The sequence below is a fragment of the Myxococcus sp. AS-1-15 genome (genome assembly GCF_020037055.1).
Lineage (GTDB): Bacteria > Myxococcota > Myxococcia > Myxococcales > Myxococcaceae > Myxococcus > Myxococcus fulvus.
Genome location: NZ_JAIQDF010000019.1, coordinates 1 through 230,686 on the forward strand (window position 1 = coordinate 1; position 230,686 = coordinate 230,686).

Here is a 230,686-nt window from a genome sequence, read left to right on the forward strand (position 1 = left end):
TGTCGGTGGGCAGCTCCAACACCGGCGGCGCTCCCGCCAGCTGCTCCTTCCACCACCCCAGCTGCTTCTCCAGCACCTCCCCCTTCAGCCACTCCCGCTGCCATCTCGCGTAGTCCGCGTACTGCACCTCCAGTCTCGCGGCCTCCACCGCCTCCCCTCTCACCCTCGCCCCGTACCCCTCTCCCAGCTCCTTCTCCAGCAACCCCACCGACCACCCGTCGAACACGATGTGATGCACCACCCACACCAGCACGTGCTCTTCATCCCCCACCCTCAGCACCTTCGCCCTCAGCAGCGGCCCTCGCTCCAGGTCGAACGGACGCCGAGCCTCCTCCTCCACCTTCGGCAGCACCTCCGCCGCGGACACCGACTCCACCGTCAGCGACAAATCCACGTCCTCGTGGATCCGCTGCACCGGCTTCCCGTCCACCTCACCGAAGGTCGTCCTCAGGGACTCGTGCCTTCGCACCACGTCACGGAACGCCCCCTCCAACGCCCTCACATCCAGCCGGCCTGTGAGTCGTCGGGCGAACGGGACGTTGTAGGAGATGCCTCCCGTGTCGAGCTGTGACGTGAGCCACAGTCGCTGCTGCGCGAAGGACTGCGGCACCACGCCACCGTGCGGCTGGTGCGTGAGGGGACTGCGCTGGGCTTCGTGGTCCTCCTCCAACCGCTCCGCGAGCCGGGACACCGTCGAAGACTCGAACAGGACGCGCACGGGCAGCTCACGTCCCACCACTTCGCGCAGCCGCGACATGGCCCTCGTGGCCAGCAACGAGTGTCCGCCCAGCTCGAAGAAGTCGTCCTCCACGCCCATCCGCGCCAGGCCCAGCAGCGGGGCCAGGACCTCCGCCACCACCTGCTCCATCGCCGTGCGAGGCGCCACGTACTCACGCCGCGAGCCCTCGACCCCGGGGGAAGGCAGCGCCCTCCGGTCGAGCTTCCCGTTCGGCGTGAGAGGCAGGCCCGGCAACATGACGATGGCCGAGGGCACCATGTACTCGGGCAGCCGCGCACGCACCCACGCGCGCAGCTCCTGGGACTTCGGGAGCGCCCCCTCCGAGGGAACACAGTACGCGACGAGCCACCGTCCTCCGGGGCCATCCTCGCGCGCCACCACCGCCACCTCGCGCACGTCCGGGTGGCTCGCGAGCACGGACTCCACCTCGCCCGACTCGATGCGGAAGCCGCGCAGCTTCACCTGTCCGTCCAACCGCCCCGCGAACTCGAGCGTCCCATCCCGCCGCCACCGCGCCCGGTCTCCCGTGCGGTACAGCCGCGCCCCGGGCTCCGCGCTGAACGGATTCGGGACGAACCGCTCGGCGGTCAGCTCCGGACGACGGAGGTATCCCCACGCCAGCCCATCGCCGCCCGTATACAGCTCGCCCCAGACACCCACGGGGACGAGCGACATCGCCGCGTCCACCACATGGACCTGGGTGTTCGAGATGGGTCGACCAATCGGCACGGCGCCGTCCACCCGCGAGCCCGCCGTCAACGGATGGCACGTGGTGAACGTGGTGTTCTCCGTGGGCCCATACCCGTTGATGACGACTCCCCCTCGCGCCAGACGCGCGCGAACGGCGGAGGGCGACACCACGTCGCCGCCCGTGAGGAGCTGACGCACCCCGGACAGCGCCTCGGGACGCGTGGCCATCACCTGCTCGAACAGCGCGGAGGTCAGCCACAGCGTGGTGACGCCACTTCGCGCCAGCCCCGCCTCCAGCTCCTCCACCGAGGGTGTCCTCGGCGCGAAGACCACCAGCCTCGCGCCATTGAGCAGCGGCCCCCACAGCTCCAGCGTCGCGGCATCGAACGAGATGGGCGCGAGCTGGAGGAAGACCTCCTCCGGTCCCAGCTCCGCGAAGCGGCTCCCCTTCACCAACCTCACCACCGCGCGGTGCGGAACGCAGACGCCCTTCGGCCGCCCCGTCGAGCCGGAGGTGTACATGACGTAGGCGAGCGACTCCGGCGGCAAGGGCAACGCCAGGTCGACCTCGGGCTCGTGAGCGAACGCCGCCCCCGTGGGCTCCAAGGGAACGAGCTTCACCGAACCCGAGACGAGCCACGGACAGGCCGCGTCCGGTGCCAGCAAGGCCGCGAGCTCCGAGTCCTCACACATGAAGGACAGCCGCTCGTCCGGATACGACGGGTCCAATGGAACGTACGCGGCCCCGGCCTTGAGGATGCCGAGCGTCGCCACCACCATCTCCAACGAGCGTCGCGCGAAGAGCCCCACCCGACTCCCGGGCTCGATCCCCAGTCGACACAGGTGGTGCGCGAGCTGATTGGCGCGCCGGTTCAGCTCCGCGTACGTCAGGCGCTCGCCCTCGAACGCTACCGCGACGGCGTCCGGAGTGCGGGACACCTGTGCCTCGAACAGCGCGGGGATGCTCGCGTCGCGCGGATACTCCGTCCGCGTCGCGTTCCACTCCGTCAGGAGCAGCCCACGCTCGGCCGCGCTCACGAGCGGGAGCTCGAAGACGCTCGACGAGGGGCGCTCCACCACCGCCTCCAGCAACGCGACGTAGCGCTCCGCCAGTCGCGTCACCGTCTCCTCGTCGAAGAGGTCCGTGTTGTATTCCCAGTACGTCACCAGCCCGCGGCTCGTCTCGCGCGCGAACAGCGTGAGGTCGAACTTGGAGACGCCCGGCTCCAGCGGGATGTCCGTCGCGACGAGCCCCGGCAGGCTGAGCGCCGCGGACGGCTCTCCCTGGAGCACGAAGGCCACCTGGAAGAGCGGCGAGCGGCTCGGGTCCCGCTCCAGCTGCAGTGCCTCGACCAGCTGTTCGAGGGGCACGTCCTGCCTTGCGAAGGCCTCCAGGCACGTCTTGCGGACCTGACGCAGCAGCATCTGGAACGGGACGTCCTCGACCTGGGCCCTCAGGGCCAGCATGTTGGCGAAGAACCCGACCACGCCCTCCAGCTCACGCTGCCCGCGCCCCGCGAAGGGCGAGCCCACGACGATGTCCCGCTGCCCGCTGTGACGCGCCAGCAGCACCTGGAACGCCGCCAGCAGCGTCATGTACAGCGTCACCCCTTCCTTCCGGCCCAGCTCCCGCAGCCTCTCTTCCAGGGCCGGCAGGGGCGGCATCCACTTCAGGGCGCCCGGATAGGTCTGCACGGCGGGACGCGGTCTGTCGGTGGGCAGCTCCAACACCGGCGGCGCTCCCGCCAGCTGCTCCTTCCACCACCCCAGCTGCTTCTCCAGCACCTCCCCCTTCAGCCACTCCCGCTGCCATCTCGCGTAGTCCGCGTACTGCACCTCCAGCCGCGCCGGCTCCACCGCCTCCCCTCTCACCCTCGCCCCGTACCCCTCTCCCACCTCCTTCTCCAGCAAGCGCACCGACCACCCATCGAACACGATGTGATGCACCACCCACACCAGCACGTGCTCCTCTTCCCCCACCCTCAACACCTTCGCCCTCAGCAGCGGCCCTCGCTCCAGGTCGAACGGACGCCGGGCCTCCTCCTCCACCCTTGGAAGCACGTCCGCGGCCGCCACCTCCTCCACCTCCAGCCACAGCTCCACCTCGTCGTGGATCCGCTGCACCGGCTTCCCATCCACCTCGCCGAAGGTCGTCCTCAGTGACTCGTGCCTTCGCACCACGTCACGCAGCGCGCCCTCCAGCGCTCCCACGTCCAGCCGGCCCGTGAGCCGCACCGCGAAGGGCGCGTTGTAGGACGTTCCGCCCGCGTCGAGCTGCGAGAGGAACCACAGCCGCTGCTGCGCGAAGGACTGCTCCGCCACGCCGCCATGCGGCTGGTGCGTCAGCGGAGGCCGACGGCTCGTCCGCTCCGGCTTCGTGGCGATGGACGGCGCGCTCCGCATCATCACGCCACTCGAATCGTGGGCCGAGGCCCCTCTGGCGCCCCCTGCCCGGGCTGCCCCTGAGGCTCCGGCAGGAGCAGGTCGTACGGATTCATCGCGTCACCGGCCAGGCACTCCAGCTCCACGTCCAGCCCCAAGCCGTGGCGTCGCGCCAGCTCGATGAGCACGCCCGTCACCGCCTCGTCCTCCAACGAGAACCCCGTGGAGTCGAACACCGTGGACCGCTCCCGCCACTCCCCGAAGCGCTCGGGATGCTGGACGACCTCGATGATGCCCGGGCCAATCTGCTCGGGCCGCAGCTGCTGACACTCTCCTTCCACCAGCGCCTGCGGCAGGAAGTCCGGACACACCAGGCTGCGCTCCAGCAGCGAGCGCGGCAGCTCCAGCTTCCCCGGCAGGTCCGAGCCCACCGCGTTGACGTGCACCCACGGCTTGAGCCGCCCGTCCTCCAACACCGGCCCCTCTCCCACGCCCACCGACGTCACCGTGCACACGATGTCCGCCTCCGCCTCCACCGTCTCCAACGGCGCCGCGCGGACATCCAATCCCAGGAACGCCGCCCGCCCCGCGAACGAGCGCTGCGCCACCGGGTCCACGTCAAAGACAAGCACCCTCTCAATGGAAAACAACCGCGACAGTGCATGCAGCTGGGTCACCGCCTGGGCGCCGGCGCCGACCAGCCCCACCACCCGGCTCTCCGGATGTGCCAGGTGCCGGCTGGCGATGGCGGACGCCGCCCCCGTGCGCAGCGCCGTCGCCAGCACCCCGTCCACCAGCGCCGTCAGGTGGCCCGTTGCACAGTCATAGACACTGTTCGTCGCGATGATGGTGGGAACCCCATAGTGTCTGGGATTCATCGGATTGTAGCCGACAACTTTGATGGTGATGGATTCACCCTGCCGCATCACCGGCATCCACTCGAGCACGCCTGTCCGGGCGTTGCGCAGCGTGAAGCCCTCGCGCTGCCGCAGCTCCGTGCGCGCGAGGTCGAACGTTCGGAAAGCCGTCTTCAACGACTCGATGACCCGGTCCATCAGGACATCGATTCCCACTTCGTGCACGAGCCTGCGCAGGTCCGCCTGGGTGACGAGGAGTGTCTTCACGGGCGCTCCCTCAGCCTGGAGATGCGCGCACTCTGCATCAATCCGTGTCACCTGAGAAGACAATCAAAACATTCCGACATCTCTTTACGCACCCAGAAGAATAATCATCCCTGATTGCCCATGACCACACTTGCCGACATTGCACGTTTTACATGAACTACGAACAAGCCCTATCATCGCGAGCCGTGAGCACACGAACGGACGCCGCGACGCTGTCCTGGGGTTGGGTTCGCAATCCCAGGTTCGACCTCTTCTTCATCCTCGGAACGGCGGGCCTGGGGCTCGCGTTCTCATTGGCGGCGCTGGCGCGGCCGTCGCTGTTCCCCGTGCTGTTGATGGTGGACGTGTGGCTGCTCGGCTACCACCACGTGGTGTCGACCTTCACGCGGCTGGGGTTCGACGCGGAGAGCCGGCGTCAGCACCGCTTCCATCTGTGGGTGCTGCCGGGGCTCGTCTTCGCGGCGACGTTCGCCGTGTACCAGGCGGGCGGCGTCTGGCCGCTGATGTCCATCTACTTCTACTGGCAGGGGTGGCACTACCTCAGGCAGAGCTACGGCGTCAGTCGCATCCTGGACCGCGCCTCGAAGCGGCCGGCGGCGGAGAACCCCGCCACCGCGTGGATGCTCTACCTGCTGCCGCTCGCGGGGCTGCTCTACCGCTCCGCGCAGGGCTCCACCACCTTCCTCAAGCTGGAGGTGCGGATGCTGCCGGTGCCCTGGGAGGCGGCGTGGGCGGCGGCGGCGTGCGCGCTGGTGGCCTTCGCGGCGTGGGCGGTGCTCCAGGCGCGGGCGCTGCGCTCGGGCGCGGGCAGCCCCGCCCAGACGCTCTACCTGGCCACACACGCGGGCATGTTCGCCGTGGGCTACTTCGTCATCCCGAGCCTGGAGACGGGCTGGCTGGGCCTCAACGTGTGGCACAACGCCCAGTACATCCTCATCGTCTGGCTGTTCCACAACCGGCGCTTCAAGGAGCAGGTCAGCCCCGAGCACCGCTTCCTGTCCACGCTGAGCCAGAGCCGGCGGATGCTCCAGTACCTGGTGGTGTGCGTGGCGCTGTCCGCGCTGCTCTACACGTTCATCCTGCGCGGACTGTCGTGGATTCCAGCGGCCAGCCTGCTCATCGTGCAGACGCTCAACTTCCACCACTACATCGTCGACAGCCTCATCTGGAAGGTGAGGCAGCCGGCGGTGCGGCGAAACCTGGGGCTCGCCGCGTGAGGCCCGGGCCAGGAGGGCCGCGAGGGCTTTCGCCCCGCGGCCCCTGGCGTCGGGCTCAGCCGCGAACGCGCAGCACGGAGCGGCCGCCGTAGCGGGCCTGCTTGCCCAGCTCCTGCTCGATGCGGATGAGCTGGTTGTACTTGGCGGTGCGGTCCGCGCGCGACAGCGAGCCGGTCTTGATCTGCCCGCAGTTGGTGGCGACAGCCAGGTCCGCGATGGTCGCGTCCTCCGTCTCACCGGAGCGGTGCGACATGACGGCCGTGTAGCCCGCCTTGTGCGCCATCTCCACCGCGGCCATGACCTCCGACAGCGTGCCAATCTGGTTGACCTTCACCAGGATGGAGTTGGCGATGCCGTTCTTGATGCCGTCCGACAGGCGCTTGACGTTGGTGACGAACAGGTCGTCGCCGACAATCTGAACCTTCGAGCCGATGCGGTCCGTGAGCAGCTTCCAGCCGGCCATGTCGTCCTCGGCCAGGCCGTCCTCGATGGAGACGATGGGGTACTTCGCCACCAGGCTCTCCAGGTACTTCACGTGCTCTTCCACGGAGCGCTTCTTGCCCTCACCCTCGTAGTCGTAGACGCCGTCCTTGTAGAACTCGCTGGCGGCGCAGTCGAGCGCCAGGGCGATGTCCTCGTTCGGCTTGTAGCCGGCCTTCTCGATGGACTTCATGATGAAGTCCAGCGCGGCCTCGGCGGACGTCAGGTTGGGGGCGAAGCCGCCCTCGTCACCGACGTTGGTGCCGAAGCCCGCTTCCGACAGGCCCTTCTTCAGCGTGTGGAAGACCTCGGCGCCCATGCGCACCGCCTCGGCGAGCGACTTCGCGCCGACGGGCATGATCATGAACTCCTGGAAGTCGATGGCGTTGTCCGCGTGCGCGCCGCCGTTGATGATGTTCATCATCGGCACGGGCAGGAGGCTGGCGGAGACGCCGCCCACGTAGCGGTAGAGCGGCAGCCCGCGCGCGGCGGCGGCGGCCTTGGCCACGGCCAGCGACACGCCGAGGATGGCGTTCGCCCCCAGCTTGCCCTTGTTGGGCGTGCCGTCGAGCGCAATCATCGTCTCGTCGATTTCGAGCTGCGACTCCGCGTTGAGGCCGCGGACCGCCTTGAACAGCTCGTTGTTCACCGCCGCGACGGCCTTCTGCACGCCCTTGCCGAGGTAGCGGCGCTTGTCGCCATCCCGCAGCTCCACGGCCTCGTGCGTACCAACGGACGCGCCGGAGGGAACGGCGGCGCGACCGCGGATGCCGTTCTCCAGGATGACGTCGACTTCGACAGTGGGATTGCCGCGACTGTCGATTATCTCACGGCCTACGACACCGACGATTGTAGTCATCGCGCCTTCGTAGCGAAGGGTCCCCAGTGCGTCAAGGAGACAGGGCCCCGAGCGTCCGCCTCAGGCGCTCCGGGCCTCGCGCTCCGCGTGGTACTGCTCGATGGAGAGGTTGCGCACGCGGGAGCGACGTCCCTCCTCGTTGTGCACGTAGCCCACGCTGGCCACGTACGGCTCGATGACGCGAAGCTTCTGCAGCGGCGTCACGATGAGCAGCTGCAGGTCCAGCCGGCGGAACAGCTCCAGGCCGTACGCCGCGGACTCGTCCGAGCCCCGGCCGAACGCCTCGTCGATGACGACGAAGCGGAACGAGCGCGAGCGCGTCTCGCCCCACTGCAGACCGAACTGGTAGGCGAGGCTCGCGGCCAGCACCGTGTACGCGAGCTTCTCCTTCTGTCCGCCCGACTTGCCGCCCGAGTCCGCGTAGTGCTCGTGCTCCTGGTCGTCCGCGCGCCAGCGCTCGGAGGCGGAGAAGCTGAACCAGTTGCGCACGTCCGTGACGCGCCCGGTCCACTTCGCGTCCGCGTCCGCGGAGCCTTCACGGCCCCGGAAGCGCTCGATGATGCGTTTGACGTCCAGGAACTTCTGCTCGGAGTAGGCGTCCTCCTCCGCGCCGCCGAGCGTGCCCTCGATGCAGGCGCGCAGGTCCTGCTGGAACTCGCGGATGTCCGCGTCCTGGGTGGGCGACAGCTCCAGGACGATGTAGCGGTCCGGGTTGTAGTCGATGGCCCTCAGCGAGCGGTTGATGGTGTCCACCCGCTCGCGGATGCCGTGCCGCTCCCGGTGCAGCTGCGCCTGGAAGTTGGCCACCTCACGGATGGTGTTCTCGTTGAGCAGGCGCTTGAAGCGCTCCTCGAAGCGCGGCAGGTCGTCCGCGCGCAGCGAGTGGAGCAGCGCCACGTACTCCCCGGCCGCCTCCAGGCTCGCGCCCAGCTCCTGCGTCTCCACCGGGAACTCCGCGCGGTAGGCCTGCATCGCGGACAACAGCGCGTCGCGCACCCGCTCCAGCTTGCGCGCCTCGCCGTCGATGCGCGACTGGAGCCGCTCGCGCACCTGACGCTCGCGCTCGTCGCACGCCTCCGCTTCCAGCAGGAGCTCGCCCTGCCCCTCCGCGCACAGCTCGGCCACGCGCGGGAAGCAGGCCCGGATGGACTCGGGGGTCTCGCTCGCCGTGCGCTGACACGTCGCCAGCGTCCGCCGAGCCGCCTCCTCCTTCTCATCCTGCCGTCCCTGACGCTTCTCCACCGCCTTCAGCGCGGTGTCCGTCGCCGCCAGCTCCTTCTCGATGGCGGCGAGCTGACGCTCGAAGCCCCGCAGCACGTCGGACTCGCCCTCCAGCTCGCCCAGCCGCGCCTCCCGGCGCTGGATGTCGCTGGCCACCGAGCGCCAGTCCAGCTCCCGGAAGCTGTCGAACACCGCGAGCTGCCCCAGCTGCTCGGCCCGCTGACGCAGCCGCGCGTGGCGCTGCTCCTGGGCCTCCCACTTCGCCGAGGCCGCCTGGAGGCGCGTCTCCAGGGCCTTGCCCTCCGACTCCAGCGACTGGCGCTTGGAGTCGTTCGTCCAGCCGAGCACCCACTGCGAGCGGTCATCGATGCGCCGCCGGTCATCCTTCAGGTGTCGCTCGCCGCCCGTCTTCACCTGCCCCGAGCGGGACAGGGCCTGGCGCGCGCGCTGGAACTGCTCCGGCGTGTCGCAGCACGTGTAGTCGAACTGCCGCGCGAGCTGCGCCGAGAGCCATCCGCCCATGTGCGAGCCGGGCTTGATGAGCAGCTTGCCGGGGAGCGAATCGGGGCGAGGCTCCTGGGGCCTCGCGAGCCCGTCCTCACGGACGCGGTAGTAGACCAGCCGCTCGTTCAAGTGGGTGCGCTCCACCCACTGGCTCACGCGGGGATGGTCCGCGTCCGCCACCAGCAGCGAGGTGCCCAGCGAGTACAGCACGCGCTCGATGGCGCCCGTCCAGTCGCGCGCCTCGTCACGCACGCGCAGCAGCTCACCGGCGAACGGGAGCGCCTCCTCGGACAGCCCCAGGTCCGCGCACAGCCGGGCGCGCAGGTGGAGGAAGCGCGCGGGGATGTTCGAGCGCTGACGGCGCAGCGACTCCAGCTCCACGGCCACGGCCTCGTGCGACTTCTTCAAATCGCGCAGCGCCATGCCCAGCTCGGTGCGCGACTCCTGCACCTCGGCCAGCTCGCGCGCCGCCGCCTCGCGCTGGAGCTGGATGGCGCGCGTGTTGGAAAGGAAGAGGTCCAGGTCCGTGACCGCGGGCAACCCCACCGACTGGGCCATCCGCGCGTAGCGGTCCGACTTCAGCGCGCGCTCGTCCCGCTCGCGGCGCCGCTGCGTCAACTCCGCCTTCTCCGTCTCCAGCCGGTCTCCCCCGTTGGCGGAGATGGCCTGCCGCAGCCCGTCGCGCTCCGTGCCCTGCCGCTCGCGCTGCTCGCGAAGCGCTTCCGCCTCCGCGCGCAGCTTCTCGCGCTCGTCGCGCACGCTGGCCAGCCGCTCCTCGAACAGCCGCGCCTTCTGCTCGGAGAACCAGGGTCGGAGCGCCTCCCGACACAGCCGGAGCGCTTCGAGCTCCCGCGCCAGGACCGCGTGGCGCTCGTGGTCCGCCACCAGCGGCTCCAGCCGGCTCACCCTCCGCTTCGCCTGGAGCACGGCCTCGTGCGCGCGGTGCAAATCGTCGAAGTGGCCGATGAGCGCCGACAGCCGCGTCTCCACGTCGAAGGGCGGCAGCATGTGGTGGCGCACGAAGTCCGTCAGGTTGCCCACCGACTTCATCGACACCGTCTGGAGGAACAGGTCCAGCGCCTGCTCGTTCTCCAGGCCGAAGCGCCGGCGGAACGCGGCCTGATACGGCGGGAAGGTCTCGTGCACCTCGCGCGCGAGCGACTTGAGGCGCTTCTTCAGCGCGTTCAGGTCCGAGCCGATGCGCGAGAAGTGCTCGGCGATGGAGAGCTTCCCGTCCGCCACGACATAGAGCCGCACCGGCTGGCCCTCCGGCTCCCGCATCCACATCACCTGCACGAGCGTGACGTCCTGCCCGTAGCCCTCGTTGTGGAAGTGCGCCAGCAACACCGAGTACGTCGGCGCGTCACGCAGGTAGACGGGCCGCGCGACCTGCCCCGCGTCGCCGCGCTCGGACTTGTACTGGCCGCGCACGTACGAGCGCAGGTTGCGCTCCTTCGCCTCCGCGCCCGCCGCCTTGTTGTAGGCCAGCTTCTGCGGCGGGACGAAGAGCGTCACCAGCCCGTCCACCAGCGTCGACTTGCCCGAGCCGATGTCTCCCGTGAGCAGCCCGCTCTCCCCATGCAGATCCAGATGCCAGACGTGCTGGTGGAAGGTGCCCCAGTTGTAGACCTCGAAGCGGTGGAGCCGGAACCCCGCGCGCTCGTTGGGCGCGCCGATGTCCAGCAGGTCCGCCTGGGTGAGGGTTCGCACCGTGCTCATTCCGTGCCTCCTTGTTCCTCGACGAGCCGGACGCGGTACGCCTCCAGCCGCCGTTCGAAGTCCTCCAACCACTGCGCGTCGATGAACGCCTTGAGGATGCGACGCACCTCGAAGGTGTCCTCCTCCTCGCCCAGCCGGCGCACGAAGCCCATGCCCACCGCGCGCTCCAGGTCCTGGTTCACGCGCTCCGCCCAGCGCACCTCGTTGGTGCCCTCCGGGAGGAACAGCCGCACCAGCTCGTGCACCTCGTGGCGCCGCAGCACCAGCCGCGTGCCCCCGGCCGCCGCGTCCACGTCCGCCAGCTTCTTGCGCAGCAGCGCGAGCAACAGGCTCAGCCCGTAGCCCAGCTGCCTTCTCGCCACGAGCCGGGGCAGCTCCACGCCGCCCTCCGACTCCGAGCGCTGGCGCAGGAACGCGTAGCCCTCCGGCTCGTCGAGCACGAGCTTCAAGCCCAGCACGGCCAGTTGCTCGCGCACCTTCGGCTGGAGCTGGAGCAGGGCCTGCCACACGCCCGCGTGCTCGTCGCGGTACACCGCGCCCTTCAGGAGCGAGACGAGCACGACGGACAGGGTGTCGGCGGCATCGGCGGTACGAATCGCGGGGGTCATCATCGGACGAAGAGCACCAGGGGAAGGGAGGCGCGGCGGGTGGCGCCGCTCGCATCGGTCCAGAAGAGGTCCTGCGTGCGCGCGTCGTCGACCGAGGCCTTGCGGTCCTCCGACGCGAGGCTCAGGTACGTGACGAGCTCGGCCAGCCCGTGCTGGAGCGGATGCTCGCGCACCAGCTCCGCGAGCGAGACCTGCTCGCGCGCCTGCAGCGCCTCACGCACGTTGAGCCGCAGCCGCGCCTTGTCGATGAACGCGAGGTTGAACAGCGCCTCCGACGGGACGTCGTCGGTCGCCTCCTTCACCTCCTCGTCCGCCATCCGCGCGCGGGCGGGCGGCCCATACAAGGGCCGCTCCAGGGGGAGCTCGAGCGTAGGCGCCAGCTCCTCCAACGACATGAAGCCCTCGCCCGGAGGACGCGAGCGCACCGCCAGCGCGTTGCGTTCGATTCCGCGCAGCACCTGGAGGATGCGGCGGTTCTCCAACCACACACGGTCATCCAGGAAGCGGCGCAGCTGTCCGGACAGTCGCGCCACGGTGCGCTGGGTGTGCTCGCCGGCCTCCAGCCAGTCGAAGTGGATGCGCGGCAGGCGCGCGTCCGGCTGGAGGGATTGAATCGCCGGATGCGACAGCACCCGCTCCAGGTTGCGGGTGAGGGCCTCCTTGCGCTCGGGCGACATGAGGAAGTCCCAGAACGCGCGGAAGCTGCGCCCCTGGTCCGAGCCGTTGATGGCGTCGCGCTCCCCCAGCACCGTCTCCAACAGCTCGCCACGCGTCCCCTCCCACGTGGCGATGCGCTCGCGCACCCGACGGTCCAGCGCGTGGAAGCCGTCCTCCAGCGCGCGGAAGTCGGACATCAGGCCGCGCGCCGTGTCGGACATCTGCTGGAAGCGGTCCTTGAGCGCGGACTCGTCCATCAACTCCAGATGGCCCTCGCGCACGCGGGCTATCTCCTCCTCGAGCTCCGCCTTGCGCTTCTCCAGCTCCGCGAGCCGCGCCTTCGGGTCCACCTCGGTGCCCTCGGTCATCTCCTGGAGCAGGTGGAAGACGGTGAGCAGCCGCGACTCGGTCCCCACGAAGGGCTGCTCGGTGAGCTGGACGAGCCACCGGATGGCGCGCTCCGCCGCGGGCGTCAAATCAAAGTGCGGCTCGTCCATCTCCGGTGGATAGAACTTGCGAAGCCAGCCGGTGCCGTCGGCCGCCCACTCATCGAGATAGGCGCTCGCCGAGCGCGGGAACGCGGCCGCGCCCCGCTGCTCGCGCAGGGCGTGCAGATGGTCCTCCAGCCGCAGCACCAGCTCCCGCTGGGCGATGGCGCGTGCGTTGGATGCGACGAACACCCGGTGCAGGAAGCCGACGATGAGCGGCGCGTGGTCCGCGACGAGCAACCGCCAGCCGGGGTGTTTCAGACGCAAGGTCTCGAGCGTCGTGAAGTCCATGACGCATCATCCATACACCCCACCTCTGACATGCCCGGGTGACGTCAGGGGATGGCTGGATTGAGGGCTCGCGCGTGCCCTGCCTGGTTGGCTGCTCGCGTGCAGTCGGCGCGATGACAGACGCCACAGATTCGTCGCGCGCCAGGCGCTCAAGCTGTCAGGATGGCGACCATGAACAAGCTCGCGACGACAGGCTGGCTGCTGGGCGCGCTGCTGTGGGGCGCGTGTGGTTCGGACGACGTGAAGCGGGAGCCGTGCGTCGAGCGCACCGTCTTCGCGCGCTCGCCGACGGGCGACTGCACGGCCTACGCGTCCAGCTGCGACATCCCCGCGGGCTACCGCGAGTGCTGCGGCGGCTTCCTGGGTGGCTGCGTCGCCTCTGGAGAGGATGCGCGCTGCGTCGACGACCCCACCGACTCCTGCACTCCCGGCGCGGGCGGCGCGGACTGTCCGGGCGTCTGCGAATAACCCTGGCCTCGACCGGGACAGACTCCAGATTTCCACGCGTTTCCAGCATTGGTTGTCTCCGCGCGATTGGGCATAGTGGCCGACGCATGTCGGCCCTCGCTCCCTCCGCGCGCCCTCGCCGTCCGTGGCTTCGCTTCCTGCTGCGTCAGACCATCATCGGGCTGACCCGATTGTCCGGAGTGCTCGCCGGCGCCGCCGAGCGGCTGCGCTGGGTGCGCCTGCGCCACACGTGGCTCAAGCCCAGGCCGGGCGACATCTACATCGCCACCAGCCCCAAGGCGGGGACGACGTGGATGCAGATGATCGTCTACCAGCTCGTCACGCAGGGGCGCGGTGAGTTCGAGCACATCAACCAGATCTCACCCTTCCTGGAGCAGCTGGTCCGCGACGCGAAGGCGGAGGCGCTGCTGGACGGGCTGCCGTCGCCGCGCATCATCAAGACGCACCTGCCCTACTCGCAGCTCAAGCCGCCCCGGGACAGCCGCATCCTGTACGTGACGCGCAACGCGGCCGACTCGCTCAAGTCGCTCTACCACCACCACTACCTGGTGGAGGACACGCCGCTCGACTTCAACCGCTTCTTCCGCGTGGTGATGGACCTGGATGACCCGTGGCTCACGCATCTGGAGTCCTGGTGGCCGCACCGCGCGGACCCCAACGTGCTCCACGTGCGCTACGAGGACCTGGTCCAGGACCTGGAGGGGGGCGTGCGGCGCGTGGCCGCCTTCTGCGGGCTGCCCATCGATGAGTCCCGGATGGGCGACATCCTGGAGCACTGCGGCATCGCCTACATGAAGCAGCACACCCAGCGCTTCGACAACCTGGGCCCCCGGGCCGCGGCGCTGGCGCGGGGCACGTTCATCCACCAGGGGGGCGTGGGCCAGGGACGCGCGATGCTCGACGAGGCGCAGCGCGCCGAGCTGGACGCGCGGGTGGATTCGGCCCGTCAGCGCCTGGGCATGCGGGGCACCGGGCCCTGACGCGGGTGGTCGCCTACACGTCCGGCTTGGACGGCTCCTTGCCCTTCTGCTTGTTGTTCTTCCAGCCCCACGTGGAGCTCCACATCCCCGGCCCCGTGAAGAGCACCGTGACGAGCGTCATCACCGCCGCGCCGATGAGGATTTCCCAGATCATGTCCTCGCCTCCTTCCACTTCCACAACCTGACGCCTCGCGCCCGGGTCGGCACGGCGGAGGTCCGGTTCCACCCCTCGCCGCTTCGTGAGCCGAGTCGCCCCGTGAGCCCGCTGCCCCGGAGACCGGGCAGGCACGCGGTTTCCTGGAACACCTCGCGTGACGCGGCAAACTAGCAGCTCGCGTCACGAGTGCAATCGTGCACGGACAGCGTCCGCGCGGGCGCGGAGTGGTAGTGTGCACGGCCGCATGCCTCACCTGTCCACTCGCGGTGCACGGCCCCTGGCGTACGTCGGGGCGTTGGGTCCTTCCTTCCTCCGCGCACGGCTGGTGTGGGGACTGTTCGTCGGACTGCTCGGTTGTGACGGGCGCCCGCCTCCGGACCTCCCGGGCGCCGAGTGCCCCTCGGGGCCGTGCGGCAACGGCGATGGGGAGGCCATCCGCCCCGAGGGCAGCGTGCGCATCGCGGCGTACAACGTCCATCGCCTGTTCGACACCGTCTGCGACTCGGGTCGGTGTGGGGGCACGGAGTACGAGGAGCTGCCCACGCGCGACGAGTTCGACGCGCAGGTGGCCCGGCTCTCCGGCGCCATCGGGCTGCTGGACGCGGACGTGGTGCTGCTGGCGGAGGTGGAGACGCAGGCGGGGCTGGACGCGCTCCAGGCGCGGCTGCCGGAGTTCCCGCACGCGGTGCTGGGTGAGATTCACGAGCCGGCCAGCGTGGACGTGGGGGTGCTCTCCGCGTTCCCCATCACCTCGGTCGTCACGCACCGGCACCGCGCGCTGACGCGGCCGGACGGCTCGTCCACGCGCTTCGCTCGTGAGTTCCTGGAGGTGCACCTGGACGTGAACGGCAAGGAGGTCATCGTCTTCGCGGCGCACTTCAAGGCGAAGTCGAACGATGACCCGGGCCGCCGTTACGCGGAGGCCAGCGCCGCCCGGGACATCGTCACGCAGGCGGCGGCGCGCGCGCCCCGCTCGCTGGTGGTGATGGGCGGGGACCTCAACGACACGCCGGGCTCGGCGCCCATCGACGCGCTGGAGCAGGACGGGATGCTCAAGCGCGTGGCGAAGGACCGGCCGGACGACCAGACGTGGACGTACAACTACTCCGGTCGCAAGCAGGCCATCGACCACCTGTTCGTGGCCAACAACGCGGCCGGCACGTACGTGCCGGGCTCGTTCCGCGCGGTCCGGGACGGCAGCGGCTACGGCGGCTCGGACCACGCCGCCGTGAAGGCCGACTTCATGCCGGGGCCCTGACGCTCAGCTCGCGGCGGGGATGGCCTGGATGTCGAGCTCGATGTCGACCTTCTCGCCGACGAGCCACCCTCCGTTGTCGAGCGTCTTGTTCCAGCGGATGCCGTAGTCGGAGCGGTTGATGGTGGCGCGCGCCGTGTAGATGAGGCGCGTGCTGCCCCACGGGTCCTTCGACGTGGCGGTGTGGCGCGCCTCGAAGACGACGGGCTGGGTGACGTTGCGGATGGACAGCTCGCCGGACAGGCGGAAGCTGGCGCCGCCGGTGGGCTCCACGTGGGTGCTGCGGAAGGTGAGCTTCGGCGCGGCCTCCGCGTCGAGGAAGTCCGGCGAGCGCAGGTGCGCGTCGCGCTCCGGCGCGCCCGTGTAGATGCTGGCCGTGTCTGCGGAGACCTCGACCTCGCCCCGCGTGGGCTGCTCGGGGTCCACGCGCAGCGAGCCGGAGATGCGCTCGAAGCGGCCGTGCACGCGCGCCACCACCATGTGGCGGGCGATGAAGAGCACGGTGGAATGTGCGGGGTCGATGTTCCAGGAGGTCACGGGCATGAGGGGGAGCTCGTCGGTGCGAATCGAGGGGGAGTGTCGGGTGAGCGGGTCACGGCCGACACAGCCATCCTACGCCAATCACAGCCGCTGTCAGGCCCCGCGCCGAGGAGTCGTCCACCGCGCGTCACCACGAGCACAGGCGGTGAGAATCTTCGTCGCCGGGGTGTCTGGCCGTACGGGTCCGACACGCAACCAAGCCCTACTAACGGTCCTAAGGTAGCAACCTCCGGGAAACCGGTGACGCGAAGCAGCCCGTGTCTCCCCGAGAGACGTGCCGCGTGCCCACTGCCGCGAGTCCCGCGGTAAGAGCGACCGTAAAGCCAAGCAAGGCCCGTCCACTCGGACACCCCGGCGGCGTCATGAAACACCCGGAGAACGGCGCTGGCATTTTGCCAAGCCGCCTTCCCGGAGGGATTCTGGAGACACGGTCTCGTGAGGGGGAGACCCGACCGCCGGCTGGCGGCTCCTCACGCGCGTCCGCTTCTTCCAGGAGCCACAGTCCCGCATGCGGATCGCCGTCATCTCCACGTACACGCACCCCACCCGTCTGCGCATCAAGGAACCCTCCATCATGCAGTCGGCCGTGCCGGAGCTCATCGCCGGCCTGTGCCCGGAGCATGCCGAGGTGGAGATCTTCAACGAGAAGGAGGTCGACCTCCCCATGGACCGTCACTGGGACCTGGTCTTCTTCTCGTACCTGCACTCCTACTACGAGCACACCAAGGTGCTCTCCACGCTCTTCCGCCAGCGCGGGATGACCACCGTCGCGGGAGGCCGGCACGCCAACCACTTCCCCGACGACGCACAGGCGCACTTCGACGCCGTCATCACCGGCGAGCCGGAGTCCAACGTCCCCGCGCTCATCGCGGACTTCGAGCAGGGCCGGCTCCAGAAGCGCTACGCCCTGCCCTCCTCGGGCCCCACCGCCATCCGCCCGTATCGCTACGAGCTCATCGACTTCGAGCACAACAAGGTCCGCCTGCCCGGCATCGAGGCGTCCCGCGGCTGCCCGTTCCGCTGCAACTTCTGCGTCCTCACCGGCCACGAGCGCTACCGCTACCGCCCCGTCGCCCAGGTCCTCGACGAAATCCAGACACGCATGCGCTGGAACCCCAACTACCTGGGATTGATGAAGGACGCCTTCATCTTCCTCGACAACAACCTGGGCGGCTCCCCCAAGTACCTGCGCGAGCTGTGCGAGGCGCTCATCCCCCTGAAGAAGACCTGGGGCTGCGCCCTCACCTTCAACGTCCTCAAGGACGAGTCGCTGGTCAAGCTGATGGCCAAGGCCGGCTGCCGCTACGTCTACACCGGCCTGGAGTCCCTCAACCCCGAGTCCATCAAGGCGATGAACAAGGGCCAGAACACGCTCTCCGAAGTGGACGCCGTCATCCGCCGCGTCTTCTCCTCCGGAATCCTCCTGTCCTTCGGCCTCATCGTCGGCTCCGACGGCGACACCAACGAGTACCTGGAGAAGCTGCCCATGTACCTCTCGGACCTGGGCTACTTCTCCGTCACCTTCCTCGGCATCGTCTGCCCCTATCCGGAGACGCCCTTCTTCCGCGAGCTCCAGGCCGAGAACCGCCTGCTGCCGGGCACCGTCAGCCGCGACTACGACGGCTACACCCTCTGCCACCGGCCGAAGAACCTGCACCCCTCCGAGGTCATCGAGCACTTCCACCGGCTCTGCGGCCAGCTGGGCAGCCTGCCCAACATCGCGAGGCACTACTGGTCCAAGCTGACCTTGAGCAACCTGCCCCGCTACAAGCAGGTCATCACCTTCTCCGGCCCCGAAATCCTCAGCATCCGCAACCCGCTGAAGAACCCCGCCCGGCGCTACATCGCGGGGCTCGACGCACTCGAGGACTGGGACACGCGGCAGATGGCGGCGCTGGGCCTGAAGCCTCAGCAGCTCACCTGACGCCCGCCCGCCGGGGGTGACGCCTCCACCACGGGCGCCATCCCCAGTTCGGCCTCCAGCCGGTCCAGCCGGCGCAGCTCCGCCTTCGCGCCAATGGACTCGAAGATGGCGCGCGCCCGGGCCAGGAACTCGGCGCGCCGGTGCGGCAGCGCCACCGCCGCGTCGTGGTACGCCACGCCCGTCTCCCACCGGTTCGGCGTGTCCTCCAGCGTCTTGATGGCGCGCAGGAACAGCGACTCGGCCGCCTTGCCGCCCTTCTTCAGCGCCAGCGCGCGGGCCGACACGCGCAAGGCCGGGCCCTTCATGTACGGATAGCGCCACGCGAGCAGCCGCGCCTTGAACAGACACCGGCGGACGATGGCCCACAGCGTCTGGCGCGGCACCGCCTGCGCCCCCTGCTCCAGCGCGAACAGCGCACCCTCCGCCGCGTCCACGAGGCCAATCTGGAGGAACGGCACGAGCACGTGGTAGCGCCACAGCGCCTCGTCCGCGCGCACCGCCATCAGCCCCGCCTCCTCCACCTGGTGCTCTCGCACCGTCACGTTGACCAGGTGGTTGAGGCTGGCGCACTGGTTGGCCAGGTCCTGCACCTCGATGCTGATGCGTAGCCCCTGCTCCAGCTCCGCGCACAGCTCGCCCACCTCGCCCTCGCCGCGCAGGTAGCGGCACATGGGCACCCACGAGTGCGCCCAGCCCTGGTGCATGAGCGCGTGCAGCTCCTCGCCCATCTTCCCCATCTCGACGTACGCGGCCTCCGCGCCCTCGAACCGCGAGGCGAGGAACTGGCTGGAGCCCAGCATCATCAGCCCCGTCTGCACCTCCCACATGTCGCGCACCTGGCGCAAGAGCGCCATGGACTGCTCGGCGTACTGCGTGGCCTCCGCCTGCTTGTTGCTGAAGATGGACAGCGTGGCCAGGCGCGACAGCGCGATGCCCTCCGCCGAAGGGTCCCTCGCCTGCCGCGCGTAGCTCAGCGCCCGCTGGCACCAGCGCTTCGACAACCCGAGGAAGCCCGAGCCGAACAGCAGCGAGCCGTAGTAGCTGCTCGCCAGGCTCAGCCCCCGCTCCCCCTTCGAGCGCTCCGCCATGATGGTGGCCACCATGGTCGCCCACGTGAGCTTCGCCAGGTCCTTGAAGTAGTAGATCTTGATGAGCGAGACGAGCGTGGACAGCTGCTTGAGGTACAGCGGCAGCCGAGGCCCCAGCGGCCGGGCGAGGAAGGGGAACAGGCCGTAGAGCAGGTGCAGCCCGAAGGCCAGGAGCGTGCGCAGCGCCAGTGAGAACAGGTTGCGCGGCATGGGACGCCCCATCAAGTCCATGGCGCGCTCCAGCTCCTGGATGGCGCGCTTGGACTCGCCCTTCTCCTGGTGGGCGCGGCCCAGGCCCAGGTGCAGCTCCGCGCGGCGCGGGTCCTGGTCCTCGTCCGCCAGGCACTGCTCGAACATGTGGATGGCGCCCGCGTAGTTGCCCGCCTGCAAGAGCGTCTCCGCCAGCTCCTGCATCACCCGGCGCGTCTTGAGCAGCACCTCGTCCGGGTCCAACGCCTGGGTGATGGCGAGGATCTCGATGGCCTTGTTGTAGTGGTGGACGGCGTCGTCGTTCGCGTACTGCGAGCGAGCGCCGCGCGCCGCCATCAGCGTGTACTCCAGGCCCTTCACCTCGTCGTTCCCGGCGAGGAAGTGGAACGCCAGGATGCCCGCGGACGGCGCGGTGTTCTCCCCCGCGCGCGCCTCCAGGAAGAGCGCCAGGCGCCGGTGCAGGTCCTCGCGCGAGGACACCATCAGCGTGTTGTACGCGGCGTCGCGGATGACGATGTGCTTGAAGATGCACGTGAAGGGCTCCTCCACCTCCAGGAGGATGAGCCCCAGGTGCGTCAGCGTGTCGATGGCCTCGCGGATGCGCTGGCGAGGCACCGAGCCGGGGGCCAGCGCCGCCACGGCGTCCAGCGTGAAGATGCGGCCGATGACGGACGCGACCTTCACCACCAGCTTCTCCGTCTCGCTGAGCAGGTCGATGCGCCCGAGCACCACGTCCTGGATGGAGTCCGGCAGCACCAGCGTCTGCAGGCCGCGCTTGAGCTCGCGCCGCGCCGCGCCCGGCGACACCGGCCCCAGGTAGCCGCCCTCCACCATGCCCTGGACGATGGACTCCGCGAAGAACGGGTTGCCCTGCACCTTGGAGAGCAGCAGGTCCTCCAGCGCGGTGTCCGGCGGCTCCATGCGCAGGTGCACGCGCAAGAGCGCCCGCGTGTCCTCGTCATCCAGGCTGGAGACGTCGAGCTTGCGCAGGTACGGCAGGTGCTCCAGGCCGCGCAGCTGCTCTCCGGGCCGCATCGTCACCAGCAGCGTCAGGCGCAGGGGCGCGAGCCGGGCGGCGACGTACTCGATGAGGTCGACGGAGATGTTGTCCGCCCAGTGCAGGTCCTCGAAGAAGAGCAGGAGCGGCGTCTTGCGCGCGTGCTTCTCCAGGAGCTGGAAGATGATGTGGAAGACCTTCTGGTTCTTGTGGCGCGCGTCCAGCCCCGAGGTGGCCGCGTCCTCCGCCACGCTCAGGCCCAGGATGTGCGCCATCACCGGCGTCCACTCCGGCCCCACGTCCTCCAGGCTGTCGAGCCCCTGCCGCACCCGGAGCAGCTGCGCGTCCACGTCATCGCCCTCGTGCAGGCCGAACAGCTGCACGAGCACCTCCTTCCAGGGGAAGAAGGGCGTGAACATCTCGTACGAGTAGCAGATGCCGTACAGGCTGCGCGCGCCGCGCGACTCGGCCTCCTCCACCACCCGGGCGCCCAGGCGCGACTTGCCGATGCCCGCCTCGCCGGACACCACGCACAGGCGCCCCGCGCCCTGGAGCGACTCCTCCACCGCGGCCTGCAGCTGCCCCAGCTCGCGCCGCCGGCCGACGATGCCGCCCCGCCCCTTCACGAAGAGGCTGCGGCGCACCTCGCCCTTGAGCCGGAAGATGGGCACCGCGCGGGTGACGCCCTTGAGCGTGGCGTCCTCGACGAACTCCGTGGCGAAGCCGCCCTGCTGCAGCTTGCGCTCCGTCTGCGCGTCGATGTGGATGCCCACCCCGTCCGCGTACGTCATCAGCCGCGCGGCCAGGTTCACCACCTCGCCCAGCGCCGAGTAGCCCTTGCGCCAGGGCGAGCCCATGTCGCCGAAGTACGCGTGCCCCGTGGCGATGCCAATCTGCAGCTCGCGCACGTAGGGGTAGGCCTCGCGCTCGCGCACCAGCTTGCACGCGAGCCGGCTGGCCAGCACCTCCTTGTTCTGCTGGGCGGTGGGCGCGCCGAACAGGACGTAGAGCACGTTGCCCTTGTCCGTGAAGTCCGTCATCAGGAGCACGCCGCCGTGGTGCGCGCTCTCGCGCTGGACGTACTCGTAGAAGGCGTTCAGCTCGCGGGTGAAGGCCTCCACCTCGGACGGCCCGTGGTCCGTCTTGAAGCGCAGGAAGAAGCAGGTGAGGTCGCGGAAGTCACCGCCCAGCTCCTGGTGCGCGGTGGTGATGCGCGTGAAGAGCACCGGGTGGAGCAGGAGCGCGCAGCGGCCCACCAGCTCCTCGCCGCCCGGCGCGTCGAACACCGGCGGAGGCCGTGCCTCCAGCGGCACCGAGGGCTCCAGGCGGTAGGCGCCGTCGCACTCCTCGCCCACGCGCGCCAGGTCCGGCAGGAGCGCCCAGGCCTCCGGACTCAGCAGCACCTCGCCCACCCGGGCCCGCTTCTCGGCGGCCACCGCCTGCTCCAGCGGCCGGCCGACGAGCGCCGGGTGCATCCACATGCCCGTCGTCCCCAGGACGATGCGGTGCGACTCGCCCACGCCGATGCCGATGCGCGAGGACACACCGAAGCGCTGCCCCAGCAGCTCCAGTCGGGAGAAAGGAGCGAGCCTTCGCTGCACGTCCAGCGCGCACCGGGCCGCGCGCGCCACCGCCTCCGCGTCGCCCTCGTCGGAGGCGGGCTCGAAGCAGGCGAGGATGGAGTCACCGGCGAACTGGTAGATGTCGCCGCCGTGCGCCTTCACGACGTCGATCATCTCCGTGTAGTAGCCGCGCAAGAGGCGCTGGAGCGCGTCGATGCCGCGAGGCCCTTCACCGCTCAGGCGCACGACGATGGGCGTGAAGCCCGCGATGTCCAGCACCAGGATGGCGCCGCGCACCGACTCCACCGGCGGCAGCGCGTGCGCCTCCGTGTCCTCCAGCCTGCGAATCAGGGCGCCAGGGATGTAGGGCCGGAGCGAGGACAGCACCAGGTCGATGTCGGCCGACGACATGCTGGCGCCCTCAGCCCAACGTCCTGAAGCGAATCCACATCGCCGCCACGCCCACCCCGGCGTAGAGGAACGTCTCCAGCGTCTCCGACAACGGCTGCGCCTTCCTCAACGCCCCCCACGCGTGCACCACCACCATGGCCGCGCACACCCAGCCGATGAGCTCGAAGAGCGCCGGCTGGCTTCGCGGGTCCGGGATGTAGCGCATCACCGTGAGGATGATGGCCAGCGCCACCCCGCCCAGGCACCGGCCGAAGTACACCGTCAGGTCCGTGTTGCCCTGCATGGGCGCCCAGCCCAACCAGCGAGACCAACGCAGCGGCATCAGGAGGAGCGGCAGGGCGAACACCAACAGGAAGAACGTCGTCGAGACGGCCAGGAACCAACTTGCCAGCGGGTATTCGGCACTGATCATGTCGACGCACGAGGAACGACGCGGAAACCGGTCTTCAGCGTGGAGCGGCAGTGCCCCCGGCTCCCCATCCTAGTCGGTTTTCACCCGGCTTCGAGCACCCTCGAAACAGACGAGGATTCCTGGGTTTCCAAGCTCAGGGAGCAGGAGGGCGGGCGGGCTCGAGGACGGCGGCGCGGAGGAACTCGGCGACGCGCTCCAGGGAGTCGGTGCGCTCCAGGCCGGAGGGGAAGCGGCGGAACTCATCGGGCGAGCCGAAGAGGATGATGGGCTTGTCGTAGCGGACGCACAGCACGGCCTCGGCCGCGGTGCCGGCGCCTCCGGGCAGGGCCACCAGGGCGTGAGGGGTGAGGACGTTGATGTGGTTGCGGCTGAGTGGATCCGTCCCCTGCTCACCGCTCAAGGGCAGGTGGGTGTAGATGGCCAGCTCCACGCCCGGGTTGGGGTAGCCCTGGCGCGGGACGTATTCGCCGTCCTTCACCGTGCCGGGGACGATGCCGATGGAGATGCCCCGCCGGCCCACCACCTGGACGAACGCGTCCGCCGCCGCGCGCATGACGCCGCTGCCCGCGCCGGTGAGCAGGTCGAACCCCGCCTCGGCGATCCACCGCGCCAACGGAATGACGCGCTCCAGGTGCTCCTGCCGCCCCGAGCCGAACACGCCGATGATCCGCCGTTCCTTTCTCATGACTGGTTTGCTCCTTCCCGCGGATGTGACCGGCCCGACCCCCAGCTTCTTCCATGTGCGTCCCACGCATCCGGCGCAACCGTTCAGTGCGGCACAGAGTCCGCGTCCGCCGTTCACCGATGGAAGGATCCACCCTCCGACAGAGCCCGAAATGACGCTTGCAGGACGCGGCGCGCCCAGGGGTGCTCCGCGCCCCAGCGCCCTGGCCTGTCAGACCCCCTCCGTAACCTGCTTCACGTCAAGCCTGGAGGTGGCCGTGTTCGACACCTGTGGTGGATGTGAGCGACGTGGTGGCCCCGGTGAAATCTTCGACTGGTGCGCCAACTGTGAGCTGTCCCTGTGCCCGCGCTGCATGGAGCGAGGGTGCTGTGACGAGTACCCCGCGGAGTCGGGGCGTGGCGCGCCGAGGTTGTTGCCGGACCCGCCGGAGGACGACGCCCTTCCCCTGCCCGAGCACTTCGGTGGGCGGTGCTGCTCCAGTGCCCGCGCGGTGGCGTGCTCGTGCGCGTTCCATTGGGTCTGCGAGCGGCACGGCGACCAGCACATCGGCACGCACGACTGAGGGTGTCAGGGGTTGCTGGCGCGGAGGTCCACGGGGCCCTCGCTCGGCAGCTCGACGGTGAAGCGGGCGCCCTCGCCCTGGATGCTCTGTGCGTGGACCTGTCCGCCGAGCGCCGCGACGATTTCGCGGACGATGAAGAGGCCCAGGCCCAGGCCCCCGTATTCGCGTGACGACACGGCGCGCTCGAAGCGGCCGAAGATGTGAGGCAGTCGCTCGGCGGGGATGCCGATGCCCTGGTCGATGACGTCCAGGTGGACGCGGCCCTCGGCATGCGCCAGTCGCACCTCGATGGGGCTGCCGGCGCCGAACTTGAGGGCGTTGGACAACAGGTTCGTCACCACCTGCTCCAGGCGGACGCGGTCCCATCGGCCGATGCAGTCCGGGGACAGGCTCAAGGAGATGGGCGACCGGGAGCGCTGGATGGCGTCCCGCATGCCTTCGGTCACGTCGCGCACCACGGAGGCCAGGTCCACCGGCTCCAGCGTCAGGTGGAGGCGGCCCGTCTGGATTCGGGAGACATCGAGCAGCTCGTCGACCAGGTGCGCCAGTCGCCGGGTCTGCGCCTGGGTCGTCCTGGAGGCGCGCTGGACGGCGTCGCGCGTGGGCACCTCGCTCCGGGCGAGTCCCTGCACGGAGAGCTGGAGCGCGGTGATGGGGGTGTAGAGCTCGTGCGCGGCGATGGAGAGGAACTCGTCGCGCAGGCGGATGGCGTCCTGGGACTCGTGGTACAGCCGCGCGTTGTCCAGGGCGATGGCCGCGCGGCGCGCCAGGTCCTGCGCGAGCTCCACGTCCGGGGGCCCGTAGCGTTTGCCCGGCACCGAGGACACGAGCGAGATGACGCCCAGCATCCGCCCCCGGGCGATGAGCGGCACCGCGAGGAAGGAGCGGGCCTTCAGCGCGCGGATGAGCGCGACGTGCGCCTCGTCGCGGCACAACCGCTCCAGGACTTCGTCGGTGATGACGGGGATGAGCAGCGGCTCGCGACTCTTCAGCACGGCGATGGCGGGCTGGGACGAGTCCCAGTCGGGTGTGTAGAACGACTGCAGGTCGCGAGCGATGCGCTCGTGTCCCGGGTCGGCGTGCGCGGTGGAGAGCCGGCGGATGGCGCCCGAGGGCTCCACCACGTCGATGGCGCAGAGCGTGGAGAGCGAGGACACGCACAGGCGCGCCAGCCGGGACAGCGTCGCTTCGAAGTCCAGCGCCTCGGCCAGCACCACGCTGCTCTCGGCGAGGAAGCGCACGGCCTCCTCCGCGCGCCGGCGCTCCTCGAACAGGAGGCTGTTCTCCAGCGAGATGGCCATCTGCGAGGACAACAACTGGAGCACGCGCACCCGGTCCGGGGTGAAGGCGTGGGTGGCCAGGTTGTTCTCCAAATAGAGGACGCCCATGGTGCGCGCGTGGCGGCGGATGGGCACCACCAGGGCGGACTTCACGCGCTGCCGCGCCACGTAGGCATCCGACACGAAGCGCCCCTGGTGCACGGCGTCCCCGAGCACCACCGCGTCCCCGGTGCGGAAGGCGTGCGCCAGGAGCGACTCGGGCACCAGCGTCGAACCCACGAGGGGAAGCTGGGGCCGCGAGAGGGGCTCCCCCACTCCGCCCACCGCCGTGAGCACCAGCGCGCCCTGCTCGTCCAACACCAGCGCGCCGCGCTGCGCGCCCGCCACCTCCAGGCATACCGCCATCAACTTCTCGAGCAGCCGCTCCAGGGCGACCTCGCCCGACAGGGATTGCGCCGCCTTGAGGATGCTGAGCAGGTCGAGTGACGCGCCCCGGAAGTCGTCGCCCGTGGGCGTGACGGTCTGGTCCCACAGGCCGGACTCCTGCACCTGGAGGTCGGGGAACTCCTCCTGCAACGCGGACACCACGGCCTTGGCGCCCCAGCGGGCGAAGCCCTCCCGCGCGGCGCGCAGGTAGAGCGAGGCCACGCGCTTGCGGCCCAGCGCGCCGTACAGCCGCCCCGCGAGCACGTTCGCGAGCGCCTCGTCGTGGGGATGGCCGTCCTCGCGTGCTCGGTCGATGGCCTCGTCGAAGAGCTCGGCGGCCTCGGTGAAGTGGCCTTCGAGGCGGGCACGCTCGGCGCAGAGCAGCAGGTAGCGGTGGAGGAAGTTCTCCGGACAGTTCGTCGACCAGTGGCGGAACTGGCTCCAGGCGCGCTCGACGAGGGACCGACGCTCGTCGAGTGAGGCCAGGGCGCCGTTGCCCGCCGCGTGCACCAGCCCGCTGAAGAAGGCGTGCTCGGTGACGGTGAAGAGCGACGGCATGAAGCGCAGGTGGGGCTCGGCGGCGCGGAGCATCTCCCGCGCGCCCGACAGGTCTCCGAGCAGATAGGACGTCTGGAGCCGGAGGATGAAGAACTGCCCGAGGATGGTGGGGTCCCCCTGGGCCTTCTCGAGGAACGCACGCGTGTCGAACGTCGAATCGTCGTAGCCCGCGCGCTCGCGGGTCCGCCCCTGGAGGCAGCGCACGGCCTGACGCAGCGCGAGCTGGAGGTCCGCCATGGCGCGCTGTCCGCTCTTCTGGTCGAACGCGAGCGCCGACTCGCTCTCCGCGTGGACGCGGTCCAGTTCGGCGCCCATCCGCAAGCGCGTGAAGCTGAGGCTCGCCAGCAAGTATGCGACGTACTGCGGCTCACCGCTCTCGAGCCCCGCGGAGATGCCCCGGCGCAGCAGCGGGATGGACGAGCGCAGGGGCTCGCGCCAGTGGCGCATGTAGAAGAGGAACGCTGCGAGCACGCGGCACTCCTCGCGCGGCTCGTCGAAGCGGCGGCTCAGCTCCATGCCCAGGTGGCTGAAGGGGTGGCCCGCGGCGTAGTCGCCTCGGGACTCGCCGAAGACGAGGCCGAAGCACACGTACGCGAAGGCGGAGTACACGCTGTTGCCGTGGCGCAGCGTGAGGCCCACCATGCGCGTGTAGATGAACGAGAACATCGGCGGGTCCGAGAACCAGGCCGCGATGCCCGCGTTCATCAACAGCCGCATGCAGCCGCGCTCCAACTCCGCGTCCATGCGCGGCGCGGACAGGAGCGCCTCCTCGGAGCGGTCCTTCCACAGGGCCTCCACCTGGGGGAGCTCCGCGCGGAAGGCCTCGGTCGCATCACCCTCCGGCAGCTCCACGCCGAACAAGCGGAGCCCCTCGCGCGCGTGCCGGAGCGCGGCTTCGTGGTCCCTGGCGAAGATGCTCGCGTTCATCCGCAGGACGTAGAGGTCCACCTTCTCCAGCGGCGTGCGCGCGTGCGCCATCGCCGCGTCGATGAGGCGCTCGGACAACAGGCGGTCTGCGGTGAGCTGCGCGCACTCGGCCGCGTCCCGGTGGAGCTGGAGCATCTGCTCGGTCCGGGTCGACCAGGCGTCCTCGGGCAGCAGGGCGCGAGCACGCATGAAGTACGCCAGCGCCGCCTCGAAGGCGGAGGCATCACGCACCTTGCGTCCCGCGCGCAGGTTGAGCTCGGCGAGCCACGTGCGCTCGTTCGTGTCGCGCACCACGTCGCCGCCCAGGTGGTAGTGGTCCACCACCTCGCACACGCGCGACTCGTTCTCCGTGCCCCGCGCATCGGCCCAGAGATGGCGGGCGATGGCGCGATGCACGGCGGCCCGCTCGGCCTCGGACAGGAGTGAGTACGCGGCATGCCTGACGCGGTCATGCGCGAAGCGATACGTGGCTTGATTCACCGACATGAGGCTGGCCGACTGTTGGGACGGGAAGCGAGGGCCACGCCCCTCCGGGACGAGGAGCCCCGCGCGCAGGGCGCTCCAGAGCGCTCCCGCCGTGTCCTCCAGGGGCGCCTCCACCACGCGCGCCAGCAACCACAGGTCCACCTGCCCTCGCATGCACGCGGCCACCGTCAACAGTCGCTGCGTCGACGCCGGCAGTCGACGGATGGAGTCGAGCATCAGCTCCACGACATTGTCGGTGACCTCGGCTTGCGCGATCCGCTCCAGCTCCCAGTGCCACGTCCCCGACTCCAGGTCGTACGTGAGCAGCCCCGTGCGATGCAGGTGCCGCAGGAAGTGGCCCACGGAGAAGGGATTGCCAGCGGTCTTCTCGAGCACGAGCCTCGCGAGTGGCTCGACGTGCGCCGCGTCGCACTTCAGCGCGTCCGCGCACAGCGCCGTCAACGCGGGCAGGTCCAAGGGCCCCAGCTCCAGCAGGAGCGGCGAGCACCCCACGGCGCAGAGCGCCGTCCGCCAGCGCTCCAGGGGATGCGTGGGCCCCCACTCGCCCGGACGCCAGGCGCCGAGGACCAGCAGGTGGTGCAGCTCCGAGTCCGTCGACAATCGTGAGAGCAGCTCCAGCGTGGCCGCGTCCGCCCACTGGAGGTCGTCGAGGAAGAGCACCAGGGGCTGCTCGGCGGTGGCCAGGTCGCGGAGGAAGGACTGGAGCATCCGCAGGAAGCGGCTCCCGGCCTCACGCGGCCCCAGAGCGACGACGGGGGGCTGTTCGCCGATGAGTCGCTCCAGCTCGGGCACGAGCTCGGTGAGCATGCGCCCGTGGCTTCCGAGGGACTTCTGCAGGCGCAGTCGCCACGCCTCCACGCCTTCGGGCGGCAGCTCGAGGACGCTCACCACGAGCCCGCGCACGGCCTCCATCAGCGACGCATAGGGCATCTGCCCTCGCAGCTCGGGAGACCTGCCCGCGAGGAAGTGGCCCGCGCCCACGCGCTCGCGCAGGACGTTGGCCAGGGACGACTTGCCGCTCCCGGAGGCTCCGGCGAGCAACACCCACTCGCGAGAGCCCGCGCGGGCGCGCTCCAGGGCGGCATCCAGGAGGGCCAGTTCACGCTCGCGACCGTAGAGCTTGTCGGGCAGGCCCAGCTCGCGCGCGAGGTCGTGGCGGCCCAGCTCGAAGGTGATGGGCGTCCCGGGACCGCGCCAGCGTCGCTGGATTTCCCGCAGGTCTGCGACGAGGGCCTCGGCGCTCTGGTAGCGCTCCTCGGGGGACTTCGCGAGCAGGCGGAGCACGACGTCGGAGAGGAGGCTCGGGAGCGAGGGGTTCCGGTCGGCGGGAGGAATGGGAGGCTGTGCCAGGAGCGCATGCACGAGCTGCGCGGCATCGGCCGAGAGGAAGGGCGCCTCGCCCGTGAGCATCTCGTAGAAGGTCGCGCCCAGCGCATAGAGGTCCGCGCGGTGGTCCACGCGCCGGCCCATCCTCCCGGTCTGCTCGGGGGCGATGTAGCGCAGCGTGCCCTCGAAGCCGCCCGGAACACCGGCGCTGCGCACGAGGCCCTGCACGCTGGTGGCCAGGTCGAAGTCGATCATCACCAGTCGGCGACCGCTGGCCGCCACGACGAGGTTGGCGGGGTTGAGGTCACGGTGGATGACGTGCCGCCGATGCAGGGCGCCCAGGGTGGTCGCCACGTCCAGGGCCAGTTCGAGGAAGAGGTCCACCTCGAGCGGTCCTCGTCGCAGCAGGTCCCGGAGGTCAGTGGGGCCGGCATCCTCGAGGACGAGGGCCAGGTGGCCCGACAGCTCTTCGAGGCCGATGACGTCGACCACCCCGTCGAGGTCGGACAGCTCGCGGAGCATCACATGTTCGTGGCGCAGCATTCCGGCGCTGCTCTCCGCCAGCGGGCCTTCGCGGACGACCTTGAGCACCCGAGCGCCGCCGTCGGGAGTCCAGGCACGGAGCACGTCATACCGGTGGCCCCGGTAGATTCTCCGAGCGTCTTGCAAGCCGGGCAGCTCGAGCATCATGCCCCCCTCGGCGACGACCCTACTCGTAAGCTGTAACGGACGATGCGGGCGAGGACCTGTCCAGGGGGGCGGGCCTCCTCCCGCTCGGACGTCAACAGCACACACGCACGCCCTACCGGATTCGCACGGACCTGGAGGTGGACACGTCGAGTAGTGAGCGGCGTCAGCGACCGCGGGTAAGGTGATGGGCGGTGCGGCGCCGCGTCACGCGGCAGGGGGCTCGATGCGGAACATCTTCGCGTGCCTGGTCCACGAGCGGCCCGACTGCGTCATGGACCTGGTGCGCAACCTCCACCACCTGGACCCGGACTCGCTCATCCTGCTCTACAACGGCGGGAAGCATCCGGGACTGCTCGACGGGCTCTGTTTCGAGCACTTCAACGCGGTGGTCCATCCGGCTCCGCGGCCGATGAAGTGGGGCTGGCTGCATGACTTCGCGCTCGACTGCTTCCGCTTCGCGCTGGAGAGCCATCCGTTCGAGGCGATGACCATCGTTGACTCGGACCAGCTCGGGTTGAGGCCTGGGTACTCGGAGCACCTGCGGGGTTTCCTGGCGGCGAATCCTGGGGCGGGACTCCTGGGGAATGTGCAGGCGCCACATGGACCTGGGCCGCGGGCGGCTCCGGCGGTCGAGGCTCGGCGCGAGGTGGATTTGTGGAGGCCGTTCCTCCGGAGGTTCGTGAATGGGGAGTCGCAGTTCGTCCATTGGACGTTCTGGCCGTCGACGGTGTTCACGGTGGACGCGGCTCGGGACCTGGTCGCGCTGTGGGAGCGGGATGAGCAGCTCGGGGACATCCTGCGGCGCTCGCGCATCTGGGCCTCGGAGGAGGTGCTGTTCCCCACGCTCACCGCGCTCCTGGGCCACCGCGTCCTCACGAGCCCGTGTGACTACGAGTGGGTGAAGTACCGGGTCGAGTACTCGACCGCGCAGCTCGACGCCGCGATGGACGCGCCTCGCGCGTATTGGGCGCACCCGATTCCACGTCGGCTGGAGGACCCGCTGCGCGCGCATGTGCGGGCGCGGTTCGGTGGCTACGAGCGTCCACCCGAGAAGGAGGCACCGGCGCCGGTTGTCGAGGAGCCCCAGCGGGCACCGGTCATCACGTCGCGTCCGACGGTGTCCTGCATCATGCCGACGTTCAACCGGCGGAGGTTCGTGCCGTTGGCGGTGCGCTGGTTCCTTTCCCAGGACTGGGCGGAGAAGGAGCTCATCGTGGTCGATGACGGCAGCGAGCCTGTCGCGGACCTGCTTCCGGAATCACCGAACATCCGGTACGTGAGGCTGGAGGGGCGACACTCCGTGGGGGCGAAGCGGAACCTCGCCTGCGAGGCGGCGCGAGCGGAGGTCATCGTCCACTGGGATGACGATGATTGGTTCGCGCCTCGGCGGCTTCGATATCAGGTCACGTCCCTGCTCGACTCAGGCGCGGATGTGAATGGACTGACGCGTGTCCATTATCATCAGCCGTCGACGGGTCGGTCCTGGCGGTATGTCTATCCCCGGGGTCATCGCCCCTGGGTTGCCGGCGGGACGATGTGTTACGTGAAGGCGTTCTGGCAGCGCAATCCGTTCGCGGACATCCAGGTCGGAGAAGACGCGCGCTTCCTCTGGGGCGCGGTGACGCCTCGGGTCCAGGTGCTCCAGGACCCGAGCTTCTATGTCGCGCGCATCCACGAGGCGAATGTGGCCCCGAAGCAGGTCCACCAGCCCTACTGGCTCCCCCACCCCACCGACACCGTGCGGATGTTGATGGGCGAGGCGTTCGACCTCTTTCGGGCGGGAGCCATCGAGGAAGCGTGACCGCCCGGTTCAGTGGAACAAGGCGGGCCACCACCGGGCGCGGCAGATGGAATACGGCCTGTGGCTCTCACTGACGTAGATGGACGGCAGGCTCTCGACGACCGTCCCGTCCCGGCCCACGCTGACCATGAAACAGGAATCCCCCATCCCCGTGCTCGGCAGGCGCACCGTGCCGCAGGACTCGCCGGAGGGCGCTGTGAGCCGGGCCTCGAACTGGCAACCCGAGGGGTCCTCATTCACCGTCCCCCACCGGAGGTAACCCCTCCCCCCCGGAAGCAGCGCGAACGGGCTCGTATCCCCATTCGAAAGCCAGCCCGGGACGGGACCCGCCGACGTCTGCAGGGAACCGAAGGAGGCCACCCACGTCTTGCCGAGATAGTTCTGGGCGCTCAGCAGCAGACCGCCCTGCAGCAGGGGCACGAGCGTGAAATGCGCGTACTGTGGTGGATTCGGCAGCGTGAGCGCGGAGAACGAAGCGCCAGGCTGCCCCGCGCTGTCCACCCAGACACCCTCCACCTCCGCCGCCCCCGAGGACGTCTGCGTGATGGACAGCACCAGCGTGTGGCCCTCCGTGTTCACGCCCACCACGTGCGGCGCGCCACTCAGGACCGTGGCCAATGACGTGCTCCAGCGAAGCTGCCCGGTGCCGCTGTAGGCCCGGACGGTCTTGTCCTCCCCCATTTCATGCAGGCCTCCCACGGGGTTCTCCGCGCCCCACAGAAGCCCCGTCGACGGCTCCGAACGGACCGCGACCTGCCGGTTGACATTGTCGAGGAACATCAGCCACGAGAGGTCCTCGAACGGGTGGTAGCTCCGCCCCAGGAACCCCTGCGACTGACCGAGCAACTGCATGGTGTTCGCATTCGAGACGCCGCCGCTCCACAAATCGCTGCCGTCGGGACGCAACACCTTGAACCCCATCGACATGAGATTCTCGGGCATCTGGGTCAGGATGATGTTGCCCACACCATCCACCGCCGAGGAATCACACGAACCGTAGGTCGCTGTCGCCTGCGTCGCGTACTTCCAGGCCGCGAGCGCTTCCGGTTGGATGACCGGGACCACCTCGCACCCCTCCGCCGCCAATGCTGGGGAAGCAAATCCCATCCAGCCCACGAGAAGCCCCACGCCGAAGAACCCCTGCCCTCTGTTACCCACCTTCACGTTCGCCCCACCCTTCATCCAACTTGACTGTGAGTGCAGGTAAGAATGGGCCTCGGGAAAAACCAGTGGGGGTGGCGAGGGGCCCTCTGACTGTTGATTGCGTGAACGTGCTCCTCTGGACGAGCGACCAGCAAGGGTCCAGGCAGGACAGCTCACCCAGACGTTCCAACCCGTGGCACCCAATCAAACCCTCACATCCGAGACACGTCCAGCGACGTGGCTTCTGTACTGGCTTCGGCGCCCCCTGTTCTGTACCGCTCGCGCGGGCATACGGTGGCGAGTGGATGAAACAGCACGCCGTCACACCGTCCGCTGAAGCCAGTCAACTGCTGACCGGCGGAACCGCGCCCGCCTTCACGGGCTCCACGCTGTCCGCGGGCTTCGTCACGGTGCTCGTGGCCTTCTCGAGCACGGGCGCCCTCATCTTCCAGGCCGCGGAGGCCGCGGGTGCGACGCCCGCGCAGATGAGTTCCTGGATGGGCGCCCTCGGTCTCGGCATCGCCGCGACCACCATCGGCCTGTCCCTGCGCTACCGCGCGCCCGTCCTCACCGGGTGGTCCACCCCCGGCGCGGCGCTGCTCGCCACCAGCCTCGTCGGCCTGCCGATGTCCGACGCCATCGGCGTGTTCCTCTTCTGCGGCGCGCTCATCACCCTCTTCGGCGTCACCGGCTGGTTCGAGCGGGCCCTCGGCCACATCTCGCTCCCCCTCACCGCCGCGATGCTCGCCGGAATCCTCGCCCGCTTCGGCCTGGACGTCTTCGTGTCCATGAAGACGCGGCTCCTGCTCGTCGCCGTCATGCTGGGCGCGTACGTGCTCGGCAAGCGCCTGTGGCCCCGCTACGCCATCCTCGTCGTCCTCGGGCTCGGCTCGTGCGTGGCCTGGGCCTCGGGATTGATGCGCTTCTCCGAGCTCCGCTTCGCCTGGGCCACGCCCGTCTTCACCGCTCCGACGTTCTCCTGGCACGCGCTGCTCGGCGTCGGCGTGCCGCTCTTCATCGTGACCATGGCGTCCCAGAACGTCCCCGGCGTCGCGGTGCTGCGCGCGTCCGGCTACGCCACGCCCATCTCGCCCATCATCACCACCACGGGCCTCGCGACGATGGTGCTCGCCCCCTTCGGCGGCTTCGCGCTCAACCTCGCAGCCATCACCGCCGCCATCTGCACCGGCAAGGAAGCCCACGAGGACCCTTCCAAGCGTTATGCCGGCGGCGTCGTCTCCGGCGTCCTCTACCTCCTTGCGGGCCTGGCCGGAGCGACCTTCGTCACCCTCTTCACCGCCTTCCCCCGCGAGCTCGTCCTCGCCATCGCCGGCATGGCCCTGTTCGGCACCATCGCCAACAGCCTGTCCACGGCCATGAGCAGCGAGCGCCATCGCGAGGGCGCTGTCGTCACCTTCCTCGTCGCCCTGTCCAATGTCTCCCTGTTCGGCGTCGGCGCCGCCTTCTGGGCCCTGGTCCTGGGTCTCGCCACCTCCACCGTCGTCAACTGGCGACGCTAGGAATCCCCCGCGCGCCCGCATTCCCCGACACATGGCGCGCCGCGTGATACATCGCTGAAGACGCCTGGTCGTTCCGCCCCAGGTGAATTACGGGGACCCCGGATTGCTCGGTTGCTTGGAGAATGTGAAAGTACGCCTCGAGTCGTCCGCAGTCGTCCCCCTCTCGAGGCCCCCCCAGCGTGAGCGCCCGACCTGGTCTTGCCTTCGCAGTGTCCGTGGAACAGGGAGTCCCCTCCGCCCTCCCCTCCCGCGCCATCGAAGTCGACGTCGGCGTGGCGCTGCCCACCGCCTTCGGCGGCCTGCGCAAGGTCCTCAAGGCCTGTGAGGACGCGGCCCCTGATGTCCACCGCGCCATCGCCGCCGCCCACCCCTCCGAGTGGAACCGGCTGTTCCCGGGCACGACGCAGGGCGTCCCCGCGCTCGAGGACCTGGCGCTGTCCCCGTCCGAGCGACGGCTCCACCGTGAATCCGAACAGACGTTCTGGATTCTCACCGTGGCCGCGCGGACCCTCGTGGAGACGCTGCGCGCCAGCGGCCGCCCGCTCGTACTCCATGGCGCGGGCGAGTGTGACCTGGTCAGCCTGCGCGCCGTCATGCGCGCCGCCGAGTGGGCCCGGCTGGACGGCCTGGACGGCACCCTCCTGCTCACCGGCTGGCGGATGCGACGTCCTCATGGCGCCGCCGCCTTCGAGTCCCGCCGGCAGGCCTATCTCGACTCGCTGTGCGACCGCATGCGCGTCCCTCACGCCTCTGGCCCGGGCCCCGTGTCCTCGCGCGAGCTGGAGCCCGCGGTGGACCTGGAGGGCCGCTACCTGCGGCTCGTGGTGGACGAGTCGGAGTCGCGCGAGGCGCGCGTCGCCGCGGCCATCCTCGCCATCCGCAGTTGCTTCTTCACCACGAACTACGAGGGCGCGCTGCTCGCCGCCGAGCACGGCCTGTCGCTGCTCGAGTCCACGTCCGAGCCGAACTTCCCCGGGCGCGTGGTCCAGGCCTGGGAGGCGCTCGATACGGGCTTCACCACGCCGGCCATCGAAATCGACCGCGCGAGCCTGGGCGACGAGGACGAGCTGAAGGCCCTGCTCCACCGGTGCATGGGCGTGGTGCATGTCTTCACCGGCTCGCACGACGAGGCCATGGCCGCGTTCGGCCGCGGGCTCGAGTGCCGACTGCCTCCCGAGCTGCGCGCGCGGCTGCACATGTTCCGCGCGTTGACGCTCACCAAGCGCTTCGGACAGCTCCCCAATGCCCGCGCGGAGGTGGAGGCGGGGCTCGCGGAGCTCGGCCGCTCAACCGCGCCGGACCGCGCGCTCCAGGAGGGCTGGCTGCGCAACGTGTGCGCACTGACCTGGTTCCAGGAGCGCAAGCTCGACAAGGCGCTGGTGGAGGAGAAGCTCGCCATGCGCTGCGTGGGTGATTTGCACGACGCGAGCGCCACGCACCTGAAGATCAACCTCATCTCCAATGCCAGCTACCTGCAGGAATCCGCGCGGCAGTTCGCGGACGCCATCGGCACGTGGCGGCGCTTCGAGGGCATCAGCGAGCGCTGGGGCGTCAACTTCTCCAAGCACCACCGCTACCGACTCGCGGGCCTGGAGTTCGCGGCGGGCCAGCGTGACGAGGCCGTGGACCACTTCCAGCAGGCCTATGCCAGCGCGGAGGCCCTGCGCGACTCGTTCCACCGTCAGGTCATCGCGGCGGAGCTCGGCCGCCTGTTCCTGGACGACGGACGCATGGAGCAGGCGGTGGAGTGGTTCGCCCGCGCCGAGCAGCACGCCCGCGAGATTGGCGAGCCCCTGAAGGCGGCGGAGAGCCTGGCGGGGCTGTCGCTCGCGGCGGGACGCGAGGATTGGTCCGAGGCCCTGCGCTGCGCCCGGGCTAGCACCACCTGGCCCAAGGAGACCCAGGCCCTGGTGGACGCCCTCACGAGGTCGGACGCGAAGGCGGTGCACGCGCTGCTGCCCCGCCCTCGCACGAAGCTGAACCGGCCTTTCGACTCGGTCAGCCTCTACTGAGACACCGACGCGTCACTGGCGCGTCGCCGTGAAGCGGCGCACCACGCGGCACTCCGGGTCGCCATCCATCGTCTTCACGTGGCTGGCATTGAACGTCCCGGAGAAGGAGGCCGGTGCATCGAGGCGCTCGGGGGGTTCGGCGAACACGCCTTCGATGAGATAGAGCAGCTCGGTGGGAGGGCCCTCGCGGCGACGCAGCTCCACCACTGCCCTCAGCACGAGGTGTTTGCCTTCGCTCGTCTCGTAGTGCGAGCCCGTGAGCGAGACCTCTCCCAGCGTGCCCTTGATGTCCACCTCGCGTCCGTTCTGGACGACGACGACCCGCTCACCCTCCGGCAACGACACGCCCACCTGACCGCAGTCAGCGCTGAACGGCGTGGTGTCCTGGAAGCGGAACACGTAGGCGCCGCTGATGGCGCAGCCGGACTCACACTCCTCGGGCGCGATGACGTCGACGTCGTCATCCCCGCTGTCGCAGCCCGGGTTGCCCATGCCGCTGCCCATGGAGAGCACGGCCGTCACCAACAGCAACGGGACGCGCAGGTACGTCTTTCCTCGAGACACTTCGTCACGCATGTCGGATTCCCCACCCACTGCATTCCGGCCCAGAGACGGTGTTTCCCAGCAAAGATGTCAGCCGCGTCCCTCGCCCGGCCCCAGGGCCCGGGCAGGCGGGAACGGCGCCTCGCGCCCCGACGCCACCTGCTCCACCACCAGCGCCGCCGCGTGGGCGCCGGTGAGAATCCCCTGCCCGCCCAACCCCGTGGCCACGAACGTGCGCCGCGTGCCCGGGTAGCGCCCCAGGTACGGACGACCATCCGGCGTCACCGCGCGCAGCCCGGCCCAGGCCCGCACGAAGCGAGCCTCGCGCAGACGCGGCGCCAGCTTCGCCACCGTGGCGCTCAGGTGAAGGAGGCCCGTGGGCGTCACGTTCTCCACGAAGCCGACGTCCTCCTCCGTGGCCCCCACCACCAGCTCGCCCGCGCGCCACGGCGCCAGGTACGTCGGCCCGGACACGACTCGCGACAGGGAGAGCCCTGGCTGGTGCACCACCATCATCTGCCCTCGCACCGGCTTGAGCGGCAGCGGAGGCAGGCCCGCGAGTGTCGAGGACCACGGCCCCGCGCTCACGAGGAGCTGGTCCGCGCGCAGCGTCTCGCGGTCCGTGCGCAGCACCACGGCGTCGGAGGTCTCCTCCACCGCGCGCGCCGACTCACCGAGCCGCAGTCGAACACCCGCGCGAGCCGCAGCGTTCAGCAGCGCGTTGACGTAGCCCTCCGTGTCCACCATGTGGCCACGCGACGACTCGAAGGCCCCCAACAGCGGCGTTCCCTCCAGCGCGGGCTCCAGCTCCACCAGGCGCGCGGCGTCCACCCACGTGCCCAGCTCCTCGGGATGTTTCCCGGCGCGCGCCGCGAGCGCGTCGCGACCCTTGGTATCGGCGGCGATGCGGAGGATGCCCTGTCCGCGGCGAAGCAGCGCGCCCTCGGGGAGCGAGTCCAGCTCGGCCACCAGCGCATCCCTGCCGCCGCGCGCGAAGGCCAGCATGTCCGCGTCGTCGTGGAGGCGCACGGAGGGAATCGCCACACCCGCCGCCGCGCGAGAGCCCCGGCCTCCCGGGTCCACCGCGTCCAACACCGTCACGCGCGCGCCGAGCGCGGCCAGCCGCCGCGCGGCCGACAGCCCCACCACGCCCGCGCCGAGAATCAGGACCTCCGAGCTGAAACCCATCCGTCAGACCCACCGGTGTGCAGCGAGATGTCGCTCCCTGAATACACGAAGGGCGCCGCCCCTGTATCGAGGGGACGGCGCCCGGGGGGGAGGGCTACTGAATGGAAGCCCGAATCAGGACGGCGTCGCCTCGGCCATGCGCTTGGCGAACAGCTCTGCCGCGTTGCGCAGGCTCTGCTCCGACAGGCCGCCCTTCTCGTTCGCCTTCATCACGTCCGAGAGCAGGTCGGTGATCTGGTTCTTGCCGCCCATCTTGTCGAGCAGACCGCTCACGAGGCTGTTGCCTCCCATGCCCTCGAGGAAGTTGCTGCCCGGGAACTTGTTGAGCAGGTTCTTCGCCACGCTCGCGCCGGGGAAGAGGTCCATGGCCGCGCCCAGGCCCGCCTGGAGCGGGTTCTCGCCCTTCATCAGCCCGCTGACGAAGCCCGCCGCGATGCCCAGGGCCGGGTTGATGGCCGTGAGCGCCGGCTTGAGGATGTCCAGCGCCTTGCCGAGAACGTTCTTGAAGAGCCCCATGATTGCCTCTCGCGTGCCGGCGTCGCGCAGCGTCCGCCGAAAGTAAGCCTGACAGTGGAGTTATCGGACGGGCGCCCACAAAGTTCCGTGGATCCGGAACAAATCCGGGAGAGCCCCGTCAGGCCCAGTGATTCCGAGTGGTTGCGGGGCTCAGCCCTTCTTCGGGTCGCGAGGTGGGGTCGGGGCGCCCCGGGACTCGGGGGCGCCGGTGAGGACCGCGTCCGAGGCCAGCGCGGCCTTGTAGCGCTCATCGCCCTTGTCGGAGCTGAAGCCGTCGCGCTGCTGGGCGCGGCTGATGATGACCTCGCCGCTGATGAGCTTGTCGAGGTGGCCCTGGATCTCCTCGACGGTGGCGGCCTTGGGGTCCTTGGCCTTGAGCTCGTGGTCGAGGGTGATCTCCAGCGGCATCGGCTTTTCGGGGTGCAGCTTGTAGCCGATGATCTTCTCGACGTAGGCCTCCACCGGAATCTGGAGCATCCGCGCCTGCTCCTTCACGTCAGCGTCCGCGAGCAGCTCCGCGCGAATCTCCTCCACGGGGCGCTTGAGCTTCCGGGGCTCCGGAACGACGGTGTTCTCTCCAGCCATGACCTCTCCAGGGTGGTGCGCTGAACCTCGGGCGCATTCTGTTCGCGGACGCGGCTCGGATGTCAAAGCGGCGAGGCGCCTTCGCTCCAGCGGGTGAACTGCATGCGCAGCTCACAGGTGTAGCGGCCCCGCTCGTCCCGGAGCCAGAGCTGCTCGGGGGCCGGGTACATCTCCTCCACGGAGAGCCGCTCGGCCTCGCGGGCCAGGTGCGAGAGCAGGTCCAACGCGAACGGGCTCGCGGTGTCGATGAGGTAGGGCTTGCGCTCCTTCGTGCTGCGCATGAACACGAAGCGAGGCCAGCCGCGCGCCTGGCGCTCACGCTGCACGGCGAGGAACAGCTCGAAGCCCGAGGGACGCGCGAGGTGCTCGGAGGACAACTCCCAGCGCTCGCGCTGGTACACCGCGCCGCCGATGCTCAGCCGAGGCAGGTGTTGTCCCCGCGTGCGCAGCGGCGCATGGAGCACCTGGGGATGCGCCAGCGCGGCGAAGGGCGGGTAGGAAGAGAAGTCATCCAGCGGCAGGTACAGGTGCAGCCGCTCACCCTTCCCGTCCACGAGCACGGGGCCCTTGGACGTGGGCAGGACCTTCACGTCGCCCGGCGTGAGCGCGCCGTCCTCGACGTCCAGCACGTCCGACACCGAGTAGACGAGCCGCCGGCCCGGGAAGACATAGAAGCCCTTGTTGCGACGGCGGATGGACAGGCCCACGAGTCCGCGCGCGGACGGGTCCGACTCCAACCAGCGCGAAGCCACCGCCGAGTAGCGCTCCTTGGACGGGAAGAACGCGCTCAGCCAGCTTCGCAGGAGCAGGTGGTGATGCACTCGCGCGAGCATCACCTCGAAGCCCGCGCCGTCACCCTTCGCGGCGAGGCAGACATCCGGCAGCGCGTAGCGGCCTCCCGGCGTGGACGTCCCGAGGAAGTCCACGGGCAACGTGCGCGCGCGCTCGGGTGACTCGTCCAGCAACACCGGGGGCACCGGCGAGAAGCGGCTGCCCGTCACCTGGTCCGGACGCAGTCGCACCGCGTAGTCGAGCAGGTCCACCGGGCGCTCGTCCGAGCCGAGCGCCTCGCGCACCTGCTCGCGGAAGCCCTGCTGGACGCGCTCGCCATAGGCGGCCGAGAGCTCGAGCGGGCCGCTCAGCGCGGATTCGAGTTCCTCGGTGAAGCGGCGGCCGAAGCGCAGACGGAACGGAGAGCTGGCCTCCTCGTAGAGGATGAGCCGGTCCGCGTACACCTGACCGTCACCGCGTCGGGCTGGCTTGCCGGTGGCCTCCGTGAAGCACGCCTCCAGTTCGAGGAGCAGCACCTTGCGGCGGGTCAGGTCCGCGCCCTGGAACTCGGCCTTCAGTCGCGACAGCGTGTCCAGGCGCTCCAACCAACGCGAGCGCGCCTCCAGCTCGGGTAGCGCGGCGACGGCGTCCCGCACGCTCTCGAAGGTCGCGAAGTCGTTGGGGCGGAATGGCAGTCCCCAGAGCAGCAGCGCACCCTTCACCAGGGGTAGCGCGGCGCGCTCGGCGTCCTCCACCGCGATGCCCAGCACCTTCGCGGCGGCGGCGGGGGTCGGATGCTCGCGGAGCACGGACAGCAGGCGTTCGGCGCTCTCGGAGAGCGGCACCTCCAGCTTCAACACCTCGCAGGCGGCGCGGCCGGGGGACACCGTGAAGAGCGGGTTGAGGCGCAGCGGGAGATGGGGCCGCAGCGTGCGCTCACGGCCCACCGCGCGCGCCAGCTCCGTCACCGCCCAGAAGGAGAAGAACGTGCGTCGGCTCGTGTCACCGCTCGCGACGGTGCGCACGTCGAACCCGTCTTCGTCCGTGCGCTCGCCGTAGGAGATGGGACCGAAGAAGCTCGTGGTCTCGTTCTTGGCGCAGAAGCGCTGGAGGTACGTGTAGACCTGTCGCTCCACCCGGCGCCCGTCGGACGTGTCCCTGCGCTCACCGCCGCGCAGGTAGCGCGCCCAGACGTTGTCGAACATCGCGGGGCTGGAGAGGAACACCGCCTCCTGGATGGAGGGCTCCGCCGCACGCTCGCGCAGCCTCGAGCGCAGCTCCGAGCGCTCCTGGGCATGGCGCTCCTGGAGGGACTTGTACCCGGCGCGCAGGCGCGACAGCGCGGCGAGGCGCTCCGAGCCCGCGGGCGCCCAACGCGGCGCCGTGTCGTTCTCGAGCAACGCCCGGAGGACGGGGGCTTTGACGGGGCTGCCTTCCGCGCTCAGCGCATCCAGGAGCGCCTGCTCGTCCGCGAGCCATCGGTTCGCGTCGTCCACCAGCGCGGTGGAGAACCCGAGCGACTCCAGCCAGTCGAAGGGGAAGCCGGCATGACGGAGCACGAACACCTCGCCCAAGGTCCAGCGTCCGCTCATCCGTGCGTCCTCTCCAGGATGGACTTCGTCACCAACATCTCCACCAGCTTCGCGCGCTGCGCTTCCGGCACCTGGGGCAACGCGCTCGCCACGTCGGTGGCCTCGGTCAATCGGGCCAGCACCGGCGCGAGGCGCGCATCCATCGCGACCACCCCACCCGTGCGCAGGTTCGCCGCGTACCAGGAAGGCTTCGGCGCCCCTTCGAGCGTGGCGGGCAGGTGCACCACCGCGCAGTCCACGTCCAGACGGACGTGCGTGGCGCCCTTGATGCCTGGCGGTGCGAGCAGGAAGGCCGCCGCGACACGGCCTGGACTGAGCGGAGCCAGAGTCATCAGCCGGCTCGCCAGCGACGTGAGGACCCCGGGCAGACGCGCACTGGGAATCGTGCCTGGCCTCTCGACGGGGCGACTGCGCGACAAATCGCGGTCCGCCGGAGCGTCTCCGGGCTGTCCCCACCAGCGCGCCGGGTTGCGGACCCGCGCGATGCGCTCCACCGACGCATGGAACGGGCGCACGCCGGCGAGGTGGTCGAAGAAGCGTGAGCCCTCCAGCGCGGCCAGCGTGGCGTCCAGCGCCGCCTCGTCCACACCCGGCGCGCCGACCCACCACTCCGCGACGACGCGCACGCCCGCGGCCTTCAGTCGTTGGTAGCCCTGGACCAGGAGCTCCACAGGGATGAAGCCGTGGTCGGGGTCGACCACGCGACCGCTCGCGAGGCCGCAGAACCCCACCACCACCGTGTGACAGCCGCTCTCCACGAGCGCGTCCGCGGCCAGGAGCGAGCCGAGCGAGACATTCCCCGCCCACCGCGCGCCCCCTGTGTACGCGCGCACGTCGTCCAACGAGCACCGACCGAGCCAACCCTGCTCGGGTCCGGACTCCGGCCTCGCGCTGTCGGGCTCCATCACCGCCCAGTCCTGGTCATCACCCCACGGAGACGGAGCCAGGACCTCCAGCCCGAGCCCATCGGAGATCCACACGAGGTCCTCGACGCTCGTATCGCCGGACAGCGGGCGCACACGCCAACGCAGCGCGGGGACCTGCTCCGGGAACGTGGCGCGCCGGAAGGCGGGCATCCGCGCCAGCACCTTGCGATGCGTCGAGGCAAAGGGCCCCGCGACCTCCAGGGCCACGTGCGCGGGGCACGCCTGCGCCAGAGACACGGCGGCCGGGAGCTGGAGGTCTCGCTCCAGCCACAGACGAACGCACCGCGCATCCTCGAACCGAGCGAGCACCGCCGCCACGTCATCCGAGAACGGCGAGGGCATCCCCGACACGCGCTGCACGTCCGCGCTCCGCTCCGTCGTCCCGGACTCCAGCTCCACGTCATCGAGCCGCAGGTGCACACCGTGCGGCGAGCCGGAGATGGCCGTCAGCACCGCGCCCAGCGCGCGCAGCTCCGACAGAGCGCCTCGTTCACGCAGGCCCTGCGCGGCTCGCAGCAGGAGCAGCTCGCGCATCGTCTGGGCCGACGGAGGCGACGACTCGCGCGTCAGACACTCCGCTTCCACGGACCCGGCGGAGAAGACCCGACGGGTGAAGTCCCTCGCCAGGTCCAACAGGTGCCACCCCTCGGGGACCTCGGGCACGAGCGTCACGTCCCGGTGTGGAGGCAGCACCAGCCACTTCATCGCTCCTCCTCCCGCGAGACGGAGGGAGACCCCGACATCAGCGTGCAGCGCAGCTCCACCGTGTGGCGGCCCGAGGGCCCTCGCAGCCAGAGCTGGTCCGGCCCGGGCAGCATCTCCGAGAGGAGGACCTCCTCCTTCTGCTCCAGCAGGTTGAGGAAGACGCGCAGCAGCGGCGGACTGCGCACATCCACCAGCACCGGTTTGCGCTCGCCCTTGAACTTCGCGAAGACACACGGAGGAAGCCCCCGCGCGTCCCACAGGCCCGCGGCGACACGCAGCCTCGCGCGGTCGTCCTTGCACGCCAGCAGCGCCTCACACGCCGCCGCGTCCAGCTTCCACTGCTCGCGCTGCACCACCACGCCACCGAGCGTCACTCGGGGCGTGTGCTCTCCCAGGGACACCTTCAAGGGGCGGATGCGAGGCAGCGAAAACGCCGTGTGCACCGCGCTCTCCAGCTCGCCGTTGTAGAGGCAGAGCTCGGAGCCCAGCCGCTTCGACACCAGCCGCGCGCTCTTGCCATCGCTCTCGACGAACAGGTCATCCAGCGGGATTCGCCACGCGGAGGCATGGGAGCTCACGCCGCCCAGCTCCACCACCGGCCCCGGGAACTCGGAGGGCAACAACCCCGTGCGCCGCGACGGCAACACGGTCACCAACGGCACGGAGCGAGACAGCGCCCCGAGCGCGCGCACCATCTCGCTCTCCACCTTCGCGCGCGACGGATGGAACTGGAGCGCCCAGCCCCACACGAGCGCGGTGTCGTGGATGTCTCCCATCACCAGCGTGTACTCGCCCCGGCCCCACGCCTCCACGTCCGTGGCGCCCACCAGCAGGTCCACGGAGGTGACGAGTGGCAGGGTCCTCCCAGCGTCCCACGAGGGGCGCTCCACCGCGCCCAGCTCGATGGACCGGGCGGCCGCGTCGGGAATGGACTTCGCGAGCAGCTCCGCCACCGTCGTGTCCAGCGGCACGGGCAGGTCCGCGGCGGCGGCCGCCACCTTCCAGAAGGGCACCGTGCGCGAGCCCACCTTGCGGGCCACCGCCTCACGGGCCGCGTCACGCGTGCGCCACGCCGCCTCCGCCATCCACGCCAGCGCCGGCTCCAGGCGCGCGCCCAGCTCCCGCGCGCGCTCACCGCCGACCTCCAGCCGCAGGTCTCCGCCGCACTCCTCCCGCAGCGGGAGACGGTCCTGGTAGAAGTTGTGGGACTCGGACGCGGGGCCGCGCTCCGTCGGTGGCGCCACGCCCCACAGCTCCTTCGCCTTGCGCGCGAAGGCGTCCTGGAGCGCCATCTTCCCGCTCGCGTCGGCCGCCCCGTAGCGCCCCATCAGCTCCAGCAGCGTGCTCAGCCCCTCGACGTGACGACGCGCGCCCGCGCCCGGCAGCGCGGCGACCCGCTGGGCCAGGTCGTCCACCGGGTGATGCACGGCGGACGGGACCTCGAGCTGATGCGTGAGCAGCGCCTTGTCACAGCCGAGCCGCAGCGCCTCGCGCGCCATGCCGGGCGCCACGCCGAGCGAGGACGCGAGCGCCGCCAGCGTGCGCGTCCCATCCGCCAGCTCCACGATTCGCGGCAGCAGCTCCTCCGCGCTCTCCGGCGTCGGCCCCGCCTTGCGCGCGGGCATCTCCGCGAAGGCCTTGCGTCGCGGCACCAGCCACGAGGCGATGTCCGGGTCGAAGGCGATCGCGCGCACCAGCCCCTGCACCAGCCACGACGCCGCGAAGGTGTTGCGCCCCACCAGCGTCTCGGGCCCGGACCAGCGCAGCGTCACGCCCGTGGGCGCCTGAGCATCCACCCGGCCGTAGTTGATGGGGCCGAAGAAGCCCATCGTCTCGTTCTTCGCGCACAGCCGCTGGAGGTAGCTCGCCACCTGCCTGCGCAGCCGCGAGCCCTCGCGCTTGGCGAGCAGGTCCCTGGCCACGGGGGGACTGGAGCTGGCCACCGCCTCCAGGAAGCGCGGCTCCTGGCACAGCGCCTCCATCTGCGTCTCCACCGCCGGCAGCTCACGCTCCAGCGCCGACGCGAGGGCGGCCTCCGCCTCCTGCGCCGCGCGGGCGCGGGTGTTCCACTCCGCGAAGCGCTCGGGGGCCTCCAGCCCCTCTGTATCGACGGGGCGGCCCGCCTTGAGCGCGGAGAGCAGCTCCCGAGGGGGACGGTGCACGCGCGGGCCCTGGGCACGCAGCGCGTCCAAGGCGCGCCGCTCCGCCTCGAGCGCGCGCGCCCACCGCGCCGACTCCGGACACCCCAGCCGCTCCAGCCAGTCGAACGGGAAGCCTGTCGCGCGAACGACGAGGTGGGGGAAGAGGGTCCAGCCCTTCATGGATCACATGCCCTTCAACCTCGAGGGACGCCCCACAAGAGGCGCCCCGTCCCGAGGCCAGCCACTGCGACTTTAGCGAGCCGTCACGACAATCTCCTGCCCAGGCACCGCGAGCACCCACCGCGTGCTCTCGCTCCCCGCGCAGTTCACCACCACCTCCAGCTCCCTGCCCGCCTCGATGGAGGACTTCGTCACCGGCGTGCGGTGGGGCAGCACCGCGCCATCCACCTTCACCTCACACCCCGGCGAGCTGGTCGCCACGCTCAGCGCCCCACGCGTCCCGGACTGCGGCGTGGCGTCCGCCAGCGTGCGCACGTCGATGTCCTCGCGCTGCATCGTCGTGCCGAAACGGCGCAGCTTTCCGCCCACCGCCGTGGAGATGAGCAGCGAGCCGGTGGACGGCACCGCGAGCGTCTTCGTGCCGGGCTCCACCCGCACACCGCCGACGAACACGTGCTCGCCCTCCGACAGGTTCACGAACACGGAGCCGGAGCCGCGCAGCATCACCAGCGCCACCACCGCGATGACCAGGAGCGCTCCACCACCGATGGCCGCCCACTTCCACGTGGAGGCATTCGAGGGCTCCTCCCCATCGGCCTCGACCTCGGGCTCGACGCGGGGAGGCGCGACCGGGACCGGATGCGCCGTCGTGGAGGGACGGGGCGAAGGAGCCGGCCTGGGCGCCACGTTCGCCGCGGGAATCCCCACGGACGACGGACGCTGCGGCGTGGGCACCGCGGTGTGTCCCGGCTGCGAGGGCCTGGGCGCGGGCGCCACGGGACGCGGAGGCGCCGCAGGAGGAGTTACCCCCGGCTGGAGCACCACCACCTCCGTCCTGTCCCCCGCGTCCAGGTCCGGGAGCATCGGCAGCTCGGGCGCGACGGGAGGCGGAGGAGGACGCACGGGCGCCACGGGAGGCGGCGTCGCGGGACGCGCGGCGACCGGCGCGGGACGCGGAGGCGGCGCGGCCATGGGAGACGGACGCGGCGGAGTCCCGGGCACGGGGGGCGCGGACACGTTGCCGCTGCCCGTCCCCGGCACGCGGGGGATGCTCCCACTGGTGGAGGCCGTCGGCTTCGGGCCACTGCCCGTCCCCGGCCTCGGCGTCTTGCCGTCCACCGGCGCGGCCATGTCGCCGCTGCCCGTGCCGCTCCCGGAGGGAACCGGGCGCGGATGGCTGCCCGTCCCCGTCGCGGACGAAGGCGCGTACTCCACCAGCCGGTCCCCGAGCGTGTCCTTGAAGAACTGCGCCACCGCCGCCGGGGACGAGTTCAGGCGGTGGTGCGCCATCACCGCTTCAATCTCCTCGCGCATCGCCGCGGCGGACGCCGTGCGGCGCGCCGGGTCCTTCACCAGCGCGCGGAGGATGAGGTCGGAGACGTCCTGCGGGATGTTGGGCCGCAGCTGCGAGGGCACCGGCGCCGGCTCGCGCACGATGGCGTTGAGCGTGGCCGCGTCGTGGTCCCTGCGGAACGGCAGCTGTCCGGTGAGCAGTTCGAAGAGCACCACGCCCAGCGCGAACACGTCGTTGCGCGCGTCCAGCGTGCGCCCGGACGCGGCCTCCGGGGAGATGTACGAAATCTTCCCCTTCAGCACGCCCGCCTGCGTGTGCTCCTCGCCCGCCACCTTGGCGATGCCGAAGTCGCTGAGCTTGATGGCGCCGTCCAGCGAGATGAGCACGTTGTGTGGGCTGACGTCGCGGTGCACCACCGGGTGCGGAATGCCCGCCGGGTCCACGTACGCGTGCGCGTAGTGCAGGCCCGCGGCCACCTCCGCCACGATTCGCAGCGCGTGCTCCAGGGGCAGCGCCAGCCCCTTGCGGCGCAGCTCGTTCACCAGCCGCTTCAGGTCCGGCCCGCGCACGTACTCCATCAGGATGTACGCCACCCCGTCGGACACGCCCACGTCGAAGGTCTGCACGACGTTGGGATGCGTCAGCCGCGCGTTGGCGCGCGCCTCCGCGAAGAGCATGTCCACGAACTCGGGGTTCTGCGCGAACTGCGGGAGGATCTTCTTCATCACCACGAACTTCTCGAAGCCCTTCACGCCGACCTGCTTGGCGAGGAAGACCTCCGCCATGCCGCCCTGCCCCAGCCGGCGGATGACGTTCAGCTTGGTGCTGCCCAGCGAGTTGGAGATGTCGGTGGGCGAGCCCTTGTTCGCCTGCGGGTCGATGTTGGTGGACCCGAACAGGTACTGGCTGAGCGCGCGCGGCTCCAGCACCTCGATGTCCTCGAGCGGCCGGTCCGTCAGCTGCATCCGCGCCAGGAACCCCTGCAGCTGGGGCATGTGCGGCACCTGCGCGGCGCCGCCGCAGATGGGGCACTCGTTGGACAGGCCTGTCTGCTGCGTGCGCAGCTGCGCCAGGTACGCGCTGGCCTGGATGCGCTGGTGGCTCACCTGTCCGCAGCTGCGGCACTCACACGGCAGCCACAGCGTGGCGAGCTTCGCGGGCAGCAGCTTGGCCGAGCGCGCCAGCACGGCCAGCGCCGGCGGAGGCAGCCGGCAGAGCACCACCTGCGCGCCCTGCGCGGCGGTGTCCAGCACCTGCTCCAGCTTGGGCAAGGCCTCCGGCTCCACCTTGCTCACATGGCTGAAGTCGAACGCGACGCGCCCCTCCAGGCCCGAGGCGAGCCGGCGCACGTTGAGGTCGCCCTTGAGCGTGCTCGCCAGCGAGATGAAGGTGATGTCGTCCTGGACGATCTTCAGGTGCTGCGGAAGGTCCGGCTGCTCCTTCGGCATGCTGGCGCGCAGGTAGCGCATCACCACCGGGTCCACGGTGCCGAACTGCTGGCGGCGCGCGTAGTCGAAGAACTCGCCCGGCAGGTCCGCGAACTCCAGCGGGTTGGAGCAGACGGGGCAGGCGTGCTCGGGCGCGCGCTCCTCGGCGATGACCTGCGCCTCGTCGACCAGGTTCACCACCCGCATCCGGTCTTCGTTGCAGGTGCGGCACGTGTACGGCGCCAGCATGGAGAGCACGCGGGCGACCCCCGCGAAGCCCTCCACCATGTTGAGCTGGTCCACCACGACGGGCGGAGCGTGGACGACGTAGAGCCCCAGCGCGCCCGGGGGCAGCTTGGCGGCGAACTCGATCCACCGACGCACGCCGAAGGAGCTGATGCGCTCCACCCTCCCCAGGTCGACGACGAGAAGCCCGCTGAGCTCCGGGCTGGTCGACGTCAGGGGGAAGGTCTCGTCGATGACGCCGGCGATCCGGACGTGGGTGATGGTACCCACACGGAGCCGGCTGATGATGGCGTTGGAACCCTGGCTATCCACCGGCCCTGACCTCATGCGAACAGAAAAGCAGTGACTTGGGCTGGGTCGCGCGGCGGCGCGCGTCTCCCAGGTCCACCACGCACACGACGCGAGACTCGCGGCCGACGCACACCCGCGCGGCCACCGTGTCGCAATGCTCGAGGATGCGGCGCAACCCGAGGCCCGCTCCGCCCCCGGACGCATCCACCTTCACCTTCTGGCCCCACCCGTCCAGCGCCCGGGCGAACGGCCCCGGCCGCAGCCCGCCGAAGCGGTCCGCCACCTCCAGCCACATCCGGCCGTCCTCCACCGCGAACACCAGCTCGCAGGCGTCCTCCGGCGCCACCTCGCGCACCTCGGTGCGGCGGTGCGCGTAGCGGGGCTCGCCCTTGGCGTCCACCGGCGCATCCAGCAGCGCGTTGGCGGAGATCTCATGCACCACGTCCGCCACCAGCCCCGCGGCCACCCGGCTGCCCTCGGCCGCGCCCACCGCCGCCGCGGCCGCCGTGGCCGCCTCGTGGATGTCCGCCACGCGGCGCAGCGGATGGCGCGTCACCTCCGCGCGCTCGGGCAGCAATGTCCCGGACGGCTTGAGGACCGCGCCCACCAGGAGCGCCTCCCACATGGACGGGCCGCCGTCGCGCTCGCGCGTGGCCAGCAGCAACGCCGGAGGCTCGCGCCGCAGCCACTGCGCGTGCTCCGGCTTGAGCACCCCGTCGAACAGCAGGAGGCCGCGCGAGCCCGTCGACGGGGACGTCTCCGCGGAGGCCCCCACCCCACCCTGCGTCAGCAGAGGCACCACCTGCTCGAGCGCGGCCGCGGGCAGGGAAGCATCTGCAATCAGCAAGAGGCCACTGGCCTCCAGGTGGGGTGCGGTACTCAAACGAGGTGCCTAGTAGCGTACCTTGACTTCACTGAAGAAGGACTGGGGCGCGACGGGGAAGCCGTGAGACTCCTCGTAGGCGGCGTTGAAGAGGTTGGAGCCCAGGAACGACACGGAGATGCCGTCGTAGACGTTGAAGCCCACCCGCGCGCTGGCGGTGAGGTAGCTGGGCAGCTCCACGCGGGAGCTGGGCAGGCCCGTGGCCTCGTCCACCTGGAAGCCCGGGTCGAAGCGCGAGCCCACGAAGAGGGCGTAGAGCTCCACGAAGGCCACCTTGCCGATGTTGGTGCGGCCGCGCGCGTAGATGCGGTGGGTGGGCGCGTAGTCCAGCGGCGTGCGGGCCCCGCCGTCGAAGGGCACGTTCTTGGCGTCGAGGAACTGGTAGGCCACGTCGAAGGACGAGTTGATGGACGGAATCTGCGCGGCCGCCTCCAGCTCCGCGCCGGCGATGCGCGCGTCACCCATGTTCCGGAACTGCGACACCGAGCCGAACACGAGCTGCTGATTGATGAAGTTCTTGGCCACGTTGTAGAAGCCCGTCCCCGTCAGGCGCACCCGCCGCTCGAAGGGCCAGAAGTCCACCGAGGCCTCGAAGGTGTCGAGCGTCTCCGCCCGCAGGCCCGCGTTGCCCACCAGCGTGGAGGCGTACATCTGCTGGTTGATGGCGAGCTCCGCCAGCGTGGGCGCGCGGAAGGCGCGGCCGTAGTTGGTGCGCAGCGTGAGCAGCTCCGGCACCGCGTGGAAGACGACGCTGGCGCGCGGCGAGATCTGGTCCGTGCGCTCGCGCCAGACGCGCTCGGGAATCTGGTAGCGGTCATAGCGGGCGCCCGCGCTGAGCACCACGCGCTCCAGCGGGCGGTACTCCGCGTCCACGAAGCCGCCGATGATGGTCTGCTTCGTGTCGTCCATCGTGAGCTCGGGCAGCACGTTGGGCACGTTGACCTGGTCGAACTTCACGTCGCCGCCGAACGTCACGGACACCGGGCCCGCCGAGTACAAGGCGCGCGCCTCGCCGCCCAGCCGCCGGCGCTTGCCCAGCGCGCGCGTGGGGTCGCCACCGAAGGCGTTCTCCATCACCACGTCGCGGCGCTTGAAGAAGCCGTACACCTGACCGAACAGGCGCAGGCTGTCCGTCACCTGCTGGTCCACCTGCGCGGAGGCGTTGAGGTTCTGGACGGACTCCTCGTCGTTCGGCGTGTAGTGGCAGCGGCCGCAGTTGCCCACCGTCGAAATCCCGGTGTGCGAGCCGCCCGGACGGCCGATGGTCGCGTCGGTGAAGTCCGCGTCCAGCGCCAGCGGGCCCACGCGCACCTTGCCGTTGACCTGGTGCACCATCGAGTCCTGGTTGCGGTCCACCAGGCCCGTGGCCGGATCATTGAAGAGCTGCGGGCCGTCCGAGCCGAAGCCGTAGTAGCCGAGCAGCGCCTCCACCGGGCCACCGCGCCCGGCCACGTTGCCGTGCAGCCGCCACGTCTGGTCCTGGCCGGCGAGCACGCGCGCCTCCGCGCCCACGCTGCGTCCCGGGGCGATGAGGTCCGCGGGCTGCCGCTCGATGATGTTGATGACGCCGCTGAAGGCGTTGGAGCCGTACAGCGAGGAGCCCGGGCCCCGGATGACCTCCACCTGCTTCAGGTTGACCAGGGGCGTCGTCTCGTCCGCGTAGAACTGGCCCGTCCACGGGTCCGTCAGCGGGCGGCCGTCCTTCAGGAGCAGCAGGCGGTTGGACAGGTAGTTGGAGCCCAGGCCGCGCGCGCTCACCGCCGCCTTGCGCATGGAGCCCCGGCGGCACTCCATGCCGGGGAAGTACTGGATGGCCTCGCACAGCGTGAACTGGCCGGTGCCCTCGAGTTCCTCGGCGGGAATCCACGACACCGTCAGCGGCACGTCCGCGATGCGCTGGTTGCGCTTGCCGGCCGTGGTCACCACCGCCTCGCTGAGCACGCGGTTGACGGACTCCTCCAGCGGGTCGGCGCCGCCCAGGGGATCCAACCCGGCCAGGCCCGACGGGGGCGGCATGGCCCGGTCCATGGTGGGCTCGGCGAAGGGCGCGCTGATGGGGACGTTGTCGGTGGCGACGGGCGCGGAAGGCGGGGTCTTCGTCGCGGGCAGCACGGCGCCGTGGCCCGGCGTGGAGGCGGGCGACGAGGTGAGCGGATCCGAGATGCTGGGACCGGGCTGGGCGCCCGGGCTCGCCACGGGAGCCGTGGGCAGCGGCGCGGGGGGATGCGACTCCACCGTGGGCGCCGGGGCGACGGGCACGGGGGGCTCGGCCGTCACGGACTCCGTCGTCGGGGTGGGCTCGTCCTCCAGGCCACCGCCCAGCACGGGGATCTCCGCGTCGGCGGGCGCGGCCTCGGTGCCACGAGGAGGCTTGCGCGTCTTGGGCGGCTTCTTCGCCGTCGCGCGCGGAGGCTTGGTGGCGGGCGTCTTCGTCGTCGTGGCGGCGGGCTTCGTCCCGTTCGCCACGCGCTTCTTGCGCTTCACCTTGGGCTGCGACTCGGAGGCCGCGTCGCTCTGCTGCGCCTGGGCCACCGTCGGGTGGGCCACGGCCAGCGCGCAGAGGACGGCCGACACCGTGAAGAAGGCGCGAAGGCCCCGGCGCTTCACGTGAGCACGCACCGCGCCTGGCAGCGGATCACCACACACAATCGAGTGCATCGTTCTCTCATCCGCGGATGGGAGGAGCCCCCGCGGTCCTGTACGCCCCGGTTGGCGGGCGCGGCGCCAGGGCAATCGGTCTGTTGGACGAATTCGCTCACCTGCACGCTCGCGCCGTCGAAAAACAAGCTACCCCAGAGACCCCGCCGGGCCAAGCCGGTGATTCTCATTCCCTGGAAACTCAAGAGTGTTTCGGGCTGTAGCGTCCAAGGTTGCGTGAAATCAGTCGTCGGGCTGCTCGGCGGAGACGGCGAGGTCGCTGGTGAAGGACGGCAGCGAGGGCCCCAGCGCCTCGGCGCGGACGAAGACCTCGGCGTCCACGCGCGTGTCCGCCACGTCGGCGAAGACGGGCTGGCGGCGCGGGGGGCCCTGGGTGACGAGACGTCGGAAGTCCTCGAAGTCCTTGCCCTGGATGCGCGCGAAGGGCTCGAACGGCGCCACGGCGCCCACGGTGGGCAGGGCCTGCTCCAGGGCCTCCTTGTGGTTGCGCAGGTCCACCAGCACGGCGCCGGGGAGCCGGGCGCTGCGGAAGAGCACCCGCAGCTCCTTGTCCTTGGGGACGTGGGACACGGGGACGAGCGCGGCCTCCGCGCCCTTGGCCTCGAGCATCTTCAGCGCGGACTCCACGTTGGGCACGGGGGACAGCTTGAAATGGCGCTGTGCGTCCAAGTCGCCGCCGAGCACCGCGTGGGTGACGAACTTGGGGTCGGCGGGGCCGGCGCCCTTCACCAGGGCCAGGCGCTTGCCGGCGAGGTCCTTCACCGCGCCCTTGTGGGTGGAGACGATGGCCCAGCGCTGCTGGGACTCCCCCGGGCGCGAGGCCCAGGCCAGGGGCGTGGCGCGCGAGCCCAGCTGCACGGCGGCCCAGCCCTCCACCACGGCGAAGTCGACCAGGCCGTCCGCCATGGCGCGCGCGAAGTCCTCGTAGCGGCCGAAGCTCTTGGCGGCGACGGGGCGGTCCAGGACCTCGGTGAGCTTGGCGGCCAGGGCCTCCGCGTACTGGAAGCGCTCCTGACCATCACTCAAGGTGGTGGCGAGGAAGACGCCCACGGTGGCCTTCTTGGGGGCCGCGGCGACGGCGGGGGATGCGACGAGGAAGGCCAGCGCGAGGATGGCCCACGGGAAACGAGGCGTCTTCATGGGGTCTCCTCCACCACGGCGGGGCCGTTGGACGGGACGCTGCCCGCGGGCTCGGCGAGGCCGTGCAGGCTCTGCAGTCGGTCCTTCCACTCGCGCACCTGGGCCATGCGAGGCCCGGTGCCGGAGGCGAGGTAGCGGCGCCAGGCGTCCACGGCCTCGGCCGGCTCACGGCGACGCTCCTGGGCGTCGATGCCCAGGTTGAGCGAGGCCACGGACACGGTCGACTCCAGCCGCCGCCAGGTGCTCAGCGCGTCGGACGTCTTGCCCTTGCGCCAGTCGACGCAGGCCAGGTTGTGCTGGACGAGCGCGTCCTCGGGCTCGGTGGCGAGCGCGGCCTTGAGGGCCTTCTCGGCGAGCTTCATGTTGCCGGAGGCGTAGGCCAGCGAGGCCTCGCGCCGGTGGAGCGCGCCCGTCATGGACGCAATCCACTTGGGCTGCCCCGGCATGGGCTTCTTGGCCGCGGCGGTGAGCTGCTTGCGGGCGGCGGCCACCTGCCCCTTCTTGTAGAGCACGAAGGCGTCCGCCAGCGCGCGCGTGTTGGGCCAGGCCCAGGGCTGCGCGGGGGTGAGCGCCTTCTTCAGCGCGGCGGCGGCCTCGGCGTGACGACCGGCCTCCGCGCGCGTCAGGCCCCGGGCGAAGAGGGCCAGCTTCGCGAGGTCTCCCCGCTTGCCGGTGCCCAGCTTGTCCACCGCGTCGAGGTCGCGGTCCGCGCCCTCCGCATCTCCCGCCTCCAGCCGGGCGAGCGCGCGACGCACCAGCACGCGCGGCAGGTTGGCCTGGGCCACGCTCGCGGCATCTCGCGACGGGCCCACCTCGGTGAGCCGCTGCACGGCGGCGTCCACCTGCCCCAGCTCGACCTCCGCCAGCGCGGCGCCCACGGACGCCTCGGCCTGCTGGTCGGGCTCCTCCGTCTGCTTGCCGGCGAGGTTGAACGCCTCCAGCGCCGCCTGCGCGTCACCCGCGCCCAGCCGCGCATAGCCCAACAGGAGCTGGTCCCTCCACGTCGCGCCGGGCAGCGTGGCGCCCTGCTCCATCACCTTGCGCGCATCCGCGTACGTGCGCGTCTCCAACAGCGCCGCCGTCAGCCGGCGGGCCATGACCGCGCTGCGGTCCAGGTCGAACGCGCGGCGCAAATCCCGCACCGCGTCGTCGGCCCGGCCTCCACCGCTGCGATCTCTCGCGCGATGGGCCAGCGCGCGCGCCAGCCACTGCTTGGCGCCCGCGTGCTGGGGCTCCACCTGGAGCGCGTTGCCGTAGTCCTCGATGGCCTGGTCCCACTGGCCGGTGGCGAAGTGGTCCGCGCCCAGCAGCATCCATCCCAGGGCCTGCCGGGGCGCCATCTCCACCACGCGGCGGTGCACCTCCACCGCGCGCTGGAAGCGGCCGGCGCGGCGGTTGACGGAGCCGAGCGAGGCCCACAGGTCCACGCTGCTCGCGCCCGAGCGCACCGCGGCCTCCAGGAACTGGATGGCCTCCTCGTGACGACCCTGCGCCTGCAGCGCCTTGCCCACCGCCATCTGTCCCAGCACCAGGCCCGGCTGCAGCTCCAGCACCTTGCGGTAGGCCTCCTCGGCGGCCGGGGCCTGCTTGCGCGCGAGCCGCACGTCACCGAGCAGCAGGTAGGCCGCGGGCGTCGCGCCCAGCTTCACCACCGCCACCGCCTCCGACTCCGCGCGCGTCAAATCACCGGCGGACAGGTACAGCCGCGCGAGCTTCTCCCTCGGCTCGGCGGCCTGCGGGAAGCGCGTGGCCACGCCCTCCAGCAGCGTGCGCGCCTCCACCCCCTTGCCCTCCAGCTCCAGCACGCTCGCGAGCCCCAACTGCACCGTGGGCGACTCGGGCCGCCCGGCCTGGGCCTGGGTGAAGGACGCACGAGCGGCCACGGTGTCCCTGCGCAGCACGTGCGCGCGGCCGAGCAGCTCGTGGATCTGGAAGTCGTTGCCGGACAGCTTCGCGGGGCGCAGCGACAGGTAGCGCTGCAGCCGCGTCACCGCCGCGTCGCCCTGCTGGGCGTAGAGGTAGTAGCTGGCCAGGTAGTAGTGGACGATGAGGTGCTCGGCCTGGTCGGCCTGGGCCACCTTCTCCAGCATCGGCACCGCCTCCGGGAAGCGGCGCAGCTTGAAGAGGGCCACGCCCAGCGGATACGCGAGCGTCAGCTCGGACGGGTTCGCCGTGTGCACGGCGGACACGCGCTCCACGGTGCGCGCCCAATCCTGCAGCGCGTTGGCGGCGGAGCCCACGCCCGCGGCGGCGGTGATGGAGGTGGGCTCGGCGGCCAGGGCCTTCTCGAAGAGGCCCAGGGCCTTCCTGTACTTCTCCTCGGCCTCCTTCTTGTCACCGGAGGCGCTCGCGGCGCTGGCGGAGACCTGGGCCTGCTCGCCCTCCTTCACCAGCCGCTGCGACTCGGACATGGGGGGCGCGCGGTACTGCGCCAGGACGGGAGGGCTGGCCAGCGAGGCCAGGAGCGCGAGCGCGGGGACGAGACGTCGCTTGGGGGTGTGGGGTGTGCGGCGCATGCGGGAGTCGTCCAGGGGTCAGGCGGGGCTGAACTCGGCGACGACGACGGTGATGTCGTCGCGCTGCGGCTGTCCCGCGCTGTGGGCACGGGCGTCCGCGAGCAGCGCTTCACGCAGCGCCTCCGCGGACAGGTGGGCATTGGCCTGCACCGCGGCGGCCAGGCGCTGGGTGCCGTACATGCGCCCTCCGCCGTCGCGCGCCTCGGTGAGGCCGTCGGTGTACCAGACGACGATGTCGCCGGGGCGAAGCTGGCCGTCGCGCGAGGTGAACTGCGACGTCACGGACGCGCCCAGCAGCGGACCGCGCGCGGGCAGCGAGGCCACCTGACCGCTGTGGCGGTTGAAGACGAGGGGGCTGGGGTGCGCGCCGGCCGCGTAGTCGATGACGCCGGTGGACACGTCGATGACGGCCAGGGCGCTGGACATCTGGTGCTCGCCGCGGCCCACGTTGGCCAGCGTCACGTTGAGCGCGGTGATGAGCATCCGCGCGTTGACCTCCGAGGGCTCGCGCAGCGTCATCGCGGAGGCGAAGCCGCTGGTGGCGCTGGTGGCGACCAGCGAGGTGGACAGGCCGTGGCCCGTCACGTCGCCGATGCCGATGACCACGCGCTGCTCGTCCAGCGCCGCGCGGAACCACCAGTCGCCGCCGCACGCGTCCGCGGTGACGACGAGGCCCGCGATGCGCAGCGCGCCCACCTGCACCGCGTCGCGGCCGGGCAGGAGCGTCTCCTGGACGGTGCGCGCCAGCGACACCTCGCGCTCCAGCTGCGCCTTGGCGCGCACGTCGTCGAGCAGCACCTTGATGCGCTCGGCCATGTGGTTGAACACCACGCCCAGCGTGCGCACCTCGCGCCCCGCGCCCCGCGCCGCCTGCGTGCGCGCGCCCAAATCACCCGCGGCCAGCTGCATCACCTTGTTCGTGAGCATGCCCAGCGGGCGGGTGATGCGACGGCTCTGGAACGCGGCCACCACGCCCGCGAGCACCACGAACCCCAGCCCCAGGCCCAGCATGCGCACCGTGTTCGCGCGCACCGTCTCGCGCTTGTCCCGCTCCAACTCCTCCAACTGCACCTGGAGCGCGCGCAGCGAGTAGCTGATGACCACCAGCCCCTTGCCGCTGCTGGAGCCGTAGTCGATGGGCTCTTGAATCTCGTACACCGGCTGGTCGCGGTAGAAGGCCTGCACCAGGCGCTGCTCGGCGACGCGGCCGGTGGGCGCATCGGACTCGGCCGCGCCCGCGGCCTTCGGCTCGCTGTCCGCCATCACCACGCCCTCCGGGTCGAGAATCTGGACGCGGAGGATGTTGGGGTTGGTGGTGACGATGGAGCCGGCCACGCCCTCCAGGAAGGCGTAGTTGTTGTCGCGCAGGTTGGTGACGGAGGTGAGCGCCAGCGTCTGCCCCACCGTGCGCCCCAGCTCGCGGGCCTGCTCCTGGATGCGCTCGGTGGAGCGGCGCGCGGTCTCCTCGAACTGGGACTGGGTGGAGGCCACCGACAGCGCCGCCAGCAGGCCCACGATGACCACGACGAGCGCCGTGGTGGTGAGCAGGAGGATCTGGTCCAGCCGGGGCCCGCGGATGGCGGCGACGTTGGGCAGCTCCCCCGCCTCCAGCGGCGCGATGAGCGTGCCCGTCTGCTCGGCGTGGGGCAGGCCCACGTTGGAGGTCAGGCGGGTGGCGGTGGACTCGCGAGAGCCCGTCAGCTCCCGGGTGCCTGTCCTCTCGGCCGGTGGTGGGGCGGCTCCCGCAGACGTGCCAGGGGACGTACCGGACTCCGGCGCGGGGTTCAGACGCGTGTTCGTGCTGGACAAGGACACACCCGGAAGGGCCACGCCCGAGGCGCGGCGGGAGCGAAAAAGAGTCGCGACTCTAGCGCACTTCTCCTGCTTCGCGAGGTCCTGCCCCCCACGACACGTCTCCGCCACCGCGCGGCGCGACGTGCCTTGACGGGTGTGGCCCGCATCCTGTTCAGCGAGGACACTTCACGTCCGGTGAGTGTCGGGCGAGGCCCTTCACCCGGCGTCCGCGCGCGGGCCCGGTTAGGCTCGCGGGAGCATGAAGCCGCTCTTCCACGTGGCGCGAACGCCCGTTCATCTCCAGCCGCTCTTCTTCCTCACCGCGCTGGCGACGGGCTGGGACTTCGCCGCGGAGCCAGGCCGTCTGGCGATGTGGCTGCCGGTGGTCTTCGTGTCCGTGCTCCTCCACGAGCTGGCCCACGCCTGGGCCCTGCGCCGCTTCGGCTCCCCGGCGAGCATCACCCTCCATGAGCTGGGCGGCACCACCCGGGGCTCGGACCGGCTCACGCACCGCCAGTCCGCGTGGGTGAGCCTCGCCGGGCCCGCCGCGAGCCTCCTGGTGGGCGGGCTGGCGTGGTGGGCCTCGGACCTCGCCTCGCCGGGAGGGCAGCCGGGCCTGGGCGGGGCGCTGCTCCAACAGCTCCTGTGGGCGAACGCGGGCTGGGGGCTCTTCAACCTGCTGCCGGTGCGCCCCCTGGATGGCGGGGACTTCGTCGCCTCGCTCGTGCGCCACCGCGCCGGCTATCGACACGAGCGGGGGCTCCAGGTCCTCGGCGTCCTCACCGCGGTGGCGCTGGTGGTGGGCGCCATCGTCACGCGCACCGTCTGGATGGGCGTGCTCGCCCTGATGCTGGGGTTCAGCAACGGGCGCAGGCTGCTCCAGCGCCAGCGCGAGGCACGCCTGAAGCCCATCACCCCACCCCGCCGCCCCCTGGCGCGCGAAGGCTCGACCGAGGGCGCCATCCCGCTCGACGCGCTATTGGGACGCAAGCCCGCCGCGGCCAAGACACCCGAGCCGGGCCCCGAGCACGCGCGCGCCTCCCCGCGCACGGTGGCCAGCGACGAGGACGTCCCCCACGACGCGGGCAGCGTGGGCCAGCTCCTGCTCGACAGCGGCCTGGCGGACCTCGCGGTGCGGCCCCTCCAGGAGTCCTTCACCCGCGAGCCCTCGCCGCAGGCGGCCCACGCGCTGGCCCTCGCCCTGCTGGAGGCCGGACGCACCGCGGAGCTGGAGTCGCTGCTCTCTGGCCCCCAGGCGCCGCTGGTCTCCGACGAGACGCTGGCCGCCGTCGACGCGCGGGCCCACGTCCTGGGCCACGCCGCGCTAACGGACCGCGTCACGGCCCTGCGACGTGGCCGGGCTCCTAAGTCGGATGAGCGAGGCTGATTGCCGCGCCGCGCCACCGGGCCCGGCCGGGAGGTGGGAAGCCGACGCGGCATCTCTCGCTTGAGAAATGGGGGCGCATCCGGGTTATAGGGGCGTCCCCTCCAGATAGAGGAAGCCCGCGCGTGTCTCGACCCCGACTCATCAAAGAATCGTCCGCGCCGCTCCAGCTGGACAAGGAGCTGCTGGTCCGCATCCACGACCTCATGGTCAAAACGCGCGTCCTCGAGGAGCGCCTCATCCAGATGTACAAGCAGGGCCATGGGTACTTCTGGATTGGCGGTCCCGGCGAGGAGGCGTTCAACGTCCCGCTCGGCCTGCTGATGAAGAAGGGCCAGGGCCCCGAGTACGACTACCTCCACGCCCACTACCGTCAGTCCGGCACCCTGCTGGCGCTGGGCGAGGAGCCCATCGGCGCCCTCCGGCAGATGAAGAACACGGCGTCGGACCCGTACTCCGGCGGCCGCAACTTCGCGGGCCACTTCTCGCTGCGCAAGTACAACGTGGCCCCCGTCAGCTCGCCCATCGAGGTGCAGTACGCCATCGCGCCGGGCACGGCCATGGTGCAGAAGCGCGTGGGCGGCGACGGCATCACCATCGTCACCGGTGGCGACGCCGGCACGGCCGAGGGTGACTTCGCCTCCTGCCTGGTGTGGAGCAGCCGTCCCGCCAACCCGCTGCCCATCCTCATCATCGTCACCAACAACAAGTGGGGCATCTCCACGTCGGCGGAAGGCCAGCACGGCGAGCCCCGCGTGAGCGAGCGCGGCAAGGCGTTCGGCATCCGCTCGAAGACCATCAACGGCAACGACCCCGTGGAGGCCTACCAGGAGCTGAAGGAGGCCATGGAGTACGTGCGCAAGGAGCGCAAGCCGTTCCTCCTGGAGGCGAACGTGTCGCGCCTGTACGGACACTCGTCCGCGTCCGGCGCCAACTACGTCTCCGAAGAGGTGGACTGCCTGAAGAACTTCGAGGCGCGCCTGGAGCAGGACGGCGTGCTGACGCGCCAGCAGATGGACGAGCTGCGCAACCGCTACACCGAGGACATGGCCGCCGCCGCCCGCATCGCCCGGGACGAGCCGCTGCCGGGCCCCGAGACCATCTGGAAGCACATCTTCGCGGAGGACAAGTAACCCATGGCCAACATGGCACAGGCCATTCGCATGGCCCTCCACTACGCCGAGGAGAACCTGGGCGTGACGGACATCTTCGGGGAGGACGTCGGCGCCCCGCTGGGCGGCGTCTTCACCTGCACGCAGGGCCTGAAGACGACGTGGAACTCGCCTTTGGACGAGCGCGGCATCATCGGCGCGGCCATGGGCATCGCGATGGGCGGCGGCCGCCCCGTCGCCGAAATCCAGTTCTGCGACTACGTCTACAACACCATCGACCTCTTGAAGCTGGCGGGCAACACCTGCTGGTCCAGCAACGGTGACTGGAACCTGCCCATGGTGGTGCGCACGCCGGTGGGCAGCGGCATCCGCGGGTCCATCTACCACTCGCATTCCTTCGACGCGACGATGACCCACATCGCCGGGTGGAAGGTGGTGATGCCCTCCACGCCGCTGGACGCGTACGGCCTGCTCATCTCCGCGTGCAAGGAGCAGAACCCGGTCATGTTCCTGGAGCCCAAGGCGCTCTTGCGCGTCAAGGGCGAGGAGCGCATCCCCGGCGAGCCGGACGATGACCGCGCGCTGTCCAAGGCCATCGACGCGCCCCTGGGTGACCGCAGCCAGTGGAAGCCCGCGTGGCCCGAGGGGCTGGAGGCGTTCGCCATCCCCATCGGCAAGGGGAAGCTGGTGCGCGAGGGCTCGCAGGTGACGGTGGTCAGCTACGGCCGCACCCTGCCCCTGTGCGCGCGCGCCGCCGCGCTGCTCGCCGACGAGGGCATCAGCGTGGAGGTCATCGACCTGCGCTCGCTGTGGCCCTACGACTGGGAGATGATCAAGGCCTCCGTCCAGAAGACGGGCCGCGTGCTCTTCGTCAACGAGGACACCGAGGTGACGAACTTCGGCGAGCACCTGGTGCGACGCACGGTGGAGGAGCTCTTCTACTCCCTGCTCGCGCCGCCCCGGCTGCTGGCGGGCAAGTTCATCCCCGGCATCGGCCTGGCCGACACGCTGGAGATGGCCTCCGTGCCCCAGCAGAACGACATCACCGACGCCTTGCGCTCGCTCGCCGGCGAGCAGCCCTAGGCATCTTACCCAGTGCCCCCGTGTGGGCTGTCCGCCCACGGGAAAAGTCCCGGGCCGCCGTTCCTCTTTGGAGGAGCGGCGGCCCTTTCGTTAGACTGCCAACTGCCTTGTCACAGCCAATCGTCCGGACCGTCAGCCCCGCGGGCGCAGAAGCTCCCGCCTTCCGCATCCGCCGAGCCCGTCGCGGCGACGCCGAGGCCATGGCCTTGTTGCTTCGCGAGCTGGGCTACCCCCAGGGAACGGACCAGCAGACGGTCCACTGGGTGGTGAGCCATCCGGAGATTGAAATCTTCGTGGCCGGAGACCCGCAGGACAAACCCGTGGGCATGCTCTCCTTCTCCCACCGGCCGCAGCTGCGGCTGCGCGGGCGCGTGGGCACCATCGACGAGCTGGTGGTGACCGAGTCGTGGCGCCGCCGGGGCGTGGGCCGCGCGCTCATCAAGCAGATTTTGGAGCGCTGCAAGGTGCTCAGCGCGCGCCAGCTCCAGCTGGTCTCGCCGATAACGACCACGCCGGAGGTGCGCAGCTTCTATACGGCGTGCGGCTTCTCCGAGGTCGACGCGGGCGTGTTCCGCCACCTGGAGACGGAGAAGGGCCGCTGACGTGCCGCCCGTCCCTCGCGCCCCGGGTTTCTTCCGGGGCCGAGGCGCGCGGTGACGTCAGCGCTTGATGCGCTCCACCACGTTGTGCAGCCGGACGCGGTCGTCGTCGCTCACGTCCGTGAAGCGCACGCCGATGGCCTCCTGCTCGTCACGCACCCACGCGATGACGCCGGTGAGGTCGAACTGCTCGCCCGCGATGTCCATGGACAGCCGCACCTGGGCGCCCACGTCGTAGGCCTTGCGCGTGCGCAGGCACAGGCCACCCGCGGACACATTGATGGAGAACACGCGCAGCGCCCTGGCCGCGTCCTCGGCCTGGGTGAAGCGAACCGCGAACTTGGCGGCGACGCGCTCGTCCGTGCGCCGGTTCGCGTACGCGGCTGGGTCTCCCGATGACATCTCTGCTTCCGCCGCCTTGCTAGTCATGTGCACCCGCTACCCCCAGCCGTCCGCCGCTGGCGACCTAATGCCTTCCCGAGGACCGACGGGATACTGACGCGCCGAGCCACCCCTTGGGCATCGGTCATCCAGCAAGTGTCCGCTGCTTTCCAGGCTCGATTCAAGAGGGCCCCCACGAATGGGCGCCATCAGGTAAGTCCTCACACAGTTCGATTCGGGAGTTCGGGATGCGTGCGTGGCTCGCGGTGTTGACGGGGACCCTCTTCCTGGCGCTCGTCACGCCTGGGTGTGATGACGACGACAAACAGCCGGGCCCCGGCCAGGGTGACTCCGGGGTGCCCGGAGACCCGGACGGAGGCGGCGCGGGCGATGGCGGCGTGAGTCCCGACTTCGCGTGCAACGTCGCAAGACAGGAAGGCTGCGGAACCGGCCAGAGCTGTCACTTCGCGGACCTGTCGGGCGGCAAGACGGGCAGCCGGTGCTTCGCGGCGGCGTGTGACGTGGTGCTGCAGAACTGCGCGCAGGGGCAGCGCTGCACGTACGTGAGCACGGGCGCGGTGACGGAGCGCCGGTGCGTGGAGGCGGGCACCGTCGCCGAGGGCGCGCGGTGCACGCTGTCCCCCACGGACGGTGGGCCGGAGTTCGACACGTGCGCGGCGGGCCTGTTCTGCAAGGACGAGCGGCAGGACGACGGCGGCGTGGGCTTCTTCTGCCGGAAGCTGTGCCACACGAGCAGCCAGTGCACGGACTCGCGCGAGTGCAACACGGTGCTGCGGCTGGCGGGCACGTCGGAGCTGCCGCTGTTGTGCGGACCGCGCTCGCAGCCGTGCGACCCGTTCGCGCAGGGCTGCGCGGCGCCGCTCAGCTGCTACCCGTCCTCGTCGGGTCCGGTGTGCGCGGGCAGCGGGACTCGCGCGACGGGTGAGCCGTGCGACTTCAGCAACCAGTGCGCGCCGGGGAGCGCCTGTGTGAACACGGGGCAAGGGCTCAACTGCCGGCCGCTGTGCAGGCCCTCCAGCTCGCCCGCATGCACCGCCGGGACATGCCGTCCACTGAATGACAATCCTGGGGTGGGAGCCTGCATCCCATGAAGCGGGTTACCCACGTGGGGCAACTTCCGCCGCCATGTGGGTGAACGATGGACCCGAGCAAGGCCGGCGGGTTCGCGTGACAGGGAAAGCGTTGTCTCCATCTCGCCCGGAGACCAAGGGGGCGTGCGCCGCGAGCCTCGGGACTTGCGCGCATGTTCGGTGGTCGTCGCGGGAATGAGCGGTGTACATCGTGCGTCGTCGGGAGGGAGCGACGATGCGAATGTGGCGGACGTGGCTCGGTGTCCTCGCATGCGTGGGTGGCGCGCAGTTGGCGTGCACTCCCAGCAGCCCCGAGGACCCGTTGTCGGAAGAGCCTTCTCAAGAGCAGGGTGAGTCCACGAACGCGCCGGATGCCTCCGTGGACGTGGCGCCGCCATTGGTGCTCAACGACGACGGGCACGTGAGCTCACCGCCGCCGCCCGCGCCGCAGCCGCCGTTGCCGAGCATCGGCTTCCAGCCGGGCTTCCATCAGGCGCTGCGCTGGTCTCACTACGTGGGCGGTGTCACCACGTTCCGCCTGCGCGTGCCGGTGGCGCGCGCCGGAGAGCGGCTCCAGGTGACGTTCCGCGCGGGCGACGGGAACCTCATGCTCCAGCGCGCCACGGTGGCGAAGGCGGGCGTGGACGGCTCGCTGGTGTCGGCGCCGGTGGCGCTGAGCTTCGAGGGCAAGCCGGGCTTCAACGTCGGCGCGCGCGCGCTGGTGACGTCGGACCCGGTGGTGTTCCCCGTGGGCTTCCGCGAGGACGTGGCCATCACCTTCGAGGTGCGTGGGGCGCTGGCCGCCAGCGCCATCAACGCCTTCCCGGGCAGCTTCGCGCGAGCGGGCACGCATGCGCTGGTGACGGGCGCCATCGGCGGCGAGCCCTTCGAGCGCTCCGTGGGCGTGGCCTCGGTGCACGTGGAGGGCCCCACGGGCCGCGCCTTCATCGCGCTGGGTGACAGCATCACCGAGGGCTACGTCGACCTGCGCAACGACACGCGCAACGCCTGGCCGGCGCTGGTGGAGGCGCAGCTGGGCGTGCCCGTGGTCAACGCGGGCGTCAGCGGCCAGGGCTTCTACGACGCGCTGAGGCTCTTGTCCGACGAGGTGCTCGCGGTGAAGGGCGTCACCGACTGCCTGGTGCTGCTGGGCACCAATGATTTGGGCGACGCGGGCGCGGAGGAGCAGATGGAGACGCGGATGCTCCTGCTGGTACAGCGGCTGGAGCCCTTCTGCCGCGTGTGGGTGAGCACGCTGTTGCCGAAGGAGAAGACGAACTACGGCGCCTATGACTACGTGAAGTCGCAGCGGCTGGGCTTCAACGCGTGGCTGCGCGGCGGCGGCACGAGCACGGACGTCATCGACCTGGAGTCGGTGATGCGGCAGACGAGCAACGTGCACCTCTACCTCGACGGCCTGGGCATCGACGGCATCCACCCGAGCACCGAGGGCCACCGGGTGATGGCGGCCGAGGTGGTGCGCACGCTGCGCGAGCGGGGCGAGCTGTAGCCCCGCTGTGGCTCAGCGGGGTCCGAGCACGTTGTTGAGGACGAGCAGCTCCGCCAGTGCTGGCGGAGCCAGCACCCAGTCGTTGCCCGTGGGCACCCAGCGCACGGGCGCGCCCGCCTGCTCCAGCACGGCGTTCACCCGCTGGAGCAGCGGCTCGAAGGTGGTGGCGGGCGCGTCCCAGTCCCCCTCGCCCGCTTCGACCTCGTGTCCTCCGGGGTCCACGACGAAGGCCTCGCGCCCCTGGAGGGGCCGCACCGCGAAGCCCGGCAGATAGGGCTGCAGCGCCGCCTCCAGTCGCTCCAGCAGCGCGCCGTCCTTGTACGGGTGGGACAGCTCCCAGTCGAAGAAGGTGGGCAACTGCGACGTCAGCTCGCTGCGCAGCGGGTCCTCACGGCTCTGGCGCCAGTGGTGCTCGGCGAGCTCCAGCGCGGTGGCGGGGACCTTCAGCTCCCACTGCTCCAGCTTCGCGAGCAGCTCCGCCATGCGCTCCACCAGCTCGTACGGCGGCTCCACGCGCGTCACCCACGCGACCTCCGTCACGGACTGCCCGCGACGCTGTCCCGTCACCCGGTCTCCCTTGCGCAGCTGGAAGGGAGGCGCGTCGGACTCCGGCTCCGGATAGAGCGGGGCATGGAATGGCCCCTCTCCCGAGTCCGGCCGCAAGAGCGCGAAGCCGTGCTGGGCGTTGACGTCCTCCACCGTGAATGCGTCCCTGGCCATCCCGACCTCGTCTCGAAAGCCGTTGAAGACGTCTGTATTGGAGCGCTGAAGGTTAAGTCGTCAGCGCCGGAAGCGCACCACGCGCACGTCGAGGTCCCCCGCCTCCGCGTCCAGGACCTGCCTCATCAGCTCGAGCGCGCGCGTCTCGTCGAAGCTGCCGGAGCCCGCGCCGATGATGGGGAAGGCCACGGAGTGGAGGCCCTGCTCACGGGCCCTCTCCAGGGCGTTGCGGACCGAGTCCTGGATGGAGCGCTGGGAGGCGCGCCACAGCATGTCGATGCCCGCCACGTGGATGATGGCCTTGAAGGGCAGCCGCCCCGCGGAGGTCACCACCGCCGAGCCCAGCGGCATGGGGCCCGCTCTCGCCACCTCGCGGAAGGGGCCGACGCCACCCCGTCGCTTGATGGCGCCGGACACCCCCTGCGGCAACAGCAGCCACCAGGGGATGATGTTCCGGTTCCAGGCATTGACGATGGCCTCCACCGGCTGGTCCAGCAGGTCGCCTTCGCAGACAGAGACGGGCATGGCGCGGACTCTAACCGGTGTTGCGCATGCCGGCCGCGATGCCGTTGAGCGAGAGCAACAGCGGCCTGTCGCAGTCACAGTCGCTCTCGCGCTTGCGGCGCAACAGCTCCACCTGGAGGAAGGACATCGGATCCACGTACGGGTTGCGCAGGGCGATGGCGCGCTGGAGCTGGGGGTTGTTGTCGAGCAGCTTCCCCTCCCCCGTCAGCCGCTTCACCTGCCGACGCGTGCGCCGGTGCTCCTGCTGGATGCGACGCCACAGGGCCTTCGTGGACGCGGGGGCGAGCGCCGCGTAGCGCCCGGCGATGGCCATGTCCGACTTGGCCAGCACCATGGTGACGTTGTCGATGACGGCCTTGAAGAAGGGCCACTGGCGGTACATGCGTTTGAGCAGCGCGGGCCCGCCCGGCTCCTTCGAGAAGGCCTCCAGCGCGGAGCCCACGCCGTACCAGCCCGGGACGATGGCCCGGTTCTGCGTCCAGGCGAACACCCAGGGAATCGCGCGCAGCGACTCGAGCCCTCCGGCCTTGCGCTTGCTGGGGCGCGAGCCGATGGGCAGCGCGGAGATCTCCTCCACGGGCGTCGCCGTGGTGAAGAACTCCAGGAAGCGAGGGTCCTCCCACACGAGCGCGCGGTAGGCCTTGCGCCCCGTCTCCGCCAGCGTGTCGAACGTGGCGCGGAAGGTCTTCTCGTCCTCCGGCGTCGGGCGAGGCTGCGCGTCGAGCAGGTGGGGCAGCACGCCGCCCAGGATGAGCTCCAGCGTGCGGCGAGCCAGCTCCGGGCGCGCGTACTTGTGGTCCAGGGCCTCGCCCTGCTCCGTCGCCTTGTAGCCACCGGCCACGGCACCGGGAGGCAGCGCGAGGATGGCCTCCTGGGCGGGGCCACCACCGCGGGCCACGGACTCGCCGCGACCGTGGAACAGGCGAAGGGGGACACCGGACTGGGCGGCCGCCTCGGTGAGCGCGACCTGGGCGCGATAGAGCGCGGCGCTGGCGGCCAGCAGCCCCACCTCCTTGCCCGAGTCGCTGTAGCCGACCATGACCTCCTGGAAGCCGCGCGCGTCGACGTGCTTGCGGTACTCGGCGTTGGCGAAGAGCGTGCGCAGCACATCGGGTCCACCGTCGAGCGCGCCGAGCTGCTCGAAGAGCGGGACGACGTCCACGGTGGCGCAGCCGCGCTGCTCATCCCACAGGCCCGTGAGCTTGAGGCACTTGAAGGCCGCGAGGACATCCTCGGCCGTGCTGGCCATGCTGAGGATGAGCGTGCGACAGGCGGGCTCACCGGCCTCGGCCTGCGCCTCGCGCAGCTTCTCCAGCACCGCGAGCAGCCGCTTGCCACCCTCGGAGGGAGCGGGACCTCCCGCGTCCAGCGAGGCCGCCGCGCTCACCGCGTCCTCGGCGGGCACGCGCGCTTCCAGCTCGGCCAGGGAGAGCCCCAGCGCGAGGACGCGCTCGCGCATGCGTCGCACCTGACGCAGGCCGGACTTCGCGGCCTTCGCCTCCTCGAGCGAGCGCGACAACAGGTCCAGGTCCGCGAGCAGGGCCTCGGGCGTGCGATAGGCGCTGGCCGGCATGGGGCCCGCGTCACCGGTGCGCTGGGCCAGCACATGGCGCAGGGCCTGATTCAGCCGCTCCTCCATGAAGCGCAGCTTGCGACGCCAGGGCTCGCCGATGGTGCGCGGCCCCAGGCGCTGCTCGGCCTCGGGGAGTTCCTTCGCGTCGCGCTCCAGGGAGGCGACGAGCTCCGCCGAGGGCTTCGCGTGGCGCTCCGACTGGGAGAGCATTCCGCCCAGGCGCTCCAGCCCTTGCGTCAGCAGGCGGAGTCCTCGTGCACGGTGGGCGCGCAGCGTGTCCGCGAAGACCTCGGGCGTCACCAGCGGGTTGCCATCCATGTCCCCGCCGACCCACGAGTGGACTCGCACGGGCGTGTCCACCTGGCCGAGGGGTTCTCCGTAGGCGCGCTCGAAGGCCCAGTCGAGCAGCTCGGGCAGCTCGGAGAGCTGCTCGGCGATGACCTCCTCGACGTACCAGAGGGCGTTCTTCACCTCGTCGCCCACGGTGGGCCGCTCGCGGCGCAGCTCGTCCGTCTGCCACAGCGTGGTGATCTCCTCGCGGAGGGACTCCACGTTGGCGGCGCTCTCGCGGGGCGTCAGCTCGCACCGGTCGCGCTCCTCGAGCAGGCTGGCCATGCGGTAGAGCTTCTCGAGCAGCGTGCGGCGCACGGCCTGCGTGGGATGCGCGGTGAGCGTGAGCGTCACGTGCATCTGGCGCAGCGCCTCGCGGACGCGGGTCGCGGGGATGCCCGCGTCCTTGAGCGACAGCATCGTCGCCTCCAGCGAGCCACGCTGGGGCGTCGTGGACTCGGCGCTGGAGTGCGCGCGGGCGCGGCGGATGCGGTGGTGTTGCTCGGCGAGGTTGACGAGCTGGAAGTACACCGAGAAGGCGCGGAGCACGGGCTCGGTGCGCTCCAGAGGCAGGCGCTTGAGGATCTCCGCGAGCTCGGCCGCGGAGGCGCGCCTTCCCGCCACGGGGCCGCGTCGTCGCTGGATGGCGAGCCGACGGACCTCCTCTTCCAGGTCGAACAGGTCCTGGCCTTCCTGTTCGACGAGCACCTCTCCCAACAGTCGCCCGAGCAGGCGGACATCACGACGCAGGGGCTGATCCACGGCACGGACACGGGCCATATGCCGTGGAAGGTAACGCCTTCCGCCACGAACTGCCTACTCTTGTCAGCTCCACGTCCTGCATATTCTATTTCACATCGCGCCCTAAGTTACGTCGACTCTGGCTCGCCACCAACAGTCTTGACAAATCCCACCAACGCTCAATCCCACCCCCCTCAAGCACCACATGAACACTCCTCACCTCCGATTAAACAAAACACCTCCTCCCTCAAACGGCATCAAGCAGCACCAAATCCGACAGCGCTGGTTTGAAATCGCAGCACTATCACTACCAGCCGCAGGCATCACCCACCTCATCCTCCAACACACCCCACTCTGCAAAACATTCACCGAGCACACGCACTGGATATGGATTCCCTCATTTGCCGTCCTCTACGGGGCAAGCCATATATGGGGGCGGAATCGACTTTCCGCCTGGAGCGGTCTTCGCCATTTTTGGAGATACCCGCCTCCATGGGCAGCCGCAATACTAGGCTTTCTCTGGCTAACCCTGTATCTCGCCAACCTACCCCGGACAGCCGACACTCTCGCGTGCCCGGGGCTCAAATCCGACGAACTCAGCGCTACCCTTTCGTCCACGTGGCCCCTGATATTTATCGGAGCCTGCTGCTTCGGAATCATTCTCATAACAGCAACCTGCATTGCCGATTGCGTTCACTGTCCGCAAGAGCCCGAAACCCACAAAAAAACAAGCCAAGAAAAAACACTAACTCCACTCTCTCTAACAGAAAACTTCGACGAACTGCGTGCCTGGATCCAACACGACACCCCCATTCAGCATCCCCACCTAGATGCATTCAATCGCCGACCGACAGCCCTTAGGATAGTCGAGAGGATCAGAGGCACCACCACGCCGCCGCCTACAATTGCGCTCATCGGAGAACTTGGCTCCGGGAAAACATCGATCCTGCATCTCATCACTCACGAGCTAAAAAACTCTGGACCGATTAACCAGAATATCATCGTAACGCAAATCAGTCTTTGGCCCTTCGAAACCATCGACGCCGCCATTCGCGCAACACTCTCTGCAATAACCCGCGAAATCAGCCATCACATCAACACCATTCCCATGTCCGGGCTATCAGACGAGTACATCAACACGATAGAGCAGGCGAATGCCGGCTGGATAAGTTTCTTTCGCAATCACCGTTCTCCTCTAGCAATCATCTCAGATTTCGACAAGGCAGCCACAGCCCTTGAGCTTCGCATCGTTCTCTGGATCGAAGACCTTGAGCGATTTGCAGGGACCCCCACAGCCTCGACGATTGAGAGCGAGCGCCTTGGCCCCATTCGCTCCCTACTCCACATGTTCTCGGACACGAAGTGTATTCAGTTAATTCTCGCATCTACACATCTCGGGACAAAATTCGACATCGAGAAAATCGCACGATTCATTGAGCCACTACCGACAATCGACCATCGAACCACTTGGCCAATTATCAAGGCATTCATAGATGCATGCTGGCTGCCCCGGGACTTCATAGACCCTGCAATCACTTCTGTTCGCCAGGAATTACATGGAAAGAAAGCCACCCACACACCCAGCCAATCAGCACTCTTACTCCCTTACGAAATGAATCTACCAATAGCTCTCGCCACCATCTGCAGCAACCCACGAAAACTCAAATTTGGTCTTCGCCACTGCCTAGACGCATGGGAGACACTACGTGGAGAAATCGACTTCGATGACCTTCTTGTAGTCTCACTCCTCAGGGCCGCAGAACCAGAGCTATTCGCAATCATCACGGACTCAATTGACGAACTCAGAAGCGAAATCCGTCGCACACACAGCACCTCCACGGCCCCAGAATCAAACTTCGCCAAAGCATTCTCTACCCTCACCGCCACCACATCATCTCCACGAAAACTAGCACTAGAGCGTGCTCTCGACTTCGTTTTCCCAAACTGGCAAGAGCCCGGAAAAACCACACTCCGAAAAACGAAACCACAGGGGATATCAACAAAACACCATCGAAACTATTGGGAGCGATACCTTACTCTAACCATCCCTCCAAAAGACCAGCGCGACCAGCCAGTTCTTGGCGCAGTCGTTGACTGGAAGGAAGGAAGAAACAAGCAACTCATTGAACTACTCACAAAAGGAACCCAAGTAGACCCAATCGAATCTTTCATCGAAACAATGCTCGCCCCCAACGATCTACTCAGGCTCCTTAAGGAATTGGTACTAGCGGAAGTTGAGCGAACGCCTGCCGACTGGATGGCCAACGAACCCGCAGGGCTCGTAGCTATCTGGCGCACACTCCTCGACCACCCCAACGAACAACTCTCTCAAGTCATCGAAGAGATTCTCACAGTAATAACCCCTCGAAACGTCCAACTCGCATACAACATTGTCTACCTATTCCTGACTCGCGACTCCAGCAACGTTCCTGAGTTACTTCCCCGGGAGGCGGCTGACGAACTCAAGTCAAAATTCCAATCTCTACTTAAGGAGTCTTTCACCGACTCACCGACAAAACTCGCTGCCGCGCTCCGCGACGCAAACCCATATGTTCTATTATGGAGTGCATGGGGCCTTCGAAATGTCAGAGAGCGAGCGTTCGTGGGGCTCCCATTCCCAGACTGGAGCCTTTTCTCGAAGACACTTCTCGACGCGGCAGAAGCATCTCCGACTGTAGTTTTTCCACAAATCGTTCCATTCCTCGTGGACAGCGAGAATCAAATAAAACAAATCCAAGGCCAGTACCACGAGACGATCAAATTCACAACCAACAAAGAGCGCGCCAGTCGATTATTCGACATCAAGCGGCTATTCGAGATTGTTCGGACCACCGGCCCCCTAAACCTTCCTGAGGAATCGCAACTGGCATACAACTCCGTCCTCGGCGAAGCCCACCACGGCTAACCAAACCTCGCCAGGAATAAGGAGTTCTCACCGCCATTGTCCCTCCAAAAACAGACAATCCAGCGCCCTGACCCGGTTCGTTCACCGCATACAATTTCTATACACTCGCATCGAAGGCAGTGGAGCGCGAGAGAAGCTCCATCCGGTCGACATCGGTGGCGACGAGGGACAACTTGGCGCGAATCTGTTCCACGGCGTCACCGCCCAAGGGCAGCCGCAACGGAAGCTCCGCGCTCGGTCGCGCGATGACGTCCGCCATGACCCGGGCTGCCTTCACCGGGTCTCCGCCCTGCTTGCCGTCCGTCTGGCGCACCCAGGTGCGCAACTGCCCCACCGTTCCCTCGTAGGCGCTCATCGCGGGCATGTGCCGAAACGAAGCGCCGAACAGCGAGGTACGGAAGGTACCCGGCTCCACCACGAGCACGCGAATCCCCAGCGGCTTCACCTCCTGCGCGAGGCTCTCGGACATGCCTTCCAGGGCGTGCTTCGCGGCGCAATAGGCACCGAAGCCCGGCGCGGAGGAGAGCCCCGCGACGCTTGAGACCTGCACGATGGTGCCCGAGCCCCGTGCCCGCATGTGCGGCAGCACCTCGCGCGTGGTGGTGACGGCGGCGAAGAACATCAACTCCATCGTCGCGCGCAGGTCCTGGTCGCTCGTCTCCTCGATGGCGCCGAGGATGCTGAAGCCCGCGTTGTTGACCAGCACGTCGATGTACCCGAAGCGGGCGATGGCCGTCGCCACGGCGTCGCGCACCTTCTCGGGCTGCGTCACGTCCAGTTCGACGAGGCGCAGCCGCCCCGGGGCCGACGAGGCCAGCTCCGCGAGGACCTGCGGTTGCCTCGCGGCGGCGACCACGCTGTCGCCACGCCGGAGCACCTCCTCGACGAGCGCTCGCCCCAGTCCCGAGGACGCCCCCGTGATGAACCAGACCTTGTTGGAGGTGGACACTGAAGAACCTTGGCTGCTCATGGTGGACTCCTTCGACTGCGAGTTCGTTGACGCAGTTCAAAATAGGAGTCCGGGGGCCTCGTGATGAGCGGTGGAATTGCGATGGGTTTTTAAGTTTCGCTAAAAGATGCACATGCGAGACGACTACTCGGGGCTGAACGCGCTGGCGGCGGTGGCGGACAAGCGCAGCTTCACGGCCGCGGCGGCCCAGTTGAGCGTGACGCCGTCGGCACTCAGCCAGAGCATCCGGGCGCTCGAGGAGCGGGTGGGCGTGCGGCTGCTCCAGCGCACGACGAGGAGCGTGGGTCTGACGGAGGCAGGCGAGCGTTTCCTCGCGCAGCTCCGGCCCGCGATGGCGAGCATCCGCGCCGCCTTCGAGTCACTCGACGCGGTGCGCGGGCGTCCCTCCGGCACGCTGCGACTCAATGTGCCCCGGCTGGCCATCGCGGTGGTTCTCGACTCCATCCTGGGGGGCTTCCTCGCGGCGAACCCGGAGCTCAAGCTCGACATCGTCGTCGACGACGGCATCACCAACATCGTGGAGCACGGCTTCGACGCGGGTATCCGACTCGGCGAGATGCTCGACAAGGACGTCGTGGCGCTTCGACTCACCGACGACCTGCGCATGACGGTGGTCGGCTCACCCGCGTATCTGAGCGAGCGCGGACGGCCCAAGCATCCACGGGATTTGCACGCGCACGACTGCATCAACTACCGCCACCTCAGGAGTGGCACCGTGTACCGCTGGGAGTTCAGCGACAAGGGCCGGGACCTCACCGTCGCAGTGGAGGGGCGGCTCATCGTCAACGACAACGTTCTGATGGTTCGTGGAGCACTCGATGGCGTGGGGCTCGCGTACGTCATGGAGCACTCCGTCGAGCAGGAGTTGGCCGACAAGCGCCTCGTCCGGGTGCTCTCCAACTATTGTCCGCCCTTCCCCGGCCTCTTCCTCTACTACCCGAGTCGGACCCAGCTTCCGCTCAAGCTTCGAGCGCTCGTCGACTACCTGCGGGCCCGACGCTCGGGAGCAAGGACCTCCTGACGTGAGCCCGTTGCCGAGGGGAGCCTGTTCAAGGTCGCCTGCTCGGGTCGATACCTCCCGCCCCTGCACGCGTCCGAGCGAGCCCTGACGCTCCGGGCGGGCACATCCGGTAAGGTGCCCTCCGTGAGCATGAGTCGGCCCTTCCCCCGTGGGTTTGTCCCCATCGTCCTGCTGGTGTTGTGCGTCGCGCACGTCGCGCTCGGGCTCGTCCTCCTGCCCGGGGCCATGTTCGCCAAGTACCCCGACAGCGCGCGGCTGCTGTCGTCGGGCCGGATGCTGCCCGAGCAGGGCGCGGACTTCAGCCCCCTGTACCTCATCCTCAACGTGGCCCTCTCCCCCACTCCGCTGCGCTGGGTCCAGAGCATCGCGGGAGCGCTCGGGCTCATCGCCGTCTATGTGCTCGGCGCGCGGCTGCTGTCGCGCCCCGTGGGGCTGCTCGCCGCGGCGCTCGTCGCGGTGACGACGCCCGTCCTCCTCTACGAGGCCACGCTGGAGCCGGACCTGCTCGTCATGGTCCTCAACCTGGGCGCGCTCGCGATGCTGGCCCACGCGCGCCCCAGCTTCCCAAAGCACTGGCTGGTGGGCGCCGGAGTACTGCTCGGACTCTCGGGAGCGACACGTCCCACGGGCCTCGCCATCCTCGTCCTCGCGACGGGCTGGATGCTCTGGGAGCGCCGCCACGAGGCACGACGCGCGAGCCTGCTCGCCGGAGCACTGTTGCTGGGCACGGGGATGTTCTCATCCTGGCTGCCCGCTCAAATCATCCGCGCGACCGTGGGTTCACACCTCGGCGCGACCATGAGCGCGGGCGCCGTGCTGCACATGGGAAACCGACCCGAGGGCACGGGACTGGGCGCGCAACCGCCCACGCTCATCAAGCAGTACGAGGCGCAGCTGCGCTCCCCCGAGCGCCCCGACCACGCGCACAGCCTCTACCGACAGTTCGCCCGAGCCGAGGCGGGCGAAGACCTGTCCCCCTCCCGCACCGAGCTGTACTGGATGCGCAAGACGCTGAACTTCGCGCTGGAGGAGCCAGGAACCGTCCTCGGCTTGTTCGGCCGGAAGCTGGCGTTCTTCCTCTTCGGCCCGGAAGGCCACGACCTGGTCGAGGTGCGCCGCGCCGAAGCGCACCTCGCGGGGCTCCCGCTCCTCGACGCCCAGGTCCTGGGCTTGCTCGGCGTGGCCGGACTCGGCGCCCTGCTCGCGCGACGACGAAGCGTCGGGCTCATCGTGCTGTACCTCGCCGCGAGCACCGCGCTCGCCGTGGGCTTCTACGTGGTGAGCCGCTACCGACTGGCCGCGCTGCCCGCCTGGGCGCTGTTCGCGAGCGCGCTCGCGGTGATGGCCTTCGAGTCACGGCGTGAGCCCCGGGTCCTCGGACTGCTGACCGTCGGCCTCGCGCTCTGCCTCGCCCTGCCCACGTTCTTCCCCTTCGTGCGCGACGTGGAGCGGATGCTCGCGCGGACAGAAGCCGTGGGCAGTCCGGGCACGGCGCTCAACACCGCGCTCCAGCAGGGCCGGTATGACGAGGCGACGCAGGCCTTCGAGCAGCTCCAGGCCGCGCACCCGTTCACCGCGCTCGCGAGGCCCCTGCGCGGCGTGCCGTTCGAATCGCCGGTGGTCGCCGAGCGCTCGGGAGCGCTGTCCGTGGAGAAGCTGGGCCTGGAGACGCCCATGGACCTCTACTTCGCCTCGGAGCTCGCACGGCGCGCCGGCCACTGCGACCAGGCCCTCCCCGCCGCACACGCGGCCCAGGACGCGGGCTATCGCGGAGCGCTCTATGACACCTCGCTGGACCCCGCCCTGGTGGTGGCGGACTGCCTGCTGTCACGTGGCGACCGCGCCGGCGCGTTGAAGGCCGCGGAGGCGTCGCTGGATGAACGAGGCGGCACGCTGGACGCCCTCGCCTTCGCGGTGGCGGGCGCGGAGTCGCTCACCACCGATGCGGAGGGACGGCGCGCCATCTGGGACGCGAAGCTCTTCGCCATCCACGACCTGTTGAGCGCCAGACATGCGCGAGGGCTCGCGCGCCTGCGTTGGGAGAACTTCACCGGTGCGCTGGAGGACGCGGACGCGGTCCTCGCTGCCATCCCCGACGTGGCCGTCACCCACCACCTGCGCGCCGCCGCGCTCACGGGACTCGGTCGTCATGCCGAGGCGCTCCGCGCCTATGCGCGCGCCCTCCAACTGTTGCCGGGGCACAACTTCGCGACCCGTCCGCTCGAGGACACGGTGGCAATGGCGCTCGCGGAAGCCGCCGAGGCCCCCGGGGTGCTGAGCGTGGCCACGGAGCATCACCTCCGCGCGGGCCGACTGGAGTTGGCTCGCGACCTCGCCGCTCGCGCCAGCAAGCTCGCCCCCGAGGACAAGAACCTCGCGCGCAGCACCCAGGAGCTGGCCCAGGCCCGACCTTCCGGCATCCCCATTCCGCCACCACCCTCTCCGCGAGCAATTCGCTCCGCCACGCCCCCTGAACCGTGAGCGACGCGCCTTGGCTTCGTGACTCGGCGCCGCCCCCGCCCTCTGTGCGAGCAACTCGCTCCGCCACGCCCCCTGAGCCGTGAGCGACGCGCCTTGGCTTCGTGACTCGGCGCCGCCCCCGCCCTCTCCGCGAGCAACTCGCTCCGCCAGGCCTCCTGAACCGTCAGCGACGCGCCTTGGCTTCGCGGCGCGGCCGCCGCACCCGGTACGTTCTGGGCGCTAGCCGCCACTGTCCTCATGACGCTCTCATGTACCGGGCTCGCCGTGCACGAGCGGCGCATCAACCCCGGCACAGACGAATGGCGCGGCATCCCACCCATGACCGGCATTGGCCTCACGCCACGCAAGAGCACCCGGCACGCCCCTGTGGCCCATCGACCGCACTCGAGCCCGGTCCGCGCCTTGCACAACCCCTGTGCACACGACGCGGCCCACGGCGCCGCACAGGAGTGCAAGGTCATGTGGACGACAGGGTGGTGGAAGGTGGCGGTGATGTGCGGCTCGCTGGCCGCGTCCGGGGCGCTCGCGCGGTCGACGACGCTCGCTGAGCCCACCGAGCAGCCAGACATGAGCGCGCTGGAGCCGGGCCCCGCCATCCCCTTCGTGGAGGAGAAGGACTTCTTCCTCGCAGACCCCGACGAGATGGCCCCGCCGCGCCTGCGCCACGTCGAGCCCGTCGCCTGCACCTCCGCGCCCGAGGGCCGCCTCTGGGTCGCCTCCACCGAGGAGTGCGGCGATACCGAGTGCGTCGACAAGACGACGGTCTGGGTCGGCTCCTGGACCGTCGAGGACACCACGGTCGAGGTCCAGTGCGACGCCGACCGCATCATCCTCTCCACCTTCGACTGGAAGATGGTCCTCGTCCCCGACGGCAAGGGCGACTTCGACGTCGAGGAGTCCGTCCTCGGTGACGGCGAGGTCCCCCCCGTCCCCACCGAGCACGCCCAGGCCGAGCCCGTGAAGCCCGGCCCCCAGGGCTGAAGCCTACGGCCCGATGCGCCGCAGGATGAGGATGGCCCCCTCGTCCAGCCGCCGATCTCGCAAGTCAATCTCGCAGTCGATCATCCAGTCCCCATGTCCCTCGGGGTCCATGATGCGCTGCTGCACCTCCCAGAGCCGGGGGCCCGTCTCCTTCAGGAACGTGTTCGCCGGCTTGCGCGCCTGCGGCGTGAGCACCACTACCTTGTGCTCCTCGTGGTACGGCACCATCGCCTGCTCGAGCTTCGGCGCCGTCCACTCGCCCAGCGGGTTGTCCAAGAGCGTCAGCGCGTCCGTGTAGCGCTTCTGCCCCAGCGCGCGCAGCAGCCGGTGCAGCTCCTCGCGCACGCGGGCCGCGAAGGCGCGCGGGTCCTCGGTGAGCTCCTTCGGCTTGAGCTCCACCGCCGGCTTCGCCTCGACCACGGCGTCCGGGTTGCGCATGCGCTCCCACTCGTCCACCAGGCTCGAGTCCACCTGACGAATCGTCGCGCGCAGGTGGTCGATGATGTCCTCCACCTCCTCCGTGCGGAAGCGCTCCGGCACCGTCTGCGCCAGCGTCTTGTACACGTCGCTGACGTAGCGCAGCAGCACACCCTCGCTGCGCTGCAGCCCGTACTCGCGTACGTAGTCGTGGAAGGACATGAAGCGCTCGAACATGTCCCGCACCACCGCCTTGGGGCGGATGTTCTCCTCGCCCACCCACGGGTGCTTGCGCGCGAAGGCGTTGAACGTGCCGTAGATGAAGTCCCGGTTCGGCTTGGGCCACTCCAGCTTCTCCAGCTGCTCCATCCGGTCGTCGTACTCGACGCCCTGCGCCTTCATCTCTTGAATCTTCTCGCCCTTGAGCTGGTGCAATTGCGCGTAGAGCACCACCTCCGGGTTCTCCAGGATGGACTCCACCAGCGTCACCACGTCCAGCGCGTACGTCTCCGTGGTCGGGTCCAGCAGTTCCAGCGTCTCCAGCAGATACAACGACAGCGTGTGGTTGAGGCTGAAGTCGTGCTGGAGCTCCTGCGCCACCTTCACCGAGGCCCCCGAGCCGCCCTCCCCTCGCAGCACCTCCACGATTCCCGCGCCGCGCAGCGTGCGGAAGTCCCGCGCCGCCTCCTTCAGGTGCCGGCGCTTCAGGAAGTCCGAGTCGTGGCAGCGCTGGATGAGCTGCACCAGCCGGTGGTAGCCCCCCGTGCCCCGGACGTGGTCGCTCTGGAGCAGGTTCAAGATCATGCCGTGCGACACCGCGAAGCGTGACTCCAGCGGCTCGGGCATGCCCGTCTGGAGTCGATCGAAGGTGTTCTTGTCGTACTGCACGAAGTTCTTCTGCGGAGGCTTCTGCTTGGGCGCCTTCTTCTTGCCCGCCGCCTCCTTCGCCGCCTGCTTGATGTTCTCCACCACGTACTCGGGCGCCTGCGCGACGACGCTGCCCTCGTTGTCGAAGCCCTTGCGGCCCGCGCGCCCGGCGATCTGCTGGAAGTCGCGCACGCTCAGGGTCGCCAGCTTCTCGCCGTTGAACTTGAACAGCTGCGTGAAGAGCACCGTGCGGATGGGGATGTTCACGCCCACGCCCAGCGTGTCCGTGCCGCTGATGACCTTCAGGTGCCCGCCCTGCGCCAGCTTCTCCACCAGGAGCCGGTACTTCGGCAACAGCCCCGCGTGGTGCATGCCGATGCCGTGGCGCAGGAAGCGCTGGAAGTCCTTGCCGTAGGGCGTGTCGAAGGGCGCGTCCATCAGCGCCAGCCGGATGGCCTCCTTCTCCTCCTTGGTGGAGAAGTCCACGCTCATGAGGTTCTGCGCCTGCTCGGCGGCGGCGCGCTGCGTGAAGTTCACCAGGTAGATGGGGTACTTCTTGCGCGCGATGAGGTCCTCAATCGTCTCGTGCAGCGCGGACTCGCGGTAGTCGAAGTCCAGCGGCACCGGGCGCTGCGCGCTTCGCACCGTGGCCACCTCGCGGCCGGTGAGCCGCTGCAGGCTCTCCTCGATGATGTGCGTGGGGCCCAGCGTCGCCGACATCAACAGGAACGTCACCTGCGGCAGCGCGATGAGCGGAATCTGCCACGCCACGCCGCGGTCGCGGTCCGAGTAGTAGTGGAACTCGTCCATGACGACGTAGTCCACCTTCGCCCCCGCGTCTCGCAGCGCGAGGTTGGAGAGGATTTCGGCGGTGCAGCAGATGATGGGCGCGTCGCGGTTGATGCTCGCGTCGCCGGTGAGCATGCCCACGTTCTCCGCGCCGAAGGCGTCGCACAGCGCGAAGAACTTCTCGTTCACCAGCGCCTTGATGGGGCACGTGTAGAAGGAGACCTTGCCCTCGGCCATGGCCTTGAAGTGCAGGGCGGTGGCGACCAGCGACTTGCCGGAGCCCGTGGGCGTCTTGAGGAACAGGTGCTTGCCCGCGAGCAGCTCCAGGATGGCTTCCTCCTGGGCGGGGTAGAGGCTGAGCCCGTTCGATGCGACATAGCCGACGAAACGGTCCAGGATGCTGTCCGGGTCGAGCGCGGGCTCTCCCTTCTTGGGGAGCAGGGCTGCGAGCGGCGCTTGGGATTCAGGGGTGGCCATCACCACCGGACTCTAGAGCAGCCCCCGCCTCCCGTCCGCTGTGAAATCCCGGAGCGCCCCCCCGTACGAGCCACGACGAGGGGCCCATGGCACGGTCCACCGCGCGTCATTGGCCACGCACGCCGGAACGATGTGGGGGCCCGAGCGCATGCCTACCGTTGCGCGACCTCCGGCCAACAAAGGGGCAGCATGATGTTCCATCGATGGCGTCTCGCCTTGCTTTCCGTCTGGGTTTCGGTCGCGATCGCCCAGGCGCAGTCCACGGACCCGGCCGTCGTCGGCCAATGGACGCCCGTCAAGAAGTGGCCCTACTCCGCCGTCCACACCCACGTGCTTCCCACCGGGAAGGTGATGTTCTTCTCCGAGTTCGCGGATGGAGACAATCCCTACCTCTGGGACCCCACCACCGACGCGCTCACCCCCCTGCCCAAGGCGGGCTTCAACATCTTCTGCTCGGGCCACGCCTTCATGGCGGACGGGCGGCTGTTCATCGCCGGAGGCCACATCGCGGATGACTCGGGCCTGCCGTACGCCGCCATCTTCGACCCCTTCAAGCTCACCTGGACGCGGCTGCCCAACATGAACGCGGGCCGCTGGTACCCCACCGTCACCACCCTGCCCAACGGCGACATGCTGGTGATTGGCGGCGCCAAGGAGGACCGCACCAAGAACCTCATTCCCCAGGTGTGGCAGACGTCGAAGGGTTCCTGGCGGACGCTCACCGGCGCGAGCCTGGAGCTCATGTACTACCCGTGGATGTTCGTCATGCCCTCGGGCAAGACGCTCATGTCCGGCTACTGGAGGCCCTCGCGCTATCTGGACACGGACGGCGTGGGCGCGTGGACCAGCGGCCCGCGCACGACCTACACCGCCAGCCGCAACTATGGCAGCGCGGTGATGTACGACGAGGGCAAGGTGCTCATCACCGGCGGCGACAACCCGCCCACCAACAACGTGGAGGTGCTGGACCTCAACGTCACCAAGCCCGCGTGGCGCCCCGTCGCCCCCATGCGCTACGTGCGCCGCCAGCACAACAGCACCGTGCTCCCGGACGGGACGGTGCTCGTCACCGGCGGCCACGGCGGCCCCGGCACGGACAACCCCAACTACCCCCGCCTGGAGACGGAGCTGTGGGACCCGGTCAAGGAGACCTGGTCGCTGCTCGCCCCGCTGGGGACCTATCGCGGCTATCACTCCACCACCGTGCTCCTGCCCGACGGGCGCCTGTTGTCCGCCGGCAGCCGCAACGTGAAGACGATGCAGGTCTACTCGCCGCCGTACCTCTTCAAGGGCCCGCGTCCCACCATCTCCTCCGCGCCCGCGACCATCCGCTATGGGGAGACCTTCCGCGTCAACACGCCGGACGCGGCCAACATCACCATGGCCTCCTGGGTGCGGCTGGGCTCCGTCACACACGCGTTCGACGAGAACCAGCGCTTCATGAAGCTGCGCTTCACCGCGAGCGGCGGCGGGCTCAACGTCGTCGCGCCCCCCAACCCCAACGTGGCGCCGCCCGGGCACTACATGCTGTTCCTCCTCAACGGGCGCAAGGTGCCGTCCGTCGCGAAGATCATCCGCATCGGCGGGGATGGCACCACGCCGCCGCCCACGGAGCCGCCGCCGAACACGGGCTTCACCGCCGTGGCCTTCGGCGCCGAGTGGAAGTACGACGACCGCAACGTCGACCCGGGCCCGACGTGGAAGGCCGCGACGTTCAACGACAGCGCGTGGAAGAAGGGCCTGGCGCAGCTCGGCTATGGCGAGGCGGACGAGCGGACCGTGCTGACGAAGACGACGCCTGTGCATCCGACGGTGTACTTCCGCAAGAAGTTCACCCTGCACGGCATGGTGGAGCAGGCCACGCTCAAGGTGATTCACGATGACGGCGTGGCGGTGTTCCTCAACGGGACGCAGGTGTTCAACAGCCTGATTCCCAACCCCGCCCACGCGGCCTACGCCCAGGGAGCCAGCTCCGACAACCACCTGAGCCAGACGACCATCCCAGGCATGCGCTTCGCGATGGGCGAGAACACGCTGGCCGTCATGGTGAAGCAGGCGAACGCGACCTCCAGCGACTTGTCCTTTGATCTGGAGCTGAAGGTGACGACGGACGGCATGCAGCACGACGCCCTCTTCCTGGAGAGCCCCAACGGGGGCGAGACGCTGCGGCCGGGCCAGTTGCAGACGGTGCAGTGGATGACCCACGGCGCGGGCGTCGACACGGTCGACGTGCAGTTCTCCCAGGACAACGGCGCCAGCTGGAGCACCGTGGAGACGGGCGTGTCGAACATCGGCTTCTACGAGTGGAAGGTGCCGCGCACGGAGACGTCCCAGGGCGTGCTGCGCATCCAGGATGGCGCCCGGCCGGACATCGAGGACAAGACGGACCTGCCGTTCACCATCACCGCCACGCCCCGGTTCAAGGCCATCGCCTTCGGCGAGTACTGGAAGCTCGATGACCGCAACGTGAGCCCCGGCGCGCAGTGGACCTCCCTGGGCTTCAACGACAGCGCGTGGCGGCAGGGGCCCGGCCGGCTCGGCTATGGCGACGGTGACGAGCACACGGTGCTCACCAAGACGAACCCCGTGCAGCCCAGCGTGTACTTCCGCAAGAAGCTCACCCTGGACGAGGCCATCCACACCGCGCACCTCCAGGTGCTCCATGATGACGGCGTGGCCGTCTGGGTGAACGGGCGACTCGTGTACTCGCGCTACATGGACAACGGCATGGAGCACGGCGCCTTCGCCAGCGGCGTGGTGAAGGACGCGGTCCTCAGCACCTTCAGCTTCGACGGCTCCGTCTTCGTCGAGGGGGAGAACATCATCGCGGTGATGGTGAAGCAGGCCAACGCGGAGTCGAGCGACGTGGCGTTCGACCTCGAGCTGGACCTCGAGGCCCGCTGAACCCGGGGCGTCACCGGCCCCGGATGTGAGTCACAGCACCTTCACCGCTTTGACCATGTCCGGGGCCAGCTCCTCGTGCGGCAGGATGGAGAACCCGAGCTGCTTGCTGACGTTCTGCATGGCCCGGTTGCCCGCGAGGATGTCCGCGACGATGCGCCGCACGCCCCACGCGCGGCCCACCTCCACCAGCCGGCGCAGCATCTCCGTCCCCAAGCCCTGGTGCTGCACCTCGTCGCTGATGAGGATGGCGTACTCCGCGTCCTCCGTGCCTCGCAGGCGTGTCAGCCGCCCCACCCCCAGCAGCTCTCCGCCCTTGCGCTCGGCCACCAGCGCCAGCTCCCGCGCGTAGTCGTTGAAGCAGATGCGCGCCAGGCGCTCGTGCGCCACGCGCGTGCTCAGCTGCATCAGCCCCGCGTAGCGCAGGAACACCGTCTGCTCGGAGAGCGTCTTGTGGAAGCGCGCCATCGCCGGCTCGTCCTCAGGACGGATGGGGCGCAGCATCAGCTCCTCGCCGCTCTTCATGCGGAAGGGCGCCACGTACTGCTGCGGATACGGCTCGATGACCAGCCGGGGCAGCTCGGCCTCCGTCACGGACGGGGGATGCAGCACCACGCGCGCGTCCAGCGCGAGCAGTCGCTCCGGTGAGGCAAGCAGTGGGTTGATGTCCACCTCCTTCGCCCAGCGCTGCTCCACCACCAGCTGGCCGAAGCGCACGAGCAGTCGCTCCAGCTCCGCCAGGTCCACGGGCTTCGCCCCGCGCACACCCTTGAGCGCCTGGAGGATGCGCGTCTGCTCCATCATCCTGCGCGCCAGCGTGGTGTTGAGCGGCGGGAAGCCCAGCCCCCGGTCCTTGAACACCTCCACCAGCGTCCCGCCCGCGCCGAACAACAGCACCGGGCCGAACTGCGGGTCCAGGCTGCTGCCCACGATGAGCTCGTAGCCGCCGAGTCGCACCATGGGCTGCACGGTCACTCCCGCGAAGGCGTCCCCTTGTCCCAGCTCCACCAGTCGCTCGCGGATGCCCCTGAACGCCGCGCGCACGGCGTCCACGTCCCGCAGGTCCAGCCGCACGCCCCCGACGTCCGTCTTGTGCGTCACCGAGAAGGAGTGGAGCTTGAGCACCACGGGGAAGCCCAGGGACTGGGCCTCGGCCACCGCGCCGTCCTCGGTCGTGGCGAGCCGCGTCTCCACCGTGGGGATGCCGTAGGCGGCGAGCAGCTGCTTGGACTCGTACTCCGTCAGCAGCGTTCGGCCCTGGGCTCGCGCGGCGTCCACGAGCCCACGGGCCACGTCGCGACGCCCGGCGGGCTCCTCGGTGAGCGTGGGCGTCTCGTACAGGCCCGAGAGGTTGTACGCGTAGCGCCACATGTAATTGAAGATGCGCGCGGCCGTGTCGGGATAGCCGAAGGTGGGGATGCCCGCGTCGTTGAGGATGCGCTCACCGGCGGCGACCTCGGAGCCTCCCATCCAGCTCGCCAGCACGGGCTTGTGCCCGAGCTTCGCGTAGGGCTTGAGCCGGTCCGCCGTCTGTGTCGGCTCCGTCATGTCCTGCGGCGTGAGGATGACCAGCAGGCCGTCGCTGTTCGGGTCCTTGCCCGCCACCTCGAGCGCCCGTGCGTAGCGGTCCGGGTCCGCGTCTCCCAGCACGTCCACCGGGTTCGCATGACTCCACTGGGGCGGCAGGAAGGTGTTCAGCGCGGCGAGCGTGTCGTCTCCGAGCACCGCCAGCTCGCCTCCGCCGGCCACGAGCGCATCGGTGGCGAGGACTCCAGGGCCTCCCGCGTTGGTGAGCACCGTGAGGCGGCGGCCCGAGGGCCTGGGCTGCCGGGCGAGCGTCTCCGCCATGTAGAAGAGGTCGGAGATGGACTCCACGCGCAGCACGCCGGAGCGGCGGAAGGCGGCGGTGAGAACCTCGTCGCTGCCCGTGAGCGTGCCGGTGTGGGACGCGGCGGCCTGCGCGGCCTGCGCCGTGCGTCCGGCCTTGATGACGATGATGGGCTTGGTGAGCGCGACCTCGCGCGCGGCGGAGAGGAAGGCTCGCGCGTCACCGATGGACTCCATGTAGATGAGGATGGAGCGCGTCATCGGGTCATCGGCCAGGTAGTCGATGAGGTCGCCCCAGCCCACGTCCAGCATGGAGCCGACGGAGACGAAGGCGCTGAAGCCCACCGACTCGCGCAGGCTCCAGTCGAGGATGGCCGTCAGGAGCGCGCCGCTCTGGCTGATGAAGGCCACGTTGCCCGGCCGGGCCATGGAGCCTGCGAAGGTGGCGTTGAAGCCCGTGGGGGGACGCATCACGCCCAGGCAGTTGGGGCCGATGATGCGGATGCCGGCGGCCCGTGCAATCTGGAGCACCTCCTGCTCCAGGGCCGCGCCCTCGGGGCCCGTCTCCTTGAAGCCCGCGGAGATGATGATGGCGCCCTGGACGCCCACCTCCGCGCATTCACGGATGACGTCGGGCACGGCGGCCGCGGGCGTGACGACGACGGCCAGGTCCACCGGCTCCGGCAGCGCGCGCAGGGATGGCCAGGCGCGGATGCCCAGCACATTGGGGCGCTTGGGATTGATGGGATAGACGGTGCCGCCGAAGGGGTTGCTGATGAGATTCCAGAGGACGGTGCGCCCCACGCTCCCCGGACGCTCGCTGGCCCCCACCACCGCGACGCTGCGGGGCTTGAAGAGGACATCCAGGGGCTGACGTGTGCGCTGCTGCTGGTGCAGCACGTCGTAGGAAGGGTCCGACTTCCGGGAACCTGGGGCGCGCGGGTCCATGATGTCCTGTCTCACGCGACGCGGGGCCCCACGCAAGGCTCTTGCGTCAAAAGCGTGTGGCACCCGTCATCCGTCCCGTCGAGAAGGGAGCCCCCTGTGAGGCTCAGTCGAGGCCGCGCTTGCCGTCGGCCCAGTAGGCCTTCACCTTCTGTCCCGCGTGGGGCGCGCCGCTGTCGCGCAGCGTGGCTCGCAGGGTCTGGATGGAGCGAGCCCGGCCGGTCAGGACGAGCTGAGCGCCGGGTCTGCGCTCCAGCGCCGCGCGCACCCGCGACGCCACCTCCTTCGCGTGTGCGTCCGAGGTCTGCCGCTCCACCACCGTGGCACCGGTGAGCCCCAGCTCCGTGAGCAAGGACTCCGACTCGGCGCGCTCGGAGACCTCGAAGACGTATTCGACGTCGGCCGTGCTCGCCCGCTGGTTGCGCAGCGTGTGCGCGACGGCGAAGGACGTCTCGTCGCCGAAGAGCACCACGGGGCCACGCAGGGACTTCAGGTCGATGGAGCCGCGTGGCCCGAAGAACTGGCAGCGGTCCCCGGGCTTGAGGGCACGTCCCCACGCCGCGCCAGGACCGTCACCATGGAGATAGACGAGGAAGCGCGTGGCCCCCAGCGCCGCGTCCCAGCCCAGCGGCGTGTAGGTCCGCATGCCCTCGCCCGCGAGGTAGACCTGCACCTTGTCGCCTGGGCTCCACGCCACGTCCCGGAGGCCATCCCCCACCCACTCCACCCAGCGGAAGTGCGGTGACACCTCGCGGACGCGCTCCACCGTCGCCTCCCGGAAGAACAACCGCCCCAACAATCCGCCGATGATTCCCTGCCCCGAAGCCATGACTCGCTCTCCAGCACGACGTCTTTCCGAGAGGCCATTCTCCTCCTTCGCGCCGCCTCGCGGATGAACAGAGATGACGCTCAGATGAAGAAGTGTGAAGCGTCGAGAACCCTCAGTGGTCACTCAAAACCGGCCAATGAAGGTCCCCTGAAAGCGGCCAAAGGAGAGGGCCGAGACGTTGACGCCCGGGTACCAGGAGGCGGGTTCCCGTCAATCCTGGCGCATCCGTGAGGAGCTGTTAGTGGCGGCGCCATAGGAAGAGGGCGTCCCACAGGTTGTCATGGGTCATGTCTTGTCCGTGCGCCCATTCCAGGAGCACGTCCTTGCCCGGAATGAACTCGAACGAGCTCCAGAACCATTGCGCTTGCGGCGGATAACCCTCGCCCATCTTGAAACGTCCGGTCATGACCATCGTCGCAGTGGGTCCACCGTTTTCAAAGGCGTAGGGGCGGCTGACCAAGGTCATCCTCGGTGTCGCCATACCACTGGCGTCAACGTCCACATTCAACGCGCGCGTCGTGAGAAGCATCATCTGGCTGATGTGCCCACTAAAGACCCCGCGCAGTTCTGGACTCCAGGCGCCGGCGAGGCCCTTGGTGGTGGCGCGCTTCGCCATCGGCGAAGCCGGTTGCGTGTTGTCGGACTGCGCGTAGCCAGGGAGAAACTGTCGGCCCTCGACAAAATAGAAGTCGGGACGCGGCCCGGTACCGGGGACAGGGTATTTGTCACCGAGCTGGGCTCTGATTTGCTGAGTCAGGGTCATGTCGCCCAGGCCCACATGGTCGCGTGAGTGGCCACCGGCGTCGTACATGGTCGCAACCTTCGAGGTCGCCGCAGATGCCGGCAACGAGAGCTTGCTGATGAACATGTCGTGAAACCGCACAATCTGGCCCAGATCTCCGGTACCGGAAACCAGGGCCATCACGTCCGGATGCGCAGGAACCTCTGCGATGACGGTGACTGTGACGTCGATACCCTTCTCGCGATGCTGCTCGATCGTGCGCTCCAACGACGCGTAGGCCGCACTTGCCTTCTTCAGCTCCGCGCCCCGCACATAGCTGAGCTGGTCAGCGAGGAGCATCGACCAGGCGCTGCCCATCCTGGCACGGGTGGCATTGACTCTCTGCGCATGCGGCGAGGCTGTGATCGCATTGACAGGTGGCCCGCGCCCCTCAAATAGCGTCCTGGTGCCTCCGGGGCCGGACACAGGTCCGCCGCCAGTCGGGCCGGTTCCGCCGGTCTTGCCGTCGCTCGCACCGGTTACGACCTTGCTGACTGGTGGCCTGCGCCCCTCGATCGGCGTCCTGGTGCCTCCGGGGCCGGACACAGGTCCGCCGCCAGTCGGGCCGGTTCCGCCGGTCTTGCCGTCGATCGCACCGGTTACGACCTTCCCTGTGGGCACATTCCTGCGCACACCGCCGCTCTTGATGATGGACCCGCCGGCGCCTGGGTCGATCCGCTGTTCGAGACGCCCAGGCTGCACGCGCATCGGCATATTCCTGCTCCCGGTGGCTGGGAACGAAGGGTCGCGGACGCCGCCGCCGGGAAGTGCCGTGGGAGCGAAACCGCTGTTGCTCCCGCGGACCACCTTTGAGAAGCCCTGGCCCGCGCTGCGAAAGGCGACTGCGTCACCCCAGGTGCGCGGCACGTCGCCAGCCTTCCATGGTGCGCCCGTTCTCGGGTTGGTGCCTTGAGGAACTCTGTCCTTGTCAATCTTGAAACGCGCGGCCGCATCGGCGGCAAGCACATCCGACTCCGAGTGAATTCGCGCAGAGACCGTTGTGAGCCCCGCTCTGTCGGCCGCCCACAGGCGCCGGTGATCGAGCGATACCAGCCGCCCGTCACTCATCTTCACGACGTCCGCAGGACGCGAGATGTCCCACCCCCGCTGGCGCATCTGGGCTGCCATCCGGCCGAGGCTTACGCCGTCACCTGTCTTGAAGCTGATGTCAGCCTGGGTGTATTCGATCCTGGCGAGCTCGACCATCTGCGCATCGGCCGGAAGCTGAGGGCCGGAGCTGAGCTGGCGAGTTGGGGGAGCCGGCGCGCGCGCGATGGCGAGTGGAGCCCCGCCTGGCCGCCTCACGGGCGCCGAGCCGGAACCGCCCGTTGTCCCGGACTGCTGCATCACGTGGGTCAGCTCGTGGGCCAGAAGTCGCCGGTCCGAGACTGTTCGCCCCTCGCCAAGGACAATGTGGTGGCCGAACGCGAAGGCAACCGCGTCGACCGAACGAGCGGCGTCAGCAGCCTGCGCATCGGCATGGATACGGACCTTGCTGAAATCCTGGCCGAACCTCGGCTCGAACTCGGCGCGGACGGTAGCGTCCAGTGGCCGCCCGGGTGAGCGCAGAACCTCAGCCACACAGCCGGGTGCTGCGCCTGATTCGACGCGAGCCCCGGAGGCTGAGGATGCGCCTGGGCGCGGCTGAATGCTCTCGGCAACGCGATCCGCCTCATGCTCGAGAGGATGATCGAATGCGCCGACAACAAGCTTTGACGGCACGATGTCTGGCAGAGATCGCACCTGGGGTCGGTCCGCTGGGCGAGGCGCAGATATTGAGATCTTGCTGAAATCCCACGAAGCGCCGCGCGGCGCTTGCTCCTGAAGCAGGCTCGCCGCCTTGCCTGCACCGCCCGATGCCAGCGACGCAAGCGGCGAGGGCTGGGCCGTCGATTGACGGGCTGGGCTTGCAAGTCCCTTGGTCGTCTTTGGAGCAAACATGAATGAAGCCTACTCCTTCTGTGGAGCATCGGCGGAATGGGAGCCCTGCAAGGTATGGGTTCGGCTGCGCGCGCGGGACGTGCGCACCTTTCGCCATGTCAGGCCCGGCGGGAGCTGAGGCAGTCAATGCAGGCGGCCCGGTGACGACCCACCTGGTGTCTCGAGAATCCGGTGCGGTACACGAGTCATCAATCTCCTACTCCGAACCAAAGACCTGCGCGAGATAGTGCTTCGAGCACGCCGCCCATTCAGGATTGTCGAAGAATGCTGCCTCGACCTAGTGGTGTATGAAACGCATGGCAAAGCCGCGCTGCAAATAGTCCTCGACGCCCACGGGCAGCGGCCGGATCTCTCCGACTCCGTCGAGTGGCACGAAATGCAGCCGGTCGAGGACCCGGCCCGATTCCATTTCGAGGCAGACCGCGAACTCGCCCTCGCAGTAATCGAAGGGCACGAGGCGGTCGAGCAACTCACGCGCCTCCGGAAAGGAACCGTACGGGTCGAGCAGTTCCGCTCCACGTCGGCCGTCGATGCCGTCGACGCATGTGGAAACAGGGAGGACGTTCGCCTCTCCGCCAACGATGTCGATCTCGCGGTCGAGATACTCGATTGCGGCGCCTTGTTGCAAGCGCCATCGGATCTGCATGAAGTCAGCCTGCGCGTAGAAGCGCTCGAGTGCCGGGGGCAGTGTCAGAGTCTGTCGTACGCGGGCGAGCTCGGCGCCATTGTGGCCATACGTCAGCACGCACCGACCCGCTTTCGCCACCGAGGAAGCCGCGAGGGGCGCGATACAAGCATGGAATCGGTCCGAGACCGGATTATCGCTCATCGATGGATGATACGAGAGGAGACACGTTTGTCGAGCTGCGCCACCCAACGGCGCCATTCCGTTCACCGCGACGAGCCTGTGTCAGGGCGTCGTTTCGACGGTCGTCCCGGGCTCGCTCCGCTCCCACAGGCCATCAACATGAGAGTGTTCAGCCGATGCGCTGCATCTCCTGCCCACCCGTTCCTGGGCCTCCACGAGTGCAACAAACGCTGGCATGCCACAGGCGTCGTCGCGACAGAGGCACGCAGCTTCGGGAAGTTCCATCATGCGTATACGGGCAGCGTCACTCGCAGCGAAGTAGCCGCACTTCCTGGTACCCGGCGAAGGGCGCTACGTTGCCGCCCTCCCGGTACATCACCTTGTCGCGGAGGCGCTTCGCGGCTGCGATAGCACCCCGAGCCGCTACGGATTCGCCAGGACGCCCAGGTCCGAAGACACGACGGGGCCGGACGTCATGGACCCGCAGCGGGAAGCGCCATCCCCGGTCGTGGGGTTGAACTCGTTCAAGAAGACGACCCGCAGTGAGTAGCCCGGGGCGGCGCCGAAGACGCCGCGAACGCGCTGCGCATCCGTGGCCGTGTCATTCACACCGAAGCGCACCGACGCGTTGCCGAACATGTTGTTCGCCTTGAACGTACAGCCCGGCGTGTATTGGAACGTCGACGTGGTGAGCGCCGTCGGCCATGTGCGCGCCAGCAAGCGGGCGATGGGCTGGCCATACCAGACGGGGTTGGAGGCACGGCTCAACGTCTGCGGATTCGGCCACGTGGTGGAGCCGTAGCGCGGAACACCATTGGGGCCCGAGTAGAGCGTCGTCTGGGGCGTCACGCCGGCGACGTAGTCATTCAAGCCCAGGCCGCTCGCGAGCAGCGTCAGGTTCTCCCCCGAAGGGAACAGTGTCGAGCCCCGGCTCATGTCGAACGCGTCGTACGGGACGTTGATCTTGATGGAGGGCGCCGGCAGCCTGAGGTTGACGAGCAGTTCGTTGGTGCGCGTCGTCGAGCCATCGAAGAACAACTGCACGGAGCTCGTCTCCGGGAACGAATCGATGATGGACTCCTCGATGGTGGAGCTCATGCTGCCCGCCGCCTCACTCTCGATGACGTCGTAGATGAGGTTGGGGATGAGGCCCAGGATGGGAACGACCTGCACCGCGTTGCAGAGGAACGGCCAGTCGAGGCTTGCCTGGGGCGCCGTCACCCAGTCCACCGAGATACCCGTGAAGTCCGCCTTCAGCTTGAACGTGCCATAGGCCCGAATCGTCGGGTCACACCAGTTGTTGATGTCCGTCTTGAACTTGAACGAGAAGCCCACGCCATTCGTGGTGACGGAGAGCTGGAGGCTGCTCGGGTCGTAGTCGTAGATGCGGCGCATGGAGCCATCCGTCGACATGATGACCGTTGAGTTCGTCTCGCCATTGAACTTCGTGTAGAGCGCCTTGCCGAACATGTTCCACAGCTCGGTCCGAGAGAAGCCGATGGGCGCGGCGACGTCACGCGCCTCGACGGTATCCACCTGCACCATCGGGAAGCTGTACGTCGCGACGCCGCTGCCGAAGGTGCGCCCCACGGTGATGGTGACCTGGTTCGTGGTGCCGTCTCCCAGATAGGGGAAGAAGATCCACAGGTTGTAGCCATAACGGCTGGGGTCCGCGGGCTGGTACGAAGCATCCGTGGCCGAATACCAATAGCCATCCGTATAGTCCGGCGTCAGGACACGCGTGCCGACCTTGACCTCCTTGATGTACGTGCACCTGTCGGTGATGAGGTCGAATCGCAGGCCATTGGCGGAGACGTACTCGATGCCGCCTCGGCGGATGCGACCACTCTCCGGATTCCAGTTCGCGGGGGCACCGCCGCCCATGGGGAGGGCCTGGGGGCTCATCAGCGTATTGCTGAAGATCTGCGGCGTGGTGCCCGCGTTGCCACACGCATTCTGAAGGGTCCACCCGCCGCGGGTGGCCGCATCTGTCCGCGCGGAGAGCGTCTCGGCTTCGGGTTCGGGGAGTCCCTCCTGACCACAACCCAAGACGAGCGACAGGAGCAGCAAAGCAGAAAGACGGCGCAACGAACGCATGGAGAGCCTCGAGTGGAGTGGATGATCCCTGGCGCCGAGCGCAGACACGGGCCAACGGTCAAAGACGGTCGCAGCGTATCTACACTTCCGCCCGCAGCGAGGCTTCCGCACGGGCGCCAGATGCTTCCGCGGCCACGCCAACCACTTCATCCCCACATGCGGGCCCACGCGCTCCCCGCAGCAATCCAAGACCCGCCCCGTGGATTCAACAAACCCTCCACGCGAGACCCGCAATCACAACCAGGCCGCCCCGCACCAAAGACAGTCAAAAACTCAAAGACAACCAACTGGCCACACCCGGGGCCTCTGATTACCATCGAAAAGTCACACCCCACCCACAGGAGTGTCCATCATGTCTCTGGCTTCCCCCAGCGCGACACCCCAGTTGCGCCGTTACATCGCCGCGTTCAAGGAGCGCGGCAATCACATCAAGTCCAGCAAGTACCTCAACGCGCTGACCTCGGGCGACTTCGAGCGCGAGGACTTCGTGGAGGCGCAGGTCCACATGCGCACCGCGGTCGCGAACTTCTCGCGCCCCATGGCCCTGCTCCTCAGCCGACTGCCGAACGTCTCCGACAGGCTCCCCCTCCTCGAGAACGTGAACGACGAGCACGGCAGCGGAAACCCCCGCGATGCCCACGACAACGCCTTCTGCCTGCTCCTGGAGCGCCTGGGCGCGTCGCGCGCGCGGGTGGAGCGGTGTCGCCCCTGGCCGGAGATCCTCGCCTTCAACACGTCCCTGGCGGGCACGGCCTGCTTCGAGTCCGTCCACTTCGGCATGGCGGTCTTCGGAATGATTGAAGACCTGTTCGGCACCATCGCCCTCGTCACGGGCGAGAGCATCGTCAAGCACGGGTGGCTCGCACGGGACCAGATGGTCCACTACCCGCTCCACTCCACGCTCGACAACAAGCACGCCGATGACTTCTATCGCTTCCTCGACGGCCCCTATGAATCGGACCCGAAGCTGGCGAGGGACATCGAGCAAGGGCTGGCGCTCGGCGCCCACCTCATCATGAACCTCTTCGACGACCTCTACCGGGCAAGACACCGCCGCGCGAACTGACGTGGGTACACCCCACGAGCGAGAGGAGCACCCCAGCGGTGCTCCTCCCTCGCACGCTCCATGACTACGCCGCCGCCGCGCGCGCCTGCTCCACCGCGGGCAGGAGCACTGACTTCGCCCACTGGGCCAGCGTCGTGGCCGTGGTGGTCTCCGCGCTGCGCGGCTCCGCGGGGTCCATGCGCCCCTCGCCCACGGCCTGGTACATCTCCGCCAAGAGCCCCACCAGGAAGTCGGGCAGGCCGTACCCCGCCATCGCCTTGCGGAAGTCATCGATGGAGATCTGCACCGCGCTCACCGGCCTGCCGGACACCTCCGTGAGGGTGCGCGCCACGTCCGTGTACGACAGGTGCGCGGGGCCGTGCACGCCGATGATGCGCGCGCCCTTCCAGCCCGCGTCCAGCAGCACGTCCGCCGCCTTGCGCGCGATGTCCGCCACCGCCACCATGGGCAGCGCGCGCGTCAGGGAGATGGGCACGAACAACGAGCCCGCGCTCGCCAGCGTCTGCACCGACTGCAGCAGGTTCTCCATGAAGTAGCCCGGGCGCAGGATGGTGACGTCCGCGACGGCGGCCTTGAACGCCTCCTCCACCGCCAGGAGCGCGCCCACCGGGCCCGTGCCCCGGCCCGTCTGCGCGCCGATGCTCGACAGCACCACCACCCGCTTCACGCCGTGCTGCTTCGCCTTGCCCGCCGCCACCCGCGCCGTCGCCTCCGCCCACTCGATGAAGTCCGGCCGCGTCGCCGGGGGCGTCAGCCAAAAGACGGCGCTCGCGCCCGCGAAGGCCTTGTCCAGCACCGCCGCGTCATCCGTGGAGCCCTCCACCACCTTCGCGCCGCGCTTCACCAGGTCCTCCACCTTGCGCGCGTCCCGGCTGATGAGCGTGAGCTGCTTTCCCGCGTCGAGCAGCGCGTGCGCGAGGGGACGGCCAATGTTTCCGTTCGGGGTGTTGATGACGATGCTCATGGGCGGCTCCAGTGACTTCGAGATGGTCAAAGGATGCGCCCGGTCCCACCATGAGGCGACCGCATGTTAATCATATGCCCATGAGCGCCATGCATACCGCCCGCCGCAAGGCCCGCGCCCCCAGACGGCCCCGTGCCCCCCGCGCCCCCGAGCCGAGCCCGCCGGCGAGCCCCGACCTGGACCTGGCGAACATCAACCTCAACCTCGCCGTGGCGCTCGACGCGCTGCTCACCGAGGGCAACGTCACCCGCGCCGCGGCCCGCGTGGGCATCACCCAGTCCGCCATGAGCCACGCGCTCAGGCAGCTGCGCGAGCTGCTCGGGGACGCGCTGCTCATCCGGGGACGTGGTGGCATGGTGCGCACCCCGCGCGCCGAGCAGCTCGCCGCGCCCCTCCACCGGGGCCTGCTCGAGGTCCAACGCGCCCTGCGCAACGAGTCCGTCTTCGACCCCAAGGCCTCCTCGCGGCGCTTCATCATCGCCACGACGGACTACTTCGCCTCCGCGCTGCTCCCGTCCCTCCTGGAGCTGATGGACACCGAGGCCCCCCAGGTGGACCTGGTGGTGCGCCCCCTCGTCATCCCCCAAATCGAAGCCCAGCTGGAGAGCGGTGAGCTGGACCTGGTCGTCGGCGCCTACCCGGAGCCGTCCCCCGTCCTGCGCCAGCAAAAACTCTTCACCGAGCACTTCGTCTGCGTCGTGCGCCGCGACAACTCCGTGGTGAAGCAACGGTTGGACCTGGAAACATTCCTGCGACTGCCGCACGTGCTGATGAGCCCGCGCGGCGAGGGCGTGGGCTCGGTGGACGTCGCGCTGCAGAAGCTGGGTCGCACGCGACGCATCGGCGTGCGGCTGCCATACTTCCTCACCGCGGCGCTGGCGGTGACGCGCACCAACCACGTGCTCACCGCGCCTCGCCGGCTCGCCGAGCTGTTCGTCGAGCCAGGCCACCTGCGCATCCTCCCTCCCCCGGTGGAGCTGGCCCCGTTCGACGTCCTGCAGGTCTGGCACGAGCGTTTCGACGGCGACCCGGCCCACCGGTGGCTCCGGGGGATGATGCTCCGCGCCGCCGCCGCGCCGCGTAGCAACCGCTAACCCCTGGACTCTCCACGACTTTTTCTCGGCGAGCAGTCGTGCTGTCGCTCGCCGACAGGGGCACTGAACGCCGATTCACCTGTGGGCGAGCATGCGACGGGCCGACCGGTGTAGGGTGCGACCCTATGACTTCTTCCGAGAAGCTGATTTTCACGCAAACCGTGGAAGCGCTCTTCCTTCGCGCTCTCGAGAACCGGCTCACGCCCGCGTGCCGCGAGCACCTGCGTCGTGCGGGGCTGGACCTCGAGCAGAAGCTGGAGCGGACCTACACGCTGGAGCAATGGAAGGAGTTCCTTCGCATCGCCGCGGGCCACGTCTACGGCGGCGTTCCCGCCGAGGCCGCGTACTACTCGCTGGGCGAGCGCTTCATGGACGCCTACTTCGGGACCTTCTTCGGTCGCGCGCTGCTGGGCGTCGTCCGGCTCGCCGGTCCCCGGAGGATGCTGCTGAGGGCGGGGATGGGCTTTCGCGCCGGCAACAACTTCAGTGTGGTCGAAATCGTCGAGCGCAGCCCCACTTTCCTGGAGCTGCGGATGAACGACGTGCTGGCGGACCTGCCCACGTTCTCCGCGGGGCTCCTGGCCCGGGCGGTGGAGCTGTGTGGAGGCTTCCGCGTGGTGGTGCTGCCAGAGGAGTTCGACGGCACCGCGTCGACGTTCCACATCCGCTGGGCGGAGGTGACGGCGGAGGCGGCCATGCCTCCTCCGGATGATGGCTCGGCGGGCGCGTCGCGTCCTCGCGCCTGAACGAACCGAGTCCCGCGCGCCCCCCTGTCGCAATCCGCCAGGGTGGCGCGCGGAACGCCATGCTCGTGCAGCTTGCGAGCGGGCGCGTCGACGGCCCCGGGAGCACGCGCTCCCGAGTGAGGCCGCGCCGCCCTCCCCCACGTCCCCCCGCTGGCATCCGCGCTGCAATCGCTGAGTCCCGAAGTGGAGGACTCATGGACGGCAATGGCGGTGATGTGGTGGGGAAGCTCGAGCGTGGCGCGCTCTGGGGTTGGGGCCTGGTGATTCTGGTGGCGGCGGTGCTCGCGGGGGCCGGGGTGTGGCACGGCCTGCTGCATGGCGCACCGGATACGCCCGCCGCGCCGCTGCCCATCGCCCAGGCACCCAAGGCACTGGACCGGGGCCCGGACGCGCCGCTGCCGCCCGCGACGGAGATCGACGCGCTCCTGCGCTCGCGGCTGGCGGGGGCCTCGTCCCAGCGTGAGTTCGGCGTGTGGCTGCGCGAGGCGGACCTGCTGCGCCGCTTCGTCGCCGTGGTGTCGAACATGGCCAGCGGCGAGAGCCCTCGGGCGGTGGTCGGCTTCCTGGCCCCCGCCGGTGAGTTCCAGGTCCGCGCCCAGGAGGGGCGCACGCACATCGCGAAGCGGACGTACGGCCGCTATGACGCGGTGGGCCGGGTGGTGGGCAGCCTGGACTCGACGCTGCTGGTGGACACGTACCGCGAGGTGCGGCGGCTGGCCGAGCGCCTCCACCAGGAGAGCGCGCCGCCGGGCAGCTCCTTCGAGTCCACGCTCCAGCGCGCCTTCGAGCAGGTGCTCGCGGTGCCGGTGCTCGACGGTGACGTGGAGGTGATGGCCCGGGGCGCGCTGTACGTGTACGTGGACCCGGCGCTGGAGGCGCTCACGCCCGCGCAGAAGCACCTGCTGCGGATGGGCCCGGCCAACCTGCGCCTCATCCAGGGCAAGGTCCGCGAGGTGTCGCAGAAGCTCAACCAGCAGGCCTCGAGGCCCTGAGTCCTCCGTTACCGCCCGAGCCGGGCACCGAAACGACGTCCGGGCGCCCGGAGCAGGGGCGACCCGGCGGGCAACATCCCCCTCCTCGGCGCGGGATGTTGCTATCTGCCCCCATGCGCCTCTCCCTCCTGCCCGTCCTCTTGTTGTGCACGGCGCTCACCGGCGTCATCGGCGGAGCCGTGTATTTCATCCAGCGGGACAGGCAGGCGCTGGTGGACCAGTTCGCCCGGGAGCGCCAGGCCCAGCTGCGCGAGGCCGCGCGCGGGGTGTCGGAGGCGCTGGAGGACGTGGGGGAGGACCTGCGCTTCACCGCCGAGCTGCTCTCCCAGCCGGGCTCGCCCGAGGAGCACCGCCGGGAGCTGCGCGCGCTCCTGGAGGCGGTGGGGCAGTACAAGGCCATCGTCGTCTTCGGCCCCGAGGGTGACGAGCGCCTGCGCCTGCTGGACCGGCGCACCGGTGAGTCCATCGCCCGGCAGTACCCCGCCCAGGCGCTGGCCCTCACCGCGAAGAGCGCGCTCGAGGGGCCCGAGGGGCACATCGCGTCCTCACCGCCGCTGAGCGGGGATGTGTCCGGGTGGCTGCGGGCCTTCGCCACCGCGCTGCCGGAAGACTCGCCGGGCGGAGGGGGCGCGGTGGTGGTGCTGGTGGACGCCGAGCCCCTCTTCGCGCCGCTCAAGCTGCTCACCGCGGAGAGCGACACCCACCTGTTGTTGCTGGGCGCGCACGGCACGCCCACCGCGCTGAGCGCGCCGATGCTGGCGGCGCGCTATCAGCGGCCCGGCACCGACACGCCCGGGCTCACGCTGCTGAGCCAGCGCCTGCGCGAGGGTGAGGCGGGCTCGCTCGTCATCGACCGCGCCGAGGCGATGGCGCTGGGGCTGGGCGACGCGGAGGTGGTGGCGAGCTTCGCCCCGGTGGGCATGAAGAACGGCGCGCTGTGGCCGCTGGCGTCGCTGTCCTCCACGCGCGGGCTGCGCTCGCACGAGCGGAGCCTGGTGCTGCGGCTGTCGTTCGCGGCCTTCCTGTTCTCGTCGTTCCTCATCGCCTTCGGCGTGTACGTGGTGCTGGCGCGCAGCCGCGCGGTGGCGCTCCAGGAGAGCCTGCGGCACGCCAGCCGCCTGGCCCACCTGCACGACAAGACGCAGAAGATCCTCGACCACATCCCCACGGGCGTGCTGGCCCTGTCTACGTCGGGCCGCATCACCTCCGCCAACCAGGCGCTCAGCTCGCGGATGCCGAAGGACGTGGTGGGCGCCACGCTCGCCGCGGCCTTCCCCCAGGCCCACGCGCCCGTCATCCAGCGACTGGAGGAGCTGGTCAACGCCGCGGGCCAGGACAACCGCGTGCGCAGCCTGCACGCCGAGCCGCTGCGCCTGTTCGAGTCGGAGGGCCAGTACAACGTCCACGCGGTGCCGCTGGAGCCGCACCAGCCCGACGTGCGCACGCTGCTGGTGCTGGAGGACCTGAGCAACCTGCGCGCGCTGGAGGGGCAGCTGTTGCGCGCGGAGAAGCTGGCCACCGTGGGGGTGCTCGCGGCGGGCATCGCGCACGAGATTGGCACCCCGCTGGGCATCATCCGCGGCCGGGCCGAGTACGTGCAGGACAAGCTGGGCCCGGAGCACCCGCAGTCCCCCGGCGTGGGCGCCATCGTCGAGCAGATCGACCGCGTCAGCCGCACCATCCGCCAGCTGCTGGACTTCTCGAGGCTGCAGCCCGCCGAGTCGCGGGCGGTGGCGCTGGGGCCGCTCGTGAAGAGCGTGCAGGAGCTGCTGCGCGTCGAGGCGGAGCGGCGCCACGTGGACCTGCGGCTGGACGTGACGCAGCCCCTGCCCGCGCTGGCGGCGGACGCGGACCAGCTCCAGCAGGTCCTCGTCAATCTGCTGCTCAACGCGTGCGACGCGTGCGAGCCCGGAGGCCAGGTGCGGCTGACCGCGACGCCGGGCGAGGCGGACGCGTCCGGCGCGTGGGGGCGCGTGTGCATCACCATCGAGGACGACGGGTGCGGCATCGCCCCCAGGCACCTGCACCAGGTCTTCGACCCATTCTTCACCACCAAGAAGCGCGGCCTGGGCACGGGCCTGGGACTCACCATGGTGGCGCACATCGTGCGCAACCACGGTGGACGCATCGAGCTGGACAGCGCGCCCGGTCAAGGCACGCGAGTGATGCTGCAGTGGCCCGCCGCGGCCCCCGCGCGAGAGGAGCAACATGTCGGTTAGAGCCCGGGTCCTCGTCGTCGACGACCACGTCGAGATGGGGCAGATGCTGCAGGAGCCGCTGGCGGACGCCGGCTATACGGTGGACGTGGCGTCCGGAGGCGCGGAGGCCATCGCCCAGCTGCGCGCCGCCGTGTACGACGCGGTCATCTGTGACTTGCGAATGAAGGACGTGGACGGCTTCGACGTGCTGGAGGCCGCGCGCAAGCTGGACCCGGACCTGCCCGTGCTGATGATGACGGCCTTCGGCGGCGTGGAGAACGCCGTGGAGGCGATGAAGCGCGGCGCGTGGCACTACTTCGCCAAGCCCTTCCGCCTGGACGAGGTGCGGCTGTACGTGGGCCGGGCGCTGGAGCAGCGGCGCATGCGCGCCGAGCACCGCACGCTCAAGCAGCAGGCGGAGGACCGGGGCCGGCTGGGCGCCATGGTGGGCCGCAGCGGCGCGATGCGGGCCCTGTACGCGCTGGTGGAGCGCGTGGCCTGGTCCAGCGCGCCGGTGCTGGTGCGGGGCGAGAGCGGCAGCGGCAAGGAGCTGGTGGCCCGTGCGCTGCACTTCGAGGGCACCCGCCGCGCGGGCCCCTTCGTCGCCGTCAACTGCACCGCCCTGCCCCACGCCCTGCTGGAGAGCGAGCTGTTCGGGCACGTGAAGGGCGCCTTCTCCGGCGCGACGAGCGCCCGGCGGGGCCTCTTCGTGGAGGCCGATGGCGGGACGCTGTTCCTGGATGAAATCGGGGACATGGCGCCGGAGCTCCAGGCGCGGCTGTTGCGCGTGCTGGCGGAGGGCGAGGTGCGGGCGGTGGGCGCGGATGGCTCGCGCACGGTGGACGTGCGGGTGGTGGCCGCGACGCATCAAGACCTGGAGGCCCGGGTGAAGGAGGGCCGCTTCCGCGCGGACCTGTTCTACCGGCTCAACGTGGTGACGCTGCGGGCGCCGCCGCTGCGGGAGCGACCCGAGGACATCCCCGCCCTGGCCGAGCACTTCCTGGAGCAGGCCCGGGCGCGAAACCCGCGCTCGCCCGTGGAGCGCTTCGCCCAGGAGTCCCTCGCGGCGCTGTGCTCGCTGCGCTGGCCGGGCAACGTGCGCGAGCTGGAGAACCTGGTGGAGCGGCTGGTGGTGCTGGGGACCCGGGACGTGGTGGACCTGGAGCAGCTGCGGCCGCACCTGGCGGAGGGGGGTCCGGAGCCCCACCCGCTCCTGGAGGCCCAACGCGAGGTCATCCCCTTGCGCAAACTGGAGAGCGAGTACATCTCTTGGGCCGTCGCGCGCTGTGGCGGGAACAAGACACGGGCGGCGGAGCTGCTCGGAATCGACGTCTCCACGATTCACCGGCGCGAGCGTTCGGAGGGCAAATAGCCATGGGCGGCTTGGCGTTTCGCAACACCGGCTGAGCGTCGCCGGGGACGTCCCGAGTGAGGACACCCCGGCACGGCGCATGCTCAGCACGAGGCCATGCGCCCCTTCCTCTCGCTTCTCGTCGTCGTCCTCGGTCTGGTGGGTTGTGCCGCGAAGCAGCCCATCTCCACGGTCTCCACCGACTCCCAGCCCCCCCATGCTCCGGTGGCCACGCGTCCGGAGCCGGAGCGTCCCTCAGCGATGACCCCGAATCCCGACACGGACCTGCACCCCATCCGCCTGGAGCCCGTCTACTTCGAGCTCGACTCCACGACGCTGCGCCCGGAGTTCCGCGACACGCTGACGCAGCTGGCGGACGACCTTCGCCAGCGGCCGCAGGCGAAGGTGAGCATCACCGGGCACACGTGCGAGCTGGGGACCACGGAGTACAACCTGGCGCTCGGTCAGCGTCGGGCCTCGGTGGTGCGCGACTACCTGCGCCGGCTGGGCGTGGAGCCGTCCCGGCTGTCCACCCTGTCCTACGGCGAGGAGCGGCCGCTCTCCGCCTCCGAGCTGGAGAAGAACCGCCGCGCGGAGCTCCAGCTCTCCGGCGGCTACCTGAACTGACGCGGGGCGCCCCGTCGTGACGCGGGCGTGACGGGCCGGGGGCTGGAAACGACGACGTCCGCCACGGGCAGCGGGTGCCTGGGCGGACGTCCTCGAGACTCGTGCTGGGTTTTCGTGGGGCGGGTCAGTCCAGGCCGCGCAGCAGCTTCGACTGGGCGAAGGCGGCGAGCTGCTGGGTGTTGAACTTGCCCTGCGCGATGTCGCCCACCGCGGTGGCCGCCGAGCGGACCGTGTCGACGGTGTCCGCGAGCTTGCCCACGTTGGAGGCGCCGTTGAACAGGCTGCTGACGCCGGCCAGGGGGCCACCGGCCACCATGGACAGGCCGTTGTCGATGAACTTGTCCGCGAAGGGCTTGGCCAGCTGGCCCAGGCCGAACGGGAGGTTGTCGAGCGCCTTGCCGACGATGTCCTTGAGGGGGCCGGAGATGGCGCTGAGCGCCTTGTCCAGCAGGCCCGAGACGGAGCTAAGCGCCTCGGAGACCTTGCCCACCACATCACTGAGGCCCTTGGCCAGGCCGCTCAGGCCCTGCGCGAGGCCACCCAGGCCGCTCAGGCCCTTGGACAGCCCACCGAGCGCCTTGCCCAGACCGCCCAGCGCGTTGCTGATGCTGTTGGCCGCCTTGCTCGCCGCGTCCGCCGCCTTGCTCGCGGCGTTGCTGGCGCTGTTCGCACCGTTCGTGCCGTTGCTACCACCTGCGCCACTGGAGCCGCCGACAGACATGGGATTTCCTCGGTAGAAATGATTATCCCCATTATCGGAGGAGCACGGAGGAAGTTGCCTCCAAGGTAGGTTCAGAGGCGATCAGGCCCCCGGGGGACGTGCTTGAGGAGGGCCTTGCGGGTCTCCTCGTCGACCTCGACCTGGGACTGGTTCTCGTCGCCGCGGAGGGAGGGCTTGCCCGCACCGGGGGCGGGCTTGGACTCGAAGCCGCTGTAATAGGCCGGCGGGGGGCCCAGGCCGAGCTCGCCCCGGGCGGCGCCCAGGAAGAACTCGCCGACCTCCTCGATGCTGGCGGGCTCGTAACCGGACTGCTTGAGGATTTCGTCGGGGACGACCTGGAGGACGGGCTCCTTCTCCGGGTGCTGGGCGTAGTCGAGGACGAGCTCGACGTAGGCGGCCAGCTCCATGCCCACGGACTTCGCGATGCGCTGGGTGTCGGGGTCCGCGAGCAGCTCGGCGCGGACGTTCTCCACGGGACGCTTGAGGCGGGGCTTGGACTCGGACATGGAATCACTCCAGGCAACGCGGGTGACTCCCGAGGTTAGACGGACCTCGGAGCAAGCTCCAGCCTGTCTGAAATTCCAGCGATTACGACGTCACGGGACGGGGCATGGCCAGGTGGAGGAGCGGATAGGGCCGGCCCTCGCCGTCGGTGGGGCTGCGGCCCGTCTGGACGAAGCCGCAGTGGAGGTAGAAGCCCACGGCGCGGGGGTTCTGCTCGTTGACGTCGACGGTGAGCGGTCCGCGCGTGGAGACGTGGGCGAGGAGTCGTCGTCCCAGTCCGCCGCCCATGACCTGGGGGTCGACGAACAGCATCTCCACGTGGTGTCCGCTCATGCCGATGAAGGCCACGGGCCGCGTGTCCTCACAGGCGACGTGCACCTCGACGGCGGGGAGATAGACGGGCCCGAGCTTGCGGTGGATGTCCTCGAAGTCCGCGTCGATCAGGAAGTCGTGCGTCTTGCGGACCGCGCGGCTCCAGATGTCCACGAGCGCGTCGGTGTCGGAGGGCTGGAAGGGGCGGATGGTCATGGCTCGCGGGGGGACGCGACTCGCCCGGCCTCCTGACATTCAGGGCTGGACGTCGTAGACCTTGCGCACCCGCACCCCACCCCGCTCCAGTTCGACCTCCAGGCGCCGCTGGCTCTTGAGCAGCATGTACGTCTCCATGGCCTTCTCCAGCGAGTCGAGCTGCATGCCATTGATGCGCTGGAGGACGTCCCCGTTCTGGAGGCCGAGCTTCTCGAAGAGCGAGCCCTTCCGGATGGAGAGGACCTTGAAGCCTTGCGCCTTCCCGTCCTTGAACGCCGGCACCATCCGCGCGTCCGACAGCGTCGAGCCTCCCGTCCAGCGGTCGAGCTCCAGATACCGCCCCGGGACTTCGTAGGTGTGCTCGCCCACGCGTCGGATGTCCGCGGCTCCGGTCGAGGGCGGACGCGGCATCGGCGAAGCGGCGCCCGAGGGGCCTCCCCGGTCGATGACCTCCCGTCGCCCCTGGACCGTGACGATGACGCGCTCACGCTCGATGGCGACGACCTCCGAGTCCTGGAGCACATCGCCCACGCGCAGGCTGCGCACCCGCCGACTCTCCAGGTCCTCCACCGACGCGAGCGACCAGTGCGCCTCGCGTGACATCAACGTCCCCACCAGCCTCGCGCGCCGTGCGCCAGGCGGCGGGCCTGCATCTCCCCCGGGGACACCGGGCGTCGGCAGGGCCACTCCCAGCAGCCTCGACAGCGTGTCCTCACTCAGCGGTGCGCGTGCCGCCCCTGGAGTAACCCGGATGGGGCGAGCGCTCGACGCCTCCCAGCCAGGAACAGGCGCGCTGAGATGAAACTCGGTGAACACGTGGACGATGCGCGACAGCAGGAACGCGACCGCGAGGATGAATGCGCCATGCAACCACCACGAGTGCCGCTCCAACCAATGTCTCATCGGGCCCGACCTCCTCCCCTCCAGGGGTGAAGCAGGGACTGAGCAAGCACGAGGCCAGGGGCCTCCGCCGCCTGGACTTCAGAGGGACCCGCGCGGAATCACCGCGCGGCCCGGGACCTCGCGCCCGAACAGGCTGTCACGGGAGCGAGGGGTCTCCGAGACAGAGTGTCACGGTGGACGCTTGTATCAACGTCGCGGTATGGGACGGACTCCACCCCGAGCGGAGTCAGGCATGTTCATCATCTACGGAAGCTCGGCGAAGCAGCAGGAACTCGGGGAGCGTCCCGCCCTCTGCCGGGATTGCCAGCGGGAGACGCCCCACCGACTCCAGCGGCACTACAGCGTCGCCCACGTCTTCTGGTTCCCGCTCTTCTCCCTGAGGACGAAGTACGTCCTCGCCTGCTCCCGCTGCAACCTGCACTCGGAGGTGCCGGAGCAGTCCATCGGCCACGTGCCGACGAAGCCCGTGCTGCACCGCCTGGGAGGTCTCTTCCCCCTCGGCGCGATGCTCTTCTGCTGCGTGGGCTTCCCCGTGGTCGGCGCGGTGACCTCCGCCGTCACCGGCACGCAGGACGGCACGGAGGTCCAGGAAGAGCGCCACGGCTTCGACCAGCGCTTCCACGCCCAGGCCGAGGACCTCGCCCTCCAGGAGGCGCTTCAGTCCGCGTTCGAGGATGCGGGCCACACGTCCATATCCGTCACCGCCGCCTCCGCGGCCGTGAAGGACCAGGGCATCAGGGTCATCACCGCGCGCTCCACCCACCTCAAGAAGGTGAGCAACCCGGACCGCGTGAAGCTCCTCGAGTTGATGCAGCGGACCGCCGACCAGCGCTTCGAGAAGGACGAGGTCTTCGTCGGGCTCCAGGGCAAGCTGCTCTGGGGCGGCTACGCACACCGCCTCCCGGGTGGCGCCTGGCAGCACGTCGTCAAGAGCACCACCACCAGCCCCAAGGCCGCGGCCTTCGAGGCGCTCCTCCAGCTCGAGGCCCAGCAGCCCTCGGAGTCGCCCGACGCGCTCCCGACGCCCGTGGCGGACGACACCGCCCCCTAACGCGCCTGACGCAGCGGCTCGCCAGGAGCCTCGAGTGAGTCCAGGAACGCGAGGATGCGCCGGGCACAGTCCGCCGGGTCCTCCAGCGGGAACAGGTGCCCGCCGGGAGCCTCCTCCAGGCGGACGCCCGGGATGACCCGCCGGGCCTTGGCGAAGGCCGAGGCGGCCAACGTGCGCGTGCGTGCCCCTCGAACGATGAGCGTGGGCACGGAGATGGAGCACAGCGACCGCCACATCCCCTTCGGCGTCGTCTCGAAGACGCGGGCCTCCCACTCCCGCGGGATGGTCAGCTGGAAGCCACCCTCGGGAGCCTCCGTGAGCCCGGAGTTCACATAGTCCTGGAAGCACGCCTCGTCGAAGGCCGCGAACAGCGGCTTCTTGCGATAGACGGTGTAGGCCAGCTCACGCGTGGGCCAGTGCGCGCGACGGCGGCGCGCCAGGCTCGCGGGAGGCACACGGCTTCGCTGTCCGAGCAGCGTCAGCACGTCCAATACCAGCTTGCGCATCCCGGAGAACAGCACCGGGTCCAGGGTGACGACGGCGCGGAAGAGGCTCGGGTCCTTCACGGAGGCGAGCAGCGTCGCCACGCCGCCCATGCTGTGCCCCACGCCGACGATGCCCTCCAGCTTCGCGGCGCGGAGCGCGCCGATGAGGTCGTCCGCCATGTCGTTCCAGTCCCGCATCGACAGCGGATCCGAGCCGGGGACGAGGCACCGTGAGCGCACCGTCACGACGTGGAAGCGAGGCTTCAGCCGCTCGATGAGCTGGCGATAGGTGCCTGGGGGAAATCCGTTGGCGTGCGCCAGGTGCAGCACGGGGCCGGTGCCGCCCCAGTCATCCAGTTGAAGGGCCTCGCTCATGCCCCTCCCGGATATCCCGAACAGCCCCGGTTGTCTGCCTCGACGACAGCTCCCCAGGGTGTCCACGAGATGCAGGCAGGCGGCGGCCCCTCGCGCGCCCGCCCGAGCATCCGGAGAAACAGGACCAGCGCCCCCTGGCGATGTCCATCTTCCAAGACGGAGGAGCCCCGGGTCCATGGACGAGCTCATCAACGAAGCCTGGCTGCACGGCGTGGTGACGCTGCTGGTGCGACTGGTGGAGGTCGCCGCCGCGCTCGTCATCTTCACCGGCGCCGCCATCGGCTTCGTGCGCTTCATCCTGGCGGCGGTCCAGAAGGAGCGGACCGATTCCTTCACCCGAATCCGCCTCACCCTCGGCCGCTTCCTCGCGCTGGGGCTGGAGTTCCAGCTCGGCGCGGACCTGCTGCGCACGGCCGTCGCGCCCACGTGGGAGCAGATCGGCCAGGTCGCCGCGGTGGCCGCCATCCGGACCGCCCTCAATTACTTCCTCGGCCGGGAGATTCGCGACGAGCAGCGACAGGACGCACTCGCGCGGGCGGCCCGCCCCTCCTCGGATGAGGTGCCCCCGCGAGAGCAGCCTCCCCTGCGGCGCCCCCCGGGAGCGGACCCCACGTCCCATCCGCCCCACTGAGCCGGGCCTCAGGCGCCGGTGAGGGTGAGGACCACGGGCCCCGCCGTGGCGGTGACGCCCTCGTCCGTGAAGCATCCGGTGACCTGCGTCTGGGCCAGGACGAGCACCATGAGCACATCGGCTCCAGCGAACCGCCCGCTCGACACGGTGCCGGAGTACGTCACCACCACCTCGCCGAGCGGCCGGGCGGAGACGAGGATGCTCACGCTGACGGTGCTGGTGGTGCCGTCATTCCACGTGAGCGTCGACATGGACTGCGTCGAACCGGCCAGACAGCTCAGCTGCCCCGTTCCACCGCCCTGGAGCGACGCGGACAGGAGCGTCAGCGGCGTACCGACACAGGGGCCGAACGTCCCGCTCACACTCGTCGCGATGGTTTGCGGAGTGTTGGTCATGCCCGGCGAGTACCGCGCCTGGAGCGTACCGGGACAGGTCAACAGCACCGCCTCGGCGCGCGAAGGCGAGGCCCAGCCCAGCGCGACGACGACCCACAGCAGAGACAGACTTCCCCACGCACCACGACACCACGAACGATATGACATGCTTCCTCCCAGGACAGACGTGTTCCGGCTCCCAACGGAGCCTCAGAGCAGCCCGATGAGGGTGATGACGGCCGGACCCGCCGTGGCGGTGACCCCCTCCTCGGTGAAGCACCCCAGGAGGTCCGTCTGGAGGAGGGTCAGCGTCCCCGTCGCGGTGGCGCCCTGGAAGCGGCCCGAGGTCACCGTGCCCGCATAGACAGACACCACCTGTCCCGTCGGCCGGGTGTTGAGGGTCTGCGTCATGGAGAGCGTGCTCACGGTGCCGTCGTTCCACGTCAACGTCAGGTTCGCCGTCGTCGAGCTGGTCAGACAGCTCGTCGTCCCCTGCGCCACGCCGGAATAGTCCGCGGAGAGGATGCCGAGCGGCAATCCCACACACGGACCGAACGTGCCCGTCCCGGAGATGGTCATGAAGCGCGGGGTGTTCGTCATGCCGGGCGAGTAGTTCACCGCCATGGTGCCCGGGCAGTTGAGGGTGACGGGTTCAGCGCTCGCGGGCCCCGCATACAGGACGAGCGCCGCGAGAAGAGAGGACAACGACATCAGCCGCGCGCGAATGGCAGACATGAGGGAGCTCCCAGCCCGCGACAGGCCTGAGCGCGGGGACTCCACACCTAACCCCAATGTCCATCACAACCCATTGCACCCTCGTCCCAGGGGCCACGCTCGCACCTGGGGACCGGGCGGGCCCGCTCACCGCCACTGCGGATGTGCGAGCACGCGTGCTTCGACCTCGGGCGTCAGGCTTCCACCGTGCGGAGCCCGCGACGAGGAGCGCGTCCACCGCTCCACCCACCGCTGCCCCAGCGGCGCCACCAGCGACTCGCGCCGCGTGGAGGCCACCGTCGTCTCACCCTTCGTCCCCGTGGACGAGCCCGCACCCACGAAGAACCCCGCCAGCAGCAGCGTCACCCGCGTGGGCGTCGCCGCGCTGTACGTGAGCAACAGCGCACCCTCGCCGTCCTCGCGGCAGTGCCGACGCACCCGCGCGAGCACGCCCTCCGTCCACATGTCCGGGTTCGACGCGGGAGAGAACGGATCGAAATACACCAGGTCCGCCACCGGCAGCGCCCCGTCCAGGAACGGCACCGCGTCCCCCAGGTGCAGCCGCCAGCGAAGGCCCTCCTCCTCCCACACCCCGTCCCGCATCAGCGTCTCGACGGCCGCGCGGAACGGCTGCAGGAACGGGAAGCCCGCCGCGTCCGCCAGCGCCAGCCGCAGGGGCGCCAGGTCCACCTCGAAGCTCACCACCTCCAGCGCCCGCCTCCGCGCCGCGCCCAGCTCCCGCGCGCACGTCAGCGCCGCCACCGCGTTCGTCGCCGCGCCCAGCCCCACGTCGTGGATGACCAGCTTGGGCCCCGGCTGGGACAGCCGCTCCGCCAGCCTCGGCTGCTCGACGTAGAGCCCCAGCGCTTCCTTCCACGGGCCCACCGACGGGTGCATCACCTCGCCATGGCCCAGGTGCCGCACCGCGCGCGAGCCGTTGCGCAGCGTGACCAGCTCGAAGTCCCCGTCGCGCGGGTTGGCCTCCTGGCTCACCCGACCTCCTTGAGCGTCACGTCGCGCGCCGCCGCCTCTTCCTTCAGGTCCTTCGGCGTGGCGATGGCGGCCTTCAGCTCCCGCGCCACCTGGTCGTACGTGCCGGAGAGGATGCCCTCGCGGATGCGGCCCATCAGCTTCTGGTAGTGCCGCACGTTGTGCACCGACAGGAAGCGCGAGCCCAGGTGGTGCTTGCCGCGCATCAGGTGCTGCAGGTACCCGCGCGTGTAGCGCTTGCACACGTAGCAATCACACTCGGCGTCCAGCGGCTCGTCCGCCAGCCGGTACACGGTGCGGGTGATGCGCACCAGCCCCTGGAACGTGTACGCGTAGCCCTGCTGCGCCATCTTCGTGGGGATGATGCAGTCGAACATGTCCACGCCGCGCAGCACCGCCTCGATGAGGTCCGTCGGCGTGCCCACGCCCATCAGGTAGCGAGGCTTGTCCGCGGGCAGCGACGCGGTGGTGCGCAACGTCATCGTCTCGCGCTCCGCCTTCGTCTCGCCCACCGCCAGCCCGCCGATGGCGAACCCGTCGAACGGCAGCTGCGTCAGGAACGCCGCGCTCTCGTCGCGCAGGTGCGGGAACACGCCGCCCTGGACGATGCCGAACAGCGCCTGCCCGGTGTCCACCTGGTTCTTCGCCGCGAGGCTGCGCACCGCCCAGCGGTGGGTGCGCTCCATCGCCTCGCGCGTGCCCGCCTCGTCCGTGCGCGAGTCGATGCACACGTCCAGCACCATCATGATTTCGGAGTTGATGGACTGCTGCATCGCGATGCTGGACTCGGGGCTGAGCAGCTGCCGGCTGTTGTCGTAGAAGCTGCGGAAGTGCGCGCCCTTCTCCGTGATGAGCCGGTCCTCCGGCAGGGAGAAGATCTGGAACCCGCCCGAGTCCGTCAGCACGCCGCCATCCCACTGCATGAAGGGATGGATGCCGCCGAAGCGCTTGAAGACCTCCGTGCCGGGCCGGAGCATCAGGTGGTAGGTGTTGGCCAGGAGGATGCTGGCCCCGGTCTCCTTCACCTCTTCCATGGCCAGGTGCCGGAAGGCGGCGTGGGTGGCCACCGGCATGAACATGGGCGTGCGGAAGCTGCCGCGCCGGGTGTGGAGGATGCCGGCGCGGGCGCCGGTGGGGTCGGTGGTGACGAGCTCGAAACGGACGGCCATGGGCGGGGCCTTATACCCGCCAATCCCGCCCGACAGTCCATCCCTGTCGCCCGTTCCCCCACCTGCCGGCCGGACGGGGCCCCAAGGCCCCGCCATTCCAGGGCATTTTTCGTCACCTGGCAGGCGTTTCCTCAGGTCACCGCGAGACGGTCCGGAGGCGATTCCACGCTTCCTTGGCCGCTGCGCGTCAATTCCGCTACAACGCCGCCGCCATGTTCAACGTCATCAACGTCTCCAAGGCCTACGGGCCCAAGAAGCTGTTCGAGGAGGTCAACGTGACCTTCTCCCCGGGCCGTCGCTACGGCCTGACCGGTCCCAACGGGGCGGGCAAGTCCACGTTCATGAAGATCCTCGCCGGAGACGAGGAAGCGGACATGGGCAACGTCGTGCGCCCGCGCAAGCTGGGCATCCTGCGCCAGGACCACTTCCGCTACGAGGAGAACCGCGTCCTCGACGTCGTCCTCATGGGCAACAAGCCCCTGTGGGACGCCATGTCGGAGAAGAACCAGCTCTTGGCCAAGTCCGACATCACCGAAGAGGACGGCAACCGGCTGGGTGAGCTGGAGGGCGTCATCGCGGAGGAGGATGGCTACTCGGCGGAGAGCGACGCGGCCACGCTGCTGGCGGGCCTGGGCATCGAGGAGTCGTTCCACGAGGGCCAGATGCGCCAGCTGACGGGCGGCCTCAAGCTGCGCGTGCTGCTCGCCCAGGCGCTGTTCGGCAAGCCCGAGGGGCTGCTGCTCGACGAGCCCACGAACAACCTCGACATCGACTCCATCCGCTGGCTGGAGAACTTCCTGCACGAGTACGAGGGCGTGCTCATCACCATCAGCCACGACCGGCACTTCCTCAACTCCATCTGCACGCACATCGCGGACATCGATTACGAGGCCATCATCCAGTACAACGGTGGCTACGACGACATGGTGCGGCAGAAGGCCCAGCTGCGCACCCGCGTGGAGTCCGAGACGGCGGAGAAGAAGAAGAAGATCGCCCAGCTGCAGGACTTCGTCGCGCGCTTCCACGCCGGCACCCGCGCCTCCCAGGTGCAGAGCCGCATCAAGCAGATCGAGAAGCTCAAGACCGATGACCTGAAGCGCTCCAACATCGCGCGCCCGTTCATCCGCTTCGACCAGAAGGTCGTCAGCGGCAAGCAGACGCTCATGGTGGAGGGCATCAGCAAGTCCTTCGACGGCCAGGCCGTCATCCGGCCCTTCAACGCGCTGGTGTGCAAGGGCGAGAAGGTCTGCGTCATCGGCCGCAACGGCGTGGGCAAGTCCACCCTGGTGCGCATGCTCGCCGGCCAGCTGGAACCGGACACGGGCAAGATCGGCTGGGGCCACCAGGCTTCCGTGGGCTACCTGCCGCAGGACCACCACGGCGTCGTGCGCAAGGGCACCACCTGCTTCGGCTGGCTGCGGGACCTGCACGACAAGCTCACCAACGAGGAGATCTCCGGCGTGCTGGGCCGCATGCTCTTCTCCGGCGAGGAGCGCATGAAGAACACGGACACCCTCTCCGGTGGTGAGACGGTGCGCCTGTTGCTCTCCAAGCTGATGATCATGCAGGACAACGTCCTGGTGCTCGACGAGCCCACCAACCACCTGGACCTGGAGTCCATCTCCGCGCTCGCCGAGGGCCTGCAGAAGTACGAGGGCACCGTCATCGTCGTGACGCACGACCAGGAGCTCATCTCCGAGGTGGCCACGCGCATCTGGTCGCTCCAGGCCGGCCAGGAGGTGCTCGACTTCAACGGCCCCTACTCGGAGTTCCGCGAAAAGCACGCGGACGTCACGGCCCACCGCCGCTGACGCACCGCTTCTTCGAGTCGAAGCGCCGGGGCCCTCACACCCCGGCGCTTGGCCCGCCCCGCGGAGGCTTGATAGAGGCCCGGCCATGGCTGAAGGCCCTTCCCCCGCACCGCAGGCCGCGCTCCTCGCGATGGAGGAGCACCGCACCGCGCTCACCGGACACTGCTACCGGATGCTCGGCTCCATCGCCGAGGCCGAGGACGCCGTCCAGGAGACCTTCGTGCGCGCGCTCGGCCACCTGGAGCACTTCGAGGGGCGCTCCAGCGCGCGCACGTGGCTGTACCGCATCGCCACCCACCGCTGCATCGACGTGCTCCAGGAGCGCGCCCACCGCGTGCGGCCCATGGAGCTGGGGCCGCCGGGCCCGCTGGACGCGCCCCTGGGCGAGCGCCCCGGGGAGGAGTGGCTGGAGCCCGTGCCAGACGCGCTCGTGGTGCCGAGCCACGCCACGCCCGCGGAGCTGGTGATGATGCGCCAGAGCATCCGGCTGGCCTTCGTCGCCGCGCTCCAGCACCTGCCGCCCCGGCAGCGCGCGGCGCTGCTGCTCACGGAGGTGCTGGACTGGTCCGCCGCCGAGGTCGCCGACGCGCTGGAGCTGACGGTGCCCGCCGTCAACAGCGCGCTGCAGCGGGCCCGCGCCACGCTGGCCACCAAGGACGTGAGCACGCCCAGGGCGCCACTGTCAGAGACACAGGCCTCGCTGGTGGACCGGTACGTGGACGCGTTCGAGCGCTACGACATGGCCGCGCTCACCGCCCTGCTCCACCAGGAGGTCAACATGTCCATGCCTCCGCTCGCGCTCTGGGTGCGCGGCCCGGAGCAGGTGGCCCTGTGGATGGAGGGACGGGGCGCGGCGTGCCGGGGCTCGCGGCTGGTGCCTGTGTCCGCCAACGGGGCCCCCGCGTTCGGCCAGTACAAGCCGGGCGGCCCGGACGGGACGCTCACCCCGTGGGCGCTCAACGTGCTCGAAATCGAGGGGGAGCGCATCGTCGGGCTCAACTACTTCCTCGACGCGAAGACGCTCTTCCCGCGCTTCGGGCTGCCCCCCTTCCTGCCGGCGCGCTGAGGGCCCGGGCCTTTTTCTGGGGGGCACCGATGATTCCGGGCCCCCTTGTCCGTCCATGCCAGGGAACCCACCCGAGGTGGAGGCATCCATGGCCATGACCGGCTCGCGCAAGCTCTTCGTCAACCTGCCCGTGAAGGACCTGAAGCGCACGAATGCGTTCTTCACGAAGCTGGGCTTCACGTTCGATGCCCGCTTCTGTGATGACCACGCGACGTGCATGGTGGTCAGCGAAGAGGCCTTCGTGATGCTGCTCACGGAGGCGCGCTTCCAGGACTTCAGCAAGAAGGCCCTGTGCGACACGCGCACGACGGCCGAGGGCATCTTCGCGCTGTCGGCCTCCAGCCGCGAGGACGTGGACCGGATGGTGAGGACGGCGGTGGCGTCCGGCGGCTCGACGGCGGGGGAGCCCCAGGACCACGGCTTCATGTACGGCTGGAGCTTCTTCGACCCGGATGGCCATCACTGGGAGGTCATCCACATGGACCTGAGCGCGCTGCCGCACTGAGGCTCAGCCGGACTGCCCGAGGGAGGGATTGAGCGCGCGGAAGCGGGCCTCCAGCTCCTCGGACATCTGGGCGACGGTGGTGCCCTCCAGGCTCTTCTTCAGCGCGGCCTCCGCGCGGCCGAAGACGCCTTCCAGGTACTCGGCCACGCACGGGCCGATGGTGCAGTCCGGCGCGGGGCCCACGGGGTGACGGCCGAAGAGCTCGCCCTCCTCCACCGACTCGTAGATGTCGCGGAGGGTGATGGCTTCGGGGCTGCGGGCCAGCGTCACGCCGCCCCGCGCGCCGCGCTTCGTCTCGATGAGCCCCGAGCGCGCCAGGTCGCCCAGGAGCCGCCGCACCACGACGGGGTTCGTCTGGATGCTGCGCGCCATGACCTCGGACGTGAGCGGACCCTCCGCCTTCGCCGAGCACTTCGCGAGCATCGCGACGATGTGCGCCGCCATGGTGAATCGGCTGTTCACTCACCCTCCGGGCTGGGATGCAGACACCTCCAGGTTACCTATCGTCCGCCCTGGCGGCGTGCAACCCGGCAAACCCCGGCCCTGGGGCGTCCGCCCGCTTCCGGACGGGCCTCAGCGAGACGTCTTGCGCAGGAAGAAGACGCCCAGCCCCAGGCCGGCGGCCCACTTGGCGGCGGCGGCCAGGGGCGTCTGCCCGAGCTTCGGGGGCGTGTTGGTGACGGGCTGGCCCGTGGCCGGGTCCAGTTGGGGTCGGAAGTCGCGCGAGCCGGGCAGGCCCGCGCCGCCCTCCTCCAGCTCCGTCTTGGTGGCCGTCAGGGCCTTGCCCTGGCCCGGCACGCGCTGGCCCGGCGCCTTCCCCTCCGGAGAGCGCTGCTCGAGGATGGCGTTGATCTCGGCGCCCAACAGGACCACCTGCGAGGACAGCCACATCCACAGGAGGAGCACGATGACGCCGCCGATGGCGCCGTAGTTCACGTCGTACTTGCCGAAGTTGGCCACGTACTTGGAGAAGGCCCAGGACGCGGCCACCCAGATGAGCACGCCCACGACGGAGCCCGGGGTGATGAACCGGAACTTCTGCTTCGCGTTGGGCAGGACGTAATAGAGCACCGCCCACAGGAACATCATCAGCAGGCCCGCCACCGGGAGGCGCAGCCACAGCGCCACGGTGGACACGGGCCCGGGCAGCTTGCTCGCCAGCGCGGGCGTGGCCACCGCCGCCAGCGCCGCGACGATGGCGACCACCGCGGCGATCAGCGTCGTGGAGACAGCGATGAGCCGCAGCTTCCACACCGGCCGCGTCTCCTCGACGCCGTAGGCGGTGTTGAGCGCGTTGATCAACGCGACGATGCCGCCGGACGCCGCCCAGATGGCGCCCACGCCGCCCACCGTGAGCAGGCCCACGGGGTTGCTGCTGGCGAGCGACTCGATGCGCTGGCTCAGGATGGCGGTGACCTCCTTGGGAGCCACCTTGCCCAGCTCCTGGATGAGCACCTGCGCCTGGTTGGGGTCGATGATGACGCCCGCGAGTGACACCAGGAACAGCAGGAACGGGAACAGCGCGAGGATGGCGCGGAACGTCAACGCTCCCGCGACGTCGCCCACGTCATCGCGTTTCCATTCGTCCTTCAGGAGCTTGAAGAACTCCAGCCATCCCATGCCCTTGCCCGGCAAGACCATCGCGCAGTCCTCATCCCATGGAAGTCCCAGGGGATATTGGCCATGCGCGCCCTCGGTGGCGCCCCTGCCCGGAAGGACAGCCTCCTCGCCCGCTCCCCCAGGGAGGACGCCCGCGGGCAGGCATCCAGGGGAGCGCTCGGGAAGGAGGGCGCCTGGCTCAGCCCGCGGAGCGCTGTGCCGCGTCGCCGCTGGAGAGGCGGGCGTGGGCCTGGGCGAGCAGCTCGTAGGAGCGCAGCCGCGCGGTGTGGTCGAAGATCTGCGAGGTGACCATCAGCTCGTCGGGCTGGACCTCCGCGATGAAGGAGCGCAGCCCCTCCTCGACCTGCTGTGGGTTGCCGACGATGGAGCAGGCGAGCATGGACTCCACCTCCGCCAGCTCGTACTCGGTGATGCGCCCGTCCATGCTGTCCACCGGAGGCGGCAGCTGGCCGGGGCGTCCGCGGCGCAGGTTGATGAAGGCCTGCAGGAGTGACGTGAACAGCTTCTGGGCCTCCGGCTCCGTGTCGGCCGCGAAGACGTTGAGGCCGACCATGGCGTAGGGCTTGTCGAGCGCCGCGGAGGGGCGGAAGTTGGCGCGGTACACGCGCAGGGCGGACAAGAGCTGCTGGGGCGCGAAGTGCGAGGCGAACGCGTACGGCAGGCCCATGACGGCGGCGAGCTGAGCGCCGAAGAGGCTGGAGCCGAGGATCCACAGGGGCACCTTGAGCCCCATGCCCGGCACGGCGCGCACGGCCTGTTGGGGTTCGGGGTCCTGGAAGTAGGCCTGGAGTTCGGCGACGTCCTGGGGGAACGCGTCGGAGGTGTCCACGCGGCTGCGGCGCAGGGCGGAGGCGGTGCGTTGGTCGGTGCCGGGGGCGCGGCCCAGGCCCAGGTCGATGCGACCGGGGTACAGGGTTTCGAGCGTGCCGAACTGCTCGGCGATGACGAGGGGCGAGTGATTGGGCAGCATGATGCCGCCGGCGCCCACGCGGATGCTCGAGGTGCCCTGCGCGACATGGCCGATGACGACGGCGGTGGCCGCGCTGGCGATGCCGGTCATGTTGTGGTGCTCGGCCAGCCAGAAGCGCCGGTAGCCCCAGCGCTCCGCGTGCCGGGCCAGGTCCAGCGTGGAGCGCAGGGCGTCCGCCGCGTCGCTGCCCTGGCGGATGGGGGAGAGGTCGAGAACGGAGAAGGGAATCATCGGAGGACCTCAGGGCGCGCACGCGCAACGAGGGACGGGCCCGTCCCTTCCCGGGCGGCGCCATCCCCGGAAAGCCCTTGCGTTAACGCAGGGCGCGCTCCCGTGCACGGGAAACGCAGGAGGGCTCGGACGCCCCCCTCGTCACCGCGTCGTCGGGGGCGACTCGAAGCGGTGGGGGGCGAAGAGCCCGGCCCGCTCGTGGTTGCGCACCCAGGGTCGCTCGCCCTTGTCCAGGGACACCGTCTCCTTCAACAGCCCCTGCTCGTACTCGTAATGCTGCTGGATGCGGTAGGTATCGAAGGGCGCGAAGGAGCTCAGCTCCGGGTGGAACACCAGCTTCGCCTCCCGGAACGCGCGGTCGGTCGTCCCCTCGCCCGGGCCCAGCGTGGAGACCAGCTTCAGCGCCACGTTCCCCGAGGACTCCACCGCCCCCAGGTCGACCCGGAAGAACATCGTCTGCTCACGCGGACCCGCGCTCCCGTCATAGTCCGGGTGCCGCCGACGCAGGTGCTTCACCGACTCCCAGTGGTTCCCGAAGCGACGCTGCTCCACCGTGAACTCGTAGTCGAACGCCGGCACCCGCTTCCATGCCCCCTCCTCGAAGCGCTCCGCCTGCGCCTCGCCCACCCACAACAACGTGACCTCCGGCTCCGGCCCCTTCTCCGCGCGCAAGGGCAACGCGCCCGGAACGGTGCTGGCGCAAGCAAAGGTGAACAGCAACCACGCGACGACGACCCAACGCTTCATGGGAGGCAACCTCTTCGGACTCGATGGCGCGACATGCGCGAGCCCCACCATGCGTCCGCCCTCCCCCCATCAACAATGAGAGGAAACGCAACCCATCGTTGTAGAATCCACAACGATGAACCTCAACCACCTGACCGTCTTCCTCGCGGTGGCACAGACGCGCGGCTACACCCAGGCCGCGAAGCGGCTCGGCGTGGACAAGGGGCACGTGAGCCGGGTGGTCCGCGCGCTCGAGACCGAGCTGGGCGTGGTCCTGCTCACCCGGACCACCCGCGCGGTGGCGCTGACCGTCGCCGGAGAGCAGCTCCTCTCGCGCATCGCCGAGCCCCTCGCCGCGCTCGAATCCGCCACGACCTCGCTGGAGGACCGGCCCGTGACCCCCTCGGGGCTGGTGACGGTGACGACGACGCCGGACCTGGGCCGCACCGTGGTGGCTCCCCTGGTCGCCGCCTTCCGCGCGCGCTACCCGCTGGTCCGGGTGCGGCTCGTCCTGGAGTCCTCCGTGGTGGCGCTCGCGGCGACGCGCTCGGACCTGGCCCTGCGGGTGGGCGCGCTGCGCCCCGGGCCGTACAAGGCACGCAAGCTGGGTACCCTGGAGGCGGGCTTCTTCGCCTCGCCCCGATACCTGGCCTCACGCGGGAGCATGAAGTCCGTGAGCGAGCTGGCCCGGCATGACGGCCTGTGGCCCTCCACCCAACCGGGGCGCAAGAGCTTCGCCGCGAAGAAGGACTCGCCTCCCGCGGCCGTCGAGTGCGAGGACTTCGGCGCCCTGCTGGAGCTGGCCCGGAACGCGGGCGGCGTGGCGCTGTTGCCCACGTTCCTCGCCGCGCGGGACGTGGCGCAGGGAACGCTCGTTCGGGTGCTGTCGGACCTCACCTTCCCCGGCACCCCACTCTCCCTCGTCACCCTCCCCGAGCGGCCCCTCGCGCCCCGCGTGGTCGCGATGCGAGACTTCCTCATCGAGCACGTTCCGACGGCGCTCGCGATGAAGCCCCATTGAGCCTTCGAGCCCCATGTCCGACGAGATCACCCAGCAACAGATGGTGGAGCAGCTCCGCGCGCTCGGCGTGCGCGAGGCGGGCGTGCTCCTGGTCCACACGTCCTTCCGGGCCGTGCGCCCCGTGGAAGGCGGTCCGCTCGGCCTGGTGGCCGCCCTGCGCGCGGCCCTCGGACCTCGCGGGACGTTGGTGATGCCGACGATGACCGATGGCGAGTCCGTCTTCGACCCGCGCTCCACGCCCACCACGGACATGGGCATCACCGCGGAGCTGTTCTGGCGCCAGCCGGGCGTGGTGCGCAGCACGCATCCGGGCGGCTCGTTCGCCGCGGCGGGTCCCCACGCGGTGGAGATCTGCCGTCCCCAGCCCCTGTCTCCGCCGCACGGCCCCGACAGCCCCGTGGGTCAGGTGCACGCGCTGGGTGGACAGGTCCTGCTCCTCGGCGTGACGCACAGCGAGGACACCACGCTGCACCTCGCCGAGTCGCTCGCGGGTGTGCCCTACTCCATCTCCCATCCCTGCGTCGTCGAGGTCGACGGTGTCGCGAGCACGGTGGACATCGCCGAGACGGACCACTGCTGCATCGGCTTCCGACGCGCCGACGCGTGGCTCCTCGCTCGGGGACTGCAACGTGAGGGCAAGGTGGGCCACGCCGACGCGCGACTGGCGGACGCGCGGGACATCGTCGCCGTCGCGCTGGAGCAGCTCGCCTCGGACCCGCTCGTCTTCCTCTGCGGGCCAGACGCCGGCTGCGAGGAGTGCACGCTCGCCCGTGACAGCGTCTCGCGCTGAGTGCCCCGCACCCGGAAGCACGGCGCCCGACGCTCGCGCGCCCGAGTGAGCACAGGCGATCACCCCGGGTGTCGCCGAAGCGACAGGCACCAACTCCCACGCGGAATGCACGTGCCACGCGCGCCCGAGTGACCTCAATAGCTGCGCGCTTCGAAGCGCGTCAGCATTGGGGGAACAAGGATGAAGAAGAATCGTGGGAAGGTCGGCTGGGTGTTCCTGGCCACCAGTCTTGCCATGGCGCAGGGGGCCTGCTCTAAGAGCAAGGACAGCGGCCCGAACATCAACCAGAACCAGACGAAGGACGGCCCCGCGGACCAGGGCCCGGACCTGCCGCGCCTGACGGGCGGCGACAGCACCCGGGGCCAGCAGGTGTTCCGCTTCGAGACCTTCGGCAACGAGGGCTTCTGGACGGACGCGGTGCGCCTGCCCGCGGGCATCGTCGCCGCGCGGCTCACCCCGGTGCAGGCACTGCAGGCGGGCCTCAGCGTCAACGTGGACGCGCTCGATGACGCCACCAAGGCCGCCGTCGCGGCGGAGCTGGCCTCCCAGGGCACCAGCGGTCCGCTGCTCAATGACCCGGCCACCACCGTGGCGCTCATCAACGCCAACGCGGTGATTGGCGTCGTGGTCAAGGACACCAACGGGGACGGCAAGCTGGACGTCGCCAGCGGCGACAAGGTGGGCGTGTCCTGCGCGCTGTGCCACGCCATCACGGATGGCTCGGTGGTGAAGTCGCCGAACAACCTGGGCGGCGGCTCCGTCGGCAAGCAGATCGACGGCCCCACGCCGCACAACCTCAACGTGGGCGGCATCTTCGCGGTGGCGGCCAACACGCGCGCGCTCTACCCGCTCCTCCAGGTGAAGCTGACCGCCAACGGCGACAAGTCCATCGGCCGCGCGCCCTCGGAGCAGGGCCTCACGGAGAAGTCCACGGAGGCGGAGGTCGACGCCTTCGTCAGCAACCCGGCCTTCTACCCGCTGGGCTCGTTCGACGACGCGCCGGACGGCACGGGCGCGCAGCAGCACATCGCGTCGTTCTTCCGCACGGACCTGGCCGCGCCCTGGGGCACGCCCGGCGACATCGCGCGGCTCGAGAACTTCAACAACCTCGTCTACACCGTGCTGCTGGACCTCACGAGCCTGGTGACGCCCGGGGGGCGCACCTTCCTCCAGGCCCTGGGCGGCAAGGCCGCGGGCACCGAGCTGGCGGACGACTACCTGGCCATCCTCAAGGAGACGCAGGTGGTGGGCAAGGGAGGCGTGGTCGGCGAGGGCTTCCCGTACATCACCGCGACGGCCGTCCCCGCCGACCAGGTCGGCACCGAGGCCGCGCCCGTGGGCCTGCGCGTGGACGAGAGCGCGCTGAGGGACCTCAACGCGTACACCGACAGCCTCCAGGCGCCCGCGCCGGTCGCCTTCGACGCCACCCGCGCCGCGCGTGGGCGCGAGCAGTTCACCGCGCGCTGCACCAACTGCCACAACGTGGACCAGAGCAAGCGCGTCCCGTCCTTCATCGTGCCGATGAAGAGCATCTACCCGGGCTACAACCCGACGGTGCTCGCCGAGCGCCCCGTGGAGCCCGGCATCCGGACCATCGCCTTCGCGCCCATCCAGGACGACCCGACCACCATCTTCGACGACAAGACGGTCATCGTGGAGGCCAGCCGCCGCGGTGAGCCGCGTGGCTCCGCCCTGCCCCTGCTGTTGGACCTGGGGCGCAAGGACCGCTTCCTCCACGACAGCGAGGTGGCCGGGCTGGACTCGCTGCTGGACCCCGCGCGCGGCGACAAGGCACCCCACCCCGTCTACGTGCAGGACGCCACGCAGCGGGGTGACCTGGTGGAGTTCCTCAAGAGCCTGTAGCCGCGAGTCCAGCGGGCGTCAGTCGCCTTCCACGTCCCGCTTCAGCTTCGACAGGAGGCCCACCGCCTCCCGTGCATAGGGGGAGATCCACCGCTCGTGGATCTCCTGGAAGGGCGTGACGTCGAGGTAGTTCCAGCGCGTGCGCCCTTCCTTCACCGCGATGACCAGGCCCGCGCGCTCCAGCACCTTCAGGTGCTGCATCACCGTGCACCGGTCCAGCGAGCCCTCGAACCGCTCGCACAGGTCCCCCGTCGTCCGCGGCGCCTCCTTCAACAAGTCCAGCATCGCCCGCCTCCGCGAGTCCGCCAGCGCCTTGAAGATGAGGTCATCCCGCTCCGCCCTCGACATGTTATAATTCTATAACATATTGTCCGGCCGAAACCCAGCGAGAGGAGCAACGAGATGGAGCCCAGGTTCCAGGTGCAGCTGAAGGTCCAGAAGCCGGTGGCGCAGGTGTTCGACGCGGTGGTGGACCCGCGCAAGCTCAGCGGCTACTTCGTCCAGACCGCGAGCGCGCCGCTGGTGGCGGGCACGACGGTGAAGTGGAGCTTCGCGGAGGTACCGGGCGAGCACGACGTCGTCGTCCGCGAGGTGGAGAAGGACGCCCGGCTCGTCTTCGAGTGGGAGGCGGGCCCGGGCGGCTATCAGATTCGGGTGGAGATGCGCTTCACGCCCATCGATGCCGGCAACACCATGGTCCAGATTCGCGAGTCCGGCTGGAAGGACACCCCGGCGGACGTCCAGGCGTCCTACGGCAACTGCGGCGGCTGGATGCACATGATGTCGTGCCTCAAGGCCTACCTCGAGTACGGCATCAACCTGCGCGCGGGCGGAGCGATGTGAGCGGGCCCGTCGCCCGCCCACCCGTCAAGGCGACGACGACAGCGAAGGCAGCACCTGCGCGTCCTTCAGCCGGGGGGCGCGCAGGTCCTTCGGGGACATGAGCGGCTCCGTCACCGGCCAGGGGATGGCGAGGTCCGGGTCGTCCCACGCGATGCAGCGCTCGACCTCCGGCGCGTACAGCGTGGTGCACTTGTAATGGAAGTCCGCGGTGGCGCTCGTCACACAGAAGCCGTGCGCGAAGCCCGGCGGAATCCAGAGCTGCCGGCGGTTCTCCGCGGACAGCTCCACGCCCACCCACCGGCCGAACGTCGGCGAGCCGCGCCGCACGTCCACGGCCACGTCGAACACGCTGCCGGCGAGCACCTGCACCAGCTTCCCCTGCCCCTGCGGCTCCTGAAAGTGCAGACCGCGCAGGGTGCCCTTCGCCGAGCGTGAGTAGTTGTCCTGCACGAAGGGCCCGGGGATGCCGGCGTCCGCGTAGCGCTTCGCGTGGAACAGCTCCATGAAGAAGCCCCGGTCGTCACCGAAGACCTTGGGCTCGAGCAGCAGCAGCTCCGGAATCTCCTGGGGGATGACCTTCACGACACCGCCCCCCGGTTCTCCGCGACGGCCAGCAGGTACTCGCCGTACTCGTTCTTGCGCATCGGCTCGGCGAGCGCCACCAGCTGTTTCGCGTCGATGTAGCCCATCCGGTACGCAATCTCCTCGGGACACGACACCTTGAGGCCCTGCCGCCGCTCGATGACCTCGATGAAGTTGGAGGCCTCCATCAGCGAGCTGTGCGTGCCCGTGTCCAGCCACGCATAGCCGCGCCCCATCAGCTCCACGTCGAGCTGGCCCCGGCGCAGGTACTCGATGTTGACGTCGGTGATCTCCAGCTCGCCGCGCGGGCTCGGCTTGAGCTGCGCGGCGATGTCGAGCACCTGGTTGTCGTAGAAGTACAGCCCGGTGACGGCGTAGCTGGACTTGGGCTTCGCCGGCTTCTCCTCCAGGCTCACCGCGCGGTTCTTCGCGTCCAGCTCGACGACGCCGTAGCGCTGCGGGTCCTTCACGTAATAGCCGAACACGGTGGCGCCAGGGGACGTGCGGCGCGCGGCGTCGCGCACCAGGTTGCTGAGCCCGTGGCCGTAGAAGATGTTGTCGCCCAGGATGAGCGACACCGGGTCCTTGCCCACGAAGTCGCGGCCGATGATGAACGCCTGGGCCAGGCCCTCGGGCCGGGGCTGCTCGGCGTACTCGAAGCGCATGCCCCACTGCGAGCCGTCACCCAAGAGCTCCCGGAAGCGCGGCAGGTCTTGCGGCGTGGAGATGATGAGCACGTCGCGGATGCCCGCCAGCATCAGCGTGCTGAGCGGGTAGTAGATCATCGGCTTGTCGTGCACCGGGAGCAGCTGCTTGCTGACCACGCGGGTCAGCGGATACAGCCGGGTGCCCGAGCCGCCGGCGAGGATGATGCCCTTCATGTCCACCTCTCCACGTCAGTGCCCCCGCGCGGCCTTCCACGTGGCGTGGAAGCGCGCGAGCGACTCGGCCAGCTCCAGGGGCTTCGCCTCGAGCTGGGTGCGAACCTTGTCCGTCCTCAGTCCCCCCTTCAGCGGACGGGGGCTGGGCAACTTCAGCTCCGCCATGCGCGTGGGGACGATGAGCTTCGGGTCGAACCCGAACACCTCGCACAGCGCCCGGCCGTAGGCCACCCGGTCCACCACGGCGGCGCCGCAGGTGTTCCAGACGCCGCCGAGCTTGCGCTCTCCCAGCTCCACCAGCATGGCCGCCACGCTGTCCGCGAGGCTGGGCGAGACGACCTGGTCCTCGAAGAGCTTCGCGGGCTGGCCCTTCTCCAGATTCGTCACCAGCCACGCGCCGAAGTTGAGCCGCCCCTCCACCGGAGGCCAGCCGTACACCACCGCCGTGCGGGCGATGGCGCAGCCGGGCGCGAGCACCCGCGCCGCCTGCTCACCCATGTGCTTGGTCACCGCGTAGACGCCGCGCGGGTTGGGCACGGCGTCCTCGTCATACGGGCCCGCCTCGCCGTCGAAGACGTAGTCGGTGGACACGTGCACCAGGTGCGCCCCGGCCTTGCGAGCGCCCCGCGCGACGAACTCGGTGGCGCGCACGTTGCCCGCGTAGGCGGCCTCCGGGTCCTTCTCGCAGGCGTCCACCTCCGTCATGGAGGCGCAGTGGATGACGACCTCGGGCGCCGCGGCCTCCAGCGCCGAGGCCACCTCCGCCTCGCGCGTCAGGTCCACCGCCGCGTAGCCATACGCGCCGCCGGTGCGACGGGGACCTCGCCCCAGGCCCACCACGGTGTGGCCCCGCTGCTCCAACTGCAGACAGGCGCGGCTGCCCACCAGTCCATTCGAGCCCGTGACGAGCACGCGCATGTCACGCCCTCCCATGGAGGCGGTGCTGGTACTGCGTCTCGAAGTACTGGCGATACGCGCCGCTCATCACGCGTCCCCACCACGCCGGGTGGTCCACGTACCAGCGCACCGTCTGGGCCAGGCCCTCCTCGAAGGTGTGCGCGGGCGTCCAGCCCAGCTCCGCGCGAATCTTCGACGGGTCGATGGCGTATCTCCGGTCATGTCCCGGCCGGTCCTTGACGTACTGGATGAGCGACTCGGGCTTGCCCACCAGGCCGAGGATGGCCTTCACGATGTCGATGTTGCGCCGCTCCGCGCCGCCGCCGATGTTGTAGACCTCGCCCGCGCGGCCCTTCTCCAGCGCGAGCAGCAGCGCCCGGCAGTGGTCCTCCACGTGGAGCCAGTCGCGCACGTTGGCGCCGTCGCCGTACACCGGCAGGGGCTTGTCGTGCAGCGCGTTGACCACCATGAGCGGGATGAGCTTCTCGGGGAACTGGTAGCGGCCGTAGTTGTTCGAGCAGCGCGTCACCACCACGTCCATCTTGAACGTGTGGTGGTAGGCGAGCGCCACCAGGTCCGAGCTCGTCTTGCTGGCCGAGTACGGGCTGGAGGGGTTGAGCGGCGAGGACTCGGTGAAGGCGCCCGTGGGGCCGAGCGAGCCGTAGACCTCGTCGGTGGACACCATGACGAAGCGCTGGATGCCGCGCGCGCGGCTGGCCTCGAGCAGCCGCTGGGTGCCCAACACGTTGGTGGTGACGAAGACCTCGGGGCCGAGGATGGAGCGGTCCACGTGGCTCTCGGCCGCCAGGTGCAGCACGGCGTCGATGGCGTGCACGGACATCAGGTGCTCCACCAGCTCGCGGTTGCCGATGTCGCCGCGGACGAAGACGTGGCGGGGGTCGCCCTCCAGGTCGGAGAGGTTCTCCAGGTTGCCCGCGTACGTCAGCTGGTCGAGATTGAGCACCGTCCAGTCGGGTCGCTCGCGTCGCAGGTACCGCACGAGGTTGGAGCCGATGAAGCCACACCCTCCTGTCACCATTACGTTCATGTGCCGCGGGCCTCGGGTGCTCAGAGAGGGTGCCTGCGTATCGGAGAGGTTCTTGACGGTCAAGGCGCCAGGGGCCTCGGGCTTGTGTGCTCCCCCTCGCGGCGCTAAGGGAGCCTCCGCGTGAGTGAATCCAGACGCAGCCCCCCGACGACGGGTCTCCCGGCGGTCCACCAGCTCCTGCCCCGGCTCGCCTGGGGCGACGCGGTGGGCAACCAGGTGCGCTACCTCCAGGACCTGCTGCGTCGCTGGGGCCACGCGTCGGACATCTACGCCGAGGACTGGGACGACGCCTGCAAGGACCAGGTCCGCCCCGCGCGCGAGTACGCGAAAGACGCCCGCCCGGACTCCCTCCTGCTGGTGCACCACAGCTTCCAGTCGCGGCTGGTGCCGCTCATCGCCCGGGCGCCTGGTCGCAAGGTGCTCGTGTACCACAACGTGACGCCCGCCCGGCTGTTCGAGGGGTTCGAGCGGAAGGTGGCCGCCGCGTGCGACGCGGCCCGGGAGGAGCTGCTGGAGCTGCGGCCGCACATCGAGCGGGCGTTCGGCTACTCGCGCTTCAGCGCGGAGGAGCTGGTGGCCGCGGGCTACGGCTCCGTGGCGACGCTGCCCTTCGCCATCGACTGGAGTGCGTTCGACACGGCCCCGGACCCGGCGCTGCTCGCGGAGCTGGGTGATGGGTGCGCGAACGTCCTCTTCGTGGGACGCGCGGTGCCGAGCAAGAAGGTGGATGACGTGCTGCGCGTCTTCACCGCGTACCAGCGGCTGTACCAACCGAGGAGCCGGCTGGTGGTCGCGGGGTACCTGCATCGGGACGGGGCCTATGGTGCGTATCTGCACGGGCTCAAGGAGGTGCTCGGCGCGGAGCGGGTGCTGTTCCTGGGGCGCGTGAGTCCGGCGCAGCTCTCCGCGTGCTTCAGGACGGCGTCCGCGTACCTGTCGATGAGCCGGCACGAGGGCTTCGGTGTGCCCTTGTTGGAGGCGATGTACCGCGACGTGCCCGTGGTGGCGTATGGGGCCGCGGCGGTTCCGGAGACGATGGGTGGCGCGGGGCTGGCCACACTGACGGATGCGCCGGAAGAGGTGGCGCAGTTGCTCGCCGTGCTGGACCGAAACCCCGCCCTGCGCGCGGAGGTGCTCCAGGGACAGCGCGCCCGGCTGGCTTCGCTCTCGCAGGAGAGCGTGGCCGAGCAGGTGCGCCAGGCGTTCGAGGCGCTGCTCACGGCGCGCCCGGGCGGGCCCGCGCTGGGACACGAGAAGGCTGCTGTCGACGTGGTGTGTCCCGCGTTCACCGTGCGCCCCGAGGACGCCTCGTCGCGACTGGCGCGGCGACTGGTGGAGCGGTTGCCGGGAGCACGGGTGCTGGCGTTGCGGCCTCGGGGACAGGAGGCGTCCACCACGCTGGGGCCCGAGGACGTGGAGGGGGTGGCCGTGTGGCACTTCACGCCGGACCAGCCGGTGGGCCCGGGCCCTGATGCGCTGCCTGGGTCCTCGTCGCTGGAGACCGCGGCGCGCGTGTCCGCGGCGCCGGTGGTGCTGTTGGGAGTGGAGACGTTGGTGGCGCAGGCGCTCCTGCCGCACGTGGGAGCCAGGGCCTGTGGCGCGCATGTTCCGTCGGCGCCGTCGACGGTGTTGGAGCCCGCGCGTCGTCAGTTGGGAGCGCGGCTGGTCGCCATGGAGCCTGCGCATCCGGAGCAGGTCGTGACGGCGTTGGTAGAGGCACTTTCTTCTGCCCGAGGTGGCTCGAATGCGCGCTGAGGACTTGTTGACCCGGGCGCCCTCCGCCGAGACGGTGGCGAGGGAGACCCAGAAGCTTCCGGAGCCCTCGGACGAGGCGAGGGAGTCGCTTCGCCAGGTGCTCGAGGCGTCCGCGAGGCCGGCGGTCACCACGCCCTGGCCCGCGCTGCTCACCGAGGCGCGCGGGAAGATGGACAGTCGCTACGCGGGCCCGGTGACGTCGCACCGCGGCGGCGTGACGGGGCCGGCGCTGGTGCTGGCGAAGCGCGCCTTCCGGCTCGTGTTCCAGCCGTTCATCAACGAGGCGCTGCGCAAGCAGGTGGAGTTCAACGAGTCCATCCTCGATGCGCTGGCGACGATTCACGACGTGCAGCGTGAGCACGCTCGGACCCAGGCCACCTGGCGGCAGGACGTCGAGCGGCGGCTCGCGCGCATCGAGGAGGCCGCGCGCGGTGAGCGGGGCACGACTCCAGCTGGCGATGCAGCACCTCCGCGGTCCTCCGAGCCCCGAGCCTCGGTCTCCGACATCGACACTCCAACGCCCTCCGGCGGAGCGAAGCGTCGTCGTCGCTCGGGTCGGCGGTAGCCCTTTTCTTCCGAGGTCCCCTTGCGCATCTGCCTGGTCTCCCGAGAGCTCTCCCCCTTCTTCGGCGGTGGAATCGGCACCTACGCGTCGCTGATGTGTCGCGCCTTCGCGGAGGCGGGCCATGAGATGCATGTGCTCACCGCGCCCCACGCGGGACTGGAGCGCGCTGGAACGCTGCTGCCCGGCGTCCACGTGCACACCGTCGCACAGGACCTGGCTCCCGGCTTCGCGGGAGCCTTCCCCTTCGCTCCGCTCCGGCACTCGATGAAGGTGTACCTGGCCCTGCGCGAACTGCACGAGCGACATGCTTTCGACTTCATCGAGTTCCCCGAGTACGAGGGCGAGGGCTACTTCGCCCTGCGAGCCCGGCGCACGCTGGGCCACTTCGCCTCCGCCGTGCTCGCAGTGAAGCTGCACACGCCCACCTTCGACGTGCAGCAACTCAACCGCGTCACCACGCTGGACATGGATGCGGCGCAGCAGGAGTACCTCGAGGACACGTGCATCCGGGAAGCGGACCTCTTGCTGTCTCCCACGCGCTCGCTGCTCGACAGGGTGAGCGCGCGACTGAAGCTGGAGACCCGGGGTGTCGTGGTCCCCTACCCCTTCACCGCCCACGACTTCCCACGCCTGCCGCCGCGCCCTCCCCTGGGCCGCCAGCGTGTCCTGTATTTCGGACGCCTGGAGTATCGAAAGGGCGTCCACCTCCTCATCGAGGCCATGCAGTCGCTCTTCGAGCGCGGCGTGGACGCCGAGCTCCAGCTCATCGGCGGCGACACCCAGACGGGCCCCTTCGGGCGCTCGGTGCGCACCTGGCTGGAGCGCCGCGTGGCGCCCGCCTGGAAGGACCGCATCCGCTTCGAGCCCCCACGCTCGCGTCCGGAAGTCGCCGCGGCGCTGGCGGAGGCCACCGTGTGCTGCTTCCCTTCTCTCTGGGAGAACTTCCCCAACGTCTGTCTCGAGGCCATGGCCTCCGGCGCGCTCGTCGTCGGCAGCGACGCAGGCGGCATGGCCGAGCTCATCGAGGACAGTCGCAGCGGCTTGCTCTTCCGCTCGGGTGATGTGGCTCACCTGGCGGCCACGTTGGAGAAGGCGCTCACCACGCCCGCGCTGAGGGAGACCGCACACCGTGAGGCCCCGCTGCGCATCGCCGAGGTCTGCGCTCCCGCGAGCGTCGTGCGTCAGGTGGAAGCAGCAGTGGAGGGCGCGGCGCACGCGCGCAACCGCGTCCTCCCGAAGCTCGCACAGGACAAGTCCGACACGCCTCGCGTATCCATCCTCGTGCCCTACTACAACATGGGGCGCTACCTGCCAGAGACGCTGCGCGCCATCCGCGCGCAGACCTTCACCGACTACGAGATCGTCCTCGTGGATGATGGCTCCACGGACGAGGAGAGCATCGAGTTGCTCGACCGGGTCCAGGCGCCGGACCTGCGCATCATCCGCAAGCAGAATGGCGGCCTGAGCTCTGCTCGCAACGCGGGCCTGAAGGTGGCCCGAGGGCACTACGTCCTCCCGTTGGATCCCGACGACCTCATCGCGCCGACCTTCCTGGAGAAGGCCGTCACGGTGATGGAGGCAACCTCCGGGCTCGGCTACGTCACCTCGCTGGTGACCTACTTCGTCGATGACGCCACGCAGGTGACGGGCGGATGGGCTCCCTGGGGCATGGAGCGTGACGCGCTCTGGGTCGCCAACGTGGCATCCACCTGCACGGCGCTGATGAGGCGTCGCGACGTCGAGGACGTCGGCGGGTACGACGAGTGGCTCACGGGCTACGAGGACTGGGACGTCTTCTGCTCGCTCGCGGAGCGAGGGCTGGGTGGCTCCGTCATCCCGGAGCCCCTGTTCCAGTACCGGCTGCGGCCCGACTCGATGACGCGCACGTCCCTCGTCGGAGATCGTTACCGACTGATGGCCTACCTGTACCAGAAGCACCCGAGTCTCGCGCTCCACCCCGAGCGCTCGCTGCGCATCCTCCAAGGCGAAGCCCACAAGCAGGAGGCGCTGCTGCATGCCCGGCTCGCGGACGCCGCGCCACGCCCCTTGCTGGACAAGGTGGTCGACCGCGTCAATGGAACGCTCAAGCGGTTCGACGTCGTCCACCATGCGCTGCGCGGCGTGGCGACGCGGGTGGTGGGAACCGAGGACACCTCGCGGCCGCTCCGCCAGCAGCTCGTGGACCGGCTGCGGGGTAACAAGCCGCGGCGCTGAACCTCCGCGAGCCCCTGGACTCCCGGGCGGACACGAGCTCGCGTCCGCACCGGGCCGTCTGGCCCCCGCCGCCCGTCAGCGACGGGTGAGGCCCCACTGGCGGGTGGTGTGCACCACCTGCTTCATCCGGGGATGCACGGCGGGCATCCGCTTGAGCGTGCGGTTGACCAGGTCCACCAGGGCATAGCGCATGGGGCGCTCCTCCTCGCCTTCGGGGGTCAGGCCACTGGCGGCGAGCTTGAGCAGGCGGTGTACCACCGGGGCTCGCTTGAGCGCGCTGTTGAGCGTGTCCACCACCCCGTAGCGCAGCGGAGGCTCTCCCACGGCCACCCCGGTACTGGCCACGTCCGTGGAGTGGGCGGTATCCGCCATCTCCGCGAGCAGCAGGAAGGCGCTCAACTGCGAGCCCGCGGGCAGCGGGCGCGGGAGCCCCTGGTGGAGCTGGAACAAGAGCTCCAGGTGCCGGCGCCGGTTGACGCCGGAGATCATCGACCCCTTGCGCCGCCGGTAGTGGAAGTGGAGCGCGTTGGTGACCAGGAAGCGGCTCCCCGAGTGCGCCAGCCGCAGGTACAGGTCCCAATCCTCGTAGCTCGTCAGCGCTTCGTTGTAACGCATGCGCTCGAACAACGAGCGGCGCATCAGCGACGTGGCGCATGCCAAGCGATTGGCAACCATTCCCAGGGACGGACAATCCCCGATGAAGAGCGCGTAGTCGATGAAGCGACGCCGGGCCCGCGCCTCGTCGGAGTCGAAGTAACCCGTCGACGGCACCACGACATCGAACTCCAGGTGCCGCTCCAAGGCCTCTACCGCCATGCGGATGAACGTCGGGCTGATGCAGTCATCCGCATCCAGCGGGAGGATGTAGTCCCCCGTCGCGGCGCCCAGGCCGATGTTGCGCGAGGCGGGGAGCCCCCGGTTGACGGGATTGCGGATGAGCTTCACACCGCTCTCACCGGAGCGGATGGACTCCTCGATGTGATTCAGGACCTCATGGTCGAAGGCCCCCGTGGAGGCATCATCCACGATGATGACCTCAATCTCCGGGTAGCTGCTGTCCGCGACGCTCGCGAGCGTCTCTGGCAGGAAGCGCCCGAGGTTGTGATTCGTGATGAGCACGCTGACCCGCGGCAGCCGCGCGCCCTCGAGCCGCTGGAGCGCTCGTGGTGGGGGAGCTGGCTTCTCCCAGTAAGGCACGTCCGCCGTCCACTCCACGGGGCGCAGCGGTCCCGAGCGCCACGCGCGCTCGATGGCCGCGACGAGCCCCTCCACCGAGCCATCGAAGGTGTGGCAGTTGACGCCATCGACAAAGGGGCTGCCCGGCGCGAAGGCCACGCACCCGGCGTTGAGCACCAGCGTCGCGCCGGCGGCGGAGGCCTCGTACGCGGTGAGATTGAGCGACTCGTAGTCGGAGGGGATGACGACAATGCCCTCGCGCATCATCGCGTCACGGTCCTTGGCCGGCCCGGTGAAGATGAAGCGCTCCCGAAGGCTCTGCGGAATCAACGACTGGATCCACGTGAGGAACGCCGTGTTCGCGACATGGCAGGCCAACACCGCCTTCCCCTGGTACTCGGGGCAGTGACGCATGAACGCCGCCGCGCCTCGAACGAAGAGGTCCGCGCGCTTGAAGTTCTGGACCTTGGTGACGAACAGGAGGTCCGGCTCCCGCTCCCCTCGCACCGGCACGAAGTCCTGCTTCGGCGCCACCGGCGGGAACTCTTGGACGACCTTGTCCAGCCAGCTCTCCGCAAAGCCGTAGTAGGCGCGGTTGAGTTCCGCGACTCCCGGGATGTGGGCCACGACGAGGTCCGCATCCAGCAGCGCCTTGCGCTCCAGTTCGTGGACGCCGAGGTGCTCCTTGGTTGGCAACTGACGTTCGAATGGCGCGAGCATCCCGGACGTCGAATGCAACCGCACCACCATCCGCGCGCCCTGCAGACCACAGCCCAGGAGCTTCTCCTGGATGGAGCAGAAGGCCCAGCCGCGGTAGTCCGGGAACTCGATATCGTCGAAGAGGAGGCCGCGCGCCTCCAGCTGACGCAGCTCGAGCATCAGCTCCATGGATTGGGCGTGGCAGAAGGTGTCGGTGAAGGCGCCCACCGGAGGATAGACGCCGCCCTCGTCGAAGGTCGCCTCCCACTCCGGCCGGGGCGCGCAGCGGTGGGCCTTCACCTTGCCCTGGAAGTAGCGCTCCACGTCGGGCGGCGCCATCGAAGCACTCGAAGGGAGCAAAAGGTGCAGCTCCACGTCCGCGGCGCGCTGGAGCGAGGCCTCGACGAGATTGTGGACGACACGACCAATGCCGCCCGCGGTGAACGGATGGAGTTCGTCGGTGACCAGACAGACGCGACGCGGCCTCATGACTGAACGAACGCCTCCAGGACCCTGACGGCCTCGAGCGTCACGGTCCGCTCGTAGTCCGCCATCATCCCCACCAGTTCCTCGGGCGCTCGCTCACGCATCGACACGAGCTGTTCGAGGGCGGCCGCGACGACCTCCACCGAGTCCACACCGGCAATCTGGGTGAGCCGCTGATAGGGATGCGAGTCCAGCGCCCCCATGCTCAGCGCGCCATGGATGCAGGGAATGCGCAGCGCGAGCGCCTCGAGCCCCGTCATGGGCTGACACTCCGACAGAGAGGCGTTCATGATGATGTCGCAGCGGCGAACCAGGTCGAACATCTCGGCGCGCGAAGGACGCGCGACGTGGTGGACGCGACGTGGCCCCTGGAGCGACTCCGGCATCACGTAGGACGCCGTGACGTAGATGTCGTCGATGCGCGTGGAGGCCTGGCAGGCGAAGAGGTTGGTGTAGAAGTTCTTGCGCCAGTCGTTGGGCGTGGGGATGAGCGCGGCGCGCGTCATGCGGCGCGTCGGGGCGGTGCGCTCGGCGTCCGTCAGCCTCGGGGGCAGGTTGATGACTGTCTGGGGAAAGACGTCCGGCGACAGCAGGTGCATGCCTGGCTTGACGGTGGCCACCGCATCGAAGACGCCGCTTCGCTTGAGGTCGACCAATTGCGAGAAGTAGTCGAGTTCCTGCGTGAAGTGGAACTGCGCCGACGAGCCATGCCACAGCGCCAGGATGCGCACTGACGAGCCGAGCGTCCGGCGCAGCAGCACCGCGAAGTCGCGGGCATTGGGTGAGAACGCGTGCAGGATGACGGTGTCACAGCCACTGCGCTCGACCAGCTCGAGCGAGGCACGCAACTCCCGCTCATCCAGCGTGCGCTCACAGGTGATGGCCAGCTTCTGCCCCGGCATGTAGCCAGCAGCGGCGCGGATGCCGTGCCACTCCTGATGGAAGACATGCATCAGCTTCCCGAACCGGGGCATGACTGCGGACCAGCGCGTGTCGAGCGGTGCGTTGAGGATGAAGCCCGGATGAGAGGTGGGCGGAACATAGGCCGTGGGCGCGTCCGGGAACGCGACCCGCGAGGCCCGCAGGCGCGCCAGGTCATCGGACAGCGCCTGGAGCCGCTGGCGACGCGCGAAGCGCTCGGTCTGCACCGCCAGCCGCTCGGTGAGTTCCTCCACCTTCGCGTCGGCGCTCGTGGCCGCGGCCCCCGACAGGGACTTGCTGGCCCGCTCCGCCCACGCCAGGAACTGGGGCATGGCACGCTCGCGCAGCGCCTCCAGCGTCACTGGCCGCGACTCGTCCCGCGGCGACTCCGGCCCCGTGAGCTGGAAGTAGCGGCGGCCCTCGCCGCCGTGACGCTTGAGCACGTAGACGTCCTGGCCGTCCACCAGGCCGGGCCCGTGGTGCAGGTCCCACCCCTGCGGCAGCGCGTCCGCGAAGGCGTGGAGCCAACCGCCCGGGTGCTGCGAGGCGTCCCACACGCTCGTGGGCACCAGCGGGTTCTCCACCAGCACCAGCACGCCATCCGGCGACAGCAGCCGCCCCAGGCGTTCCAGCAGGCTGGAGATGCGGTCCCCCGGCGTGTGCAGCAGCGTGGCGACACTGAAGACCACGTCGAAGCGGCGCTCGCCCACCGCGGTGAGCGGATCCTCGCCGAAGAAGATGCGATCCTTCGCCAGGTTCGGCGCCTCGCGACGCAGCGGCTCCGTCATGGACTCGGAGGCGTCATACCCATGGTACTGGACGTGCGAGAGACGGGTGACATAGGCGGCGTGACGACCAAAACCACAGCCGAGCTCCAACACGGACAGTGAGCGGTCCAGGCGCTTCTGCTCGGCGCGGATGAGCGTGCTCAGCACCCGCTCCTGCTGACCGTAAATCCTGGCGCCCTGCGCGTCGGCGTTCCCCGCCTCCCACTGCGCGCGGCCGGCGGCCGGCGTCCACAATGGAAGCCCCTTGCTCATTTGCGTCGAGTCCCCGCTGGGGCGCTCGCTCTTGATGTCTTTGTACATAGGCCGTTGAGAATTGACGCCGCCTACATGGACCGAGGGTCCGTTTCCAGCGAAGTTCGGTAAGTCCTGCAACCATTCCCATGACTGGCGGCGCTCAGGCAAGGGACGTGCTGGCAGTGAAGGGTAAAAGCCACGAGGTGCGCCCAGTCGCACGGGCACCTGTCTTATCCGACGCATCCGACGCCCGCCTGGCCCACATCCGAGCGAGCGGGCCGGGCGAGTGCCTCACTTGACGGCGGCGCGAGCGCTCCCGACGTCTGGCGTCAGCAGGTATTCAAGCAGCAGGTCCACCTGTTCCTCCCAGCTCGTGCGGCGCACACGCTCCGCCGCGCGCGCACCGATTCGCGCGCGCAGCGAGGCATCCGTCACGGCCGCGCGCAGCCGCGCGAGCACGCAGCTCGCCGTCGGCGCGGACAGCAGACAGTTCTCCCCGTCCTCCAGCAACCAGTGGTTCGCGGGATTGTCATTGGTCACCACCGTCACGCCACACGCCATCATCTCCAGGGGCAGGTAGGACGGGTGACGGGTGAACATGAAGCACAGACCCACGTCGCATTCCCGGTAGAGCGCCGCCGTGCGCTCCGCGGGCAACACGCCCAGGTTCGTCACCAGCCCGCGGACGCCGTAGGACTCCGGATGCCACTCGGCGCCCGCCGTGACGATGTCCACCGCCGGGCCCAGCTCCCGCTTGAGCCGCGCCAGCGCCGCCAGGCCCAGCTCGAAGCCGTTGCGCTCGTTGCCGGGCCGTCCGTAGAAGAACACCCGCACCGGGCCCTTGCGCGCCGGACGCCGGTCATGGAAGAGCGCCGAGTCCACGGCGGGCTCGAAGGCGAAGCCGTCCATGCCATGCAGCGCCTTCACCGTGTCGCGCAGGCCCGGCGTGTTGAAGATTCCCTGGAGCCCCAGCTGATAGGTCTGCTCCGCGAGCGCGGACTGGGTGCCGGCCGCGAAGAACATCGGCTCGTAGTCCTGCACGAAGTACGCGCGCACCGCCGCGCGCGGGTGGCGCAGCACCTGGTACGCGGACGTCCAGTACGTGGCGATGGCCAGGTCGCACTCGGGCAGCTCCGACAGCGCGGACGCCCCCGCCAGCACGCGGAAGGCCCCCGCCGCGCCGGGGAACACGGTGGCCGCCCTGGCCTCGAAGTCCCCGGGGCTCGCGCCCGGCTTGTCGTAGACGACGAAGTCGCTCTGCACGCCGTGACGCCGCTGCATCAGGTCCGCGAAGCGGAACAGCGTGTGGATGCCCGCGTAGACGTGGCCGAACGCGGGGATGAACCAGGTGGCCGTGCGCACCTTCCCCCGCGCGCGCAGGGCCGAGAGGGCCGCTCCCGCCGACTCGCGGGACGCCGCCGCCTGCTCGGGCGTGAAGTCCAGCTCGCCCAGGTGCTCCACCAGGTGGCGCTGCGCCCGCGCCCGCGCCTCCATGGCCGGGTCCTGCGCGCTGGGCACGTCGTGCGTCAGCGTGCGCAGGGCCAGCGTCTCGCCCGTCTCCGGGTGACGTCGGAGCGAGCAGTCCGTGCCCAGCAGCGAGAGGTTCGGGTTGTAGAACGGGTCTCCGCGCTCCCCCAGCCAGGGCCGGTAGGACACGTAGGACCACCAGTAGTCGGACTCCGGCACGGCGTCCGCGCGGCGACTGGCGGACTCGTGGTGGATGAGGCGCGCGTGCGGCGTGTACACCACGCGCAGGCCGCGCTGGTTGAGCCGCAGGCCGATGTCCACGTCGCTGCCGCAGACCTGGAAGCGCTCGTCGAAGCCGCCCAGGCCCTCGAAGACGTCGCGCCGGAAGATGACGCACGCGCTGGTGACGGACAGCCAGTTGCGCGTCCACTCGGTGTGGCCGAACGGCGTGGAGATGGGGCCGTCCGGCAGCCGCCAGAACGGGTGGCCCGCCATGCCGGTGATTCCCACCACCGCGCCCGCGTGCTGCACCGTGCCCTCGGGGAAGAGCAGCTTGCAGCCCACCGCGCCCACCTCGGGCCGCTGCGCCTGCGACACCAGCTCCGTCAGCCAGCCCGGGTCCACCACCTCCATGTCGTTGTTGAGGAAGAGCAGCAGCTCGCCCGTGGCCTGCTTCGCCGCCCAGTTGTTGATGGCCGGGTAGTTGAAGGGGAAGTCCCAGGTGAGCTTCACCAGCCGGGGGTCCGTCAGCCGCTCCAGGAGCGCGAAGGTCTCCGGCTTCGTGCTGTTGTTGGAGACCAGCAGCACCTCGAAGTGCGGATACGTCGTGCGCGAGAGCAGCCCCGGTACCAGCAGCTCCAGCAAGTCCGGCCGGTCCTTGAACGGGACGATGATGGACACCTTCGGCGTGCCCTTCACCGGATAGCGAACCCGGTACTGCGTGGGCGCGGGGCTGGACACCTCGGCCGCCTCGCCCTTGCGCGCCAGGTGCTCGCGCAGCGCGCGCTCGCCCGCGTCCGTCGCCTTCGAAAGCCCCGCCGCCTGGCTGGAGAACGACGCCGGGTTGGCGCGCCAGTGGTACAAGAGCTGGGGCACATGGCCGATGCCGCGCGCCGCCTCGCTCAGCCGCAGCATCAGGTCGAAGTCCTGCGAGCCGTCGAAGCCCTCGCGCACGCCCCCCACCGCCTCGATCAACCGCCGCCGCGCGAAGAGGAAGTGGCAGACGTAGTTCACCGAGCGCAGCAGGTCCGGAGACCAGTCCGGCTTGAAGAACGGCGCCGTGCGCCGGCCCTCGGAGTCCAGCCGGTCCTCGTCGCTGTAGAGGACCTCGAGCGAGGGCTCCGCTTCCGCCGCGAGCACCATCCGCGCCAGCGCGTGCGGCGCCAGCGTGTCGTCGTGGTCCAGGAAGCCCACCCAGTCGCCCGTCGCCACCGCCAGGCCCGCGTTCGTCGCCCGAGCAATGCCGCCGTTTTGCTCCAACGTCACCACGCGGATGCGCGCGTCCCCCGCCGCCGCCTCGCGCAGCATCCCCGCCACGTGCGGCGCGGTGCTGGCGTCGTCGACGAGCACCCACTCCCACTCCGTGTAGAGCTGCGCCCGCACGCTGTCCGCGCACTCGCGGAAGAAGGACTCGGGCGTGTTGTAGACGGGCGTGACGAGCGTCACCCGGGGCCGCGAGGACAGCGTCCCGAGCGCCTCGCGCGCAGCCTCCAGGTCCGCCGGCTCCCGGCCCGCGCACCAGCCCTCGTAGTCACCCAGCTCCGGGGGACGGGGCGCGGGGGTGCGCGTGCCCAGCACGCCCGCCAGCGCCAGCACCGCCTGCTCGTTGAAGCGCGTCTGCCGACGCAACAGCTCCGTCCACAAGGGCGCCCCCGCGCGCAGCGGGCGCGGCAGGGCCTCGGGCCGCAGCGGGTCATTGTGCTCGACGAGCCCCGCCACCCACCGGGCGCCCGTGGCCTCGTCGGGCGGCGTGGGGCTGGCCGCCGCGACGACGGCCTCCACCATGGCCGCGTTCCAGGCCGACTGTCCCTTGAGCAGCCCCTCCAGCACGGGCCCCGCCGCGGACAGGTACGAGCGCTTGGCGGCCTCCACCACCGAGCCCAGCGCGCCGCCCCGGTGGGAGCGCGCCACCCGCCAGCGCGTCGGGTCCGCCTTGGGCGCCAGCTGTGCGCGAGCCCAGGCCGACACGTCCTCGCGCAGGCCCAGCGCGCGGTGCACCGTGAGGTACTCCAGCACGCGCACCACGGCCTTGTTGAAGTCGGCCTGAGGACGCAGTGACTCGACGTGGAACGGGTGCAGTCCCTCGATGAAGGCGCGCTTGGTCGCCGTCACCACGCGGCCCAGCGTGGCGCGGTGCGAGTCCGGCACCGCGAACTCGTGCGGCACCGCCAGCCGCGAGGCCTCCTGCAGCGGGGACAGCGCGTGCGCCCCCTCCGGCCGGGCCCGGTAGAGCTGCTGGGTGAGCAGCCGCAGCGCGCCCTCCAGCGCCGTCACGTCCTCGCAGGCCCCGGGCAGACACGGGCGGCGCGCCTCCAGCAGCGAGCGCACCACGGCCACCATCCGCGCCAGCTCCCCGGCGCCCGGCGCCGCGTCGGGCGCCTGTGAATCACCGGCGAGCTTCTCCAGCACTGTCTTCACCGCCGTACCGCCTCTCTCGTTCGCGTGCCGGCCGCACGGATACGCCCCCTGACGACTCCCGCCAACCCGAATGACTCAGGGACGGCCGCCACCCGCGAGCGCGGGGGGGAGCTGCACCGCGACGGGCTCCACCACCCAGTGGTGGGCCGGACGGAACACCCCGCGCTCCGCCACCGAGGAGCTCACCTCGAAGGTGCAGCGCTCGCGGGACACCCCTTGCGCCGTGCGTGCCGACACCACACACACGTACGTGCCCGCCAAGAGGCCCAGCCGCTCCAGCACGAAGCGCATCCGCCCCGAGGACGGCAGCTCCTTCGGCAGCGGCACCGACTCCACGCGCGTGCTCGTCTCGTAGAGCGCCCGGCCCTCCGGGGACTGGAGCGACACCTCGAACTCCAGGTCCGCGCACGGCCCCTGGACGGAGAAGTCCACGCAGACCTCCACCGCCACCTCCGGGGACAGCCGCGCCACCTCCGCGCCGCCCGGCGACGTCAGCCGCAGGCCGGACAGGCGCACGGGGCCGTCCTCGACGGGCACGTTGACCTGGGGCAGCGCGCCGCCGTCCTCGGTCAGCGCCGGCGGCGTGAAGGTGGCGGACTGTGCCTCCGCCAGGGCGATGGCCTGCTTGTACTCGGCCACGACGTCCAAGGGGCGGCCCACGCGGCGGATGTAGCCACCGTCGATCCACGCGACCTCGTCACACCACTTCTCCACCGTGCCCAGGTCGTGCGTCACCAGGACGATGGTCTTCCCGCGCTTCTTGAACTCCGTCATCTTCGCGAGGCTCTTCTTGCTGAAGTGCTCGTCGCCCACCGCGAGAATCTCGTCGACGATGAGGATGTCCGGGTCCACGTGCGTGGCCACCGCGAACGCCAGGCGCATGTACATGCCGCTGGAGTACGTGCGCACCGGCTCGTCGATGAACTCGCCCAGCTCGCTGAAGGCGATGATGTCATCCATCCGCTCGCGCACCTCCGTGCGCGACATGCCGAGGATGATGCCGTTGATGAGGATGTTCTCCCGGCCGGAGAAGTCCGGGTGGAAGCCCGCGCCCAGGTCCAGGAGCGCGGAGATGCGGCCGTTGATCTCCATCACCCCCGAGGTGGGCGTGTAGATGCCGGTGATGAGCTTGAGCAGCGTGCTCTTGCCGGAGCCGTTGCGGCCGATGATGGCCACCGTCTTGCCGCGGGGGATGCGCAGGTTGATGCCGCGCAGGGCGGTGATGAGCCCCCCCTCCTTCGGCTTGTTCTTGCCGCGCAACCAGCGCAGCAGCTCGGACTTGAAGGTCGTGTACTCACCCCGGATGGTCCTCTTCCGGAAGCTCTTCACGACATCGCGCAGCACTATGGCGTCGAGGGGTTCCTGCATGGCGACGGCTCAGATGGATTCCGCGAAGTCCTCGCGGCGGGATTCGAAGAGGACGGACGCGCCCCACAGCAGCACCACCGACACGACGGCCAGCGCGGCCAGCGGGCCCGCGTCCGGCAGGCGGTGCTCGTAGAAGATGGCCTGGTACGACAGCATCAAGCTGGCCATGGGGTTGGCCATCAGGATGGTCGTGCGCAGGCTCTCGTCGTGGATGGTGCTCGCCTGGTACAGCACCGGCGTGAGGAAGAACCACATGGTCAGCACGTTGCCGACGATGTGCTGCAGGTCCCGGAACGACACGTTGATGGCCGCGACGATGTACGTGAGCGCCAGCGTGAAGATGAGCTGGATGAGCACCACCAGCGGGAACGCGATGACGTGCCAGGTGGGGTACTGCCCGTAGATGAGCCCCAGGGTCAGCATCAGCGGGAGCGACAGCACGTAGTTGCTCAGGTTCGTCATCACCACCGTGGTCGGCAGCACCTGGGCCGGGAAGCGCACCTTCGTCATCAGGTCGCGCCGGTCACTGATGGCGCTGGCGCCCGCCGTCAGCGACGAGGTGAACCAGATCCACGGCAGCAGCCCCACGAACATGAAGTACGGGTAGTTGGGGATGTTCTGCCGCATCACCATGGTGAAGAGCAGCGCGTACACCAACATGTGCAGCGTGGGATTCAGGAACGTCCAGAGGAAGCCCAGGAACGAGCCGCGGTAGCGGGCCTTGAGCTCACGCTGGACGAGGCTGAGGAGCAGGCCTCGGTATTGGTACAGTTCTCGGACGAGGCGAATCATGAGGGGGCCCTTCATATAGCAGGGCCCGAGTGCGTGCGAGGCAAGCCATACACCCCGCACGATTCCCTCGTGCCCTCTCGCGAAGGGTCGTCTCCCCTCCGTCCAGCCGGCCCTGACGCACGCTCGGCCGTCCCACCCCGCGGGGCCGCCACGCATGCGATGCGAGTCATTGCGTGAGAAAACAAAAAGGCTCCCGGGTTTCCCTGGGAGCCTTCGTTCTGGAGCGGGAAAAGGGATTTGAACCCTCGACCCTCGCCTTGGCAAGGCGATGCTCTACCGCTGAGCTATTCCCGCATCATGGACCGCGACGACATCTCAACCTTCCGGCGCCCGCACCCTTCTCAGGTGAAAACAAAAGGCCCCCTGGTTTCCCAAGGGGCCTTCTTTTGGAGCGGGAAAAGGGATTTGAACCCTCGACCCTCGCCTTGGCAAGGCGATGCTCTACCGCTGAGCTATTCCCGCATCAGGCACCGCTTCAGCCGCGTCGCGTCAGCGCCGCGCCCGAAGTGAGGTGGGGTATACAGAGGCCTCCCAACGGCGTCAAACACTTTTCGCGATCGGCGCCTCGTCTCCCCGCTTCGCGAGCATGGCGAGGAAGGCCCGGAAGTAGACGACCGCGCTCCAGACGGAGAACGCGCCGGACAGGTAGACGAGCACCTTGCCCACGAGGTTGTAGTCCACGGGCGTGCTGAACGAGCCGAGCGTCAGCGGGTGCACGTAGTGGACGCACAGGGAGATGATGCCCACGAGCTGGAGGGAGGTCTTCCACTTCCCCTCCTGGCCGGCGGCGATGACCATGCCCTCGCTGGCCGCGATGGTGCGCAGGCCGCTGACGATGAGCTCGCGGGCGAGCAGGACGATGACGACCCACGCCGCGATGCGTCCGAGCCGCACCATCATCACCAGGGCCGCCATGGCGATGAGCTTGTCGGCCAGGGGGTCCATGAACTTGCCGACCACGGTGATGAGGTTCCACTTGCGCGCCAGGTAGCCGTCGATGACGTCGGTGATGGCGGCGACGGCGAAGACGAGCCCCGCGAACAGGGAGCTGAGCGGGTCCCCGTCGTACATGAGCCAGACGAACGGGGGGATGAGGAAGATGCGCCCCAGCGTCAGCATGTTGGGCAGGTTCCAGAACTCCTGAACCAGCACGCTCGGCTTGCGCTCGGCGCGCCGGCGCGCCCGCTCCTCCCGCTTGCGCTGTTTGCGAATCGCTCGGTCGGTGGCCATGGCGCGCCTTCTAGCGGACCCCAAGGGCGATGAGGGCAAAACCTTCGCCCCCCAGTTCCACCGCCGTGCGCAGCGACTCGCCGGAGGCGGACTTGAGCAGCGGCACCACGCGAGGCGTCAGGTTGCCCTGCCACCCGACCAGGTGTGTCAGCGGCACCGTCACCGGCGCATCCAGGCGCACCGCCACCGAGCGCAGGGGCCCGGGCAGGCTCAGCAGCACCTGCCCCTGACCGCGCAGGTGGACCAGGTCCAGGTCCGGCGCGATGTCGGAGGGCACCCGGCCATTCTCGAACATCACCGGCTCCTCGAAGGCGAAGACGTTCTCGTCCCGGAAGTAGGCGGAGTCCTCGCCCAGGTCCACCGCCAGGAACGTGCGGCGCTCGGAGGGCTCCAGGTGGAGCACGCCCCGGCCCCGGGCGCGCACCATGCGCGAGGCGCCCTCACCGAAGGGCTTGTCCGTCGCCCGGCCCCGGAAGCGCTTCATCTCCGGCTGGAACGCGAGCTGCCCCTCGAGGGCCACCAGGCCGTCCAGCCGGGTGAGCAGCTCCGTCTCCACGGCGATGCGGAAGCGGCCCTCGCCGAGGGCGAAGGGACCACTCCCCCGCTCCGATTCGAGGGCCAGCGAGGGCGCCAGCACCGACAGGAGCGGCGCGGAGGAGGTCGCCTCACGCGTCGGAGCGGGCCGCGCGGCGACCTTGGTGAGCTGCAGCCGGGACAGCGGCACCGAGGAGGTCGCGGCGGAGGTCTCGTCCGAGGTGGGGCCCGTGCCCGCCGTGGCGGAGGAACCCGACGCGAAGGACGTGCTCGAGCCCGTCTGGAGGGACGCGCCCGCCGAGGCCGACGCCCCGTGGATGGGCGGCGAACCCACCGCGGCACCCTGGCTCGCCACGTTCGACGCGCCCGAAGCGGTGACGGCTCCGACCGAGGCGGACGCGACCAAAGAACCGACCGCGCCAGTCGCACCCGGCACACCACCCGCCGAGGACGCTCCCAGCGAGCTACCGACCCCGGACGGGCCTGAACTCCCCGGTGAGCCACCCGCTGCGAACGCTCCCGAGGCGCCACCCGCTCCGGACGCTCCCGAGGAGGAGAGCGCGCCACCGGCCACCGAGGTTCCCGGCGCGCCAGTCGCTCCGGACGACCCCGACGCGGAGAGCGCCCCCCCCGACGTGCCGACAGGGCCAGCGGTCGTGAACGGACTCCCCGCCTCCTCGGGGGACTGCGACGCGGAGGACTCCGACTCACCACCACCGAGCGCGCTCGGCCCCTCGTCCTCGGCGAAGCGGATCTCCTCTTCCTCGGGCTCCGGGGACCGAGCCCGCACGGGGGCAGGACTCTCCACCCGCGCCGCGGGCGGCGGCACGGGCGCGGGCGTGGCGCGGGCGAAGTTCTCCCCGGCGATGGCGCGGGACATCTTCTCCGCCATCGCGTCGCTGCCCGCGAGCAGGAAGTGCTCACGCGCGCGGCCGTACTCTCCCATCTGCGCGAGCGCCAGGCCCAGGTAGTTCTGCGCCTTCTGGTGCTCGGGCGACAGGTCCGTGGCCGTCTCGAACTCGCGCACCGCGCGCTGCAGCGCGTTCGTCTTCAGGTACACCAGGCCCAGGTTGACCCGCAGCGTCGGGTCCACCGGGTTGTCGCGCACGAGCATCTCGTAGAGCTCGGCCGCCCTGTCGAACATGCCGAGCTTGAAGAAGCACAGCCCGAGCAGGTTCTGCGCCTTCTCGTTGCGAGGCTGGAGCTGGTGGGCACGCTCCAGGAAGCTCCTGGCCTCGATGACCTTGTTGGCCGCCAGCAGCTCTCCACCACGCTGGAGCTGTTGGAGGAACTCGTCGTCAGCGGGGCTCGTCTCCGGCCGCCCCTTCACGCGCGTCGTCATTCTGGGATGTGAGCTCGCGGGGTCCGCTCTCGGCGGGTCGCTCGCGCTCCTTGTAGTGGTAGTAGAGCTGGAGCACCTTGCGCACGTACCCCTGCGTCTCTTCGTACGGGGGCACCTTGCCGCCGTAGCGCTTCACCGCGTCCGGGCCCGCGTTGTACGCGGCAATCATCTTCACCATGTCGCCGTCGAACATGTTGGCGAGCACGCGCAGATAGCGCACCCCGCCCTCGATGTTGTCGCGCTCGTCGAAGATGTCCTTCACGTACATGTCCGACGCCGTGGCCGGCATCAACTGCATCAGTCCGCTCGCGCCCTTGTGGCTCAGCGCGTTCTTATTGAAGTTGCTCTCCGCGTGCATGATGGCGCGCACGAGCGCCGTCGGGATGCGGTAGCGCACCGCCGCCGCCGCGATGTGCGGGTCCAGGTCCGGCGGCGTGCGGGAGCGCCCCACCACCGGCCGGCTCTTCGCCGGCGCCTGGGTGAACGCCCCCTTCATCTTCTTCGCGCCCTTGGAGCCCGTCGGCGGCACGTTCGTGTAGACGATGGTCCCGTCCTTCTCCACGTACCGGTAGATGGACTCGGACGCGCCCGCCCAGGACGGGAGGCCCAGCACGGCACAGAGCATGAGCGCGGGAATGGCTCGCATATCGGCCCTCGAACCTTAGACACACGCCGGAAAGTCCTCAAGAAAACGCCTTGTTTCCAGCACTTACAGTCGTTAAGGCTGTTGGCCATGCCCCATCGGTTCGACTTTCTCGTCCTGGGAGGCGGCGTGGCGGGCCTCTCCTTCGCCCTCCAGGCGGCCCGGCATGGCACCGTGGCGGTGCTGACCAAGCGCGAGCGAGGCGAGAGCAACACGGCCTACGCCCAGGGTGGCATCGCCAGCGTGCTGGCCCCCACCGACTCCTTCGACGCCCACATCGAGGACACCCTCGTCGCGGGCGCGGGCCTGTGCCACCGGGACGCGGTGGAGGTCACCGTGCGCGAGGGCCCCGAGCGCGTGCGGGAGCTCGTCACGCTGGGCGCGGAGTTCAACCGGCAGACCTCCGGCGAGTTCGACCTGACGCGCGAGGGCGGCCACTCCGCGCGGCGCATCATCCACTCGGGTGACATCACCGGGCGCGAGGTGCAGCGCGCGCTGCTCGCCAGGTGCGACGAGACGCCCAACATCACCTTCTTCGCCAACACGGCCGCCATCGACCTCATCCTGGACCGGCGCCAGCCCAGGCCCGGCGGCAGCCGCTGCCTGGGCGCGTACGCGCTCCTGGAGAACGGCGGCATCGAGCGGTTCCTCGCGAAGGTGACGGTGCTGGCCACCGGCGGCGCGGGCAAGGTGTACCTGTACACGTCCAACCCGGACGTGGCCACGGGGGACGGCGTCGCCATGGCGTACCGCGCGGGCGCGCAGGTGGCCAACATGGAGTTCTACCAGTTCCACCCCACCTGCCTCTTCCACCCGGAGGCCAAGAGCTTCCTCATCAGCGAGGCCCTGCGCGGCGAGGGCGGCAAGCTGCGACTCAAGGGCGGGCAGACGTTCATGGAGCGCTACCACCCGCTGGGCGCGCTCGCCCCGCGCGACGTGGTGGCGCGCGCCATCGACGCGGAGATGAAGCGCACCGGCGACGAGTGCGTCTACCTGGACATGACGCACATGGGCCGGGCGTTCCTCACCGAGCGCTTCCCCAACATCTACGCCACCTGCAAGGCGTTCAACATCGACATGGCCGTGCAGCCCATCCCCGTCGTCCCCGCGGCCCACTACCAGTGCGGCGGCGTGGTGACGGACCTGCACGGGCGCACGTCGGTGCCGGGCCTGTACGCCATCGGCGAGGTGTCCTGCACGGGACTGCACGGCGCCAACCGGCTCGCGTCCAACTCGCTGCTGGAGGGGCTCGTGTTCGGTCAGCGCGCCGTGAAGGTCGCGGCGGAGGAGCTGGCGTCGCTGCCCACCCCGCGCGAGGACCCGCCGGAGTGGGACCCGGGCAGCGCGGTGGAGTCCGACGAGAGCGTCGTCGTCAGCCACAACTGGGACGAGATCCGCCGGCTCATGTGGAACTACGTGGGCATCGTCCGGACGGACAAGCGGCTGATGCGCGCGCGACGCCGGCTGGAGCTGTTGCGCGAGGAGATTCGTGATTACTACTGGCGCTTCGAGGTGACCCGGGACGTCATCGAGCTGCGCAACATCGCCGATGTGGCCCTGCTCATCGTCGACTGCGCCAGCCGTCGCAAGGAGAGTCGGGGACTGCACTTCACCCTCGACTATCCGCATCCCGATGACCACCACTGGCTGCGAGACACCACCCTTTCCCGGGAGCTGTGAGGGACATGTCCTCCGGACCGCGACACATCCTCGACGCGCCAGGTGGCGGGACTGAGCCTCGCGGCGGAGGCCATCCGTTCGGCACGCCTCCCCCGCCCCAGGCCCCGCAGCCGCGCCCGTGGGTCTGCTACGCCATCATCGGGCTGTGCGTGGCGGTCTTCCTCCTGGAGGAAGCCGGACAGCTGCCGTCCTTCACCGCGCGGCAGCTCCCGCTGGGCGCGCTGTACGGCCCCGCGGTGCAGGAGGGCCAGTACTGGCGGCTGCTCGCGTGCGCGCTGGAGCACGGCGGCATCCTCCACCTCGTCTTCAACATGTCCGTCGTCGTGACGCTGGGCTTCACGCTGGAGCGCGGCATCGGCTCGCTGCGCTTCCTCGGCCTGTCGCTCGTCACGGCACTGGGCTCGTCCGTGTTCTCGCTGCTGTTCAACTTCAACACGCCCATGGTGGGCGCGTCCGGGATGATTCTGGGCTGGGCGGGCGCCATGCTGCCCATCGCCACGCGGCAGGGGCGCCGGGAGCTGGGCATCTGGCTGGTGCAGGTGGCGGTGCTCAGCCTGTTGCCCTTCGTGAGCTGGTCGGGCCACCTGGGCGGCTTCCTCTTCGGCCTGCCGTGCGGCATCGCCCTCCGGCAGGGCCGGCAGGTGTACGCGCTCGCGCTGCCCATCATCCTGTTCCTCTCGGCCCTGGTGGCGCTCTACGCGGCGCACCCCGAGCGGCGCGGAGCCTTCTGACATGTCCGTGCGCAGCGTCTGCGTCTTCTGCGGCTCCAGGCCGGGCACCCGCCCCGAGTACACCGAGGCCGCGCGCGAGCTGGGCACGGAGCTGGGCCGCCGGGGGATGACGCTCGTCTACGGCGGCGCGAGCGTGGGCCTCATGGGCACCGTCGCCGCCGCCACGCTCGCCGCGGGCGGCCAGGTGGTGGGCGTGCTGCCCCACTTCATGGGCGCGCGGGAGATTGCCCACCTGGGCCTCACCGAGCTCATCCGCGTGGACTCCATGCACGAGCGCAAGGCCCTCATGGCCACGCGCGCGGACGCCTTCGTCGCCCTGCCCGGCGGCTTCGGCACCCTGGACGAGCTCTTCGAAATCGTGACGTGGGCGCAGCTGGGCCTGCACCAGAAGCCCATGGGCCTGCTCGACACGCGCGGCTTCTTCCAGCCGCTGGTGGCGCTGTCCAGGCACCTGGCCACCGAGGGCTTCGTCCCCGAATCCCAGGCCCTGCCCTTCGCGGTGGAGGCCTCACCGGCCGGGCTGCTGGAGCGGCTGCAGGCCGGCCCCACGCTCACCGTCACCGAGAAGTGGCTCAAGCGCCCCGAGCAGACCTGATGAGGCGCGAGCTGTCCTGCTACTGCGCGGAGACCTTCATCTCCGCCTGCCCCAGCGAAGAGGCCAGTCGGAAGGTGACGTGCTCGGTGCCCGGCGGAATCACCGGCTGACCGCTGGCCATCACCGTGGGGAACTGCACCTCGTACCCCACCCAGAAGACGTTGGTGTACGGGTAGTAGGCGCGCATCTCCAGGTCCGCGCGGCCCAGGCGGCGGATGCGCACGGGCGTCACCTCACCCGCGGGCGTCACCAGCGCCAGGCGCCAGATGGAGCGACGGAAGTCGAAGTCGAGGTAGCGGTAGTCGTTGACGTGCACGCCCAGGAAGAACTCGTGCACCTGGGACGACTCGGCGCGCTCCTCGGCGAGCAGCTCCGCCACCTTCGCCTCGGGCAGCACCTGGAAGGCCGCCTGCCGCTTCACGCGCGCCTCGCGGAAGGTCCACGTCTGCAGCGTCGCCCCCGCGAACAGGCGCGTGTCGAAGCCGTCGTAGATCTCCTGGTGGCCCGTGTACTTCGCGAGCAACGCCCGGTAACGCGACTCCGCGTTCTCGTCCTTCAGCGTGGGGGCCTGCTCGCCCACGGCGATGGGAGGCAGGGAGGAACAGCCGACCAGCGCTCCCAGCAGCGCTCCCGTCGCGAGCAGCTTCTTCAAGGGATGAAGTCCTTGCGGGTGAACAGCGTGGTGAGTCGGTGGCCCGCGGCCTCCACCGCCTCGCGCCCTCCCTCCAACCGGTCGACCAGGGCGAACGCCCCGAGCACCGTGAGCCCCTCGGCCTGGGCCCGCTCGATGGCCTTCAGCGTGGAGCCGCCCGTCGTCACCACGTCCTCGACGATGGCCACCTTCGCGCCCGTGCCCAGCCCGCTCAGGCCTTCGATCCACTGGCCGGTGCCGTGGCCCTTGGGCTCCTTGCGGACGATGAACGCGGACAGCGGGTAGCTGGAGAGGTAGCCGGTGAGGCTCACCGCCGAGGCGAGCGGATCCGCGCCGAGCGTCAGCCCGCCCACGCCCACCGCCTCCGGGGCCTCGCGGCGGATGGCGTCCAGGAACAGCCGACCGATGAGGAAGTGCCCCTCGGCCAGCAGCGCCGTGCGCTTGCAGTCGATGTAGAAGTCCGACTCCTTGCCGGACGAGAGCACGACGCGGCGACGCTCGAAGGAGCGCTGCGTGAGCAGCTCCAGCAGCCGGGCCCGGTCTCGGGCGAGAGCATCCACCATCACGACAGGCCCTCCAGGTACGCCACCAGCTCCGACGAGTACCGCAACTGCATCAACAGCTCCGCCCGGCGTGACTCGTCCAGCGACGCGAACACGTCCGCCAGCAGCGAGAGGTCCTGGTTGATGGCGCCCAGCCGCTGCGACACGTCCGAGGCCAGCTCGTCGGCGTCGATCTCCTCCTCGACCCCTTCGGGCGCCAGCGACTCGTCCGTGGCGAGCGCCTTGGCGAGCATGTCCGCCACGGCCGCGCTCAACCGCCCCTCGGACTCCAGCTGGTCGCGCTTGGCCTCGAGGACCTCCGGCTCCACCGGCGTGGCGTGGATGGCCTCCGCCAGCGACATGAGGAGCGCGTCCTCGTCCGACAGGTCGGTGTGCACGCGCGCCTGCACCGCGTCGCGCTTGAGGAAGCGCAGCGCCGCCACGCGACGGAACCCGCACACCAGCTGGTAGCGGTCGTTGCCCCGGGGACGCACGTCCACCGGGAACAGCTGCCCCAGCCGCGCGATGTCCGTGGCCAGCCCGGACACGTCCCCCTCGGGCCGCAGCCGGTACGCCGACTCGTCCTCCAGGCGCTCCAGCGGCATCAACACCGTCACCACCCGCCCCGCGAGGCGCTCCTCGGGCGCGGCGAGCAGCTCGGACTCCTCGTCCTCCTCCGCTCCGGACGCCTCGGCCCCGCCCGGGGCCCCCTCAGAGGACGCTGCCTCGGACTCCTCGCCTGGCGCTCCGGTGAAGGACGACGCCGCGGACTCCTGGCCAGGCGCCCCATCGGTGGACGACGCCTCCGCGGACTCCTGGCGGGGAGCGCCCTCGGAGGTCGCGGGCTCCGACGACGCCGCGGACTCGCTGCTCGAGGCCTCCGACGGGGACTTCTCCTGGGACTCTTCCGACGAACCCACCGACGACTCCATGCTCCGCTCGGGCTCGCCCGTGCTGGGCGCGCCTTCGGCGGCGATTGCCTGGGACTCCGGTGAACCGCCTTCCGGCGCCGACGCACCCGCTTCGGGCGCGGGGGAATCGACCGGGGCGGACTCCCCGACGGCTCCCTCTATACGCGACGACTCTGACGGCACGTCGTCCTGGCTCGCGCCATCGCCCCGCGCCGACATCGCCTCGGGCGCGGACGACGAGCCACCCTCCGGAGAACCCGGCATCCCTTCCTCTCCGTCAACCCTGTGCTCGGCGTCCATGGTGGCACCCCTGGTCTGCCCACTGCCGCGCCACCGACTCCGGCGGCGCGGGCTGTGTGCTCTAGCGGGTCTTCTTCTTCACCACGACCTTCTTCTTGGCGCCAGCACCCACCGAGAAGGGCGTTGGCGGCTCGGCAAAAGTCGTCTGCTCCACGGGCGGCGGCGTCGGACGCGTCTCGGCCCGGGGGGGCGGCGGCGGCGGCAGAGGCTTGCTCGAGGGGCGGGCCACCGTCGTGGGCGCCGCGGCGGGCGTCGTGGGACGGGCCGGGGGCGCCGGCGGACGCGCGGGAGGCGTCGGCGGGCGGGCGGGCGTCGTCGTGGTGCGCACGGGGGTCGCCGTCGTCGGCCGCGTCACGGCCGTGGGACGGGCCACCACGGGGCGCTCCGAAGGCAGACGGCCGGGCTCCACGTCACCCATGTCCACGCGGCCGCGGAAGCTGGCGCCGTCCACGATGATGACGCGCGGGGCGTGGATGTCGCCCACCATGCGGCCCTCGCGGGTCAGCTCCACGCTCTCCGTGGCGTTGATGTTGCCCACCACCACGCCGCTGACGATGGCGTTCTTCACCGCCACGTTCGCCTTCACCACACCCGAAGGCTCCACGATGAGGGTGCGGCTGAGCGTCAGCTCTCCCTCCACGCGGCCCCGGACGGTGAGGTCCTCGTCGCCCGTCAACCGGCCGCTGATGAGGATGGAAGGCCCCACCACGGTGTTGTTGACGGCGGTGCTACCGCTCAACTCCTTCGGGGTGGCCACGAATCAGCGCTCCTTCATGTCCATGTCGACGTTGCCCTTGAAGGAGGCACCATCGGCGATGAGGATGCGCGGCGCCTTGATGTCGCCCACCACGCGGCAGTCCGTCTTCAGCTCGACCTTGTCGCTGGCGACGATGTTGCCCGTCACCCGGCCGGCGATCTCCACGTTCTGCGTCTCGATGTCCGCCTCGACGACGCCGCTGCCCTCCACGTAGAGGCTCTCCTTGAGGGAGATCTTCCCCTTCACGGTGCCCTGGATGACCAGGTCCTCGTCTCCGGAAATCTCTCCGTCGATGACGATGCTCGAACCAATGACCGTATTCGCCATGAGTGTTGTCCGCCCTCTCGAAAGGTGTGTGCCGCGTCCGCCCGCGGCGTGAGCTTCAGATGTCGTCCGGCAGCCGGACGTCCATCTCGATGGAGCCGTTGAACACGGCGCCATCCTCGATGACGACGCGCGGCGCCTTGATGTCGCCAGCCACCTTCGCCGAGGCGTTGATGGCCACGCGGGTCGAGGCGTCGATGTTGCCGCTCGCCTCGCCGTTGATGGTCAACTCCTCGGCCCGGATGTCCGCCTGCACCTTCCCGGTGCTCTCGATGGTGAGGTGGTTCTTCAGGGCAATCTGCCCCTCCACCCGCCCCTCGATGACAAGGTCCCCACCACCCGTGAGGTTCCCCTTGATGACGATGCCCTTGCCGATGATGCCCGTTTCACCCGTTGCCATGCGGTGACCTCACCCAGAGCCCGCTCCTCCCGAGGAGCCGAGCGCCTTGATTATGTCAGAGATGCGCGGAGATCCAGCCGGAGATATCCCGGAACACCTCGGCGCGCCCCACCTCGTTGAGCGGCTCGTGCTTCATGCCGGGGTACTCCTTGAACTTCTTGTCCGCCGAGCCCGCCGTCTCGAAGAACACCCGCGCCGCCGCGGGCGCCGCCACCCCGTCCTCCGCGCCGCACAGCACGAACAGCGGGACCTGAATCTTCGGGGCGAGCAACATCGCCTCCGCCTGCGCCTTGGTGGATTCGATGAACCAGCGCGGCGTGGCGATGGACAGGTAGAGCGGATCCTCCCGGGTGGCGCGCTGGACCTCCGTGTCCCGGGTCAGGTCCTCCACCTTGAGCCCGGAGGCGATGCCCAGCCAGGGCACCAGCGCTCCCGCCGCCTTCGCGGCCATCACCTTCACGGCGGGCGGGGTGATCGCCAGCTTGAAGTACGGCCCCGACAGCACCAGCCCGGAGAGGCCCTCCACCTTGCGGGCGCCCACCCAGTGCGCGGCCATCAGCCCGCCGTGGCTGTGGGCCAGGGCGAACGTCTTCGCGCCGCCGGCCGCCGCGCGCACGCGCTCCCAGAACACCTCCAGGTCGTCCACGTAGTGCGGCCACTTCTCCGCGTAGGCGCGGCGTCCCTCCGCGCGCCCGTGGCCGCGGTAGTCGAAGCCGTGCACCGCGAAGCCGTCCGCCACCAGCGCGTCCGTCACGTACTGGTAGCGGCCGAAGTGGTCTCCGTAGCCGTGCACCACCGCGACGTGCGCTCGCGGCTCCGCGTCCGGCAGGTGCGTCTTCCAGAAGAGCCGCGTCCCGTCCCGGCCGGTGAAGTAGCCCTCGTCATGGCGAGCCATAGGCCCAGCAACTTAGCGGCCCGCCGCACCCGTGGATAGCGCCTTGAGCTTGCGCTCCAGGGCCTCGCGCTGGCCCGGGGGCTCGGCGGACTCGGGGTCCAGCGACAACACCTCCAGCGCCCGGCGCCACGCCCCCGCCGCCTCCGGTCCCCGGGCGGCGCGCTGATAGGCGTCCCCCAGGTGCTCGAGGATGACGGGCTCGTCCGGCGCCAGCGTGGAGGCCCGCTCCAGCACCTCCACCGCGCGAGGGTAGTCCCCGCGGCGGAAGTAGACCCACCCCAGCGAGTCCAGGAACGCGCCGTTGTCGGGGCGCAGCTCCAGCGCGCGCAGCACCAGCCGCTCGGCCTCGTCCAGGTGACGTCCGCTCTGCGCCAGCAGGTAGCCCAGGAAGTTGAGCGCGGGCGCGTGGTCCGGCTCCACCTCCAGCACCGCGCGCATGCGCGCCTGCGCGCCCGCCATGTCCCCCTGCCGCTCGAAGGCCGCGCCCATCACGTACTGGAGGGCCGGGTCCTTCGGCATCCGAGCCAGGGCCTCGCGCAGCAGCACCAGCGCCTCCGCCCCCCTTCCCTGCCGCTGCAGCGTGGCGGCCAGCGCGTCGTAGAGCGCCGCGGACTGCTGGCGGGACAGCCCTTCCTTCAGCACGGACTCGGCGCGCGCGGGCGTGCCGCCCCGCTCCAGCGCCCGGGCGTACTGCGCGCGGACCTCCAGGTCATCGGGCGAGTCCTGGAGCGCGGCCCGCAGGAGCGCCAGGGCACGCGGGTGCTGGCCCGACAGCGACAGGCACTTCGCCAGGCGCACCCGCGCGTCGGGGTAGATGTCCGAGCCCTCCGGCACGGAGGCGAAGGCCTTGGCCGCCTCGGGGAAGCGCCGCAGGCGCTCGTGCACCAGGCCCACGTAGTAGGCCAGCCGGGGCTCGCCCTCGCTGGCGCTCCGAGCGGTCTCCAGCACCTGCACGGCGGCGTCCGGCTCGCGCTCGGACAGGTAGCTGAAGGCCACCCGCACCGCCGTCTCCGGCTCACCCGACAGCGACAGGAGCCGGTCGAAGTACGCCCGCGCCCGCACCGGAGAGCCCGCCTTGAGCGCCGAGCGTCCCGCGGCCAGGAGCACCTCCTGGCTGTCCGGCTCGCGCTCCAGCGCCTTCGCCAGCGTCTCCTCGGCCTTGCCTGGACGCCCCGTCTCCTCGTACAGCTTCGCCAGCGTGCCCAGCACCTCCACGTCCCCGGGGTCCCTCGTGGCCGCCTCGGCGAGCAGCCGCTCGGCGCGGGCCGTGTCGCCGCGCTCGGCCAGGGCCAGCCCCAGCCGCCGGTAACCGGAGGCCTCTCCCGGCAGCGCGCGGGACAGGGACTCCACCACCTTCACGGCCTCCCCCGGGGAGCCGGACTCCAGGTAGAGCTGGGCGAGGACCAGGTACGCCTCGGGCTCGCGCGGCTTGAGGGCCACGGCGCGGCGCAGGTGCAGGCGCGCGCGGGTGAAGCGGCCCGACTCCATCAGCACGCGGCCCAGGAGCACGTGCGCCGGGTAGTACGCCGAGGAGCGCTCTACCGCGCGGCGCAGCTCCCGCTCCGCCTTGTCCAGGTCTCCCAGCCGGGCGTACTCCTCCGCCAGCCGGGTGAGCAGCAGCGGGTGGCCGTCATCCGTGGCCAGCGCCAGCCGCAGCGCATCCACCGCCCCCCGGTGGTCTCCGGCGTGGTGGAGCAACCGGGCCCGCAGGTACTGGGTGTAGCTGGCGGACGAGGAGAAGGCCCCGTCGTCCGTGGCCGCCGCGTCCATCGCCTCCCGCATGGCCTCCCGGTCGACGCGGGGACGCCGCGACGCGGGCGCCGCCGCCAGGGCCTGGGGCCCGGACAAGGCGACGAGCAGGACGGCGACGAGGAGGCGGGAGGGGCTCACGCGAGGTGGAAGTCTAGCGCGGCCCCAGCCGCCTTGCAGGGTCTCAGGCCTCCTCGGGAGGCGGCGCGCCCAGCTTCTCGAGCAGCTTCTCCACCGGGTCGCTGTCCTGGCTCACGTCCGCCACCGCCGAGCGGTACTCGGTGTCCGTCGCCTTCTCCACGTCGGGCATCAGGCGGCTGATGACGGCGCGAGCGGCCTCCGCGTTGCACTCGGGCAGGACGACGACGAAGACCCCCGCGCCCAGGTGGGAGATGGCATCCGGGTGGCGCACCCGCTTGCGCATCACGTCCGCGATGTTGTTCGGGACGGGCTCCACGGGCCGGTCGGGCCGCAGCACCGCCAGGCTCAGGGCCCGGTGGTAGCGCCGGCTGCGGGCCAGCTCCTGCTCCAGCCGGAGCAGCAACCCGCGCCGGTCATGCAGCCCCGTGGCCGGGTCGCTCCCGGTGCGGCGCTGGAGCGAGGGCTGGGAGCGCTCCCGCTCCTGCTGCTCGCGCTCACCCTGGCGCAGCTTGAGCGCGCGGTCCGTGCGGTTGAGCAGCTCCACCGCGTTGAACGGCTTGCTCATGTAGTCCACCGCGCCCAGGTTGAGCGAGCGGACCTTCTCCGCGACGCCCTGGTGCGCGGACAGCAGGATGACGGGGATGTGCGCCGTGTCGGAAGACGACTTGAGCGCCATGGCCGCGTCCAGGCCATCCAGCTTGGGCAGGAACACGTCCATGACCACCAGGTCCGGCCGCTGCGCGCGCGCCCGGGCCAGGCCCTCCGCGCCGTCGCGCGCCACCTCCACGCGGTACTTCGAGCGCAGCACCTCCGACAGCACCGCGGCGATCTCGGGCTCGTCCTCCACCACCAGCACGCGCGGCTGCTCCGTCACCGACGACGTGGCGACCACGGGTCGGGGGTTGCGCGGCGCCTCCTGCGCGAGCGGCAGCGTGAAGACGAAGAGGCACCCGTGCTCGGGCGGGCTCTCCGCCCAGATCTCGCCGCCGTGCAGCTCCACGAACTCCTTGCAGATGGCGAGCCCCAGCCCCGTCCCCTTGCCGCCGTGACGGTACCGGTCGAACACCAGGTGCAGCTCGTCCTGGGGGATGCCCACGCCGTCGTCCTGCACGCACACCTTCGCCGCGTCACCGTCCGGACGGCCCAGCCGCCGCGTGGACACGACGACCTCACCCGCGTCGCGCGCGTGGTGGATGGCGTTGGTGATGAGGTTCTGCAGCACCTCGTGCAGCTTCACCTCGTCGCCGATGAGCATCAGGCTGTCGGGGCAGTCCGCGCGCAGGGACACGCCCCGCTCGGCCGCCAATATCTCCAGCTCGTTGACCGCGTCACGGCACAGCTGCGCGACGTCCAGCACACGGGGCTCGATGGACAGCCGCGCCGCCTCGCCCTTGCCCTTCTCCAGGAGCGACTCGACCAGGCCGAGGATCTTCTTGCCCTGGCGGATCATCGCCTCCGCGGACTGCTTCTGCTGCGACTCCAGCGGCCCTTCCAGCAGCAGGCGGCCATGGCCCAGCAGCACCTGGAGCGGCGCGCGCAGGTCGTGGCTCACCACCGCGATGATCTCATCCTTCAGGCGGTTGAGCTCCTTGAGCCGGCGGTTCGCCTCGAGCAGCTCGTGGTAGCGCTCGACGTACGCCAGCTCCAGGTCCTCGCGCTTCTTCTTCACCGCGGTGTGCAGCCGCGCGTTGCGGATGGAGTTGGCCAGCACGCCGGCCACGGCCTGGGTGAACTCCTGCTCGTCGCGGCCGAAGGACGCGTCCATGCGCGACACGCGCAGGAACAGCGCGCCCAGCAGGTCGTCCTGGCAGATGAGCGGCTGCACCAGGATGGACTTCACGCCCAGGGGCACGATGGACGTGCGCACCTCCGCCATGAGCGGATCCCGCTGCGCCTCCTCGATGAGCACCGGCTCGCGCGTCTCCAGCGCGCGGCGCAGCTCCGGATAGCGCGCCACCTCGATGTCGAGCTGCACGAGGCTGGGGTCCTCCTGCGTCGCCACCACCTTGCCCGTGCGCGCGTGGCTGCCCTCCACCAGCACCACCGAGCAGCGGTCCGTCCCGGTGACGCGCCCCACCTTGTCCACCGCGATGCGGAGGATCTCCTCCAGCTCCAGCGAGCTGGTCGCCGCCTGGGTGATCTCCAGCAGCATCCCCATGCGCAGCCGGACGCGCTCCTCGCGGTCCTTCAGCCGTCCCGCCCTGAGCGCGGCCTCCAGCCGGGGCACCACCTCGTCCGCGCCGCGAATCCAGTCATCCACCGCCAGGCGCTTGAAGGCCTCCGCCGACCGGGACTTGCCCAGGTCCACCACCACGGGCAACCGCTGCAGCCGCTCCACCCGACGCAGGGACTCGAGCAGCTCCGCGGCGCGCTTGGCCGTCACCGACAGCAGCACGACCTCGGGTTGCAGCGAGTCCGCCAGCTCCGCCAGCCCGGTGTCCTTCTCGGCCGCCGCGCAGTGGTAGCCGCTGGCGGTCAGCCGCTCCATCAAGGCGTCGCCGGACTCCTTCCCGGCCACCACCAGCACGCGTCCCCGCTGATCCGCCTGCATCTCGACTCTCACAGTGAACCTCGCGCCGCGGCGGCCCTGTGCGGGCGCCACTGGGGAGGCTGCAAAAACCCGTTGAATGCGGAAGGGTTCATGGTTCGGTTTCCGAATCTTGCCGCCGTTCACGTCCGTGGGCCAGAGCGGCGCACGGCCGGTGGCGACCGGGACTGTGAGTGGAGATGCCCGGGCGCCACGCCCATCGTGGCTTCCCACACCCACGCCCCTGGAGCACTTCCACCCCATGTCCCCCACTCCGGGGGCAGAACGGGCGCGCGCCAACACCGCGCGGTGGGAATCCTTCCCACGCCCGCCATGACCTGGCGCCGCTCGTCCGGCCGGACTCCGTCCCTTCGAGCAGCCAACCACCCGTCATCGCAAGCTCCCACCCGTTCCCGTGTGCCCTGGAGTGGTGGAGGACCCGAGGTCCCCACCCACGGGAATCGCCGGGCTATCACGTCATGGGGCCCTGGAGGGCCGCAATCTTCGGGGGCGCGGAGGCCGGGCCGTTTTGCGGATGGGGGAGGATGCCGGGAATGGTGCGAGCGAGGTAGAGTGCGGTGCCATGCTCCACCCTCCCGTGACTCGGCGTGCATGGCGCACCGCCCTCGTACTCGTCTCCAGTCTGGCCATCGCCTGTGGCGACGACCCGCCACCGCCCACGCCGGATCCGCCGCAGGTGGCCCTGACGGTTCCCCAGGGGAACGTCGCGGGCACCAGCCTCAAGCTCATCGCGACCATCGCCGGCTGCGAGAAGGTCAACACGCTCAACCTCTACGACCGGACCACCTTCCTCAAGGCGTTCCCCTCGGGCGGTGGCACCACCAACTTCGAGCTGCTGGCATCGGACATCCCGTACGCCAACCCGCTGGTGGGGCTCGCCGCGAGCCTGTCCCTCACCGCCGAGGTGGTGTGCGACGACGGCCGCAAGAACACGTCCCTGCCCCAGCCGGCCACGTTCTTCCCGGTCTCCCGCGCCAACGATGATCCGCAGGGCCTGCAGGTCTACGCCATGCCGCTGGCCATCGACGGCTCGGGCTCCACGGCGACGTTCCTGAGCTGCGCCAAGACGACCACGGGCGGCATCGAGACCATGTACCGGCACAACGCCTCGGGTGGCGCCGCCGGGACGCTGCAGGCCCCGACGCTCTGCAACGCGTCCACCGTCATCACGCCCCGCAACGCGCAGAGCGGCAAGCGCTGGGTCTACACGCCCGGGTACGGCGCGTTCGCCATCGACCGCGACTTCAAGATGACGGCGCGCACGCCGGTGGACCTGGAGGTCAACGACCTGGTCGTCTTCCCCAACGGCGACGCGTTGATCCGCTCCGTCCAGGGCCTCATCTACCGCATCACCCACGACACCCAGGACGGCCTGAAGATCGGCGTCACGCGCTGGGAGTACCAGCGGGAGATCTCCGTGGGAACCCCCGTCGGCCAGTTGTTGATCCGCGGGGATGGCCGCGTGCTCTTCGCCAGCCACATCGAGTACAGCGAGAACCGCGCGGACATCATCGTCGAGGAGTTGGACGGCGGCACGGACTCGGCGGGCGGGACGCTGCAGGCCACGCACATCATCCGGCAGCTCTTCACGTCGAACACCGCCACGCCGCGCCCGGTGGGGCAGTTCAGCAGCGACGGCAGCATCCTCTACCTGGGCTTCGCGCTGCCCGAGGACAAGTCGCAGGTCCTCGCCTGTGTCGCGAACCTGGAGGGCTGCGAGGGCAACGCGTCGAAGTGGGCCACGGGCGTGCTCACCGGAAAGGTGCAGCAGATCGCCACCTACGCCAACGGCAGCCGGGTGGCCGCGGCGACCACGCAGCGCGTGTGGCTGCTGGATTCGAACACCGGCACCATCCGCAACCGGGAGCTGCGCTCGGTGGACGCCAACGGCGCGCTCCACGTGAAGTACCTGCTGCCCGCGAACCCGACCTCGGACCTGTTCTTCCTGAACGCCCCCGCGGCCCAGGGTTCGACGGCGACGCTGCCGGTGGAGCTGGTGGGCGTGGACCAGACGCTGGGGAGCTCGGCCGAGGGCCGTGAGCTCTTCCGCTACCAGGTCTCCGTCTCCATGGGCGCGGCCTTCGACGACAGCGGCCGGCTCTGGATGCGCACCAACCAGAAGCTGCTCGAGCTGCAGACGTCGTCGCAGTACCGCAGCGCCCGGCCGTAGCCGAAGGCCACCGGGAAGGGCGAGCCCTCCGGCCGCCCTTCCCTCCGTGCCGCGTCAGGGCCGCTCGGCGACGAGCAGCGCCTCCACGTTGCCCGCCGGCCCTGGCACGGGCGAGTCCATGACGCCGCGAACGGTCAGCCCCTGCTCGCGCACGAAGGCCGTCACGGTGTCGATGGCGTCCTGCCGCGCGGCGGGGTCTCGCACCACGCCTCCCTTGCCGACGCGGTCCGGGCCCACCTCGAACTGGGGCTTCACCAGCGCGGCCAGGACACCGCCCGGCTCCAGGAAGGGCAGCACCGAGGGAAGCACCTGGGTGAGCGAGATGAAGCTCACGTCGATGACGACGACGCCCACCTTCTCCGGCAGGTCCTCCTCCGTCAGGTAGCGCGCGTTGACGCGCTCACGGGAGCGCACGCGCGGGTCCTTGCGGAGCTTCTCGTGGAGCTGGCCGTAGCCCACGTCGATGGCGTGCACCCGCACCGCGCCATGCTGGAGCAGGCAGTCGGTGAAGCCGCCCGTGCTCGCGCCGATGTCCGCGCCCACCTTGCCGCGGACATCCAGGCCGAAGTGGTCGATGGCGCCCTTGAGCTTGAGCCCACCGCGCGAGACGTACGGCAGCACCTCGCCCTTGAGGCGCAGCTCCGCCTCCACGGGGATGAGGGAGCCGGGCTTGTCCACGCGCTGGTCATCCACGACAACCTGGCCCGCGAGGATGAGCGCCTGGGCCTTGGTGCGCGACTCCGCCAGCCCCCGCTCCACCACCAGCACGTCCACCCGCTCCTTGCGAGGCTTCATCGTCATGTGCCCTCCAGGAGCGCCCGGCCCGCGCGTCGCAAGCCCTCCGCGTCCAGCCCCATCTCCGCGCGCTGCACCCGCGCATCGCCATGGGGGACGAATTCGTCCGGCATGCCCACGAGCCGCACGCGCTGGGACACGCCCTTGTCGGCGAGCAGCTCCAACACCGCGCTCCCCAGCCCTCCGCGCACCGTGCCCTCCTCCGCCACCACCAGCGGCCCCTGACGCGCGGCCTCCAGGAGCGCGCCCTCGTCCAGCGGCGACAGCTCCCGCGCGTCGAGCACGTTCCATCGCGGCTCGTGTCGCGCCGCCTCGAGCGCGGAGAGCGCCAACGGCCCGAGCGTCACCAACGTCAGCTCCGGCTGCGTCGCTCGCACGAGCCACCGGGCGCCCTGGACCGGCGCCTCGCCCACGTGCACCTCGGCAGGCAGCGCAGGCAGCGTGCCGCGAGGGAAGCGGAGCACGGAGGGCAGCGGCGAGGCGAGCGCGGTCTGCAGCATGGGCGCGAAGTCCTCGCCCACCACGGGGGACCATAGCTGGAGCCCGGGCAGCGGGCGCAGCGAGGACACGTCGTACGTGCCCTGGTGCGTGGCCCCATCCGCGCCGACGAGCCCCGCGCGGTCCACCGCGAAGACGACGGGCAGGCCCGGAAGACACACGTCGTGGATGATCTGGTCGTACGCGCGCTGGAGGAACGTGGAGTAGATGCAGCACACGGGGCGAGCCCCCGCGGCGGCGAGCCCCGCGCAGAACGTCACCGCGTGCTGCTCGGCGATGCCCACGTCGTGCACGCGGTCCGGGAAGCGGGCCTTGAGCGCATTGAGCGCCGAGCCCTCCAGCATCGCGGGCGTCACCGCGACGACGCGGGAGTCACGCGCCATCGCGTCCTCCAGCGCCGAGGCCAAGGCCTCGCTGTACGTGCGATGCCCTCCGCGCGAGCGCACCAGCTTGCCGTCGCGCCACTCGTAGGGCCCCATCGCGTGCCCACGCGTCTGGGCATCCGCCTCGGCCGGAGGGAACCCCTTCCCCTTGAGCGTCAGCGCGTGCACCACCACGGGGCGCATGGACGCACGCGCCTCGCGCAGCGCGTGTGTCAGCGCGCCCAGGTCGTGCCCATCCACGGGGCCCAGGTACGTGAAGCCCAGTCCCTGGAAGAAGTCCCGCGCGCCGCGCGTGCGCAGGAGCGAGGGAATGGCGCCCACGTTCGCGCTGATGGACATCTGGTTGTCGTTGAGCACCACCACGAGCGGCAGGTGGCTGCCTCCCGCGTTGTTGAGCCCCTCGAACGTCAAGCCGCCGGTGAGCCCTCCATCCCCGAGCACCGCCACCACGTGGCCCCGGTGCCCCAGCATCCTCCGCCCCTCGAGCACCCCCAGCGCCGCCGACACCGCGGTGCAGGAGTGTCCCGCGAGCAGCGCGTCATGCGGGCTCTCGCGCGGGTCCAGGAAGGGCGCCACGCCGCCGGCCTGCCGCAGCGTGTGCATCTGCTCGCGCCGGCCCGTGAGCAGCTTGTGCGCGTACGTCTGGTGCCCCACGTCGAAGAGGATCGCGTCCGTGGGCGAGTGGAAGACCCGGTGCAGCGCGACGATGAGCTCCACCGCGCCCAGCGAGGCGCCCAGGTGGCCACCCACGCGGCCGCAGATGGAGATGATCTCCTCCCGCAGCTCCGTGCACAGCTGGGGCAGCTCCGCTTCGGGAAGCGCCCGCAGGTCCGTCGGCGAGGCGATGCGGCTCAGGACCTCCGCCGTCAAAGCTTCCGCTCCACCACATACCGCGCGAGCGCCGCCAGGGGCCCATCCTCACCCTCGAGCGGCCGCACCGCCTCCACCGCCAGCCGCACCTGCTCGTCGGCCAGACGGCGCGACTCCTCCAGGCCCACCACGGCCGGGAAGGTGAAGCGTCCCGCGTCGGCGTCCGCGCCCACGGGCTTGCCCAGCTGCTCCCGCGTCGACGTCACGTCCAGCACGTCGTCGGCGATCTGGAACGCCAGACCCACCGCGTCGCCGTACATCTGCGCGCGCACGAGCGCCTCCGCGTCGCCTCCACCCGCGAGCACGCCCATGCGGCATGCCGCGCGAATGAGCGCTCCCGTCTTGAGCCGGTGCATGCGCACCAGGTAGTCCAGGTTCGCGGGTCGGTCCTCGGCGGTGTCCAGCACCTGGCCGCCCACCATGCCCGCGGCGCCCGACGCCACCGCCAGCTCGCGGCACAGCGCGCCCCGCACGGGCTCCGGCCCGTCGGCGAGCAGTCCGAAGGCATCCGTCAGCAGGCTGTCGCCCGCGAGGATGGCCATCGCCTCACCGTAGACCTTGTGGTTCGTCGGCCGGCCGCGACGGAAGTCGTCGTCGTCCATGGCCGGCAGGTCGTCATGCACCAGCGAGTACGTGTGCACGAACTCCAGCGAGCACGCCGCGTCCGCCGCCAGCGCCGACACGAGCGAGGCTTGCGCCACGGTGTCCGCGAAGGTGAGGCAGAGCACGGGCCGCAGCCGCTTGCCGCCCGCGAGCAGCGAGTAGCGCATGGACTCCACCAACCGGGGAGGAGCCCCCGAGGAGGCGAGCCGGTCCGCGCGCACGAGCAACAGCGACTCCACCCGAGCCTGCTGGGTCCGCAGGAAGGCATCCAGGTCGAACTGAGCCATGAATCGATACTCCTCTGCTGGATGAGCGCTAGGGCGCGGCCGGGGTCACCAGCTCACGGATGCGTCGGACGAGCTTGTCCGTATCCAGCGGCTTGACGAAATAGTCCGCGGCGCCGACCTCGCGACCGCGCTTCTTGTCCTCCGAGTCCCCACGCCCGCTGATGAAGATGATGGGGATGTCCCGGAAGTGCTCGTTCTTCTTCACCGCCTTGCACAGCTCGAAGCCGTCGATCCAGGACATGTTCACGTCCAGGAGGATGGCCTGCGGCCGGTGCAGCTGCAGCGACGCGATGAGCCGCAGCCCGTTGGCCGCCAGCGTCACCTCGAAGCCCTCGTCCTCCAGGGCCGCCGCGAGCAGCTCCCGCGTGTCGCGGTCATCGTCGACGATGGTGATCTTCGGCTTCGACATGCCCGAGCGCGCGTCCCGCACGACCTAGAACGGGACGTCATCCTCGGGTGGAGGTCGCGGTGCGGGCGCCCGGGGGGCCGCCGCCTGCGCCGGAGGTCGGGCCGCCACCGACAGCGGCGCCACCACGTCGTTGCCGTCCTCGTCCTGGAGGAGCTGCTCGATTCGCTGCTCCGCCTCGGTGAGCAGCTTCTCACCCCGACGTACCAGCCGGATGCCCTCCTCGAACGCCTTGAGCGAATCCTCCAGCGACAGGTTGCCGCTCTCCAGCCGGCCCACCGTCTCCTCGAGACGGCTCACGACGTCCCCGTACTGACCGGGAACCTCGGCCTCACCTGCCTTGTCCGCCTTGGACGCCTTGTCCGCCTTCGCCACAGCCTTCCACCTCCCCGTTCGGGGCGCGGGACTCTAGAGGGTGGCCCGTTAGCAGTCCACCGGCCCTTTTACCGATGTCACGGTGGCTTCGACTTCTTCACACCCGCCGAGTGTCCTCGCCCCATTCGCCGCGAGCTTGATGCCCAGCTTCTCCCCCACCTCGACATCCGCGACGGAGCGCACCACGCCCCCGTCGCGCTGACGGAACACCACCGAATAGCCGCGTGACATCACCTTCAACGGGCTCATCGCGTCCAGTCGTCCCTCCAGACGCTGGAAACGCCGCTGCGCGTCCGCCAGCGTCCCCTGCTGCAGCGCTCGCAGCCGTGCCTGGTGCGCGGCCAGACGGGCGCGCTCCTTCGCCACGAGCGCCACCGGCGAGGCCCGCTCCAGCCCCAACCGCGCCGCGGACAGCGAGGCCTGCCGCGTCGCCACGCCCGCGCGCGCCGCCTCCGCCAGCCGCATGGCCAGCTTCAACAGGTGCGCGCGCTGCTCGCCCAGCCGAGCCTGCGGGCGCGCGCGCTGCAGCCGCTCCGTCAGCGCGCGCAGCGAGTCCCGCCGCTCGCGCACCGCGGGCCGCAGCACCCGCATCATCGCCTCCACCTGCTCGGACAGGTGCAGCCGCTGGTGGTTGAGGGCCCGCCGCGGGTCCTCCAGGCGCGAGGCGAGCTGTCCCTGACGCTCGCGCAGCTCCAACACCCGGCGCTCCGTGGCCCGCCGCAGCCGCCCGGCCTGCGTCGCGAGCGACAGCTCCAGGTCCGCCAGCACCGGCGCCAGCCGCTCCGCCGCCGCGCTGGGCGTGGCCGCGCGCCAGTCCGCCACGAAGTCGGCGATGGTGAAGTCGATTTCGTGACCGATGGCGGACACCACCGGCACGGGCGAGGCGAAGATGGCGCGCGCCACCTCCTCCTCGTTGAACGTCCAGAGGTCCTCCACCGAACCTCCGCCGCGCGTCACCACGATGACGTCCACGTCGGAGCGGGAGAGCCGCGCGATCGCCCGCGCCACCTCGGGCGCGGAGCCCTCGCCCTGCACGCGCGCGTCCGCCAGCAGGACGCTCAGCCGGGGGTTGCGCGAGTGGAGCACGCGCAGGAAGTCCTGGAACGCGGCGCCCGTGCGGCTCGTCACCACGCCGATGCGCCGGGGAAGGAAGGGCAACGGCCGGGGCGCCCGCACGCGGCGGTCGCCGATGAGGCCCTCCGCCGCGAGCCGCGCCTTGAGCTGCTCGAAGGCCAGCGCCAGCGCGCCCTCGCCCACCGGCTCCAGCCGCGTGACGATGAGGCTGTAGCGGCCCTGCGGCTCGTACAGGTCGACGCTGCCCTCGGCCAGCACCTCCATGCCGTCGCGCAGCGCGAAGCGCATCCGCCCCGCCATCGACGCCCAGACCTTCGCGTCGATGGAGGCGACGGTGTCCTTCAGCGAGAAGTACCAGTGGCCCCGCGCGTTCGCCCCGCGAAAGCCCGTCACCTCACCGCGCACGATGACGCGCGCGAAGCGGGACTCAATCGTCTGCTTGAGCTGCCGCGTGAGCTCTCCCACGGAGAGCACCGAGCGCTCGGGCTTCGGAGGCGCCGAGGGAGCGCCCTCCAACGGACCCAACAGCCCGGTGCCGTCCGCGTCCACAGGAGGAGGCGGCGGCGCCTTGCGCGGCAGCGCCACCACCTTGGGCACGGCGGCCACGGCGGGCTCCACCGGCGCGAGCGTCCCGAACAAGTCCCCCTGGAATCCCGACGCGGCGGACGGCGGAACCTCGCCGCCCGCGCCCTTGCGCTTCTTCATCGCGAGAGCTTCTCGACCCAGGTCTTCGCCTTGTCGTGGTACTCGTCGTCCGGGGGCGTCATCGCCACCACGTCCTTGAACTTCGGCAGCGCGTCCTCGGGGTTGCCGTCCTTCATCGCGTAGGCCAGGAAGTACAGCTCCTTCGCCTTCGCCTTCAGCTCGCTGATGATGTTGGACGCGCCCGCGTGGCCCGGGTCCGCCTGCAGCGCGCGGCGCGCGTACTCCATGGCGCGCGCCCACTGGCCAGCGGCCTTCGCGCCCGTGGCGCTCTTGTAGAAGATGGTCGCCGCGCGGGTACCCGCGTTGCGCGCCATCTTGCTCGTGCGCCCGTCGGTGATGTCCTTGTCCAGCGCCATCAGCTTCGTCAGGCCCTTGGCGTCCAGGTCCTCCAGCCGCTTGTACAGGTTGCTGAACTCCGACATCTGTCCGAGCAGCTTCTTGCACTGCGGCGCCTTCGACATGCAGGCGTTGAGGATGGCCACCGCGCCGGACATGTCGCCGTCGACGAAGCGCTGCACCGCGGGCTCCCACGGCTTGGGCGCGGGTCCGACGATGACGGGCTTGGGCGCGTCACGCACGGCGATGGCCTGCACCGCCTGCTCGTTGATGAGCTTGGCGTCGCGGTGGTCCGGGTACGCCTTGAGCACGTCGTCGGTGATGAACTTGGCCTGGTCCAGCTGGTTGGTGTCCAGCGCCTTGCGCGCCTCCACCGAGCGCTTGTCGGCCAGGTCCTTCAGCTCGCGCTTGGCGGCGTTCACCTGCTCGTAGAGGAACTGGCTCTCGCCGGCCTTCGCGAGCGCGGCGGCGGCGTTGCCCAGCTCGTTCTTGATGATGGCGGCGCGCGCCTCCGTCAGCCGCTCCTGGATGGGAATCTCGCGCTGGGCGTGGTCGAGGTAGTCCTTCACGCCGGGGTAGTCAGGCGCCGCGGCGGCCAGCTCCTCGAGCTTGGCCTTGGCCTCCACCCACTTGCCCTCGCGCACCAGGTTCTTGGCGTCCTGGAAGACGGTGCTCAGCTCCTTGCGGACGGCCTCCTGCTGGCCCTTCTGCAGGAGCAGCTGCTCGTTCTGCTTCGCCACCTGCACGCGCGCGACCACGAGGCCACCGAGCAGCAGCACCACCACGCCGCCGCCGATGAGCATCATCTTCTTCTTCTTCGCCAGGACCTCCGGGTCAGGAGGCGCCATGGCCGACGAGCGCGCGCTGCGCACACGTCCACCCTCCACGCGCGGAGGCGGACGCGCGGGGACTCCGCCTCGGCCCGCGGCGCTCGAGGGACGGCTGCGCGACGGCGGCGCGGCCACCATCATGGTGGAGTTGGCCACGTCCTCGAAGCGCAGCTCCGTGTCGCCCAGGGTGATGATGTCCCCGGTGGCCAGGGGCGTCTCGTCGCCAATGGCCTCGCCGTTGACGAGCGTGCCGTTGCCGGACCCCAGATCACTCACCGTCCAGCCACCGCCCGACTTGCGCACCATGACGTGCTTGCGCGACACGGAGGTGTCCGGGATGCAGATGGGGTTGTCCGTGGCGCGGCCGATGACGTACTCGCCGTCCTCCAGGGAGAACTCCTCACCCGCCTTGGGTCCCGCGATGCAGACGAGCCGGGGCGACGCCGCCACGGGCGCGGGCCGAGCAGCGGCCGGAGACGACCTGCGGGTGGCGGGGCGAGCTCCGGTCCCGCCCGAGGGCGTCCCGGAAGGAGGCCTGCGACGAGCAGGAGGGGAACCGTTCGACATGACCAATCACCGACTTCCTGAAAAGAGCACGAGAGCTACAGCTCGTGCTCGAACGCCTTTTCCTTGGCCAGATTGTGGCAGCGATGCTCTGTCGTAGGGAAGCGCCTGCTGACTTCCTGCAAAGCCGCCCGGGCCTTCTTCGCGCTGCGGAACTGCACACTGCGTTGGAATTCGAGCATGAGCTGGGCACATTGGTGGTCCAGCTCGGAGGAGACCTGGGAAAGCTGATACCGGACGTCCTCGTACAGCTCCGGCCGCGTGTCCAGGGCCTCCAGGGTAATCCAGGCGAAGCGGAACTGCTGCCAGGCCCGGAACAGGTTCTCCGCCCCCACCCCCTTCGAGTCGAAGAAACGCCGGCCCGTGGAGGCATATTCGCGCGCCTGCTCCAAAAGCTGCTCGGGCGGCAATTCCGGCACGGGGATGATTTCCAACCGCAGGTTCCACACCCGCCACGTCTCGTTGCCCGGGGGGTTGCGGACGTTGTCGAAGGCGAAGGTGTTGACGACGCCGCGCTTGAGGGCGCTGGCGGGGAGGATGTGCTCCAGCTCCCGCTCGGCGGTGGTGGTGGTATCCGGTGGCACCCAGCCCAGGTTCACCCCGTTGAGCACCAGGGCGACCTCCTCCTTGGACACGCCGCTGGCCTGGTAGTGCAGCAGGGCCACCGCGCGGGTGGGCGCGACGAACTGGAACTCGAAGGACTTCTGGTCCGGGTGCTCCCAGCGCACCCCCTCCCCCAGCCCGAACGAGTCCGTCACGGCCTCCAGGCCCAGGCTCGAGGGCTCCGCGCGAGCGCCGCCCAGGCCCACCCCTCCGGGCAGGAACACGGCGGCGAGCCCCACCGACACGCCCCCCAGCACCAGGAGCAGCACCGCGCCCGTCAGCAGCTTGCGGGGCAGGGACAGCCCGCGCCACCCGAGCACCAACTGCCCTCCCCGGCTCCGCGACAGCGCCCGTCGCTCGCGCGCACGGTCCGCGGCGGTGGCCCCGGGAGCGGACGCGCTCCTGGCGACGACGGGAGGGGGCGCGAGCGTCGGCGCGTCCTCCACGCCAGGGGCGAGCGCGGCGACGGGCTTCGCGAGCCGGACGATGGGCCGGGTGGAGTCCTCGTCCGCGGGACTCTCCAGCAGCCCCACCGCCGCGAGCGTGGGCAGCGCCAGCTCCGTGCGCTCCTCCGGGATGGACTCCTCCAGCAACCCCGGAGGCATGGCGGTGGCGATGGGCGGCGACACCGCGGCCAGGAGCACGTCGGTGCGCTCCTCCACCGGCGGCGCCAGGGGCACGCCCAGCAGGGCGGGTGAGAGGGTCAGCTGCACCTCGGTGCGCTCCTCGACGGGGAGCACCGGGGGCATGGCGGCGCGGGCGGGAGGGAGGACCTCGGTGTGCTCCTCGCGTGGGAGCACGGGGGGCGGCAGGGGCCGCGAGGTGAGGACCGGCACCATCACCACCGGCGCCAGGTTCAGCTCGGTGCGGTCCTCCTGCGGCGGCGCTGGAGGGGGCACCAACACCGGGGGCACCGGCGGCACGGAGGGGCGCTTCGAGGCGGTCGGCGCCGGCTCGGACAGGGACGCGAGCGACGGCAGGATGGGGAGCGGCGCCGCGGGGGCCACGAGCGGACGCTTGCCGCTGGGCGGGTTCGACGAGGACGGCGCCACGGGAGCGACGGCGGGGAGCTCTCCGGTGGGCAGGTACTCCTGGTCCGGCTGCTCCAGCACCACCGAGGGCTGCGGGGGCGCGCGGCGGATGGGCCGCGTGGCGTCCACGTCCCCATCCGGCGGCACCCACAGGAACGTGAACTCCACCGGCCCCACGCCGATGCGGTCCCCGTCGCGCAGCAGCTGCTCGCCCTTCAGCAGGTTGCCGTTGAGCACCGTGCCGTTGGAGCTGCCGTTGTCCTCGGCGTAGTACTGCCCGGCACGCAGGACGATGCGAGCGTGCTGCCGGGAGACGCCGTGGTCATGCAACACCACGTCGTTCTCCGAGGTGCGGCCGATCTTGACCTCGGCCTGCTCGAAGACGAGCTCGCGTCCTTCCTGGAGCCCCTTCGTGATGGAGAGGAGAATCGGCAGAGGACTTCCCCCTACGCGAGCTCACCGAAGAAGAACTGGAACACGATGGGTCCGAAGAGGACCATGAACACGGTCGGGAAGATGCAGGCGATGAGCGGGAAGAGCATCTTCACCGGCGCCTCGCCGGCCAGCTTCTCCGCGCGCTGCGTGCGGTCGATGCGCATCTGCGTGGACTGGATGCGCAGCACCTTGCCCAGGCTCGTACCCATCTTGTCCGCCTGGATGAGCGCCGTGACGAACGTCGTCAGCGACGGCAGGTCCACGCGCACAATCATGCTCTTGAGGGCCTCTTCACGCGTCTTGCCCATCTTCAGCTGCTTGAGCACCAGCTGCAGCTCCTCGCGCAGCGGGCCCGCCTTGCCCTTCTCCACCACCTTCGCCAGCGCCGCGGTGAAGTCCAGACCGGCCTCCACGGACAGCGTCAGGAGGTCCAGGTTGTAGGGCAGCGCGCGGCTGATGAGCAGGTGGCGCTTCTTCACCTGGTCGTTCAGCCACAGGAGCGGGTAGTACATGCCGAACAGCAGGAACAGCAGCGACCAGACCAGGTTCTGGCCCAGGCCATTGAGCATGAACAGGCCCATCAGCAGGCCGACGACGGCGCTGACTTCCTGCAGCGCCATCATGTCCTCGGGCTTGTAGCCCTGGGGCTCACCGGCCTTGATGAGGTTGCGGCGCGACTTCGCCTCGTAGCTGGGCCAGATGAACCGGCGGTTCATGGCACCCAGCCGGCGGATGGCCACCGAGCCGAAGCCCTTCATGCCGCCCTGGGACTCGTCGCGCACCTCCGACAGGAAGCGCTCCAGGAGCACCTGGTACAGACCGATTCCGAGGAAGCCCACCGCGCCTGCGAAGAGCAGCGCCGAGCTTCCGACCAACACTTGCGTCAGGATATCCACCGGGCACCCCTCAAATGTCGATGTTGACGATGCGCCGGATGATGAGGATGCCCATCACTTCCATGATGGCGATCAGCACCACGAGGATCCACCCGAAGTAGTGGTTCATCATGGGCTCCATCAGGTCCGGCCGCATGTAGTTGAGCACCATGCCGAGCACGCCCGGCATGGCGGCGACGATCCACCCCTGCAGCTTGCCCTGCGAGGTGAGCGCGTCGATCTTGCCTTCCAGGCGGAAGCGCTCGCGAATCACCGTGGAGATGGTCTCGAACATCTCCGCCATGTTGCCGCCCAGCTGGCGCGCGATGTTGGTGGACACCACCACCAGCTCCAGGTCGTCGCTGCCCACCCGGCGGCCCATGTTGATGAGCGCCTCTTCCAGCGGCACGCCCAGCTTCACTTCCTTCACGAACAGGCCGAACTCCTGCGACAGCGGAGGCATCGCCTCGCGCGCCACGTGCTCGATGGCCTGCGGGAAGGTGAGGCCGGCCTTGAACGCGTTCGCCATCGCCTGCAGCGCGTCCACCAGCTGGACGTTGAACTTCTTGATGCGCCGCTTGCGGTAGTGCTTGACCATGATCATCGGCAGGAAGAAGCCGAAGACCGTGGCGATGACCGCCAGGATGGGGTTGAAGATGATGTAGGTGAGGATGCCCAGCAAGCACATGCTGGCGATGTTGAGGACCAACATCTGCCGCGCGTCGATGAACAGGAACATGTCGCTCAAGTCGTTCATCGACTTGGCGACGTAGCGCTCCTGGTACTGCTCGTACGCCTTCGAGAGGACGCTGAAGATCACCAGGCTGAAGAAGAAGACCGAGCCGGTGACGAGGAGGAGGACGATTCCTGCGAGCATGGGCGTGCTTCCCTGAGGACGAGGGCGCCGTGGCGCCGACTACTGGGCGCCCGCGGCCGCGGCCTTGTCGCCACTGCCCTTGATGATCTGGATGATCTCCCGGCGCTTGGCCTCCAGCACGCGGGTGCGCTCACCCGACAGGAGCGTGCTGATGGTCGCGCGGCCGCGCTCCTCGATGAGGTCCACGTCGTCCTCGTTGCGCAAGGACAGCGTCAGCGCGCCGAGCTCCGCCGCGAGCACGAGGATCTCCGCCTCTTCCGGCAGCACCATCAGCGACACGTTGTTGTAGTCGCGCTGGCCTTCCGGGATGAGGTTCACGTTGGTGGTGCCGGTGATCTTGCCGGTGGCCACCACGATGATGTTCTGCAGCAGCGTCACGCCGACGTTCTCGTCCGTCTGCGGGTCGCGGAACGTGCCGATGATGTCCACGTGGTCGTTCGGGCGGATCCAGCCACCGACGGAGGTGGTGTTCTTCGCCTCGATGGTCATCGCGCGCATCTTCTTCTGGACCTTCGAGGACAGGCGCTCGGCGGCCTTGGTCGTCTCGAACTGGCTCCACAGCAGCGGGTCACCCGCCTGCAGGGCCACCAGCACCTTCTGGTTCACCACGTACGACGCCGAGTCCGGACGGACCACCGACGAGGTGACGAACTGCTCGGGGACCGAGCGCTGGGAGATCATCTCGAAGGTGATGACCGTACCCTCGGGGACATCCTGAGCCGCCACGACGACGGGCACCAGGTTCCAACCGCGGCGGACATCCGCCTCCTTCTTCTTGATGGCGGAGTACGCGATGACGCCGGCCAGAAGGCCGAGCACGAGCGCGACGACGAGCGGAGTCTTGCCCTTCAGCATGGTTCAGGAACCTCCAAAACGGGGGGGCGCCGTTCGGCGGCGAAGGCGTTCGAGGGGTGTTGAATTCCAAAAAGGCGCACATCGGCGCCGACGGCGCGGGATGTTAGCCGTGCGATACAGCAGGTGTCAAAACCACCTCCCGCGACAGCACAGAATCCCGCGCCAACCCTGTCGAATCGCTGGGTTGCGTCAGCGGTTCCTGAGGCCGTTGATGGCGGCGAGGTCCTCGGCGGTCAGCCCGTTGTATTCGGTGATGCTGTAGAGCGCATCCTGGACCACGTCGGCGTCATCCTCGTTGGCGATGACCTTGTTCTCCAGGAGCTGCAGCAGCCTCACGATGTCGGGGTCCGTGGACACGGGGCCCAGCTCGAAGGTGCCCCCCTCCTCGGAGGGGCCACGCGCCTCGTTGAGGCAGTACATGTGGAGCGGGACCAGGAAGACCTCTTCCTCGCTGCCGCCATCCGTGCCCGCGTCGACGCCGCCGGGGCCCGTGCCCGTGGGGGGAACCGTGATGGGCTCACGGCCGATGAGCATGCCGTTCTGGATGCGGCTGGGCGCCGTGTTGAGCACCACCAGCCCCGGCTCGAACGTCACCTCGACGGGGCTACCCGTGGTGTTGCGCAGCGGCACGCAGACCAGCACCGCGGGCCCCGTTCCGATGGGCGCCACGCCGTTGCCGCAGTCCTTCGTGGCGTCGCTGGCGCCGTACGGCACCCCCGCGAGCTCCACGCCCGGAGGGAAGACGAACGTCTTGCCCACCGGCCGGCCCGGGTCCTCGCCGAAGCCGGGCCTCACCAGGTTCACGCCCGCGTCGAAGGTGAAGCCGCCATCCCCGCCGCCGCCACCGCCCCCGTCGTCGTCATCACTGCACGCCAGCACCCCTGCCCCGACACCCACCGCGACGACCATCCACTTCCAGGCCGCATGCGCCATGTCGCGCTCCTTGTCCTCGTCGTTGTGCGCAGGCGACTCCTCCGGCCACGAGCCACTGCGTCATGAGGTATCCCGAGACTCGCCGAGTCCCGGGTCCTCGGCAACACCGACGCGCAAGGAACGCGTCAGTGTCCAGCAGTGTGCGAAGGATGCGGCGATTCGAGGGGCGACGCCGAGGGCTGCTGCATGGGCGGAAGGTCCGGATTGTAGAGGCCGCGCAGAATCAATTCCCGCCCCCGCTCATCCAGCAGCATCGCGGGCTCGCCCTCCCGCAGGCCGACCATGCGCACGCTGAAGCCCACTCCGTCCGGCGTGACGTGGACCCACAGCGCTCCAGGCACCAGCGTGGCGGGACGGTCGTCATCCGACTCCAGCCACTCCAGCCGCATGGGCACGGCGCTCAACGCGCGCGTGCGCACGCGGTCGTTCACGGGCCCCGCCACCTCGAGGGCCGTGCTCCAGTCCCCACGCTCCGTGGGGACCTCTCCGTGCGCCTGGAGCTCCTGCACCATCGTCAGATGGACCCGGCGCCCCACGCGGAGGATGGACAGGTTGGCGGTCTCCTCGGCGCGAGCCTCGCGCAGGGGCCGCCCGTCGCCCGCCGCCACCGCGCCCACCACGGCCACCAGCACCGCGCCCGACGCCCAGAGCGGCGCGGAGTGCCCGCGCACCAGCGCCCAGACCAGACGCAGCACCGCGAGCACCGCCACCACGGAGCCCCCGAGCAGCGTCCAGCGCGGCAGGGGGCCGACATGGAACGCGTGTCCGAGGACTCCGACGACGTGCCGCCATTCGGGGACGGAGACGTACAGCACGCCCCCCGCCATCGCGAGGAAGGCGGCCGCGTGCACCAGCCTCAGTCCCAAGGGGGACGGCGCCCCCACCGTGCTCCGGTCCGTCACGGGAACGGCAGGTTCAACACGAAGTAAAACGAGTCGTAGTAGATCTGGTACGAGCGCATGAACAGGTCGATGACGTTCGACTGCACGTCATCCGTCCACCGGACCTTGACCGACCCGCCGATGATGAGCGCGACGACGAGGACCCAGTTGAGGATGGAGTATTCGACCATGGCCTGGCCGCGCTGGGAGGCGCGCCGGCGCTGCGTCTTGGGGATGCTCATGGGGAGGCTTCCTCCGGGGCCGCGTCCTGCGGCGCGTCCATGTCGGGCAGGTTGGGGAACACACGGTCCGCGTACTCCAGGCGGACCTTGGGGGCGGACGGAGGCGGCAGCACCATTCGCGGCTTGGCGTCGATACCGTACTCCGCCACCTCCATCGAATGGGCGATGCCTGGAATCTCCATCTTCGCCAGTTGCATCAACGGAATCTCGCGGGAAATCCACATCCGCTTGACGACGGTCTTCTTCACGACCAGTTCGATCTGCACGGCCGACACCGTCCCCGCCAGCGTCATCACCCGCATCTCCTTGCTGGAGCGTAGCACGGGCTTGAGCCCCGCGGGCAGCGGCTCCTTGTCCTCGTCCGGGTGCGGCAGCTTGTCGTCCTTGGCCTCCTGCCCCATCTTCTTCATGACGTGGTCCAGGGCCTCCTGCGAGTACTCCTGCGGACGGTCCGTGGGGCCGCCCACATAGAGCCGGGAGATGGCGTCGTACTGGATCTGCTCGCCCTCGCGCGCCACCAGCATGCGCATCTGCATCAGGGGCGACTTCATGGCCGGGTGCGTGCCCGCCTCCATCTCCACCCACACCGCGTCCCGGCCCTGCTTGTCCTTCTCCTCCCCCACCACCGCCATGCGCCAGTAGTAGATGCGCTGGCCACCCGCGCCGCCGTCGAAGCGGTAGGTCACCCAATCGCCCACGCGCGTGTTGCGCGCGCCGCGCGTCAGGTGGTTCATCACCTCGCGCGCCGCGGGGCTCTCCTCCGCGCGCGCCGACGCCGCCATCAGCACCACCGCCAGGACGGCCCACGTCGCCCTCATTTGCCCGTCCCCTTCGTCTTGGCCTTCTGCTCCTGCTCGTAGGCCTCGCGGCTCTTGCGGACCGCGTCGTCGTTGGGCACCGCGTCCGGACGGTCCGAGCCCACCCAGGTCTGGAGGACGGTCGACATGCCCTCGTCCACCTCGGAGATGGTCGTCATCACCTGCTCGCCCTTGCGCGCGTGCTCCATCGTCACCTGCGTGCCACCGCCCAGCTTCGTCACCGTGCTGCGCACCGGCGAGAACCCCTGGCGCTCCAGCTCCGCGTCCACGCGGCGCTGCACGTCGTTGAGGTCCCCCGTCACCAGGGACGTGCGGTTCTGCGAGCCGCCCGGGTCGTCGCGCGTGGCCAGGTCCTGGCTGTAGAGCGTGCCCTCCAGCTTGACCAGGCCCTGCGGCGGCGTCTTCGGCGGACGCGACCACAAATCGCGCAGCGCCGTGAAGCCCACCGTCTTGCCCGCGTGCATGCGCAGCACCACCCCGCGCTGCAGGCCCTCGCGCGTGAAGAGCGCGGAGACGACGGCCTCCTCCTCCATGTCGCCCTCCACCACGGTGGGGTAGCCCTCGTCGCGCCACTTCTGCGCGAAGTAGGCCACCACCTTCTTCATGGGGTCGGTCGTGGTGAAGTAGGCCAGGCGGTAGTACTCCCCGCCGATGACCAGGTCGTTGCCGATGCGGGTGTGGACGGTGCCCGGATACACGGGCACCTGCTGCTCGGCCGCGCGCGCCGGCCCGAAGGCCCCCAGCGCACAGCCGAGCACCAGCCCGAGGGCCGCGGCCCTACTCGCAGCGAATCTTGTTGTCCTGCTCATCCTTCTTCGTCGCCTCTTGGTTGGCGTCCGGGTCCGACGGGTCGTCGGCCATGGCCTTCTTGCAGCCCATGAAGTGCGGACCGCGGGCCATGAACAGCTTGATGTAGTTGCTGTCCCCGTACGTCATCTCATCGCGGAACGGCGCCGTGTCGAAGCAGTCCGGCCGGTCGTTGTCCAGCAGGTCGCGCATCGCGTGCAGACCGCTGCTCGCCGAGCTGTCGTACCCCGTCAGGCCGTTGCAGTTCCCCTTCTGCTGGGGATCGATACCGTAGTTGCGGGCGACGACATAGGTGCCGAAGAAGTTCGGCAGGAAGCTCCCCAGGAAGCTGAGCACGCTGCCAACGCTGCCATCCAGCGCCTGCGTCAGGCCCAGGAACTTCATCCGCCCCACCTGCACGTGCATGCCGTGCGGGTCGCTGCCCGAGCGGTGGTTGCCCGCTCGCCTGTCTCGCACCACCGCGTCGCCGCCGTCCGGCATGTTCCAGCCGTTGGCGTACATCGAGTAGCGCGAGCGCATGGGGATGCTCGCCAGGTCCTGCCCGCCGAAGGTGTCCGACTTGAAGAAGCCGCCCTGCCCCGACTCGTCCAGGTAGCTGCGCGGGATGATGACGTTGTCGAAGTTCATCGTGACTTCGGACTCGACCCATCCCTTGTTGTTGAAGCCCCACATGTTGAGCACCGAGCCGGCGCCCGAGTTGAGCATGCCAATCACCCCGGCGCCCAGCCCGCCACCCTCTCCCGTGCTGCCGGGACCGCCCAGCATCCCGGACTCGAGGAAGGGAATCTCCTTGTTGGTGATGGTGCCCTGCACGTTGCCGTAGCGGGCGATGAACGTGCCCACCGTGCCGTTGGGCTCCACCGAGTCCATGTCCTTGTAGCGCTCGACCAGCTCGGTGTGCGCCTCCTGACGTGCGTCCTCGAAGGCGTTGTCGTGGTTGCCCTTGGCGAAGTCAGAGAGGGAGTAGCTGGTCATCTCCCAGACGGCGTAACGCGCCATCTCCTGGAGCTTCAGCTTCGCCCGGACCAACTCCGTCAGGTACATGCTGAACATCAGAATCATGACGAGGAGCGGCACGGAGAGCGCGAACTCGACCGTGGCGGCACCGCGCCGGAAACTCTTGCGGGACATGGGGGCTCTCATCGCGGTCCTCAGTGCGTCATGACCTTCGGGGCGAAGCCCTGGAGCGCGCCGGGCAGCGCGTCCAGCATGCTGCCGACGACCGGGAGCTGGTTGCGCCCCTGGTACACGGACGCCAGGCGCGGACGCCAGTACGGGTTGAAGAAGTTGGGCTGCTCGGTCCAGTTGCCCGGGCGGTGGTAGTAGCTCTGACCGCGCGAGATGACGTTGAGGCCCTCGGTGAGGCTGAGGAACTTCTTGCGGTTGTTGAGCATCTCCAGCCCCTCCGAGTCCGCGGTGAAGGAGAACTTCACCTTGCCGTCGTCGTTGAGGAGCGCGGGCGCGTTGGAGCCCGTGCCGTCCGCGTTCTCCTTGTTCACCACGTCCTCGGGAGACTTGTTCAGCGCCACCCAGGCCGACGGCTGGTTGAAGTCGAACTTGCGCTCGGCGATGGCGTTGTTCGCCGCGTTCGCCATCGGGTTGCAGGTGCTTCCCGAGTACTGACCGGGCTCGAAGTGCATGAACGGCGTCACGCCACCCCAGGGGTGGTTGCCGTCCTGGGCCGGACGCACGTTGGCCGTGTACACGTCCACCTTGAACCAGCAGACGACGAGCTGGAGGACGCAGACCTTCTCGCGGTGGATGCCCACCTCGCGCTCGGCGCCGCTGGGCGCGCGGTGGTTGCGCCACCCCTCGCTGTTCTGGGGGTAGTGGATGCGCCAGTGGACGCCGCCCTTGACGCTGCCGGTGTCCTTGTCGTTGAGCGCCCACACGCTGGGCTTCATGGTGTGACGGTACGGCAGCTTGATGCCGCCCTTGTCGTTGAGGCCCTTGCGGTTGTCACCGAAGCAGCGCGTGTACGGGTCCTTGTTGTTGCAGGACAGCGGGTTGTCCGCCTTGCCCACGCCCACGTCGACCTCGGCGGGGCCCAGCTTGAGCCAGTACAGGTCGTCCGCGCCCATGTTGTCACCCTGCGCCGTCATGCCCCACGGGCTCAGGTTGTCGTTCCAGTCGCGGATGTAGTTGCGCGAATCCATGATGCTCTTCGCGGTGGGGAACGTCGCGGACAGCATGCGCGTCTGCCCCATCTTCTTGAACTCCATCAGGCCCGGAGCGTTCACGCCGTTGTTGAGCATGTCGCGCAGGAAGCCGAGCGCGTCCGGCAGCGGGAGGATGTCACCCAGCTCGCGCGAGGTGGTGAAGCGCTCGGGGCAGATGCCACCCTCGTGGTCACACGCGTAGCGCGTGGCGTTGGTGATGCCGCCCATGGAGCGCTTGGCGCGGGCGATGTCGTCGTTGGCCTTGTACTTCGTCACGTCCAGCGCGCCGAACGGGTTCTTCCACGTGCCCGGGTTCAGGGGCTTGCCGCCCGCGTGCGAGTTGTGCGCCTGGCTGAAGAGACACTGGCTGTAGATGCCCGTCGCCAGCTGGCTGGCCAGCGAGTTGAGCTTGGTGTCGTTCGCATCCAGCACGCCCTGCGTCGTCTGCGTCACGTGTGTCGACGCGGACATCATCACCGCCTGGGACATGAAGTACATGGCGCCGTTGAGCACCCGATGCGCTGGAATCAGGAACTTGCCCAACCACTTGTCGGGATTGGCGGCCTTGAGGATGCGCTGGAACGGCTGCAGGAAGACCGTCTTGTACAAGGTCATGATCTTGTTCACGGCCTTGATGACCTGTCCCACGTACGGAATCACTTCGATGATGGGACACAAGACGATCCACAGCTTCTTGCGTTTGCCGGCGCACGGGTTGAGCGTCTTCATGAACCCGAACAGGTCCGTGAAGAACGCCTCGGCCGAGTAGATGACCGAGATGAGCGAGTGCCACATCATGGCCGACACGTAGTGCGACACCTGCGTGCGGTTGGCGTACGCGTAGAAGTTGAACGCGCGCGCCTCCATGGCGGCCATCGAGTAGGCGGCGGCGTCCGCGGTGTTCTGCAGGCGCACGCGCTCGTGCACGGTGTGGCCGATGTTCACCGTGGTCAGCACGGCGATGGACATCACCAGCACCATCAAGGCGGCCAGGATGAGGGCCTGGCCCTCCTGGCGCTGGAAGCTCTGTCGGAGGATTCGAGTGAACATGGTGCGTGCGTCCTCTTACAGGCCCCAGTCGGGGTTGAGGTGCATGATCCACTTCCGGTGGAAGTTGGACTGCATGCGCATGGTGTAGGTGGCCGTCAGCGGCATGAAGTAGCGCTTGCCGACGAGACTGGAGACGAACGGGATGCTGCCGGTGGCGAGCCCCCAGAGCACCCACATCTCGGCGGGGTACAGCGAGTTGTAGCCCTGCTCGTGGTCGATGCCCTTGGCCATCGCGGCCAGCGGCGTGAGGTTGCCGCCGTCGGACATCATGTTGGCCCGGGGCGCGAGCGTCGCGCGGTCGATGGCGCCGCGCAGGGCCACCTGGGCGTTGGACGCGTACCAGGACGTGAAGATGATCCAGTTCGCGAACGGGACCTTCATCTCATAGAAGTAGCGCAGGCGGATGGTGAGCCGCGTGGCCTTCCGGTAGACGAGCTCGGAGCTGTCCGGCTCCGGCAGGTTGAAGAACTTGCGGATGTTGCTCTCCAGCGACGGGACCTCCGGGAAGCTGTCCGCGCCGTCGAAGTCCAGCTCCTGCCAGTTGTAGCCGCTGCGCAGCTTCCAGATGGTGTCGATGGGCGTGAAGTACGCCGGGTTGATGGTGTCCACGCGGATGAGGCCGAACAGGTTCGAGCCGTTCACCGTGCGAGGAACCACGCCGCCGCCGAAGTTCAGCGTGCGCATCGCGGAGTCGTAGATTTGATGGATGGCGAAGGTCTTCGCCAGGTTGCCGATGTCGTCGGTGCGCCCCAACGTCGGCAGCAGCGCGACGATGGCCGCGTCATGCATGCGCTCGTTGTTGCCGTTCCACACGACGCCGGCGCGCGCGGCCTGGTAGGCGGCGTACTCGGTCATCAGCTTCGCGTGCTGAATCAGCGTCAGCTGGATGATGCCCAGCGTCATGAAGACCGCGAGCGGCATGATCATCGCCGCTTCGACCGCCGCCTGCCCGGATTGACGGCCCGACGCCTTTCGCGGCCGCTCTTCCTGTTCCATTCCCATGGCGCCATTATCTCGATCAGCGCCTCCGGCACGCATCGGTCAAATGGACACCGCCGGACGGTTTCAGCCTCCCATTTATTGAAAAATCGCGCGGGCTTACGGCGCGGGTTGGGCAGGCTCGGCCGGGGTTTCCGCCGAGTCGGCCTCGCGGCTCAGGCGTCGCCGGGCCGCCTGCGCGGCGCTGGAACCCGGAGATTCCTGGATCACCTGACGACACGCGGCCAACCCCTCACGTCGGCGTCCCAGGGCGAGCTCGGCATCGCACAGCCGGTTGAGCAGACCCATGCGCTCCGTCCCGGAGGCCCCGGCGTTCAGGGCGAGGTTCAAGAGACCCGCCTCCCGGGCCCGGTCCCCTTCCCGGAACGCGGCTTCGGCCTTGAGGGACAGCTCACGGACGGAGGGGCCCCGGGCCTTGTCCTCCTTCGCGGCCTCGGGAGCCGTCGAGGCGGCCTTGGGGCTCTTGGGCCGCATCACCAGGGCATCCTCCTGCTGCTTCGTCGGCTCCGGGGCCGCCGGAGCCGTCCTGGAGGCGAGCGAACGTTCGATGGCGGAATCATCCTGGGGCGGTGCGGGCGGCGGCTGGGCGACGACGGCCTGGGGCAGCGACTCCGCGGCGGACTCCATCGCCGGGGCACCCTCGGCCTCCTCCCAAGCAGCAACGTCCGCTGACGACTTGTCGTCCAGGTCCGCGCTGGACTCCTTCTTCGCCGCGCTCGAACCTCCGAGCCGGAGCGGCTCCCGGCGCGCCACCTTCCCCTGCGGAACCTCCAGCTCGTCGCTCACGGGAGCGCGCTTCTCCAGGGCCTTCGGCGCGGGCTTCGATGTGACGGGGAGCGAGGCCGTGGGCAACGAAGGGGCGCCCTTCGACTTGGACCTGGAAGCCTCGCGAGGGCCCACCGAGCCGATTCCACCCCCGCTGCCGTTCTGGTCCCAGTCCTCGGCGCGGCGGGCCACCTGGTTCTTCCGCTCGCCGAACTCGTCGCGCTGCCGGGTCTCGTGCATGAGCCGGTCCTCCGCCAGCTCGCCATCGACGACCGGCGCCGAGTCCGCGTACGCGGCGGCGGCCGGAGCGGGGGCCGGGGCCATGCCCGCGGTGGGCGGCGGAGGGGCGTCCACGGAGGTGGGCTCCGCCTTCTTCACCTGGGCCTCCCCCTGCCTCAGGTCGGGGCGGGTCAAGTCGGGCGAGACGGCCATGAACGAGACGATGCCCAGCGTACCCACCGACGCGAGCCCCACGACGGGCAAGAACCAGCGACGCCACCGGGACGGCTTGGGCTCGGGGCCCGCCGCGGCCCGGCGCGCGGACTGCTGCGCGTAGGCCAGCAGCGACTCCAGGCCCGCGTCCGGCGCGGGCTCCTCGGAGAGCTGCGACATGGTGACGCGCACGCCACGGATGTCGTCCAGGGCCTGGGTGCAGCGCACGCAGCCCTGCAGATGGGACTCCACCGCCTGGGCCTCCGTCGTGGAGAGCTCGCCGTAGGCGAAGTCGAGGAGCCGGTCCTCATGAGCATGGAGGTTCTGCGGCTTCATCCCACCACCGTCCTTCCATCCTCGACGAGGTCGCCATCCACGCCCAGCTCGGCCAACCGGCGACGCAGGCCGTCCAGCGCGTAGCGCATCCGGCTCTTCACCGTGTTCTCCGAAACGCCCGTCACGTCGGCGATGTCCTTGAACGGGATGCCGCTGTACTCACGCAGGATGAACACCTCGCGCTGCTCTTCCGGCAGCGCCGCCAGGGCGCGCTCCAACAGGGGCCGCAGCCGCGCGTTGTGCGCGCCGCGCTCGGGGCTGGCGCCACCATCCGGCAGCGCGTCCGCGAGCGCCCGGCCGTCCTCGCCGTCCGCACCATTCACCGGCGACTCCAGGGACGCGGCCTGGCGGTAGCTTTCTTTGCGCGCGCTGTCCACACAGAGGTTCCTCGCGATGGTGTAGACCCAGGTGGTGAATCGGGCCTTCGCCTGATACTCGCCGGCGCTGCGTACGACCTTCAGCCACGTCTCCTGCAGCACGTCCTCCGCCCGCGCGCGTTGCCCGACGAAGCGCAGGATGAAGTTGAACACCGGTGTCCGATGCCTTCGCACCAACGCCTCGAACGCACGAGCGTCCCCCGCCTGGAAGGCGAGCATCAGGCGCTCGTCTGAGGTCTCCGGTCCCAACTCTCCCCCATCGCTCGTGGAGCCACGCTCACTTCCGGCCCACCCTCAACCCGTGCCGTCATAACGGACGACGGCGCGCGAGGGTCTAATCCGGTCGTGGTCTCCGGTAAGTGGCCAGAATGACAGGCAGCGCGACCCCTGTCACCAGCGCCGCCTGGGCCAGGAGCACGCCAGGCAGGGGACGCTGGAGGTGGACGTGCAGCGAGCGTGCGAGCGCCAGGCCCAGCAGGCCCCCCGTCGCGGTGCGCACCGCGTTGGAGCCCGCCGCGGGCCGGAAGCGGCCCACCGCCCAGTCCACCAGCGCGGGCAGCGTGAGCAGCAGCACGGCGGGCACGTCCCAGGACCAGCTCAGCGGCGCGCGCGCCACGAACAGCGCCACCAGCCCGGCCAGCATCACCGGGTAGGTCCCCAGACAGCGGGCGCAGAGCCTCAGCCCGCCGAAGAGGTACGTGCGGTTGTACTCATCCGGGTGATGGTGACTGAGCCAGAACACCGTCGGTCCCTCCGGGAGGTGGAGTGGGAGCAGCCCGCTGGGATGCGTCCTCCGCCAGGAAACACGCGGCGAAGTGCCCCGAGTCCAGGGGATACAGCGGAGGCGACTCGCGTCGACAGCGCTCGATGGCGTGGGGACATCTCGGATGGAACGTGCAGCCAGGAGGCGGCGCGAGCGGAGAGGGCGGCTCGCCCGGTACCAACAGCCGCGTCCGGGTCCGTGATGGGTCCGGCACCGGCACCGCCGCGAGCAGCGCCTGCGTGTAGGGGTGGCGCGGTCGGCGATACAGCCTGTCCGAAGGGGCCAGCTCGACGACGCGCCCCAGGTACATCACCGCCACGCGCGTGGACACGTGCTCGACGATGTTCAGGTCGTGCGCGATGAACACATAGGTGAGCCCGCGCTCGCGCTGCAGGTCCACCAGCAGGTTCACGATTTGCGCCTGGATGGAGACATCCAGCGCGCTGATGGGCTCGTCGGCCACCACCAGGTCCGGGCGCAGCGCGATGGCCCGGGCGATGCCCAGCCGCTGTCGCTGCCCACCGGAGAACTCGTGGGGAAGCCGCCCCAACGCCTCGCGCGGCAGGCCCATCGCGTCGAGCAGCGCGAGGACCTCGCGCTCCTTCTCTCCCGGACCACGCGCCAGGCCGTGGATGTCGAAGGGCTCACCCAACAGCTCGCGCACCGTCATGCGCGGATTGAGCGAGGCATACGGGTCCTGGAAGACGAGCTGCATCCGGCGACGCAGCGGCCTCAGCCTGCGCTGGGACAAGCCGGTGAGCTCCTGCCCGTCGAAGCGGATGGAGCCCGCGGTGGGCTCCACCAGTCGCAACAGCGCGCGCCCCAGCGTGCTCTTCCCACAGCCGCTCTCCCCCACCAGGCCCAGCGTCTCGCCCCGGAAGACGTCCAGGCTGATGCCGTCCACCGCCTTCACCGCGCCGCGCACGCGCTGCAACACGCCCGCGCGCACGGGGAAGTGCACCTGGACATCCCTCGCCTGGAGGAGCGGCTCGACGGGGCTCATGGCGCGGGCACCGGATGATGACAGGCCGCGCGCTGCGAGCCGCGCTTGAGCTCGAGCACCGGCATCACGCGCGCGCACTCTTCGGTGGCCCGCTCACACCGCTCGCGGAAGGCGCAGCCGGAGGGAAGTCGCCCCAGCGCGGGCACCATGCCGGGGATGGCCCTCAGTCTCCGCCTGGGAGCGCGAGCATTCGCGTCGAGTTCGCCGCCCAGGGCGGGCAGCGAGCGCAACAGCCCCGCGGTGTACGGATGGGCCGGATGGGCGAACAGCTCGCGCACCGGCGCGTGCTCCACCACCTTCCCCGCGTACATCACCACCACCGTGTCGCAGCTCTCCGCGACGACGCCCAGGTCGTGGGTGATGAGCATCACCGCCATGCCGCGCTCGGCCTGCAGGCGCTTGAGCAGGTCGAGAATCTGGGCCTGGATGGTGACGTCCAGCGCGGTGGTAGGCTCGTCCGCGATGAGCAGCGACGGGTCGCACGCCAGCGCCATCGCGATCATCACCCGCTGCCGCATGCCGCCGGAGAGCTGATGAGGCCACGCATCCACCCGCTCGCCGGGCGCGGGGATGCCCACCTGACGCAGCATCTCCACCGCGCGCTCGCGGGCCTGGGAGCGCGAGGCGCCCAGGTGCAGCTTCACGCCCTCCGAAATCTGCTCGCCCACCGTGAAGACGGGGTTGAGCGACGTCATCGGCTCCTGGAACACCATGGCCACGTGGCGTCCCCGCACGCGCCGCAGCTCCTCCTCCGGGAGCGTCAGCAGATCGCGCCCCTCGAAGAGCACCTCGCCGCCCGCCACCCTGACGGGCGGCTGGGGCGCGAGTCGCAGCACGGACAGCGCGGTGAGGCTCTTGCCGCAGCCGCTCTCACCCACCACGCCCAGCGTGCCGCCAGGAGGCAGCGCGAAGGACACACCGTCCACCGCGCGCACCGGGCCTTCCTCCCGCGACAGCTCCACGGTGAGGCCCCGGACGTCCAGCAGGGGCCCCTCCGCCGAGGGCGACGCGACAGAGGTCACTTCTTCGCCAGCTCCTCCAGGAACTCCACCTCCTGGATGAGCCCCTTGCGGATGAGCAGGCGGATGAGGCTGGCCACCATGCGCGCGGGCTTCACCTTCTCCGTGTCCAGCACCGCCTCGTCGCCCCGCGACATGCGCTCCAGGTCATCCAGGATGGCCAGGTCGTCGTCGGAGAAGTCCGGCGTGGGCGTGAGCGCCAGCGCGGGCTGCGAGCCCTTCGCCGCGCCACCGAACATCACCACCGGGACGCGCGGCTTGCCGTCGTCGGCCTCGAGCACGGGAGGCGGCGGAGGCCGGGGCGGCGGAGGCTTCACGCCGAGCAGGTCATCCAGCGAGTCGCCCCCGGCGCCGCCCAGGGCCTCGGCGGGCGGAGGCGGCGGCGTCCCGGGCCGACGGGCCGCGGGAGCGGCGGCGGGTGGTCTCGCTGCGGGGGGCTTCGGCGTCTCCGGCATCTCCCACTCCAGTGGCGTTCCCGCGGCCACGGGGAGAGGACCTGCGCCCTCCTCCTCGTACAGCGGCTCCGCCTCGACGATGTCCAGCGGCTCTCCCCGCGCCCGGGCCAGCGCGGTGTCCAGGTCGTCCGACGCGACGACGAAGACCCGCACCTGCTTGCGGAGCTGGAAGCGCAGCTCATCCACCAACGTCAAATCCCCCGGGTCCTCCACGGCGACGTGGACGCGCTCGCTGCGGCCCTCCACCTCCATCCGGAAGAGGAGCACCCGGTGCTCGGCCTGGAAGTCCAACGACACCAGCGATGACACCGCTGGCGCGATCTCATCCGGCAGCTCGATGAAGGGCAGCCCGTGCTGCACGGCCAGCGCCCGGGCGACATGGATGGGCGCGCACGCCCCCTGCGCCACCAGCACCTCGCCCAGCCGCATGCTCCCCGGAGCGCCCTTCTGCCCGAGCGCCACCCTCACCTGCTCCGCCGTCACCACGCCCGACTCGACGAGCAGCTCGCCAATCTTCTTGCGCATAAGGCAGAGCTACCGCTTGACCTTCGCGAGGTACTCATCGCGGGAGAAGACGTTCTTCTCGATGAGCAGCTCCACCATCGCCTTCAGGGCCGCCACCTCCTTGCGCTGCACCTCCTCCACGCTGCGCAGGAGGTCCGCCGGACTGCCACCTCCCGAGGACGCGCGAGGGGCCTCCGCGACCGGCGGTGCCGGGCGCGCGGCGGGAGCGGGCTTGGGCGCCGGAGCGGAGGCGACAGCGGCCGCCGCCGGGTCCAGGTCCTTGAGGTTCTTCACCACCGTGCGGCCCTGGGCGTCCACCACCTTGAAGTTGGTGTCCGCGTCCTCCAGCTCCATGTTCTGCTCGTACATGCGAGCAAACGCCCGGGCGATGGAGGTGCGGCCGGCGACGTTGGGGATGATGCGGCACTTCGTCACGGCGCGCAGCTCGTCGAGCATCCGCACGTTGAGCGGATCCGACATCGCCACCACCAGCGTCTTTCCCTCGTCGCGAAGCTGCAGCGGCAGCACGGAGAAGTCGCGCGCCGTCTGCGCCGGAATCTTCGCCTTCACGTGCGGCGCGACCACCTGCACCGCGTCCAGGTTGACCGCCGGCATGCCGAGCTGCTTGGACAGCGCCCGCACCAGGATGTCCTCGGAGACGAGGCTCATCCGCACCAGGATTTCACCGAGCTTGCCGCCCCACTTCGCCTGTTCGGCGAGCGCGGCCTTGAGCTGGCTCTCCTGGAGCACATTCGCCTTGATCAGCAATTCTCCAAGCTTGATCTGTGCCATGTCGTGGGGGCCACTCTACCCGAGTCCAGCCGTCGCGCTTCTTCTTCCGTGCCTGGCCGGTCAGGAACCCGGCGCCGGGGGTGCCGGCGACTCGGGGGGACCGACGGGCTGCTCACGCCCGGAGTCATCCACCTCGACGACCTTGGCCCCCTCCGGCGGGACCAGCTCGTAGAGCGTCAGGTCCGGCCGGGCGTTGAGCTTGATCTGCTGGTAGCGCACCTGGAGCTTCGTCTGTGCCTGCTTCGCCTCCAGCTCCACCTTTCCCGGGAAGATGAGCCCGCCCTGCTCCAGGAAGTCGTCGAACGCCAGGTCGTACCCCGGCACGCCCCGCACCTGGCTGCGCACCACGCGCAAGTACTTGGGGTGAACCTGTAGCACCTGGGTGGCCGCTCCCCGGTGGAGCGTGAGCACGTAGACGCCCTCCTTGGTGTCCAGCTCCAGCGTCTTGCGCTCGGGCGGGATGAGGGGCACCTGGCCCAGCAGGATGGCCACCAGCTCCTCCCCCGGCAGCACGACGGGGAGGAAGCGCGAGACGTTCTCCGGGCTCGCCGGTCCCTGGTACCAGGTATGCGTCTGGGCCTGGTACAGACCGAAGCGCGAGCCGTCCCCCACCAGGGAGGCGAGCGGACGGTTGAAGAAGTCGAACGTCTCCAGGTGCAGGAAGGCCGGCCGGGTGACGGCGAGGAACATGCCGATGGTGCCGCTCTGCTGGGGGGACTCGACGCGCAGCTTCGCGTCCCCCTCCAGCGTCACGACGTTCTCCTGGTTCGCCCGGACCCGTTCGTAGACGACCTCGGCATCGGTGAGCTGGCCCTCGGGGCCGAACTCGATGCGCTTGGGGCAACCCGAACAGAGCACTCCCAGGAAGATTGCGACGGCTGCGCGGTTCATATGTCCTAGTCTGGGCCATGGCGCCCTGCCGGGTCACCCACCAATGAGCCTGAACGACATCCTGCATTACCTCCGCCTGGGCGGAGTCACCCTGGCCCTGCTGCTGCTGGCCTCCGTTGCCGCGCTCGTCGTCGCCGTGGAGCGCATCATCGCCCTCTGGGGGGTGAGCGAGCGCTCGCGCCTGCTGGGCGAGGCGGTCAGCAAGCACCTGTTGCGAGGCGACGTGGCCGCGGCCCGCACCGCGGCCGAACGCTCCGACTCCGTGGCCGCCGACATCTTCCTGGCGGGCTTCGACCGCTGGGAGCGCAGCCGAGGCTCGGGCGGTGCGGGCGTGGAGGCCGCCGTGGAGCGCGAGCGCGCGCAGGTGGGCCTCAAGCTGCGGCGCAACCTGTGGATCCTCGCCACCATCGGTTCCATCACCCCCTTCGTGGGCCTGTTCGGCACCGTGGCGGGCATCATGCGCTCGTTCAAGGACCTGGGCCTGGACGTGGAGGCGGGCGGCACCGGCGGCAGCGCCGCGGTGATGACGGGCATCTCCGAGGCGCTCGTGGCCACCGCCGTCGGCATCCTCGTCGCCGTGCAGGCCATGGTCTTCTACAACTACTTCCAGGCCCGCCTGTCGCGCGTGCTGGTGGAGCTGCGGCTGATGGGCGACGAGTTCGCGGAGCTGCTCAAGGAGCGCGCCGCCGGGGGACCTCCTCCGGAGCCCCGCCCCGAGTCCCCGTCCGCGCCCCGCGCCGACTCGCAGCCGGCCTGACGCCCGGAGGGAACACACCATGGCCATGGGCAAGACACCGGGGTCCGACGACGGCGAGGAAGGCGTCTTCGCCGAGATCAACATCACCCCGCTCACCGACATCTTCCTCGTGCTGCTCATCATCTTCATGGTGACCAGCTCGGTCATCGTCCAGCAGGGCCCGGGAGGCGGCGCCAAGGCGGGCCTCAAGGTCAACCTGCCCAAGGGCGGCGCGGCCGACGTCACCGCGAAGACGACGGACCTGTCGGTGGCGGTGCTCGCCGACGGGCGCTTCGTGCTCGCCGGCAACGTCGTCACCCAGGAGGAGCTGCAGAAGTCCTTCGACGCGGCCAAGGTGAAGGACCCGGACACCGTCGTCATCGTCCAGGCCGACGAGGGCGTGCCCCACGGCACCGTCGTCCAGGTGATGGAGCTGGCGAAGAAGGCGGGCCTGGGTCAGCTCGCCATCGGCGTGCGCGAGGGCGACTGACGCGCCGTCCGGTGGGACACCGCTGAAAAGCATCGAGGCCACCTCGGGAAGCTCGGGCTCCCCAGGGTGGCCTCGCGTGTTTCAGGCGGGCGCCCCATTCACGTGGGGCGCCTCGACTTCAGGAGCGGGCCTTCCTCTCAGACAGACGCGAAGGCCGCGTCGGTGATCTCCATCGGGGACGTGTCCTCGAGGGCGATGAGGCGCGCGGCCTGCTCCACGTTGGGCAGCACGTTGCGCGCGTAGAACAGCGCGCTGTACTTCTTGCCGTCGTAGAAGGCGCGGTCCGGGTGGTCCGCGGACAGCTCCGCCTTGGCCTTCTCCGCGATGAGCGCCGCGTCCAGGAGCAGCCAGCCCACGGCGACCTCGGACATCATGTTGAGGAAGCGGTTGGCGGACAGCGGAATCAGCGGGAACTTGCCGCCGTCCTGCGACCAGCCGAACACCGTCATCGCGCTGGACATCAGCGCCTCCTGGGCGCTCGCCAGGATCTTCACGGCCTCGCCGTACACGGCGTGCTCACGATTGGCCTCGACGAAGGCGCCCACGTCACCCATGAACTGCTGGAAGTGCGCGCCGCCGGCCTGACCCAGCTTGCGGCCCACCAGGTCCATGGCCTGGATGTGGTTGGTGCCCTCGTAGATGGAGAAGATCTTCGAGTCGCGCGTGTACTGCTCCACCGGGTAGTCCTGGATGTAGCCGGCGCCGCCGTACACCTGGATGGCCTGCGAGCACAGGCGGAAGGACTGGTCGGAGCCGTAGGACTTCACCAGCGGGGTGAGCAGCTCCACCTGGCCCTTGTGGTAGGTGGCCGCCTCGTCGTCCTTGCCCGCCAGCTGCCGCGCCTTGTCCAGGTGGTGCGCCAGCTTGATGATGAGCGCGCGGATGCCCTCCACGTGGGCCTTGATGTCCAGCAGCATGCGGCGGACGTCCGGGTGCTCGATGATGGCCGCGCGCGCCGCGGTGGGGTCCTTCCACTTGGTGAAGTGGGAGCCCTGCTTGCGGTCCTTCGCGTAGTCCACCGCGTTGTAGTAGGCGGCGCTCGCCAGCGCGACGCCCTGGATGCCCACGGCGATGCGCGCGCCGTTCATCATCTTGAACATCTGGCTCATGCCGACGTGCTCGACGGTGCCGACGAGCTCGCCCAGACAGCCGTCGTTCTCACCGAAGTTCAGCACACAGGTCGCCGAGCCGTTGATGCCCATCTTGTGCTCGATGGAGCCCACCGACACGTCGTTGGACGCACCCGAGCTGCCGTCCTTGCCGATGCGCAGCTTGGGGACGATGAACAGCGACAGGCCCTTGGTGCCGGGCGCCGCGCCGTCGATGCGCGCGAGGACCAGGTGGATGACGTTCTCCGCCATGTCGTGGTCGCCGCCGGAGATGAAGATCTTCGTCCCCTTGATGTTGTACGTGCCGTCACCGTTGCGGCGCGCGGTGGACTTGGCCGCGCCCACGTCGGAGCCGGCGTGCGGCTCGGTGAGGCACATGGTGCCGCCCCACGTGCCGTTGAGCATGCGCTCCACGAACAGGTGCTGCTGCTCCTTCGTGCCGCACTCCGCGATGACCTCGGCCGCGCCGAAGGACAGGCCCGGGTACATGTTGAAGGCCGTGTTGGCGCCCGACAGCAGCTCCTCCACCGTCACCTGCAGCATCATCGGCGCGCCCTGGCCGCCGTGCTCGGGGCTGACCGCCACCGTCTTGAAGCCCTGCTCGTAGAGCTTCTTCCACGCGTCCTTGAAGCCCGTGGGCGTGTAGACGGAGCCGTTCTCCACCCGACAGCCCTCGCGGTCTCCCACGGAGTTGAGGGGCCCGAGCACCTCGCGCGCGAAGCGGTACGTCTCCGACAGCACCGCCTTCGCCTCGTCCGGGCCCCAGGCGTCGTACGGCGCCTGACCGGCCACCTGGCCGAAGCCGAACTGCTCGAACAACGTGAAGAAGATCTCTCGGAGGTCGGTCTTGTAGGTGTTGATGCCGGCGGACATGGCCACTCCTGCGTGACGGCTCGCTGCCCACCCTCCAGGGAGGGCCTCGGGTCAGCGGCGCGAAATTGAGACACAGGAAGTGTGGCGGCGACTGATTTTTGAGTCAACCCTGAATGACACCCTGCGTTGAGGGGCAACCCGTCTGCCCCCCACCGCAGGACTGCAAAGCGCTACTTCTTGACCTTCTTGGCCGAGGGAAGCGTCGCCGTCTTGGCGGCGGGCTTCTCCCGAGGCGCCGTCTTCTTGGAGGAGGCGCCGGCCGGACGCTCGTCCGAGTCCTCGTCGTCTCCTTCGTCGTCCTCGGAGGCGCCCGTCGCCTCGCTCACCCCACCGGTGCTGCTGGGGGTGGGCACGGGGGCCGCGAGGCTCTCGCGGGGCACCTCGATGACGATGGGGCTCTGACCCGAGCGCTGACGGTTCTCGTCCTCGAGCGAATAGAAGAGCTGGATGTGCGCGCCGCCCTTCATCACCAGCTCACCGCGCTGGTTCTCCGCCCACAGGTCGATTTCGACGTAGTAGCGGCCGCCGGTGCCGTGGCGGTTGCTCACCCGGCCCTTGCAGACGACGGTGTCGCCCGGCCAGACCATCTTGTTGAAGCGCACGTTGTAGCGGCGCATCTGGCCGCCGCGGGCCCAGTCGCTGATGAGCTGGCCGAGCATGCCCATGACCAGCATGCCGGGGGCGTAGACGCTCGGCATGCCCACGCTCTTGGCGTAGAGCTCATCGACGTGGACCGGGTTGTAGTCCCCCGAGGCGCCCGCGTACCGGGACAGCTGGACGCGGTCGACGGGGGCCTTGGCCAGGGCCGGCAGCTCGTCCCCGACGCGGATGGACTCGAAGTAGAGCTTGCGCGCGGGCATCACGGGGTCTCCTTGGTGGCGCGGACCACGAGCGTCCGGCGGGCTCGGAACACCAGGTTGCCTTCCTCGTCGCGGCCTTCGTCCTCGATGACCGCGATGTCCATCTTCCCCGACGGGCCCTGGCGCTCGGAGACGTCCGCCACGCGCGTGGAGACGTAGATGCGGTCTCCGGCGAAGATGGGGCGCTCGTACTCGAAGCCCTGCTCCGCGTGGAGCAGGCTCTTGATGCCCACCCCCAAGAGTTCCCTCAGGTCCGCGGCCGAATGGAAGGACGCGGGGAAGGTGGGCGGCGCGATGATGGTGGGGTAACCGGAGGCCCGAGAGTACTCCTCGTCGTAGTAGATGGGGTTGTAGTCGCCGATGGCCTCCGCGAAGCGGCGGATGGCACCCTTCTCCACTTCGTTCAGCGTCGGCGGCGAGGCACGGCCGATCGCATTCTTGTCCAGCATTATCCCTCTCCTGACTAGCGTCCGGCCGGAAGCTCGAGCACCGTGAGGAGCCCAGCTTCGGCGGCCGTCAAGCGTGGCGCGGCATTCACCAGCGCGTTCGCGGTGGCCCGGTCGCCCGCCACTCCCCCCGGGATTTCCAGCACCAATCGAGGGTCCGCATCGATTTCGATGCGGTCCTTCGGGTCCTCTGCCCCCACGGCGATGGTCAGCTCCAGCCGCACCCGCTCCTGCCCGTCCTCCAACCCGACCACCGACTGGAACATGCCCGCCACCCGTCCCTTCTTCACCGCGAACGCTCCGCCCGAGATGTCCTCCTCGGCGAAGACGGGGGCTACCTCTTCCTCGTAGTCATCACAATCCAACCCCAGCCCCAATGCCGCGAGTGCCGCCGACTCCACCAGCCCCACGTGGCCGAGTTGCTCACCATCCACCAACTCGAAGAACTCCTCCTCGGTCAGCCCCGCGCCCACCTTGCGCTGCAGGGCCTCACGCCGGGTGCGCGCGTCCACCACCCGCGTGACGGTGGCGCGCCTGACGGGCCCACACACCTGACCGGCCGTGGCCACCAGCCGGTCCATGATGAAGCCCGGGTTGACGCCCGCGCCCAGCACCGCCACCTCGGCGCGCTGCGCGGCCTGGTCCAGCTTGTCCGCCAGCTCCGGGTGGTTGAGATAGGGGAAGGCCAGCTCCTCGCACGTGCTGACCACCGGCAGGCCCAGCTTGATGGCCTCCAGCAGCTGCTCCATCACCTGCGGCAGCCGTGAGCCCGTGGCGTGCAGCAGCACCACGCCCTTGCGCCGGCCCACCGCCTTCTCCAGAGAGTCCACCACCTTCACGCGCGGCGCGGGACCTCCCAGCACGTCACCCAAGGGGCGACCGACCAGGGAGGGATGGGTATCCACGGCCCCAATCAATTCCACTTCCGGGCTGGACAGGGATGCCTTGGCAATCTCCTGCCCGATGAATCCCAGCCCCATCACGACCACCGGCACCGGCCCTGCTGGGGCTCTAGCCATCGGAGATTGCTCCAGGATTCCAAGGGGTTAGCGCTGAAACGCAGCCTTGCCGCGCACCATAAATCACACCTTGGCGGGCAGGCAAGCATCACTTGGTTCCGCGCATCTTGCGCAATGCGAGAACCTTCAAGGATTTCCGGGGCTTGCGCGCGCAAAACCGTCGGGGGGCCCTGTTTGGGTGCGCGACAAGGCTGTATAAAGAAAGACAGGCCCAAAATCCCCCGGAGACCCTCCAACATGGACCGCATCCTCGTGGTGGATGACGACGTGCTCATCCTCGCCGCGCTCTCCCGGATCCTCCAGACGGAAGGCTATGACGTCGTCACGCACAGCGACCCCGCGCTCGCCGCGCGCGAGGTGGGCTTCTGCGTGGTGCTGACGGACTTCATGATGCCGTACCTCAACGGCATCGAGCTGTTGGGCGCCCTGAGGGAGAAGAACCCGAGGGCGGTGCGGCTGATGCTCACGGCGGCGGCGGACTTCCGCGTCGCGTCCGAGGCGGTCAACCGCGGCGAGGTGTTCCGGCTGCTCGGCAAGCCGTGGTCGCTCAGCGAGCTGACGAGCAGCGTGCGCCAGGCCGTGGAGCACTACCGGCTGGTGGAGGCCAACGAGCGGCTGACGCGCGAGGTGGCGGAGAAGAACGCGGAGCTGGTGGCCATCAACCAGGACCTGGAGCGTCGGGTGGTGGAGCGCACCACGGGCCTGTTGGACGGGCTCATCAGCGCGCTGGACTACCGCGACACGGAGACGCAGTGGCACTCGCGTCGGGTGGCGCTGTACTCGCGTCGGCTGGCGGAGGAGGTGGGGCTGGTGGGCGCCGCGCTGGACGTGGTGGAGCAGGGAGCGCTGCTGCACGACATCGGCAAGATTGGCGTGCGCGACTCCATCCTGCTCAAGCCCGGGCCGCTGACGCCGGACGAATGGGTGGAGATGCGCAAGCACCCGGAGTTCGGCTACCGGATGATGGCGAAGATGCCCTACCTGCACGAGGCGGCGCTCATCGTCCTGCAGCACCAGGAGCGCTGGGACGGCAAGGGCTATCCCCAGGGGCTGTCCCGCGAGGACATCAGCATCGGCGCGCGCATCTTCTGCATCGCCGACACGGTGGACGCCATCACCTCCGACCGGCCCTACCGCAAGGGGCGGCCCATGAGCGTGGCGCGGGATGAGATCCGCCGCTGCGCGGGCACCCAGTTCGACCCGAACCTGGCGGATGCGTTCCTGCGCATCCCGGAGACGGAGTGGCAGCGCATCCGCCACCAGGTGGAGCAGCTCGAGGAGGAGGAGAACCAGCGCTGGCGCAGCCACCCGCTCGGGGTCCCCGCACCGCTCGCCCGCGCGAGCGGCGCCTGAGCGACGGCCGTCAGGGCGACAGCGTCACCGCGGTGACCTCGCGGATGACATCGCCCTCCAGCAGCGCGTCCACCACGTCCATCCCCGAGGCCACCTCGCCGAAGGCCGTGTAGCGGCCATCCAGGTGCGGCTGGGGCGCGTGCGTGAAGAAGAACTGGCTGCCGCCCGTGTCCTTGCCGGACAGGGCCATGCCGAGCGTGCCGCGCGTGTACGGACGGCGCGTCATCTCGCAGCGGATGGAGTGCCCCGGCCCGCCCTCCCCGTCCCCGCGCGGGTCTCCGCCCTGCGCGACGAAGTCCGGCACCACGCGGTGGAAGGTGACGCCGTTGAAGTAGCCCTTGCGCGCGAGCGCGTACAGGTTGCCCGCCGTGAGGGGTGCCTCGTCCGCGTCGAGCCGCACGGTGATGTCGCCCTTATCCGTGCGCAGCACCAGCCCCGCTCCCTTGGGCGCGGGCTCCGGGCGGAAGGCGTAGGCGGGGAGCTCCACGCGCTCGGAGCGCACGGGCTGGCCGGTGAGCTTCGTCAGCGACTCGGCGGCCACGCGGCGCACGTTGGCGTGAGGCAGCGACAGCCACTGCCGGAACCGGGGCTCCGCGGACTGCCCCTGCAGGGCCACCAGCGCGCCCGCCACCGGGTCCGCGAGGTCCGGCTGGGACGGCACCCGCTCCGCCAGCGCCTCGAGCTCCGGAGGCATCGCGGGGGGCTTGAGCAGTCCCAACGTCGCGGCCGCGGCGCCGGCGACCACCAGGTCCTCGTCCTTCAGGAGCGCGCTCACCGCCGTCGCGCCGCGGAGCACGGGGCGCGCGGCCAGGACCTCCATCGCGGTGAGCCGCACGCGCGCGGCCGGGTGGCGCAGGTAGCCCACCGCGAAGTCCGCGGGCGTCTTCTTCGAGAAGAGCGCCACCTCGCGCAGGCCCAGCGCCAGCCGGCGCTCCTCGGGCACCTTGTCGAAGCCGCACGTGCGCACGTCCGCCACCACGCCGCGCTGCCGGTCCAACGCCGCCGCCAGCCGACAGTCGAGCCAGCCCAGGTCCGCGCGCGCGAGGTCCGACGCCGCGCCCCGCTCCGCGTCCGCCAGCGCCAGCCGCAGCGCCACCAGCACCGGCGCGCCGAAGTCCGGCAGGCCCTGCTGCGCCAGCGCCAGCAACGGGTGACCATCCGCCGAGCGCGCCAGCGTCTCCACCCGGGGCGTCGCGCTCGTGGGCACGGGCGTCTCCATGCCGCGCGCCACACGCTTCGCCCGAGGCGCAAGACCCTCCAGCACGTCCAGCGGCACGCAGGGCCCGCCACATATCGCCGCGAGCTTCGCCAGCGAGCGCGCCGCCTCCGCCGCCACGCGCGGCACCGAGTCATCCAGCAGCCGCCCCAGCACCACCGCGTCCTCCGGACCGCCCACGTCGCCGAAGGCCTTCGCGCACAGGCCGCGCACGTCCGCGTCCTCGTCCGAAAGGCAGCGGCGCAGCGTCGGCAGCTCCTCGGCGCGCTTCGCCGTGGCGAGCAGATACGCCGCGCCGTAGCGCGACTCCACCGGCACCCCGGCCGCGAGCAACGCCCGCGCGGGCGCCAGCGGGACGTCCTTCACCACCGCCGCGCCGCCACGCCGCGCCGCCACGCCGAGCACCAGCGCGGCCTTGCCCGCCGTCGCGACCTCCTTTGCCTGCAGGCGCTCCACCAGCCGCGCCAGCGCGTCCGGCGTCGCGAGCCGTCCGAGGGAGTCGAGCTGCGCGTCACGCGCGTCCACGTCCCGCTCCACCGCCTCGGCCTCGAGCAGCGGCGCCACCAGCCGCGCGCGCTCGGCGTCCGTCGGGGTCTCCCACGCCAGCGCCAGTTCCCCCACCGCGAAGGCGGCCTCACCGCGCACGCGGGGCTCCGGGTCCTTCAGCCCCCGAGCCACCACGTCCAGCGTGGCCAGGTCCTGGATGCGCGCCAGCGCGCGATAGGCCCGCGCCCGGATTCGCGCGTCCGGCGCGTCGTGGGCCAGCGCCGCGAGCTGCCCGTCGCCGAGCGAGCGGCGGTCCTCCCAGTCCAGGATGCGCGCCATCACCTCCGGGTCCGGGGGCGCCTCGTCGGAGCCGCGGACACCGCGGTGACACCCGGAGAGCAGGACGACGAGGGCCAGGCAGACGTGGGGAAGTCGGACGGGGCTCAAGCGGCGCATGGGCTGGGGCCTAGGCCAATTCCCCGCGAAAATCCAGGGGTTAGGCCGCGTGCCGTTTGACACGTCCGCCCCGGCCCCGGAAGATGCGCCTTCGCATCTCTCAGCAGGAGCGCCGGTCCTGAACTGCCCTGGCTGCGGCTCGAAGGTAGCCGCCAACTCATCCATCTGTCCCGTCTGCGATTACATCATCGACGGCTCGTTCCTCTCCGCCGAGCCCCCCGCGGACAACGATGAGGACACGGGCGTCGGAGAAGCCCCCCGTCCACCTCCCGCCCGGAAGCCCGCCCCCGCGCGCCCCCGCCCCGCGAAGTCCGGCGCCCGGCCCGCTCCCACCGCCGCGGCGGGTGGGGACGCCACCAACGTGCGCAGCGTGGACGACATCGCCCGGAGCGCCTCGCAGCGCGCCAGCCGTCCCGCGCCCGCGCGCAGTGGCGGCACCGCCCCGCGTCGTGCCCCGGCGCCCGCGCCCGCCCCCGCCGCCACCGGGCCCGACCCGTGGGCCCGAGGCGCGCGCGACGAGGACGAGGAGAACAACAGCGCCATCGCCGACCCGGACGAGCTCATCCAGGACGCGAAGGACCTGCTGGGCGCGATGAGCGCCGGCGACAAGATTGCCTTCTACAGCGCGGGGCTCGTGGTCCTGTCGTGCTTCGTGCCGTGGAAGGAGACGGCGGCGGACGGTGACGCGCTGGGCTTGATGAGCCTGGGCTTCGGCGCCTTCCTGCTCGCGCTGCTGACGATGGGCGCCATCGGCGTGCGCGTGCGCGCCACCTTCCCCAAGCTCAACCCCGTGGTGCCGTGGATGGCGCAGCTGTTGACCACGTTCCTGTGCCTCATCTGGTGCATCGTGTTCATCAAGGTGTCCTCGGACACGGCGCTGGTGCCCAGCCCCGTGGGCAACTCGGAGATGATGAACTCGTCGCCCAGCTTCGGCGTCTTCATCGGCATCCTGGGCTCGGTGGGCGCGCTCATCGGCGCGTTCCTGGGACTCAAGGGCCGTCAGGACTGACGCCCCTTCCCGCCCGCGCGGCCCGGACGCCACGAAAGTGGTGCCGCGCCGCGCGCGGCCGTTCTACCGTCCAGCGCACCATGTCCGACGCCACGCCCCTGTCCCGCCTCACCGCCGCGCTCGGCGGCACCGTCTTCGGTCAGCCCCGCGTGCTCGCGGACCTGGTGACGGCCTTCCTGGCGCGAGGACACGTGCTGCTGGAGGGCGTGCCCGGCGTGGCCAAGACGCTCACCGCGCGCAGCATGGCGGGCGCGCTGGGGCTGCTCTTCACGCGCATCCAGTTCACCCCGGACCTGATGCCCGCGGACATCCTGGGCACCAACGTCTTCCAGCCGCAGGACAACGCCTTCCGGCTGGTGAAGGGCCCCATCTTCACGGAGGTCCTGGTGGCGGACGAAATCAACCGCACGCCGCCCAAGGCCCAGGCCGCGCTCCTGGAGGCCATGGAGGAGCGCCAGGTCACCATCGACGGCGTCACCCACGCGCTGCCGCCGCACTTCTTCGTCGTCGCCACGCAGAACCCGCTGGAGCTCGAGGGCACCTATCCCCTGCCCGAGGCGCAGCTGGACCGCTTCCTCATGCGCGTGCGCGTGGGCTACCCGGACTCGGACGCGGAGACGACCATGCTGCGCGCCTTCCACCAGCGCGAGGGCCGCGTGCCCTCCGTCGAGCGCGTGCTGGACGCCCCCACCCTGCTGGAGCTGCAGGCCCGCGCGGCCCGCGTCACCTGCGACGACTCCATCCTCCAGTACGTGGTCGCCGTGGTGCGCGACACGCGCGCCAACCCCCGCGTGCGACTGGGCGCGAGCCCCCGCGCGGCGCAGGCGCTGCTCGCCGCGGCCAAGGCCCGCGCGGCGCTGATGGGCAACGACTTCGTCACCCCCGATGACGTCAAGGGCGTGGCCGGCAGCGTCCTCAACCACCGCCTGCTGCTCAAGGCCGAGGCCGAGGTGGAGGGGCTCACCTCCGACGACGTGCTGAAGCAGACGCTCGAGCGGGTCCGGGTCCCCCGGTGAGCCTGGGCCGCCCGGTCCCCACGGGCCTCGCCGTGGCACTGCTCGCCGTGGCGCTCGTCCCCGCCGCCCTCTCGGTGGCGAGCCCCACCTTCGGGTGGTTCGCGCTGGCCGTGGACGTGGCGGTGCTCGCGCTGTGCGCCGTGGACTTCCTGCGCGCGCCTCGCGAGGGCGACGTCACCGTCACACGCGTCGTCGAGCCCATCCTCTCCTCCGGCACGCGCAACCCCGTGCACCTGGCCCTCGAGCGCCATGACACGGGCACCTCGCCCCTGCGCGTGGAGGTGCGCGACGAGCCGCCCCTGGTCGTCGCGAGCCACCACCACCGACAGTCCGTCGTGCTGCCGCCCCGAGGCGCCCCCAGCGAGCCCGCCCCGAGGATGACGTACTTCGTCACCCCACCGTCTCGCGGAGACGCACGCTTCGGCGACGTGCACCTGCGACTGCCCGGCCCGCTCGGCCTGTGCGCGCGGCAGGTGCGCGTGAAGGCGGAGCAGGCGGTGAAGATCTATCCGGACCTCACCGCGCTCTCGCGCGAGGCGCTGAGCCTGGCGCGCGCCTCGGACGCTCCCTCCGAGCGCACCCTGCGCCGCCGCGCCGCGGAGGGTCGCGAGTTCGAGTCGCTGCGCGAGTACCGCCCCGGCGACGACTACCGGCACATCGACTGGAAGGCCTCCGCCCGTCACGCCAACACCCTGGTGCGCACGTGGCAGCCCGAGCGCCACCAGCCCATGTTGCTGCTGCTGGACTGCGGCCGTCACATGGCCGGCAAGGTGCGCGGCCGGCGCAAGCTGGACCACGCGGTGGACGCGGCGCTGCGGCTGGCGCGCGTGGGCCTGGACGCCGGAGACGTGGTGGGGGTCATGTCCTTCGCCAGCGACGTGCTCACGTACCTGCCTCCTCGCAAGGGCCACGAGCACCTGCGCCTCATCACCGAGTCGCTCTACCGCGCCGAGGCCGCGCTCGAGGAGAGCGACTACGGCCGGGCCTACGACTTCGCCTTCGCCCGCCAGACGCGCCGCACGCTCGTGGTGCTCTTCACGGACCTGGTGGACCCGGACGCCTCCGCGGGCCTGCTCACCCGCACGCTCGCCTTGCGTCCTCGGCACCTGCCCGTGGTGGCCTCGCTGCTGGACGAGGACGTGCGCGACGCGGCCACCCGCGTGCCCGACGCGGCCCAGGACGCCTACGCGCGACAGGCCGCCACGCGGCTGGAAGCCGAGTTCCGCCGCACCGCCACCACGCTGCGCGACGCGGGGGCGTTGGTGGTGCGCGCGCCGGCCCAGGGCTTCGGCGCCGCCGCGCTCAACGTGTACCTGGACGTCAAGTCGCGAGGGCTGTTGTAGGCGTCTCGAATATGTCCAGCGGAAAGTTCGTGTGACGTGCACATACGGTGCGCGCGCGCGTCGCTCGCGAAGAAGCATGCCAATCGCGCGGAGGCCGATTTTTCGGCCTCGGACACGACCCCCTTTACATGAGGGCCTTCGTCAACAAAATGGCGCGTCTCTCTCGCCCGCCGCATCGGCGGGCCCCCTGAAACAGCACGGATGGAGACGGTCTTGGCGGAGGTCGCGAGGGGATTGAGGTTGGAAGTCGAGGCGGATGCGGCGGCCATCGCCGCCCGGGCGGAGCCCACCGAGCCGGTCCAGTCGCTGACGCACTTCCACGAGCGCCTGCTGGCCGAGGAGCTGCTGGCGCGCAGTGGCGACACGCAGCAGCGCCTGGCGGGCGCGTTGTCGGAAGCGAAGGTGGACCTCAACCCGCATCAGGTCGAGGGCGCCATGTTCGCGCTCGACTCGCTGTCGCGCGGCGGCTGCATGCTGGGCGACGAGGTGGGCCTGGGGAAGACGATTGAAGCGGGGCTCGTCATCGCCCAGCTGATGGCCGAGGGGAAGACGCGCATCCTCATCCTCGCGCCGGCCACGCTGCGCGCACAGTGGAACAGCGAGCTGCGCGAGAAGTTCGACCTGGACAGCGTGCTCGTGGACGGCCGCACCGTGCGAGCCACCGGCAACTGCTTCGACCAGCCCTTCCCCGTCATCTGCTCGCACCCGTTCGCGGCCAACAAGGCGCACCTGACGTCGGAAATCCCGTGGGACCTCATCGTCATCGACGAGGCCCACCGCCTGCGCAACGCCCACCGCGCCAACAACAAGATGGGCCAGGCGCTCAAGGCGTCCCTGGCGGGCAAGCCCAAGCTGCTGCTCACCGCCACCCCGCTCCAGAACGACCTGATGGAGCTGTTCGGGCTGATGTCGCTGCTCGACGAGCAGATCCTCGGCCCCGAGCACGCCTTCCGCAGCCGCTACCGCGTGGACGAGGGCGGCGGCATGTCCGAGGCCGCCGCGTGCGAGCTCAAGGAGCGGCTGGCCCCCGTGGTGCAACGCACCCTGCGCCGGCAGGTGCGCGAGTACGTCCGGTACACCAACCGCCGCTCCATCGTGGAGGACTTCACGCCCTCGCCCGAGGAGCACGACCTCTACGAGAAGGTCAGCGAGTACCTGCAGCGCTCGGAGGCCGCGGCGATTGAACCCGGCAAGAAGACGCTCCTGACGCTGTGCTACCGCAAGCTGCTGGCGTCCTCCACGTACGCCATCGCGCCCACGTTGCGGCGGCTGTCGGACAACCTGGAGAAGCGCCTGCAGGCGGCGAAGCTGGGGCAGCAGGCCCTGGCGATGTTCGAGCCGGAGGAGGCCAAGCAGTACGTCGAGGAGGGCGAGGAGTGGTCGGATGATCCGGCCAAGGCGCCCAACATCCGCGTGCTGGAGCAGGAGGTCTGGGAGCTGCGGCAGTACGCGGACCTGGCGGACTCCATCAAGGTCAACGCCAAGGGCGAGGCCCTCAAGCGCGGCCTGGACCGCACCTTCGGGGTGATGCGCGCGCACGGCTGGCCGGAGAAGGCGCTCATCTTCACCGAGTCCAAGCGCACGCAGCAGTACCTGTTCAACCTGCTGTCGGACAACGGCTACCGGGGCAAGATTTCGCTCCTGTCCGGGGACATGGCCGGCACGCCCGAGGAGCGGCGCGCGCTGGTCGACGAGTTCCGCAACAAGACGCAGATCCTCATCTGCACCGAGGCCGGCGCCGAGGGCCTGAACCTCCAGTTCTGCAACCTGGTGGTGAACTACGACCTGCCCTGGAACCCGCAGCGGGTGGAGCAGCGCATCGGCCGCTGCCACCGGTACGGGCAGCAGCGGGACGTGCTGGTCATCAACTTCCTCAACCGCGCGAACGCGGCGGACGCGCGCCTGTTCGAGCTGTTGGAGAAGAAGCTCAACCTCTTCGACGGCGTCTTCGGCGCCTCCGACGAAATCCTGGGCGCGCTGGAGAGCGGCGTCGACTTCGAGCGCCGCATCCTCGACATCTACCAGGGCTGCCGGAAGGTGGAGGACATCAACGCCGCCTTCGACAAGCTGCGCGCGGAGATGGAGTCGCGCATCAGCAAGCGCATGACGGAGATGCGCTCGGTGGTGCTGGAGCGCTTCGACGGTGACGTGCGCCGCCGCCTGCGCGGCCAGGGCGAGCAGACCAAGGAGGCCCTCGCCAAGCGGCAGCAGGAGGCGCGCGCGCTCACCAGCTCCGTGCTGGGCAGCCGCACCTCCGGCCGGCTGGAGATCGCCAAGGCCGCCTACGCCGTCAAGGAGCGCAAGCAGGACGCGGTCAGCTACCTGCAGCTCGACGCCTCGGGGCTCCCGTCGCGACTGGCGCGGCTGGCCGGCAGCGAGGGCTGGTGGTTCGTCTACAAGTTCGAGACGACGGGCCTCAAGCCCGAGGAGAAGCTGGTCCACCTGGTGCTGGTGAAGGACCGCGAGGGCAACTTCCGCGCCCTGCCCCTCCAGGACGGCGCGCACTTCGTGAAGCTGTCCGCCAAGGACGAGAAGCGCCGCCAGCCCGCGCCGGTGTCCGTGCAGCTGATGCAGGAGCAGGCGCTGGTGGCCGCGAAGGACGAAATCGTCCGCGCCGCCGAGCGCCGCAACGCGCTGGAGCTGGACAAGGCCAAGGAGCGCGCGGACCGCTACGTCGAGGACTGCCTCATGGAGTCCCGCGAGGGCGTGGAGGCGGCGCGCCAGCAGTGGATCGACGCGCGCAAGCAGGTCACCACGGTGGAGGACGTCGCGGAGCGCGCCAAGGCCCGGGCGAACTCGGACCGGATGGAGCGCGAGTACCGCCGCAAGCTGTCCTCGCTGCGCAACGAGGAGGAGAAGCGCTACGCCTCCAAGGACCGTCAGCTCGCCGAGCTCGCCCAGAAGGCGAAGGTGACGGAGAAGCGCGCGCTCATCGCCTCCGCCTACTTCTGGCTGTCCTGAGCCTCCAGCGGCTTGAGCCGCACCCAGGTCGCGCCCCAGCCTCCGTCGAACTCGGAGGCGGGGCGGAACGACTCCACCTCCTCCAGCTTCGGCAGCAGTGAATGCACCGTGCGACGCAGCGCGCCGGTGCCCTTGCCGTGGATGATGCGCACATCGAGCAGGCCCTTCTGGCGGCAGGCCCAGAGGTACTCGATGACGAGGGGCTTCACCTCGCGAGGCTGAAAGAAATGCAGGTCGAGGGTGCCGTCGATGGGCAGCTCGACGACCTCGTCATCAGGGGGCGGGGGTTCCGGCCCCTCCGGCGGGAGCGAGGGCTCGTTTGCTGGCAGCGGGGGCAGGCGACGCGGGCTCATTCGTCCACTCTCCTGACTCGCGCTTCTTCTGCTCGGCTTCCAGCCGGCGTCGCTCCCGAGCGGCGCGGAACTGCTCCGACACGGACGTCAGCTCGTTCTTCAGGGCCGACAGGTGCCTGGAGACGTCCTCGTCCTCGGCCACGCTGCGGTGTGCGTCCGCGCGCTTCTCCCGCGCGCCAGCGCCACCGGCTGTCGTCATCTGGACCATCAGTGCCGCGAGCAGGACGGACTTCATGCCTGATGAGGTAAGCAAGAGTCGTGCTCGGTGGCAAGCCCCCGTTCATGAGGCGACGCTTCGCTGGTCCCCCTCCTTGGTCGTACCTGTGACGATGCGCTCCGCCAGTTTGATGGCGGACAGTGGCGCGCTTCCCTCGGCCTTGTTGTTGATGGTGACGAAGACGGGGCGCTCACGACGCAGGGCCGCCAGACACGCGCGCGCCAGCAAGTCGCGCGTGGGCACGTCCTCGTCCACCAGCCGGTTGAAGGGCGCGTAGCGGGCGCGAGCCTCCTCGTAGCCGAGGTTCGGCGGCAGCATCCACCGCACCACCAGCGCGCGGGCGTCGAGCGCGCGGGTGCGCCTGGCCTGGATGCCCATGGAGGGCATGTGAGCCCACACCGCGAGCACGGGACAGGCGCCCACGTCCGCCAGGGCCTGCGCGAAGCCCTCCGTCAGCAGCTCCTCGTTGCGGACCTCCACCGCGTAGAGGGGCCCTTTGGGCAGCGCGGAGAGGAACGCGTGGAGGCGCTCCACGAAGCGCGCGGTGCCGCCGAGCCCCTGCGGGTCCTGCGGCGGGAACTGGAAGACGAGCGGGCCGCCCTTGTCGCCCAGGCCCTCGACGAAGGGGCGCACCACGTGCTCCTCGGCGTAGGCGGCGTGGAGGAAGCGCTCGTTGAGCTGGCCTCGGTGCGCGCCGTAGCGCTCGTGCACGGGGAAGCGGGCCAGGGTGCAGACCTCGTGCGCCTTCACGAGGAAGCGGAAGTCGGCGGGCACCTGCTCGGCGTACTCGGCGAAGGCCTCGGCGGAGATGGGGCCGTAGAAGGTCCGGTCGATGCCGACGGTGCGCAGCACGGGGTGACGCGCGTACGCGGACAGGCCCTCGCGCGCGAGCTGCGACGCGGAGGCCTCGTGGTCGTAGACGAGGCCGGACCAGCCGGGGAACGTCCACGACGAGGTGCCCAGGAAGACGCCAGTGGGGAGCTGCTGACCGAGGGACGCGAGCGAGTCCTGTACCGGCGCGGGCTCCACCGGCTGGCTCCGACTCCGGGCACGCGCGGGTGCCTCGGCGGGCGCGCCGGTGAAGAGGTCGAGCTGGGAAGGTCCACGCTGAGGGGCCATCGGCGTCTCCTACGTCCTGCGTCCCGTGGACCCGCGACGGCGGGCCGCACGTCCAGCGCACATAACGCCGGACTCCACGGGATTCAGGAGGTTGCCTCAGAACCTAGGGACTCCCCAAGGGGGATGTCCGTCCTACAGGCAGCCGAGCTCCATGGCCCGGAGCACCGCGCGCGTCCTGTCGCGGACGCCGAGCTTCGACAGGATGCTGGAGGTCTGGTTCTTGACGGTCCCCTCCGCCGTCCCGAGCGCCTGGGCAATCTCGCGGTTGCTCAGTCCCCGGGCGATGAGGCGGAGCACCTCGACCTCGCGGCGCGTGAGGCCCTCGGGCAGCTCCGCGTGCGGGAAGTCGCGGCCCAGGTCCACGAGTCCACGCGCGACACGCTCGGCGACTCCGGGCGGCAGCAGCGTCTCGCCAGCATGGACGCGGCGGATGGCGTCCGCGAGCTCCTCCAGCGAGACGTCCTTGAGCAGGAAGCCCTGCACGCCCGCGCGCAACGCCTCGACGATGGCGGCGTCCTCGTCGAAGGTGGTGAGCAGCACCACGCGCCGGTTCACCGGCTCCTGGCGCAGGCGCCTGAGCGCCTCCAGGCCCGTCATGCGCGGCATGCGCACGTCCATCAGCACGACGTCCGGGTTCAGCTCGGCCACCTTGGCCAGCGCATCCTCACCGTCCACCGCCTCGCCCACGACACGGAGGTCTGGGGTCAGGTCCAGCAGGCTGCGCAGCCCCTGGCGCACCAGCGCGTGGTCATCCACCAGGACGAGACGAATCATCCGCGGGCCCTCGAGTCACAGGATGCCATTGGCTGCACGCGCTCTCGGATGAAGGGATGTATGAGCGTTCGGGCTCGCGCGTCGCAGGCAGCCCTGGCTTCAGCTGCATTCTCCGCCCGGCCTCCGCGCGACGCTGTCACGCGTGCCATCTGCTGTGCGCGACTCAAAATGAAGCGACGCAAGAGCGCTCCGCCTCGCGCACCGGAGCCATCCAGGGATTCAGCAGTCATCCTCCGCATGCCCCTGTCACGACTCTTCATCGGATACGCGCGACTCACTGTCGAGCGAATCACGAGAGCTCCGTGCCGCGCGCCGCGGGCAACCATGCGTTCAGCTCCCATCCCTGCCCTTCCTCCGCGCGCCACTCCACGTGCCCGCCCAGTCGACTGAAGCGCTCGCGCATCCCCGTGAGCCCCGCGCCCGGAGTCGGAGCACGAGCGCCGTGCCCATCATCCCGCGTGGAGACGCGGACCCCGCCGTCCTCCTCGGGCGCGATGCGCACCCAGAGCTGCGTCGCTCGCGCATGGCGCAGCGTGTTCGTGAGGACCTCCTGCACGCAGCGGATGAGCGAGTGGGTCGCCTCCGGCGAATCGAGCGCCAGAGTCTCCGGCACATCCAGATGCACGGTGAGCCCTGGAGTGCTTCGCGCGAGCTCGCGAAGCGTGGCGAGCAACGGCTCGGGTGACTCCCTCAACGCGGACACCGACTGCCGGACCTCCGAGAGCAGCGTGCGCGAGGCCTCGCGGGCACGACGCAGATGCTCGACCGCGGCCGGGTCCTTCACCGTGTGCACGGCGGCCTCCAGGTTCAGCGACAGCGCGGTGAGGTGATGTCCCAAGGAGTCGTGGAGCTCCCGCGCGATGCGCAGTCGCTCCCCTTCCCGCTCCCGCGCGGCGAGCAGCACCTGCGTGGCCTGGAGCTCCACGTTGAGCCGGGCGAGCTCGGCGCGGGCCTTGGCTTCACGGACCATGACGACGGCCGAGCCCAGCGTGAAGCCCTGGAAGCCGACGAAGATGAGCGTCTGGAGCAGCGCGCGCTCCAGCGGGTAGATGACGAGGAAGACGCCCAGCATCGCCACCGACTGCGCGAGGACCCAGACCATCGCGCGACGCTGGGACATCATCTCGGGAGCCTGTCCCGCGATGATGGCGAGCAGCGCGCCCTCCACGCCCGTGCCTCCCGTGGCGATGACGACGAGCGCCGCCACGGTCTGCACGGCCATCAGCACCGGACCGCCCTGCCCCCGTGAACGAGCACTTCGCCAGTACCCCACGCCGAACGCGAGGAACCCGAGGAACCACGCCAGCACGCGCGGCGAGGCGAGCACCGAGGGGCGCCGGACAATCTCCTCCAGGTAGGAGGAGCCGACCACGGCCCACGTCAGCAGCCCGGCCACGAGCAACAACCGGTGGACCGATGCCGACTTGCGCGTGTGGTGCCTCGAAGCCATGGAGGGGCAGCATAGGACCTCCCCTTCAAGGTGGACATGTGCCGGAAGTCACAGGGCGCCCGTGTGACTTCCCGCAGATGTGGGCCCCGGAGCGCTCCCGTACCTTGGCCTCGTCTCGCAGCACACGGGAGGCTCGCATGTCTTTCTATGCCCTGGCTCGCACGCTCCACATCACCGCGGGGGTCATCGGGTTCACCGCGCTCTGGCTGCCCCTGGTGGCCCGAAAGGGCGGCACGCTCCACAAACGCGTGGGTTGGGTCTACGTGGCGGCGATGGCCGCCGTGTCCCTCACCGGCTTCCTCCTGTCCGGCTGGCGGTTCCTGCACGACCCGGCACAGCGCTCCGCGGCCCTGTTCTTCATCTACATCAGCGTCCTGAGTGGCACGTCCGCGTCCATGGGCGTGCGAGTGCTGCGCACCCGCGCGAGGACGACTGCGAATCGCAATCCCTTTGACATCGGGATGTCGGCGCTGACGCTCGTGCTCGGCCTGTTCACGGCGGCGTGGGGGCTCGCGGTGAGCATGCCGTTGCTCTGGGGCTTCTCGTTCGTGGGCATCTTCCTGGGAGCGTCATCGCTCCGCTACTGGCTGCGCCCGCCCCAGACACGCATGCACTGGTGGTTCGAGCACATGGGCGCCATGGTGGGCTCGGGCATCGCGACGCTGACGGCGGTGCTCGTGGTCAACGCGCGACACCTGGGCATCAACGGCATGCAGCTCGCGGTGTTCCTCGGGCCCACCGTGGTGGGCGTCACCGGGCTCAAGCTGTGGGAGCGGTACTACCTGAAGAAGTTCGCGCCCAAGTCCCGCGCCAACGTCGCCACGGCGCCGGCTACACCTTGATGCGGATGGCCGAGGGCAGGAGCGTGAACGTCGCGGGCAGGCGGCCCGGCGTCTCGCCATCGACGTCGAGGAACACCTCCTGCTCGTCGACGGGCTCGGCGTACACGGACTGGCAGCGCAGGCGGCGCGTGCCCTTCCAGGTGACGTGGGAGCCGTTGTAGACGCCCTTCGACTTGAGCAGGAAGTCGCTCAGGCCGTAGCCGGACCAGATGGTGATGTCGAAGGCGCCGTCGTGGGTGATGGCGTCGGGCGCGACGAACATGCCGCTGCCGAAGTAGCGGCCATTGGCCACGGCCACGGCGGTGACATCGAGCGTCTCCGCGGGCCCGCCGTCGGTGGACACCTTCACCTTGCGCTCGGTGTACTTCACCAGGCCCTTCAGCGTGCCCCAGACGAAGCTGAAGTTGCCGCCGAGCGCCTTGCTGCCGCTGTTCACCTCGCGGGCCACCACCGCGCTGACACCGAACGAGGCGATGTTCGCGAAGTAGCGCGTCGCGGGCTTGCCGTCGTTGTCGATGAAGTCGAGCCGGCCCACGTCGAACGGCTCCGTGGTGTCGGTGCGCAGGCGCTCCAGGGACGACTCCAGGTCCAGGCCCCAGCCGAAGGTGCGGCGGAAGTCGCCGCCGGTGCCACGGGGGATGAGGCCGAGGGCGGCGTTCGGGTTGATGGCCTTGCCGTCGCGGAAGAAGCCGTTCGTCACTTCGTTGAGGGTGCCGTCACCGCCCACGGCGACGATGCACTCGTAGCCCTGGTCGATGGCCTCGCGGGTGATGCGCGCGGCGTCCATCCCGCCCTGGGTGAAGCCATGCCCGAAGTCGCCGAGCACCCTTCCCACCTGCGCGGCAATCTCCACCCAGCGCTTTCCAGTCTGACCATTCGCGCTGCGCGGGTTGACCACGAGGAACGTCTTCATCGGCACCTACCCCTCCCTGTAACGCCCCTGTTTACGCGGTTGTGGCGCCAACCTCCACTTCGCGACACCCCTCCCCAGGTCGTCCAGGTCCCCGCGACCCCGCCCCTCCGCTGACGCAGCGCACAGGCCCCGGCCGTTTGAGGCACGACGATGCCGTCACTCCACGTCCACCTCCCGGGCGAGCGACACATTCCAGTCAGAGGGCAGGTCCGCGTCGCAGAAGGTGCAGACGAACCACCGCTCCTTCACCAGGGTGACTTCACCGCACGCAAGGCACCGCCGGAAGTCCATCGCCCCGGTGAAGCCGGTGGGCGAGTGGAGCCCCAAGGGCGCCAGGGCCCGGGCCACGACCGCCCAGCAGGTGACGTCCGGGCAGTAGCCGGTGGACAGGTTCGAGACCTCGGCGACGGAGGGCTGTCCTGCATCCAGCCGGAAGCGAAGCTCTCCGGCCGCGAGCACCTCTTCGCCGTCCGCGCATGCGACGTGCTCGGAGCGGCGCGGAGCCAGACGCAGGCGTCCGAGCAGGTCGACGACGTAGGTCGCTCCTTCGCTGAAGGCCTCCGGCTGAACGGAGAGCCAGGAACGGAGCGCCAACGCAGACGTCACGGGTGTCCCGGGAGTCCCGAGCGAGCGCTGTCGTATCTCCCGGGACCCCACATAGCTGTAGGCAAGCAATCGCATGCGGCGCGGACGGGCTGGCTGCCCGACACGGACAAGAAGCCACAAAAAACGCGAGGCGCAAGCCCAGACGCGTCTCACCGCAGCGCCAGCTCGGACTTCATCCGCGAATCGAGCAGTCGCTCGGACACAGTCCCGCTGCACGATTCAAACGCGCAGCGGGCCGTCGAGGACTGTCACCGCGGACTTCACCAACGGGCCCGAGAGGACCTTCGAGCAGTCCGAATCAAACGCACAGCGAGCCTTCGAGCACCGTCACCGCGACACCGCCGATGCGGGCCTGCTCGGGATGGCCCGCGCGACCGGAGACCTCGACCTCGATGCGCCCCGGCTTGCCGATGGCGTCGCCCTGTTCGATGCGCGCCCGGACCGTTCCACCCGAGGCCGGCAGTTCCAGCGCACCGTGCATCGCCAGGTACATCCCGAGCGGCCCCGCGGCCGAGCCCGTCACAGGATCCTCCGGCACCCCCAGCCCCGGCACGAAGTAGCGCGAGTGCGCCACGCTCCCCGCCTCACGCGTCTCGCGCGTGAAGACATACAGACCACGCAGCCCATGCGGCCGGAGCAACTCCGCCAGCGCCCCCGAGCGCGCCGCCAATGCCCACACATCCTCGCGCCGACGGAACGGCACCATCAGCCGCTGTGCATTGCGCCGCACCGGGAGCGTCGCATCCACCATCTCCACCGTCCCGCCCACCAACGCGAGCACCTGTGACAGCGCAACCGGCGACTCCAGCCACGGGTTCTTGGGCGTCACGATCCACGCGCGGCTGCCACCCGACTCCAGCGCCTCCAGTTCCACGTCGAGCCCCCCCGCCGCGCACTCCAACCGCGTCGCCCCGGAGCGCGGCAACAGCCCTCGCTCGGCTAGCAGATGGAACGTCGCCACAGTCGCGTGGCCGCAGAAATCAATCTCCGCCTCCGGCGTGAAGTACCGCAGCTTCACTCCCTGCGCTCCGGGGCCCGCCAACACGAAGGCTGTCTCCGACGCGCCCACCGCCGCGGCGATGCGCTGCATGGCGTCCACGCCCAGCCCCGCCGCATCCAGGACCACGCCCGCGCGGTTGCCGGCTCCCGGCGTCCGCGTGAAGGCATCGACAATGCTCACCTGCATGGTGTGCTCCTCCGCTGGCCACCTCGCTCGATGGCCGAGGATTGTACCGAAACAATCGACCTCAAGAATCGACACAATCGATGCATTGCGCGGAGCCGCCCGTCAACCGTATGAATTGTCACCATGACAATCTGGACGCCCAACCTCCGCGACCGAGAGGGTCCGCTGTACCGGGTCATCGCGGATGCGCTCGGCGCGGACATCGAGGAGGGCCGCCTCGCTCCGGGGACACGCCTGCCAACCCACCGGGAGCTCGCTGAGAAGGTCGGCGTCACCGTGGGCACGGTGACCCGGGCCTACGCGGAGGCGGAGCGCCGAGGCCTCATCGGCGGAGAGGTGGGCCGAGGCACCTTCGTGCGCCACCGCGACACGCCCCGCCACCTGCCCTCCCCCGCACCAGATGAAGGGGATGACGCCCTGGTGGAGCTGGGCCTCAACTGGCCCGCCACGCCATCAGGCGACCCGGCCGGCACCGCGTTCGCGAAGACCCTGGACGCCGTGCAGCGCTCGCCCCGCGTCGCGGAGCTGCTCGAGTACGCCCCGCACCTGGGCCACCTCTCGCACCGCGAGGCCGGCGCCGAGTGGATGTCCCGCTTCGGCCTCGACGTGTCCCCGGCGCGCGTCATGGTGTGTTCCGGTGGCCAGCACGCGATGGAGGTGGCGCTCAATGTCCTCACGCGCCCGGGCGACACGGTGCTCTGCGAGGCCCTCACCTATCCGGGCCTCAAGGTGCTCGCCAGCCGCCTCCACCTGCGTCTGCAGGGCGTGGCCATGGATGCGCAAGGACTTGTGCCCGAAGCCCTGGAGGCCGCGTGCCGGGGCGGCGCGAAGGTCCTCTTCTGTCTGCCCAATCTCCAGAACCCCACCGGCGCCGTCATGTCCGAGGAGCGCCGCCGCCGCATCGCCGCCGTGGCTCGCAAGCACGGGCTCTCCGTCGTGGAGGACGACGCCTACGGGCTGCTGCTCGACAAGCGCCCACCCCCGCTCTGCGCGCTCCTGCCCGAGTCCGGCTGGTTCATCGCGGGTGTCTCCAAGCTGCTCGCCCCGGGCTTGCGCATCGGCTACCTGGCGGCGCCCGAGGGCCCTGGTACGGAGCGCCTCGCGGAAGAGGCCGCGCTCGCCTCACGCATGACGCCCGCGCTCACGGCCGAGCTCGCCGCGAGATGGGTGAACGACGGCACCGCGGACGAGCTCGTCACCCGCCGTCGACGCGAGGCCCGGGAGCGACTGGAGCTGGCGAAGGAAATCCTTGGAGACAGGCTGCGACGCATTCCCGCGAACCACGTCACCTATCACCTGTGGCTCGAGCTGCCCGGCGGCTTCCGCGCGGAGCCCTTCACGTCGCAGGCCCGGCGGCGCGGAGTCTCCGTCACACCCGCCGAGGTCTTCAGCGTGGGGCCCGCCACCGCGCCGGCGGCGGTGCGCCTGTGCCTGGGAGCACCGCGCACCCGCGCCGCGCTGGAGAAGGGCCTCCAGCGCCTGAAAGACACGCTGGAGGGAGGGCCGGAGCCCCTCGCCTCCATCGTCTGACGACTACTTCTGCGGCGGCGGCACCGGACGGACATGCAGCTCGCGCAGCTGCTTGTCGTCCACGTCGCCCGGCGCGCCCGTCATCAGGTCCGTGCCCGTCTTCGTCTTCGGGAACGGAATCACGTCGCGCAGCGACTCGGAGCCGGTGAGCAGGAAGGCGAGCCGGTCCATGCCCAGCGCGATGCCACCGTGCGGAGGCGCGCCGTACTTGAGCGCGTCCAGCAGGAAGCCGAACTTCGTCTGCGCCTCCTCGTCGCCGATACCCAGCGCCTTGAAGACCTCCGCCTGCACCTTCGGGTCATGCAGACGGATGGAGCCGCCGCCAATCTCGAAGCCGTTGAGCACCACGTCGTAGCGGTGGCACTTCACCCGGCCCGGCTCCGTCAGAAGATATTGCACGTCGCCATCGTGCGGCCGCGTGAAGGCGTGGTGCGCCGCCACCCACGTATTCGTCTCCTCGTCGTGCTCGAACAGCGGCGGGTTCACCACCCACAGGAACTTCCACTGGCCGCCGCTGCCGTACTCCGGAATCAGCCCCAGCTTCTTGGCGACATGCACGCGCAGGTTCGCCATCACCGTGTGGACCAGCGCCTCCTTGCCGAACTGGAACAGGATGAGGTCGCCCGTCTTCGCGCCCACCGCCTGGTTGATGGCCGCGCGCAAGGCCGGCGTGATCGTCTTGGACAGCGGCGACTGCGTCCACTCGCCACCCTCCGCCACCTTCGCGCGCGCCAGGCCCTTGGCGCCCGCCTGCTTGGCGAACTCCTCCAGCTTGTCGCTCTCCGCGCGGCTCATCGCCTTGTCCGCGGGGATGACCATCGCCTTGACGATGCCCTTGTTCTGCACCGCCTCGAACATCATCGGCACGCCGCCCGCCTCGCCGTGCTCGCGAATCAGGTCCGTCAGCACCGTGTGCTCCAGCCCGAAGCGCAGGTCCGGCTTGTCGTTGCCGTACTTCGACATGGACTCGTAGAAGTCCATGCGCATGAACGGCGTGGGCACGTCGATGCCCAGCACCTCGCCCCACAGCTTCTTGATGAGCCCCTCGATGATGGTGAAGATGTCGTCCTGGCTGACGAAGCTCATCTCCACGTCGATCTGCGTGAACTCCGGCTGCCGGTCCACGCGCAGGTCCTCGTCACGGAAGCACTTCACGATCTGGAAGTACCGGTCGAAGCCCGCCACCATGAAGAGCTGCTTGTAGAGCTGCGGGCTCTCCGCCAGCGCGTAGAACTTGCCCGCGTTCATCCGGCTGGGCACCAGGAAGTTGCGCGCGCCGCCGGGCGTGTACTTGCCCATGAACGGCGTCTCCAGCTCCAGGAAGCCCTGGTCCACCATGTACGCCCGCGTCAGCGCGTTCATCTGCGAGCGCGTGCGCAGCGACTTCTGCAGCGGCGCGCGGCGCAGGTCCAGGTAGCGGTGCGCCAGCCGCTTCTCCTCCGACGTGTCGATGGAGTCCTCGATCGGGAACGGCGTCGGCTCCGAGCGGTTGAAGATGGTCAGGTCGCTCGCCTGGACCTCGATTTCACCCGTCTTCATCTTCGGGTTCACGTTCTTGCCGCGCGACACCACCTTGCCGCGCACGCCGATGCAGTACTCCAGCCGAAGGCTGCCCGCGAGGCCATGCGCCTCCGCGTGGTCCGGCTCGAACACCACCTGCGTCAAGCCGTCGCGATCCCTCAGGTCGATGAAGACCGCGCCACCATGGTCGCGTCGATTGTGCACCCAGCCGAAGAGGACGACCTCCTCGCCGACATTGCGCGCCGTGAGCTGGCCGCAGGTGTGGGTACGCTTGACCTCGGAGATGAACGGGACCGCCATAAAGACCGCCTGCGCTGTGCGTAGAGGGAAAAGGCGCGGCACCATAAAGAGCGTGGAAACGATGCGTCAAGGAGTCCGCGCCGGCCTGACAGCTCCCAGACGGTCGCCGCCTGACGCGCGTTCCTGACGGCCCCGGAAAGCCCTGCCCGCCCGACGTCGACCTGCCTGGAGAACCTCACGGCCCCACGGCATCGTCCCCGCGGCCAGGATGCTCGGCCCCCTGCCCTGTCCGGCCGCGCGCCCACACCCCGCGTCTCCCTCACGCGCCGCTGGCACCCGGAGGGGAATACACGTTCCGCCCGGACCGGAGTAAAACGGCCCCATGCTCCGAACAGTCATCGCCACCACCGCCGTGCTCGGCCTGGCCGCCGGCTGTGCGCCCGACCCGAGCGCGCCGGTCAAGATTCGCGCCCTGGTGCTCTCCAGCAACGGGCAGTACATCCCCGAGGAGGTCGAGCTCAAGACGGTCTCCGACATCGTCGGTCTCAGCGGCAGCGTGGCCGACCTGCACGGCGGCGCGCGCATCGTCCTGGACCCCAACGACCCGGACCTCGGCGGCGCCACCACCCCCGAGGCCTTCGTCAACGCCCTGCTCAAGGACGAGGGCCGCGACGTCACCGCCAGCTACATCACCCAGGGCGACGTCCTGTGGCCGGCGGACTTCCACACCTGGAACATGGTGACGACGTATTACAACCTCGAGCGCGCCTTCGATTACTTCCGCGAGGTCACCAACATCCCGGTCGCGGACTTCAAGAAGCCCCCCAGGACGTACTACTTCCCCGAGTTCCGCACCCCCGCCACCGACAAGGACCCCCTGCGGGACAACGCCTTGTACTTCTCGGCGATGGACTCCTTCTTCATCCTGCCCTTCGACGAGCTGCAGCGCGCGCCGCTCGCCATCAACGCGGGCGTCACCACCCACGAGTACGCGCACCGCGTCTTCAACCAGAAGGCCTACGGCGGCAACCCCTTCCCGCAGGCCCTGGGCACGTGGTCCGACGGCGGCGGCCCCAGCCCGGGCGCCAACATCCTCAAGTCCATGGACGAGGGCCTGGCGGACCTGCACGCCTACGGCGCCACCTGCCGCTCCAAGAACGGCTGTGACACGCGCTTCCTCTCCACGTCCTTCGAGGGCCAGTACGGCGCCGTCGCCGACGAGCGCGACCTGGCCCGCTCGGACCGCTGCATCGACGAGAACCTGCGCGACACGCTGCTCAGCGCCAACCTGAACCAGTTCGAGAACTACTACCGCGTGGGCACCATCCTCGCGAGCGCCCTGTACCAGGCGGGCGAGGCCACCGGGCAGCGCGACATCCTGCTGCGCTCCATCGTCACGGCGTACAACGACGAGTCCACGACCACGCCGGGCATCCTGCAGCTCACCCGTCAGTACCTGTCGGACCAGACCAAGTTCACGCTCGCCGTGGCGGTGACTCCCATCATCACCCACATCACGGACCTGCGCCTGAAGGAGGCCGTCTGCAACGAGGTGATGGACCACCTGCAGATTCCCCGGGATCTGCTCGTCGGCACCACCAATCCCAACCTCTGCCCGCCCAGCGCCGCGGGCGGCACCACCTGCCCCCGCCTGAGCGAAGACTGATGAGAACCGCCACCGTGAAGACCTGGCTCACCCGCTGCCTGCTGGGCGGCCTGCTCGTCGCGCCCGCCGCCCACGCGCAGACCGATGACGACCCGTACGCCTATCCGGAGGACGAGCCGGGCCCCACCCAGGAGCAGCTCGACGAGGAGGAGGCCTACGAGCGCCGCCGCCGCAACGCGGACCAGGTGGAGGAGTTCCGCGACATCTCCGAGCAGGAGGGCGAGGACGGCGACTTCAAGCGGCTCGCCGGCATCGACGACCCCAACAAGGGCTTCGCCGCGGAGCTGCTCGCCGGCGCGCTGCTGCTCGACTCGTCGCGAGGCCGCTTCGCCGAGCCCGTGCTCGGCCTGGGCATCCGCGCGACCTGGGAGTACGGCCGCATCCTCGACATCGAGCCCTTGCGCGAGGCGCTCTGGGCGGACCTGCGCTGGACGTACGGCAGCCAGAGCGACGGCACCCGGTTCCTGAAGGGCCGCTCCAGCCAGCACTACTTCACCCTCGCCCCCGCCTACGAGTTCAAGTTCGGCAAGTCGGACTTCGGTGTCTTCGGGCAGGTGGGCGGCGGCATCGCCTACCAGGCCACGTCCATCACCATCGACACCGCCGAGACGAAGGTGAACGGAATCAAGCCCGTCATCCAGTACGGCCTGGGCCTGCGCGGACGTCCCCGCGTGTTCGGCGACAGCAACATGAGGCTGTCCCTGCGCCTGGAGGCCATGGGCTTCCGCCGGGGCTACCTCAACGACTTCTTCCTGGGCGGCAGCGCCGGCATCGCCTTCTGAAGAACACTTCCCGGCCGCGCTCGCTCCCACGCGGGCGCGGCCGAGTGGAAGTTTTTCCACCTCCTGCCCACCGTGCGTTCCCCCGCCCCTCGGCATTCCGAGGAGTTGGGGGTTGGCATATGCCCTGCTTGTGTCCACCGTCGGGTGTGGGCGTAGAGCCCTCAGGGCGGCGCGGGGAGGCGAGGCATGACAGGCGTGCAGGGACAGACGCAGGGCCAGGGCAAGCACTGGGATCCGGTGTGCGGCAAGCAGTTGGAGACGCCGGAGGGCCAGCCCTCCTCGGAGTACAAGAAGCGCCGGTACTTCTTCTGCTCGGAGCGGTGTCGCCACACCTTCGAGCGTCAGGCGGAGCGCTTCCGTCTCAACGAGCTGGCCCGCGTGGGCGCGCTGATGACGCCCGGCCGGGTGCGCTGGGGTCTTGCCTGAGGTGACACCCGCGGGCCCGCGCGTCACCCGCGAGGGCCCGCCTCACAAGCCAAGGGCTCAAGCGGCGACGCGCACGTCCTTGAGGCGCAGCGACAGCTTACGCTGGCCCCGGAAGGTGTCGAAGCCGGCCTGGAAGGCCAGGTCCACCGGCCCCTCCACCAGCCGCACGCGGTCCGCCATGCCGAAGCCGATGGCGTCCAGCTCCGGCGCGTCCAGGAGGGCGAGCTTGAGGTGGCCGTGGCTGCCCGCGGACTTGGCCGGCAGCACGCGCGGACGGGCCACCTGGTGGCGCAGCACCAGCACGGGCTCCGGGTTGCCCTGACCGAAGGGCCCCAGCCGCTGGAGCGCCTCCACCGCCGTGGCGTCCAGCTCCCGGGGGCTCACCACCGCGTCCACGCGGCAGCGGGGGATGAGGTCCTCGGGGGACAGGCGCTGGAGGGCAATCTTCTCGAAGGCCTCGCGCAGCGCGGGCAGCTTGTCCGCGTCGATGGTGAGGCCCGCGGCGTGCTTGTGTCCGCCGAACCTGGTGAGCAGCTCCGAGCAGCCGCTGAGCGCGTCGAACAGGTGGAACGCCTCGATGCTGCGCGCCGAGCCCTTCCCCACCCCGTCCTTCACCCCCACCATGACGGTGGGCCGGTGGTAGCGCTCCACCACGCGCGAGGCGACGATGCCGATGACGCCCGGGTGCCAGCCCTCGTCGTAGAGCACGAAGCCGCGCGCGTCCTTGCGCTCCTCCGCCTGGGCCAGCGCCTGCGTGAGGATGGTGCTCTCGATGCCCTGGCGCTCCGCGTTGGCCCGGTCCAGGACCGACGCCAGCGCGCGCGCCGACTCGAGCGACTCCGAGCAGAGCAGCTGCAGGCCCAGCGACGCGTCATGCAGCCGACCCGCGGCGTTGATGCGAGGCCCCAGCCGGAAGCCCACCTGGCCCGCCGTGATCGGGGTGTCCGGGTCCATCCCCGCCACCTCCTTCAGCGCGCGCACGCCGGGACGACGCGCGGCGGTGAGCTCCTGCAGGCCGTGGGTGACGAGGATGCGGTTGGCGCCGGTGAGCGGCACCACGTCCGCCACCGTGGCCAGCGCCACCAGGTCCATCAGCGCCTTGAGGTTGGGCTCCTTGCGCGTGGCGAAGTAGCCGTCGTCGCGCAGCCGCTTGCGCAGCCCCATGCAGAAGTTGAAGGCCACGCCCGCCGCGCACAGCGCCTTGGTCGGGTACTCGCAGCCGGGCTGGTGCGGGTTGAGCACCGCCACCGCGGGGGGCAGCGTGGGCGGCACCGTGTGGTGGTCCACCACCACCACGTCCAGCCCCAGCTCCTTCGCGCGGGTGATTTCGGCCACGGACGTGATTCCGCAGTCCAGCGTCACCAGCACCCGCGTCCCATCCCCGGCGATGCGCTCCACCGCGCCCAGGTTCAGGCCGTAGCCCTCATCCAGCCGGTGGGGGATGTACGTGGCGAGCTGCGACATGCCCAGCTCGCGCAGGAACAGGAACAGGAGCGACGTGGAGCACACCCCATCCACGTCGTAGTCACCGTACAGCGTCACCTTCTCGCGCTTGTGCAGCGCGCGCACCAGCCGCTCGACGCCCGCCGCCATGCCCTTCATCCGGAAGGGGTCCGGCAGGTCCGCCAACCGGTCCGACAGGAACGCCGAGGCCGACTCCGGCGTCCGGTATCCCCGGTGCAGGAGCACCCTCGCCGCGAGCGGATGGAGCGACAGCTCCCCAGCGAGCGACCCCACCTCCTCCTCGACCACGTCTGGAAGCAACCACCGCACTCGCGAGCTCCCCTCCTCGGCGCACGGAACTCCTCCGTGGCCGGGACGAAATCTTGACACGCGAGACAGTACCTCAGACGTCTGACGAGGAAAGTCCAACCTGGGGCACGACATTTCCCTTCCTGCTCACGCGTTCAGGCATGCGCTTGCTCCTTCGCCTGCCGGTGGGAGGCGCGCCGTGCGCCCGGTGCACAGCTTGAGTGCACACCACCTGATAGGGAGGACGCATGTTTTCAAGGGGTATCCAGGTTGGCGCGCTGGCGCTCGCGATTCTCGCTGCGGGCACGGCCTCCGCGCAGGAGCGCAAAGCGGGCAAGCGCGGTGACGTCAACGTGTTCCTGAAGGGCGGCCTGGGCGACTACACGGGCAACCTGGGAGATCTGACGAGCACCGGTCCGTCGTGGGGTCTCTCACTCAACGTGCAGCCCACCACGTTCCTGGGGTTCGAGCTCGGCTACGAGGGCTCGCAGAACGGCATCAACGACGTGCGCATCCTCGACGACGGCCCGTCCATCGTCCGCCAGGGTGGCAGCGCGCTCGTGAAGCTCTCCCCGCCCATGCTCACCGCGGTGCGGCCCTTCGTCGGCGCGGGCTTCGGCCTGACGTACGTGGACGTGCGCGGCACCGGCGGCGGCTTCTACGACAACGACACCATGGAGGAGGTGCCGCTCGCCGCGGGCCTGGAGTTCAACAGCGGCGCGCTCACCGCGGGCCTCCGGGCCACCTACCGCCTGCTGATTGACGACGCGGGCTTCGCCAATGGCGCGGTGGAGGACTCCGACGGCGGCCTCTTCGACGCCTCCGTGACGCTGGGCGCGCGCTTCTAGCGCGACGTCCCGCTCCAGAAACACCGAGGGCCCTGAACTTCCGAACCTCCGGAAGCGCAGGGCCCTCTTTCGTGTCACGTCGCCCCTGCAGGGCCCGCGCGGCCTCAGGCCGGCGCGGTGACGCGGGCTTCCTTCGCCGCGGCGCGCTCGTCCAGCCAGATGGTCACTGGGCTGGCGATGAACACGGACGAGTAGGTGCCCACCACGATGCCCACCAGCATGGCCATGGCGAAGTCGAAGATCTCACCCACGCCGAAGATGAGCAGACCGATGAGCGACAGCGCCGTGGTGCCGGCGGTGAGGATGGTGCGGCCCAGGGTGTCGTTGATGGCGATGTTGATGACCTCCGCGAACGGCTTGCCCTTGAACTTGGCCATGTCCTCGCGGATGCGGTCGTAGATGACGATGGTGTCGTTCACCGAGTAGCCGACGATGGTCAAGAGCGCGGCGATGGCCGTGAGGTTGAACTCGCGGCGGCTCACCAGGTAGTAGCCCGCCACCATGATGACGTCGTGGAGCATGGCCAGGAGCGCGCCGGGGCCGAACTTGAAGTCGAACCGGAACGCCACGTAGATGAGGATGGCCACCATGGAGTACAGCAGCGCCATGACGCCGCGGTTGCGCAGCTGCTTGCCCACCTGCGGACCGACGTAGTCCACGCGGCGCTGCTCGAAGTCCGGCTTCTCCAGGCCCGCGCTCAGCGCGCCGAACACCTTGTCCGCCATGCCGCTGGCGACGACCTGGTAGTCGACGCCCGTGCCGCCCTGGTTCTCGCCCAGGACGCGGACCTCCTGCACGCCGGTGCCGGACTTCTCCACCGCCGCCTTGATGGCCTCCGCCGTCAGCGGCGTCGAGGAGCGGAAGTTGATGATGCCGTTGGCCAGGTCCGCGTAGACGTTCTTCACGCTTCCCAGGCCCTCGATGGCCGCCTTGGCCTTGTCCGCGTTCTCCTCGTTGAGCTGCGTGACGCCGCCCATGCGCAGGAGGAACGCGTTCTCGGAGGCGCTGCCGATGTTCTGCACGCTCACGTCGTGCAGGCCACCCTTCTCCGCGCGCTCACGCACCTCCGCCGCGGAGACGGGGTGGTCGAACTTCAGCTCGACCACCGTGCCACCCGCGAAGTCCACGCCGTAGTTGAACCCCACCGTGGCAATGCCCACCAGGATGGCGAGGTTGATGAGGGTGGAGATGAACACGGCCGGCTTGCGCTTGCCGATGAAGTCGATGTTGGTCTTGTTCTTGAGGATCTGCATGGCAGTTTCCCGGGCTCCCGCCGGTCAGACGGACACCGACTGCGCATTACGGCCGTGGACGAAGTAGGTCATCAGCACGCGCGTGACCATGATGGACGTGAACAGCGAGGCCAAGAGCCCGATGATCATCGTGGTGGCGAAGCCTCGCACCGGCCCCGTTCCCGTGAAGAACAGGATGAAGCCGGCGATGAGCGCCGTCACGTGCGCGTCGAAGATGGTCCAGAAGGCACGATCATACCCCTGGTCCACCGCCGCCTTCGCCGTCTTCCCGTGGGACAGCTCCTCGCGGATGCGCTCGTTGATGAGCACGTTGGCATCCACCGCGATGCCCAGCGTCAGCACGAACCCCGCGATGCCAGGCAGTGTCAGTGTCGCGTTGAAGAACGCCAACCCCGCCAGGATGAGCAGACCGTTGAGGATGAGGGCCACGTCCGCGATGAGCCCCGCCTTGCGGTAGTAGAGCGCCATGAAGAGCACCACCAGGCCCAGCCCCAGGACCACGGCCAGGCCGCCCTTCTTGATGAGCTCGTCACCCAGGCTCGCGCCCACCTGACGAATCTCGCCCACCGTCACCGGCGCGGGCAGCGCGCCCGCCTTGAGCACCAGCGCCAGCGTCTGCGCCTCGCCCAGCCACTCGTCGCGGGTGCGAGCACCCATGCGGCCCATGGTGATGCGCGCGCGGCCTCCGCCGATCTTCTCGTTGATGTTCGGCGCGGTGTGGACGTTGTCGTCCAGCACGATGGCCATCCGGCGGCCCACGCCCGCCTCGGTCAGCTTCTCGAACTCGCGCGCGCCGGCCGGGTCGAACGCGATGTTCACCTCCGGCTCGTTCATCTGGTTCACGGACGCGTCCGCGCCCGCCAGGCTCTCACCCGTGAGCGGGACGTTCTTGTCCAGCAGGTACGTGCGGTACGAGGAGCACTCGTTCTTCTTCAGCGGGTTCGCGATGCACTCGGTGACCACCTGGCGGTTCTCCGGAACCTTGTCCTTGGTGTACTCGAGCAGCGCCTCGCGCGAGGCGCTCTGCAGCTGCGCGAAGCCCCCCTCGTCCGTCACGGTGATGTCGCTGCCCGCGGGCGGCGGCGTCGTCTGGAGCATCTGCGCGAAGAACTGCGGGTTGGTGTCGTCCACCATCCGGAACTCGAGCTGCGCGGTGGTACCCACCAGCTCCTTGGCCTGCTCCGGGTTGCTGCGACCGGGCAGCGAAATCTGGATGGAGTCGGTGCCGAGCTTTCGCACGTCCACTTCGGCCACGCCCCACTTGTCGATGCGGCGGCGGATGACGAGCATCGCCTGGTCCACCGCTTCCTCACGGAAGCGGTTCACCTGCGTGTCGTCGGGCGACAGCACGAGCGTCGCGCCGTCGCGGCTGACCCGCTTGAAGTCGCCGAAGGTCGCCAGGACGTCCTTCTCGATGGCGTCCATCGTCGCCGGGTCCTTCGCCGTCAAGGTGAGCTGGAGCTTCTCCGGGTCCGTATCCGCCGTGACCTCGCCGAGCTTCTTGTCGGCGACGTACGTGGCGATCTGCTGGCCTCGGCGCTCGGTCCGCTTCTGGAGCGCCGTCTTGGTGTCCACGCGCATCACCATGTGGATGCCGCCCTGAAGGTCCAGGCCCAGGTTGAGCCGGTACTTCGCGGGGGGCGCCCACGCCGGCAGCTTCTCCTCGAGAAGCGCCAGGTTGTTGCGCTGGTCACGATCCATGACCACCAGCGTGTAATACGTCGGAATCAGGAACCAGAGGGTCCCCAGCGTCACCGCGACAATCAGTCCGAACTTCCACCACCAGCCGCGGTCCATTTTTACTTCTCCTCCTTCTTCTTCTCTTCGGTCGGCGCCCCCGCCTGCGCGCCCTCGGCCACCGTGCCCTTGGCACTGATGGACGTCTTCAGGATGCGAATGCGCACACCGCTCGCGACCTCCACCGTCACGGTCCGCTCGTCCACCTGGTGGATCTTCCCGAGCATGCCGCCCGCGGTGACCACCTCATCGCCCTTCTTGAGCGAAGTGAGCAGGTTGCGGTGCTCCTTCATCTGCTTCTGCTGTGGGCGGATCATCACGAAGTACATGATCGCGACCAATCCCACGAGCAGAGCCAGGGTGTTCAGCGGGCTCGTCCCGCCGCCCCCGGCCTGCGCCAGCATCAAAAAGCTCTCAGCCACAGACTGCCTCGTCGGTTGTGGAAGGCTTGGGATGGGGGACCCCCCACGCTAATCGAGGAACCCATCCTGAAAGGGGGCCCTCTTAGCAAGGGGTCCCCATGTGAGCAAGTGAACGCGGGAACCCCGACATCCCAACCGCCCGCTCAGCGGCCACGGGTCCGCTCGGCCTCCTGGGCCCGCGCCCGCTCGCGGAAGTCCCGGGCGAAGGCGGCGTAGCGGTCCTCCGCGATGGCCCGGCGCACCTGGGCCATCAACCCCAGGAAGTAATGGAGGTTGTGCAGGGTGTTCAGGCGCATGGCGAGGATCTCCCCCGCCGCGAACAGGTGGCGCAGGTAGGCCCTGCTGAAGTTGCGGCAGGTGTAGCAGGAGCACTCAGGGTCCACCGGCCTGGGGTCCTTGGCGAACGCCGCGTTGCGGATGGTGAGCTTGCCCTCCGAGGTGAAGAGCAGGCCGTTGCGTGCACAACGCGTCGGCAGCACGCAATCGAACATGTCCACCCCGTGCTCCACGCACGTCACCAGGTCCACCGGGGTGCCCACGCCCATGAGGTAGCGGGGCTTGTCCCGGGGGAGCAGCGGCGCGGAGTACGCCACGCCCGCGTGCATGGCCTCGGGGGCCTCGCCCACCGAGTAGCCGCCCAGCGCGTAGCCGGGCAGGTCCACCGCGCACACCTCCTCGGCGTGGCGCTTGCGCAGATCCTCGTGCAGGCCGCCCTGGACGATGCCGAAGAGCGACGAGCGCCCCCGGGTCCACGCCTTCTCGCACCGGTGCAGCCAGCGGGTGGTGCGCGCCAGGGACTTCTCCAGATACGCGCGCTCGGCGGTGGAGGGCGGGCACTCGTCGAACGCCATGATGACGTCCGCGCCCAGCGTCTCCTGGATGTCGATGGAGCGCTCGGGCGTGAGGAAGTGACGCGCGCCGTCGAGGTGGGACTGGAAGGCGGCGCCCTCCTCGGTGATCTTCCGCTTCTCCGACAGGCTGAAGACCTGGAAGCCGCCGCTGTCGGTGAGCATGGGCCGGTTCCAGGAGACGAACTGGTGCAGGCCGCCCATCTCGCCCACCAGCGCCTCACCGGGGCGCAGCATCAGGTGGTACGTATTGCCGAGGATGATCTGCGCGTCCATGGCGAGCAGATCGTCCGGGCCCACGCCCTTGACGCTGCCCACGGTGCCCACGGGCATGAAGATGGGCGTCTCGATGGGGCCGTGGGGCGTATTGAGCCGTCCGCGGCGGGCCTTGGTGCCGGACGCGTCCTCGTGGAGCAGCTCGAACTTCACCATGCCCGGCGCCACCCGCGTGTCGCCCTTCTCGCGCGGCGTGCCCGCGTCCTGCTCGTGCTGCTCACCCATGACACTCACTCCGACACCAGCATGGCGTCGCCGTAGCTGAAGAATCGATATCCCGCGCGCACCGCCTCTGAATACGCGGCGAGGGTGCGTTCCCGGCCCAACAAGGCGCTGACGAGCACCACCAGCGTGGAGCGCGGCAGGTGGAAGTTCGTCAACAGCGCGTCCACCTGACGGAAGGTGAAGCCCGGGCGGATGAAGAGCGTCGTCTCGCCGGGACCCTCGCGCAGCTGGCCCGTCGCCGCGTCGGTGGCGGACTCCAGCGTGCGCACCACGGTGGTCCCCACGGCCACCACGCGCCGGCCTTCCGCCTTCGCCGCGTTCACCTCGCGCGCGGTGGACTCGGGCACGGTGTAGCGCTCGGGGTGCATGTGGTGCTTGTCCAGCTCCTCCTCGCGCACGGGGAGGAAGGTGCCGGGCCCCACGTCCAGCGTCACCAGGGCGCGGCGCACCCCGCGGGCCTCGAGCGCGGCCAGGGTGTCCTGGGTGAAGTGCAGGCCGGCGGTGGGCGCGGCCACGGCGCCGGAGGCCTTGGCGTACACCGTCTGGTAGCGCTCGGCGTCCGCGGCGTCGGGTTCGCGGGTGATGTAGGGCGGCAATGGCAGGCGGCCCGCGGCGTCGAGCAGCGAGGCCAGCGACGCACCGGGCGGCGCGTGGAAGCGCACGCGGTACTCCCCGCCCCCCAGGACCTCGAGCACCTCGGCCTCCAGGCCGCTGGCGAACGTGAGGCGCTGGCCGGGCTTGAGGCCCTTGGAGGCCTGGCCCAGGCAGAGCCAGTCGAGCGACTCGGGGGCACCACCGAGCGCGGCGGAGGTGAGCGTGGAGGCGGCCGGACGCACCACCAGCAGCTCCACGCGGCCTCCGGAGCCAGCCTTCTGGCCCAGCAGGCGCGCGGGGATGACGCGGGCGTCATTGAGGACGAGCAGGTCTCCGGCGCCGAGCAGCTCCAGCACGTCGGAGAACTGGCGGTGGCTCACGTCACCCGAGGAGCGGCGCACGTGCATCAGCCGCGAGGCGTCGCGCTGGGGGAGCGGCGCCTGGGCAATCTGGGACTCGGGGAGCTCGAAGTCGTAGTCTGAGAGGCGGGACGACACGGGGTTGGCGCTTGTAGCAGCCCCCACGCCGCCACGGAAAGCGCGCCGACGCCGGGGGCCTCAGTAGAGCTGCTGCAGCTCGGCGCCGGGGTAGTAGTGGGTGAGGATTTCCAGGTACCCCCTGCCCTTGTCGGCGAGCGCCTTGGCGCCCCACTGGCAGAGCCCGGCCCCGTGGCCATAGCCGCGTCCGGAGAACTGGTAGCCCTGGTCGGTCCGTTCCACCTCGAAATCGAGGCTCTTGAGCCGGGTGTAGCCGAGCCTCCGCCGCAGCTCCACGCCGTCCACCGAGCTGCCGTCCCCCAGGGTGACGCGCGTGACGCGGCGGGTGGACGTGCGGGCGGTGATTTTCATGCCCTGGGCGGGCCGCTTGAGCGCCGCCTTGATCTCGGCATCCGACATGGAGGCGGACCAGCGGCTCGCGGGCAGCCGGCCGCACGGGCAGTCGACGGGCTGCAGGTAGGGCAAGTCCCGGTGGAGGGCATCCTGGCCGGACTCGGTGCGGCCGCCGCAGGAGGCGTGGAAGTAGGCCTCGATGGGCGCGAGCTCGTAGGTGAGCACCTGGCCGCGGGTGGCGTCCACGGCGGCGCGGGTGCGCGGGTCCTCGCGGTTGACGCCGCCGTACACCTGGTGGAGCACGCTGCTGCCCAGATGAAACGCGTTGCTGTAGGCATCCAGCTTCTTCTGCAACGCGTAGGTGCGAGCGGCCACGGCCTGGGCCTTGAGGGCCTCGGGCGGGAAGGACACGGGCATCTCGCTGCCGAGCACCGCGGCCAGGTAGTCCTCGAGGGGGATGACGTTGATGAGCTGCAGGCCCTCGCGCAGCGGGCGCACGACGACATCGCCGCGCACCTGGGTGTTGCCGGCCTTGATGGGCTGCTCCCCGGGAATCGTCCCCGCGTCCTCGGAGGTGCTCAAGCCGGCGCGGAAGCGCACCGAGTCCCCGAGCACCGGCGCGCCGTTGACCTCGAGCTTGCCGGCCTTGCGTCGGACGATGGCGACCTCCGAGGGGATGGAGACGTAGGTGGCCTCCTCGCTGTCCGCGCCGAAGCCGAGGCCCTGTCCCCGGATGCGCACCTCACTCCCCGTGTCCTCGATGGCGATGCGCAGGGTCTCCACGGCGAGCGAGCGTGGAGCGGCGAGCAGGAGCAGGAGGAGTGCAACAGGTCGCAACATGGCCTGGGAGTGTAGGAGGGTGGCCACGTGCCTCAAGAAAACGACCAGTGGATGGGCGAGGATGGCGGCCACGTGACACCTCCCGAGTCCTCCCCTTCCCGACCTCCCCCCCAGGCCTTCGTCCGGGCCCTGCGAGAGATGGAGCCCCGCTCCGCCGCCGTCCTCACCCGTCGACTCGTGACGGGGGCGTCCCTGGGCGACTGCGCGCGCTTCTATGGCGTCACGGACGAGGCGCTGTCGGTGATGCTCCTTCGGGCGGCCGTGTCGTTGACGCGGAATGTCTTCCCCGGGGCCCGGGAGCCCGCGACGGCGGAGGAGGAATCCGCCTGGGCGAGGATGCTCGCGGCGGCGCTGGAGCGCGAGGACGCCCCGGTTCCCGCGGGCCTGGTGCCCGTGGTGGAGGCGTGTCGCAGGCTGCGAGCGCTGAGCGGCGACGTGACGGCGGGGCTCGAGGCCGCGACGCGGGAGGACCAGGCATCGCCCCAGCGGCGTCGTGAGGACTGGCTGCGCAGGCTCGCCGTCATGGCCCTGCTGGCGCTGACGGCCTATCTGTACCTGTCGCGTCCCGAGGAGCCCGCGCGTCGCCCCAGCACGGCGCCACAGCCCACGGCGCCGGACTCGGGACGCCCCTGAGCATTCGAGAGCACGGGGGCATCGCCCTGCACGTGCCGCCTCGCCCCTGGCCGCGTGGACGAACACACCAGGCACCTCGCGAAGCGGGGGCGCCATCCCGACCTGCGGCGTCCATGGGACGTCAGCCCAGCGCAGCGGTGCAGTGACTCCTCCGACGGGCCGCCTCGTGGGAGGCGCTGCCCCTGGCTTCGCCGACGCACCTGACAGTCCCACCGGAGCGCCTATCCGCCGCCGATGGACCGCCGCGCCTGGCATGGGACAACGGCCCAGCGCGGCGGCCACCGTTGCTGGGGGGGTCGCGCTTCGACAACTTCAGGCCGCTTCTCCACGGACCGAGCAAAGACTCCGCACCGTCGGGCGCGCGCAACAGACAGCGCCGGAGCGCCGGTCATCGGCCGACATTGGGAGCATGGGGCGCTGGACGACGGGGCAACCCGGCGCGTAAGGGGAATCCATGAGTGCCCTCTCCTTCGCCCTGCCCCTGGTCGTCCTCACGTCCCTCCTGGCTGGCTGCGCGCGCAACGTGGACACGCGCGTCGCGGGAGATGACGACGCGGCCATCGATGGCGCCGCCGCGCGACTCGAGGAGCTGCGGGTGCGGACCGCGCGAGACGACCTGACGTGCGACCAGCGCTGCGCCGCGGCGACACAGACGTGCGAGGTCTCCGAGGAGCTCTGCGCCCTGGTGGACCGGCACGCGGACCGCGATGACCTGCCCCCGCGCTGCGCCGAGGGTCGGGAGCAGTGCTCCAGCGCCCGGGACGGCTGTACGAGCTGCCGCAATGGCTGAGCCCACCGGCGCGCGCCCGCCGGGGCTTCACGGGATTCGCCCCCGTCGCCACACTGTTCTCCAGCAGGAACGCAACCGGTGCACGCCGGTGGATGGCCGTGCTTAGATGCCCTTGTTTCCAACATCGAGGAGCCGCGTCATGTCCCGCCCCATCTCCATGCTCATCGCTGCCCTGCTCGTCGTTCCGGGCGGTGCTGGAGCGCAAGAAGGGGGCGAGATGACTCCCGAGAAGGTGGCGCAGATCCGCCGGGACGAAGCGGCGGCGATGAAGCAGGTGGATGAGGAGTTCGGCAACCGCAAGCCCTCGGAGATGAGCAACGAGGAGCGCGGACAGGCCAGCCGCAAGCAGGCCGCCGTCACCGCCGCAGTGATGGAGAAGCACGGCGTCAGCGCGAAGGAGTACGAGCGCTTCACCGCGAAGATGGGGCCGGAGGGCAACGAGCGCGCCAAGGTCGAGGCCCAGCGTCTGGAAGACCAGGCCAAGGCGGCCGCGGCCCGCCAGGCCGCCGCGGCGAAGGCCAGCGAGGAGAAGGAGGTCTCCGTCCAGAAGGGCTTCGACAACGAGAACCCCGTCGAGCTGGAGTCCTCCGGAGGCGATGGCCCCGAGGTCGAGATTGGCATCCCCGTCGAGGACGAGGCGGGCGGCGAGAACGGTGAAGGCGTGGAGACCGCCGAGGGCGAGGGTGGAGGCGCGGTGGGCGCCGATGCCGCCGCGTCGGCCGAGGACAACGTGCAGGTGGAGGTGATGGGCGACGGCGACGCGAAGCCGGCGAAGAAGGCCGTGCGCCGCGCCAGCTCCGAGTCGTCCAAGGCGAAGAAGAAGTTCGTCCGGAAGAAGAAGTCGAGGGACGACTGAGCGTCGTCCCACGGAGCCTGGGCCGAGGCCCGGGCCTCAGCCCTTCCGGTGGTAGCCGAACTGCTGGGCCCGCTCGCGCCACGTCTCGTCATACGGACAGGCGCAGTCGGTCTCCTCGGGCTCCGGATAGGCGTAACGCTCGCCCTTGAAGTTGCGGAACACCGTCTCGCGCTCGTTGCGCTCGACGACGTAGTCCGGCTGGAGCGTCACCTTGCCGCCGCCGCCCGGCAGGTCCACCGCGAGGTGCGGCACGGCGAGCCCCGTGGTGTGCCCCCGCAGCTGCTGGATGATCTCCAGCCCCTTGGCGATGGGCGTGCGCAGGTGCTCGCAGCCTTCCGCCACGTCCATCTGGTGCAGGTAGTACGGGCGCACGCGCGTGCGCAGCAGCAGGTGTGACAGCTCCTTGATGATGCGCGCGTCCGAGTTGAGCTGCCGCATCAACACGGCCTGGTTCTCCACGGGCACGCCGTGGTCCACCAGCCGCTCGCAGGCCTCGCGAGCCTCGGGCGTCACTTCCTTCGGGTGGTTGAAGTGGGTGACGACGAAGACGGGCGCGTAGCGGCGCAGCAGGCTCGCCAGGGAGTCGGTGACGCGCATGGGCAGCACCACGGGGACCCGGGTGCCGATGCGAATCATCTCCACGTGGGGAATCTCGCTCAACGGCGCGAGCAGCTCCTCCAGCCGCTGCTCGCTGAGCAGGAACGGGTCTCCGCCGGAGATGAGGACGTCGCGCACCTCGGGGTGACGGCGCACGTAGTCGATGCCCCGCCGCATCTGGTCCTTGGACAGCTCCGCCACGCCGCCCTGGGTGATGCGCCTGCGCGTGCAGTGACGGCAGTAGACCGAGCACGTATCCAGCGCCAGGAACAGCACCCGGTCCGGATACTTGTGGACGATGCACTCCTCCGGCCGCGTCTTGTCCTCGCCGAGCGGGTCCTCCAGCTCGCCGGGACGCACGCGCGCCTCGGCGCGCACGGGGATGGACTGCATGCGCACCGGGCAGAACGGATGCTCCGGGTCGATGAGCGACAGGTAGTACGGGCTGATGCCGATGCGGAACAGCGAGGCCGTCTCCTGGACGCCCGCGCGCTCATCGGCGGTCAGCGGCACGTAGCGCTCGAGCTGCTCCAGCCCGCGCACCGCATGCCGCTGATGCCAACGCCAGTCGGCCCACTCCGCGTCGGTGGCCTGGGGGAACAGGCGACGGCGCCCCTCGGAGCTCAACGAGGTCCGCTCGGAGCGAGGCTCCGGCGACGGGGGCACCACCCACGCGGAGGAATCCATCACGCCGCCTTCGTCTGTTCCCGCCACCAGGCCTGGCCCGCCTCGGGCAGCGAGTCGATGGGGTCGAAGTACTCGTACTTCCGGTTGAGGGCCTCGGGGTCGTTCGCCTCGATGCCCGTGCGGTAGTTCTTGGTCCAGTACGAGATGCCGCGCTCGCGGTCGTACTCGGCGATCTGATGGACCCAGCGCTTGCCGACGAAGGGCACGTCACAGACGATGCGCGGCGTGGCGAAGCCCGGCATGTAGCCCATGATGTCGTGCTGCAGCCGCTGCGCCTGGTCCACCGACAGCCGCCAGTGCTCGCTGTTGGGGATCATGTCGCACATGTAGAAGTAGTACGGCAGGATCTTCGCGTGGTCGAGCAGCGTGAAGCACAGCTCGAGCAGCGACTGCGCGCTGTCGTTCACCCCGCGCAGCAACACGCCCTGGTTGCGCACGTCGCGGAAGCCCATGTCCAACAGCTTTCGCACCGCCTTGCCCACCAGCGGCGTGAGCTGCGAGGCGTTGTTGACGTGCGTGTGCAGCGCCAGGTCCACGCCCCGCTCCACCGCCTTCTTCGCCAGCCGGTCCAGCCCCGCCAGCACCGAGTCCTGCAGGAAGTGCTGGGGAATGGCCATCAGGCCCTTGCTGGCCAGACGGATGTCCCGGATGTTCGGGATGTCCATCAGCGAGCTGACGAACGGCTCGAGCTGCTGGATGGGCAGGTTCGCGATGTCGCCGCCGGACACCACCACGTCGCGCACCGTCGGCGTGCGACGCAGGTACTCGAGCATCTGCTCGTAGCGATCTTTGGGGCCTATCGAGAATTTGTGTTTGCTGACCTGGGGCACGTCGTTGCCCACCAGGTCCATGCGGGTACAGTGTCCACAGTACTGGGGACACGTGGGCAGCATCTCCGCGAGCACCTTGGTCGGATAGCGGTGCGTCAGCCCCTCGACGACCCACATGTCCTGCTCGTGGAGGCTGTCGCGGCTGGCCTTCGGGTGGTTGGGCCAGTCCGTCAGGCGGTCCGCGAAGGCCGGCAGCATGTAGCGGCGCACGGGGTCCTTCCAGAGGTCCTGGAAGTCCATCGTGTTGAGCATCTGCGGGGGCACGAGGATGGACATCGTCGCGCGCTCGCGCTGATCCCGCTCCAGGCTCTCCGCCAGGTCATCCGGGAGCAGCGCGCCGAGCGTCGCCTTGAGCTCCTTCAGGTTCTTGACGGTGTGCTTGCGCTGCCAGACGGAGCTCTCCCACTCCGCCTGGGTGACGTCCTTGTACCCGGGGATGCGCTTCCAGTCGGGTTCGACGAACTCACGGCGGAGCGGATAGGAAAAAGGCTGCTGGGCAGGACCGGCCTCGGTCTTGCCCCGGATGGGCGTCGTGGTCATGGCGCATTCCCTCAGCGTGTGGCGTCGCGGGCCGGGCGTCATACCGCGCCCGGCACCGGTTCATTCAACAATTCGACGACGCGCAGCCTGCCCGACTCCTCACTCGATGGCGACGTTGACGAGCTTCTCCATCTTGCCTTCCGCGATGGAGACAACGAAAGGCTTGCTCGTCTTGCCATTGAGTTTGAAGGTGATCTTCCGCTTGCCCACCGGCAGGACCAGGGGGCTGCCGAGGGTCACCGGCGTCTGTCGGCCAGTCTTCTTTCCGTCGACGAAGATCTCCGCGCCCGCGGGCTTGGTGCTGCACGCCAGCGTCCCCGTGGCCTTGGACGCCGGAGGCGGCTTGGGCGGCTGCGGCCTCGGAGTCGGCGGCGGGTCGGCCTGTACCACGGGCTTGGGGGGCCGAGGAGCCTCCTCCTTCACGAGCTGGAACGGAACGGTCAGCTCGTCCCCCTCTCCCTTGGCGACGAACTTGCCCGAGTAGGGCTTGTAACCCGCGAGCTTCGCCGTGAACTGGTAGGTCTTGCCCGCCTCCAGGTTGGCCATCCGCGCGTCGGGCGTGAGCCCCACCCGGCTGCCATTCACGGAGATCTCCGCGCCGTCGGCGCCCTCGAACACCGCCGCGAGCTTCTTGGGCGCGGGCGGCTCCACGGGGGCCGTGGGCGTGCTGGGAGGAGGCTCCACCTTCACCGTCTCCGTCGGCGAGTCGGTGCCCGGCTTCGCATCGCTCGGAGACTCCGTCCCAGGCTGGGCTGGAGGCGTGCCGGGCTGGCCCGGGTCCACGACCGTTCCCGGGTTGTTCTCCGGGGGCGTCGCGGGGCGCTCGGCCACCTCGACGGGCTTGTTCGGGGGAGGCTCGTCCTGAGGAGGCTCGACTGCATCGGGCACCAGGCTGAAGGACTCGGCGAGCGGCGTGCCCTCGACGACCTTCACGAACTTCCGCTCGGACTTGTGTCCCGGAGCGCTGGCGATGACCTCGTAGTCACCGGCGGGGAGGGCCAGGACGGTGTTCGGCTCGACGGCCTGGTTGTTCACCGTGACGGACGCGCCCACCTGGGGCGTCACGGAGAAGATGACCTGCTCTCCCCCCGAGCCGCTCATCACGAGCGCCAGGAGCAGAATCAACACGGCGACGATGCCCGCCGCGGAACCGAAGAGCACCGGCTTGGGCAGGTTCGCGAGCGTCTGCAGGAGCGGCGGCTGCCCCTTGCCGGAGCCCTTCGCCTTGGGCTTGGCCTTCGTGGGCTGAACGGGCTTGGCCTTCCCCTTCCCGCCCTTGTTCGCCACGGGCGCGGGCGCCTGGGAACCGGTGACCTCTTCGGGGTCCTGGTGGTCGTCGGCGTAGGCGCCGTCGTCGTGCTGACCGTAGCCGTCCTGGTGGTCGTAGCCCTCGTCCTGGGGCGCATCGAAGGCGCCGGTGTCGTGGGGCTGCTGCGAGCCGCGCTGACCGCCACGGCCCCCTCGCCCGTTCTGGGCGACGGTGATGTTGCCCGTCGTCTCCTCGGGCGGCTCGTCCTCCATCGGCCTCGAGCGCGAGGGCGGAGCCGTCGGCGCCGGGCCAATCATCGTCGCGCCGGAGTAGGCCTCGCCGTCCTCGCTGGCGATGACCACCTGGGCCTTGGGCCCGCTCTTGCCCTTGCGCATCGAGGGCTCGGGCTCACGCGACGGATAGGCGGACGCGGTGCCGCTGCCCTGGAGCGTGGGGTTCTCGGACCGTCCCGTGATGCTGTCGTCGACGAGCACGCTGCTCTCGGCGACGCGCGTCTCCGGCGACATGAAGGTCTGGGTCGAGTCGACGATCTGCGTCTTGTCGCCCGCGCCGACGCCCATCTCCTCCAGCTCCTCGGCGGAGGGAGGCGGGATGTAGCCAGGGGCTGGATGCCCCGGCGCCGTCGGGGCACGCCCCGCGGGAGAGCCGGTCACCACCACCGCCGGCGGAGGACGCTGCTTGGTGCTGCGAACCTGCGCGGGAGGCGGGACGGTGATGCCCGAGGTCTCGATCTGGTCCGGGCGCTCGATGCCCGCGAACCGCTCCATC

At 69.9% G+C, this 230,686-nt stretch carries 182 protein-coding genes and 2 tRNA genes (1 of these 184 cut by a window edge); 59 read left to right on the forward strand and 125 right to left on the reverse strand.

Annotated features, from left to right (window positions below):
* Nucleotides 1-3,835, reverse strand: a 3,835-nt coding sequence (locus tag K8625_RS36790; protein WP_223785317.1) for a non-ribosomal peptide synthetase, incomplete at its 3' end; no start/stop codon positions are given.
* Nucleotides 3,835-4,935: an ornithine cyclodeaminase family protein gene (locus tag K8625_RS36795; protein WP_223785318.1), complete on the reverse strand. Its 1,101-nt coding sequence runs from the start codon at nucleotides 4,933-4,935 to the stop codon at nucleotides 3,835-3,837. The genes K8625_RS36795 and K8625_RS36790, both read right to left, overlap by 1 nt.
* 185 nt (nucleotides 4,936-5,120) lie before the next feature.
* Between K8625_RS36795 and K8625_RS36800 the strand changes: the two genes are divergently transcribed.
* A complete protein-coding gene (locus K8625_RS36800; protein WP_223785319.1) occupies nucleotides 5,121-6,152 on the forward strand; it encodes a hypothetical protein in 1,032 nt (343 codons plus the stop codon).
* 55 nt (nucleotides 6,153-6,207) lie between these two features.
* Here K8625_RS36800 and eno read toward each other — a convergent pair whose 3' ends face one another.
* Genes eno through K8625_RS36820 form a run of 4 tightly spaced genes read right to left on the reverse strand, consistent with a single transcriptional unit; the run spans nucleotide 6,208 to nucleotide 12,979 of the window.
* A complete protein-coding gene (gene eno, locus K8625_RS36805) occupies nucleotides 6,208-7,491 on the reverse strand; it encodes a phosphopyruvate hydratase (RefSeq protein WP_223751653.1) in 1,284 nt (427 codons plus the stop codon).
* Between the two features lie 60 nt (nucleotides 7,492-7,551).
* The gene (locus K8625_RS36810; protein WP_223785320.1) at nucleotides 7,552-10,935 is read right to left on the reverse strand and encodes an ATP-binding protein; all 3,384 of its coding nucleotides are present in this window, start codon (nucleotides 10,933-10,935) and stop codon (nucleotides 7,552-7,554) included.
* Nucleotides 10,932-11,546, reverse strand: coding sequence for a DUF4194 domain-containing protein (locus K8625_RS36815; protein WP_223785321.1), 615 nt, complete (start codon nucleotides 11,544-11,546; stop codon nucleotides 10,932-10,934). The genes K8625_RS36810 and K8625_RS36815 overlap by 4 nt, the downstream gene beginning before the upstream one ends.
* Nucleotides 11,543-12,979, reverse strand: coding sequence for a DUF3375 domain-containing protein (locus K8625_RS36820; RefSeq protein WP_223785322.1), 1,437 nt, complete (start codon nucleotides 12,977-12,979; stop codon nucleotides 11,543-11,545). Before K8625_RS36820 ends, K8625_RS36815 begins: the two co-directional genes overlap by 4 nt.
* Nucleotides 12,980-13,150: 171 nt before the next feature.
* Here K8625_RS36820 and K8625_RS36825 point away from each other — a divergent pair, with 171 nt between their 5' ends.
* Both K8625_RS36825 and K8625_RS36830 read left to right on the forward strand, forming a co-directional pair.
* Nucleotides 13,151-13,447, forward strand: coding sequence for a hypothetical protein (locus K8625_RS36825; protein WP_223785323.1), 297 nt, complete (start codon nucleotides 13,151-13,153; stop codon nucleotides 13,445-13,447).
* Nucleotides 13,448-13,533: 86 nt separating this feature from the next.
* On the forward strand, nucleotides 13,534-14,427 hold the full coding sequence (locus K8625_RS36830; RefSeq protein ID WP_223785324.1) for a sulfotransferase domain-containing protein: 894 nt from the start codon (nucleotides 13,534-13,536) through the stop codon (nucleotides 14,425-14,427).
* A 13-nt stretch (nucleotides 14,428-14,440) separates the two neighbouring features.
* Here the strand turns inward: K8625_RS36830 and K8625_RS36835 are convergent, their stop codons facing one another.
* Entirely contained in the window at nucleotides 14,441-14,581 is a 141-nt protein-coding gene (locus K8625_RS36835) for a hypothetical protein (protein ID WP_223751647.1), read from the reverse strand.
* A gap of 298 nt (nucleotides 14,582-14,879) precedes the next feature.
* Between K8625_RS36835 and K8625_RS36840 the strand changes: the two genes are divergently transcribed.
* Nucleotides 14,880-15,842, forward strand: a complete 963-nt coding sequence (locus K8625_RS36840; protein ID WP_223751646.1) for an endonuclease/exonuclease/phosphatase family protein — start codon at nucleotides 14,880-14,882, stop codon at nucleotides 15,840-15,842.
* Nucleotides 15,843-15,845: 3 nt separating this feature from the next.
* Here K8625_RS36840 and K8625_RS36845 read toward each other — a convergent pair whose 3' ends face one another.
* On the reverse strand, nucleotides 15,846-16,382 hold the full coding sequence (locus K8625_RS36845) for a YceI family protein (RefSeq protein WP_223751645.1): 537 nt from the start codon (nucleotides 16,380-16,382) through the stop codon (nucleotides 15,846-15,848).
* Nucleotides 16,383-16,887: 505 nt separating this feature from the next.
* Between K8625_RS36845 and K8625_RS36850 the strand changes: the two genes are divergently transcribed.
* The gene (locus K8625_RS36850) at nucleotides 16,888-18,303 is read left to right on the forward strand and encodes a radical SAM protein (RefSeq protein WP_223785325.1); all 1,416 of its coding nucleotides are present in this window, start codon (nucleotides 16,888-16,890) and stop codon (nucleotides 18,301-18,303) included.
* On the opposite strand, the gene K8625_RS36855 is transcribed toward K8625_RS36850, so the two are convergent.
* From K8625_RS36855 to K8625_RS36865, 3 genes are all read right to left on the reverse strand, one after another.
* On the reverse strand, nucleotides 18,288-22,571 hold the full coding sequence (locus K8625_RS36855) for an AAA family ATPase (RefSeq protein ID WP_223785326.1): 4,284 nt from the start codon (nucleotides 22,569-22,571) through the stop codon (nucleotides 18,288-18,290). The genes K8625_RS36850 and K8625_RS36855 overlap by 16 nt on opposite strands.
* Before the next feature lie 10 nt (nucleotides 22,572-22,581).
* Nucleotides 22,582-22,983, reverse strand: a complete 402-nt coding sequence (locus K8625_RS36860; RefSeq protein ID WP_046714650.1) for a hypothetical protein — start codon at nucleotides 22,981-22,983, stop codon at nucleotides 22,582-22,584.
* A gap of 133 nt (nucleotides 22,984-23,116) precedes the next feature.
* Nucleotides 23,117-23,668 (reverse strand): molybdenum cofactor carrier protein, encoded by a 552-nt coding sequence (locus tag K8625_RS36865; RefSeq protein ID WP_223785327.1) that lies wholly within the window; start codon nucleotides 23,666-23,668, stop codon nucleotides 23,117-23,119.
* Nucleotides 23,669-23,924: 256 nt separating this feature from the next.
* Here K8625_RS36865 and K8625_RS36870 point away from each other — a divergent pair, with 256 nt between their 5' ends.
* Complete coding sequence (locus K8625_RS36870) at nucleotides 23,925-24,230, forward strand: hypothetical protein (protein ID WP_141324330.1); 306 nt, start codon at nucleotides 23,925-23,927, stop codon at nucleotides 24,228-24,230.
* Between the two features lie 5 nt (nucleotides 24,231-24,235).
* Here the strand turns inward: K8625_RS36870 and K8625_RS36875 are convergent, their stop codons facing one another.
* Complete coding sequence (locus K8625_RS36875) at nucleotides 24,236-29,923, reverse strand: ATP-binding sensor histidine kinase (RefSeq protein WP_223785328.1); 5,688 nt, start codon at nucleotides 29,921-29,923, stop codon at nucleotides 24,236-24,238.
* A gap of 223 nt (nucleotides 29,924-30,146) precedes the next feature.
* On the opposite strand from K8625_RS36875, the gene K8625_RS36880 reads away from it, so the two are divergent.
* Nucleotides 30,147-31,724: a glycosyltransferase family 2 protein gene (locus K8625_RS36880; RefSeq protein ID WP_223785329.1), complete on the forward strand. Its 1,578-nt coding sequence runs from the start codon at nucleotides 30,147-30,149 to the stop codon at nucleotides 31,722-31,724.
* 9 nt (nucleotides 31,725-31,733) lie between these two features.
* On the opposite strand, the gene K8625_RS36885 is transcribed toward K8625_RS36880, so the two are convergent.
* Nucleotides 31,734-32,789, reverse strand: coding sequence for a hypothetical protein (locus tag K8625_RS36885; RefSeq protein WP_223785330.1), 1,056 nt, complete (start codon nucleotides 32,787-32,789; stop codon nucleotides 31,734-31,736).
* 383 nt (nucleotides 32,790-33,172) lie between these two features.
* Between K8625_RS36885 and K8625_RS36890 the strand changes: the two genes are divergently transcribed.
* Together K8625_RS36890 and K8625_RS36895 are read left to right on the forward strand one after the other, a co-directional pair.
* Complete coding sequence (locus K8625_RS36890) at nucleotides 33,173-34,387, forward strand: benzoate/H(+) symporter BenE family transporter (RefSeq protein WP_223785331.1); 1,215 nt, start codon at nucleotides 33,173-33,175, stop codon at nucleotides 34,385-34,387.
* A gap of 215 nt (nucleotides 34,388-34,602) precedes the next feature.
* Nucleotides 34,603-36,399: a lipopolysaccharide assembly protein LapB gene (locus K8625_RS36895; protein WP_223785332.1), complete on the forward strand. Its 1,797-nt coding sequence runs from the start codon at nucleotides 34,603-34,605 to the stop codon at nucleotides 36,397-36,399.
* A gap of 12 nt (nucleotides 36,400-36,411) precedes the next feature.
* Here the strand turns inward: K8625_RS36895 and K8625_RS36900 are convergent, their stop codons facing one another.
* The 13 genes from K8625_RS36900 to K8625_RS36960 form a co-directional block, all read right to left on the reverse strand.
* Complete coding sequence (locus K8625_RS36900; protein ID WP_223785333.1) at nucleotides 36,412-36,975, reverse strand: hypothetical protein; 564 nt, start codon at nucleotides 36,973-36,975, stop codon at nucleotides 36,412-36,414.
* A gap of 57 nt (nucleotides 36,976-37,032) precedes the next feature.
* A complete protein-coding gene (locus K8625_RS36905) occupies nucleotides 37,033-38,130 on the reverse strand; it encodes an FAD-binding oxidoreductase (protein ID WP_223785334.1) in 1,098 nt (365 codons plus the stop codon).
* 114 nt (nucleotides 38,131-38,244) lie between these two features.
* Entirely contained in the window at nucleotides 38,245-38,646 is a 402-nt protein-coding gene (locus K8625_RS36910) for a hypothetical protein (RefSeq protein WP_223751635.1), read from the reverse strand.
* 150 nt (nucleotides 38,647-38,796) lie between these two features.
* Entirely contained in the window at nucleotides 38,797-39,231 is a 435-nt protein-coding gene (locus K8625_RS36915) for a hypothetical protein (protein ID WP_223785335.1), read from the reverse strand.
* Between the two features lie 62 nt (nucleotides 39,232-39,293).
* On the reverse strand, nucleotides 39,294-41,594 hold the full coding sequence (locus tag K8625_RS36920) for a lantibiotic dehydratase (RefSeq protein WP_223785336.1): 2,301 nt from the start codon (nucleotides 41,592-41,594) through the stop codon (nucleotides 39,294-39,296).
* A complete protein-coding gene (locus K8625_RS36925) occupies nucleotides 41,591-43,225 on the reverse strand; it encodes a hypothetical protein (protein ID WP_223785337.1) in 1,635 nt (544 codons plus the stop codon). Before K8625_RS36925 ends, K8625_RS36920 begins: the two co-directional genes overlap by 4 nt.
* Entirely contained in the window at nucleotides 43,222-45,546 is a 2,325-nt protein-coding gene (locus K8625_RS36930; protein WP_223785338.1) for a lantibiotic dehydratase, read from the reverse strand. The genes K8625_RS36925 and K8625_RS36930 overlap by 4 nt, the downstream gene beginning before the upstream one ends.
* Before the next feature lie 72 nt (nucleotides 45,547-45,618).
* Nucleotides 45,619-48,825: a serine/threonine-protein kinase gene (locus tag K8625_RS36935; RefSeq protein ID WP_223785339.1), complete on the reverse strand. Its 3,207-nt coding sequence runs from the start codon at nucleotides 48,823-48,825 to the stop codon at nucleotides 45,619-45,621.
* On the reverse strand, nucleotides 48,818-49,687 hold the full coding sequence (locus K8625_RS36940; protein ID WP_223751629.1) for a hypothetical protein: 870 nt from the start codon (nucleotides 49,685-49,687) through the stop codon (nucleotides 48,818-48,820). Before K8625_RS36940 ends, K8625_RS36935 begins: the two co-directional genes overlap by 8 nt.
* 9 nt (nucleotides 49,688-49,696) lie before the next feature.
* Nucleotides 49,697-52,345: a TonB-dependent receptor domain-containing protein gene (locus tag K8625_RS36945; protein ID WP_223785340.1), complete on the reverse strand. Its 2,649-nt coding sequence runs from the start codon at nucleotides 52,343-52,345 to the stop codon at nucleotides 49,697-49,699.
* Nucleotides 52,346-52,567: 222 nt separating this feature from the next.
* Entirely contained in the window at nucleotides 52,568-53,485 is a 918-nt protein-coding gene (locus tag K8625_RS36950) for a PhnD/SsuA/transferrin family substrate-binding protein (RefSeq protein WP_223751627.1), read from the reverse strand.
* Nucleotides 53,482-56,001 (reverse strand): tetratricopeptide repeat protein, encoded by a 2,520-nt coding sequence (locus tag K8625_RS36955; RefSeq protein ID WP_223785341.1) that lies wholly within the window; start codon nucleotides 55,999-56,001, stop codon nucleotides 53,482-53,484. Before K8625_RS36955 ends, K8625_RS36950 begins: the two co-directional genes overlap by 4 nt.
* Nucleotides 56,002-56,019: 18 nt before the next feature.
* The gene (locus K8625_RS36960; RefSeq protein WP_223785342.1) at nucleotides 56,020-57,810 is read right to left on the reverse strand and encodes a PP2C family protein-serine/threonine phosphatase; all 1,791 of its coding nucleotides are present in this window, start codon (nucleotides 57,808-57,810) and stop codon (nucleotides 56,020-56,022) included.
* Nucleotides 57,811-58,054: 244 nt separating this feature from the next.
* On the opposite strand from K8625_RS36960, the gene K8625_RS36965 reads away from it, so the two are divergent.
* From K8625_RS36965 to K8625_RS36980, 4 genes are all read left to right on the forward strand, one after another.
* Nucleotides 58,055-59,182: a metalloprotease gene (locus K8625_RS36965; RefSeq protein ID WP_223785343.1), complete on the forward strand. Its 1,128-nt coding sequence runs from the start codon at nucleotides 58,055-58,057 to the stop codon at nucleotides 59,180-59,182.
* A 122-nt stretch (nucleotides 59,183-59,304) separates the two neighbouring features.
* Nucleotides 59,305-60,312 (forward strand): thiamine pyrophosphate-dependent dehydrogenase E1 component subunit alpha, encoded by a 1,008-nt coding sequence (locus K8625_RS36970; protein ID WP_141325736.1) that lies wholly within the window; start codon nucleotides 59,305-59,307, stop codon nucleotides 60,310-60,312.
* A 3-nt stretch (nucleotides 60,313-60,315) separates the two neighbouring features.
* Nucleotides 60,316-61,374 (forward strand): alpha-ketoacid dehydrogenase subunit beta, encoded by a 1,059-nt coding sequence (locus K8625_RS36975; RefSeq protein ID WP_141325735.1) that lies wholly within the window; start codon nucleotides 60,316-60,318, stop codon nucleotides 61,372-61,374.
* A gap of 200 nt (nucleotides 61,375-61,574) precedes the next feature.
* A complete protein-coding gene (locus K8625_RS36980; RefSeq protein WP_223785344.1) occupies nucleotides 61,575-61,976 on the forward strand; it encodes a GNAT family N-acetyltransferase in 402 nt (133 codons plus the stop codon).
* A 57-nt stretch (nucleotides 61,977-62,033) separates the two neighbouring features.
* On the opposite strand, the gene K8625_RS36985 is transcribed toward K8625_RS36980, so the two are convergent.
* Complete coding sequence (locus K8625_RS36985; RefSeq protein ID WP_223751622.1) at nucleotides 62,034-62,402, reverse strand: TIGR02266 family protein; 369 nt, start codon at nucleotides 62,400-62,402, stop codon at nucleotides 62,034-62,036.
* Between the two features lie 200 nt (nucleotides 62,403-62,602).
* Here K8625_RS36985 and K8625_RS36990 point away from each other — a divergent pair, with 200 nt between their 5' ends.
* Nucleotides 62,603-63,466: a hypothetical protein gene (locus K8625_RS36990; RefSeq protein WP_223751621.1), complete on the forward strand. Its 864-nt coding sequence runs from the start codon at nucleotides 62,603-62,605 to the stop codon at nucleotides 63,464-63,466.
* A 214-nt stretch (nucleotides 63,467-63,680) separates the two neighbouring features.
* On the forward strand, nucleotides 63,681-64,955 hold the full coding sequence (locus K8625_RS36995) for a GDSL-type esterase/lipase family protein (RefSeq protein WP_223751620.1): 1,275 nt from the start codon (nucleotides 63,681-63,683) through the stop codon (nucleotides 64,953-64,955).
* A 12-nt stretch (nucleotides 64,956-64,967) separates the two neighbouring features.
* Here K8625_RS36995 and K8625_RS37000 read toward each other — a convergent pair whose 3' ends face one another.
* From K8625_RS37000 to K8625_RS37010, 3 genes are read right to left on the reverse strand one after another with little or no spacing between them, the layout of a single operon-like run.
* A complete protein-coding gene (locus K8625_RS37000) occupies nucleotides 64,968-65,675 on the reverse strand; it encodes a hypothetical protein (RefSeq protein WP_223751619.1) in 708 nt (235 codons plus the stop codon).
* 60 nt (nucleotides 65,676-65,735) lie between these two features.
* The gene (locus tag K8625_RS37005) at nucleotides 65,736-66,200 is read right to left on the reverse strand and encodes a macro domain-containing protein (RefSeq protein ID WP_223751618.1); all 465 of its coding nucleotides are present in this window, start codon (nucleotides 66,198-66,200) and stop codon (nucleotides 65,736-65,738) included.
* 10 nt (nucleotides 66,201-66,210) lie between these two features.
* Nucleotides 66,211-68,883 carry a phosphoenolpyruvate carboxylase gene (locus K8625_RS37010; RefSeq protein WP_223751617.1) on the reverse strand — a complete coding sequence of 891 codons (2,673 nt, stop codon included), beginning with the start codon at nucleotides 68,881-68,883 and terminating at the stop codon, nucleotides 66,211-66,213.
* Nucleotides 68,884-69,049: 166 nt separating this feature from the next.
* Between K8625_RS37010 and K8625_RS37015 the strand changes: the two genes are divergently transcribed.
* Complete coding sequence (locus K8625_RS37015; protein ID WP_223785345.1) at nucleotides 69,050-71,749, forward strand: P-loop NTPase fold protein; 2,700 nt, start codon at nucleotides 69,050-69,052, stop codon at nucleotides 71,747-71,749.
* 97 nt (nucleotides 71,750-71,846) lie between these two features.
* On the opposite strand, the gene K8625_RS37020 is transcribed toward K8625_RS37015, so the two are convergent.
* Nucleotides 71,847-72,719, reverse strand: coding sequence for an SDR family NAD(P)-dependent oxidoreductase (locus K8625_RS37020; protein ID WP_223785346.1), 873 nt, complete (start codon nucleotides 72,717-72,719; stop codon nucleotides 71,847-71,849).
* Between the two features lie 112 nt (nucleotides 72,720-72,831).
* Between K8625_RS37020 and K8625_RS37025 the strand changes: the two genes are divergently transcribed.
* From K8625_RS37025 to K8625_RS37035, 3 genes are all read left to right on the forward strand, one after another.
* Nucleotides 72,832-73,740, forward strand: a complete 909-nt coding sequence (locus tag K8625_RS37025) for a LysR family transcriptional regulator (protein WP_223785347.1) — start codon at nucleotides 72,832-72,834, stop codon at nucleotides 73,738-73,740.
* A 129-nt stretch (nucleotides 73,741-73,869) separates the two neighbouring features.
* Nucleotides 73,870-76,221, forward strand: a complete 2,352-nt coding sequence (locus tag K8625_RS37030) for a glycosyltransferase family 39 protein (protein ID WP_223785348.1) — start codon at nucleotides 73,870-73,872, stop codon at nucleotides 76,219-76,221.
* Nucleotides 76,222-76,680: 459 nt separating this feature from the next.
* On the forward strand, nucleotides 76,681-77,202 hold the full coding sequence (locus tag K8625_RS37035; RefSeq protein WP_223785349.1) for a hypothetical protein: 522 nt from the start codon (nucleotides 76,681-76,683) through the stop codon (nucleotides 77,200-77,202).
* A 3-nt stretch (nucleotides 77,203-77,205) separates the two neighbouring features.
* On the opposite strand, the gene K8625_RS37040 is transcribed toward K8625_RS37035, so the two are convergent.
* A complete protein-coding gene (locus K8625_RS37040; protein ID WP_223751611.1) occupies nucleotides 77,206-79,752 on the reverse strand; it encodes an RNA helicase in 2,547 nt (848 codons plus the stop codon).
* A 216-nt stretch (nucleotides 79,753-79,968) separates the two neighbouring features.
* Here K8625_RS37040 and K8625_RS37045 point away from each other — a divergent pair, with 216 nt between their 5' ends.
* On the forward strand, nucleotides 79,969-82,656 hold the full coding sequence (locus tag K8625_RS37045; RefSeq protein ID WP_223785350.1) for a galactose oxidase-like domain-containing protein: 2,688 nt from the start codon (nucleotides 79,969-79,971) through the stop codon (nucleotides 82,654-82,656).
* A 30-nt stretch (nucleotides 82,657-82,686) separates the two neighbouring features.
* Here the strand turns inward: K8625_RS37045 and K8625_RS37050 are convergent, their stop codons facing one another.
* The 5 genes from K8625_RS37050 to K8625_RS37070 form a co-directional block, all read right to left on the reverse strand.
* Nucleotides 82,687-85,428, reverse strand: coding sequence for a bifunctional acetate--CoA ligase family protein/GNAT family N-acetyltransferase (locus K8625_RS37050; RefSeq protein WP_223785351.1), 2,742 nt, complete (start codon nucleotides 85,426-85,428; stop codon nucleotides 82,687-82,689).
* Nucleotides 85,429-85,531: 103 nt separating this feature from the next.
* Nucleotides 85,532-86,254: a siderophore-interacting protein gene (locus K8625_RS37055; RefSeq protein ID WP_223785352.1), complete on the reverse strand. Its 723-nt coding sequence runs from the start codon at nucleotides 86,252-86,254 to the stop codon at nucleotides 85,532-85,534.
* Nucleotides 86,255-86,492: 238 nt separating this feature from the next.
* The gene (locus tag K8625_RS37060; RefSeq protein ID WP_223785353.1) at nucleotides 86,493-88,976 is read right to left on the reverse strand and encodes a DUF4157 domain-containing protein; all 2,484 of its coding nucleotides are present in this window, start codon (nucleotides 88,974-88,976) and stop codon (nucleotides 86,493-86,495) included.
* Nucleotides 88,977-89,253: 277 nt separating this feature from the next.
* Entirely contained in the window at nucleotides 89,254-89,721 is a 468-nt protein-coding gene (locus K8625_RS37065) for a hypothetical protein (protein WP_223785354.1), read from the reverse strand.
* 486 nt (nucleotides 89,722-90,207) lie between these two features.
* Nucleotides 90,208-91,881 (reverse strand): hypothetical protein, encoded by a 1,674-nt coding sequence (locus tag K8625_RS37070; RefSeq protein ID WP_223785355.1) that lies wholly within the window; start codon nucleotides 91,879-91,881, stop codon nucleotides 90,208-90,210.
* Nucleotides 91,882-92,233: 352 nt separating this feature from the next.
* Between K8625_RS37070 and K8625_RS37075 the strand changes: the two genes are divergently transcribed.
* Complete coding sequence (locus K8625_RS37075) at nucleotides 92,234-92,947, forward strand: iron-containing redox enzyme family protein (protein WP_223785356.1); 714 nt, start codon at nucleotides 92,234-92,236, stop codon at nucleotides 92,945-92,947.
* Nucleotides 92,948-93,011: 64 nt separating this feature from the next.
* Here K8625_RS37075 and K8625_RS37080 read toward each other — a convergent pair whose 3' ends face one another.
* Complete coding sequence (locus K8625_RS37080) at nucleotides 93,012-93,911, reverse strand: NAD(P)H-binding protein (protein WP_223785357.1); 900 nt, start codon at nucleotides 93,909-93,911, stop codon at nucleotides 93,012-93,014.
* 80 nt (nucleotides 93,912-93,991) lie between these two features.
* Here K8625_RS37080 and K8625_RS37085 point away from each other — a divergent pair, with 80 nt between their 5' ends.
* From K8625_RS37085 to K8625_RS37110, 6 genes are all read left to right on the forward strand, one after another.
* Nucleotides 93,992-95,005 (forward strand): LysR family transcriptional regulator, encoded by a 1,014-nt coding sequence (locus K8625_RS37085; RefSeq protein WP_223785358.1) that lies wholly within the window; start codon nucleotides 93,992-93,994, stop codon nucleotides 95,003-95,005.
* A 125-nt stretch (nucleotides 95,006-95,130) separates the two neighbouring features.
* Nucleotides 95,131-95,751 carry a DUF2378 family protein gene (locus K8625_RS37090; protein WP_223785359.1) on the forward strand — a complete coding sequence of 207 codons (621 nt, stop codon included), beginning with the start codon at nucleotides 95,131-95,133 and terminating at the stop codon, nucleotides 95,749-95,751.
* A gap of 194 nt (nucleotides 95,752-95,945) precedes the next feature.
* A complete protein-coding gene (locus K8625_RS37095) occupies nucleotides 95,946-96,743 on the forward strand; it encodes a DUF3014 domain-containing protein (RefSeq protein ID WP_223785360.1) in 798 nt (265 codons plus the stop codon).
* Nucleotides 96,744-96,856: 113 nt separating this feature from the next.
* Nucleotides 96,857-98,962, forward strand: coding sequence for a nitrogen regulation protein NR(II) (locus tag K8625_RS37100; RefSeq protein ID WP_223785361.1), 2,106 nt, complete (start codon nucleotides 96,857-96,859; stop codon nucleotides 98,960-98,962).
* Nucleotides 98,952-100,313 carry a sigma-54 dependent transcriptional regulator gene (locus tag K8625_RS37105; protein WP_223785362.1) on the forward strand — a complete coding sequence of 454 codons (1,362 nt, stop codon included), beginning with the start codon at nucleotides 98,952-98,954 and terminating at the stop codon, nucleotides 100,311-100,313. Before K8625_RS37100 ends, K8625_RS37105 begins: the two co-directional genes overlap by 11 nt.
* Nucleotides 100,314-100,409: 96 nt before the next feature.
* Nucleotides 100,410-100,919, forward strand: coding sequence for an OmpA family protein (locus K8625_RS37110; protein ID WP_223785363.1), 510 nt, complete (start codon nucleotides 100,410-100,412; stop codon nucleotides 100,917-100,919).
* A gap of 124 nt (nucleotides 100,920-101,043) precedes the next feature.
* Here the strand turns inward: K8625_RS37110 and K8625_RS37115 are convergent, their stop codons facing one another.
* The 4 genes from K8625_RS37115 to gspC form a co-directional block, all read right to left on the reverse strand.
* Nucleotides 101,044-101,640, reverse strand: coding sequence for a hypothetical protein (locus K8625_RS37115; RefSeq protein ID WP_141332160.1), 597 nt, complete (start codon nucleotides 101,638-101,640; stop codon nucleotides 101,044-101,046).
* Nucleotides 101,641-101,711: 71 nt separating this feature from the next.
* On the reverse strand, nucleotides 101,712-102,146 hold the full coding sequence (locus tag K8625_RS37120) for a hypothetical protein (RefSeq protein WP_046714694.1): 435 nt from the start codon (nucleotides 102,144-102,146) through the stop codon (nucleotides 101,712-101,714).
* Nucleotides 102,147-102,228: 82 nt separating this feature from the next.
* On the reverse strand, nucleotides 102,229-102,672 hold the full coding sequence (locus K8625_RS37125) for an acetyltransferase (protein WP_223785364.1): 444 nt from the start codon (nucleotides 102,670-102,672) through the stop codon (nucleotides 102,229-102,231).
* 39 nt (nucleotides 102,673-102,711) lie between these two features.
* On the reverse strand, nucleotides 102,712-103,575 hold the full coding sequence (gspC, locus tag K8625_RS37130; protein ID WP_223785365.1) for a type II secretion system protein GspC: 864 nt from the start codon (nucleotides 103,573-103,575) through the stop codon (nucleotides 102,712-102,714).
* A 232-nt stretch (nucleotides 103,576-103,807) separates the two neighbouring features.
* Between gspC and K8625_RS37135 the strand changes: the two genes are divergently transcribed.
* Nucleotides 103,808-104,626 carry a zinc ribbon domain-containing protein gene (locus K8625_RS37135; protein WP_223785366.1) on the forward strand — a complete coding sequence of 273 codons (819 nt, stop codon included), beginning with the start codon at nucleotides 103,808-103,810 and terminating at the stop codon, nucleotides 104,624-104,626.
* Here K8625_RS37135 and K8625_RS37140 read toward each other — a convergent pair.
* The gene (locus K8625_RS37140) at nucleotides 104,623-105,486 is read right to left on the reverse strand and encodes an alpha/beta fold hydrolase (protein WP_223785367.1); all 864 of its coding nucleotides are present in this window, start codon (nucleotides 105,484-105,486) and stop codon (nucleotides 104,623-104,625) included. The genes K8625_RS37135 and K8625_RS37140 overlap by 4 nt on opposite strands.
* A 175-nt stretch (nucleotides 105,487-105,661) precedes the next feature.
* Between K8625_RS37140 and K8625_RS37145 the strand changes: the two genes are divergently transcribed.
* Nucleotides 105,662-106,117: a DUF1622 domain-containing protein gene (locus tag K8625_RS37145; RefSeq protein ID WP_223752177.1), complete on the forward strand. Its 456-nt coding sequence runs from the start codon at nucleotides 105,662-105,664 to the stop codon at nucleotides 106,115-106,117.
* Nucleotides 106,118-106,125: 8 nt separating this feature from the next.
* Here K8625_RS37145 and K8625_RS37150 read toward each other — a convergent pair whose 3' ends face one another.
* The 4 genes from K8625_RS37150 to tgt (K8625_RS37165) all read right to left on the reverse strand — a co-directional run bounded on the left by K8625_RS37150 (nucleotide 106,126) and on the right by tgt (K8625_RS37165) (nucleotide 109,364).
* The gene (locus K8625_RS37150) at nucleotides 106,126-106,659 is read right to left on the reverse strand and encodes a hypothetical protein (RefSeq protein ID WP_223785368.1); all 534 of its coding nucleotides are present in this window, start codon (nucleotides 106,657-106,659) and stop codon (nucleotides 106,126-106,128) included.
* Nucleotides 106,660-106,701: 42 nt separating this feature from the next.
* Nucleotides 106,702-107,226, reverse strand: coding sequence for a hypothetical protein (locus K8625_RS37155; protein WP_223785369.1), 525 nt, complete (start codon nucleotides 107,224-107,226; stop codon nucleotides 106,702-106,704).
* Between the two features lie 126 nt (nucleotides 107,227-107,352).
* On the reverse strand, nucleotides 107,353-108,198 hold the full coding sequence (locus tag K8625_RS37160; protein WP_223785370.1) for an MnmC family methyltransferase: 846 nt from the start codon (nucleotides 108,196-108,198) through the stop codon (nucleotides 107,353-107,355).
* Nucleotides 108,195-109,364: a tRNA guanosine(34) transglycosylase Tgt gene (gene tgt / locus K8625_RS37165; RefSeq protein WP_141324588.1), complete on the reverse strand. Its 1,170-nt coding sequence runs from the start codon at nucleotides 109,362-109,364 to the stop codon at nucleotides 108,195-108,197. The genes K8625_RS37160 and tgt (K8625_RS37165) overlap by 4 nt, the downstream gene beginning before the upstream one ends.
* A 212-nt stretch (nucleotides 109,365-109,576) precedes the next feature.
* Here tgt (K8625_RS37165) and K8625_RS37170 point away from each other — a divergent pair, with 212 nt between their 5' ends.
* The 3 genes from K8625_RS37170 (at nucleotide 109,577) to K8625_RS37180 (ending at nucleotide 112,746) form a co-directional block, all read left to right on the forward strand.
* Nucleotides 109,577-111,175 (forward strand): ABC-F family ATP-binding cassette domain-containing protein, encoded by a 1,599-nt coding sequence (locus tag K8625_RS37170; protein ID WP_223752199.1) that lies wholly within the window; start codon nucleotides 109,577-109,579, stop codon nucleotides 111,173-111,175.
* Nucleotides 111,176-111,260: 85 nt separating this feature from the next.
* On the forward strand, nucleotides 111,261-112,241 hold the full coding sequence (locus tag K8625_RS37175) for a sigma-70 family RNA polymerase sigma factor (RefSeq protein ID WP_223785371.1): 981 nt from the start codon (nucleotides 111,261-111,263) through the stop codon (nucleotides 112,239-112,241).
* An 88-nt stretch (nucleotides 112,242-112,329) separates the two neighbouring features.
* Nucleotides 112,330-112,746, forward strand: a complete 417-nt coding sequence (locus K8625_RS37180) for a VOC family protein (RefSeq protein ID WP_223785372.1) — start codon at nucleotides 112,330-112,332, stop codon at nucleotides 112,744-112,746.
* Between the two features lie 3 nt (nucleotides 112,747-112,749).
* On the opposite strand, the gene K8625_RS37185 is transcribed toward K8625_RS37180, so the two are convergent.
* The 4 genes from K8625_RS37185 to K8625_RS37200 form a co-directional block, all read right to left on the reverse strand.
* On the reverse strand, nucleotides 112,750-113,208 hold the full coding sequence (locus K8625_RS37185) for an Rrf2 family transcriptional regulator (RefSeq protein ID WP_141324591.1): 459 nt from the start codon (nucleotides 113,206-113,208) through the stop codon (nucleotides 112,750-112,752).
* A gap of 111 nt (nucleotides 113,209-113,319) precedes the next feature.
* Complete coding sequence (locus K8625_RS37190) at nucleotides 113,320-114,387, reverse strand: YihY/virulence factor BrkB family protein (protein ID WP_223752183.1); 1,068 nt, start codon at nucleotides 114,385-114,387, stop codon at nucleotides 113,320-113,322.
* 157 nt (nucleotides 114,388-114,544) lie between these two features.
* The gene (locus tag K8625_RS37195) at nucleotides 114,545-115,567 is read right to left on the reverse strand and encodes an LLM class flavin-dependent oxidoreductase (protein WP_223752184.1); all 1,023 of its coding nucleotides are present in this window, start codon (nucleotides 115,565-115,567) and stop codon (nucleotides 114,545-114,547) included.
* A gap of 141 nt (nucleotides 115,568-115,708) precedes the next feature.
* Nucleotides 115,709-116,314 carry a hypothetical protein gene (locus K8625_RS37200; protein WP_223752185.1) on the reverse strand — a complete coding sequence of 202 codons (606 nt, stop codon included), beginning with the start codon at nucleotides 116,312-116,314 and terminating at the stop codon, nucleotides 115,709-115,711.
* A gap of 115 nt (nucleotides 116,315-116,429) precedes the next feature.
* On the opposite strand from K8625_RS37200, the gene K8625_RS37205 reads away from it, so the two are divergent.
* The 3 genes from K8625_RS37205 to K8625_RS37215 all read left to right on the forward strand — a co-directional run bounded on the left by K8625_RS37205 (nucleotide 116,430) and on the right by K8625_RS37215 (nucleotide 119,967).
* The gene (locus K8625_RS37205) at nucleotides 116,430-117,314 is read left to right on the forward strand and encodes a LysR family transcriptional regulator (RefSeq protein WP_223785373.1); all 885 of its coding nucleotides are present in this window, start codon (nucleotides 116,430-116,432) and stop codon (nucleotides 117,312-117,314) included.
* Between the two features lie 13 nt (nucleotides 117,315-117,327).
* Nucleotides 117,328-118,104: an AAC(3) family N-acetyltransferase gene (locus K8625_RS37210; protein ID WP_223752187.1), complete on the forward strand. Its 777-nt coding sequence runs from the start codon at nucleotides 117,328-117,330 to the stop codon at nucleotides 118,102-118,104.
* Nucleotides 118,105-118,284: 180 nt separating this feature from the next.
* Entirely contained in the window at nucleotides 118,285-119,967 is a 1,683-nt protein-coding gene (locus tag K8625_RS37215) for a hypothetical protein (protein WP_223785374.1), read from the forward strand.
* Between the two features lie 18 nt (nucleotides 119,968-119,985).
* On the opposite strand, the gene K8625_RS37220 is transcribed toward K8625_RS37215, so the two are convergent.
* Nucleotides 119,986-120,315 (reverse strand): helix-turn-helix transcriptional regulator, encoded by a 330-nt coding sequence (locus K8625_RS37220; RefSeq protein WP_223785375.1) that lies wholly within the window; start codon nucleotides 120,313-120,315, stop codon nucleotides 119,986-119,988.
* Nucleotides 120,316-120,369: 54 nt separating this feature from the next.
* Here K8625_RS37220 and K8625_RS37225 point away from each other — a divergent pair, with 54 nt between their 5' ends.
* Nucleotides 120,370-120,810 (forward strand): SRPBCC domain-containing protein, encoded by a 441-nt coding sequence (locus tag K8625_RS37225; protein ID WP_223752189.1) that lies wholly within the window; start codon nucleotides 120,370-120,372, stop codon nucleotides 120,808-120,810.
* 24 nt (nucleotides 120,811-120,834) lie between these two features.
* On the opposite strand, the gene rfbC is transcribed toward K8625_RS37225, so the two are convergent.
* From rfbC to rfbB, 4 genes are read right to left on the reverse strand one after another with little or no spacing between them, the layout of a single operon-like run.
* Nucleotides 120,835-121,392, reverse strand: a complete 558-nt coding sequence (rfbC, locus tag K8625_RS37230; RefSeq protein WP_223785376.1) for a dTDP-4-dehydrorhamnose 3,5-epimerase — start codon at nucleotides 121,390-121,392, stop codon at nucleotides 120,835-120,837.
* Nucleotides 121,389-122,273 carry a glucose-1-phosphate thymidylyltransferase RfbA gene (rfbA, locus tag K8625_RS37235; RefSeq protein ID WP_223785377.1) on the reverse strand — a complete coding sequence of 295 codons (885 nt, stop codon included), beginning with the start codon at nucleotides 122,271-122,273 and terminating at the stop codon, nucleotides 121,389-121,391. The genes rfbC and rfbA overlap by 4 nt, the downstream gene beginning before the upstream one ends.
* Before the next feature lie 15 nt (nucleotides 122,274-122,288).
* Nucleotides 122,289-123,191, reverse strand: a complete 903-nt coding sequence (locus K8625_RS37240) for an SDR family oxidoreductase (protein ID WP_223785378.1) — start codon at nucleotides 123,189-123,191, stop codon at nucleotides 122,289-122,291.
* A gap of 1 nt (nucleotide 123,192) precedes the next feature.
* Complete coding sequence (rfbB, locus tag K8625_RS37245) at nucleotides 123,193-124,218, reverse strand: dTDP-glucose 4,6-dehydratase (protein ID WP_223785379.1); 1,026 nt, start codon at nucleotides 124,216-124,218, stop codon at nucleotides 123,193-123,195.
* Between the two features lie 120 nt (nucleotides 124,219-124,338).
* Between rfbB and K8625_RS37250 the strand changes: the two genes are divergently transcribed.
* The 3 genes from K8625_RS37250 to K8625_RS37260 are packed head-to-tail and all read left to right on the forward strand — an operon-like array spanning nucleotide 124,339 to nucleotide 128,752.
* A complete protein-coding gene (locus K8625_RS37250) occupies nucleotides 124,339-125,973 on the forward strand; it encodes a glycosyltransferase (RefSeq protein ID WP_223785380.1) in 1,635 nt (544 codons plus the stop codon).
* Nucleotides 125,963-126,538, forward strand: coding sequence for a hypothetical protein (locus K8625_RS37255; RefSeq protein WP_223785381.1), 576 nt, complete (start codon nucleotides 125,963-125,965; stop codon nucleotides 126,536-126,538). Before K8625_RS37250 ends, K8625_RS37255 begins: the two co-directional genes overlap by 11 nt.
* Before the next feature lie 21 nt (nucleotides 126,539-126,559).
* On the forward strand, nucleotides 126,560-128,752 hold the full coding sequence (locus K8625_RS37260; protein WP_223785382.1) for a glycosyltransferase: 2,193 nt from the start codon (nucleotides 126,560-126,562) through the stop codon (nucleotides 128,750-128,752).
* A gap of 75 nt (nucleotides 128,753-128,827) precedes the next feature.
* On the opposite strand, the gene K8625_RS37265 is transcribed toward K8625_RS37260, so the two are convergent.
* The 10 genes from K8625_RS37265 to K8625_RS37310 form a co-directional block, all read right to left on the reverse strand.
* Nucleotides 128,828-131,116, reverse strand: a complete 2,289-nt coding sequence (locus tag K8625_RS37265) for a glycosyltransferase (RefSeq protein WP_223752196.1) — start codon at nucleotides 131,114-131,116, stop codon at nucleotides 128,828-128,830.
* Nucleotides 131,113-133,074 (reverse strand): class I SAM-dependent methyltransferase, encoded by a 1,962-nt coding sequence (locus tag K8625_RS37270; protein WP_223785383.1) that lies wholly within the window; start codon nucleotides 133,072-133,074, stop codon nucleotides 131,113-131,115. Before K8625_RS37270 ends, K8625_RS37265 begins: the two co-directional genes overlap by 4 nt.
* A 273-nt stretch (nucleotides 133,075-133,347) precedes the next feature.
* Nucleotides 133,348-137,160 carry a glycosyltransferase gene (locus tag K8625_RS37275; protein ID WP_370642020.1) on the reverse strand — a complete coding sequence of 1,271 codons (3,813 nt, stop codon included), beginning with the start codon at nucleotides 137,158-137,160 and terminating at the stop codon, nucleotides 133,348-133,350.
* A gap of 75 nt (nucleotides 137,161-137,235) precedes the next feature.
* Nucleotides 137,236-138,528 (reverse strand): ABC transporter ATP-binding protein, encoded by a 1,293-nt coding sequence (locus K8625_RS37280; RefSeq protein WP_223785384.1) that lies wholly within the window; start codon nucleotides 138,526-138,528, stop codon nucleotides 137,236-137,238.
* Between the two features lie 9 nt (nucleotides 138,529-138,537).
* Nucleotides 138,538-139,320: an ABC transporter permease gene (locus K8625_RS37285; protein ID WP_223785385.1), complete on the reverse strand. Its 783-nt coding sequence runs from the start codon at nucleotides 139,318-139,320 to the stop codon at nucleotides 138,538-138,540.
* A 219-nt stretch (nucleotides 139,321-139,539) separates the two neighbouring features.
* Nucleotides 139,540-139,614, reverse strand: a tRNA-Gly gene (locus K8625_RS37290).
* 93 nt (nucleotides 139,615-139,707) lie between these two features.
* Nucleotides 139,708-139,782, reverse strand: a tRNA-Gly gene (locus tag K8625_RS37295).
* Between the two features lie 78 nt (nucleotides 139,783-139,860).
* On the reverse strand, nucleotides 139,861-140,550 hold the full coding sequence (gene pgsA / locus K8625_RS37300) for a CDP-diacylglycerol--glycerol-3-phosphate 3-phosphatidyltransferase (RefSeq protein ID WP_141324607.1): 690 nt from the start codon (nucleotides 140,548-140,550) through the stop codon (nucleotides 139,861-139,863).
* Nucleotides 140,551-140,560: 10 nt separating this feature from the next.
* Nucleotides 140,561-142,426, reverse strand: coding sequence for a tetratricopeptide repeat protein (locus K8625_RS37305; RefSeq protein ID WP_223785386.1), 1,866 nt, complete (start codon nucleotides 142,424-142,426; stop codon nucleotides 140,561-140,563).
* Nucleotides 142,383-143,072 carry a lytic transglycosylase domain-containing protein gene (locus tag K8625_RS37310; RefSeq protein WP_223751659.1) on the reverse strand — a complete coding sequence of 230 codons (690 nt, stop codon included), beginning with the start codon at nucleotides 143,070-143,072 and terminating at the stop codon, nucleotides 142,383-142,385. The genes K8625_RS37305 and K8625_RS37310 overlap by 44 nt, the downstream gene beginning before the upstream one ends.
* Nucleotides 143,073-143,159: 87 nt before the next feature.
* On the opposite strand from K8625_RS37310, the gene nadB reads away from it, so the two are divergent.
* The 3 genes from nadB to K8625_RS37325 are packed head-to-tail and all read left to right on the forward strand — an operon-like array spanning nucleotide 143,160 to nucleotide 146,075.
* Nucleotides 143,160-144,749, forward strand: a complete 1,590-nt coding sequence (gene nadB, locus K8625_RS37315; RefSeq protein ID WP_223785387.1) for an L-aspartate oxidase — start codon at nucleotides 143,160-143,162, stop codon at nucleotides 144,747-144,749.
* Nucleotides 144,750-144,754: 5 nt separating this feature from the next.
* A complete protein-coding gene (locus tag K8625_RS37320; protein ID WP_223785388.1) occupies nucleotides 144,755-145,480 on the forward strand; it encodes a rhomboid family intramembrane serine protease in 726 nt (241 codons plus the stop codon).
* 1 nt (nucleotide 145,481) lies between these two features.
* Nucleotides 145,482-146,075, forward strand: coding sequence for a TIGR00730 family Rossman fold protein (locus tag K8625_RS37325; protein WP_223785389.1), 594 nt, complete (start codon nucleotides 145,482-145,484; stop codon nucleotides 146,073-146,075).
* A 19-nt stretch (nucleotides 146,076-146,094) separates the two neighbouring features.
* On the opposite strand, the gene K8625_RS37330 is transcribed toward K8625_RS37325, so the two are convergent.
* From K8625_RS37330 to K8625_RS37370, 9 genes are all read right to left on the reverse strand, one after another.
* The gene (locus K8625_RS37330) at nucleotides 146,095-146,727 is read right to left on the reverse strand and encodes a hypothetical protein (RefSeq protein WP_223751663.1); all 633 of its coding nucleotides are present in this window, start codon (nucleotides 146,725-146,727) and stop codon (nucleotides 146,095-146,097) included.
* The gene (gene pyrE / locus K8625_RS37335) at nucleotides 146,724-147,290 is read right to left on the reverse strand and encodes an orotate phosphoribosyltransferase (protein ID WP_074955483.1); all 567 of its coding nucleotides are present in this window, start codon (nucleotides 147,288-147,290) and stop codon (nucleotides 146,724-146,726) included. Before pyrE ends, K8625_RS37330 begins: the two co-directional genes overlap by 4 nt.
* The gene (locus K8625_RS37340) at nucleotides 147,290-148,189 is read right to left on the reverse strand and encodes a ParB N-terminal domain-containing protein (RefSeq protein ID WP_223751664.1); all 900 of its coding nucleotides are present in this window, start codon (nucleotides 148,187-148,189) and stop codon (nucleotides 147,290-147,292) included. The genes pyrE and K8625_RS37340 overlap by 1 nt, the downstream gene beginning before the upstream one ends.
* A gap of 352 nt (nucleotides 148,190-148,541) precedes the next feature.
* Complete coding sequence (gene bacP / locus K8625_RS37345) at nucleotides 148,542-149,237, reverse strand: bactofilin BacP (RefSeq protein WP_223785390.1); 696 nt, start codon at nucleotides 149,235-149,237, stop codon at nucleotides 148,542-148,544.
* A gap of 3 nt (nucleotides 149,238-149,240) precedes the next feature.
* Nucleotides 149,241-149,564 carry a polymer-forming cytoskeletal protein gene (locus tag K8625_RS37350; RefSeq protein ID WP_002636698.1) on the reverse strand — a complete coding sequence of 108 codons (324 nt, stop codon included), beginning with the start codon at nucleotides 149,562-149,564 and terminating at the stop codon, nucleotides 149,241-149,243.
* A 55-nt stretch (nucleotides 149,565-149,619) separates the two neighbouring features.
* Nucleotides 149,620-149,961, reverse strand: coding sequence for a bactofilin BacN (gene bacN / locus K8625_RS37355; protein WP_046714731.1), 342 nt, complete (start codon nucleotides 149,959-149,961; stop codon nucleotides 149,620-149,622).
* Nucleotides 149,962-150,016: 55 nt separating this feature from the next.
* Nucleotides 150,017-150,856 carry an alpha/beta hydrolase gene (locus K8625_RS37360; RefSeq protein WP_223785391.1) on the reverse strand — a complete coding sequence of 280 codons (840 nt, stop codon included), beginning with the start codon at nucleotides 150,854-150,856 and terminating at the stop codon, nucleotides 150,017-150,019.
* A gap of 12 nt (nucleotides 150,857-150,868) precedes the next feature.
* Nucleotides 150,869-152,746 (reverse strand): tetratricopeptide repeat protein, encoded by a 1,878-nt coding sequence (locus tag K8625_RS37365; RefSeq protein ID WP_223785392.1) that lies wholly within the window; start codon nucleotides 152,744-152,746, stop codon nucleotides 150,869-150,871.
* A 43-nt stretch (nucleotides 152,747-152,789) separates the two neighbouring features.
* The gene (locus K8625_RS37370; RefSeq protein ID WP_141324769.1) at nucleotides 152,790-155,297 is read right to left on the reverse strand and encodes an ATP-binding protein; all 2,508 of its coding nucleotides are present in this window, start codon (nucleotides 155,295-155,297) and stop codon (nucleotides 152,790-152,792) included.
* A gap of 559 nt (nucleotides 155,298-155,856) precedes the next feature.
* Between K8625_RS37370 and K8625_RS37375 the strand changes: the two genes are divergently transcribed.
* On the forward strand, nucleotides 155,857-157,464 hold the full coding sequence (locus tag K8625_RS37375; RefSeq protein ID WP_223785393.1) for a hypothetical protein: 1,608 nt from the start codon (nucleotides 155,857-155,859) through the stop codon (nucleotides 157,462-157,464).
* A 54-nt stretch (nucleotides 157,465-157,518) separates the two neighbouring features.
* Here K8625_RS37375 and K8625_RS37380 read toward each other — a convergent pair whose 3' ends face one another.
* The 27 genes from K8625_RS37380 to K8625_RS37510 all read right to left on the reverse strand — a co-directional run bounded on the left by K8625_RS37380 (nucleotide 157,519) and on the right by K8625_RS37510 (nucleotide 185,092).
* On the reverse strand, nucleotides 157,519-158,259 hold the full coding sequence (locus K8625_RS37380) for a TlyA family RNA methyltransferase (protein WP_074955495.1): 741 nt from the start codon (nucleotides 158,257-158,259) through the stop codon (nucleotides 157,519-157,521).
* A 2-nt stretch (nucleotides 158,260-158,261) separates the two neighbouring features.
* Complete coding sequence (locus K8625_RS37385) at nucleotides 158,262-160,010, reverse strand: 1-deoxy-D-xylulose-5-phosphate synthase (protein ID WP_223785394.1); 1,749 nt, start codon at nucleotides 160,008-160,010, stop codon at nucleotides 158,262-158,264.
* A complete protein-coding gene (locus K8625_RS37390; RefSeq protein WP_223785395.1) occupies nucleotides 160,007-160,900 on the reverse strand; it encodes a polyprenyl synthetase family protein in 894 nt (297 codons plus the stop codon). The genes K8625_RS37385 and K8625_RS37390 overlap by 4 nt, the downstream gene beginning before the upstream one ends.
* Before the next feature lie 28 nt (nucleotides 160,901-160,928).
* Nucleotides 160,929-161,309 (reverse strand): PleD family two-component system response regulator, encoded by a 381-nt coding sequence (locus K8625_RS37395; protein WP_141324765.1) that lies wholly within the window; start codon nucleotides 161,307-161,309, stop codon nucleotides 160,929-160,931.
* Nucleotides 161,310-161,333: 24 nt separating this feature from the next.
* Nucleotides 161,334-161,681, reverse strand: a complete 348-nt coding sequence (gene xseB, locus K8625_RS37400; RefSeq protein WP_046714739.1) for an exodeoxyribonuclease VII small subunit — start codon at nucleotides 161,679-161,681, stop codon at nucleotides 161,334-161,336.
* Nucleotides 161,682-161,729: 48 nt separating this feature from the next.
* Nucleotides 161,730-163,460, reverse strand: a complete 1,731-nt coding sequence (gene xseA / locus K8625_RS37405) for an exodeoxyribonuclease VII large subunit (RefSeq protein ID WP_223785396.1) — start codon at nucleotides 163,458-163,460, stop codon at nucleotides 161,730-161,732.
* On the reverse strand, nucleotides 163,457-165,193 hold the full coding sequence (locus tag K8625_RS37410) for an FHA domain-containing protein (RefSeq protein WP_223785397.1): 1,737 nt from the start codon (nucleotides 165,191-165,193) through the stop codon (nucleotides 163,457-163,459). The genes xseA and K8625_RS37410 overlap by 4 nt, the downstream gene beginning before the upstream one ends.
* Before the next feature lie 35 nt (nucleotides 165,194-165,228).
* A complete protein-coding gene (locus K8625_RS37415) occupies nucleotides 165,229-167,259 on the reverse strand; it encodes an FHA domain-containing protein (RefSeq protein ID WP_255666275.1) in 2,031 nt (676 codons plus the stop codon).
* An 11-nt stretch (nucleotides 167,260-167,270) separates the two neighbouring features.
* Nucleotides 167,271-168,137, reverse strand: coding sequence for a type II secretion system F family protein (locus K8625_RS37420; protein ID WP_223751674.1), 867 nt, complete (start codon nucleotides 168,135-168,137; stop codon nucleotides 167,271-167,273).
* 28 nt (nucleotides 168,138-168,165) lie between these two features.
* The gene (locus K8625_RS37425) at nucleotides 168,166-169,011 is read right to left on the reverse strand and encodes a type II secretion system F family protein (RefSeq protein WP_141324761.1); all 846 of its coding nucleotides are present in this window, start codon (nucleotides 169,009-169,011) and stop codon (nucleotides 168,166-168,168) included.
* 39 nt (nucleotides 169,012-169,050) lie between these two features.
* Nucleotides 169,051-169,866, reverse strand: a complete 816-nt coding sequence (gene cpaB / locus K8625_RS37430; protein ID WP_046714742.1) for a Flp pilus assembly protein CpaB — start codon at nucleotides 169,864-169,866, stop codon at nucleotides 169,051-169,053.
* A gap of 189 nt (nucleotides 169,867-170,055) precedes the next feature.
* A complete protein-coding gene (locus tag K8625_RS37435) occupies nucleotides 170,056-170,799 on the reverse strand; it encodes a hypothetical protein (protein WP_223751675.1) in 744 nt (247 codons plus the stop codon).
* 125 nt (nucleotides 170,800-170,924) lie between these two features.
* On the reverse strand, nucleotides 170,925-171,701 hold the full coding sequence (locus K8625_RS37440) for a hypothetical protein (protein ID WP_223785398.1): 777 nt from the start codon (nucleotides 171,699-171,701) through the stop codon (nucleotides 170,925-170,927).
* A complete protein-coding gene (locus K8625_RS37445) occupies nucleotides 171,698-171,922 on the reverse strand; it encodes a hypothetical protein (protein WP_046714745.1) in 225 nt (74 codons plus the stop codon). The genes K8625_RS37440 and K8625_RS37445 overlap by 4 nt, the downstream gene beginning before the upstream one ends.
* Entirely contained in the window at nucleotides 171,919-172,740 is an 822-nt protein-coding gene (locus tag K8625_RS37450) for a hypothetical protein (RefSeq protein ID WP_141324758.1), read from the reverse strand. The genes K8625_RS37445 and K8625_RS37450 overlap by 4 nt, the downstream gene beginning before the upstream one ends.
* On the reverse strand, nucleotides 172,737-173,549 hold the full coding sequence (locus K8625_RS37455; RefSeq protein WP_223751677.1) for a hypothetical protein: 813 nt from the start codon (nucleotides 173,547-173,549) through the stop codon (nucleotides 172,737-172,739). Before K8625_RS37455 ends, K8625_RS37450 begins: the two co-directional genes overlap by 4 nt.
* Nucleotides 173,518-174,678 carry a TadE/TadG family type IV pilus assembly protein gene (locus tag K8625_RS37460; RefSeq protein WP_223751678.1) on the reverse strand — a complete coding sequence of 387 codons (1,161 nt, stop codon included), beginning with the start codon at nucleotides 174,676-174,678 and terminating at the stop codon, nucleotides 173,518-173,520. Before K8625_RS37460 ends, K8625_RS37455 begins: the two co-directional genes overlap by 32 nt.
* Before the next feature lie 20 nt (nucleotides 174,679-174,698).
* Nucleotides 174,699-176,756 carry a TadE/TadG family type IV pilus assembly protein gene (locus K8625_RS37465; RefSeq protein ID WP_223751679.1) on the reverse strand — a complete coding sequence of 686 codons (2,058 nt, stop codon included), beginning with the start codon at nucleotides 176,754-176,756 and terminating at the stop codon, nucleotides 174,699-174,701.
* Nucleotides 176,757-176,771: 15 nt separating this feature from the next.
* Nucleotides 176,772-177,758 (reverse strand): TadE/TadG family type IV pilus assembly protein, encoded by a 987-nt coding sequence (locus K8625_RS37470; protein ID WP_141324755.1) that lies wholly within the window; start codon nucleotides 177,756-177,758, stop codon nucleotides 176,772-176,774.
* 96 nt (nucleotides 177,759-177,854) lie between these two features.
* The gene (locus K8625_RS37475) at nucleotides 177,855-179,288 is read right to left on the reverse strand and encodes a zf-HC2 domain-containing protein (RefSeq protein ID WP_223785399.1); all 1,434 of its coding nucleotides are present in this window, start codon (nucleotides 179,286-179,288) and stop codon (nucleotides 177,855-177,857) included.
* Nucleotides 179,285-179,914, reverse strand: coding sequence for an RNA polymerase sigma factor (locus K8625_RS37480; protein WP_223751681.1), 630 nt, complete (start codon nucleotides 179,912-179,914; stop codon nucleotides 179,285-179,287). The genes K8625_RS37475 and K8625_RS37480 overlap by 4 nt, the downstream gene beginning before the upstream one ends.
* An 85-nt stretch (nucleotides 179,915-179,999) precedes the next feature.
* A complete protein-coding gene (locus K8625_RS37485; RefSeq protein ID WP_223785400.1) occupies nucleotides 180,000-180,407 on the reverse strand; it encodes a DUF2085 domain-containing protein in 408 nt (135 codons plus the stop codon).
* On the reverse strand, nucleotides 180,376-181,431 hold the full coding sequence (locus K8625_RS37490; protein WP_223751682.1) for an ABC transporter ATP-binding protein: 1,056 nt from the start codon (nucleotides 181,429-181,431) through the stop codon (nucleotides 180,376-180,378). The genes K8625_RS37485 and K8625_RS37490 overlap by 32 nt, the downstream gene beginning before the upstream one ends.
* A complete protein-coding gene (locus K8625_RS37495) occupies nucleotides 181,428-182,453 on the reverse strand; it encodes an ABC transporter ATP-binding protein (RefSeq protein ID WP_223785401.1) in 1,026 nt (341 codons plus the stop codon). The genes K8625_RS37490 and K8625_RS37495 overlap by 4 nt, the downstream gene beginning before the upstream one ends.
* Entirely contained in the window at nucleotides 182,450-183,430 is a 981-nt protein-coding gene (locus K8625_RS37500; protein WP_223785402.1) for a general secretion pathway protein GspE, read from the reverse strand. Before K8625_RS37500 ends, K8625_RS37495 begins: the two co-directional genes overlap by 4 nt.
* Before the next feature lie 9 nt (nucleotides 183,431-183,439).
* Nucleotides 183,440-184,201 carry a general secretion pathway protein GspE gene (locus tag K8625_RS37505; protein ID WP_141324748.1) on the reverse strand — a complete coding sequence of 254 codons (762 nt, stop codon included), beginning with the start codon at nucleotides 184,199-184,201 and terminating at the stop codon, nucleotides 183,440-183,442.
* Between the two features lie 60 nt (nucleotides 184,202-184,261).
* Nucleotides 184,262-185,092, reverse strand: a complete 831-nt coding sequence (locus K8625_RS37510; protein WP_223751685.1) for a DUF4292 domain-containing protein — start codon at nucleotides 185,090-185,092, stop codon at nucleotides 184,262-184,264.
* A 43-nt stretch (nucleotides 185,093-185,135) separates the two neighbouring features.
* Between K8625_RS37510 and K8625_RS37515 the strand changes: the two genes are divergently transcribed.
* The gene (locus tag K8625_RS37515) at nucleotides 185,136-185,849 is read left to right on the forward strand and encodes a MotA/TolQ/ExbB proton channel family protein (RefSeq protein WP_223751686.1); all 714 of its coding nucleotides are present in this window, start codon (nucleotides 185,136-185,138) and stop codon (nucleotides 185,847-185,849) included.
* Nucleotides 185,850-185,868: 19 nt separating this feature from the next.
* Nucleotides 185,869-186,318 carry a biopolymer transporter ExbD gene (locus K8625_RS37520; RefSeq protein ID WP_223751687.1) on the forward strand — a complete coding sequence of 150 codons (450 nt, stop codon included), beginning with the start codon at nucleotides 185,869-185,871 and terminating at the stop codon, nucleotides 186,316-186,318.
* Nucleotides 186,319-186,455: 137 nt separating this feature from the next.
* Here the strand turns inward: K8625_RS37520 and K8625_RS37525 are convergent, their stop codons facing one another.
* The 4 genes from K8625_RS37525 to K8625_RS37540 form a co-directional block, all read right to left on the reverse strand.
* Nucleotides 186,456-188,300 (reverse strand): acyl-CoA dehydrogenase, encoded by a 1,845-nt coding sequence (locus K8625_RS37525; protein WP_223785403.1) that lies wholly within the window; start codon nucleotides 188,298-188,300, stop codon nucleotides 186,456-186,458.
* 170 nt (nucleotides 188,301-188,470) lie between these two features.
* The gene (locus K8625_RS37530) at nucleotides 188,471-189,160 is read right to left on the reverse strand and encodes a MaoC family dehydratase (RefSeq protein WP_223751689.1); all 690 of its coding nucleotides are present in this window, start codon (nucleotides 189,158-189,160) and stop codon (nucleotides 188,471-188,473) included.
* Nucleotides 189,160-189,609 carry a MaoC family dehydratase N-terminal domain-containing protein gene (locus K8625_RS37535; RefSeq protein WP_046714763.1) on the reverse strand — a complete coding sequence of 150 codons (450 nt, stop codon included), beginning with the start codon at nucleotides 189,607-189,609 and terminating at the stop codon, nucleotides 189,160-189,162. The genes K8625_RS37530 and K8625_RS37535 overlap by 1 nt, the downstream gene beginning before the upstream one ends.
* A gap of 14 nt (nucleotides 189,610-189,623) precedes the next feature.
* Nucleotides 189,624-190,625: a dihydrodipicolinate reductase gene (locus K8625_RS37540; RefSeq protein WP_223751690.1), complete on the reverse strand. Its 1,002-nt coding sequence runs from the start codon at nucleotides 190,623-190,625 to the stop codon at nucleotides 189,624-189,626.
* A gap of 237 nt (nucleotides 190,626-190,862) precedes the next feature.
* Between K8625_RS37540 and K8625_RS37545 the strand changes: the two genes are divergently transcribed.
* A complete protein-coding gene (locus K8625_RS37545) occupies nucleotides 190,863-191,978 on the forward strand; it encodes an HD domain-containing phosphohydrolase (RefSeq protein WP_223751691.1) in 1,116 nt (371 codons plus the stop codon).
* A 10-nt stretch (nucleotides 191,979-191,988) separates the two neighbouring features.
* On the opposite strand, the gene K8625_RS37550 is transcribed toward K8625_RS37545, so the two are convergent.
* Nucleotides 191,989-194,136: a peptidylprolyl isomerase gene (locus tag K8625_RS37550; protein WP_223785404.1), complete on the reverse strand. Its 2,148-nt coding sequence runs from the start codon at nucleotides 194,134-194,136 to the stop codon at nucleotides 191,989-191,991.
* Between the two features lie 49 nt (nucleotides 194,137-194,185).
* Between K8625_RS37550 and K8625_RS44000 the strand changes: the two genes are divergently transcribed.
* The 4 genes from K8625_RS44000 to K8625_RS37575 all read left to right on the forward strand — a co-directional run bounded on the left by K8625_RS44000 (nucleotide 194,186) and on the right by K8625_RS37575 (nucleotide 200,465).
* Nucleotides 194,186-195,145: a hypothetical protein gene (locus K8625_RS44000; RefSeq protein WP_370640440.1), complete on the forward strand. Its 960-nt coding sequence runs from the start codon at nucleotides 194,186-194,188 to the stop codon at nucleotides 195,143-195,145.
* A gap of 80 nt (nucleotides 195,146-195,225) precedes the next feature.
* A complete protein-coding gene (locus tag K8625_RS37565) occupies nucleotides 195,226-196,161 on the forward strand; it encodes a MoxR family ATPase (RefSeq protein ID WP_223751694.1) in 936 nt (311 codons plus the stop codon).
* Nucleotides 196,158-197,504 carry a DUF58 domain-containing protein gene (locus K8625_RS37570; RefSeq protein WP_223785405.1) on the forward strand — a complete coding sequence of 449 codons (1,347 nt, stop codon included), beginning with the start codon at nucleotides 196,158-196,160 and terminating at the stop codon, nucleotides 197,502-197,504. Before K8625_RS37565 ends, K8625_RS37570 begins: the two co-directional genes overlap by 4 nt.
* Nucleotides 197,505-197,705: 201 nt before the next feature.
* Nucleotides 197,706-200,465, forward strand: a complete 2,760-nt coding sequence (locus K8625_RS37575) for an SNF2-related protein (RefSeq protein WP_141332169.1) — start codon at nucleotides 197,706-197,708, stop codon at nucleotides 200,463-200,465.
* Here the strand turns inward: K8625_RS37575 and K8625_RS37580 are convergent.
* The 4 genes from K8625_RS37580 to K8625_RS37595 form a co-directional block, all read right to left on the reverse strand.
* A complete protein-coding gene (locus tag K8625_RS37580) occupies nucleotides 200,447-200,818 on the reverse strand; it encodes a Smr/MutS family protein (protein WP_223785406.1) in 372 nt (123 codons plus the stop codon). The genes K8625_RS37575 and K8625_RS37580 overlap by 19 nt on opposite strands.
* Before the next feature lie 280 nt (nucleotides 200,819-201,098).
* Entirely contained in the window at nucleotides 201,099-202,154 is a 1,056-nt protein-coding gene (locus tag K8625_RS37585) for a DUF72 domain-containing protein (protein ID WP_223751697.1), read from the reverse strand.
* A gap of 132 nt (nucleotides 202,155-202,286) precedes the next feature.
* The gene (locus tag K8625_RS37590; RefSeq protein ID WP_074955558.1) at nucleotides 202,287-202,928 is read right to left on the reverse strand and encodes a response regulator transcription factor; all 642 of its coding nucleotides are present in this window, start codon (nucleotides 202,926-202,928) and stop codon (nucleotides 202,287-202,289) included.
* Nucleotides 202,929-203,217: 289 nt separating this feature from the next.
* Nucleotides 203,218-204,378: a sensor histidine kinase gene (locus K8625_RS37595; protein ID WP_223785407.1), complete on the reverse strand. Its 1,161-nt coding sequence runs from the start codon at nucleotides 204,376-204,378 to the stop codon at nucleotides 203,218-203,220.
* 137 nt (nucleotides 204,379-204,515) lie between these two features.
* Between K8625_RS37595 and K8625_RS37600 the strand changes: the two genes are divergently transcribed.
* The gene (locus tag K8625_RS37600; RefSeq protein ID WP_223751699.1) at nucleotides 204,516-205,220 is read left to right on the forward strand and encodes a hypothetical protein; all 705 of its coding nucleotides are present in this window, start codon (nucleotides 204,516-204,518) and stop codon (nucleotides 205,218-205,220) included.
* Here the strand turns inward: K8625_RS37600 and K8625_RS37605 are convergent.
* The 3 genes from K8625_RS37605 to K8625_RS37615 form a co-directional block, all read right to left on the reverse strand.
* Nucleotides 205,210-206,133, reverse strand: a complete 924-nt coding sequence (locus K8625_RS37605; protein WP_223785408.1) for a diacylglycerol kinase family protein — start codon at nucleotides 206,131-206,133, stop codon at nucleotides 205,210-205,212. The genes K8625_RS37600 and K8625_RS37605 overlap by 11 nt on opposite strands.
* A gap of 156 nt (nucleotides 206,134-206,289) precedes the next feature.
* Nucleotides 206,290-206,727, reverse strand: coding sequence for a hypothetical protein (locus K8625_RS37610; RefSeq protein ID WP_223785409.1), 438 nt, complete (start codon nucleotides 206,725-206,727; stop codon nucleotides 206,290-206,292).
* A 310-nt stretch (nucleotides 206,728-207,037) separates the two neighbouring features.
* Complete coding sequence (locus tag K8625_RS37615) at nucleotides 207,038-207,925, reverse strand: PhzF family phenazine biosynthesis protein (protein ID WP_223785410.1); 888 nt, start codon at nucleotides 207,923-207,925, stop codon at nucleotides 207,038-207,040.
* Nucleotides 207,926-208,048: 123 nt separating this feature from the next.
* On the opposite strand from K8625_RS37615, the gene K8625_RS37620 reads away from it, so the two are divergent.
* On the forward strand, nucleotides 208,049-209,455 hold the full coding sequence (locus tag K8625_RS37620) for a PLP-dependent aminotransferase family protein (RefSeq protein ID WP_223785411.1): 1,407 nt from the start codon (nucleotides 208,049-208,051) through the stop codon (nucleotides 209,453-209,455).
* Between the two features lie 3 nt (nucleotides 209,456-209,458).
* On the opposite strand, the gene aspS is transcribed toward K8625_RS37620, so the two are convergent.
* Entirely contained in the window at nucleotides 209,459-211,276 is a 1,818-nt protein-coding gene (gene aspS, locus K8625_RS37625) for an aspartate--tRNA ligase (RefSeq protein WP_223785412.1), read from the reverse strand.
* Between the two features lie 322 nt (nucleotides 211,277-211,598).
* On the opposite strand from aspS, the gene K8625_RS37630 reads away from it, so the two are divergent.
* From K8625_RS37630 to K8625_RS37640, 3 genes are all read left to right on the forward strand, one after another.
* A complete protein-coding gene (locus K8625_RS37630; RefSeq protein WP_223785413.1) occupies nucleotides 211,599-212,882 on the forward strand; it encodes a hypothetical protein in 1,284 nt (427 codons plus the stop codon).
* Complete coding sequence (locus K8625_RS37635) at nucleotides 212,882-213,664, forward strand: hypothetical protein (RefSeq protein ID WP_141327837.1); 783 nt, start codon at nucleotides 212,882-212,884, stop codon at nucleotides 213,662-213,664. The genes K8625_RS37630 and K8625_RS37635 overlap by 1 nt, the downstream gene beginning before the upstream one ends.
* A 186-nt stretch (nucleotides 213,665-213,850) precedes the next feature.
* Nucleotides 213,851-214,090, forward strand: a complete 240-nt coding sequence (locus K8625_RS37640) for a YHS domain-containing protein (protein WP_046714783.1) — start codon at nucleotides 213,851-213,853, stop codon at nucleotides 214,088-214,090.
* Between the two features lie 57 nt (nucleotides 214,091-214,147).
* Here the strand turns inward: K8625_RS37640 and recJ are convergent, their stop codons facing one another.
* Nucleotides 214,148-215,863, reverse strand: a complete 1,716-nt coding sequence (recJ, locus tag K8625_RS37645) for a single-stranded-DNA-specific exonuclease RecJ (RefSeq protein WP_223785414.1) — start codon at nucleotides 215,861-215,863, stop codon at nucleotides 214,148-214,150.
* Nucleotides 215,864-216,090: 227 nt separating this feature from the next.
* On the opposite strand from recJ, the gene K8625_RS37650 reads away from it, so the two are divergent.
* Nucleotides 216,091-216,690 carry an outer membrane beta-barrel protein gene (locus K8625_RS37650; protein WP_223751706.1) on the forward strand — a complete coding sequence of 200 codons (600 nt, stop codon included), beginning with the start codon at nucleotides 216,091-216,093 and terminating at the stop codon, nucleotides 216,688-216,690.
* 104 nt (nucleotides 216,691-216,794) lie between these two features.
* Here the strand turns inward: K8625_RS37650 and secF are convergent, their stop codons facing one another.
* The 6 genes from secF to K8625_RS37680 form a co-directional block, all read right to left on the reverse strand.
* Nucleotides 216,795-217,943, reverse strand: a complete 1,149-nt coding sequence (secF, locus tag K8625_RS37655) for a protein translocase subunit SecF (protein ID WP_223785415.1) — start codon at nucleotides 217,941-217,943, stop codon at nucleotides 216,795-216,797.
* Nucleotides 217,944-217,967: 24 nt separating this feature from the next.
* The gene (gene secD / locus K8625_RS37660) at nucleotides 217,968-219,740 is read right to left on the reverse strand and encodes a protein translocase subunit SecD (RefSeq protein WP_141327829.1); all 1,773 of its coding nucleotides are present in this window, start codon (nucleotides 219,738-219,740) and stop codon (nucleotides 217,968-217,970) included.
* Nucleotides 219,741-219,742: 2 nt separating this feature from the next.
* Nucleotides 219,743-220,102, reverse strand: coding sequence for a preprotein translocase subunit YajC (gene yajC, locus K8625_RS37665; protein WP_141327827.1), 360 nt, complete (start codon nucleotides 220,100-220,102; stop codon nucleotides 219,743-219,745).
* A 143-nt stretch (nucleotides 220,103-220,245) separates the two neighbouring features.
* Nucleotides 220,246-221,451: a tRNA guanosine(34) transglycosylase Tgt gene (tgt, locus tag K8625_RS37670; RefSeq protein ID WP_370642022.1), complete on the reverse strand. Its 1,206-nt coding sequence runs from the start codon at nucleotides 221,449-221,451 to the stop codon at nucleotides 220,246-220,248.
* Between the two features lie 5 nt (nucleotides 221,452-221,456).
* Nucleotides 221,457-222,542, reverse strand: a complete 1,086-nt coding sequence (gene queA, locus K8625_RS37675) for a tRNA preQ1(34) S-adenosylmethionine ribosyltransferase-isomerase QueA (RefSeq protein WP_223751707.1) — start codon at nucleotides 222,540-222,542, stop codon at nucleotides 221,457-221,459.
* 60 nt (nucleotides 222,543-222,602) lie between these two features.
* Nucleotides 222,603-223,715 carry a SpoIID/LytB domain-containing protein gene (locus K8625_RS37680; RefSeq protein WP_223751708.1) on the reverse strand — a complete coding sequence of 371 codons (1,113 nt, stop codon included), beginning with the start codon at nucleotides 223,713-223,715 and terminating at the stop codon, nucleotides 222,603-222,605.
* Nucleotides 223,716-223,742: 27 nt separating this feature from the next.
* Here K8625_RS37680 and K8625_RS37685 point away from each other — a divergent pair, with 27 nt between their 5' ends.
* The 3 genes from K8625_RS37685 to K8625_RS37695 all read left to right on the forward strand — a co-directional run bounded on the left by K8625_RS37685 (nucleotide 223,743) and on the right by K8625_RS37695 (nucleotide 225,994).
* Nucleotides 223,743-224,348 carry a hypothetical protein gene (locus tag K8625_RS37685; RefSeq protein ID WP_223785416.1) on the forward strand — a complete coding sequence of 202 codons (606 nt, stop codon included), beginning with the start codon at nucleotides 223,743-223,745 and terminating at the stop codon, nucleotides 224,346-224,348.
* A gap of 454 nt (nucleotides 224,349-224,802) precedes the next feature.
* Entirely contained in the window at nucleotides 224,803-225,138 is a 336-nt protein-coding gene (locus K8625_RS37690) for a hypothetical protein (RefSeq protein ID WP_223785417.1), read from the forward strand.
* Between the two features lie 139 nt (nucleotides 225,139-225,277).
* Nucleotides 225,278-225,994, forward strand: a complete 717-nt coding sequence (locus K8625_RS37695) for a hypothetical protein (RefSeq protein WP_223751711.1) — start codon at nucleotides 225,278-225,280, stop codon at nucleotides 225,992-225,994.
* A 36-nt stretch (nucleotides 225,995-226,030) separates the two neighbouring features.
* Here the strand turns inward: K8625_RS37695 and K8625_RS37700 are convergent, their stop codons facing one another.
* From K8625_RS37700 to K8625_RS37710, 3 genes are all read right to left on the reverse strand, one after another.
* A complete protein-coding gene (locus K8625_RS37700; protein ID WP_223751715.1) occupies nucleotides 226,031-227,278 on the reverse strand; it encodes a KamA family radical SAM protein in 1,248 nt (415 codons plus the stop codon).
* On the reverse strand, nucleotides 227,278-228,648 hold the full coding sequence (locus K8625_RS37705; RefSeq protein WP_141327821.1) for a KamA family radical SAM protein: 1,371 nt from the start codon (nucleotides 228,646-228,648) through the stop codon (nucleotides 227,278-227,280). Before K8625_RS37705 ends, K8625_RS37700 begins: the two co-directional genes overlap by 1 nt.
* 99 nt (nucleotides 228,649-228,747) lie before the next feature.
* Nucleotides 228,748-230,686 carry the 3' portion of a serine/threonine-protein kinase gene (locus K8625_RS37710; RefSeq protein WP_223785418.1) on the reverse strand. Its footprint extends 944 nt past the window's final position, so the window shows 1,939 of its 2,883 coding nt (coding positions 945-2,883); the start codon falls outside the window, past its right edge; it ends in the stop codon at nucleotides 228,748-228,750.

Excerpts from the sequence above, each read along its gene's own strand:
- eno (WP_223751653.1), bottom strand. The coding sequence starts at position 7,491 with ATGACTACAATCGTCGGTGTCGTAGGCCGTGAGATAATCGACAGTCGC.
- K8625_RS36810 (WP_223785320.1), bottom strand. The coding sequence starts at position 10,935 with ATGAGCACGGTGCGAACCCTCACCCAGGCGGACCTGCTGGACATCGGC.
- K8625_RS36815 (WP_223785321.1), bottom strand. The coding sequence starts at position 11,546 with ATGATGACCCCCGCGATTCGTACCGCCGATGCCGCCGACACCCTGTCC.
- K8625_RS36820 (WP_223785322.1), bottom strand. The coding sequence starts at position 12,979 with ATGGACTTCACGACGCTCGAGACCTTGCGTCTGAAACACCCCGGCTGG.
- K8625_RS36825 (WP_223785323.1), top strand. The coding sequence starts at position 13,151 with ATGAACAAGCTCGCGACGACAGGCTGGCTGCTGGGCGCGCTGCTGTGG.
- K8625_RS36830 (WP_223785324.1), top strand. The coding sequence starts at position 13,534 with ATGTCGGCCCTCGCTCCCTCCGCGCGCCCTCGCCGTCCGTGGCTTCGC.
- K8625_RS36835 (WP_223751647.1), bottom strand. The coding sequence starts at position 14,581 with ATGATCTGGGAAATCCTCATCGGCGCGGCGGTGATGACGCTCGTCACG.
- K8625_RS36845 (WP_223751645.1), bottom strand. The coding sequence starts at position 16,382 with ATGCCCGTGACCTCCTGGAACATCGACCCCGCACATTCCACCGTGCTC.
- K8625_RS36850 (WP_223785325.1), top strand. The coding sequence starts at position 16,888 with ATGCGGATCGCCGTCATCTCCACGTACACGCACCCCACCCGTCTGCGC.
- K8625_RS36855 (WP_223785326.1), bottom strand. The coding sequence starts at position 22,571 with ATGTCGTCGGCCGACATCGACCTGGTGCTGTCCTCGCTCCGGCCCTAC.
- K8625_RS36860 (WP_046714650.1), bottom strand. The coding sequence starts at position 22,983 with ATGATCAGTGCCGAATACCCGCTGGCAAGTTGGTTCCTGGCCGTCTCG.
- K8625_RS36865 (WP_223785327.1), bottom strand. The coding sequence starts at position 23,668 with ATGAGAAAGGAACGGCGGATCATCGGCGTGTTCGGCTCGGGGCGGCAG.
- K8625_RS36875 (WP_223785328.1), bottom strand. The coding sequence starts at position 29,923 with ATGATGCTCGAGCTGCCCGGCTTGCAAGACGCTCGGAGAATCTACCGG.
- K8625_RS36880 (WP_223785329.1), top strand. The coding sequence starts at position 30,147 with ATGCGGAACATCTTCGCGTGCCTGGTCCACGAGCGGCCCGACTGCGTC.
- K8625_RS36890 (WP_223785331.1), top strand. The coding sequence starts at position 33,173 with ATGAAACAGCACGCCGTCACACCGTCCGCTGAAGCCAGTCAACTGCTG.
- K8625_RS36900 (WP_223785333.1), bottom strand. The coding sequence starts at position 36,975 with ATGCGTGACGAAGTGTCTCGAGGAAAGACGTACCTGCGCGTCCCGTTG.
- K8625_RS36905 (WP_223785334.1), bottom strand. The coding sequence starts at position 38,130 with ATGGGTTTCAGCTCGGAGGTCCTGATTCTCGGCGCGGGCGTGGTGGGG.
- K8625_RS36910 (WP_223751635.1), bottom strand. The coding sequence starts at position 38,646 with ATGGGGCTCTTCAAGAACGTTCTCGGCAAGGCGCTGGACATCCTCAAG.
- K8625_RS36915 (WP_223785335.1), bottom strand. The coding sequence starts at position 39,231 with ATGGCTGGAGAGAACACCGTCGTTCCGGAGCCCCGGAAGCTCAAGCGC.
- K8625_RS36920 (WP_223785336.1), bottom strand. The coding sequence starts at position 41,594 with ATGAGCGGACGCTGGACCTTGGGCGAGGTGTTCGTGCTCCGTCATGCC.
- K8625_RS36925 (WP_223785337.1), bottom strand. The coding sequence starts at position 43,225 with ATGAAGTGGCTGGTGCTGCCTCCACACCGGGACGTGACGCTCGTGCCC.
- K8625_RS36930 (WP_223785338.1), bottom strand. The coding sequence starts at position 45,546 with ATGAAGGGCTGGACCCTCTTCCCCCACCTCGTCGTTCGCGCGACAGGC.
- K8625_RS36945 (WP_223785340.1), bottom strand. The coding sequence starts at position 52,345 with ATGCACTCGATTGTGTGTGGTGATCCGCTGCCAGGCGCGGTGCGTGCT.
- K8625_RS36950 (WP_223751627.1), bottom strand. The coding sequence starts at position 53,485 with ATGAAGACGCCTCGTTTCCCGTGGGCCATCCTCGCGCTGGCCTTCCTC.
- K8625_RS36955 (WP_223785341.1), bottom strand. The coding sequence starts at position 56,001 with ATGCGCCGCACACCCCACACCCCCAAGCGACGTCTCGTCCCCGCGCTC.
- K8625_RS36965 (WP_223785343.1), top strand. The coding sequence starts at position 58,055 with ATGAAGCCGCTCTTCCACGTGGCGCGAACGCCCGTTCATCTCCAGCCG.
- K8625_RS36975 (WP_141325735.1), top strand. The coding sequence starts at position 60,316 with ATGGCCAACATGGCACAGGCCATTCGCATGGCCCTCCACTACGCCGAG.
- K8625_RS36980 (WP_223785344.1), top strand. The coding sequence starts at position 61,575 with ATGGCCTTGTTGCTTCGCGAGCTGGGCTACCCCCAGGGAACGGACCAG.
- K8625_RS36985 (WP_223751622.1), bottom strand. The coding sequence starts at position 62,402 with ATGACTAGCAAGGCGGCGGAAGCAGAGATGTCATCGGGAGACCCAGCC.
- K8625_RS36990 (WP_223751621.1), top strand. The coding sequence starts at position 62,603 with ATGCGTGCGTGGCTCGCGGTGTTGACGGGGACCCTCTTCCTGGCGCTC.
- K8625_RS36995 (WP_223751620.1), top strand. The coding sequence starts at position 63,681 with ATGCGAATGTGGCGGACGTGGCTCGGTGTCCTCGCATGCGTGGGTGGC.
- K8625_RS37000 (WP_223751619.1), bottom strand. The coding sequence starts at position 65,675 with ATGGCCAGGGACGCATTCACGGTGGAGGACGTCAACGCCCAGCACGGC.
- K8625_RS37005 (WP_223751618.1), bottom strand. The coding sequence starts at position 66,200 with ATGCCCGTCTCTGTCTGCGAAGGCGACCTGCTGGACCAGCCGGTGGAG.
- K8625_RS37010 (WP_223751617.1), bottom strand. The coding sequence starts at position 68,883 with ATGGCCCGTGTCCGTGCCGTGGATCAGCCCCTGCGTCGTGATGTCCGC.
- K8625_RS37015 (WP_223785345.1), top strand. The coding sequence starts at position 69,050 with ATGAACACTCCTCACCTCCGATTAAACAAAACACCTCCTCCCTCAAAC.
- K8625_RS37020 (WP_223785346.1), bottom strand. The coding sequence starts at position 72,719 with ATGAGCAGCCAAGGTTCTTCAGTGTCCACCTCCAACAAGGTCTGGTTC.
- K8625_RS37025 (WP_223785347.1), top strand. The coding sequence starts at position 72,832 with ATGCGAGACGACTACTCGGGGCTGAACGCGCTGGCGGCGGTGGCGGAC.
- K8625_RS37030 (WP_223785348.1), top strand. The coding sequence starts at position 73,870 with ATGAGTCGGCCCTTCCCCCGTGGGTTTGTCCCCATCGTCCTGCTGGTG.
- K8625_RS37035 (WP_223785349.1), top strand. The coding sequence starts at position 76,681 with ATGTGGACGACAGGGTGGTGGAAGGTGGCGGTGATGTGCGGCTCGCTG.
- K8625_RS37040 (WP_223751611.1), bottom strand. The coding sequence starts at position 79,752 with ATGGCCACCCCTGAATCCCAAGCGCCGCTCGCAGCCCTGCTCCCCAAG.
- K8625_RS37050 (WP_223785351.1), bottom strand. The coding sequence starts at position 85,428 with ATGGACCCGCGCGCCCCAGGTTCCCGGAAGTCGGACCCTTCCTACGAC.
- K8625_RS37055 (WP_223785352.1), bottom strand. The coding sequence starts at position 86,254 with ATGGCTTCGGGGCAGGGAATCATCGGCGGATTGTTGGGGCGGTTGTTC.
- K8625_RS37060 (WP_223785353.1), bottom strand. The coding sequence starts at position 88,976 with ATGTTTGCTCCAAAGACGACCAAGGGACTTGCAAGCCCAGCCCGTCAA.
- K8625_RS37070 (WP_223785355.1), bottom strand. The coding sequence starts at position 91,881 with ATGCGTTCGTTGCGCCGTCTTTCTGCTTTGCTGCTCCTGTCGCTCGTC.
- K8625_RS37075 (WP_223785356.1), top strand. The coding sequence starts at position 92,234 with ATGTCTCTGGCTTCCCCCAGCGCGACACCCCAGTTGCGCCGTTACATC.
- K8625_RS37080 (WP_223785357.1), bottom strand. The coding sequence starts at position 93,911 with ATGAGCATCGTCATCAACACCCCGAACGGAAACATTGGCCGTCCCCTC.
- K8625_RS37085 (WP_223785358.1), top strand. The coding sequence starts at position 93,992 with ATGAGCGCCATGCATACCGCCCGCCGCAAGGCCCGCGCCCCCAGACGG.
- K8625_RS37090 (WP_223785359.1), top strand. The coding sequence starts at position 95,131 with ATGACTTCTTCCGAGAAGCTGATTTTCACGCAAACCGTGGAAGCGCTC.
- K8625_RS37095 (WP_223785360.1), top strand. The coding sequence starts at position 95,946 with ATGGACGGCAATGGCGGTGATGTGGTGGGGAAGCTCGAGCGTGGCGCG.
- K8625_RS37100 (WP_223785361.1), top strand. The coding sequence starts at position 96,857 with ATGCGCCTCTCCCTCCTGCCCGTCCTCTTGTTGTGCACGGCGCTCACC.
- K8625_RS37105 (WP_223785362.1), top strand. The coding sequence starts at position 98,952 with ATGTCGGTTAGAGCCCGGGTCCTCGTCGTCGACGACCACGTCGAGATG.
- K8625_RS37110 (WP_223785363.1), top strand. The coding sequence starts at position 100,410 with ATGCGCCCCTTCCTCTCGCTTCTCGTCGTCGTCCTCGGTCTGGTGGGT.
- K8625_RS37115 (WP_141332160.1), bottom strand. The coding sequence starts at position 101,640 with ATGTCTGTCGGCGGCTCCAGTGGCGCAGGTGGTAGCAACGGCACGAAC.
- K8625_RS37120 (WP_046714694.1), bottom strand. The coding sequence starts at position 102,146 with ATGTCCGAGTCCAAGCCCCGCCTCAAGCGTCCCGTGGAGAACGTCCGC.
- K8625_RS37125 (WP_223785364.1), bottom strand. The coding sequence starts at position 102,672 with ATGACCATCCGCCCCTTCCAGCCCTCCGACACCGACGCGCTCGTGGAC.
- gspC (WP_223785365.1), bottom strand. The coding sequence starts at position 103,575 with ATGAGACATTGGTTGGAGCGGCACTCGTGGTGGTTGCATGGCGCATTC.
- K8625_RS37135 (WP_223785366.1), top strand. The coding sequence starts at position 103,808 with ATGTTCATCATCTACGGAAGCTCGGCGAAGCAGCAGGAACTCGGGGAG.
- K8625_RS37140 (WP_223785367.1), bottom strand. The coding sequence starts at position 105,486 with ATGAGCGAGGCCCTTCAACTGGATGACTGGGGCGGCACCGGCCCCGTG.
- K8625_RS37145 (WP_223752177.1), top strand. The coding sequence starts at position 105,662 with ATGGACGAGCTCATCAACGAAGCCTGGCTGCACGGCGTGGTGACGCTG.
- K8625_RS37150 (WP_223785368.1), bottom strand. The coding sequence starts at position 106,659 with ATGTCATATCGTTCGTGGTGTCGTGGTGCGTGGGGAAGTCTGTCTCTG.
- K8625_RS37155 (WP_223785369.1), bottom strand. The coding sequence starts at position 107,226 with ATGTCTGCCATTCGCGCGCGGCTGATGTCGTTGTCCTCTCTTCTCGCG.
- tgt (WP_141324588.1), bottom strand. The coding sequence starts at position 109,364 with ATGGCCGTCCGTTTCGAGCTCGTCACCACCGACCCCACCGGCGCCCGC.
- K8625_RS37170 (WP_223752199.1), top strand. The coding sequence starts at position 109,577 with ATGTTCAACGTCATCAACGTCTCCAAGGCCTACGGGCCCAAGAAGCTG.
- K8625_RS37175 (WP_223785371.1), top strand. The coding sequence starts at position 111,261 with ATGGCTGAAGGCCCTTCCCCCGCACCGCAGGCCGCGCTCCTCGCGATG.
- K8625_RS37180 (WP_223785372.1), top strand. The coding sequence starts at position 112,330 with ATGGCCATGACCGGCTCGCGCAAGCTCTTCGTCAACCTGCCCGTGAAG.
- K8625_RS37190 (WP_223752183.1), bottom strand. The coding sequence starts at position 114,387 with ATGGTCTTGCCGGGCAAGGGCATGGGATGGCTGGAGTTCTTCAAGCTC.
- K8625_RS37195 (WP_223752184.1), bottom strand. The coding sequence starts at position 115,567 with ATGATTCCCTTCTCCGTTCTCGACCTCTCCCCCATCCGCCAGGGCAGC.
- K8625_RS37200 (WP_223752185.1), bottom strand. The coding sequence starts at position 116,314 with ATGAAGCGTTGGGTCGTCGTCGCGTGGTTGCTGTTCACCTTTGCTTGC.
- K8625_RS37205 (WP_223785373.1), top strand. The coding sequence starts at position 116,430 with ATGAACCTCAACCACCTGACCGTCTTCCTCGCGGTGGCACAGACGCGC.
- K8625_RS37210 (WP_223752187.1), top strand. The coding sequence starts at position 117,328 with ATGTCCGACGAGATCACCCAGCAACAGATGGTGGAGCAGCTCCGCGCG.
- K8625_RS37215 (WP_223785374.1), top strand. The coding sequence starts at position 118,285 with ATGAAGAAGAATCGTGGGAAGGTCGGCTGGGTGTTCCTGGCCACCAGT.
- K8625_RS37220 (WP_223785375.1), bottom strand. The coding sequence starts at position 120,315 with ATGTCGAGGGCGGAGCGGGATGACCTCATCTTCAAGGCGCTGGCGGAC.
- K8625_RS37225 (WP_223752189.1), top strand. The coding sequence starts at position 120,370 with ATGGAGCCCAGGTTCCAGGTGCAGCTGAAGGTCCAGAAGCCGGTGGCG.
- rfbA (WP_223785377.1), bottom strand. The coding sequence starts at position 122,273 with ATGAAGGGCATCATCCTCGCCGGCGGCTCGGGCACCCGGCTGTATCCG.
- K8625_RS37240 (WP_223785378.1), bottom strand. The coding sequence starts at position 123,191 with ATGCGCGTGCTCGTCACGGGCTCGAATGGACTGGTGGGCAGCCGCGCC.
- rfbB (WP_223785379.1), bottom strand. The coding sequence starts at position 124,218 with ATGAACGTAATGGTGACAGGAGGGTGTGGCTTCATCGGCTCCAACCTC.
- K8625_RS37255 (WP_223785381.1), top strand. The coding sequence starts at position 125,963 with ATGCGCGCTGAGGACTTGTTGACCCGGGCGCCCTCCGCCGAGACGGTG.
- K8625_RS37265 (WP_223752196.1), bottom strand. The coding sequence starts at position 131,116 with ATGAGGCCGCGTCGCGTCTGTCTGGTCACCGACGAACTCCATCCGTTC.
- K8625_RS37270 (WP_223785383.1), bottom strand. The coding sequence starts at position 133,074 with ATGAGCAAGGGGCTTCCATTGTGGACGCCGGCCGCCGGCCGCGCGCAG.
- K8625_RS37280 (WP_223785384.1), bottom strand. The coding sequence starts at position 138,528 with ATGCAGGAACCCCTCGACGCCATAGTGCTGCGCGATGTCGTGAAGAGC.
- K8625_RS37285 (WP_223785385.1), bottom strand. The coding sequence starts at position 139,320 with ATGATTCGCCTCGTCCGAGAACTGTACCAATACCGAGGCCTGCTCCTC.
- pgsA (WP_141324607.1), bottom strand. The coding sequence starts at position 140,550 with ATGGCCACCGACCGAGCGATTCGCAAACAGCGCAAGCGGGAGGAGCGG.
- K8625_RS37305 (WP_223785386.1), bottom strand. The coding sequence starts at position 142,426 with ATGACGACGCGCGTGAAGGGGCGGCCGGAGACGAGCCCCGCTGACGAC.
- K8625_RS37310 (WP_223751659.1), bottom strand. The coding sequence starts at position 143,072 with ATGCGAGCCATTCCCGCGCTCATGCTCTGTGCCGTGCTGGGCCTCCCG.
- nadB (WP_223785387.1), top strand. The coding sequence starts at position 143,160 with ATGCCCCATCGGTTCGACTTTCTCGTCCTGGGAGGCGGCGTGGCGGGC.
- K8625_RS37320 (WP_223785388.1), top strand. The coding sequence starts at position 144,755 with ATGTCCTCCGGACCGCGACACATCCTCGACGCGCCAGGTGGCGGGACT.
- K8625_RS37325 (WP_223785389.1), top strand. The coding sequence starts at position 145,482 with ATGTCCGTGCGCAGCGTCTGCGTCTTCTGCGGCTCCAGGCCGGGCACC.
- pyrE (WP_074955483.1), bottom strand. The coding sequence starts at position 147,290 with ATGGTGGATGCTCTCGCCCGAGACCGGGCCCGGCTGCTGGAGCTGCTC.
- K8625_RS37350 (WP_002636698.1), bottom strand. The coding sequence starts at position 149,564 with ATGGCGAATACGGTCATTGGTTCGAGCATCGTCATCGACGGAGAGATT.
- bacN (WP_046714731.1), bottom strand. The coding sequence starts at position 149,961 with ATGGCAACGGGTGAAACGGGCATCATCGGCAAGGGCATCGTCATCAAG.
- K8625_RS37360 (WP_223785391.1), bottom strand. The coding sequence starts at position 150,856 with ATGGCTCGCCATGACGAGGGCTACTTCACCGGCCGGGACGGGACGCGG.
- K8625_RS37370 (WP_141324769.1), bottom strand. The coding sequence starts at position 155,297 with ATGCAGGCGGATCAGCGGGGACGCGTGCTGGTGGTGGCCGGGAAGGAG.
- K8625_RS37375 (WP_223785393.1), top strand. The coding sequence starts at position 155,857 with ATGCTCCACCCTCCCGTGACTCGGCGTGCATGGCGCACCGCCCTCGTA.
- K8625_RS37380 (WP_074955495.1), bottom strand. The coding sequence starts at position 158,259 with ATGAAGCCTCGCAAGGAGCGGGTGGACGTGCTGGTGGTGGAGCGGGGG.
- K8625_RS37390 (WP_223785395.1), bottom strand. The coding sequence starts at position 160,900 with ATGGCTCAGTTCGACCTGGATGCCTTCCTGCGGACCCAGCAGGCTCGG.
- K8625_RS37395 (WP_141324765.1), bottom strand. The coding sequence starts at position 161,309 with ATGTCGAAGCCGAAGATCACCATCGTCGACGATGACCGCGACACGCGG.
- xseA (WP_223785396.1), bottom strand. The coding sequence starts at position 163,460 with ATGAAGAAGCGCAAGGGCGCGGGCGGCGAGGTTCCGCCGTCCGCCGCG.
- K8625_RS37410 (WP_223785397.1), bottom strand. The coding sequence starts at position 165,193 with ATGTCGAACGGTTCCCCTCCTGCTCGTCGCAGGCCTCCTTCCGGGACG.
- K8625_RS37425 (WP_141324761.1), bottom strand. The coding sequence starts at position 169,011 with ATGCTCGCAGGAATCGTCCTCCTCCTCGTCACCGGCTCGGTCTTCTTC.
- cpaB (WP_046714742.1), bottom strand. The coding sequence starts at position 169,866 with ATGCTGAAGGGCAAGACTCCGCTCGTCGTCGCGCTCGTGCTCGGCCTT.
- K8625_RS37435 (WP_223751675.1), bottom strand. The coding sequence starts at position 170,799 with ATGGCGCATGCGGCCTGGAAGTGGATGGTCGTCGCGGTGGGTGTCGGG.
- K8625_RS37445 (WP_046714745.1), bottom strand. The coding sequence starts at position 171,922 with ATGAGCATCCCCAAGACGCAGCGCCGGCGCGCCTCCCAGCGCGGCCAG.
- K8625_RS37450 (WP_141324758.1), bottom strand. The coding sequence starts at position 172,740 with ATGAGGGCGACGTGGGCCGTCCTGGCGGTGGTGCTGATGGCGGCGTCG.
- K8625_RS37455 (WP_223751677.1), bottom strand. The coding sequence starts at position 173,549 with ATGAGCAGGACAACAAGATTCGCTGCGAGTAGGGCCGCGGCCCTCGGG.
- K8625_RS37460 (WP_223751678.1), bottom strand. The coding sequence starts at position 174,678 with ATGTCCCGCAAGAGTTTCCGGCGCGGTGCCGCCACGGTCGAGTTCGCG.
- K8625_RS37465 (WP_223751679.1), bottom strand. The coding sequence starts at position 176,756 with ATGTTCACTCGAATCCTCCGACAGAGCTTCCAGCGCCAGGAGGGCCAG.
- K8625_RS37470 (WP_141324755.1), bottom strand. The coding sequence starts at position 177,758 with ATGGGAATGGAACAGGAAGAGCGGCCGCGAAAGGCGTCGGGCCGTCAA.
- K8625_RS37475 (WP_223785399.1), bottom strand. The coding sequence starts at position 179,288 with ATGAAGCCGCAGAACCTCCATGCTCATGAGGACCGGCTCCTCGACTTC.
- K8625_RS37490 (WP_223751682.1), bottom strand. The coding sequence starts at position 181,431 with ATGAGCCCCGTCGAGCCGCTCCTCCAGGCGAGGGATGTCCAGGTGCAC.
- K8625_RS37500 (WP_223785402.1), bottom strand. The coding sequence starts at position 183,430 with ATGCGCAAGAAGATTGGCGAGCTGCTCGTCGAGTCGGGCGTGGTGACG.
- K8625_RS37505 (WP_141324748.1), bottom strand. The coding sequence starts at position 184,201 with ATGGCACAGATCAAGCTTGGAGAATTGCTGATCAAGGCGAATGTGCTC.
- K8625_RS37510 (WP_223751685.1), bottom strand. The coding sequence starts at position 185,092 with ATGAACCGCGCAGCCGTCGCAATCTTCCTGGGAGTGCTCTGTTCGGGT.
- K8625_RS37515 (WP_223751686.1), top strand. The coding sequence starts at position 185,136 with ATGAGCCTGAACGACATCCTGCATTACCTCCGCCTGGGCGGAGTCACC.
- K8625_RS37520 (WP_223751687.1), top strand. The coding sequence starts at position 185,869 with ATGGCCATGGGCAAGACACCGGGGTCCGACGACGGCGAGGAAGGCGTC.
- K8625_RS37525 (WP_223785403.1), bottom strand. The coding sequence starts at position 188,300 with ATGTCCGCCGGCATCAACACCTACAAGACCGACCTCCGAGAGATCTTC.
- K8625_RS37530 (WP_223751689.1), bottom strand. The coding sequence starts at position 189,160 with ATGCCCGCGCGCAAGCTCTACTTCGAGTCCATCCGCGTCGGGGACGAG.
- K8625_RS37535 (WP_046714763.1), bottom strand. The coding sequence starts at position 189,609 with ATGCTGGACAAGAATGCGATCGGCCGTGCCTCGCCGCCGACGCTGAAC.
- K8625_RS37540 (WP_223751690.1), bottom strand. The coding sequence starts at position 190,625 with ATGGCTAGAGCCCCAGCAGGGCCGGTGCCGGTGGTCGTGATGGGGCTG.
- K8625_RS37545 (WP_223751691.1), top strand. The coding sequence starts at position 190,863 with ATGGACCGCATCCTCGTGGTGGATGACGACGTGCTCATCCTCGCCGCG.
- K8625_RS37550 (WP_223785404.1), bottom strand. The coding sequence starts at position 194,136 with ATGCGCCGCTTGAGCCCCGTCCGACTTCCCCACGTCTGCCTGGCCCTC.
- K8625_RS37565 (WP_223751694.1), top strand. The coding sequence starts at position 195,226 with ATGTCCGACGCCACGCCCCTGTCCCGCCTCACCGCCGCGCTCGGCGGC.
- K8625_RS37575 (WP_141332169.1), top strand. The coding sequence starts at position 197,706 with ATGGAGACGGTCTTGGCGGAGGTCGCGAGGGGATTGAGGTTGGAAGTC.
- K8625_RS37580 (WP_223785406.1), bottom strand. The coding sequence starts at position 200,818 with ATGAGCCCGCGTCGCCTGCCCCCGCTGCCAGCAAACGAGCCCTCGCTC.
- K8625_RS37585 (WP_223751697.1), bottom strand. The coding sequence starts at position 202,154 with ATGGCCCCTCAGCGTGGACCTTCCCAGCTCGACCTCTTCACCGGCGCG.
- K8625_RS37590 (WP_074955558.1), bottom strand. The coding sequence starts at position 202,928 with ATGATTCGTCTCGTCCTGGTGGATGACCACGCGCTGGTGCGCCAGGGG.
- K8625_RS37595 (WP_223785407.1), bottom strand. The coding sequence starts at position 204,378 with ATGGCTTCGAGGCACCACACGCGCAAGTCGGCATCGGTCCACCGGTTG.
- K8625_RS37600 (WP_223751699.1), top strand. The coding sequence starts at position 204,516 with ATGTCTTTCTATGCCCTGGCTCGCACGCTCCACATCACCGCGGGGGTC.
- K8625_RS37605 (WP_223785408.1), bottom strand. The coding sequence starts at position 206,133 with ATGAAGACGTTCCTCGTGGTCAACCCGCGCAGCGCGAATGGTCAGACT.
- K8625_RS37615 (WP_223785410.1), bottom strand. The coding sequence starts at position 207,925 with ATGCAGGTGAGCATTGTCGATGCCTTCACGCGGACGCCGGGAGCCGGC.
- K8625_RS37620 (WP_223785411.1), top strand. The coding sequence starts at position 208,049 with ATGACAATCTGGACGCCCAACCTCCGCGACCGAGAGGGTCCGCTGTAC.
- aspS (WP_223785412.1), bottom strand. The coding sequence starts at position 211,276 with ATGGCGGTCCCGTTCATCTCCGAGGTCAAGCGTACCCACACCTGCGGC.
- K8625_RS37630 (WP_223785413.1), top strand. The coding sequence starts at position 211,599 with ATGCTCCGAACAGTCATCGCCACCACCGCCGTGCTCGGCCTGGCCGCC.
- K8625_RS37635 (WP_141327837.1), top strand. The coding sequence starts at position 212,882 with ATGAGAACCGCCACCGTGAAGACCTGGCTCACCCGCTGCCTGCTGGGC.
- K8625_RS37640 (WP_046714783.1), top strand. The coding sequence starts at position 213,851 with ATGACAGGCGTGCAGGGACAGACGCAGGGCCAGGGCAAGCACTGGGAT.
- K8625_RS37650 (WP_223751706.1), top strand. The coding sequence starts at position 216,091 with ATGTTTTCAAGGGGTATCCAGGTTGGCGCGCTGGCGCTCGCGATTCTC.
- secF (WP_223785415.1), bottom strand. The coding sequence starts at position 217,943 with ATGCAGATCCTCAAGAACAAGACCAACATCGACTTCATCGGCAAGCGC.
- secD (WP_141327829.1), bottom strand. The coding sequence starts at position 219,740 with ATGGACCGCGGCTGGTGGTGGAAGTTCGGACTGATTGTCGCGGTGACG.
- tgt (WP_370642022.1), bottom strand. The coding sequence starts at position 221,451 with ATGGGTGAGCAGCACGAGCAGGACGCGGGCACGCCGCGCGAGAAGGGC.
- K8625_RS37680 (WP_223751708.1), bottom strand. The coding sequence starts at position 223,715 with ATGTTGCGACCTGTTGCACTCCTCCTGCTCCTGCTCGCCGCTCCACGC.
- K8625_RS37690 (WP_223785417.1), top strand. The coding sequence starts at position 224,803 with ATGAGTGCCCTCTCCTTCGCCCTGCCCCTGGTCGTCCTCACGTCCCTC.
- K8625_RS37695 (WP_223751711.1), top strand. The coding sequence starts at position 225,278 with ATGTCCCGCCCCATCTCCATGCTCATCGCTGCCCTGCTCGTCGTTCCG.
- K8625_RS37700 (WP_223751715.1), bottom strand. The coding sequence starts at position 227,278 with ATGGATTCCTCCGCGTGGGTGGTGCCCCCGTCGCCGGAGCCTCGCTCC.
- K8625_RS37705 (WP_141327821.1), bottom strand. The coding sequence starts at position 228,648 with ATGACCACGACGCCCATCCGGGGCAAGACCGAGGCCGGTCCTGCCCAG.